Source organism: Gordonia neofelifaecis NRRL B-59395, assembly GCF_000192435.1.
In the GTDB taxonomy this organism is placed as follows: Bacteria; Actinomycetota; Actinomycetes; order Mycobacteriales; family Mycobacteriaceae; genus Gordonia; species Gordonia neofelifaecis.
In genome coordinates, this window is record NZ_AEUD01000009.1 from 1 (window position 1) to 171,600 (window position 171,600).

At 68.5% G+C, this 171,600-nt stretch carries 157 protein-coding genes, 1 tRNA gene, 1 other RNA gene and 3 pseudogenes; 75 read left to right on the forward strand and 87 right to left on the reverse strand.

The features are described from left to right. Nucleotides 1-130: 130 nt before the first annotated feature. Nucleotides 131-1,210 carry an alpha/beta hydrolase gene (locus SCNU_RS11160; protein WP_009679477.1) on the reverse strand — a complete coding sequence of 360 codons (1,080 nt, stop codon included), beginning with the start codon at nucleotides 1,208-1,210 and terminating at the stop codon, nucleotides 131-133. Between the two features lie 101 nt (nucleotides 1,211-1,311). Between SCNU_RS11160 and SCNU_RS11165 the strand changes: the two genes are divergently transcribed. From SCNU_RS11165 to SCNU_RS11185, 5 genes are all read left to right on the forward strand, one after another. Beyond that, the gene (locus SCNU_RS11165; protein WP_009679478.1) at nucleotides 1,312-1,746 is read left to right on the forward strand and encodes a MarR family winged helix-turn-helix transcriptional regulator; all 435 of its coding nucleotides are present in this window, start codon (nucleotides 1,312-1,314) and stop codon (nucleotides 1,744-1,746) included. Between the two features lie 31 nt (nucleotides 1,747-1,777). Continuing rightward, nucleotides 1,778-2,341 carry an isochorismatase family protein gene (locus tag SCNU_RS11170; protein WP_009679479.1) on the forward strand — a complete coding sequence of 188 codons (564 nt, stop codon included), beginning with the start codon at nucleotides 1,778-1,780 and terminating at the stop codon, nucleotides 2,339-2,341. Then, complete coding sequence (locus SCNU_RS11175; protein ID WP_009679480.1) at nucleotides 2,338-3,720, forward strand: MFS transporter; 1,383 nt, start codon at nucleotides 2,338-2,340, stop codon at nucleotides 3,718-3,720. Before SCNU_RS11170 ends, SCNU_RS11175 begins: the two co-directional genes overlap by 4 nt. Before the next feature lie 196 nt (nucleotides 3,721-3,916). Beyond that, nucleotides 3,917-5,200: a MurT ligase domain-containing protein gene (locus tag SCNU_RS11180; protein ID WP_009679481.1), complete on the forward strand. Its 1,284-nt coding sequence runs from the start codon at nucleotides 3,917-3,919 to the stop codon at nucleotides 5,198-5,200. Next, on the forward strand, nucleotides 5,200-5,913 hold the full coding sequence (locus tag SCNU_RS11185; RefSeq protein WP_009679482.1) for a type 1 glutamine amidotransferase: 714 nt from the start codon (nucleotides 5,200-5,202) through the stop codon (nucleotides 5,911-5,913). The genes SCNU_RS11180 and SCNU_RS11185 overlap by 1 nt, the downstream gene beginning before the upstream one ends. A gap of 689 nt (nucleotides 5,914-6,602) precedes the next feature. Here the strand turns inward: SCNU_RS11185 and SCNU_RS11190 are convergent. From SCNU_RS11190 to SCNU_RS11205, 4 genes are read right to left on the reverse strand one after another with little or no spacing between them, the layout of a single operon-like run. Beyond that, nucleotides 6,603-7,166 carry a uridine kinase family protein gene (locus tag SCNU_RS11190; RefSeq protein WP_009679483.1) on the reverse strand — a complete coding sequence of 188 codons (564 nt, stop codon included), beginning with the start codon at nucleotides 7,164-7,166 and terminating at the stop codon, nucleotides 6,603-6,605. Between the two features lie 24 nt (nucleotides 7,167-7,190). Continuing rightward, nucleotides 7,191-7,802, reverse strand: a complete 612-nt coding sequence (recR, locus tag SCNU_RS11195) for a recombination mediator RecR (protein ID WP_009679484.1) — start codon at nucleotides 7,800-7,802, stop codon at nucleotides 7,191-7,193. Nucleotides 7,803-7,812: 10 nt separating this feature from the next. Continuing rightward, entirely contained in the window at nucleotides 7,813-8,199 is a 387-nt protein-coding gene (locus SCNU_RS11200; protein ID WP_009679485.1) for a YbaB/EbfC family nucleoid-associated protein, read from the reverse strand. Beyond that, entirely contained in the window at nucleotides 8,199-8,531 is a 333-nt protein-coding gene (locus SCNU_RS11205; protein WP_009679486.1) for a hypothetical protein, read from the reverse strand. The genes SCNU_RS11200 and SCNU_RS11205 overlap by 1 nt, the downstream gene beginning before the upstream one ends. 153 nt (nucleotides 8,532-8,684) lie before the next feature. On the opposite strand from SCNU_RS11205, the gene SCNU_RS11210 reads away from it, so the two are divergent. Then, nucleotides 8,685-9,503 carry a mycofactocin-coupled SDR family oxidoreductase gene (locus SCNU_RS11210; RefSeq protein ID WP_009679487.1) on the forward strand — a complete coding sequence of 273 codons (819 nt, stop codon included), beginning with the start codon at nucleotides 8,685-8,687 and terminating at the stop codon, nucleotides 9,501-9,503. 76 nt (nucleotides 9,504-9,579) lie between these two features. Here the strand turns inward: SCNU_RS11210 and SCNU_RS11215 are convergent, their stop codons facing one another. Further along, on the reverse strand, nucleotides 9,580-10,455 hold the full coding sequence (locus SCNU_RS11215) for a pseudouridine synthase (RefSeq protein WP_009679488.1): 876 nt from the start codon (nucleotides 10,453-10,455) through the stop codon (nucleotides 9,580-9,582). A 67-nt stretch (nucleotides 10,456-10,522) separates the two neighbouring features. Then, the gene (locus tag SCNU_RS11220; RefSeq protein WP_009679489.1) at nucleotides 10,523-10,960 is read right to left on the reverse strand and encodes an SRPBCC family protein; all 438 of its coding nucleotides are present in this window, start codon (nucleotides 10,958-10,960) and stop codon (nucleotides 10,523-10,525) included. 85 nt (nucleotides 10,961-11,045) lie between these two features. On the opposite strand from SCNU_RS11220, the gene SCNU_RS11225 reads away from it, so the two are divergent. After that, nucleotides 11,046-12,458 carry an FAD-binding oxidoreductase gene (locus SCNU_RS11225; RefSeq protein WP_009679490.1) on the forward strand — a complete coding sequence of 471 codons (1,413 nt, stop codon included), beginning with the start codon at nucleotides 11,046-11,048 and terminating at the stop codon, nucleotides 12,456-12,458. Next, nucleotides 12,455-13,723 carry a class I SAM-dependent methyltransferase gene (locus SCNU_RS11230; RefSeq protein WP_009679491.1) on the forward strand — a complete coding sequence of 423 codons (1,269 nt, stop codon included), beginning with the start codon at nucleotides 12,455-12,457 and terminating at the stop codon, nucleotides 13,721-13,723. The genes SCNU_RS11225 and SCNU_RS11230 overlap by 4 nt, the downstream gene beginning before the upstream one ends. Before the next feature lie 90 nt (nucleotides 13,724-13,813). Here SCNU_RS11230 and SCNU_RS11235 read toward each other — a convergent pair whose 3' ends face one another. The 4 genes from SCNU_RS11235 to ffs all read right to left on the reverse strand — a co-directional run bounded on the left by SCNU_RS11235 (nucleotide 13,814) and on the right by ffs (nucleotide 18,911). After that, complete coding sequence (locus SCNU_RS11235; protein ID WP_009679492.1) at nucleotides 13,814-16,186, reverse strand: DNA polymerase III subunit gamma and tau; 2,373 nt, start codon at nucleotides 16,184-16,186, stop codon at nucleotides 13,814-13,816. Between the two features lie 10 nt (nucleotides 16,187-16,196). Next, the gene (locus SCNU_RS11240) at nucleotides 16,197-17,477 is read right to left on the reverse strand and encodes a glycosyltransferase 87 family protein (RefSeq protein ID WP_009679493.1); all 1,281 of its coding nucleotides are present in this window, start codon (nucleotides 17,475-17,477) and stop codon (nucleotides 16,197-16,199) included. A gap of 8 nt (nucleotides 17,478-17,485) precedes the next feature. Beyond that, nucleotides 17,486-18,754 carry an aspartate aminotransferase type Ic gene (locus SCNU_RS11245; RefSeq protein ID WP_040518250.1) on the reverse strand — a complete coding sequence of 423 codons (1,269 nt, stop codon included), beginning with the start codon at nucleotides 18,752-18,754 and terminating at the stop codon, nucleotides 17,486-17,488. A gap of 60 nt (nucleotides 18,755-18,814) precedes the next feature. After that, an RNA gene (gene ffs, locus SCNU_RS20185) (signal recognition particle sRNA small type) lies at nucleotides 18,815-18,911 on the reverse strand. 59 nt (nucleotides 18,912-18,970) lie between these two features. Between ffs and SCNU_RS11250 the strand changes: the two genes are divergently transcribed. Then, nucleotides 18,971-19,056 (forward strand) — tRNA-Ser (locus tag SCNU_RS11250). A 200-nt stretch (nucleotides 19,057-19,256) separates the two neighbouring features. Continuing rightward, nucleotides 19,257-19,922, forward strand: a complete 666-nt coding sequence (locus SCNU_RS11255; RefSeq protein WP_009679495.1) for a DNA alkylation repair protein — start codon at nucleotides 19,257-19,259, stop codon at nucleotides 19,920-19,922. Between the two features lie 82 nt (nucleotides 19,923-20,004). Here the strand turns inward: SCNU_RS11255 and poxB are convergent, their stop codons facing one another. The 3 genes from poxB to SCNU_RS11270 form a co-directional block, all read right to left on the reverse strand. Further along, nucleotides 20,005-21,738, reverse strand: a complete 1,734-nt coding sequence (gene poxB, locus SCNU_RS11260) for a ubiquinone-dependent pyruvate dehydrogenase (protein WP_009679496.1) — start codon at nucleotides 21,736-21,738, stop codon at nucleotides 20,005-20,007. Further along, nucleotides 21,735-22,880 carry an AI-2E family transporter gene (locus SCNU_RS11265; RefSeq protein WP_009679497.1) on the reverse strand — a complete coding sequence of 382 codons (1,146 nt, stop codon included), beginning with the start codon at nucleotides 22,878-22,880 and terminating at the stop codon, nucleotides 21,735-21,737. The genes poxB and SCNU_RS11265 overlap by 4 nt, the downstream gene beginning before the upstream one ends. A 68-nt stretch (nucleotides 22,881-22,948) precedes the next feature. Next, the gene (locus SCNU_RS11270; RefSeq protein WP_040518252.1) at nucleotides 22,949-24,037 is read right to left on the reverse strand and encodes an HtaA domain-containing protein; all 1,089 of its coding nucleotides are present in this window, start codon (nucleotides 24,035-24,037) and stop codon (nucleotides 22,949-22,951) included. A gap of 114 nt (nucleotides 24,038-24,151) precedes the next feature. On the opposite strand from SCNU_RS11270, the gene SCNU_RS11275 reads away from it, so the two are divergent. Both SCNU_RS11275 and SCNU_RS11280 read left to right on the forward strand, forming a co-directional pair. Then, nucleotides 24,152-24,544, forward strand: a complete 393-nt coding sequence (locus tag SCNU_RS11275) for a VOC family protein (RefSeq protein WP_009679499.1) — start codon at nucleotides 24,152-24,154, stop codon at nucleotides 24,542-24,544. Next, complete coding sequence (locus SCNU_RS11280; protein WP_009679500.1) at nucleotides 24,517-25,284, forward strand: helix-turn-helix domain-containing protein; 768 nt, start codon at nucleotides 24,517-24,519, stop codon at nucleotides 25,282-25,284. The genes SCNU_RS11275 and SCNU_RS11280 overlap by 28 nt, the downstream gene beginning before the upstream one ends. Here SCNU_RS11280 and SCNU_RS11285 read toward each other — a convergent pair whose 3' ends face one another. From SCNU_RS11285 to SCNU_RS11300, 4 genes are read right to left on the reverse strand one after another with little or no spacing between them, the layout of a single operon-like run. Then, nucleotides 25,285-26,346, reverse strand: coding sequence for a DNA polymerase domain-containing protein (locus SCNU_RS11285; RefSeq protein ID WP_040518254.1), 1,062 nt, complete (start codon nucleotides 26,344-26,346; stop codon nucleotides 25,285-25,287). Then, on the reverse strand, nucleotides 26,336-27,412 hold the full coding sequence (locus SCNU_RS11290) for an ATP-dependent DNA ligase (RefSeq protein WP_009679502.1): 1,077 nt from the start codon (nucleotides 27,410-27,412) through the stop codon (nucleotides 26,336-26,338). The genes SCNU_RS11285 and SCNU_RS11290 overlap by 11 nt, the downstream gene beginning before the upstream one ends. Before the next feature lie 60 nt (nucleotides 27,413-27,472). Continuing rightward, a complete protein-coding gene (locus SCNU_RS11295; RefSeq protein WP_009679503.1) occupies nucleotides 27,473-28,435 on the reverse strand; it encodes an alpha/beta hydrolase in 963 nt (320 codons plus the stop codon). A 4-nt stretch (nucleotides 28,436-28,439) separates the two neighbouring features. Next, nucleotides 28,440-28,955, reverse strand: coding sequence for an Lrp/AsnC family transcriptional regulator (locus tag SCNU_RS11300; RefSeq protein ID WP_009679504.1), 516 nt, complete (start codon nucleotides 28,953-28,955; stop codon nucleotides 28,440-28,442). 154 nt (nucleotides 28,956-29,109) lie between these two features. On the opposite strand from SCNU_RS11300, the pseudogene SCNU_RS11305 reads away from it, so the two are divergent. The 5 genes and pseudogenes from SCNU_RS11305 (at nucleotide 29,110) to gluQRS (ending at nucleotide 36,927) form a co-directional block, all read left to right on the forward strand. Beyond that, nucleotides 29,110-32,585, forward strand: a pseudogene (locus SCNU_RS11305) (indolepyruvate ferredoxin oxidoreductase family protein). A 39-nt stretch (nucleotides 32,586-32,624) separates the two neighbouring features. Continuing rightward, nucleotides 32,625-33,704, forward strand: coding sequence for a Glu/Leu/Phe/Val family dehydrogenase (locus SCNU_RS11310; protein ID WP_009679505.1), 1,080 nt, complete (start codon nucleotides 32,625-32,627; stop codon nucleotides 33,702-33,704). Between the two features lie 189 nt (nucleotides 33,705-33,893). After that, entirely contained in the window at nucleotides 33,894-34,517 is a 624-nt protein-coding gene (locus SCNU_RS11315; protein WP_009679506.1) for a PadR family transcriptional regulator, read from the forward strand. Further along, nucleotides 34,514-36,025, forward strand: a complete 1,512-nt coding sequence (locus SCNU_RS11320) for a DHA2 family efflux MFS transporter permease subunit (RefSeq protein ID WP_009679507.1) — start codon at nucleotides 34,514-34,516, stop codon at nucleotides 36,023-36,025. Before SCNU_RS11315 ends, SCNU_RS11320 begins: the two co-directional genes overlap by 4 nt. A gap of 2 nt (nucleotides 36,026-36,027) precedes the next feature. Further along, a complete protein-coding gene (gene gluQRS, locus SCNU_RS11325; protein WP_009679508.1) occupies nucleotides 36,028-36,927 on the forward strand; it encodes a tRNA glutamyl-Q(34) synthetase GluQRS in 900 nt (299 codons plus the stop codon). Between the two features lie 90 nt (nucleotides 36,928-37,017). Here gluQRS and SCNU_RS11330 read toward each other — a convergent pair whose 3' ends face one another. The 4 genes from SCNU_RS11330 to SCNU_RS11345 all read right to left on the reverse strand — a co-directional run bounded on the left by SCNU_RS11330 (nucleotide 37,018) and on the right by SCNU_RS11345 (nucleotide 41,228). Continuing rightward, on the reverse strand, nucleotides 37,018-38,850 hold the full coding sequence (locus tag SCNU_RS11330; protein WP_009679509.1) for a phosphoenolpyruvate carboxykinase (GTP): 1,833 nt from the start codon (nucleotides 38,848-38,850) through the stop codon (nucleotides 37,018-37,020). A gap of 118 nt (nucleotides 38,851-38,968) precedes the next feature. Next, nucleotides 38,969-39,238 carry a DUF6802 family protein gene (locus tag SCNU_RS20840; protein WP_238526432.1) on the reverse strand — a complete coding sequence of 90 codons (270 nt, stop codon included), beginning with the start codon at nucleotides 39,236-39,238 and terminating at the stop codon, nucleotides 38,969-38,971. 119 nt (nucleotides 39,239-39,357) lie between these two features. Next, on the reverse strand, nucleotides 39,358-40,464 hold the full coding sequence (locus SCNU_RS11340) for a hypothetical protein (RefSeq protein ID WP_238526433.1): 1,107 nt from the start codon (nucleotides 40,462-40,464) through the stop codon (nucleotides 39,358-39,360). A 2-nt stretch (nucleotides 40,465-40,466) separates the two neighbouring features. Next, nucleotides 40,467-41,228: a hypothetical protein gene (locus tag SCNU_RS11345; RefSeq protein ID WP_009679512.1), complete on the reverse strand. Its 762-nt coding sequence runs from the start codon at nucleotides 41,226-41,228 to the stop codon at nucleotides 40,467-40,469. Nucleotides 41,229-41,358: 130 nt separating this feature from the next. On the opposite strand from SCNU_RS11345, the gene trmB reads away from it, so the two are divergent. From trmB to SCNU_RS11370, 5 genes are all read left to right on the forward strand, one after another. Then, complete coding sequence (gene trmB, locus SCNU_RS11350; RefSeq protein ID WP_420795021.1) at nucleotides 41,359-42,165, forward strand: tRNA (guanosine(46)-N7)-methyltransferase TrmB; 807 nt, start codon at nucleotides 41,359-41,361, stop codon at nucleotides 42,163-42,165. Continuing rightward, entirely contained in the window at nucleotides 42,162-42,815 is a 654-nt protein-coding gene (locus SCNU_RS11355; protein WP_009679514.1) for an NYN domain-containing protein, read from the forward strand. Before trmB ends, SCNU_RS11355 begins: the two co-directional genes overlap by 4 nt. A 95-nt stretch (nucleotides 42,816-42,910) precedes the next feature. Further along, the gene (locus SCNU_RS11360; RefSeq protein WP_009679515.1) at nucleotides 42,911-46,060 is read left to right on the forward strand and encodes an MMPL family transporter; all 3,150 of its coding nucleotides are present in this window, start codon (nucleotides 42,911-42,913) and stop codon (nucleotides 46,058-46,060) included. Between the two features lie 33 nt (nucleotides 46,061-46,093). After that, the gene (locus SCNU_RS11365; RefSeq protein WP_009679516.1) at nucleotides 46,094-47,281 is read left to right on the forward strand and encodes a lysylphosphatidylglycerol synthase transmembrane domain-containing protein; all 1,188 of its coding nucleotides are present in this window, start codon (nucleotides 46,094-46,096) and stop codon (nucleotides 47,279-47,281) included. 29 nt (nucleotides 47,282-47,310) lie between these two features. Then, on the forward strand, nucleotides 47,311-47,724 hold the full coding sequence (locus SCNU_RS11370) for a DUF3054 domain-containing protein (RefSeq protein WP_009679517.1): 414 nt from the start codon (nucleotides 47,311-47,313) through the stop codon (nucleotides 47,722-47,724). Here the strand turns inward: SCNU_RS11370 and SCNU_RS11375 are convergent. Next, entirely contained in the window at nucleotides 47,711-49,339 is a 1,629-nt protein-coding gene (locus SCNU_RS11375; RefSeq protein ID WP_009679518.1) for an NTF2-like N-terminal transpeptidase domain-containing protein, read from the reverse strand. The two genes, SCNU_RS11370 and SCNU_RS11375, sit on opposite strands and share 14 nt — an antisense overlap. Nucleotides 49,340-49,469: 130 nt before the next feature. Here SCNU_RS11375 and SCNU_RS11380 point away from each other — a divergent pair, with 130 nt between their 5' ends. From SCNU_RS11380 to SCNU_RS11390, 3 genes are read left to right on the forward strand one after another with little or no spacing between them, the layout of a single operon-like run. After that, entirely contained in the window at nucleotides 49,470-50,195 is a 726-nt protein-coding gene (locus SCNU_RS11380; RefSeq protein WP_009679519.1) for a pirin family protein, read from the forward strand. 19 nt (nucleotides 50,196-50,214) lie between these two features. Continuing rightward, nucleotides 50,215-52,197, forward strand: coding sequence for a M13 family metallopeptidase (locus SCNU_RS11385; protein ID WP_009679520.1), 1,983 nt, complete (start codon nucleotides 50,215-50,217; stop codon nucleotides 52,195-52,197). A gap of 51 nt (nucleotides 52,198-52,248) precedes the next feature. Then, a complete protein-coding gene (locus SCNU_RS11390; RefSeq protein WP_009679521.1) occupies nucleotides 52,249-54,330 on the forward strand; it encodes an MMPL family transporter in 2,082 nt (693 codons plus the stop codon). Here the strand turns inward: SCNU_RS11390 and SCNU_RS11395 are convergent. Further along, a complete protein-coding gene (locus SCNU_RS11395) occupies nucleotides 54,315-54,872 on the reverse strand; it encodes a dihydrofolate reductase family protein (RefSeq protein WP_040518291.1) in 558 nt (185 codons plus the stop codon). The two genes, SCNU_RS11390 and SCNU_RS11395, sit on opposite strands and share 16 nt — an antisense overlap. A 166-nt stretch (nucleotides 54,873-55,038) precedes the next feature. Here SCNU_RS11395 and SCNU_RS11400 point away from each other — a divergent pair, with 166 nt between their 5' ends. Next, nucleotides 55,039-55,995 (forward strand): R2-like ligand-binding oxidase, encoded by a 957-nt coding sequence (locus SCNU_RS11400; RefSeq protein ID WP_040518257.1) that lies wholly within the window; start codon nucleotides 55,039-55,041, stop codon nucleotides 55,993-55,995. Between the two features lie 79 nt (nucleotides 55,996-56,074). On the opposite strand, the gene SCNU_RS11405 is transcribed toward SCNU_RS11400, so the two are convergent. Next, complete coding sequence (locus SCNU_RS11405) at nucleotides 56,075-57,181, reverse strand: L,D-transpeptidase (RefSeq protein ID WP_050792816.1); 1,107 nt, start codon at nucleotides 57,179-57,181, stop codon at nucleotides 56,075-56,077. Between the two features lie 123 nt (nucleotides 57,182-57,304). Further along, nucleotides 57,305-57,640: a hypothetical protein gene (locus tag SCNU_RS11410; protein WP_040518259.1), complete on the reverse strand. Its 336-nt coding sequence runs from the start codon at nucleotides 57,638-57,640 to the stop codon at nucleotides 57,305-57,307. Between the two features lie 29 nt (nucleotides 57,641-57,669). Here SCNU_RS11410 and SCNU_RS11415 point away from each other — a divergent pair, with 29 nt between their 5' ends. Next, nucleotides 57,670-58,527: an alpha/beta fold hydrolase gene (locus SCNU_RS11415; RefSeq protein WP_009679526.1), complete on the forward strand. Its 858-nt coding sequence runs from the start codon at nucleotides 57,670-57,672 to the stop codon at nucleotides 58,525-58,527. A gap of 13 nt (nucleotides 58,528-58,540) precedes the next feature. On the opposite strand, the gene SCNU_RS11420 is transcribed toward SCNU_RS11415, so the two are convergent. The 5 genes from SCNU_RS11420 to SCNU_RS11440 are packed head-to-tail and all read right to left on the reverse strand — an operon-like array spanning nucleotide 58,541 to nucleotide 61,934. Then, nucleotides 58,541-59,155: a TetR/AcrR family transcriptional regulator gene (locus tag SCNU_RS11420; protein ID WP_009679527.1), complete on the reverse strand. Its 615-nt coding sequence runs from the start codon at nucleotides 59,153-59,155 to the stop codon at nucleotides 58,541-58,543. After that, the gene (locus tag SCNU_RS11425) at nucleotides 59,152-60,336 is read right to left on the reverse strand and encodes an NAD(P)/FAD-dependent oxidoreductase (protein ID WP_009679528.1); all 1,185 of its coding nucleotides are present in this window, start codon (nucleotides 60,334-60,336) and stop codon (nucleotides 59,152-59,154) included. The genes SCNU_RS11420 and SCNU_RS11425 overlap by 4 nt, the downstream gene beginning before the upstream one ends. Next, the gene (locus SCNU_RS11430; RefSeq protein ID WP_009679529.1) at nucleotides 60,333-60,521 is read right to left on the reverse strand and encodes a rubredoxin; all 189 of its coding nucleotides are present in this window, start codon (nucleotides 60,519-60,521) and stop codon (nucleotides 60,333-60,335) included. The genes SCNU_RS11425 and SCNU_RS11430 overlap by 4 nt, the downstream gene beginning before the upstream one ends. A gap of 1 nt (nucleotide 60,522) precedes the next feature. Continuing rightward, nucleotides 60,523-60,690: a rubredoxin gene (locus SCNU_RS11435; protein ID WP_009679530.1), complete on the reverse strand. Its 168-nt coding sequence runs from the start codon at nucleotides 60,688-60,690 to the stop codon at nucleotides 60,523-60,525. Next, a complete protein-coding gene (locus SCNU_RS11440) occupies nucleotides 60,687-61,934 on the reverse strand; it encodes an alkane 1-monooxygenase (protein WP_009679531.1) in 1,248 nt (415 codons plus the stop codon). The genes SCNU_RS11435 and SCNU_RS11440 overlap by 4 nt, the downstream gene beginning before the upstream one ends. 132 nt (nucleotides 61,935-62,066) lie before the next feature. Here SCNU_RS11440 and SCNU_RS11445 point away from each other — a divergent pair, with 132 nt between their 5' ends. The 3 genes and pseudogenes from SCNU_RS11445 to SCNU_RS20615 all read left to right on the forward strand — a co-directional run bounded on the left by SCNU_RS11445 (nucleotide 62,067) and on the right by SCNU_RS20615 (nucleotide 63,346). Further along, nucleotides 62,067-62,840 (forward strand): SGNH/GDSL hydrolase family protein, encoded by a 774-nt coding sequence (locus tag SCNU_RS11445; protein ID WP_040518292.1) that lies wholly within the window; start codon nucleotides 62,067-62,069, stop codon nucleotides 62,838-62,840. Between the two features lie 73 nt (nucleotides 62,841-62,913). Further along, nucleotides 62,914-63,141 (forward strand): annotated as a pseudogene (locus tag SCNU_RS21135) (DUF1576 domain-containing protein); the annotation flags it as partial. A gap of 67 nt (nucleotides 63,142-63,208) precedes the next feature. Then, entirely contained in the window at nucleotides 63,209-63,346 is a 138-nt protein-coding gene (locus SCNU_RS20615; protein WP_009679533.1) for a hypothetical protein, read from the forward strand. A 107-nt stretch (nucleotides 63,347-63,453) separates the two neighbouring features. Here the strand turns inward: SCNU_RS20615 and SCNU_RS11450 are convergent, their stop codons facing one another. Both SCNU_RS11450 and SCNU_RS11455 read right to left on the reverse strand, forming a co-directional pair. Beyond that, the gene (locus SCNU_RS11450) at nucleotides 63,454-65,649 is read right to left on the reverse strand and encodes a 3-hydroxyacyl-CoA dehydrogenase NAD-binding domain-containing protein (RefSeq protein WP_009679534.1); all 2,196 of its coding nucleotides are present in this window, start codon (nucleotides 65,647-65,649) and stop codon (nucleotides 63,454-63,456) included. Between the two features lie 33 nt (nucleotides 65,650-65,682). Further along, on the reverse strand, nucleotides 65,683-66,894 hold the full coding sequence (locus SCNU_RS11455) for an acetyl-CoA C-acetyltransferase (RefSeq protein ID WP_009679535.1): 1,212 nt from the start codon (nucleotides 66,892-66,894) through the stop codon (nucleotides 65,683-65,685). Between the two features lie 125 nt (nucleotides 66,895-67,019). On the opposite strand from SCNU_RS11455, the gene SCNU_RS11460 reads away from it, so the two are divergent. The 3 genes from SCNU_RS11460 to SCNU_RS11470 are packed head-to-tail and all read left to right on the forward strand — an operon-like array spanning nucleotide 67,020 to nucleotide 69,869. Further along, nucleotides 67,020-68,198 carry a TetR/AcrR family transcriptional regulator gene (locus tag SCNU_RS11460; protein ID WP_009679536.1) on the forward strand — a complete coding sequence of 393 codons (1,179 nt, stop codon included), beginning with the start codon at nucleotides 67,020-67,022 and terminating at the stop codon, nucleotides 68,196-68,198. Further along, on the forward strand, nucleotides 68,191-69,090 hold the full coding sequence (locus SCNU_RS11465) for an adenylate/guanylate cyclase domain-containing protein (RefSeq protein WP_009679537.1): 900 nt from the start codon (nucleotides 68,191-68,193) through the stop codon (nucleotides 69,088-69,090). Before SCNU_RS11460 ends, SCNU_RS11465 begins: the two co-directional genes overlap by 8 nt. Before the next feature lie 35 nt (nucleotides 69,091-69,125). Next, the gene (locus tag SCNU_RS11470; protein ID WP_009679538.1) at nucleotides 69,126-69,869 is read left to right on the forward strand and encodes a substrate-binding domain-containing protein; all 744 of its coding nucleotides are present in this window, start codon (nucleotides 69,126-69,128) and stop codon (nucleotides 69,867-69,869) included. A gap of 10 nt (nucleotides 69,870-69,879) precedes the next feature. Here SCNU_RS11470 and SCNU_RS11475 read toward each other — a convergent pair whose 3' ends face one another. After that, on the reverse strand, nucleotides 69,880-71,157 hold the full coding sequence (locus SCNU_RS11475; RefSeq protein WP_009679539.1) for an ROK family transcriptional regulator: 1,278 nt from the start codon (nucleotides 71,155-71,157) through the stop codon (nucleotides 69,880-69,882). A 348-nt stretch (nucleotides 71,158-71,505) separates the two neighbouring features. Here SCNU_RS11475 and SCNU_RS11480 point away from each other — a divergent pair, with 348 nt between their 5' ends. Then, a complete protein-coding gene (locus tag SCNU_RS11480) occupies nucleotides 71,506-72,171 on the forward strand; it encodes a histidine phosphatase family protein (protein ID WP_009679540.1) in 666 nt (221 codons plus the stop codon). Between the two features lie 22 nt (nucleotides 72,172-72,193). Here the strand turns inward: SCNU_RS11480 and SCNU_RS11485 are convergent, their stop codons facing one another. The 4 genes from SCNU_RS11485 to SCNU_RS11500 all read right to left on the reverse strand — a co-directional run bounded on the left by SCNU_RS11485 (nucleotide 72,194) and on the right by SCNU_RS11500 (nucleotide 75,822). Next, the gene (locus tag SCNU_RS11485; RefSeq protein WP_009679541.1) at nucleotides 72,194-73,252 is read right to left on the reverse strand and encodes a phosphotransferase family protein; all 1,059 of its coding nucleotides are present in this window, start codon (nucleotides 73,250-73,252) and stop codon (nucleotides 72,194-72,196) included. Next, complete coding sequence (locus tag SCNU_RS11490) at nucleotides 73,249-74,454, reverse strand: acyl-CoA dehydrogenase family protein (RefSeq protein WP_009679542.1); 1,206 nt, start codon at nucleotides 74,452-74,454, stop codon at nucleotides 73,249-73,251. Before SCNU_RS11490 ends, SCNU_RS11485 begins: the two co-directional genes overlap by 4 nt. Nucleotides 74,455-74,555: 101 nt before the next feature. Next, nucleotides 74,556-75,155 carry a TetR/AcrR family transcriptional regulator gene (locus SCNU_RS11495; protein WP_009679543.1) on the reverse strand — a complete coding sequence of 200 codons (600 nt, stop codon included), beginning with the start codon at nucleotides 75,153-75,155 and terminating at the stop codon, nucleotides 74,556-74,558. A gap of 4 nt (nucleotides 75,156-75,159) precedes the next feature. Beyond that, nucleotides 75,160-75,822 (reverse strand): TetR/AcrR family transcriptional regulator, encoded by a 663-nt coding sequence (locus SCNU_RS11500; protein ID WP_040518261.1) that lies wholly within the window; start codon nucleotides 75,820-75,822, stop codon nucleotides 75,160-75,162. A 79-nt stretch (nucleotides 75,823-75,901) separates the two neighbouring features. Here SCNU_RS11500 and SCNU_RS11505 point away from each other — a divergent pair, with 79 nt between their 5' ends. Continuing rightward, the gene (locus tag SCNU_RS11505; protein ID WP_009679545.1) at nucleotides 75,902-76,765 is read left to right on the forward strand and encodes an oxygenase MpaB family protein; all 864 of its coding nucleotides are present in this window, start codon (nucleotides 75,902-75,904) and stop codon (nucleotides 76,763-76,765) included. A gap of 21 nt (nucleotides 76,766-76,786) precedes the next feature. Here SCNU_RS11505 and SCNU_RS11510 read toward each other — a convergent pair whose 3' ends face one another. Then, a complete protein-coding gene (locus SCNU_RS11510; protein ID WP_009679546.1) occupies nucleotides 76,787-78,070 on the reverse strand; it encodes an alpha-hydroxy-acid oxidizing protein in 1,284 nt (427 codons plus the stop codon). A 90-nt stretch (nucleotides 78,071-78,160) separates the two neighbouring features. Between SCNU_RS11510 and SCNU_RS11515 the strand changes: the two genes are divergently transcribed. Continuing rightward, on the forward strand, nucleotides 78,161-79,312 hold the full coding sequence (locus SCNU_RS11515; RefSeq protein WP_009679547.1) for a copper resistance D family protein: 1,152 nt from the start codon (nucleotides 78,161-78,163) through the stop codon (nucleotides 79,310-79,312). Between the two features lie 12 nt (nucleotides 79,313-79,324). Here the strand turns inward: SCNU_RS11515 and SCNU_RS11520 are convergent, their stop codons facing one another. The 3 genes from SCNU_RS11520 to ku all read right to left on the reverse strand — a co-directional run bounded on the left by SCNU_RS11520 (nucleotide 79,325) and on the right by ku (nucleotide 82,321). Next, on the reverse strand, nucleotides 79,325-79,801 hold the full coding sequence (locus tag SCNU_RS11520) for a DUF4334 domain-containing protein (protein ID WP_009679548.1): 477 nt from the start codon (nucleotides 79,799-79,801) through the stop codon (nucleotides 79,325-79,327). Nucleotides 79,802-79,840: 39 nt separating this feature from the next. Next, complete coding sequence (locus SCNU_RS11525) at nucleotides 79,841-81,307, reverse strand: flavin-containing monooxygenase (RefSeq protein WP_009679549.1); 1,467 nt, start codon at nucleotides 81,305-81,307, stop codon at nucleotides 79,841-79,843. A 141-nt stretch (nucleotides 81,308-81,448) separates the two neighbouring features. Further along, the gene (gene ku, locus SCNU_RS11530) at nucleotides 81,449-82,321 is read right to left on the reverse strand and encodes a non-homologous end joining protein Ku (protein ID WP_009679550.1); all 873 of its coding nucleotides are present in this window, start codon (nucleotides 82,319-82,321) and stop codon (nucleotides 81,449-81,451) included. Between the two features lie 40 nt (nucleotides 82,322-82,361). Between ku and ligD the strand changes: the two genes are divergently transcribed. Further along, nucleotides 82,362-84,311, forward strand: coding sequence for a non-homologous end-joining DNA ligase (gene ligD, locus SCNU_RS11535; RefSeq protein WP_009679551.1), 1,950 nt, complete (start codon nucleotides 82,362-82,364; stop codon nucleotides 84,309-84,311). A gap of 81 nt (nucleotides 84,312-84,392) precedes the next feature. On the opposite strand, the gene SCNU_RS11540 is transcribed toward ligD, so the two are convergent. Further along, a complete protein-coding gene (locus SCNU_RS11540) occupies nucleotides 84,393-84,815 on the reverse strand; it encodes a nitroreductase family deazaflavin-dependent oxidoreductase (RefSeq protein ID WP_009679552.1) in 423 nt (140 codons plus the stop codon). Between the two features lie 58 nt (nucleotides 84,816-84,873). Here SCNU_RS11540 and SCNU_RS11545 point away from each other — a divergent pair, with 58 nt between their 5' ends. Beyond that, nucleotides 84,874-85,479 (forward strand): CHAP domain-containing protein, encoded by a 606-nt coding sequence (locus SCNU_RS11545; RefSeq protein WP_009679553.1) that lies wholly within the window; start codon nucleotides 84,874-84,876, stop codon nucleotides 85,477-85,479. Nucleotides 85,480-85,561: 82 nt separating this feature from the next. On the opposite strand, the gene SCNU_RS11550 is transcribed toward SCNU_RS11545, so the two are convergent. Then, a complete protein-coding gene (locus SCNU_RS11550) occupies nucleotides 85,562-87,400 on the reverse strand; it encodes a flavin-containing monooxygenase (protein ID WP_009679554.1) in 1,839 nt (612 codons plus the stop codon). Between the two features lie 169 nt (nucleotides 87,401-87,569). On the opposite strand from SCNU_RS11550, the gene SCNU_RS11555 reads away from it, so the two are divergent. Together SCNU_RS11555 and SCNU_RS11560 are read left to right on the forward strand one after the other, a co-directional pair. Continuing rightward, complete coding sequence (locus SCNU_RS11555) at nucleotides 87,570-88,802, forward strand: helix-turn-helix domain-containing protein (RefSeq protein WP_009679555.1); 1,233 nt, start codon at nucleotides 87,570-87,572, stop codon at nucleotides 88,800-88,802. A 65-nt stretch (nucleotides 88,803-88,867) separates the two neighbouring features. Beyond that, nucleotides 88,868-89,617 (forward strand): metallophosphoesterase family protein, encoded by a 750-nt coding sequence (locus tag SCNU_RS11560; RefSeq protein WP_009679556.1) that lies wholly within the window; start codon nucleotides 88,868-88,870, stop codon nucleotides 89,615-89,617. Nucleotides 89,618-90,118: 501 nt separating this feature from the next. On the opposite strand, the gene SCNU_RS11565 is transcribed toward SCNU_RS11560, so the two are convergent. Then, complete coding sequence (locus SCNU_RS11565; RefSeq protein ID WP_009679557.1) at nucleotides 90,119-92,932, reverse strand: hypothetical protein; 2,814 nt, start codon at nucleotides 92,930-92,932, stop codon at nucleotides 90,119-90,121. Continuing rightward, nucleotides 92,929-94,692 (reverse strand): HSP90 family protein, encoded by a 1,764-nt coding sequence (locus SCNU_RS11570; protein WP_009679558.1) that lies wholly within the window; start codon nucleotides 94,690-94,692, stop codon nucleotides 92,929-92,931. Before SCNU_RS11570 ends, SCNU_RS11565 begins: the two co-directional genes overlap by 4 nt. A gap of 111 nt (nucleotides 94,693-94,803) precedes the next feature. Here SCNU_RS11570 and SCNU_RS11575 point away from each other — a divergent pair, with 111 nt between their 5' ends. After that, on the forward strand, nucleotides 94,804-95,409 hold the full coding sequence (locus tag SCNU_RS11575; RefSeq protein WP_083812597.1) for a TetR/AcrR family transcriptional regulator: 606 nt from the start codon (nucleotides 94,804-94,806) through the stop codon (nucleotides 95,407-95,409). A gap of 125 nt (nucleotides 95,410-95,534) precedes the next feature. Here the strand turns inward: SCNU_RS11575 and pntB are convergent, their stop codons facing one another. The 5 genes from pntB to SCNU_RS11600 all read right to left on the reverse strand — a co-directional run bounded on the left by pntB (nucleotide 95,535) and on the right by SCNU_RS11600 (nucleotide 102,772). Beyond that, nucleotides 95,535-96,986, reverse strand: a complete 1,452-nt coding sequence (gene pntB, locus SCNU_RS11580) for a Re/Si-specific NAD(P)(+) transhydrogenase subunit beta (protein WP_009679560.1) — start codon at nucleotides 96,984-96,986, stop codon at nucleotides 95,535-95,537. A gap of 6 nt (nucleotides 96,987-96,992) precedes the next feature. Then, nucleotides 96,993-98,522 (reverse strand): Re/Si-specific NAD(P)(+) transhydrogenase subunit alpha, encoded by a 1,530-nt coding sequence (locus SCNU_RS11585; RefSeq protein ID WP_009679561.1) that lies wholly within the window; start codon nucleotides 98,520-98,522, stop codon nucleotides 96,993-96,995. A gap of 248 nt (nucleotides 98,523-98,770) precedes the next feature. After that, on the reverse strand, nucleotides 98,771-100,264 hold the full coding sequence (locus SCNU_RS11590) for an FAD-binding protein (protein WP_009679562.1): 1,494 nt from the start codon (nucleotides 100,262-100,264) through the stop codon (nucleotides 98,771-98,773). Between the two features lie 32 nt (nucleotides 100,265-100,296). Then, nucleotides 100,297-101,892, reverse strand: coding sequence for an AMP-binding protein (locus SCNU_RS11595; RefSeq protein ID WP_009679563.1), 1,596 nt, complete (start codon nucleotides 101,890-101,892; stop codon nucleotides 100,297-100,299). A gap of 16 nt (nucleotides 101,893-101,908) precedes the next feature. Continuing rightward, nucleotides 101,909-102,772, reverse strand: coding sequence for a cyclase family protein (locus tag SCNU_RS11600; RefSeq protein ID WP_202945097.1), 864 nt, complete (start codon nucleotides 102,770-102,772; stop codon nucleotides 101,909-101,911). A gap of 204 nt (nucleotides 102,773-102,976) precedes the next feature. On the opposite strand from SCNU_RS11600, the gene SCNU_RS11605 reads away from it, so the two are divergent. After that, on the forward strand, nucleotides 102,977-103,726 hold the full coding sequence (locus tag SCNU_RS11605) for a FadR/GntR family transcriptional regulator (RefSeq protein WP_040518264.1): 750 nt from the start codon (nucleotides 102,977-102,979) through the stop codon (nucleotides 103,724-103,726). A 20-nt stretch (nucleotides 103,727-103,746) separates the two neighbouring features. On the opposite strand, the gene SCNU_RS11610 is transcribed toward SCNU_RS11605, so the two are convergent. From SCNU_RS11610 to SCNU_RS11630, 5 genes are read right to left on the reverse strand one after another with little or no spacing between them, the layout of a single operon-like run. Further along, nucleotides 103,747-104,871 (reverse strand): acyl-CoA dehydrogenase family protein, encoded by a 1,125-nt coding sequence (locus SCNU_RS11610; protein WP_009679566.1) that lies wholly within the window; start codon nucleotides 104,869-104,871, stop codon nucleotides 103,747-103,749. A gap of 1 nt (nucleotide 104,872) precedes the next feature. Beyond that, nucleotides 104,873-105,703, reverse strand: a complete 831-nt coding sequence (locus SCNU_RS11615) for an enoyl-CoA hydratase/isomerase family protein (protein WP_009679567.1) — start codon at nucleotides 105,701-105,703, stop codon at nucleotides 104,873-104,875. Next, nucleotides 105,700-106,653 carry an acyl-CoA dehydrogenase family protein gene (locus tag SCNU_RS11620; protein ID WP_009679568.1) on the reverse strand — a complete coding sequence of 318 codons (954 nt, stop codon included), beginning with the start codon at nucleotides 106,651-106,653 and terminating at the stop codon, nucleotides 105,700-105,702. Before SCNU_RS11620 ends, SCNU_RS11615 begins: the two co-directional genes overlap by 4 nt. Further along, nucleotides 106,650-107,585 carry an acyl-CoA dehydrogenase family protein gene (locus SCNU_RS11625; protein ID WP_009679569.1) on the reverse strand — a complete coding sequence of 312 codons (936 nt, stop codon included), beginning with the start codon at nucleotides 107,583-107,585 and terminating at the stop codon, nucleotides 106,650-106,652. Before SCNU_RS11625 ends, SCNU_RS11620 begins: the two co-directional genes overlap by 4 nt. Before the next feature lie 7 nt (nucleotides 107,586-107,592). Next, nucleotides 107,593-108,738: an acyl-CoA dehydrogenase family protein gene (locus SCNU_RS11630; RefSeq protein ID WP_009679570.1), complete on the reverse strand. Its 1,146-nt coding sequence runs from the start codon at nucleotides 108,736-108,738 to the stop codon at nucleotides 107,593-107,595. 273 nt (nucleotides 108,739-109,011) lie between these two features. On the opposite strand from SCNU_RS11630, the gene SCNU_RS11635 reads away from it, so the two are divergent. From SCNU_RS11635 to SCNU_RS20195, 4 genes and pseudogenes are all read left to right on the forward strand, one after another. Continuing rightward, nucleotides 109,012-110,523 (forward strand): class I adenylate-forming enzyme family protein, encoded by a 1,512-nt coding sequence (locus tag SCNU_RS11635; protein ID WP_202945098.1) that lies wholly within the window; start codon nucleotides 109,012-109,014, stop codon nucleotides 110,521-110,523. A gap of 119 nt (nucleotides 110,524-110,642) precedes the next feature. Beyond that, a complete protein-coding gene (locus tag SCNU_RS11640; protein WP_009679572.1) occupies nucleotides 110,643-112,166 on the forward strand; it encodes an MFS transporter in 1,524 nt (507 codons plus the stop codon). A gap of 40 nt (nucleotides 112,167-112,206) precedes the next feature. Then, nucleotides 112,207-113,133, forward strand: a complete 927-nt coding sequence (locus SCNU_RS11645) for a cyclase family protein (protein WP_009679573.1) — start codon at nucleotides 112,207-112,209, stop codon at nucleotides 113,131-113,133. After that, nucleotides 113,130-113,512: pseudogene (locus SCNU_RS20195) on the forward strand (MFS transporter); the annotation flags it as partial. The gene SCNU_RS11645 and the pseudogene SCNU_RS20195, both read left to right, overlap by 4 nt. A 217-nt stretch (nucleotides 113,513-113,729) precedes the next feature. Here SCNU_RS20195 and SCNU_RS11650 read toward each other — a convergent pair. The 7 genes from SCNU_RS11650 to nadB form a co-directional block, all read right to left on the reverse strand. Beyond that, entirely contained in the window at nucleotides 113,730-114,218 is a 489-nt protein-coding gene (locus SCNU_RS11650) for a ferritin (protein WP_009679576.1), read from the reverse strand. Between the two features lie 200 nt (nucleotides 114,219-114,418). Beyond that, nucleotides 114,419-116,674: a heavy metal translocating P-type ATPase gene (locus SCNU_RS11655; protein ID WP_009679577.1), complete on the reverse strand. Its 2,256-nt coding sequence runs from the start codon at nucleotides 116,672-116,674 to the stop codon at nucleotides 114,419-114,421. Beyond that, entirely contained in the window at nucleotides 116,674-116,841 is a 168-nt protein-coding gene (locus SCNU_RS20620; protein ID WP_175284100.1) for a hypothetical protein, read from the reverse strand. Before SCNU_RS20620 ends, SCNU_RS11655 begins: the two co-directional genes overlap by 1 nt. Then, nucleotides 116,838-117,044: a heavy-metal-associated domain-containing protein gene (locus tag SCNU_RS11660; RefSeq protein WP_009679579.1), complete on the reverse strand. Its 207-nt coding sequence runs from the start codon at nucleotides 117,042-117,044 to the stop codon at nucleotides 116,838-116,840. Before SCNU_RS11660 ends, SCNU_RS20620 begins: the two co-directional genes overlap by 4 nt. A 58-nt stretch (nucleotides 117,045-117,102) precedes the next feature. Further along, nucleotides 117,103-117,423 carry a metal-sensitive transcriptional regulator gene (locus SCNU_RS11665; RefSeq protein ID WP_009679580.1) on the reverse strand — a complete coding sequence of 107 codons (321 nt, stop codon included), beginning with the start codon at nucleotides 117,421-117,423 and terminating at the stop codon, nucleotides 117,103-117,105. Nucleotides 117,424-117,584: 161 nt separating this feature from the next. Next, nucleotides 117,585-118,865 carry a hypothetical protein gene (locus SCNU_RS20625; RefSeq protein ID WP_009679581.1) on the reverse strand — a complete coding sequence of 427 codons (1,281 nt, stop codon included), beginning with the start codon at nucleotides 118,863-118,865 and terminating at the stop codon, nucleotides 117,585-117,587. A 37-nt stretch (nucleotides 118,866-118,902) separates the two neighbouring features. Beyond that, a complete protein-coding gene (nadB, locus tag SCNU_RS11675) occupies nucleotides 118,903-120,531 on the reverse strand; it encodes an L-aspartate oxidase (protein ID WP_009679582.1) in 1,629 nt (542 codons plus the stop codon). A gap of 165 nt (nucleotides 120,532-120,696) precedes the next feature. Between nadB and SCNU_RS11680 the strand changes: the two genes are divergently transcribed. Together SCNU_RS11680 and pgfA are read left to right on the forward strand one after the other, a co-directional pair. Next, nucleotides 120,697-122,097: an ABC1 kinase family protein gene (locus tag SCNU_RS11680; RefSeq protein ID WP_009679583.1), complete on the forward strand. Its 1,401-nt coding sequence runs from the start codon at nucleotides 120,697-120,699 to the stop codon at nucleotides 122,095-122,097. Nucleotides 122,098-122,127: 30 nt separating this feature from the next. Then, nucleotides 122,128-123,669: a cell envelope lipid trafficking protein PgfA gene (gene pgfA, locus SCNU_RS11685; protein WP_009679584.1), complete on the forward strand. Its 1,542-nt coding sequence runs from the start codon at nucleotides 122,128-122,130 to the stop codon at nucleotides 123,667-123,669. Between the two features lie 406 nt (nucleotides 123,670-124,075). On the opposite strand, the gene SCNU_RS11690 is transcribed toward pgfA, so the two are convergent. After that, nucleotides 124,076-125,758, reverse strand: coding sequence for an FAD-binding dehydrogenase (locus tag SCNU_RS11690; protein ID WP_009679585.1), 1,683 nt, complete (start codon nucleotides 125,756-125,758; stop codon nucleotides 124,076-124,078). A 201-nt stretch (nucleotides 125,759-125,959) separates the two neighbouring features. On the opposite strand from SCNU_RS11690, the gene SCNU_RS11695 reads away from it, so the two are divergent. From SCNU_RS11695 to SCNU_RS11720, 6 genes are all read left to right on the forward strand, one after another. Beyond that, the gene (locus SCNU_RS11695; protein WP_009679586.1) at nucleotides 125,960-127,732 is read left to right on the forward strand and encodes a long-chain-acyl-CoA synthetase; all 1,773 of its coding nucleotides are present in this window, start codon (nucleotides 125,960-125,962) and stop codon (nucleotides 127,730-127,732) included. A 279-nt stretch (nucleotides 127,733-128,011) separates the two neighbouring features. Next, nucleotides 128,012-128,968, forward strand: coding sequence for an alpha/beta hydrolase (locus SCNU_RS11700; protein ID WP_009679587.1), 957 nt, complete (start codon nucleotides 128,012-128,014; stop codon nucleotides 128,966-128,968). Nucleotides 128,969-129,101: 133 nt separating this feature from the next. Further along, entirely contained in the window at nucleotides 129,102-130,109 is a 1,008-nt protein-coding gene (locus tag SCNU_RS11705; protein ID WP_009679588.1) for a Dyp-type peroxidase, read from the forward strand. A gap of 46 nt (nucleotides 130,110-130,155) precedes the next feature. After that, nucleotides 130,156-130,953, forward strand: coding sequence for a family 1 encapsulin nanocompartment shell protein (locus SCNU_RS11710; RefSeq protein WP_009679589.1), 798 nt, complete (start codon nucleotides 130,156-130,158; stop codon nucleotides 130,951-130,953). A 207-nt stretch (nucleotides 130,954-131,160) separates the two neighbouring features. Then, nucleotides 131,161-132,894, forward strand: a complete 1,734-nt coding sequence (locus SCNU_RS11715) for an ABC transporter ATP-binding protein (RefSeq protein ID WP_009679590.1) — start codon at nucleotides 131,161-131,163, stop codon at nucleotides 132,892-132,894. Beyond that, nucleotides 132,891-134,819, forward strand: a complete 1,929-nt coding sequence (locus SCNU_RS11720) for an ABC transporter ATP-binding protein (protein ID WP_009679591.1) — start codon at nucleotides 132,891-132,893, stop codon at nucleotides 134,817-134,819. Before SCNU_RS11715 ends, SCNU_RS11720 begins: the two co-directional genes overlap by 4 nt. Before the next feature lie 320 nt (nucleotides 134,820-135,139). Here the strand turns inward: SCNU_RS11720 and rnhA are convergent, their stop codons facing one another. After that, nucleotides 135,140-135,601, reverse strand: a complete 462-nt coding sequence (gene rnhA, locus SCNU_RS11725) for a ribonuclease HI (RefSeq protein WP_040518268.1) — start codon at nucleotides 135,599-135,601, stop codon at nucleotides 135,140-135,142. Between the two features lie 32 nt (nucleotides 135,602-135,633). On the opposite strand from rnhA, the gene SCNU_RS11730 reads away from it, so the two are divergent. After that, entirely contained in the window at nucleotides 135,634-136,158 is a 525-nt protein-coding gene (locus SCNU_RS11730) for a DUF1697 domain-containing protein (RefSeq protein ID WP_009679593.1), read from the forward strand. Between the two features lie 15 nt (nucleotides 136,159-136,173). Next, on the forward strand, nucleotides 136,174-136,557 hold the full coding sequence (locus SCNU_RS11735) for a YidH family protein (protein WP_009679594.1): 384 nt from the start codon (nucleotides 136,174-136,176) through the stop codon (nucleotides 136,555-136,557). Nucleotides 136,558-136,566: 9 nt separating this feature from the next. Here SCNU_RS11735 and SCNU_RS11740 read toward each other — a convergent pair whose 3' ends face one another. Both SCNU_RS11740 and SCNU_RS11745 read right to left on the reverse strand, forming a co-directional pair. Further along, the gene (locus SCNU_RS11740; RefSeq protein WP_009679595.1) at nucleotides 136,567-138,576 is read right to left on the reverse strand and encodes a YhgE/Pip domain-containing protein; all 2,010 of its coding nucleotides are present in this window, start codon (nucleotides 138,574-138,576) and stop codon (nucleotides 136,567-136,569) included. Further along, nucleotides 138,576-139,307: a hypothetical protein gene (locus SCNU_RS11745; protein ID WP_009679596.1), complete on the reverse strand. Its 732-nt coding sequence runs from the start codon at nucleotides 139,305-139,307 to the stop codon at nucleotides 138,576-138,578. Before SCNU_RS11745 ends, SCNU_RS11740 begins: the two co-directional genes overlap by 1 nt. A 205-nt stretch (nucleotides 139,308-139,512) precedes the next feature. On the opposite strand from SCNU_RS11745, the gene SCNU_RS11750 reads away from it, so the two are divergent. Together SCNU_RS11750 and SCNU_RS11755 are read left to right on the forward strand one after the other, a co-directional pair. Next, the gene (locus SCNU_RS11750) at nucleotides 139,513-139,878 is read left to right on the forward strand and encodes a RidA family protein (protein ID WP_009679597.1); all 366 of its coding nucleotides are present in this window, start codon (nucleotides 139,513-139,515) and stop codon (nucleotides 139,876-139,878) included. 47 nt (nucleotides 139,879-139,925) lie between these two features. Beyond that, on the forward strand, nucleotides 139,926-140,465 hold the full coding sequence (locus SCNU_RS11755) for a MarR family winged helix-turn-helix transcriptional regulator (RefSeq protein ID WP_009679598.1): 540 nt from the start codon (nucleotides 139,926-139,928) through the stop codon (nucleotides 140,463-140,465). A gap of 227 nt (nucleotides 140,466-140,692) precedes the next feature. On the opposite strand, the gene SCNU_RS11760 is transcribed toward SCNU_RS11755, so the two are convergent. From SCNU_RS11760 to SCNU_RS11830, 15 genes are all read right to left on the reverse strand, one after another. Next, nucleotides 140,693-141,724, reverse strand: coding sequence for an aromatic ring-hydroxylating oxygenase subunit alpha (locus tag SCNU_RS11760; protein ID WP_009679599.1), 1,032 nt, complete (start codon nucleotides 141,722-141,724; stop codon nucleotides 140,693-140,695). After that, nucleotides 141,725-141,943 carry a recombinase-like helix-turn-helix domain-containing protein gene (locus tag SCNU_RS11765; protein WP_009679600.1) on the reverse strand — a complete coding sequence of 73 codons (219 nt, stop codon included), beginning with the start codon at nucleotides 141,941-141,943 and terminating at the stop codon, nucleotides 141,725-141,727. It abuts the gene before it with no gap. 11 nt (nucleotides 141,944-141,954) lie between these two features. After that, nucleotides 141,955-142,917 (reverse strand): PDR/VanB family oxidoreductase, encoded by a 963-nt coding sequence (locus SCNU_RS11770; protein WP_040518270.1) that lies wholly within the window; start codon nucleotides 142,915-142,917, stop codon nucleotides 141,955-141,957. A 98-nt stretch (nucleotides 142,918-143,015) separates the two neighbouring features. Next, nucleotides 143,016-144,656 carry a thiamine pyrophosphate-binding protein gene (locus SCNU_RS11775; RefSeq protein WP_009679602.1) on the reverse strand — a complete coding sequence of 547 codons (1,641 nt, stop codon included), beginning with the start codon at nucleotides 144,654-144,656 and terminating at the stop codon, nucleotides 143,016-143,018. Between the two features lie 65 nt (nucleotides 144,657-144,721). Next, entirely contained in the window at nucleotides 144,722-145,507 is a 786-nt protein-coding gene (locus SCNU_RS11780) for an SDR family oxidoreductase (RefSeq protein WP_009679603.1), read from the reverse strand. A 17-nt stretch (nucleotides 145,508-145,524) separates the two neighbouring features. After that, nucleotides 145,525-146,274: an SDR family oxidoreductase gene (locus tag SCNU_RS11785; RefSeq protein WP_040518272.1), complete on the reverse strand. Its 750-nt coding sequence runs from the start codon at nucleotides 146,272-146,274 to the stop codon at nucleotides 145,525-145,527. Nucleotides 146,275-146,277: 3 nt separating this feature from the next. After that, nucleotides 146,278-146,778: a cupin domain-containing protein gene (locus SCNU_RS11790; RefSeq protein ID WP_009679605.1), complete on the reverse strand. Its 501-nt coding sequence runs from the start codon at nucleotides 146,776-146,778 to the stop codon at nucleotides 146,278-146,280. A gap of 40 nt (nucleotides 146,779-146,818) precedes the next feature. After that, a complete protein-coding gene (locus SCNU_RS11795) occupies nucleotides 146,819-147,613 on the reverse strand; it encodes an alpha/beta fold hydrolase (RefSeq protein WP_009679606.1) in 795 nt (264 codons plus the stop codon). Next, nucleotides 147,610-148,545: a VOC family protein gene (locus tag SCNU_RS11800; RefSeq protein ID WP_009679607.1), complete on the reverse strand. Its 936-nt coding sequence runs from the start codon at nucleotides 148,543-148,545 to the stop codon at nucleotides 147,610-147,612. The genes SCNU_RS11795 and SCNU_RS11800 overlap by 4 nt, the downstream gene beginning before the upstream one ends. A gap of 82 nt (nucleotides 148,546-148,627) precedes the next feature. Further along, a complete protein-coding gene (locus SCNU_RS11805; protein WP_009679608.1) occupies nucleotides 148,628-150,124 on the reverse strand; it encodes an aldehyde dehydrogenase in 1,497 nt (498 codons plus the stop codon). Beyond that, nucleotides 150,121-151,503, reverse strand: coding sequence for an MFS transporter (locus tag SCNU_RS11810; RefSeq protein WP_009679609.1), 1,383 nt, complete (start codon nucleotides 151,501-151,503; stop codon nucleotides 150,121-150,123). The genes SCNU_RS11805 and SCNU_RS11810 overlap by 4 nt, the downstream gene beginning before the upstream one ends. Before the next feature lie 265 nt (nucleotides 151,504-151,768). Next, nucleotides 151,769-152,998 (reverse strand): CoA transferase, encoded by a 1,230-nt coding sequence (locus SCNU_RS11815; protein ID WP_009679610.1) that lies wholly within the window; start codon nucleotides 152,996-152,998, stop codon nucleotides 151,769-151,771. Then, nucleotides 152,995-153,720, reverse strand: coding sequence for a GntR family transcriptional regulator (locus tag SCNU_RS11820; protein ID WP_009679611.1), 726 nt, complete (start codon nucleotides 153,718-153,720; stop codon nucleotides 152,995-152,997). The genes SCNU_RS11815 and SCNU_RS11820 overlap by 4 nt, the downstream gene beginning before the upstream one ends. A gap of 7 nt (nucleotides 153,721-153,727) precedes the next feature. Then, nucleotides 153,728-154,954, reverse strand: coding sequence for an acetyl-CoA C-acetyltransferase (locus SCNU_RS11825; RefSeq protein WP_202945099.1), 1,227 nt, complete (start codon nucleotides 154,952-154,954; stop codon nucleotides 153,728-153,730). A 13-nt stretch (nucleotides 154,955-154,967) separates the two neighbouring features. Further along, on the reverse strand, nucleotides 154,968-156,116 hold the full coding sequence (locus tag SCNU_RS11830) for an acyl-CoA dehydrogenase family protein (protein WP_040518274.1): 1,149 nt from the start codon (nucleotides 156,114-156,116) through the stop codon (nucleotides 154,968-154,970). Between the two features lie 102 nt (nucleotides 156,117-156,218). Here SCNU_RS11830 and SCNU_RS11835 point away from each other — a divergent pair, with 102 nt between their 5' ends. Genes SCNU_RS11835 through SCNU_RS11865 form a run of 7 tightly spaced genes read left to right on the forward strand, consistent with a single transcriptional unit; the run spans nucleotide 156,219 to nucleotide 162,833 of the window. Further along, complete coding sequence (locus tag SCNU_RS11835; protein ID WP_040518276.1) at nucleotides 156,219-157,391, forward strand: acyl-CoA dehydrogenase family protein; 1,173 nt, start codon at nucleotides 156,219-156,221, stop codon at nucleotides 157,389-157,391. Beyond that, nucleotides 157,388-158,206 (forward strand): HpcH/HpaI aldolase/citrate lyase family protein, encoded by an 819-nt coding sequence (locus tag SCNU_RS11840; protein ID WP_009679615.1) that lies wholly within the window; start codon nucleotides 157,388-157,390, stop codon nucleotides 158,204-158,206. Before SCNU_RS11835 ends, SCNU_RS11840 begins: the two co-directional genes overlap by 4 nt. Before the next feature lie 31 nt (nucleotides 158,207-158,237). After that, complete coding sequence (gene fabG / locus SCNU_RS11845; protein ID WP_009679616.1) at nucleotides 158,238-158,981, forward strand: 3-oxoacyl-ACP reductase FabG; 744 nt, start codon at nucleotides 158,238-158,240, stop codon at nucleotides 158,979-158,981. Continuing rightward, complete coding sequence (locus tag SCNU_RS11850) at nucleotides 158,981-159,877, forward strand: FAS1-like dehydratase domain-containing protein (protein WP_040518278.1); 897 nt, start codon at nucleotides 158,981-158,983, stop codon at nucleotides 159,875-159,877. The genes fabG and SCNU_RS11850 overlap by 1 nt, the downstream gene beginning before the upstream one ends. A gap of 22 nt (nucleotides 159,878-159,899) precedes the next feature. Continuing rightward, complete coding sequence (locus SCNU_RS11855; RefSeq protein ID WP_009679618.1) at nucleotides 159,900-161,264, forward strand: MFS transporter; 1,365 nt, start codon at nucleotides 159,900-159,902, stop codon at nucleotides 161,262-161,264. Nucleotides 161,265-161,293: 29 nt separating this feature from the next. Next, entirely contained in the window at nucleotides 161,294-162,112 is an 819-nt protein-coding gene (locus SCNU_RS11860; protein ID WP_009679619.1) for an acyl-CoA thioesterase domain-containing protein, read from the forward strand. A 40-nt stretch (nucleotides 162,113-162,152) separates the two neighbouring features. Next, nucleotides 162,153-162,833, forward strand: a complete 681-nt coding sequence (locus SCNU_RS11865; protein ID WP_009679620.1) for a GntR family transcriptional regulator — start codon at nucleotides 162,153-162,155, stop codon at nucleotides 162,831-162,833. A gap of 1 nt (nucleotide 162,834) precedes the next feature. Here the strand turns inward: SCNU_RS11865 and SCNU_RS11870 are convergent, their stop codons facing one another. Continuing rightward, entirely contained in the window at nucleotides 162,835-163,725 is an 891-nt protein-coding gene (locus tag SCNU_RS11870) for an oxidoreductase (RefSeq protein WP_009679621.1), read from the reverse strand. A 36-nt stretch (nucleotides 163,726-163,761) separates the two neighbouring features. Next, nucleotides 163,762-164,295 (reverse strand): VOC family protein, encoded by a 534-nt coding sequence (locus SCNU_RS11875; protein ID WP_040518280.1) that lies wholly within the window; start codon nucleotides 164,293-164,295, stop codon nucleotides 163,762-163,764. 144 nt (nucleotides 164,296-164,439) lie between these two features. Here SCNU_RS11875 and SCNU_RS11880 point away from each other — a divergent pair, with 144 nt between their 5' ends. The 3 genes from SCNU_RS11880 (at nucleotide 164,440) to SCNU_RS20845 (ending at nucleotide 165,479) form a co-directional block, all read left to right on the forward strand. Then, the gene (locus SCNU_RS11880; protein ID WP_009679623.1) at nucleotides 164,440-164,646 is read left to right on the forward strand and encodes a hypothetical protein; all 207 of its coding nucleotides are present in this window, start codon (nucleotides 164,440-164,442) and stop codon (nucleotides 164,644-164,646) included. Continuing rightward, entirely contained in the window at nucleotides 164,643-165,017 is a 375-nt protein-coding gene (locus SCNU_RS11885; protein WP_009679624.1) for a type II toxin-antitoxin system death-on-curing family toxin, read from the forward strand. The genes SCNU_RS11880 and SCNU_RS11885 overlap by 4 nt, the downstream gene beginning before the upstream one ends. 243 nt (nucleotides 165,018-165,260) lie before the next feature. Further along, the gene (locus tag SCNU_RS20845) at nucleotides 165,261-165,479 is read left to right on the forward strand and encodes a cupin domain-containing protein (protein ID WP_238526435.1); all 219 of its coding nucleotides are present in this window, start codon (nucleotides 165,261-165,263) and stop codon (nucleotides 165,477-165,479) included. A 105-nt stretch (nucleotides 165,480-165,584) separates the two neighbouring features. Here SCNU_RS20845 and SCNU_RS11895 read toward each other — a convergent pair whose 3' ends face one another. Together SCNU_RS11895 and SCNU_RS11900 are read right to left on the reverse strand one after the other, a co-directional pair. Continuing rightward, nucleotides 165,585-166,043 carry a hypothetical protein gene (locus SCNU_RS11895; protein ID WP_009679626.1) on the reverse strand — a complete coding sequence of 153 codons (459 nt, stop codon included), beginning with the start codon at nucleotides 166,041-166,043 and terminating at the stop codon, nucleotides 165,585-165,587. Next, nucleotides 166,040-166,738, reverse strand: coding sequence for an RNA polymerase sigma factor (locus tag SCNU_RS11900; protein WP_009679627.1), 699 nt, complete (start codon nucleotides 166,736-166,738; stop codon nucleotides 166,040-166,042). The genes SCNU_RS11895 and SCNU_RS11900 overlap by 4 nt, the downstream gene beginning before the upstream one ends. A gap of 83 nt (nucleotides 166,739-166,821) precedes the next feature. On the opposite strand from SCNU_RS11900, the gene SCNU_RS11905 reads away from it, so the two are divergent. From SCNU_RS11905 to SCNU_RS11935, 7 genes are read left to right on the forward strand one after another with little or no spacing between them, the layout of a single operon-like run. After that, the gene (locus tag SCNU_RS11905) at nucleotides 166,822-167,316 is read left to right on the forward strand and encodes an Asp23/Gls24 family envelope stress response protein (protein ID WP_009679628.1); all 495 of its coding nucleotides are present in this window, start codon (nucleotides 166,822-166,824) and stop codon (nucleotides 167,314-167,316) included. Next, a complete protein-coding gene (locus SCNU_RS11910) occupies nucleotides 167,316-167,654 on the forward strand; it encodes a hypothetical protein (protein WP_040518283.1) in 339 nt (112 codons plus the stop codon). The genes SCNU_RS11905 and SCNU_RS11910 overlap by 1 nt, the downstream gene beginning before the upstream one ends. Next, a complete protein-coding gene (locus SCNU_RS11915) occupies nucleotides 167,651-167,833 on the forward strand; it encodes a hypothetical protein (protein WP_009679630.1) in 183 nt (60 codons plus the stop codon). The genes SCNU_RS11910 and SCNU_RS11915 overlap by 4 nt, the downstream gene beginning before the upstream one ends. Before the next feature lie 46 nt (nucleotides 167,834-167,879). After that, nucleotides 167,880-168,290, forward strand: a complete 411-nt coding sequence (locus tag SCNU_RS11920; protein WP_009679631.1) for an Asp23/Gls24 family envelope stress response protein — start codon at nucleotides 167,880-167,882, stop codon at nucleotides 168,288-168,290. Between the two features lie 4 nt (nucleotides 168,291-168,294). Continuing rightward, a complete protein-coding gene (locus SCNU_RS11925; protein ID WP_009679632.1) occupies nucleotides 168,295-168,873 on the forward strand; it encodes an Asp23/Gls24 family envelope stress response protein in 579 nt (192 codons plus the stop codon). Then, a complete protein-coding gene (locus SCNU_RS11930) occupies nucleotides 168,870-169,424 on the forward strand; it encodes a hypothetical protein (RefSeq protein ID WP_009679633.1) in 555 nt (184 codons plus the stop codon). The genes SCNU_RS11925 and SCNU_RS11930 overlap by 4 nt, the downstream gene beginning before the upstream one ends. 21 nt (nucleotides 169,425-169,445) lie before the next feature. Next, nucleotides 169,446-169,646 (forward strand): CsbD family protein, encoded by a 201-nt coding sequence (locus SCNU_RS11935; RefSeq protein ID WP_009679634.1) that lies wholly within the window; start codon nucleotides 169,446-169,448, stop codon nucleotides 169,644-169,646. 1,351 nt (nucleotides 169,647-170,997) lie between these two features. Here the strand turns inward: SCNU_RS11935 and SCNU_RS20850 are convergent. Continuing rightward, entirely contained in the window at nucleotides 170,998-171,423 is a 426-nt protein-coding gene (locus tag SCNU_RS20850) for a Pycsar system effector family protein (protein WP_464367272.1), read from the reverse strand. Between the last annotated feature and the right edge of the window lie 177 nt (nucleotides 171,424-171,600).

Here is a 171,600-nt window from a genome sequence, read left to right on the forward strand (position 1 = left end):
AACCCATCGGTGGATCCGGGTTGAGCGAGCGGAGCGAGTCGAAACCACCGTCACCCGGGCTGGTCGCTTCCAGCCCGGGTGACAGGAGTTTCGACTCGCTCCGCTCGCTCAACCTGCGGGGGACGCACACTCAGCCGGCGGAGATGAGCACCCCGTCCATCGCATCGGCGACGGCGCGGCCCATGCGTTCGACGACGGCGTGGGCCTCCGGGCTCAGCAAGGCCATGTTGATGAAACCGTGGATCATCGAACCGGCGCGTTCCACCGTCACCGGCACTCCGGCCTTCTCCAGCGCGTCCGCGTATTCCAGGCCCTCGTCCCGCAGCGGGTCGAAGCCCGCGACCACCACGTGCGCGGGCGCGAGTCCCGACAGATCGTCGGCCAACAGGGGTGAGACCCGCGGGTCCGACAGCTGGTCGCGCGACTCCAGGTAGGTGTCGCAGAAGTAGTCGATCTGCGCTTCGGTGAGGAAGTAGCCCTTCGAGAACTCCTGCATCGAGCCGCGTTTGCGCGACATGTCGACGACCGGATAGATCAGCAGTTGCAGACACGGCACCACATCCTCCCCGCGCACCTGCTGCGCGACGACCGCGCTGAGGTTGCCGCCTGCGGAATCGCCCGCGACCGCGATCCGTCGCGGATCGATGCCCCAGTCCGGCGCCTTCCGAACCGCGAAACGCCAGGCTGCGAGCGAGTCGTCGACCGCAGCGGGGAAGACGTGCTCGGGGGCCAGCCGGTAGTCGACCGACAGGACGTCGGCGCCCGACGCGACCGCGAGGGCACGGACCGCCGAATCGTGGCTGGCCCGGCTGCCCAGCACGAATCCGCCTCCGTGATAGAAGACGATCAGCCCCCGGCCACGACCTTCGACGCTGTACCGCGTCGCGGGGACCGCGCCCGAGTCGGTCTCGATCAGCAGATCCTCTTCCACCGCGAAGTGCTCGAAGGTCTGGGCCATCATCGCGCTGTTGACCTCGATCGCCGCGCGCGAACCGGTCACCGACTCGCCGACCAGGGCGAGCGACGGAATGTACGCCGAGGCCGTCGCCACCAGAGCGAGAGAGGGGTCGAGGCGGTCACCATCACTGTTCACGGCGGTCAGGCGGCTCATCACCCCGCGGACGGGCGCCGGAATCTTGGCGGAACCCTTGAGGATCGACCGCTGGATCTTGATCGGGAGAGGCAGACGGACTGCTGTTGCACGACTCACAGCGCCGAACCTATCACCGCCCGATGGAACGGTCACCCGCCACGCACCACTAATAGACAGTTAACTGTGCAGTTTTCTGTTCTTTTCGCTACGCTGGAGCGATGTCGCAGAACTCTGCCGCCGACGTGGGCGATCATCTCCGCACCACGATCGCCGAGCTCAACCGGAAGCTACGCGCGCATTCGTCGGTGATGGACCTGACCCGGTCGCAGTCGGCGGTGATCAGTAGCCTCGACCGGCTCGGCCCCACCTCGACCGCGGATCTCGCCCGCGCCCACGGCATGCGACAGCAGTCGATGGCCGCGATCGTGTCGGCATTGACCGACGCCGGCGTCGTCGCCGGCTCCCCCGACCCGTCCGACCGGAGACGGATCCTCCTCGACCTGACCGAATCCGCCCGATCCGAACTCACCGTCGGCCGACTCGAACGAGCCGACTGGCTCGCGCACGCGATCACCGAGGCGCTCCGGCCCGACGAGGTCGAACGCCTCGCCGAAGCGGTTCACCTGCTGCAACGCGTCGCCGAACAACCGTGACCACGAACCAACGATTGAAGGAAGTCGCCCTATGACCGTCTCCGCACTCGACACCGGCACCGCCCTGATCGTCATCGACCTCCAGCGCGGACTCGCCGAACGAGACCTCGCACCCTTTGCCTTCTCGGACGTCGTCGCCAACGTCGCAGCACTCTCGGACGCCTTCCATGCCGCCGACCTGCCGGTGGTCATCGTGACCGTCGACGACGTCCCGCCCGGGCGCACCGATCTCTCCGGACCGCGCGCCGCCTTCCCCGACGGCTGGAGCGACGCGGTGAGCCCGTTCGCCGACGACGCCCGCGCACTCCGGGTGACGAAGCAGACCCCGGGTGCGTTCACTGCGACCGGACTCCACGAGAGCCTGCAGGAACGGGGCGTGACCCAGGTGGTCGTCGTCGGAGTCTCGACCTCCGTCGGCGTCGAGATGACGGTACGACAGGCCTTCGAACTCGGCTACAACGTGACCGTCGCACTCGACGGATGCAGCGACAGCGAGGGGACTCGCCACGAGTACAGCGCGACAGCCGTGCTGCCGCGGGTCGCCGAGACCGGCCTGAGCGCCGACGTGCTCGCCGAACTCGCTCGGCGGGCGTGACGACCGAGAGGCAGCATCGGACGCCGAGCCACCCCTTCGGCGTCGCCTTCACCGCGCCCCTCGTCCTGGCCTCAGTCCTCAACCCGATCAACAGTTCGCTCATCGCGACGGCGATGGTCGGGATCGGCGTCGACTTCCACCGCGGACCCGCCGACACCGCCGTCCTGATCTCGGTGCTCTATCTATGCAGCGCCGTCGCCCAACCGACGATGGGCAAACTCGGACCGCTGTTCGGCGAGCGTCGGGTGATGATCGGCGGAATCGTCCTCGTCCTGATCGCCGGAGTGATCGGCACCGCGGGGTGGTCGTTCGGCGCGCTCGTCGCCTCACGCGCTCTACTCGGCATCGGCACCTCGGCCGCCTATCCGATGGCGATGTCCCTCATCCGCCGACGAGCCGACGCCACGCAGAGCGGTGTTCCAAGCCGGATCCTGGGGATCTTCTCGATCACGGCTCAGGTGATCGCCATGGTCGGACTCCCGATCGGCGGCGTCCTGACCGGCGTGTTCGGCTGGCGTGCGGTGTTCTTCATCAACGTGCCCGCCGCGTCGATCGCGCTGGTCCTCGTGGCGATCGGCGTGCCGAAGGACGACGTGTCGATTCCCTCGGACCTCCGACGGACGCTGGCCGCCGTCGATCCGCTGGGGATCGCACTGTTCGCCTCCGCCGTCGTCGCCGCTTTGGAGTTCCTGCGGTCACCGAGCGTCCAGTCGCTCCGGCTCGGGGCGATCGCCCTGGCGCTCACCGCCGCGCTGGTGGTCTGGGAGCGCCGGTTCGCGACTCCGCTCATCGACGTGCGGATGCTCGCCGCCAATCGCCCGCTCGTCCGCACCTACCTGCGTCAAGCGCTCGCCGCGCTCGGGATGTACACCACGATGTACGGCGTCAGCCAGTGGATGGAGCAGTCCGCGGGCTACAGCCCGACCCGGGTCGGCGTCCTGTTGCTGCCGATGTCGGCGGTCAGCATCGTCGTGGCCGCGATCAGCTCCCGGCGCGGCGCGGTCCGCGTCCCGCTGCTGGCGACCGGCGCGGCCTTCGGCGCCGCGGGCCTGGTGATGCTGTTGCTGACGCACGACGCGCCGCTGTGGTCGTTGCTGGCGATGTCGTTGCTCATCGGTCTGGCCAACGGCCTCAACAGCTTCGCCAATCAGGCCGCCCTGTTCATGCAGTCGCCCGCGGACCAGGTCGGCGTCGCCTCCGGCCTGTACCGGACGTTCGCGTACATCGGTGCCATCACCTCGGCGAGCCTGATCGGCGCCGCGTTCGGGGACCACGCCACCGACGCGGGCTTCCACGTCGTCGGATGGGCGACGGTCGGGATCGGCGCCGCCGTGGCGCTGCTGACGGTCACCGATCGCGCGCTGCCGCGCCACGCCTGACCGACCTCATCGAGCCGTAATACCGGACGGCCAGGATCCACGGCACCGCCACGGTGATGAGTGCGTGGAGGATCCGCCAGGCCGGAAACGACCTCGCCGGCGAATCGTCGCCTGCATCACTGTCGTCCCCCATGGCCGCATGTTGCCACAGGCCCGCAGAAACCGCCGGTACTCATCGGTATGGGAAACTCGTGGAATGCCGGAAGCCTCTCGCCTCCCCGTCCGCACGCGCGCGGCGCTCGCCGCCGCCGCCACCGCTCGATGGGCCTCGCGCACCGCTGGTCGCGGCAAGGGCTCGATGATCGGCGGACTCGTCGCCGAGAAGATCGACCCCCGCATCATGTCGCGCCTCGCCGCCGGGAAGTCGGTGGCGCTCATCACCGGAACGAACGGCAAGTCCACCACCACGCGGATGACCGCTGCCGCGCTGGCCGGGCTCGGCGACGTCGCCACCCAGGCCGACGGCGCCAACATGGACGCCGGCATCATAGCGACCCTCAGCCTGCAGCAGGACGCACCGGTCGCCGCCCTCGAGGTCGACGAACTCCACGTCGCGCACGTCGCCGACAACACCGCGCCCCGCGTGTTCACCCTCCTGAACCTCTCGCGCGACCAGCTCGACCGTGTCGGCGAGATCAACATCATCGAGCAGAGCCTTCGCGGCGGCATCGCCCGCCATCCGGACGCGGTGGTCGTGGCGAACTGCGACGACGTGCTCGTGACGTCAGCGGCCTTCGACGCCCCGCACGTCGTGTGGGTCGCGGCTGGTGCGTCATGGGTCGGCGACTCGGTGAGTTGCCCGCGCTCGGGCGAGCCGATCATCCGCAATGGCGACGACTGGTACTCGACCGGTGACGAAGCCTTCCGGCGTCCGACCCCGCAGTGGTGGTTCGACGACGAGAACCTCTACGGACCCGACGGCTTCATCGCACCGATGACCCTGAAGGTCCCTGGACGCGCCAATCGTGGCAACGCCGCGCAGGCGGTCGCGACGGCCGTCGCGATGGGCGCCGACCCGGCCTCCGCGGTCCGAGCCGTCGGCACGGTCGGCGAGGTCGCGGGCCGCTACGGCACAGTGGAGCTGAACGGCCGCCGGATCCGCACTCTGCTCGCCAAGAATCCGGCGGGCTGGCAGGAGGCGCTGTCGATGATCGACGCCACCGCCGACAGCCTGGTGATCGCGGTCAACGGGCAGGTCCCCGACGGCGAGGACCTCTCGTGGCTCTGGGACGTTCGCTTCGAGGCGTTCGAGCAGGTGAAGGTCATCGCGTCCGGCGAACGTGCGGCCGATCTCTCGGTCCGGTTGTTGTACGCCGGCGCCGAACACACCGTGGTGGACGACCCGTTCGCGGCCATCGCCTCCTGCCCGCCGGGCCGCGTGGAAGTGCTGGCCAACTACACCGCGTTCCGAGACCTCGGAGTCGCACTCGAGCGAGCGGGCGCGAAGCCCGTCGAGAAGACCGTGGAGGACAACGCCTGATGAGCGAATCGACCCTGCGCATCGGCCTGGTCCTGCCCGACGTGATGGGCACCTACGGCGACGGCGGCAACGCCCTCATCCTGCGTCAGCGCGCACGCATGCGCGGCATCGACGCCGAGATCGTCTCGATCACCCTGGACGACGAGGTCCCCGAATCACTCGACGTCTACACCCTCGGCGGCGCCGAGGACTATGCGCAGCGCCTGGCGACACGGCATCTACTGCGGCATCCGGGTCTGCAGCGGGCCGCCGAGGCCGGTAGGCCGGTTCTCGCGATCTGCGCGGCCATCCAGGTCCTCGGGCACTGGTACGAGACGGCGGCGGGCGAACGCGTCTCGGGTATCAGCATGCTCGACCTGACCACCTCGCCGCAGGACGCCCGCGCCATCGGTGAGCTCGTGACGGCACCGCTGATCGAGGGCCTCACGCGACCGCTGTCCGGGTTCGAGAACCACCGCGGGGCGACGACTCTCGGACCTGCGGCCCGGCCCCTCGGCCGCGTCCGCAACGGCGTCGGCAACGGTGCAGGCGACCGCGTCGAAGGCGCAGTCCAGGGCAGCGTGGTGTCGACGTACATGCACGGTCCGGTCCTGGCGCGGAATCCGGAGCTGGCCGATTTCCTGCTGGCGAAGGCCACCGGCGCCGAACTCACCCCGCTCGACCTGCCGCAGGTGGATCGACTGCGCAAGGAACGACTCGCCGCAGCGCGGTAGGCGCTGCGAATAGGTCCTCGCCGCGGCGTCATCGAGACCCGCACGCTGTCTGTAAGGAAGGTCCTACATTTCCGCAGGTCACGGCTCCCGTCACAGCCGCTCCCAGGTTGGTCGAGCAGCCCGTGAACGAAGTGAGCGAGCGTGTCGAGACCTGCGTGCGGGATCTGCTAAGGAAGCTCCAGTATTTCCGCAGATCAGGCAAGAACGAAGTGAGTGACGAGATCAAGGCTGTCGTTTGGTGTCGCCTGGTGGCACCGAACGACAGCTTTAGTCCATCAGCGTGCGGATCTGTAAGAAAGATCCTGTATTTCCGCAGGTCACCGCCTCAGGATCGTCGAGTAGCCCCGGCGCGCAAGCGCCGCGGCGTATCGAGGCTCGTGTGCTGACGACGAGGCTCTCGACAACGCTCGCCTACTTCGTTCGCAGGCTGCTCGACGGACCTGGGCGGTGCTGATCGGCAGCTCTGGCATCGGCAGTGTTCGGTGTGACCACCAGATGGTCACGCCGAACACTGCTGATTTGAACTAATCGGAATGCCATGTTTTTCCGCAGGTCACCGCCTCTTTCGTCCAAATCCGTGAGCCGCTCCCAGGTTGGTCGAGCAGCCCGCGAACGAAGTGAGCGAGCGTGTCGAGACCTGCGTGCGGGATCTCGATACGCCGCGGCGCTTGCGGCGGACCTTCACATCATCAGGCGATCACGCGACAGCGAGCGCGTGTGTCGTCGACGGCGAACCAGCCCTCCTCGAACTGCTGCCATCGCGCCAGATGATCGCGATCGGCTTCACCGTCGCGCGCCACCGTGCGACGCAGTCGTTCCGCTGCGGGCGGACCGTCGATCCAGAATCGGCCGGTCAGGCGGTCGGCGGTGCTCCGACGCGCGGAAGTGACGCCCTCGATGATCAGGATCGGCTGCCATCGGATCCAGATCTCCGGCCCGACCTCCGGGGCCCCGTCGACCCACACCCGCGGCCGGTAGAAGTAGTCGTGGTTGCGCTCGTATGCCCGGATGATGTCGTGCTCGAGCTCCGGCCACCACGAGGCGGGATCGTCCCACGTCGCGTAGTCGTCGGTGCTGATGAGCACCGACTGCCGGCCACGATCGCTCAGCGCCCGCACCAGCTCCGCGGCGAAGGTGCTCTTCCCCGCGCCCGACGGACCGTCGATCGCGATGATCCCGTCGGTCAGTCCGCCGCGGACGGCGAGGTCGTCGGCCAGCCACGCCCAGTCGTGCGGGGCCGGATCGGGGTCCATCCGCGAGGCTTCGGCGGGCATCGGTCAGACCAGGACGCGACGGCCCGACAGTGCCCGGCCGAGCGTCAGCTCGTCGGCGAACTCCAGGTCACCACCCATCGGCAGTCCGGACGCCAGACGTGTCACCGACAGTCCGGGGAAATCCTTGAGCATCCGCAGCAGGTAGGTCGCCGTCGCCTCGCCCTCGGTGTTCGGGTCGGTCGCGACGATGATCTCCGACACGTCCTGGCCGTCCGGCTGATCGCCCAGGCGACGCAGCAACTCGCGGATCCGGAGCTGGTCCGGTCCGATTCCGGACAACGGATCGAGGGCGCCGCCGAGCACGTGGTACCGACCGTCGAACTCCTTGGTCCGCTCGATCGCGTAGATGTCCTTCGGCTCCTCGACCACGCAGATCTTGGTGGCGTCCCGACGCGCATCACCGCAGATCCGGCACAGCGTGTCCGCGGCGACGTTGCCGCACTCGGTGCAGAACGTGACGTCGTCGCGCACGTGGCCGAGCGCCGCGATCAACCGGTCGATCTCGACGTTCTCACCGGCCAGCAGGTGAAAGGCGATGCGCTGGGCGCCCTTCGGGCCCAACCCGGGAAGCTTCGCGAGTTGGTCTATCAGATCCTGAATCGGGCCTTCGTACATGGAACGTCCGTCAGCTCAGACCGGGCAGGCCGCCACCGCCGGCCAACGGTCCCATCTTGTCGGCGACGAGTGCGTCACGATTCGCCGCGAAGTCCGCGAAGGCCCCGACCACCAGATCCTGGAGGGTCTCGATGTCCTCGGGGTCGACCACGTCGCGGGAGATCTCGACCGACTTGATCGCGCCGGTTCCGTCACCGGTCAGGGTCACCAGCCCGTTGCCCGCGGTGCCGACCACCGCGGTCGCCGAGATCACCTCATGGGCGGCCTCCATCTGGCTCTGCATCTGCTGAACCTGAGCCATCAGGCCCGCCATCGGGTTCTCGCCGCCGGCTCCGCCACCGAACAATGCACTGGGATCGAATGCGTCAGTCACGGCACCCAGGGTAGTCGGTCCCATCAGCTCAGCAGACGGTCGACGTGCCCGGCGAGTTCGTCCAGCGTGACATCCGCTCCCGCGACCACCAGAAACGAGAGCACGTCGTCGCCGAACAACCGTGCGGCACGCGGCGCCAATGCGAACTCGAATCGATCGGCTCCGACCCGACGCCACTGCGCGACGCCGTCGTACACCGGTGCACTGGCGCCGGTCGTCACGCAGTACTCTCCCGCACGCGGACCGCCCGGCAGGTCCCGTTGAAGCTGAAAGCAGGCGTCGGACTCCTCGTCGAGGAACACGATCGCCTCGCACCCGAGATCCGGATGCCGCTCGTACGAGCCGATGATCGCCATGCCGCGAGGCTACTCGCCACCTCGGACAACCGGACGCCGCCCGGTCAGTGGGACGACCACGCCACCGCGCCCGCTGAGGAGCCCTACTGTCGACCGGGTGACGGCCGTCACTGCGACGGTCCGTGCCCATCCCAGGTATCGAACGGAGTACACATGACCGACTCAGGACGCTTCGCAGGCAAGGTCGCCTTCATCACCGGCGCCGCCCGCGGCCAGGGCCGCGCCGAAGCGGTGAAGTTCGCGTCCGACGGCGCCGACATCATCGCCATCGACGCCTGCACCGACTTCGCCACCACGCCGTACGCCGGCGCCACCGAGGACGATCTCGCCGAGACCGTGCGGCTCGTCGAGGCCACCGGGCGGCGCATCCTCGCGACCAAGGTCGACGTGCGTGACTTCGCCGGCCTGGAGGCCGCACTGAAGGCCGGCGTCGCCGAGTTCGGCCGCCTGGACTTCGTCGTGGCCAATGCCGGCATCTGCTCGGTCGGCATGTCGTGGGAGATCACCGCCGAGCAGTGGCAGGAGGTCATCGACGTGAACCTGACCGGCGTGTTCAACACCGCCAAGGCCGCGGTGCCGATCTTCCTCGAGCAGGGCGAGGGCGGCTCGATCGTCTTCACCAGTTCGCTGTCCGGGCTCAAGGGCACGCCGTTCACCGCACACTATGCGGCCACCAAGCACGGCGTCGTCGGCCTGGCCCGCGTGATGGCCAACGAGCTCGGCATGGACCGAATCCGCGTCAACACCGTCCACCCGGCGGGAGTCGCGACCGGCATGGATCTGGGCGGCGCCATGCAGCCCTACCTCGGTAAGTACGCCGCGACCCTCGGGCCGATCTACATGAACACCCTGCCCGACGAGTGGGCCACGCCCGAAGACATCGCCGACGTGGTCGCGTGGATGAGCTCCGACGAGGCCAAGCACATGACCGGCGCCGAGATGCGCGTCGACATCGGCGCCTCGAACCGCTGATCCGCATCCGACGCCGTCGCTGACGGCGGCCGACGCCGGGACGGTCGCCTTCACCGGCGGCCGTCCCATCGCACGTTCAGCGCACGGAGCGAGGCGATTCGAACGTCCGCTCCCGCCCCGAGAGCGGATCGGTGAACGAGAGCCGATGCGCGACCAGCGCCAGCGGACGGGAGAAGTCCCCGCGGTCCGGGGCTGCGGCGAGGTCGTGGTCGACCTCCGGGTACAGCGGATCACCGATGATCGGCGTCCCCAGTCCCGCCATGTGCATCCGCAGCTGATGCGTGCGGCCGGTCGACGGCAGCAGGCGGTACTCGGCGAGACCCTCTCCGTGCCGGACCGCCAGTTCGATGTCGCTGACCGCGTTCACCTCGCCCGGCACCACCCGCGCGCGAAGATCGCCCGCGGTCTTGACGATCCGGTTCTCGATGCGGACACGCTCGACCAGCGCGTCGTCGGCCCGCGCCAGCGCCCGGTACTCCTTGTGCACCCGGCGCTGCGCGAAGAGCTCCTGATACGCGGCGCGGACCTCGCGGCGTCGCGTGAACAGCAGGACTCCAGCGGTGAGCCGGTCGAGCCGGTGTGCGGGCGCCACCTCGTCGGATCCCAGCTCCCGCCGCAGTCGTACCAGGGCGGTCTCCGCGACATGTGCGCCGCGGGGCATCGTCGCCAGGAAGTGCGGCTTGTCGACCACTGCGAGGTCGTCGTCGAGATGAAGGATCGGCATGTCGAACGGCACGGGGAACTCCTCCGGCGGGTCCCGGTACAGGAACACCGGGACCGGCCGGAGCACCGGCGCGTCGAGATCCACCGGACGACCGTCCGCGTCGACGATCTCCCCGGCCGCCGCCCGCTCAGTCAGATCCTGTGACGTGAGGTCCGCCAACGACGGCGCCACCGACAACGCATCCATCACCGTCCACGCCCCCTCGTCCGGCGGCAGACGCAGAACCACCCGGGTGGCATCGATGCCATCCCGGGCGGCCAGGGGTTTGACGCGTCGGCGTCCTCGACGACTCAGGTCAGCTCTCGAGACGGTTCTTGAGATTGGTGAGCAGCGCCGTCTGAATACGGTTCAGTCCCTTGGGCGCGAACGTCTTCTCGAAGAATCCGCCGATGCCGCCCGCGCCCTTCCAGGTCGTCGTCGTCTCGACCTGCGAGCCGGAGCCTGCCGCGGTGACGCGGTAGGTGGTGACCATCGTCGAATTGCGATCGGTCTCGGTGATGGTGTCGCCGGCCACGGTCACGTCGGCCAGCACATCACGCTGACGCTTCTCGGTGGCCTGCAGGATCCAGTGCACGACGGTGCCCGCCCCGGTGCCGCCCTCGTCGACGCGGTAGTCCCGGTAGTTCTCCGGCAGCAGACCCTCGCGCACGTTCGCGTAGTCGACCAGGGCTGCGGTGACCGCCTCCGGGGCTGCATTGATCTGGATGGCCGCGCTGGCTGTTACCTGTCCCACGTCGGAAGGCTCCTCTTGAACTCGTCTTGGGTCGGAATCACTTCGTCCACCGTACTGGCGATCAGGCTACGGTAGGAATGTGGCTTTGAACGCATTCGAGTACGGCGACGTCGCCTTCAGTCGTGGCAAGCAGAGACTCCTCGACAGCTACCGAGCGATTCCGGACGGAGCCAACGTCCGCTTGGCCAAGAAGACGTCGAATCTGTTCCGGAAGCGGGCCGACACCACCGCCCCTGGACTGGACGTCTCCGAGCTGCATCGCGTCATCTCGGTGGACCCCGAGGAACAGACCGCGCAGGTCGCCGGCATGTGCACCTACGAGGATCTGGTCGACGCGACGCTGCATTACGGCCTTGCGCCCCTTGTGGTTCCGCAGCTGAAGACGATCACCCTCGGTGGGGCGGTCACCGGGCTGGGCATCGAGAGCACGTCGTTCCGCAACGGACTTCCACACGAGTCGGTGCTGGAGATGGAGATCCTCACCGGTTCGGGCGACCTGATCGTCGCGACGCCCGACAACGAACACCGGGACCTGTTCTTCGGATTCCCCAACTCCTATGGGACGCTCGGCTATTCGGTGCGGCTCAAGATCCGGCTGGAGAAGGTTCCGCCGTTCGTCGAGCTGCGGCACGTCCGCGTGCACAGCACCCGTGAACTGCAGGACCTGATGGCTCGCATCGCCGACGACCGCGAGTACCGCGGGGAGCGCGTCGACTACCTCGACGGCGTGGTCTTCACCGCCGACGAGGCGTACGCGGTGCTCGGCCGGCAGACCGACGAGCCCGGCCCGGTCAGCGACTACACCGACGAGCAGATCTACTACCGGTCGATCCAGCACGACGGCGACGAACCGAAACGTGATCGGCTGACCATCCGCGACTACCTCTGGCGCTGGGACACCGACTGGTTCTGGTGCTCCCGCGCGTTCGGTGCCCAGAATCCGCGCATCCGCCGCTTCTGGCCCGCCAAATACCTGCGCAGCAGCTTCTACTGGAAGCTGATCGGCTACGACCAGCGGTGGGACATCGGCGACAAGCTGAACGCCCGCAAGGGCCTCCCGCCCACCGAGCGCGTGGTCCAGGACATCGAGGTCCCGATCGAGCGGACCGCCGACTTCGTCGACTGGTTCCTCGAGGAGATCCCGATCGAGCCCCTCTGGCTGTGCCCGCTGAAGCTGGCCGAGCCGTCGCCGATCGGCGACGACACCACCGCCCAGCCGTGGACGCTGTATCCGCTGCAGCGCGGGAAGTTCTATGTCAATGTCGGTTTCTGGTCCGGTGTGCCCGTCACTCCGAACCGGCCCGGGCACACCAATCGGATCATCGAGCAGAAAGTCAGCGAGCTGGGCGGACACAAGTCGCTCTACTCCGAATCCTTCTACAGCCCAGAAGAATTCGACGACCTGTACGGCGGCGAGGCCTACGACGACCTCAAGCGCCGATACGACCCCCGCGGCCGTCTGCTCGGCCTCTACGAGAAAGCAGTGAAGCGCGCATGAAGCTGGCCCAGATCTTCGAAACCCTCGTCGGCGGCGACCTCGCCGTGCGGATCACTGCCTACGACGGCAGCAGCGCGGGACCCGAAGACGCCGAGTTCGGGCTGAACCTGAAGACGCCGCGCGGCACCACCTACCTGGTGACCGCGCCCGGCGACCTCGGGCTGGCCCGCGCGTACGTCTCGGGCGACCTCGAGCTGATCGGCGCCCACCCGGGCGACCCCTACGGAGCACTGCAAGCGCTGGCCGGCGACCTGAAGTTCACCAAGCCGAGCCCACTCGAACTCGCCCAGGTGGCGCGGGCGATCGGCATCGAGCACTTCAAGCTGATCCCGCCGCCTCCGCAGGAGAGCCTGCCTCGGTGGCGCCGGTTCGCCGAGGGACTGCGGCACAGTCGTGAGCGCGACGCCGAGGTGATCCACTACCACTACGACGTCTCGAACCGCTTCTACGAGTTGGTACTCGGCGAATCGATGACGTACACCTGCGCGGTGTACCCGACCCCCGAGGCCACGCTCGAAGAGGCGCAGGAGAACAAGTACCGACTGATCTTCGACAAGCTCAACCTGCAGCCGGGCGACCGCCTGCTCGACATCGGCTGCGGCTGGGGCGGAATGGTCAGGTACGCCGCCCGACAGGGCGTACACGCGCTGGGCGTGACCCTCTCCAGCGAGCAGGCGCAGTGGGCACAGCAGGCCATCGAGGACGAGGGCCTGTCGAAGTTCGCGGAGGTGCGGTTCAGCGACTACCGCGACGTGACGGAGACGAACTTCGACGCGATCTCGTCGATCGGCCTGACCGAGCACATCGGCGTCGCGAACTACCCTAAGTACTTCGGGTTCATGCGCGACAAGGTCCGTGCGGGCGGGCTCATCCTGAATCACTCGATCACCCGCCCCGACAACCGATCCCGCAGCAAGGCGGGACCGTTCATCGACCGCTACGTGTTCCCCGACGGCGAATTGACCGGCTCGGGAACCATCATCTCCAAGATGCAGGACGTCTCGCGTCTGGAAGTGCTCCACGAGGAGAACTTCCGGCATCACTACGCGATGACGCTGCGCGACTGGAACGCCAATCTGGTGGCGAACTGGGATGAGGCCGTCGCGGAAGTCGGCGAGGGCACCGCGCGCCTGTGGGGTCTGTACATGGCCGGCTGCCGCATCGGTTTCGAGCGCGACATCGTGCAACTGCATCACGTGCTGGCGACCAAGCTGCAGCTCGACGCGACCACCACCCTGCCACTGCGCCCCTGGTGGCAGCCGTAGGTCTCCGCGCTCGTAATTGAATCCCCGATTCCGCTCTATTCGGCCGCCACGGCCGAGTAGCCGCGGTATCGGGGATTCATTTACGTGTGGCTACTCCACCGGACGGGCACCCAGCTCCGACTTCAGCAATTCCAGCGCCACCTGATCGGGGTCCAGCCGGTCGTCCGGCGAACCCGACTGCGCCTGCGCGACCATCTCGTCGCGTTCGGCGTCGGTCAGCTCCTCGTCGGGGACCGGCGGTGCGGGTTCCGGTTCCTCGGGCGGCTCCGGCGGAGCGTCCGGGGTCTCGGCGGGCGCCGCCTGGCCGCCGCGCGGACGGCTGGGCCTGGTGTAGGTCTGCCTGCGCGGTTGCTCGGCCGCCGGGGCAGCCGGAGCACTCGGCGCCGCCGGAGCCGATCCGGGCTGCGCGTGCACGACGCCGACCGTGAAACCGTCGCCGAACACGTCGACGACCGCGGCGGTCAACGCCCGCAGCCCGCGGTCGTCGGAGAGCCGACCGACCAGTGCGGTGTGCGGATGGCCCAGCACGATCTGCGTACCCTCCACCTGGTGCACGAATGCCGCGGAGAGCATCGCCTCGAGGACCGTGCTCTGTTTCCGCACCGCGGCGCGGATGTCGGGCCATCGGGCTGAGACGGCGTCCACCGTGAGACCGGCGGGCTTCTCCGGCTCGGGCTCGGGCGCCGGTTCCGGTGTGCGAGCGGGCGGCCGCGCGTAGCCGTCGTCCGGCGGCGGCAGGTAGTCGGCATCGGTGGGTGGCTCATCCGGCGGCGGGATGTCGTCGTAGACGGGCCGCTGCGCGGGGGAACGACGCTGCTCCGGCGCCGGGCCCGGGCCCGGCGCCTCGGAGTTCGGCACCGCGGTCGCCGCGGCCCCTGCGGGAACAGCGTCCGCGTCACGGCGTGACTCAGTGTCCTCCTGCACGGGCGGTTCCGGTGCACGCGGATCGGAGACGGCCGGCGGATGCGGCGCCGGTTCGGGCGTCGGTTCCGGCGTGCCGGCAGAGGCGGACTCCGCTCGCGCGGGTTCAGCCGGGGGTGCGGGTTCGACCGGGGGCGTCGGCGCTTCGGGAGACGGCTCAGCGCGCACCGGTTCGGGTGTCGCGGCGGGCACCGGTTCCTTGTCGGGTGCGGTCGGGGCGGACTCGGCCACCACCGACGCAGGAGTAGCCGCCGCGGAGGCTTCGACGGTCGCCGGGACCTGCTCGGCGGCCTTGCGCTGGGACGGTCGGACGAAGCGGGGTGCGGGCTCGTCGACCGCGGGGGCCGACGGAGCCGGGGGCACCGCGGCGCCGGTCGGCGCCCCGCTGCCCGCGGGTCGTCGTTCAAGGATCTCGATCCGCTGCAGCAGTGCGGCGTCGTCGGCGGATGCCGCCGGAAGCAGGAGGCGCGCGCACATGACCTCGAGCAGCAGCCGCGGTGAGGTGGTTCCGCGCATCTCGCCGAGAGCGGTGTGCGCCACCTCGGCGAAGCGGGTCAGCGTGGCCGGGCCCAGCTTGGCGGCGGCGTCGTGCATGCTCGCCAGCTGATCGTCCGGCGCCTCGACCAGTCCGCGTTCGGTGGCGTCCGGGACGGCCTGCACCAGGATGAGGTCGCGGAACCGATCGAGCAGGTCGATGGCGAACCGGCGGGGATCGTGACCGGCGTCGACGACGCGTTCGACGACGTTGAACAGCGCCGACCCGTCGCCCGCGCCCAGCGCGTCGACCGCCGCGTCGATCAGGGCGGAGTCGGTGACGCCGAGCAGCGAGAGCGCGCGGTCGTAGGTGACGCCCTCGTCGCCCGCGCCGGCGAGCAACTGGTCGAGGATGCTGAGACTGTCGCGTGGGGAGCCGCCTCCCGCCCGGATCACCAGCGGGTACACCTCGGGCGCGACCACGACGTGCTCCTTGGCGCAGATGCCTTCGAGCAGACCGCGCATCACGGGCGGCGCCAGCAGCCGGAACGGATAGTGGTGCGTGCGCGACTTGATGGTCGTCAGCACCTTCTCCGGCTCGGTGGTCGCGAAGATGAAGATCAGGTGCTCCGGCGGTTCCTCGACGATCTTGAGCAGCGCATTGAAGCCCGCCGACGAGACCATGTGCGCCTCGTCGATGATGAACACCCGATAGCGCGACTCGGCGGGCGCGTAGAACGCGCGGTCGCGCAGATCGCGGGTGTCGTCGACGCCGCCGTGGCTGGCCGCGTCGAGTTCCACGACGTCGAGATTGCCCGGACCGCCGGGGCCCAGGGACACGCACGACGAGCAGGTTCCGCACGGCGTCGACGTCGGCCCCTGCTCACAGTTGAGCGACCGTGCCAGGATGCGGGCCGACGACGTCTTGCCGCAGCCGCGCGGGCCGGAGAAGAGGTACGCGTGGTTGATGCGGCCGGTATCGAGAGCTCGGCTCAGGGGCGCGGTGACGTGCTCCTGGCCGACGACTTCGGCGAAGGTTGCCGGACGATAGGTGCGATAGAGGGCCACGGACGCAAGACTACCGGCGGCCTCCGACAGCCGCGCCGGGGAGTTCAGTCCCCGACATCACCGGACTCCGCCGATACGCCACGATCGTCACCACCGACGTCACCACCAGGATCAAGGTGAACGGCTGCGTGGTGAACCAGTCGAACGTCGCCGGGTGCTTGAAGAACAGACCGGTGAGATATGCCTCTTCCACGCTGCGGTTGGCGTACCACATGGGGAACGCGAAGTGCGTCCGCCAGGCGACTGCCGACGCGACCCCGCCCACCGTGAGCAGGATCAGCCCGATCCGACGCCACCCCGACAGTTTCTCGGCGATCAGGTGGATCGCCACCACCAGGAGCGGAACCATCCACACCCAGTGGTGCGACCATGCGACCGGCGACACCGCGCAGGACGTCATACCGACGATCGAGAGCGCGAGCAGTTCCTGACCGTGCCGGTGCGCGAACACCGCGGCCGTCCCGGTGAGTGCGACCAGCAGCGCCGACAGCAGGAGCCACAGCAGCGTGCTCGGATAATCGGTGTGCCCGAAGTTCGCGATGGCGCCGCGGATGGACTGATTCCCGTAGGTCTGCGGCGAGGAGACACGGTCGGAATCGAACAGGGTGCCCAGCCAGAAGCTGGCCGACCCCGACGGCATGAGCAGGAATCCGACGGCCACCGATCCGGCGAATCCGGCCGCCATGCCCGCAGCGGCTCGCCACTGCCGGATCGCCAGCAGATATGCGCCGAACATCAGGGGTGTCAGTTTGATCCCCGCGGCCACTCCCGCGGCGACGCCGCGCAGCCTGCTGTTCTCCGGACGCACCAGATCCGCGACCACCAGAAGCATGAGGAAGACGTTGATCTGACCGAACCAGATCGTCGACCGAACCGGCTCGAGCAGGGCGCTCATCGCGACGACCGCCAGCGCGATCGTCCGCAGCCGCCACGTCACGTCGTGGCCGAGGCTCCGGAAGCCGAGTATCACGACCAGGTACAGGGCGACGAAGATGCCGATCGTCCACAGCAGGTGCGCCAGGCCCGCGGACATCCACGCGAAGGGCGCGAACAGCACCACCGAGAGCGGTGCGTAGGTGAAGTCCATCTGGCCGAGGAGCTTGGCGTCGTAGAGGTCGCCGCCGTCGAGTGCGACCTGCGCACCGGCACGGTAGACGTCGAGGTCCAGGAAGTTCTGGAACAGTCCCCAGTACGGCTCGGTGAACGGGATCAGGGAGTGCTGGAACCAGATCGCCAGCAGTCCGGCGACGACGAATCCGACGACCGCGGGGGTCGACCGCTCGAGCTTCATCGCGCCGTCTATCCGTCCAGCAGCACCTCGGTCGCGGCGAGCAGCGCGCAGGTGGCGACGCCGTCCATGGCGGTCGCGAGCTCGTCGATCGACGGGAAGGTCGGCGCGAGGCGAATGTTCTCGTCTCGGGGGTCGTTCTTGTACGGATATGTGGAGCCGGCGGCAGTGAGCGCGATGCCGGCTTCCTTCGCGAGCGCGATGGTCCGCTTCGCGGCGCCGTCGATCACGTCGAGGCTGATGAAGTACCCACCCTCGGGATGAGTCCAGGACGCGATCTTGCTGTCGGCGAGGCGCTCCTCCAGGATCTCGAGGACCTTCGCGAACTTGGGCGCGATCAGCGCGCGGTGACGGGCCATGAGCTCGCGCACGCCGTCGGCGTCGCGCAGGAACATCAGGTGCCGCAGCTGGTTCAGCTTGTCGGGTCCGATGGTCGAGACGCCGACGTTCTTGACGTACCAGTCGAGGTTGTCCTTCGACGACGCGAAGAACGCGACGCCGGCGCCGGCGAAGGTGATCTTGCTGGTGGAACCGAAGACGTAGACACGGTCGGGGTGGCCCGCCTCCGCCGCGAAGTCGAGGATCGGCAGCGGCTCGGGCTCCCGCTCGACGAGCGTGTGCACGGCGTAGGCGTTGTCCCAGTAGATGCGGAAGTCGTCGGCGGCAGGCATCGCGACGAGCTTGCGCGCGACCTCCTCGGACACCGAGTAGCCGGTGGGGTTCGAGTAGGTCGGGACGAGCCACATGCCCTTGATCGACGGGTCGGCGGCGGTCAGGGCCGCGCAGGCCTCGACGTCGGGGCCGTCGGGGTTCATCGGGACGGTGATCATCTCGATGCCGTAGCGCTCGGTGATCCCGAAGTGGCGGTCGTAGCCGGGGGCGGGGCACAGGAACTTGATCGGCTCTGCGGACCACGGCTGTGCGGAGTCAGGAGTGCCGCTCAGCAGTGCGTGCACGGTGATGTCGTGCATGATCTGCAGGCTCGCGTTGCCGAGCGCGATGGTGCGATCGGCGCCGGTGCCGAGGAGTTCGCCGAAGATCTCGCGCAGGCCCGGCAGTCCGGTGACGCCGCCGTAGTTGCGGCAGTCGGTGCCGTCGGGACTGGTGTGGACCTCGCCCGGCAGCGACAGCATCTCGTTCGAGAGGTCAAGCTGGTCGGGGGCGGGCTTGCCGCGGGTCAGATCGAGTTTCAGGCCGGCGGCCTGGAGAATCTCGTAGCGCTTTCGCAGATCGTCTTGGGTGGTGCGAAGTTGGTCGACACTCATCGAGTGAAAGTTCAACGTGGAACCTCTCCCACAGACCCTGCCTTGCGGCGGCTGCAGATGTAACGCTTGAAAAAAGTTAAGCGGACCCCGCGCACCCGAGAGAGCCCGTTGACCCTTGCTGCCTTCCGGCCCTGGGGGAGTTCACAGGATGCACGCCGCGCGGGATCCGTAGATCAGTGTAGCGGGTCGTTTTGGGTTCCATGCACCCCACCCGCTACCATCGTTCTGCCTGGAGGATTCGCCTAGTGGCCTATGGCGCTCGCCTGGAACGCGGGTTGGGTTAACAGCCCTCAGGGGTTCGAATCCCCTATCCTCCGCAAATGGAAGATCCCCCCGCCCCCGAGGAACTCGGCGGCGGGGGGATCTTTCGTTTGCACTCGAACAGAGCGGATTCGGGAGGAGTCGAGCGATGGAGTCCCCTATCCGGCGGCGACGAGCAGACCCGATCCGGCAGCAGCGAACCGACGGTTCCCCTTATTCGGTCGCACGTCCCCCACCTCCCACTACCCTCACCCTCATGCCCGACACCGTCCCCGCCCTCCTAGCCGAACTGCGCGCCCTCGACGACCCGCGAACGCGTGCGATCAACGAGCGGCACGGCGACGACCACGGTGTGAACCTGACCAAGCTGCGCGCAATCGCGAAGCGGCTCAAGGCACAACCCGACCTCGCCCGCGGCCTGTGGGCGACGGACGATACGGCCGCACGACTGCTCGCGATTCTGATCAGCCGGCCACGTGACTACTCCGCCGCGGAACTGGACGCGATGCTGCGCGAGGCGCACACACCGAAGGTCCACGACTGGCTGCTGGCGAACCTGGTCAAGAAGAGTCGGCACTGCGAGGAACTACGTCTGACGTGGATCGACGACGCCGACCCCGTCGTGGCGAGCGCCGGCTGGCATCTGACGAGCGTTCGGGTCGCGAAGGCCTCCGACGACCTCGATCTGCCCGGGCTGCTCGATACCGTCGAAGCCGAGATGAAAGACGCACCGGCTCGCCTGCAGTGGTCGATGAACGAGACGCTCGCACAGATCGGCATCGCGCACCCCGACCTGCGGCCCCGAGCGATCGACATCGGCGAGCGCCTCGAGGTGCTGAAGGACTACCCGACGCCGCCGAACTGCACCTCGCCCTACGCGCCGATCTGGATCGCCGAAATGGTGCGGCGCAAGCAGGAGTGACCGACCCTCCACTCGTCGCCCACAGACTGTCGAGTCATCGCTCAGAGGGAACGACGATTCGACAGACCGCGACCGGGCGCCGTTAGAACAACCGCTTGAGCAGGTTGGTCTCGGCGAGGTCGACCAACTCGTCCCCGCGACCCGACATCACGGTCCGCAGCGCGTACAACGCGAATCCCTTCGCCTGCGCCGCGGAGACGGCGGGCGGAATCGACAGTTCCTGCCTGGCGGTGGTCACGTCGAGGAGCGCCGGACCGTCGTGCGCGAGGAAGTCGCGGAGCGCCGCCGGCAGAGCCGAGGCGTCGGTGACCCGGCGGCCCCAGATGCCGATGGATTCGGCGAGCGCCGCGAAGTCCGGGTTCTCCAGGTCGGTGCCGAAGGTGACGAATCCCGCGGCCTTCATCTCGAGCTCGACGAAGTTGAGCGACGAGTTGTCGAAGACGACGACCTTCACCGGCAAGGAGTTCTGCACGAGGGTGAGCAGTTCCCCCAGCAGCATCGCGAGTCCGCCGTCGCCTGCCATCGCGATCACCTGCCGATCCGGGTCCACGGCAGACACGCCCACGCTCTGCGACACGGCGTTGGCCATGGACCCGTGGCTGAATGAGCCGATGAGGCGGCGCCTGCCGTTCATCCGCAGGTACCGCGCGGCCCAGACGACCGGCGAGCCGACGTCGGGCACGAAGACGGCGTCGTCAGCCGCCGCCTCCGAGAGGAGCTTGGTCAGATACTGCGGGTGAATCGGATCCCCGTCGCGCGAGGGTGTCGCGAGATCATCGAGTCCCGCACGAGTCCGCGCGTAGTGCTCCCGTGCCGCGGTGAGGTGCTCGTCGCTGCGCCCCTCGGTCACGAGAGCGGTCAGCAGCGGCAGGGTGTCGACCGCGGTGCCGAGGAGCGGCAGGTCGACTCGGCAGCGACGCCCGATCTGACTGCCCCGGATGTCGAGCTGGATCGTATACGCCTCCGAAGGCAGGAACTGCGGGTACGGGAAGTCGGTGCCGATCATCAACAGGGTGTCGCAGTGCTCGATGGCACGGTAGCCCGACGAGAATCCCAGCAGCCCGGTCATACCGACGTCGTAGGGATTGTCGAACTCGACGAACTCCTTTCCTCGCAGCGCATGCACGACAGGCGCCTGCAGCGCTGCGGCGAGCTCGACGAGTTGATCATGTGCACCGTCGACGCCTGCCCCGGCGAGGATCGTCACGCGCTTGCACTCATTCAGCCGGACCGCGGCCAAGTGCAGCGACTCGTCGTCGGGATGCATCACCGTCTGGGCGGCCCGGATCCGGGACACGCGGGCGGGCCGCTCGACCTTCTGCAGGAACAACTCCCCCGGGATCACCAATACCGCGACGTCCCGCTGTTCCACCGCGGTTCGGATGGCGATGTCGAGCAGGTGAGGCAATTGGTCGACGGTGGTCAGCGTCTCGCAGAAGGCACTGCACTCGGCGAAGATCTGCTCCGGGTGCGTTTCTTGGAAGTAGGTGGTCCCGACGTTGGCGGCCGGAATCTGCGCTGCGACGGCGAGTACCGGCACCCGCGACCGGTGAGCGTCGTAGAGTCCGTTGACCAGATGGAGGTTGCCCGGGCCGCAGCTGCCCGCGCACACGGCCAGTCCGCCGGTGATCGCGGCGTCTCCGGACGCCGCGAATGCCGCGCCTTCCTCGTGTCTCACGTGCATCCATGACAGGTTCGTCGACGTCCGCAGCGCGTCGGTGAAACCGTTGAGTGAATCGCCCGGGATGCCGTAGATCCGGCGGACCCCGGCCGCCTCGATGGTGTCGACGATGAGATCGGCGACGGTGTAGCTCATGAAGTCTCCTCTCCTGGTAAGTCGACGGGTTCTTCGACGAACTCGTCCTGATCTGCGCCCTCGGCCGGCCGATAAGTGATCGCGGTGTTCGCGAACGCCAGCACCGGCACGGCGAGCAGACCGCCGACGATGCCTGCGACCATCAGGCCGATGGCGATCACCAGGATCACTGCCACCGGATGCAGCTTCACCGACCGGCCGAGCAGGAACGGCTGCAGCACATGGCCTTCCACCTGCATCACGACGATCAGCACGACCACCACCAGCACCGCGGTGAACCACCCGTGCGTCGCGAGCGCGACGAGGACCGCGAGGGATCCGGCGGCCACCGATCCGACGATCGGGATGAACGCGCCGAGGAAGATGAGCGCCATCAGCGGCATCACCATCGGAACGCGCAGGATGGCCAGGCCGATCCCGATGAAGACCGCGTCGATGAACGCGACGAGCACCGTGGCGCGCACGTACGACTGCAGCGTGCGGTAGCCGGCGTCGCCGGCGCCACGCACGTGGACGCGATGCGCCGACGGCACGATCTTCGTGACGAAGTCCCAGATCCGATGCCCGTCGTACAGGAAGAAGATCAGCAGGAAGATGGTCAGCAGGGCGGCCGTCACCAGCTTGGTGGCCACCGTCGCGGTGTCGAGCGCCCCCGTCGCGATGCTGGCCTCGTGTTCCTTGAGCCAGGTGATCATGTCGTTGCTGACGTTGCGCAGGCTGTCGGAGTCGAGGTGCAGCCGTCCGGTCTCGAGCCACCGTCGGGCCTTCGCGATGGAGGCGGCGACGTCGCCGGACATCCGCGGGACGCCGACGATCAGCTGCTGGACGACGAAGGTGAGTCCGGCGGCGATGATCGCGAACGTCAGCACGACCGCCGACAGGACGCCGGCCGACCGTGGTACCCGGTGCCGCTGCAGCCATGCGACCAGCGGCGACAGCAGCGCCGACAGCAGGATGGCGATCGCAACCGGGACGAACACCTCCTCCGCGTACAGGAAGAGCTTGCCGAGGGCATACAGTCCCGCGGCGATGATCAGCAGCCGCCACGTCCACGCGGCCGCCGCCCGCACGCCCGGATGCACCTGGGCTGCAGCCCAGGTCGGATCGTTCGGGGTCGGGCCGTCGCCCGGTTCGCCGGTCACACGGCGAGCTTACTTCGACCCGCCGACACACGAGTGGGGTCGCAGGACGGGGTCGAATCCGCGACGGGTCAGAAGCGGAGCGTGATCGGCGACGCCGCACCCAGCGACAGCGCCGCCAGCGCGGCCGGGGAGATCCCGGAACGGAACTGCGTGGCGATGCCGGCCACGTCCTCGCTGCGCGACAGCCGATCGACCTCGGCCCGGGTCAGGTCGAGATCGGCGATGTCGACCCGGCGCAGCGCGTCGTCGCCGTTCATGTCCGTGGTGGAGGTCCGCAGGCTGAGGACGGCCCGGTTCCCGTCGATGCGGATGATCGGGTCGGCGAGCGCGATCTCGAGGAGATGGAACTTGGTCGCCGCGACGACCGTGCCCCGATATCGCAGTTCGCCGTTCCCGTCACGGACGGTGTTCGCGATCAGCGCGAACGACATCCGCCCGGCGTCGTCGACGCCCGCTCCCTCACTGCCGGACAATGCTCCCGCGGTCGTGGTGCGCACCGTGTCCGCGAAGTTCGGCGAGTACGGCCACACGAGATTCCGCGGCGCGGGCTTCGGGGTGTTCGGGCCCGGCTGCGTCGAATAGTTCAACGGCACCGCGAGTTCCTGGGCGGCGTTCACCGCATCGGCGGCGCCGAACGTGTAGATACCCCAACGGCCGTCGGCTCGGACGTCCTTGGGCGTCGCCAGCGTGATCCGCGCGGTGAACTCGCCGGTCCGGCTCAGTGGCACCCATTGCTGACGGACGGTGCGGCGCATGTCGAACGGTGCGTCGGGAACCCGGTTCAGGGCCCCCGGCGAAAGCGCCCACTTGGTCTGTGCCCGAACGGTGGTGCGCGACGACTCGGGCGCCCCCTTCGACGGCTGCCACTTCGGCGCGAACGCACCGAAGGTGATGAACGTGCCGTGCGGAACGCCCGGCGGAACCGGAACCGGGAGACCCGCGGTGTTCGACGCCGGGTCGAAGCCCGAGCCCTTCACGACCACTCGGTCGCCCGGGCGGAGCACAGTGCCCGCGACCGGGGTGACGCCGTCCGCGAGGAACACCTCGATCGCCGGCTTCCAACTCGCCGCCGCGGCGGTCGGGACAGAAGTCGCGGTCAGCGCTGCGGCCGTCATACCGGCTACCAGCACCGAGACGAGGCGAAGGAGCATTCTCATAAGCCGAGCCTAACCTATCTCGCATTCGCGGCGAATGGGACCAAACCCCTCCACCCGGCCCGACGGTGCCGATTTCTTCAAGAATCGTCTGCCGCACACCCCGACACTGGAGTCATGAACGAGAGAAAAGACACCAACATCTGGGCAGGCATCACCTCCGACGAGCCGATCGCGCTGCGCAACTGGCTCGAGAGCATCGGCTTCACGCCGGGCATCCTCGTCGAGGGAGACGGTGACGGGGAGGTGATGCACTCGGAGATGCTGTGGCCCGACGGCGGCCGCGTCATGATCCACTCCGCGAACAAGACGGACAAGACCTTCCACACGCCGGTCGGATCCGGCAACCTCTACGTAGTGGTGACCGACCCGGACGCCGTCTACGCCAGGGCATCGGAGCTCGGCGCACGGGTGGTCCGGGACATGGCCGAAGAGGACTATGGATCGCGAGGCTTCTCCATCGCAGATCCGGAGGGCAACGTATGGAGCTTCGGAACGTACGCAGGCTGACCGGCGTCGGGATCACCCCGTACGACGTGGTCGCCGACGGCCCCGGCGAGCATCTGGGGCTCCCCGGTTCGACGGCGACGCTCGTCGTCGATCTCGCGGACGGACTCGTCCTCAGCGCCGAGAATCGCACCGGGAGAACGACTTTCCGCTGTTGTATCGCGGGCATTCATTTGCGGCCGGTGACCATCCACCACAACGGTCTGCAACGCGGCGTCCAGCTCGACCTCTCGCCGACCGCGGTCCACGCGATCTTCGGCATGCCCGCGAGCGAGATCTCCAGCGACATGGTCGAGCTCGCACAGGTCGACACCGCATTCGCTCGAGACCTGCATGAACGGCTCGCCGAAACGCCGCCGGACGACCGGGCAGTCGTCTGCGCCGACATGCTCGCGGGGATCGAAGCCGACGCCGAGATCCCCTACGACGCCCACGCCGCATGGGAGACGATCGCCCGCCGACGCGGCGACATCACGGTGTCGGAACTGGTCGAGCTGTCCGGGTGGTCGGCCCGCCATCTCACCAAGTTGTTCACCGCGGAGTTCGGCATCGGCCCCAAGCAGGCGGCGCGGCTGATCAGGTTCGACACCGCCCGCGAACTGCTGGAAGCCGGGCGCAACGCAGGCGACGTCGCCGCCGAGTGCGGCTACGCCGACCAATCGCACATGTCACGTGAGTTCACCGAGCTCACCGGCTACTCGCCGCGCGGTCTCATGAAGCGGAGGTCGGAGGAGTTCGGGTAGCTACTCCACCCGGTTCCCGTCCTCGTCCCAGTGCTCGGCGACCATCTTGCTCGGCTGGACTCGCGGCGGCTCGCCCGGCATCTTGGGGTAACTCGGTGGATAGACCATGTCGCCGAGTCCGGCGGCCTCGTCGCGTTCGACCATCTCCAGCAGCTTCTCCAGCCCCGACCGCTGATCGTCGATGTCGGCCCACGGATCGCCGCGCCTGTCGACCAACGACGGGACCGTGGCGATCGTCAAGTCTTCCGGGTCGACATCGACCAGCTCATCCCAGGTCACCGGCGTCGAGACCCGTGCGCGGGGCGACTTGCGCGCCGAGTACGGCGACGCCATCGACCGGTCACGCGCGTTCTGGTTGTAGTCGATGAAGATCCGGTCGCCGCGCTCCTCCTTCCACCACGACGTGGTGACCGCGGCGGGATCGCGGCGCTCCAGCTCGCGGCCCAGCGCGATCACCGCACGCCGCGTCGCGATGAAGTCCCACTCCGGCCGGATCGGCACGAACACATGAATGCCGCGACTGCCCGACGTCTTCGCGAATCCGGTCATCCCGACTTCGTCGAGGAAGGGCCTCACGAGGTCCAGCGCGACCCTGCGCACATCGTCGAAACTCTTACCGTCCGGCGGATCGAGATCGATCCTCAGCTGATCCGGATGGTCGTTGTCCTCGCTGTGCGTCGGCCACGTATGGAATGTGAAGGTACCCAGGTTCGCCGCCCACACGACGTCCGCCGGGAGACGAGGACAGAACGCCTGGCCGGATCGCTTGGACGGGAAGACGATTCGCGTCGACTCGACATGATCCGGGTGGTACTTGGGCAGATGCTTCTGATAGATCTGCTCGCCGTCGACGCCGTCGGGGAAACGCTGTAGGAAGGTCGGCCGGCCTGCGATCGCGGTGAGCAGGGGCCCGGCGAGCGCGATCGTCCGGTAGTAGTCGACGAGGTCGCCCTTACGACCGCCGTTCTCGCCCAGCTCGGGGAAGTAGATCTTGTCGGGGTTGGTCAGCTTCACCTCGACGCCGTCGACGTCGAGCATCACCGGTTTGGGCTTAGGAGGCATCGCTGCTCTTTCCGTCGCTGCTGCCTGATTCGAGGACGTCGAAGATGTCGTAGGTGAGCGGCACTTCGAGCTGGTCGTAGCCGCAGCTCGACGGTTCGCGGTCCGGACGCCAGCGCAGGAACTTCACCGTGTGCCGGAACCGCCGACTCTCCATCTGGTCGTAGGCGAACTCGGCGACGAGTTCGGGCCGGATCGGAATCCACTCCGCACTGCCCGCCGACCGCCAACGGCTCAGCTCGCCCTGTGCGACGTTGTCGGGATCCAGCCGCATCGGCTCGAACATCGTCTGCAGCTCGATCCGCTTCTTGTCGGAGAACGCGCTGGACCCGCCGACCATCCGCAGCTCGCCGTCGGCGTAGAGACCGAGCAGCATCGATCCGAGGCCGGTGCCCGACTTGTGGACGCGGTACCCGATGACGACGCAGTCGGCGGTGCGCTTGTGCTTGATCTTGACCATCTCGCGCTTACCCGGCACGTACACGCCGTCGAGGCGCTTGCCGACGACGCCGTCGAGTCCCGCGCCCTCGAACTCGGTGAACCACGCCTCGGCCTGTCCCGGGTCCCGGGTCACCCGGCTGACCTGGATGCGGTCGTCGCCCGTGTCGGCCGCCGCGTCGACCAGCGCCCGCCGGCGCACGTCGAAGGTCGCATCGGTGAGGTCGACCGATCCGCTGGCGAGCGCGTCGAATCCGATGAACACCGCGGGCGTCTCGGCGGCGAGCTTCGCCACTCGCGAGGCCGCCGGATGGATGCGCTGCGACAGCGAGTCCCAGTCGAGCCTGCTGACACCGCCGACCGGCCGAGCTACGGCGACTTCGCCGTCGAGCACCACACGGTCGGGCAGCGATGTGCGCGCGGCGTCGACCAGCTCGGGAAAGTACCGCGCGAGGTCCTTACCGCCACGCGAGGCCATCACCACCTCGTCGCCGTCGCGGAAGATCAAGGCGCGGAAGCCGTCCCACTTCGGCTCGTAGGACCACACCGGGCCGTCCTCGGGCTGGTCGGGCACGGCGGCGACCGCCTTGGCGAGCATCGGTTGCACTGGCGGGGTGACCGGAAGATCCACGGGGTTCATCGTTCCCGAGTGGACGGCCGCCCGCAACGATCTCCGCTCGATCGGCTGCCGCTACGCGCTGTCCGCCTGCGACTCCGTCTCACGATCGGCGTCCAGCGCCCGACGCACGAACGCAGCACTGGCACGGACGGCCTCCTTCGTGTGCGGTGATCCCGGCACGGCGGCGGGGAAGGCGTGGATCTGACCGCGGAACAGGTGGATCTCGTTCGGGACTCCGGCTCGGTCCAGCGAGGACCGCAGGTCCATGGCGTCCTTCTCCAGCGCTTCCCCGCTCGCACAGACCACCACCGCGGGAGGGAACACCACGGCGACGGCGTCGCCGGTCGCGTCGAGCGGGCCGTCGAGAGGCACCGGGCCGCGCTCATAGAACGGACGGAGCTTCTCGATCTTCCGGATCGGCAGCATGGCGTCGCGTCGACTGCTGCGATCCGCGCTCGGAGCCAGATTGAGCAGCGGCGAGAAACCGATGTACGCGTCGGGCCGGTCGAGCCCGTCCCGTGCCGCGTACTCGACCACCTTGGCCGCGATGTAGCCGCCCGCCGAGTCGCCCGCGACCACGATGGCGTCGAACTCACCCGAGTCCCGCATCGCGCGGTACACGCTGTAACCGTCATGGACCGACGTGCCGACGCCCGCCTCCGGACACTGCCGGTACTGGACGTTGACCACCGTCGCGCCGAGCTCACGTGCGACCGCCGCGGCGACGGCCCGATGCGAGTCCAGCCCGCACGCGAAGAAGGCGCCGCCATGCAGGTACAGCACGGCGGTTCGCGGATCGTCGAGACGTTCGGGGGTGATCCGCTCGACGGGGGCACCCGCGATCACGGCCTTCTCGACTCGCGCACCCCGAACCGGTCGCGCGTCTCTGGCTGCCCATTCGTCGACGATCTTGATCCGCCCCAACGACGCGTCGCTGACCGGGATCACTCGCATCAGGGTCTTGAGGACGATCCTGCAGATCCAGAACAGCACGAACGACCGGACGTCCCGCGCATCGTGTTCAACCACCGACATGCCCTCATCCTGCACCGCCGCCGCGCTGCGCGGTCGACCGCCCCCACCCGGTCCCCTTCGCCATCTCCGCGAGCGCGGGAGCCGTCCGGTGCGGCAGCGGCGCGGTCAACGTCAGCCAGGTGGTCGAGTGGATGACGCCCGCGAAACTCACGATCCCCTCGATCAGCTCCAGCAGTTCCGGTTGCGTCGCGGTCGCGACCCGCACCAGCAGGTCCTCACGCCCGGTGACGGTGTGCACCTCGATCACCTGCGGAATCCGGGTCACCGCCTCGGCGATCGTCGTCAGACTCCCCTGCTCGGTCTCCAGCGCAAGGAACGCCTGGACCACCAGCCCCGCCTTCGCGAGGTCGACCTGCGGGCGGTAGCCCGCGATGAGTCCACCCTCCTCGAGCCGCCGGATCCGCGACTGCACCGTGTTCCGCGAGATGCCCAGCGTCGTCGACAGACTCGCCACGCCTTGCCGCGCATCCCGTTCGAGCAGCTTCAACAGTTCGACGTCGAGCTCGTCAATGCTGAGCATTCTCGTCACCTCTCATCGACATTCCAAGCAGTTACTGATCAGAATGATCAGCTGTCGGGTTATCAATTGACCACCTTGTACCCCACGACCACCATCTAAGCATCACAGCCGGTGATCCGCCTCACAGAGACGGACCGACAGATTGGTGGGACTCATGACCTCCGTCGTAGAACCGACGTCAGCCGCGTTCGATCTGGCCGACAAGTACCGGCCTGAATCCGGCCCGGTCCTGCTGACCGGAGTCCAGGCCGTCGCCCGCATGCTCGTGGAGAACCACGAGCGGGAACGCCGCGCCGGCCGCAACGTCGCCGCCTTCGTCTCCGGGTACCAGGGCAGCCCGCTCGCCGCCGTCGACAAGGTCTTCGGCGAAGTGCCGGATCTCGACGCCCACGGCATCAGCTTCGTGCCGGGACTCAACGAAGAGCTCGGCGCGACCGCCGTCTGGGGCAGCCAGCAGGAACTCCCCAAGGGAACACGCACCCACGACGGCGTCGTCGGCGTCTGGTTCGGCAAGGGCCCCGGACTCGACCGCGCCAGTGACGCCTTCCGGCACGCCGCGATGTACGGCGCGCACCCGAAGGGCGGTGCCCTCGCGCTGGTCGGCGACGATCCGGCGGCGAAGTCGTCGACCGTGCCCGCCGCGAGCGAGCGATCGCTGGCCGCCCTGTCGATGCCAGTCCTGTTCCCCCGCAACGCCGAAGAGGTGATCGCGTTCGGAATGTTCGGTATCGAGCTCTCCCGGGCGTCCGGCTGCTGGCCGGCGATGAAGCTGGTCGCCGACGTCTGCGACGGGCTGTGGACGCTGAACCGCGACTTCACCGACCTCGACATCGAGGTCCCCGACCTCGAGTGGGAGGGACGGCCGTGGACCTACCGCCAGCGCGTCATGGCCGCCCCGCCCGACAGTGTCCTCGCCGAGGCCGACCTCTACGGACCGCGCTGGGCGATGGTCGAGAAGATGACCGCCGCGAACGACATCGACCGCATCGAGGTCGACCCGGCGCAGGCCTGGCTCGGCATCGTCGCCGTCGGCACCGCCTACGACTCGCTCCGCCAAGCGCTCGCCGAGCTCGGGCTCACCGACGACGACCTCCGCCGTGCGGGCATCCGCATCCTCCGCGTCGGCATGCCCTACCCGCTCGGGTCGGAGAAGGTCCGCGCGCTGGCCGACGGCGTCGAGACCGTCCTGGTGGTCGAGGACAAGACGTCCTTCGTCGAGTCCCAGGTGCTCGACGTCCTGTACGGCACCGCCGACGCCCCTCGCGTCCTCGGCAAACGCGACGCCGACCGCCGGCCGCTGATCCCCGCCGACGGCGAACTCACCGCCGCCCGCCTCCTCGGGCCCCTGCGCCGCGTGCTCGACGGCCGCGTCACGATCACCGTGCCGAAGCCCGCGCCGCCGAAGCTGACCCTCCTGGACACCAAGCGCACCGCGTACTTCTGCTCCGGCTGCCCGCACAACCGCTCGACCGCGGTGCCCGACGGCTCGCTCGCCGGCGGCGGCATCGGCTGCCACACCCTGGTCACGATGAGCTCGCGCACCGACTCCCAGGTCACCGGACTCACGCAGATGGGCGGCGAAGGAGCTCAGTGGATCGGGCAGGCGCCGTACACCGACGTGCCGCACATCTTCCAGAACGTCGGCGACGGCACCTACTTCCACTCCGGCCAGCTCGCCGTGCAGGCGTGTGTCGCCGCCGGCGTCAACATCACCTACAAGGTCCTGTTCAACGCCGCCGTCGCCATGACCGGCGCACAGGACGCCGAGGGCGGGCTCACTGTTCCCCGACTGACACACAAGCTGACCGCCGAGGGCGTCGCCAAGATCATCGTCTGCGCCGAGGACCCGTCGCGACACCCGAAGGGCTCGCTCGCCGCGGGCACCCTGCTGTGGGATCGTGATCGGCTCGACGAGGCGCAGCGACTGCTCCGCGACGTCGAAGGCGTGACGGTCCTCATCTACGACCAGCAGTGCGCCGCCGAGGCCCGCCGCAAGCGCAAGCGCGGCACCCTGCCCACCCGGCGCACCCGCGTCGTCATCAACGAGGCCGTCTGCGAGGGCTGCGGCGACTGCGGTGTGAAGTCGAACTGCCTGTCCGTTCAGTCGGTGGAGACCGAGTTCGGCCGCAAGACCCGCATCGACCAGACCAGCTGCAACACCGACTACAGCTGCCTCGACGGCGACTGCCCGTCGTTCGTCACCGTCGAACTGCCCGAGGACGGCGCCGGTGGAAATCGGCCCGCTCGCTCCGCTCCCGGCGCCGGTGGAAATCGGCCCGCTCGCTCCGCTCCCGGCGCCGAGCTGCCGCCCAGGCAGACCCCGACGCCGCCGACCGTCGACGATCCGGAGATCCCCGCGCCGACCGGCGCCCACAACGTCTTCCTGGCGGGCATCGGTGGCACCGGCATCGTCACCGTCAATCAGGTGCTCGGAACCGCAGCGCTGCGCGCCGGCCTGCATGTGGAGGGGCTGGATCAGACGGGACTGAGCCAGAAGGCCGGCCCGGTCACCTCGCATCTGCGGATGAGTGTCGAGGCTCAGTCCGCTTCCAACCGCATCAGCCCGGCCTCCGCCGACTGCGTGCTGGCGTTCGATCTGCTGACCGCCGCCGAACCGCGACCGGCGAGATGGTCTACGACCGCAACGTCGCCTACCCCGAGGACCGCGCTCTCCTCAGCCGAGTCGCGGACCGAGCTCGCCAGGTGGTCTCGCTCGATGCCGCCGACGCCGCGGAGGCGATCTTCGGCCACACCGCCGCCGCCAACTTCCTGCTGGTCGGCGCCGCTTATCAAGCCGGTGCGCTGCCGATCCCGGCAGCCTCGATCGAAGAGGCCATCGCGGTCAACGGCGTCGCGGTGAAGGCCAACCAGGCCGCCTTCCGCTGGGGCCGGGTGGCCGTCGCCGATCCGGCCGCCTTCGCGGACGCCACGGCTGCGGCGACCGTCGCCTCCCGCAGCGACACCGTGGTCCCGACCCATCTGTTCACCGGATCGCCGCTGACCGGCACCGTCCGCGAATCAGTGGAACGTCGGGCCGCCCAGTTGCTCGCGCATTCGGGCGAGCGCGCGGCGGCGAGCTACGTCCGCGAGGTCGAGACGGTGTGGCGGCGTGAGCGCGCGGTCACCGACAGCACGGAGCTGTCGGAGGCGGTCGCCGACAACCTGCACCGACTCACCGCGTACAAGGACGAGTACGAGGTCGCCCGCATGCTCACCGACAAGGCGTTCATCCAGTCGGTGGCCGCGGAGGTCCCCGGCGCCGGGAATCTGACCTACAAGCTGCATCCGCCGGTGCTGCGCGCCATGGGCCGCGACAGGAAGATCGGCTTCGGCCCGCGCTCGCACATCGCGCTCCGAGTGCTCGCAAAGGGAAAGTTCCTGCGTGGCACCAGGTTTGATCCGTTCGGTCGGGCGGAGGTCCGCAAGGTGGAGCGCCGTCTGCTCGCCCACTACCGCGACCTGGTCGCTGAGCGTCTGTCGGACCTCACCGCCGAAGGCTACGCCGCGACAGTCGACGTCGCCCGCGCTCCCGAGCTCGTCGTCGGCTACGAGGACGTGAAGCTCCGCAACGTCGACCGGTACCGAGCCCGCCTCAGCGAGCTCGGCGTCGACACCACCCCCATTCGCTGAACACCGTTTCATCTCAGACAACTCTCGGAGGAATCAGACATGACCATCGCGCACTCGCAGTCGTCGGACGCCAGCGTCTTCTCACACCCCGACATGACCATCGACCCGCCGCACGAGCAGGTCGTCTTCTGCCGCGACGCCGCCACCGGGCTGCGGGCGATCATCGCGATCCACAACACCGCCCTCGGCCCCGCACTCGGCGGCACCCGCTTCTACCCCTACGCCGCCGAAGCCGACGCCGTCGGCGACGTCCTGCGGCTCTCGCGCGGGATGACCTTCAAGTCCGCCGCCGCCGGACTCGATCTGGGCGGCGGCAAGGCCGTCATCATCGGCGATCCCGACGTCGACAAGACGCCCGAGTTGCTGCGCGCCTACGGCCGGTTCGTGGACACCCTCGGCGGCCGCTACATCACCGCGGGCGACGTCGGCACCACCTCCGACGACATGGACCTCATCGGCCAGGGCACCCGCTACGTCGCGTCGAAGACCGTCGCCAACGGCGGTTGCGGCGACACCGCGCCGATGACCGCGCTCGGCGTGTTCAGCTCACTGCTCGCCGCGGCCGAACGAGTCTGGGGCTCAGCCGATCTCAGCGGGCGGGTGGTCGGCGTCGAAGGAGTCGGCAAGGTCGGCACCCACCTGGCCGGGCTGCTCGTCGACGCCGGCGCCGTCGTCCTCGCCGCCGACCCCCACGCCCTCGCCCGCGAGGCCTTCGCCGCCCGCTTCCCACAGGCGAAGATCGTCGACGACGTCCGCTCCGCCGACCTCGACGTGTACGCGCCGTGCGCGATGGGCGGGACCGTCACCGCCGATCTCGCAGGCGAGACCGCCGCCGCGATCGTCTGCGGCGCCGCCAACAACCAGCTCACCACGCCGCAGGTCGAACAGGTGCTCGGCTCACGCGGCGTCGTCTGGGTCCCCGACTACATCGCGAACGCGGGTGGCGTCATCCAGGCGTTCAGCGAGCAGCAGACGTGGACCTTCGACCAGATGCAGCAGAAGGTCGAGGACCTTCGGGGCCGCGCCGGCCACGTGCTCGACACCGCCGCTTCCAAGGGCATCACCAGCGGTGACGCCGCCCGCCTGATCGTCGCCGAGCGACTGTCCGCGGCGCGGTAGAAATCCGCGGACCGGTCAGGACCGGACGAACCCTCAACGAATTCTGTCGAGCTATGCGCCCTGGAGACACATAGCTCGACAGATTTCGTCTGTTCTGCGAGCGCTCACCGGGCGACCGATGCGTTCGGCGTTGACTCGCTCCCGCCATCGCCATATAGTCCATATGGACTAGTTGAATTGGAGTAATCGATGTCGACCAAGCAACCGCGGCTCACGCCGCTCGGCGTGATGGTTCTCGCGCTGTTGCGCGAGGGCGACATGCATCCGTACGAGATGGTCCGACTGCTGAAGACACGGCGCGACGACCGGATGGTCTCGGTGACCAACGGCACGCTGTATCACACCGTCGACCGCCTCAACCAGCACGAACTCGTCGCCGAGGTGGGAGTCGACCGGGACGGGAATCGACCCGAGCGCACCACCTACACGCTCACCGACGCCGGCCGCGACGCCGTCGTCGACTGGGTTCGGGCAGAGCTCCCGCAGAACGACCGCCCGGCGCAGTTCCGCGTCGCCCTCGCCGAGGCGCACAACCTCGAACGCGAGGAGACCATCGAACTCCTGAGCCGACGGCGCGACGCCCTCGCCGCCGACCTGGAAGGACACCGGAACGGTCTCCGGGATGCCGCGGGCCGCGGCGTCCAGGACCAGTTCATGGTCGAGGTCGATCGGCAGGCGGATCTGATCGAGGTCGACCTCCGCTGGACCGAACGCCTCCTCCAGCGACTCGCCGACCCCGCCTATCTCTGGGGCATGGAGGCCGCGCTCGCGGCGAAGCATCCCCGCCGCTCTGAAACGAAGGACTCGAAATGACCACATCGCCTGCCGCATCGGGCGCCGGTGACACGCAGCGGAGTCCATGGCCCGCACTGTGGGCGCTGGTGATCGGCTTCTTCATGGTGCTCGTCGATACGACGATCGTCTCGGTGGCGAACCCCGCCATCAAGGAAGCACTCGATCCCGACACCAACAACCTCGACAACGTGGTGTGGGTGACCAGCGCATACCTGCTCGCATACGCGGTGCCGCTGTTGATCACCGGACGACTCGGCGACCGCTTCGGCCCCCGCAACCTCTATCTCATCGGCATCACCGTCTTCACCCTGTCGTCGCTCGGCTGCGGCCTGTCGAACACGCTGACGATGCTGATCGCCTTCCGCGCCGTCCAGGGCCTCGGCGCCGCGATGGTCACCCCGCAGACCATGGCCGTCATCACCCGGACGTTCCCGCCGCATCAGCGCGGCGCGGCGATGGGCTTGTGGGGCTCGGTCGCGGGCATCGCCATGCTCGTCGGCCCACTGGCCGGCGGTCTGCTCGTCGACCACGCCGGATGGGAGTGGATCTTCTTCGTCAACGTGCCCGTCGGCATCATCGGGTTCGCCGCCGCGTGGAAGCTCGTGCCGAAGCTGGAGACGCATCCGCATCGCTTCGACCTCGTCGGCGTCGCGATCAGCACCATCGGACTGTTCCTGATCGTCTTCGGGCTCCAAGAGGGCCAGAAGTACGACTGGGCCGCGTGGGTCTGGGTGATGGTGATCGGCGGCGTCGCGATCATGGCCCTGTTCCTCTGGCAGCAGTCGCGCACCTCGAGCGAACCGCTGGTCCCGCTCGAGTTGTTCCGCGACCGGAACTTCTCGATCTCGAACATCGGCATCGCAGTCGTCGGCTTCGCCGTCACCAGCATGACGCTGCCGATGATGTTCTTCATCCAGGTGGCGCGCGGCCTGAGCCCGACGAAGTCGGCATTGTTGCTGATCCCCATGGCGGTGCTGGCCGGCATCCTGGCGCCGCTCGCAGGCAAGCTGCTCGACCGCACCGACCCGCGCTTCCTGCTGGTCCCCGGCATCGGCCTCTACAGCGTGTCGTTGTTCTGGTACGCGTCGATGATGAACGCCGACACCCCGATTCCGATGTTCCTGCTGCCCGCGGCGCTGATGGGCATCGCGAACGCCGGGATGTGGGGACCTCTCGCGACCACCGCGACGCGCAATCTCCCGCCTCGCCAGGCCGGGGCCGGGGCGGGCATCTACAACACCACGCGCCAGATCGGTTCGGTGATCGGTTCCGCCGCCATCGCGGCCGCGATGCAGGGCCGGCTGCAGGCCAACGTCCCCGGGGCCACCGGCACAGACAGCGTCGGCACCGGTTCCCTGCCCGACTTCCTCGTCGCGCCGTTCTCGACGGCGATGGCGCAGTCGATGCTGCTCCCCGCGGCGGTGCTGCTGATCGGCGTGGTCGCCGTGGCGTTCATGAAACGTCCCGAGAGCACCAAGCCGGAGTTCCGCGCATCGTTGAAGGCCGGCGCCGGCACTACCGTGTAGGCATGTCGACTCCTGCGGGCCGCTTCGCGCCGTCTCCGTCCGGCGACCTGCACATCGGGAATCTCCGAACCGCGGTCCTGGCCTGGCTCTTCGCCCGGGCCACGGACCGCGGTTTCCTGATCCGGATGGAGGACCTCGACCGCGTCCGTCCCGGCGCCGACGTGCGGCAGCTCGACGATCTGAAGGCGCTCGGCCTCGACTGGGACGAGCCGCTGATCAGACAGTCCGATCGGCTCGACGCATACCGGGCGGTCGTCGCCGAGATGGTCGACGCGGGAACCACTTTCGAGTGCTTCTGCACTCGCCGCGAGATCCTCGACGCGCCCAGCGCGCCGCACGCTCCGCAGGGCGCGTACCCGGGCACGTGCCGCGACCTGACCGAGGCCGAGCGGAACCGACGGCGCGCGGAACGCCCGGCGGCGATCCGGCTCCGCGCCGACATCGCCTCGTTCACCGTGCACGACGTGCTGCACGGTGAGTTCACCGGCGACGTCGACGACTTCGTCCTCGTCCGCAACGACGGCACGCCCGCCTACAACCTGGCGGTCGTCGTCGACGACGCCGCGTCCGGCATCGACCAGGTGGTGCGTGGGGACGATCTGCTCAGCTCCGCGCCGCGTCAGGCGTATCTCGCGACACTGCTGGGTCATCGTCCACCCGAGTACGCCCATGTGCCGATGGTGCTCAGCGAGCGGGGCACCCGGCTCGCCAAACGGGACGGCGCGGTCACCCTGACCGATCTCGCGGCTCACGGCGTCGACGCGGCCGCGGCCCTGTCGTCGATCGCCCGGTCGCTGGGTATGGCCGCGCCGAGCGAACCGGTGACACTGGAGACGATGGCCCGGCGATTCGACCCGGCGGCCCTGCCGCGCGAGCCGTGGGTGTTCGTCCCGCCGGAGTAGCCGCGGTCGGCCCCGCGACGCCGCCCGCTCGACACACGACGAGGCCCGACCGGATCGTTCCGGTCGGGCCTCGTCGTCGATCGTGAGGTGTCAGCTCAGGCGCGTGCGCAGCTGTGCCAGCTGGTCGGCCAGCTCTGCGGGCAGCTTGCCCTTGCCGTCGTCGACGAACTGGAACCACTCGTCGATGGTCGGGAGCTCGTCACGCCACTCGTCGGCGTTGACGGCCAACGCCTCGGCGAGGTCTGCCTCCGCAACGTCCAGACCGGTCAGGTCCAGCTCGCTCGGTGCGGCGACGGTGCCGATCGGGGTCTCGACGCCCTCGACGCGACCCTCGATGCGATCGACCATCCACTTGAGGACACGGCTGTTCTCGCCGAAGCCCGGCCACAGGAAGCGGCCGTCCTCGCCGCGGCGGAACCAGTTGACGTAGAACACGGCGGGGAGCTGAGCGCCCTCCTTGTTGCCGATGTTCAGCCAGTGCTGCATGTAGTCACCGACGTGGTAACCCATGAACGGCAGCATCGCCATCGGGTCGCGGCGGACGGTGCCCACCTTGCCCTCGGCGGCGGCGGTCTGCTCCGAGCCGACGGTCGCACCCATGAACACGGCATGCTCCCAGTCGCGGGCCTGGGTCACCAGCGGCACGGTGGTCTTGCGACGTCCGCCGAACAGGATCGCCGAGATCGGCACACCCTGCGGGTCGTCCCACTCCGGAGCCAGGGTCGGGCACTGCGCCATCGGGGTGCAGTACCGCGAGTTCGGGTGCGCGGCCTTCTCCCCGGATTCGGGCGTCCAGTCGTTGCCCTTCCAGTCGATCAGGTGAGCCGGGGCGTCGCCGTCGATGCCCTCCCACCAGACGTCGCCGTCGTCGGTGCGCGCGACGTTGGTGTAGATGGTGTTGCCCGCATCGACGGTCTTCATCGCGGTCGGGTTCGAGTCGTAGCTCGTGCCCGGCGCGACGCCGAAGAAGCCGAACTCCGGGTTCACGGCGTACAGGCGGCCGTCCTCACCGAAACGCATCCAGGCGATGTCGTCGCCGACGGTCTCGGCCTTCCAGCCTTCGAGGGTCGGATCGATCATCGCGAGGTTGGTCTTACCGCAGGCCGACGGGAACGCGGCTGCGACGAAGTAGACCTTGTTCTCGGGGCTGGTGAGCTTGAGGATGAGCATGTGCTCGGCCATCCAGCCCTCGTCGTGAGCCATCGCCGAGGCGATGCGGAGCGCGTAGCACTTCTTGCCCAGCAGCGCGTTGCCGCCGTAGCCCGAACCGTACGACCAGATCACCCGGTCCTCGGGGAAGTGCACGATGTACTTGTCGGTGTTGCACGGCCACGGCACGTCGGCCTGGCCCGGCTCGAGCGGAGCGCCGACCGAATGCAGGCCCTGGACGAAGAAGCCGTCCTCGCCGAGCGCCTCGAGAACCTTCGGGCCGACACGGGTCATCACGCGCATCGACAGCACGACGTACTCGGAGTCGGTGAGCTCGATGCCGAGTTTCGGATCGTCCGATCCCAGGGGACCCATGCAGAACGGGATGACGTACATGGTGCGTCCACGCATCGAACCGCGGTACAGCTCGGTCATCGTCGCGCGCATCTCGGCGGGCTCGACCCAGTTGTTGGTGGGGCCGGCAGCCTCTTCGGTCTTGCTGCAGATGAAGGTGCGCGACTCGACGCGAGCCACGTCAGCCGGGTCGGAGAGCGCCAGGTACGAATTGGGCTTGCGCTCGTCGTTCAGCTTGGTGATGGTTCCCGACTCCACCAGCTGCGCGGTGAGCCGATCCCACTCCTCGTCGCTGCCGTCCGACCAGACAACCCGGTCGGGCTGCGTCAATTCGGCAACCTCGGCCACCCAGGCGATCAGCCCGGCGTGCTTGGTGGGGGCGCTCCCGGGCTCGACACCCGGAATTGTCGCAGCGGTCATGCGGATCTCCTCATCGAAACTCACGGTGGTGTGCGCGCAGTGGCTGTGCGAACGCATACTGTCCCGAGGATACGCCCGTTTCCGCTTTACCCGAACCCCCGGGCATCGCTACGTCCACTCAATGCAGTCTGCCCAGCGTCGTCGGATTCCACCCCTCGTCGGTTCCATCGATCGATGCGACGCTGACCTGCCCGTCTGCGTGCAGAATCGACAGCCGATCCACCCGAGCATCACCGTCGGCGTCGGAGACGATCGCCGTCGACCCGTCGACTTCGCAGGTCAGCGAGTCTCGTACCCCGTCTCCGTCGGCGTCGAACTCCGCGGGCCCCAGATCCCAGAGTGTGCCGTCGGAGTAGCAGATCAGATGTTCGTGAAGGTCTGCACTCACCGCATCGACAGTGTCGCCCGACACAGTCCAGGCGTCCCAGTGGTCGGTCCCACTCGGAGTCGAGATGAGACCATCTTCACTATCTCGGGGGTCCTCGATCGCGCCGTCCATCGGTTCCATCATCCGTGCGCGACTCGCGTTCGGCTCCAGATCTCCCGGGTGAACTGCGCCTCGGCCGCCCCGGCTCGCGCTGCGATGCGATGTTCCAGCCGCCCACGGCGGGCCGCGATGAACTCAGCCGCCCAGCGCTCCAGGCGGGCCCGTTCGGCCGCCGAGCGGCGGACGGTCACCACCCAGCCGGCCAAGGCGATCCCGGCCAGCAGCGCGAGCACCGTTCCGACCGCCCCCAGGCCGACCCACTGCAGCGCCGGAGTGATCACCATGCGCCCGACCCCGAACCCCATGGACGCTCCGACCAGCAGAACCATCGCGTCCTCCGGCCGGCGGCGGGCCTGCGGATGCGGAACATCCGGTCCACCGCGACTCTCCTCCCCCAGTGCCTGCGGCGCCGGGTTCCGGGACAGTCCGCAGATCGCCGCCGACCGAACCTGATCGAGCCGCTGCCCGAAGGAGGCGGCCGCGCGGCGCTCGAGTCCGTCGAGCACCGCGGGCAGCCAGGTCGTGAACTCCGGAGCCGTGCACGCCTCCGGCACCGACCTGCCCAGCTCGGTGACCGCGGCCCGGATCGCTTCGACGGCTTCGGCCCGCGCCGAGACGATGCCCGCACGCATCCCCGCGAGTCGATCGGCGCGGACCGCCGCCAACGGTTCCGACCGAGGCTCCTCCCGATGCACGACCGCCCGACGCGCCGGGACCGCGGCCGCCGGCCGCTCCCGACACCACTGCACGAGGGCAGGCACCCCCGACGACGCACTCTGGACCTCCGCGAGCACGGCCGCCGTCGCGAACACCGGCAGTCGCCGATCCGGGTCGAGTCGGGCCCGACTGGCTGCGAGCACTTTGGGCCATCCGGGGAAGGCGTCGACGCGGCAGGCGGCGAGGGCCGTCGGGACCTCGGCGTCGGCGAGCGCGGCCAACAGCACGTCCTCTTCATCACCGGCGGGCATGGACGAATCGATCGCCAGCACAGCCACCGCGACCTCGCCCGACACCGCGTCGACCTCGGCGACCGTCGTCGCCACCACCACCCGTTCGGTCCATCCGGCCGTCGCAACCGCCGCCGCCAGCCCGGCCGGATCCGCGCCGGCCATCCCCGCGATCAGCATCGTCACCGGACCGACTCCAGAATCAATCGACTCTCGACGGCTTCTCGATCGAAGCCGCGGGCCGCGTGGAGGCGGAGGCCCGACAGTCTGCGCGCCCGGCGCCCGCGCGCGATCTGCTCCGCCGACGCCGCGATCGGTGCGACGAGGGCGTCCACCCCACTCATCGACCGGAGCGCAGCGGTCACCGCTGCCGCCGACAGGTCCGGGGTCTCGCCGACCACCCGGAGGGCCGCCACGAGTCCGGCTCGTCCGATGCCGGCGATGAATCGGGCCCTGATCTGCTGTTCCGCTGCCGACGTCGGCCGTCCCTCGTCGCCGAGCGCGGCGAATTCGGCGGCGCTGGTCGGGACGGCCACTCCGGCGGCGCTCCAGGCTCGGAGGACGCCGAGATCGTCCTCATCCAGATGCGCCGCGGCGAGCAGCCCCGACACCGTGACCACCGGACGGCCCAGCTCCCGGCCCGCCACGTCCGCGAGCCGCGCGGCGTCGGGCCGGGTGTCCGCCTTGCCCGCGACCACGACGACCGGTATGTCCACAGAGCCGATCGCCGTCCGATCGGCCTCCCGGACTTGGGCACCGATCGTCCTTATCAGCAGGTCCGGCGGATCGCCGTCGGGCTCGCGCCCCGGAACTCTCGCGACGACGCCGAATCGGGCAGCGAGCGCCGCCGCCAACGTCGAGCTTCCGGCGCCCGGGCAGCCCGTGACATCGATGACCAGCAGTGTCGAATCGGCCGGTTTCGCGGCTCGCAGCAGTTGATCCACCCCGTCCACCTCCCCCAAGGTGTTTGTGTGAACTGAACCTACCCCGCAGGTCCGACAATGTTCTGCGGTCGCCGAAATCGGACCCGCGATGTGGCTGTTTCGGGGTGTCCGTTGTGAGGGAGCACGGAAAATAGGACACCATGGACGTGTGAACACCGACGCCGCCGATGGATCGGCGCCCGACACCGACCGCTCCCGCCTCTACCCGAGGGTGACCAGTTTCCGGTTCCGTCGCGGAACGCTGACCACCGGGCAGCAGCGCAACTGGGAGAGCCTGTGGCCGCAGCTGGGACGCGATCTGCGCACCGGTCCCGACCGCGCGGACGAGCCGCCGCTGGCGCCCGCCGAGTGGTTCGGCCGCGACGCACCGCTGATCATCGAGGTCGGCAGCGGCACCGGCATCTCGACCGCCGCGATGGCCGAGGCCGAGCCGGATGCGAACGTCGTGGCCGTCGAGGTGTATCAGCCCGGACTCGCCCAGCTGGTGGGCCTCGTGGACCGTGCGGGCGTGAACAACGTGCGAATGATCCGCGGGGACGCGACCGTCGTCCTGTCCGAGCTCGTCGAGACCGACTCGCTGACCGGGGTGCGCGTGTTCTTCCCGGACCCGTGGCCGAAGTCGCGTCATCACAAGCGCCGCTTCCTGCAGTCGGGAACCATCGAGCTGATCGCCGATCGGCTGAAGCCCGGCGGAGTGCTGCACATCGCGACCGACCACGCCGACTACGCCCTGTGGATCGCCGAACTGCTGGCGACCCAGCGACCGGACCGACCGCATGTGGTTCCGCTGACCTTCGACTCACCGATTCTGCTCGACCGCCCGACCACGAAGTTCGAGGGTCGCGCGCAGGAGGAGGGACGCGAGGTCAACGAGTTCGTGTACGTCAAGCCCCATCCCAAGCCGGCCCGCGGCGAGACGAGTGAGGACAACGAATGACCCCCGAGTTCGCCGAGTCGATCTCCGGCGAGGGCACCACCCGTCGACTGCTCCTGGTCTGGGATGCCCCCAACATGGACATGGGCCTCGGCGGCATCCTCGGCGGACGGCCGACCGCCGCCCATCGGCCGCGCTTCGACGCTCTCGGCCGGTGGATCCTCAAACGCAACGCCGCTCTCGGCGCGACGCTCCACGCCGAGGTCGAGCCCGAGGCCACGGTCTTCACGAACATCGTCCCGGGCAGCGCCGACGTGGTGCGGCCCTGGGTCGAGGCGCTGCGGAATGTGGGCTACGCGGTCTTCGCGAAGCCGAAGCTGACCGAGGACAGCGACGTCGACGCCGACATGCTCGATCACATCCAGGTGCGACGTCACACACCCGGACTCGCCGGGGTGATCGTCGCCTCAGCCGATGGGCAGGCCTTCCGCGAGCCGCTGCTCGAACTCGCCGCCGAGGGGGTTCCGGTCACCGTCATCGGCTTCCGCGAACACGCGAGCTGGGCGCTGACCTGCGATGAGATCGAGTTCATCGACCTCGAGGAGATCCCCGGCGTGTTCCGTGAACCGCTGCCGCGTATCAGCCTCGACTCGCTGCCGGACGACGGCGCCTGGCTCACGCCGTTCCGCCCGCTCAGCGCTCTGCTCAAGTAGACAGGTCCGCACAACCTGAAACGGAACGCACGTTTTCTCAGTTAAGGCTGCGACAATCGCACTTTCGGGTACCCGCAAGTAGGAAGGACACCGGCGTGTTCGGATCCATCGGCTCATTCGTCTACCGAATGCGCTACACCGTCATCGCCGTCCTCGTCGCACTGATGGGCGGTCTGGGACTGTACGGCATCAACCTGTCGCAGTACCTGTCCCAGAGCGGGTGGTTCGATCCGCACTCGGAGTCCGCCGTCGGCTCGGTGATCGCCGATACCGCGCTCGGGCGCGATCACAAGTCCGATGTGATCCTGTTGATAACGCCCCCCGAGGGCACCAAGGTCGACGATCCGGCATTCGGCGCCAAGATCGAGAACATCGTCAACAACCTGGTCAAGCAGTACCCCGACATCGTCAGCCGGGACAGTTCCGACGGGCACGCCGGCCTCATCGACCCCTTCGAGCCCGCCGACGCCGGCGCCGGTCAGACCGCCGCCGAGATGAAGCAGTCCCGGATGTGGACGCCGGACCGAAAACACGCGTTCATCTCCATCGGTGTCGCGGGTGACGACGACACCACGATCCTGAACAACTACAAGACGATCGAACCGTTCTTCGACGGGCTCGCGGAGAGATACGACCTGCCGGGAACGCAGTTCCAGCTGGCGGGTCTGCAACCGATAGCCGCCGCCATGAGCAAGGGCATGGAGGACGACATCTCGCGCGCCGAGGTGATCGCACTCCCCGTTGTCGCTCTCATGCTGCTGTTCGTCTTCGGCGGGGTGGTGGCCGCGGTACTGCCGGTGTTCATCGGCGGCATCACCATCGCCGGCTCGCTCGGCATCATGAAGATCCTGGCGCAGATCACCGAGCTGAACATCTTCGCCCAATCGGTCGTCACGCTGATCGGTCTGGGCATCGCGATCGACTACGGCCTGTTCATCGTCAGCAGATTCAGAGAAGAGCTGGCCGAGGGGTACACGGTCAAGGCCGCGGTCCGAAGAACCGTGATGACCGCCGGCCAGACGGTCGTCTTCTCGGCGACCATCATCGTCGCCGCGCTCGCCTGCCTGCTGATGTTCCCGCAGGCGTTCCTGAAGTCCGTCGCCTACGGCGCCATCGCCTCGGTCGGCCTCGCCGCGGTGCTGTCGATCACGGTGCTGCCCGCGATCCTGGCGATCCTGGGCACTCGGATCGACGCCCTGAGCCTGCCGTTCCTGAACCGCAGCAAGACGCGCGAAGAGGTCGAAGAGGGCTTCTGGGGCCGTCTCGCCGGATGGGTGATGCAGAACCCGGTCAAGACCGCGGTGCCCACCGTGCTGCTGCTCCTGGCGCTGATCATCCCGTTCGGCAACATCCAGTTCGGCGGCATGACGGAGGCCTACCTGCCGCCGGACAACGCGAACCGGATCGCGCAGGAGGACTTCGACAAGTACTTCCCGACCGAGCGCACCGAAGATCTCAAGCTGATCGTGACCTACGACCAGAACACCGAGGACGCGGCGGGCAAGATCCAGCGGATCGCCGACGAGGCCAACCAGATCCCCGGCTTCACCAAGCAGTTCTCGCCGACCGCCGACGGCGGCGCCCTCGAGGGCATCTACGGCGACGAGGAGACCGGCCTGGGCGTCACGCAGATGTCCGCGGGCCTGGTGGATCGCAACACCGCGCCCGAGGCGATCAAGAAACTCCGTGAGATCGACGACCAGGGCATGACCGTTTACGTCGCGGGCACGCCGACACTGACCCAGGACTCCATCGACTCGCTGATCAAGCTGCTGCCGTGGATGGCGATCCTGCTGGTCCTGGTCACCGGTCTGCTGATGTTCCTGGCCTTCGGTTCGGTGATCCTGCCGATCAAGGCCGCGCTGATGACCGCGCTGGGCCTCGGCGCGACACTCGGCATCCTGACGTGGATCTTCATCGACGGCCACGGCTCGTCGATCGCGAACTTCACGCCCGGCCCGCTGTTCGCTCCGGTCCTGGTGCTGATCATCGCGATCATCTACGGGCTCTCGACGGACTACGAGATATTCCTGCTCTCCCGGATGGTCGAGGCCAGACAGCAGGGTGCGTCGACCACCGAGGCGATCCGGACGGGCACCGCCCACACCGGCCGCATCATCACCGCGGCCGCCGCGATCCTGGTGGTCGTGACCGGCGCGTTCGGTCTGTCGGACATCGTGATGATGAAGTACATCGCCTACGGCATGATCGCGGCGCTGATCCTCGACGCCACGGTGATCCGCATGCTGCTGGTTCCCTCGATCATGAAGCTCCTCGGCGACGACTGCTGGTGGTCGCCGCGCTGGATGCAGCGTCTGCAGCAGAAGATCGGTCTCGGCGAAGCGATCCTCGAGGACGACCCGAGCCAGAAGCGTCCCGACTACTTCGAGGCAGTGGCCGCGGGCACCTCCGGCGGCGTGGTCGCCGCAGCCGAGGCCCCGACCACCGCCATGCGGGTTCCCGAGCGGACGGCTCCCCGTCAGGTCGCCGGACGCGCGGAGCCGACCGGCCGACGGCGCACCCTGTCCCGCCAGGACGCCCACCGGACCGGCGCCGACAGCGGTCCGCAGCCGACCGCGGACAGCACGCTCGACGAGTTGGTCGACGACAAGACCGCGTCCGCACCGGCCAAGCGCCCCGACCGTCGGGACTCCGGCCCGGACACCGGCTCGTGGAAGCTCGGCCTCGGCGGTGTGCGCCAGACCAGTCCCGACCAGCGGCCTCGACCGCAGCCGCAGCCGCAGGCGACGGTCGGCCGACCGGGCCCGTCGCGGGGTCCGGTGAGCCCGGCTACCAGCGGCTCGCTGCCCGTGGTCGGACGATCACCCGCCGACGGCCTGGCGCCCGCACCAGGAGGTCCGGCTCCGAGCACCGGGCGACGGCCGATCGGTGCACCGCCGGTGCCGCCGCGCCGCGTCCCGCCTCGTCAGGTGGTGCCGGATCAGCCGGCGCCGCAGCCACCGGCACGACCGCAGCGGACCGCACCGGCGCCGCGACCGGTCCAGCCGCAGGCGCAGACTCCGGCACCTGCGGCGCAGGCTCCGGCGCCTCAGCCGAAGCCGGTCCCGAAGCCTGCGCCCACGCCACCGGCTCGGCCGGCCCCGCAGTCCGCCGAGCCGCAGGCCGACGCCGAGTCGCCGGCACCCGCGCGCGAACTTCGACCGGATCGCGGCGACTCCGGGAATCAGATCAGCGTGCAGGATCTGCTTCGACGGAGCCGCTCCCAGCAGTCGGACGAGGAATAGGTAGCGCGAAACCCGGCGGTTAGGCTGGAACGCATGCCCAACGACGACGCCGACCACGTCGCCGCGGATCAGCCGCGGAACAGTGCGTCACAGACCAAGTGGCGTCGTCGGCTCCGCTGGATCCTGATCGTCGTGGTGATCACGATCCTGACGGTCGAAGGCGTGATCATCTGGCCGCAACTCGCCCAGGCGTGGGCCCGGATCGGCGACCTCCGCTGGCAGTGGGTGCTGCTGTCGATCGTGGCCGCGATGCTGTCGATGGACAGCTACGCGCAGGTCCAGCGCGTGCTGATGCGCTCGGCCGGTGTCCGGGTCCGACAACGCGAGTCGCTCGCGGTGATCCTGGCCTCGAACTCGGTCTCCCAGACCATGCCGGGCGGACAGGTGCTCGCCCCCGCCTTCATCTACCGGGAGAGTCGCCGGTGGGGGGCGACCCCGGTCGTCGCCTCATGGCAGCTGGTGATGTCCGGTCTCCTCGCCGGTGCCGGTCTGGCACTTCTCGGTCTCGGCGGCGCCCTGCTCGCCGGCGCCAAGACCAGCCCGTTCTCAGTGATCTTCAGCGTCTCCGCGTTCGTCGTCTTCGTGGCGATCGTGCAGTACATGGCCAGTCATCCGCAGGTGCTGGAGACCATCGCCGCGCGGATCCTGGGCTGGTTCAACCGGCTGCGCGATCGCCCCGCCGAATACGGGACCGACAAGCTGCACCAGATCATCACCCAGCTGCAGGCGGTCAAGCTGGACCGCCGGAACGCCATCGAGGCGTTCGGCTGGAGCCTCTTCAACTGGGTCGCGGACGTCGTCTGTCTGGCGGCGGCCTGCTATGCCGTCGACGCGCACCCGTCCATCTCCGGCCTGATGGTGGCCTACGCGGCGGGCAAGGCCGTCGGCACCGCAGTCCCGCTGCTGCCCGCCGGTCTCGGCGTCGTCGACGGCGTGCTGGTCGCGGCACTGGTGTCGGCGGGCATGCCGACCGCCGACGCGATCACCGCGGTGGTGATCTACCGGATCGTGAGCTACGTGCTCGTCTCGATCGTCGGCTGGGCGGTCATCGCGATCCGGTACCGCGGCGCCTTCAAATCCCGGAAGAGCCTGGACGAGGAGATCGCCGAGGACACCACCCAGAAGAATCCCGCGATCGACCCGCGCCGCCTCGGGCCCGGACCCGACCGCCGCGGACCCGGCCCCGGCCCTGGCGAGACGCCGGACACAGGCGGGCGCTGAACCGAGCTCCGCTGACTACCGTGGAGGTCATGAGTACCCTCGCCCCGGTCGCGTCCGCTCAACGACGCCTCGCGCTCCCCGCCGTCGCCGATGTCGTAGCCCTCTGCGTCTTCGTCGCGATCGGCCGCAGCAGCCATGATGAGGCGGGTTCGCTGACCGGATTCGTGACCACGCTCTGGCCGTTCCTGTGCGGCGCGATCGTCGGCTGGGCGGCGACCGCCGCGCTGCGCCGGGGTCGCAGCTTCACTCCCGCGGCGCTCTGGCCCGCCGGGGTGATCGTGTGGGTCTCGACGGTCGTGGTCGGCATGGTCTTGCGCGTGGTGTCCGGACAGGGCACGGCGCTCTCGTTCTGCATCGTCGCCTCGATCGCCACCGCGGTACTGCTGCTCGGTTGGCGAGCCGTCGCTGCCGCGGTGGGTCGCCGCCGGATCAGCGCGTCGTGAAGTACTTCTGCGCGACCTGCAGCGCCGCGGTTCCGGACTTCTCGCCCTCGCAGTAGATCACGATCACTTCGCCGCCCTGTGAGCCGACGAACCAGCCCGGCCCCTGAGGTCCGTTGGTGCCGACCAGCGCGCGCAGTCCGGGCGCCTTCGTCAGGTCGCTGGCGTCGCCGGTCTTCGCGGTCGTCTCCATGCTTGCGCGGATCTGCCGGACGACGGCGTCGTCGAGCTTGCCCATCTCGCCACCGGTGACCTTGGTCTTCGACCCCTTGATCACGTACGGCTGCGCCGGATCGTTGTCGCCGGACCGTTCCAGCGCCACGCCCAGCGCCGCCATGTTCAGCATCGACGCCGTGTAGTCGGTCGGGTGGTACGCGGCGGACGAGACCTTGGGCGTCGTCCCGCTCGGCAGGCTCATACCCGGCACGGTGAACGTCAGGCCGAGGCCCAGCGAGTGGAGCACCGGCTCGGCGCTCTTCTGGTCGCTGCCCTTGCCCGCCGCGTCGACCGCGTCGAACACCGGGTTCAGGGTGGTGCCGACCGGATACGCGACGCCCGCCTCGATGTTCCGCGCCGCGGCCGCGTCGTTCTGCGCCATCGCCCGGATCGCCCCCGTCGAGGCGTCGACCGTCATCATCGTCGCGGGCTGCGCCACCTCGACCACGGCGTCGCCGAGGGTGAGCTGCTCATTGGGGTCCACCGTGGTCTGCACATCGGGCCCGGCACCGCCCTGGTGGCCGGCGAGCTGCTGCGGCGGCGCTCCCGGCGCGACGAGCTGGACCTGCCAGCCCGCGGTGGCATCCCGGATGGCGTTCCAGTAGTTGGTGAGCCCCGAGCTCAGCGGGGTCGACAACCGTCGGTCGCTCATCACGAGCATGCCCGACTTGTTGACATTCACCCCGGCGATGCGCGACGGATCGGAGTCGAGCTGCTGCATGTCGGCGTCGCGGAGGGTCACCGCGACGACCGGCTGTCCCTGCGACGCGACCAGCTTGTCGTTGATCGCCTTGGCGGTCACCATCGGTGCGACGGGCGCGACGGCCGCGACGAGCGCGCGCACCGACTTCTCGAGGTCCTTCGTCGCCGCCGGATCGATGGTGATCTCGTTGACCGGTTCCATCTGCATGAGCGGCTTGCCCGCGGCGGTCCGGACGGTCGGCGCGGGGGTGGCATCGGTCCGGATCTCCTGGAGTCGACCGTCGGCGGTGAGCCCGGTGTACAGCAGGCCCGGATCCCACTGCACCTTCCATCCCGACGACAGCTGACGGGCCGAACCGGAGGTCTTGGTCTCGAAGGTCCGGTCGCCGGCCCATTTCCACGTGGTCTTGAGGGTGAAGGAGGCGCTGCCGTCGCTGTACTCGACCAGCCTGCCGGTGTCGACCGAGACGTCCTTCGGGTGCATGCCTGCGAAGGTGACACCCAGCGATTCCGCGGCCTGACTCGGCGACGTCGTGAGATCGGCGGCGGCCTGCGTGTCCTGACGGCTGACCGCGTCCGCGAAGTCCTTGACGGCCCGCGAGGCGTCGGAATCGTCTCCTGAGGAGCAGGATGCCATGGCGAGAACCATGGCCAGCGCAGTGATGACGGCGAGCAGCGCTCTTCCAGTCCGCGAAACCATAGTCTCAATTATCACTTCATTCCCATCCGTTTCTCTGGCCACATGCTCGCATTCCGGGAACTATGTGGTCACAATCGCACAACGCGACGCTCGGGGCATCCGTTCCGGCCGACCGAGGACAATGGACTCTATGACCAGGTCCATCCTCCGCTCGGCCGAGCGCGCCCGCACGACGACCGACTGGCTCGAGTCCGCCCATTCGTTCTCGTTCGGCGACAATTACGACCCGGCGAACACTCACCACGGCGTGCTGCTGGTCCAGAACGAGGACGTGATCCGGCCCGGGCAGGGCTTCGACACCCACCCGCACGCGGACACCGAGATCATCACCTGGGTGCTGTCCGGTTCGCTGGTGCACCAGGACTCCGAGGGGCACAGCGGCGTGATCTATCCGGGGCTGGCCCAGCGCATGAGCGCGGGCACCGGCATCCGGCACTCCGAACGCAACGACGACGCCGAGTCCGGCGACCGGCCCGTACACCTGATCCAGATGTGGGTGATGCCGGACGAGTACGGGATCGATCCCGGCTACGAGCAGCTCGACATCGCAGGCGAACTCCAGCCGGGGCGCCTGGTCGCCGTCGCGTCGGGTTCACCGCGTCACGATTCGGCGATCCGCATCGCCAATCGCGGCGCGACGCTGTCGGCCGCCAGACTCGCGCCGGGGCAGCAGATCGTCGTGCCGACGTCGCGTTTCACCCACCTGTTCGTCACCGGCGGAGAAATCGAGGTCGACGGCGAGCGGCTCGGCGGGTCGGACGCCCTGCGCGCCGACGACTTCGGCGGCTCCACGGTCCGGGCGATCACTGACGCCGAGGTGCTGGTGTGGTCCATGGACACCCGCCTCGGGGAATAATCGCGGCGCCGATGTCACTATGGAGAGCGTGACTATCGAGCAGACCTCCGGGCTCGACCTCGAGTGGGTCGAGAACTCCGTACGCGCCGCAGACGACCTTTTCACGCACGTCAACGGGAAGTGGCTGGTGAGCCATGAGATCCCCGACGACCGCAGCATCGACGGCGCCTTCCACGTGTTGCGCGACAACGCCGAAGCCGACGTCCGGACCATCGTCGAGGAATGCGCCGACGGTGCGCCCGAGCCGGGGACCCCGGCCGCCAAGATCGGCGATCTGTACGCGTCGTTCATGGACACCGACCGCGTCGAGGAACTCGGCATCGAGCCGATCGCCGACCGGTTGCGGGAGATCGCCGCGATCGCCGACACCGGCGAACTGGCGGCGCTGCTGGGACGGATGCAGCGCGAGGGCGTCGGCGGCCTGTTCGGCTTCTACGTCGACACCGACGCGCGTCAGTCCGACCGCTACCTGGTCCACCTCACGCAGAGCGGGCTGGGTCTGCCCGACGAGTCGTACTACCGCGAGGAGAACCACGCGGCCACGCGGGAGGCGTACCGCACGCACGTAGCGGCGATGCTGGCCCTGGCCGGCGCGGCCGACGCCACCGAGCAGGCCGCGGCGATCTTCGACCTCGAGACCGCGATCGCCGCGCACCACTGGGACGTGGTCCGACGCCGCGACGCCGAGGCCTCGTACAACCTCCGGACTCTCGCCGAGTTCACCGACCTCGCAGCCGGATTCGACGTACCCAGCTGGCTGGGCGGCCTCGACGCGGGCGAGACGTTCGGCGAGGTGATCGTCGGACAGCCGTCGTTCATCGAAGGCGCCGCGGCGCTCGTCGAGTCCGCGCCGCTGGAGTCGTGGAAGAGCTGGCTCACGTGGCGGTTGCTGCGCACCGTCGCGCCGTATCTGTCCAGCGCGTTCGTCGATGAGAATTTCGCCTTCTACGGCAAGACTCTCACCGGCGCAGAAGTGATCCGGGACCGCTGGAAGCGCGGCGTCGGATTCGTCGAGCAGGCGGCCGGGTTCGCCGTCGGCGAGGTGTACGTGGAGCGGCATTTCCCGCCGGAGGCCAAGGCCCGGATGGACGAGTTGATCGCGAACCTCGTCGAGGCCTACCGCCGCAACATCAGCGACCTGCCGTGGATGACGCCCGCGACGCGCGCCAAGGCGCTCGCCAAGCTCGACAAGTTCACCCCCAAGATCGGCTACCCGGCCTCCTGGATCGACTACTCGACACTCGAGGTCGATCGGGGCGATCTCATCGGCAACTCGCGGCGCGCGGCGGTATTCGAGAACGCTCGCGAGCTCCGCAAGATCGGCGGACCCGTCGACCGCGACGAGTGGTTCATGACCCCGCAGACGGTCAACGCCTACTACAACCCGGGCATGAACGAGATCGTGTTCCCGGCGGCCATCCTGCAGCCGCCGTTCTTCGATCCCGACGCCGACGATGCGGCCAACTACGGCGGCATCGGCGCGGTGATCGGCCACGAGATCGGTCACGGCTTCGACGACCAGGGCGCCAAGTACGACGGCGACGGCAATCTCGTCGACTGGTGGACCGACGACGACCGCACGGAGTTCGGCAAGCGGACGTCCGCGCTGGCCGCGCAGTACAGCGAGTTCACGCCCGAGGGTCTGGACGAGAAGTACAAGGTCAACGGTGAGTTCACCCTTGGCGAGAACATCGGCGATCTCGGCGGGCTGTCGATCGCGCTGGTCGCGTACGGCGTCGCGCTCGAGAAGTCGGGAGTCGACGCGCCGATCATCGACGACCTCACCGGCATTCAGCGCGTCTTCTTCAACTGGGCGCAGATCTGGCGGACCAAGACGCGCGACGAGGAGGCGATCCGTCGCCTGTCGATCGACCCGCACTCGCCGCCCGAGTTCCGCTGCAACGGAGTGGTCCGAAACGTGGACGCGTTCTACGAGGCCTTCGACGTCGCCCCCGGTGACGCCCTCTACCTGGCCGAGGAGGAACGAGTCCGGATCTGGTGACGCGGACTCGCCGGAGGCGCGATACCGGACCGATCGTGTAGACACGATGGCATGGCCCCTCGGCGAATCGTCCGCGTCGTCCTGCCCGCCGCAATCGTCCTGATCTGGCTCGTCATCGGCGGGCTCACCGGGCCGTTGTCCGGCAAGCTGTCGACGGTCACGACCGACGACGCGAGCGCCTTCCTTCCGCAGTCCGCGGAGTCGACACGCGTCGCCGAGGAGTTGCCCGCGTTCACCGACACCGGGTACTTCCCCGCGATCGTCGTCGCCGAGAAGAGCACCCCGATGACGGACGCCGACCGCGACTTCGTGGTCGGCGCCGTCGCACCGCTGGCGGGGACCGAGGGCTTCGGCGGGCAGTTCTCGCCCGCCCTTCCGTCCGCCGACGGCGAGGCGGTCCAGCTGTTCGTTCCGGTGTCGACCGAGGCGAAACCGAAGGACCAGATCGCCGAGCTCACGGATGCACTCGCGAATCCGCCGCCCGGGGTCAGCGTGGCGATCACCGGGCCTGCGGCACAGGCCGCCGACCTCTCGAACGCCTTCGCGGGGATCGACGGCATCCTGCTGTTGGTCGCGGGCGCGGTGGTGCTGCTGATTCTGATCGTCGTGTACCGCTCGCCGATCCTGCCGTTCGTCGTCCTGCTCTCGGCGATCTTCGCGCTCGCCCTCGCCTCCGGAGTGGTCTACGGTCTCGCGAAGGCCGGCGTCCTCGAGCTCAACGGTCAGAGCCAGGGCATCCTGTTCATCCTGGTCTTCGGCGCGGCGACCGACTACGCGCTGCTGCTGGTCGCGCGCTACCGGGAGGCGCTCGCCGACGAGCCCGATGCCCGCGACGCGCTGCGGACGGCGTGGCGCGCGACGATCCCGCCGATCACCGCTTCGGCCGCGACCGTGATCCTTGGTGTGCTGTGCCTGCTGTTGTCGGACCTGAACTCGAACCGGAGCCTCGGCCCGATCGCGGCGCTGGGCATCGCCGCGTCGTTCCTGGCGTCGATCACTTTCCTGCCCGCGATGCTCGCGCTCATCGGCCGGTCGGCGTTCTGGCCCCGAGTCCCGGACACCGAGGGCGGTTCTGCTCACCGCATCTGGCAGCGGGTGGCCGCGTTCGTCGCGCGGTCGCCGCGCCGGGTGTGGGCGGGAACGCTGGTGGTGCTGGTGATCGGTGCGGCGTTCGCCCCCGCCTTCCGGTCCGACGGCGTCTCGACCGACGACTTCTTCCTCGGTGAGGCGGCCTCGGTGACGGGGTCGGAGATGCACGCACGGCACTTCGACGCGGGCTCCGGGACGCCGACCTGGGTGACCGTGAACCAGGACTCGGCGACGACCGTGGCCGACCAGATACGAGCGGTCGACGGCGTCGCCGCCGCCGAGGTCCTCGCCGACGACCGAGGACCGGTGACGCACGACGGCCGTCGGGCCGTTCAGGTGACACTGTCCGACGATCCGGACTCGCTGGCCGCCCAGGACACGATCGTCGACATCCGTTCGACGGCGCATGCGGTGCCGGGCGCCGACGCACTGGTCGGCGGTGGCACGGCCGTCGACCTCGACACCCGGATCAGCGCCCGCCACGATCGCAATCTGATCATCCCGGTGGTGCTGCTCGTCGTCCTGGCCGTGTTGATCGTCCTACTGCGCAGCCTGCTCGCCCCGTTGATGCTGTTGGCGACCACGGTGCTGTCGTTCGGGACCGCGCTCGGAGTGGCCGCTCTCCTGTTCAACGGCCCGTTCGGCTTCCCGGGCGCCGATCCGGTGGTGCCGCTGTTCGCCTTCGTCTTCCTGGTCGCGCTGGGGATCGACTACAACATCTTCCTGATGACCCGAGCACGCGAGGAGGCTCAGCGGCACGGCACACGCGACGGCATGCTCCGCGCACTGACGAGCACGGGCGGCGTCATCAGCGCCGCTGGTCTGGTGCTCGCCGCGACGTTCAGCGCGCTGGCGGTGATCCCGCTGCTGTTCCTCGCGCAGGTCGCGTTCCTCGTCGCGTTCGGCGTCCTGGTCGACACGCTGGTCGTGCGGTCGTTGCTGGTGCCCGCGCTGACTCTGGACGTCGGGCCGCGCATCTGGTGGCCTGGGCGGCCGGACGCGTCGTCGCCCGGCGGTCCGTCGGCCGATCAGCCCGCCCGGTAGTGCAGATACGCGGTGTCGCCGAAGGTCCGGTGTTCGACGAGCCGGAGGTCGAGCCGAGCGTCGTCGGGCAGCGCGCGCAACCCGCCGCCGACGATCTTCGGCACCACGAAGAAGCGGTAGTCGTCCACCATCCCCGCGCGGATCGCCGCGGCGGCGGTCGTGGGACCGAAGATCTCCACCTCGCCCGAGGCGTCCCGGACGATGCCCGCCAGCTCCGAAATGCTCAGGTGCGGAATCAGCCGGGTCCCCGACCCGAGGTCGTCGTCGATCAGCGTCGACGACACGACCACCCGCTCGATCGCCTGCCAGCGCCGGGCGAACTCACGCTCCTCCGAACTCCACGAACCGTCGGCCGGCTCGTTCTCCCAGTACGTCATCAGGAGGTACGTGTTGCGGCCGAGGATCTCCGTCGACACCGGCCCCATGCGTTCGACGTGGAAGGCGAACACCTCGTCGCCCGGCGCCGACCACTGGAAGTCGCCGCTCGCGTCGGCGACGTAGCCGTCGAGCGAGACGGTCGCCGTGTAGGTCAGTGTTCCCATGATGTGTCCGATCTGCGGTGAGGTCGTCGAGATGCCTGCGTCCTTCACGCTATCGGCGCCCTCGACCGACGTCGAGCCCGCGCAGTCGCGCCAATCCCCTTCCGACCGCACCGCAACGAACTAGCGTCACGACTATCCATCGGATCGACTTCGGAAGTGATTCATCGTGACTGCGACATCTTCAGAATCGGCCGCGCGCCAAGGATTCACCTCGCTCCGGGCGGGCGGGATGAACTGGCAGTCGTTCCCGCTCCGACTGTTCACCAAGGGCAACGCGAAGACCTGGGACCCGGCCTCGATCGACTTCTCGCAGGACGCTCTCGACTGGGCCGGCCTGACCGACGATCAGCGCCGGAGCGCCACCTACCTGGTCTCGCAGTTCGTCGCGGGTGAGGAGGCGGTCACCGAGGACATCCGCCCGTTCATGAACGCGATGTCCGCCGAGGACAGGTTCGGCGACGAGATGTACCTGGCGCAGTTCTGCCTCGACGAGGCCAAACACGCGCAGGGGTTCCGCCTGTGGATGGACGCGGTGGGCCTCACCGAGGACCTCCACCCCTACGTCGCCGAGAACCCCTTCTATCGCGAGCTGTTCTACGAGCAGCTGCCGCAGGCGCTGCGCATCCTGAACACCGACCCGTCGCCGGTGAACCAGGTCCGCGCAAGCGTCACCTACAACCACGTGATCGAGGGCAGCCTCGCGCTCACCGGGTACTACGCGTGGCGCCGGATCTGCGTCGAGTCGGAGATCCTGCCGGGGATGCAGCAGTTGATCGGCAGCATCGCCGAGGACGAGACCCGGCACATGGCGTGGGGGACGTTCACCTGCCGCCGACACGTCGCCGCCGACGACTCCCTGTGGCAGGTGGTCACCGACCGTTTCGGCGAGCTGGTCCCCCTGGCGATGGGGATGATCAAGTGGGTCGACGGGCAGTTCGACGAGGCGCCGTTCGGCATCGACAACGACGTCTTCCTGACGTATGCCGCCGATCGCGCGCAGCGGAGACTGCACGCGATCGAATCCGCGCGCGGTCGCCCGGTCGAGGAGATCGACGTCGACTACAGCCCCGTGACCTTGGAGGAGCACTTCAACGCGGAGGACGAGGCGTCGCTCGGCAACTGATCGACCAGACGAGAGAAGTGTCGAGCAATCGACCCCGAGGATCGATTGCTCGACACTTTCTTCGAGGGCGGGACGCCGCCTACGCGTTGCCCGCCTTCCACTGGTCCCAGGTGAGTTCCCAGTCGCCGTAGGTGTCCCACACCGGCAGCGGCGGGCCGCCGGAGTTGGTGATCTCGACGACGTCGCCGAGACCGAAGTGGTCGAACATCCACTGCGAATCGGCGGGGCTGAGGTTCACGCAGCCGTGCGAGACGTTCGAGGAGCCCTGCTGTCCCACCGACCACGGCGCCGAGTGCACGAACTCGCCGTCGTTCGAGATCCGCAGGTCGTTGTAGACGGTCTCCTTGTAGTAGCCGGGATCGCCCTGGCAGACACCGAAGGTGCACGAGTCCATCACGGTCACGGCGGCCTTCTCGGAGATGACATGGGGACCGGTGTGCGACGGGTTGTTCGGCTCGCCGAGGCTCATCGGCATCTGCTTGACCTGCTCTCCGTTGTGGAACACGGTCAGCAGTTCGGTGGCACCGTCGGCCTTCGCGACCCAGGAGTCGTGAACGGTGTAGTCGACGGCGTTGTCCTCGGCGCCGTACACGCCGTCGCCCAGATCGACGCCGTAGACGTCGGCCTCCATGTGGATCTTGGTCCCGGGCTTCCAGTACTCGGGGCCGCGGTAATGCACGTTCTGGTCGTCGACCCAGTACCAGGCGCCGGGCTGCGCCGGCGTGGTGGTGACCTTGAGGTGCTTCTCCACCTCGGCCTTGTTCTGCACGGGCTTGGTGAACTGGAAGACGAGCGGCTGGCCGACGCCGATCCCCACATCGGAGACCACGTCGGGCGACGGGACGACGTTGGCGTACGCGGTGTCGTCCGGGCTGATGGTGGTGACGGTGAAGGACTTGGTGGTCGGCTTCTTGTCACTGTTCACCGCAGTCGCGGCGACGGTGTACGTCCCGCCGTAGCCGAGGTCCTCGGATGTGGTCCAGTGCGTCGCGTTCGCGTCGAGCTTGCCGTCGACCTTCTTGCCGCCCGCGTTGGTCACCGTCACGGTGGTGAGCGTGCCGCCGGTCGCGTCGACGACGATCGGCGTCGTCGGATTGATCGGCTTGCCGTTGGCCACCGGGACCGCCACTGCGGCCGGAGGCGCCGGCGGCGCCGATTCGGTGCCGCTGCAGGCCGCGATCACCATCGCCACGCCGATCAGGCATGACACCAGGATCGCGGAGTTACGTCGAATCACTGTCTATCCCCTCGAGTGCCAGAGAGCGGCGCCCGTGCACCACTCGACAATTCTCCACCGAGTTCCTGTGAATCAGCGCGACGATTTATCAGCGAGGGCCAGTGCCGCGGCAGTCGTACCCGCGGCGGCACCCGTCACGACCAGCACGGACGGCCATGCACCGAGCTTCTTCGCGAGGGGATGTGAGATTCCGAACGCACCGAGGTACGTCACAGACAAGGCACTCGTAACGACCGGACCACGTCGCAGCCAGCTGCGGCCGGCCCCGATGCCCGCCGCCGCGAGAACGGCGCCGCCGGCCGGGCGGACTCCGGAATAGCGGGCGGTGGCGAAGCCGCCGATCAGACCTGCGGTGACGAGTGGAACTGAGACATCGATCTTCACGCTCACCAGGATACGACTATCCATAAACTAGAACACGTTCTATTGTGGTCGGCATGGACGTGACTTACGAGGGAACCAAGCGCGAGATCAGCACCGACGAGGGCGTCATCCGCTACCACGAGGCCGGCGAGCACAACGACGACGTGCTGATCCTGCTGCACGGTTCGGGTCCCGGGGTCAACGGCTGGCGCAACTACCGCGGCAATCTCGGGTACTTCGCCGAGACGCATCACTGCTACATCGTCGAGTTCCCCGGCTTCGGCGTCTCCGATCCGGTCGACGGCCACCCGGTGCTCACCGCGGGCGCCGCGGTCATCCGGTTCATGGACGCCCTCGGGATCTCATCGGCCGCGATGATCGGCAACTCGATGGGCGGCGTGGTCGGCGTCAATCTCGCGATCAAGCACCCCGATCGCGTCGAGAAGCTGGTGACCATCGGCGGCGTGGGCCCGAACGTCTTCAGCTCCAGTCCCTCCGAGGGCATCCGGTTGCTGCAGGAGTTCACCGACGCCCCCGACCGTGACAAGTTGGTCCGCTGGCTGAACTCGATGGTCTACGACCGCGCCCTCGTCACCGAGGAACTCATCGAGGAGCGGTGGGCGGCGGCGAGCGACCCGGCCGCACAGAAGACGGCGGCGATGATGTACGGCTCCAAGGCATTCGAGATGATGCAGCAGTTCATGGCCAACTCGGACACTCCGCCCTACTGGTCGCTCATGCACCTGGTGAAGTGCCCGACCCTGCTGACGTGGGGACGCGACGATCGCGTGAGCCCGCCGGACATGTCGATGGTCCCGATGCGCCTGATCCCCGACGCCGAACTCCACGTGTTCCCGAAGTGCGGTCACTGGGTGATGATCGAGGCGAAGGACGCCTTCGAATCATCCGTCCGCGCCTTCCTGTCTCGGTAGCTCGCAGGCGGTCTCATCCCCGCGCCGCGATGACCGCGGGGGCGAGGACCGACGCGAGGTCGTCGGCGACGTCGGAGTCGGCGTCCGCGTCGGGCGGCATGGCGACGTAGCTGAGCGCCATGCGGGTGATCATCCGCGCGATACGACCGGCGGTCGCCTGATCGACGGCGACCCAGGACTCGACGAGGATCACTTCCAGCCGGGCGCTGGCAGCGCTGATGATCGGCGCGGCATCGGTGGTGATGAGCTTGAGCAGATCGGGTTTCGCCTCGCCCGACAGCAGCGACTGGATCAGCGGATCGTCCGCGGCACTGGCGAAGAAGGCCGCGAACCCCGACCGCAGCGCACCGGTCACGTCGTCGACGTTCGCGTCGATCGCGATGCCGATCTCGGTCGTGAACTCGTCGGCGAGGCGCAGCGCGTACGCCTGCGACAGTCCGGCCCGCGACGCGAACTCGTTGTAGACGGTCTGCCTGCTGACCCCCGCCTGCTTGGCGACGTCGGCCATCGTCACCCGCGCCCAGTCCTTCTCCCGCAGAAGGGTCCGCAGGCCGTCGAGCAGCGTCGTGCGAAGCAGTTGCTTGCTCGCTTCGGCGAAGCTCGGCGTGGACTGGGCGGGGGCACTCACACCGTCGAGCCTAGCGCTGCCGCGATCTCCGCACGGCAGTCCCGAGCCGCCGCGGCCCGGCCCACGGTCACCGCTCCCACCAGCTCGCCGTCGACGACGGTGCGGACCGTCGCGTCACCGTCGGCGATCGAACCGTCGACGATCACCTCGCCGTCGACTGTGGGCCAGCCGACCATCTGGATGTTGACGCCGTACTGCATGGTCCAGGCCCGCGGGACCTCGACGAACGGCGCGGCCGGCTCTCCGGCGAACGACGCGAGCACCGACTTCGCGACCGCCTTGCCCTGGTCGGTGGCACCGAACCAGTGCTCGCCGCGCGCGGGCTCGCCGGTCCGCAGATCCGGCAGCGCCGCGGCGTCGCCCGCCGCGAAGATCCCGGGGACGTCGGTGGCGAGCGCATGGTCGACGACGACGCCCGCCGCACAGGTCGACGCACCCGCGGCGGCGGCCAGCGCGATGTCGGGGGCCGCCCCGATCGCGGCGACCACCGTGCCCACCAGCTGCGCACCGTCCGAGAGCTGCACGCGCCGCGCGGTGGCCGAGTCCGCGGGCGACTCCGTGCGGAGCCAGACTCCGTTCGCCGTGTGCAGGGTCGCGAGATAGTCGGAGACCACGGGCGGCACCACCCGCGCGGCGACTCGGTGGCCGGCTTCGACCACCGTTGCGAGCAGACCGTGCGAGGCGGCGGACGCGGCCAGCTCGAGTCCGATCAGTCCCCCGCCGATCACGACGAGCCGCTGCGACTCGGTCACGCCGTCGCGGATCGCGAGGGCGTCGTCTCGGGTCCGCAACGTCGGCACCTGATCGTCGAGCCAGGCCGGCCGCACCGGCTGTCCGCCGGTCGCGAGGATCAGCGCCCGATAGTCGAGGACGTCGCCGTCGTCGAGCTCGACCGTCCGGTCCTCGGGGTCCACTGCGATGACGCGGACGCCGACTCGGACGTCGATGCTCTTCGCTTCCCAGAAGTCCGGCTTCTGGAGGGCGATCCGCGGTTCCGACAGATCGGCGGCCAGCAGGTCCTTCGACAACGCGGTCCGACGGTACGGCAGGCCGGGCTCGGCTCCGATCAGCGTGACCGGACCGTCGAACCCCTCGGCTCGCAGCGTCGCCGCCGCGGTCGTTCCGGCGGTCCCGGTGCCGACGATGACCACTCCCGCGCCGCGCCCGGCCTCCCCGGTCATGAGCGCGCGACCTCGACCATCTCGAAATCGGCCTTGGCGGCACCGCAGTCGGGGCAGCTCCAGTCGTCGGGGATGTCGTCCCAGCGGGTGCCGGGTTCGATGCCGTCCTCCGGCCAGCCCTCGGCTTCGTCGTACTCGAATCCGCACTGCATGCAGCGGAAGAGTCTGTAGTCGGCGGTGGTCATGTCATCGTCCAATCAGTTCGAAGTCGATCTTCTCGCGGACCCCGCAGTCGGGGCAGGCCCAGTCGTCGGGGATGTCGGTCCAGGCAGTGCCGGCAGGGAATCCCTCGCGTGGGGCTCCCGTCGCCTCGTCGTACACGTAGTCGCACACCTCGCAGCGGTAGGAGCTCATGCCGCAGCCTCCTCGTACTTGGCGAGCAGCTTGGCTTCCTTACCCGGCTGCAGGTTGGCCCGGGTGAGGTCGCCGTCGTAGTGGGCGATGACCCGCTTGTCCATCACGCGACGCCAGATCGGCGGGAAGTAGGCCAGGGTGATCATGCTGGCGTAGCCGCTGGGCAGGTTCGGCGCGTCGTCGAAGCTCCGAAGTGTCTGATAGCGGCGGGTGGGGTTCGCGTGGTGATCGCTGTGCCGCTGCAGGTGGTACAGGAAGATGTTGGTGCAGATGTGGTCGGAGTTCCAGCTGTGCTGCGGCGTGCAGCGCTCGTACCGCCCGCGGTCGTTCTTCTTCCTGCGCAGTCCGTAATGCTCGAGGTAGTTGACGGTCTCCAGCAGCGAGAATCCGTAGATCGCCTGGATGGCGACGAAGGGCAGGATCTGCCAGCCGAAGATCGCCGTCAGCGCGCCCCACAGGACGATGGACATGACCCAGGCGTTGAGGACGTCGTTGCTCGGGTGGAAGACCGGGCGGTCGAGGCGCTTCATGCGGGTGGCCTCGAGTTCCCACGCCGACTTCAGGCTGCCGAACACGCTGCGGGGCAGGAAGGTCCAGAAGGTCTCACCGAATCGCGAACTCGCCGGATCCTCCGGGGTGGCGACGCGGACGTGATGGCCGCGGTTGTGCTCGATGTAGAAGTGGCCGTAGAAGGTCTGCGCGAGGGTGATCTTGGAGAGCCACCGCTCCAGACTGACCTTCTTGTGACCGAGTTCGTGCGCGGTGTTGATGCCGATGCCGCCCATCGCACCGATCGACAGGGCCACCCCGATCTTCGCCGCGAGGCCGAGTCCGCCGTCGACGCCGAGCCACGACAGGTCGCTCGCGGTCCACAGGTAGCACGCGAAGACGACGCTGACCAGCTGGAACGGGATGTAGGCATAGGTGCAGTAGCGGTAGTACCGGTCCGCCTCCAGCTGTTCCATCAGCTCCTCGGGCGGGTTCTGACCATCGGGGCCGAAGAACACGTCGAGGATCGGAAGCAAGACGTAGATCAGGATCGGACCGATCCACCACCACACCGGCGAGACCGCGGAGATCCAGCTCCAGCCGAGGGCGTCGGACGCCCGATTGAAGAGCGCCACCAGGCCGGTCGCGATGAAGATCGCAGTCGGCGGGATCAGGCCGAGCATCCACAGGTGTCGCTTCTTGTCGCGCCAGGCCACCGCTTCCGCGGGGCTCTGATCGATCGTCGGGTTCGCCATGTCTTCCTCCTCGTCCGGCGGGCCGTTCGAGTTTGACAGTAGACCTATACCCGTCCTCTGTCTAGATATTTGAATTGATTTGTAAACCACGCCGATGCCGCCGGCCCCTTCAACGGGAATATGATCTTCGACATGGATTACTCACGGTTCGTCGCAATCGGGGACTCCCAGACCGAAGGCATGTGCGACGGTGACGCCAGGACCGGCTACCGAGGGTGGGCCGATCGACTCGCCGAGCAACTGACCGTGATGAATCCCGATCTCCGATACGCCAACCTCGCCGTCCGCGGGAAGAACACCCGAAACACGCGCGACGAGCAACTGGAACCCGCACTGGCCCTGGATCCCGATCTGATCGCCGCACCCCTCGGCATGAACGACGTGATCGGCCGGATCGACCTCGCCGTCGTTCATGCCGACCTCGACTACATCTATCGGCGACTCGCGGAATCCGGTGCGACCGTGGTGATCTCGACATTCCCCGACGTCGCGCAGACCATTCCGTTCGGCACACGGATCGAGCAGCGACTCGCGGCGATGAACCAGATGATGCGGGACTTCGCCGAGACGTACGGCTTCGTCCTCGTCGACCTGTACTCCGCCCCGGTGCTCTCGGACCTGCGGTCGTGGTCTCCCGACCGCCTGCACGCCTCCCCCTCCGGCCACGACCGGTTCGCCGCGGGCGCCGCGTTCGCACTCGGACTGCCCGGCAGTTCGGCGGATTGGGGCCGCCCTCTGCCGCCGGCCGGCGATCCGAATCGCGTCTCCCGAGCGCTCGACGACGCACGCTGGTTCGTCGCCTTCTTCACCCCCTGGCTCATCCGCAAGATCCGCGGACGGTCGCTCGGCGACGGCCGGACCCCGAAACGACCCGAGCTGCTGCCGGTCGTCGTACCGGGGACCTGACGCACCAAAGGCGCGGTTCGCCACACACCCGCCGATTCGGACCGGGCTACAATCTGCCTCGCCGCAGAGCGTTCTGACGGCCGCCACTCGGTTCCGCGTCGTCGGGTTCAGCGCCTGCGGAAAGCACACGCTCAACGTGATTCCGGTGATGGCCGGAGTCCTGCTCGGCGCCCTGACCAAACCGCTCGGCCTCGACGACCCCGGCGTCGTCTGGGCGATCATGTTCGGCACCTGTCTGGCACCGATCGCCGGACCCTTCAGAGTTCTGTGGGGTCTGTTGGCGGGATTCCTGCACGTCTCCGTCGCCCAGGTCGCGGGGGGCGCTGACGATAGGACTGAATCTGTATGGCAACGGTTTCGCGGCCGGCATGGTCGCCGCGGTCGTCACCCCGGTCGCGCTAGTCTTCAGCAAACGCCACGCCACCGATCGGCCGGACGACCCCGTCGCGGTGCCGATGGCCGAGCGTCGGTCCGGCGAGATCTCGCGTCTGCCTCAGGCGCGGTAGCCAGAAGGCTTTGCGGCACCACCCCCCGAAAACGCTTATGCCGTATTCCGTTACCCGAATCGGGTAACGGAATACGGCACAAGCGATACGACGCGGCTAGCGAGTCGCTACTTGACGAGGTTCTCGTTCGTCAGCTTCTCGATGCCGGAGTCGGCCTTCTCGACGAGCGAGGCCGGGGGCTCGAAGTGGCTGCCGTACTTCGACGCCAGATCGCGAGCGCGGTCGACGAAGCCCTTCAGGCCGCCCTCGTACTGGTTGATGTACTGGACGACACCGCCGGTCCAGGCCGGGAATCCGATGCCGAAGATCGAACCGATGTTGGCGTCCTCGACGGAGGTGAGCACACCCTCGTCGAAGCACTTCACGGTCTCGAGCGCCTCGGCGAAGAGCATGCGCTCCTTCATGTCCTCGAGCGGGATCTCGGCGGTGCCCGAGCCGAAGTTCTCGCGCACGCCCGGCCAGATCAGGCTGCGCTTGCCGTCCGCGTAGTCGTAGAAGCCGGCGTTGTCCTTCTTGCCCGTCCGACCCAGCTCGACCATCTTGTCGATGACCGCGTACGAACCGTGCTGCGGCGGCTCCTGGCCGGCCGCACGGATGGCCGCTTCGGTCTCCTTGCGGATCTTCTGCGGCAGGGTCAGAGTCAGCTCGTCCATCAGCTGCAGCGGCGGAGCCGGGTATCCGGCCTGGCTGCCGGCCTGCTCGATGAACGCCGGCTCGACGCCCTCACCGACGGCGGCGACGGCCTCGTTGATGAAGGTGCCGATGACGCGCGAGGTGAAGAAGCCGCGGCTGTCGTTCACGACGATCGGCGTCTTGCGGATCTGCAGCGTGTAGTCGATGACCTTCGCCAGCACGGCGTCCGAGGTCTTGGCACCCTTGATGATCTCCACCAGCGGCATCTTGTCGACCGGCGAGAAGAAGTGGATGCCGATGAAGTCCTCGGCCCGCTTGACGCCCTCGGCCAGGATGGTGATCGGCAGGGTCGAGGTGTTCGAGCCGAGCACGGCGTCCGGCTCGACGATGTCCTCGATCTCCTGGAACACCTTGTTCTTGACCTCGACCGACTCGAATGCGGCCTCGATCACCAGGTCCACGCCCTTGAAGTCGGCGGGGTCGACGGTCGGGGTGATCCGGGCGAGCAGAGCGTCGCTCTTCTCCTGCGTGGTCTTGCCGCGCGAGAGGGCCTTCTCCTCGAGCTTCTCCGAGTACGCCTTGCCGCGCTTGGCAGCGTCGAGGTCGATGTCCTTCAGGACGACCTCGATGCCGGCCTTGGCCGACACGTATGCGATTGCGGCGCCCATCATGCCCGCGCCGATGACACCGACCTTCTTGGCCTGGTACTTGTCGTAGCCCTCCGGGCGCGAGCCGCCGCCGTTGATGTGCTGGAGGTCGAAGAAGAACGCCTTGATCATGTTCTGCGCGACCTGACCGGTCACGAGCGACACGAAGTAGCGGGTCTCCACCTGGTCGGCGGTGTCGACGTCGACGTACGCGCCTTCGATGGCCGCGGCCAGGATGGCGCGCGGTGCGGGCATGTTGGTGCCCTTGATCTGCTTGCGCAGGAGTGCCGGGAAGGCGGGCAGGTTCGCCGCGACGGCCGGGTTGGTCGGCGCGCCACCGGGCATCTTGTAGCCCTTGACGTCGAACGGCTGCTGCGCCTCCGGGTTGGCGGCGATCCAGGCCTTGGCGGCGGGGATCAGCTCGTCGATCGAGCCGACGACCTCGTTGACCAGACCGATCTCCTTGGCCTTGGCCGGCTTCAGGCGCGGGCCCTGGAGGAGGACGCCCATGAGCGCCTGCTGGAAGCCGAGAAGACGGACGGTGCGGACCACGCCGCCGCCACCGGGGAGCAGGCCGAGGGTGACCTCGGGCAGACCCAGCTGGTTGCCCTTGACGTCGGCTGCGATGCGGTAGTGGCAGTGCAGTGCGATCTCCAGGCCACCGCCGAGCGCGGCGCCGTTGATGGCGGCGACGACCGGCTTGCCGAGGGTCTCCAGACGACGCAGCACGGCCTTCATGCCGTTGGTGCGGTTGGTGATCTCGGTGGCGATCTCCTCCTTGGACTTGTCACCGCGGCCCGCGGTCATGTCCTTGAGGTCGCCGCCCGCGAAGAAGGTCTTCTTCGCCGAGGTCAGCACGACACCGGCGATGTCGTCCTTCTCCGCCTCGAGGCGATCGACGGTGGCCGACATCGAGCTGATGTAGGTCTCGTTCATCGTGTTGGCGCCCTGGTTGGGGTCATCCATGGTGAGGATGACGACGCCGTCGGCGTCCTTCTCCCACGTGATCATGTTGTCAGTCATGAGATTAAGTCTTTTCCTTCTAGTCCGGGGCGATCAGAGGCGCTCGATGACGGTTGCGACGCCCATGCCGCCGCCGATGCAGAGGGTGGCCAGGCCGTAGCGGCCGCCGGTGCGCTCGAGCTCGTCGACGACGGTGCCCAGAATCATCGCGCCGGTGGCGCCGAGCGGGTGGCCGAGAGCGATGGCGCCACCGTGGATGTTGACCTTCTCGTGCGGGATCTTGAGGTCCTTCATCCACTTCATGACGACCGAGGCGAAGGCCTCGTTCAGCTCGAAGACGTCGATGTCGTCGACGGTCAGGCCGGCGCGCTTCAGCGCGAGCTCGGTCGACGGGGTCGGGCCGGTGAGCATGATCGAGGGCTCCGAGCCGATCTCGCCGTACGAGACGATGCGAGCGCGCGGGGTCAGGCCGTTGCGCTTGCCCGCCTCTTCGGAGCCGACCAGGACCAGGCCCGAACCGTCGACGATGCCGGAGCTGTTGCCACCGGTGTGAACGTGGTTGACCTGCTCGACGTTCGGGTACTTCTGCATGACGACGTCGTCGAAGCCCGCCATGGCCGCGAGGCCCGCGAATGCGGGCTTCAGCTTGCCGAGGCTCTCGGCGGTGGTGCCGGGGCGACGGTGCTCGTCGTTGTCGAGCAGGGTGACACCGTTGATGTCCTTGACCGGGATGATCGACTTCGAGAAGTAGCCCTTGTCCCAGGCCTCGGCGGCGCGGCGCTGCGACTCGGCGGCGTACGCGTCGACGTCCTCACGCGAGAAGCCCTCGATGGTGGCGATCAGGTCGGCGCCGATGCCCTGCGGGGCGATGTAGTTGTCGTACGCGGTGGCCGGGTCCATGAAGAGCGCTCCGCCGTCGCTGCCCATCGGCACGCGCGACATCGACTCGACGCCGCCGGCCAGCACCAGGTCGTCGAATCCCGACTTGACCTTGGCCGCGGCCAGGTTCACGGCCTCCAGACCCGAAGCACAGAAACGGTTGATCTGCGTGCCCGGGACGGTCTCGCCGAGGCCCGAGGTGAGAGCCGCGGTACGTGCGATGACCGCGCCCTGCTCGCCGACCGGCGACACGACACCGAGGACGACGTCGTTGATGTCCTTCGGGTCGAGGTCGCTGTGGCGCGCCAGCAGTCCGTCGATCAGTCCGGAGACCAGGTCGATCGGCTTGACGCTGTGCAGCGAGCCGCCGCGCTGCTTGCCACGGGGCGTACGGACCGCCTCGTAGATGAATGCTTCGTCGGACACAGGTGTTCCTTTCACACGAACCGAGAGTGGTTACCTTCGTAGGCTAACCCTCAATAACGTTTTTGACCATACCTGGTGGTCAAGTCGTTCATATTCAGCCATCAATCGGCTATGGTCGGTTCATCATGACAACCACCAAGGCGACGCGGCGCCCGCGGTCGACAGACCGCCGCAGGCAGCTCATCGAAGCAGCGACCGTGCTGTTCGCCGAGCGTGGATACCCGCATGTGTCGGTCGCCGACATCGCCCGCCGGGCCGGTGTGAGCGCCCCCACTGTGTACCGGCACTTCGCCGACAAGCAGGCGCTGCTGCTGGCCGCCGTGCAGACTCGCGTCGACGAGCTCGAGGTCAGCACCGACGGCGCCGGGCTCGACAGCGACCCCGAGCCATCCGATGCACTAGCCACCAGCGTCACCGCCCTGAGCATCTCGAACCCGCACGCCACCTCGCTGTGGCGGTGGTCGGGCCAGCATCTGAGCGCCGACGAGAACGCCGATGTGGTGCGCCGGACGCGCACGGTGCTGCGGCAGTGGGCCGCCGCGATCCGCGCCGACCGCCCCGAGCTCACCGAGCGGGAGTCGATGTACCTGGCAGGCGCGGTCCTCAGCGTCGCCGGCAGCGGCGCCGGTCGGGCCGTGCGCGGGAGCGCGGGGGACGTCGAAGACCTTCTCCTCGGTCTCGTTCGGCGCACCATCGCGCTCTCGCCCAGCGAGGCGGCATCCCCGCACGACTCGGTCGGCCTGGGCGACGACCTGCCGACGCGGCGCGACGAGATCCTCGACGCGGCCGCCCGGCTGTTCGCCGATCAGGGTTTCGCAGGCACCGGGATGGACGAGATCGGGGCGGCCGTCGGCATCACCGGACCCAGCGTCTACAAGCACTTCCCATCCAAGCTGGCGATCCTGGTCGGCATCAGCCGGCGCAGCGCGATGCGGCTGGAGGCCGGTGCGATGGCGGCGTACGCGATCACCGCCGACCCGGCCGGACGATTGAATGCACTCGTCGACAGCTACGTCGATGCGGTGACCTCCACCCCCGACCTGCTCGTCGGATTCACCAGTGCATATGTGCTGGCCGGAGAGCCGCAGGCGGCGGAACTGCTGGCGGTCCAGCGGCGCTACGTGGCACGCTGGATCCAGTTGCTCACCGAGATCGACCCGGATCGGTCCGCGGAGTCGGCTGTCCTCGCCGTGCACGCCGCCCTGGCGATCGTCAACGACGCGGTCCGGCTGCCCCGCAGCACACCGCGTCCCGAGTTCGCCGCCCGAATGGCCTATCTGATGAAAGGTGTGATGGGTGTCTGACGTTCCGCTCGAGTACTCGCGCGACGAGCTGATCGCCGCGCTGCAACTCGATCCGGCGTACGCCCGACGATTCTGGAACGCCTTCGGTTTCGCGCAGGGAGCCGATGGAGACGGCCAGCGCTTCTCGAAGGCCGATCTCGCCGCCCTCAGCGTGTTCGCGGGCAACGACCAGGCCATGGACTCCACCGCCCAGTTGGCCGCCGCACGCGCGATCGGGCAGGCGACGGCCCGGCTCGCGCAGTGGCAGGCGGAGGAGATCACCCGTCTGGCCGCCGACCCGAACGTCGAGGCCACGACGGAGCAGATGGTCGAAGCCCTCGCGCGAGTGCAGGACATGGTGTGGCGCAGGCATCTCGCGGCCGGACTGACCGACGCGGGCCGCGACAGCGAGCACACCGAGGTGGTCGTCGGATTCGCCGACATCGTCGGATACACCTCGATGTCGCGTCGACTCGGGATGACTGAGCTCGAGAGCCTGCTGGAGACCTTCGAATCCGCCGCGCACGCGATCATCACCGGTCACGGCGGACAGATCATCAAGACGATCGGCGACGCGGTGATGTTCACCGTCTCGGATCCGACTGCCGCCGCGGAGATCGCGATCGACCTGCACGGACTGACGGCCGACGGCGAACTGCCGAGCCTGCGGATCGGGATGGCGCGCGGCGACGTCCTGATGCGGATGGGCGACGCATTCGGCGAGCCGGTCAACATCGCGGCCCGGCTGGCGAGTTCCGCACGGTCGACCACCACCCTGATCGACGACGACCTCGCCTCGGCGCTGCGCGACCTGGAACCGCTGCACGTGTCCCCGATCTCCTCTCTGTCGGTGCGCGGATATCGGAAGCTGCGCGCATTCAAGCTGGTGCGCGATCGGAACTGGAAGCGCTGAGCGCCGCCCGATCTCCGCGACATTAGGCTGATGGCATGAGGACGCACCGATCCCTGTCGCGCCGCAGCGCCGTCGCGGCGCTCACCGCGTTCCTCGCCGCGAGTGCACTGTCCGGCTGCTCCGACGCCTCCGCGGACAGATCCATCACCGTCTCCGCACCGCAGTCGCTGCAAGCCGTCCTCGCCACCATCGCGACCACCTTCGAGCAGCAGCATCCCGGTGCCCGGGTGACCATCGCGCGGTCGGGCACCACTCCCGCCGACGTCGTCGCCACCGACGACGAGGCGGCCATGGACCGGCTGGGCGAGCGCGTCATCGATCCCCGCCGCTTCGCGTCGAACTCGCTGATCATCGTGACCCCGCTCGGGAATCCCGGGCAGCTGCGCGGATTCGCCGATCTCGCGCGGCCAGGTCTACGGGTCGCCACCTGCGCGGTCCGACTGCCGTGCGGCTCGGCCGTGGCTCGCCTCGAGAAGATCACCGGGGTCGGACTGTCCGATCCCATTCACGTCGACTCCGGCGAGGCCGCCGTCTCGGCAGTCGCGTCCGGGCGCGCCGACGCGGCGCTCGCCTACCAGACGCAGACGCGTCGTGGTCTGGGCGTGACCGTCGACGTGGTCGACGATCCGGTATTCGCGAAGGTGATCAACCGCTACCCGATCGCGGTGAGCCGTACCAGCGACGACAACGCCACCGCCGAGGATTTCGTGAAGACCGTGATCGGGCCCATCGGCGGCGCCGCACTGGCGACGGCGGGCTTCGGACCGCCGTCCGGGTAGCAGGGCGCGGTCAGGCCGTGTACGACAGCGCGTCGAGCGGATCGGCGTAGATCGCGTCGAGCGCCACCGCACCCGCCGCCTTCTGCTGCACGGTGATCGCCGACCGCGCGACGCGGACGTCGCGCTTGGTGATGACCGTGGTCGCACGGAGTGCCTTGCTGACCGCGGGCAGCGCCTCGGGATAGTCGGTGAACGCCTGCCCGCCCAGGATCACGTGGTCCGGGTTGAAGATGTCGGAGATCAATGCCACCGTCCGGCCCAGCACCTCGCCGCGCTCGATGAGGATCTCGTTCGCGACGGTGTCGCCCGTGCGAGCGAGAGTCCGCAGTTCGTCGACGGAGTCGACCTCGAGTCCGGCGGTCTGCGCCGCGTAGACCACGCCCGAATCACTGACCGTCTGTTCGAGGCGTCCGGTGCGATCCGGGTCCAGGAGCTTGGTGGCTCCGGTCGGGAAATGCCCGATCGTCGGCGGGCCGGCCGCCGGAGTGTGGACGGTGCCGTCGACGCTGAAGGCGATGCCGACCATCTCGCGGGCGTAGAAGTAGAGGAAGTTCTGGCTCTGGTCGGCCGGGTTCACCACCTGTTCGGCGGCGGCCATCGCCTCGACGTGTGAGGCGACCGACACCGGGAGACCCAGTGCCTCCGCGACGAGACGCCCGACGGGCACGCCCTCCCAACCCAGTCGCGGATGGTCGACGTATCCGCCGTCGGCCACGCGACCACCGATCGCGACGCCGGCCCACAGCAGCCGCTTGCCGACCCAGCGGTCGGCGAAGCGTCGCGCGCTGGCACCGATCTGGGCGACGACCTCTTCCGGATCGTCGGCCTGCGGCGTCGGGATGGCGATCGCGCCGGCGACGCGGTGCTCGAGGTCGTGGGTGGTGATCGAGGTGACCTTGTAGCCGATGTGGATGCCGACGGCGAGGAAGCCGTCGGTGTTCACCTCGAACGGCACGCGCGGACGTCCGACGGCGCCGGGTGGCGTGAGGTCGGCCCGCTCGCGGATCAGACCGGCCTTGAGCAGCGCGCTGACCTGACGATTGACGGTGGAGATGGACAGCCCGGTGAGAGCGGCGGCGTCGTCGCGGAACACCGGTCCCGACACCCGCGCGGTGCGCAGCACCAGGGCGGCGGCCTTGGTCGAGAGCTGGAGTTTCGCGGTGGTCACGTGTGCGGCGGCGGGCTTGGCCGCGGGCTTCGCCGCCGAGGGGCGTCGGGTGACCGGGCGGACGACGACGCCGACCGGAGCGGCGTTCGACAGAATCGGGCGATCGAGTGCAGAAGTCATTTCTGGTGAGGGTCCTGTTGCCTGGGCGGGACCGACAGAGGGGTCACGCCGCGAATGGATCCCGCGCGGACAGCGCGAGGCGGAGCTGGGTCAACGCATTCGGCGACAACAAAGGACCCGAGCCAGCGGCAGACGGCACCCCAGAGCGGTGGTCACGTAGGTGACCTCCGGGACGGCGAAGAGCTGACTGGTCATGATCGCCAAAAGTAGCAAGCACCCACGCGGCGTGCAAGTGAGGTGGGCCGTCTAAGTTGAGAATGTGACGACCGACTCCGACGTCGCGACGCGGAGCACGGCGATGCCGACCCGGCCCACGCACTCGGGCCATGACCCTGCAGCGAGGAATCAGTGGGAGTTCTCTACATCGTCCGGCACGGCCAGGCACCTGCGCACGCGTACGGCCCGGACGCCGACACCGTCGGCGGCCCCGGCTTGACCGAGCTCGGCTTCGCCCAGGCGCGGGCGACCGGCGAGGCCCTGGCCGCGCAGGTCCCGCAGTTCGACGCGATGTTCTGCGGGGATCTGCCCCGGCAGCAGGCGACGATGGCCGGGATCCTGGAGGCGTTTCCCGACGCCGGTGCACCCACGATCGATCCCGACTGGAACGAGTACACGACCCCCGCACTGCCCGAGGCCGACGACATCTATCGCGGCGGCGGCAAGCCCTTCCAGGACGCCATCACCCGGGCGCTGCACGAGTGGGTGGACGGCGCCGACACCGGCCCCGAGACGTACGCGGCGTACGCTGCGCGCACCCGGGCCGCCGCCGATCGTGCCGCGGCCGCGGCCGGATCGGGCAAGACCGTACTCGTGGTGTCGTCGGCCGGATCGATCACCCAGCTGGTCGCCCAGCTCTGGGACGTCCCCGGACGGTCGTGGCCGCAGATGTCACGGACCTTCGTCAACACGTCCGTCACCAAGGTGCTGGCGGGCGGGCGCGGTATGACGCTGGTGTCCTTGAACGCCCACGACCACGTCTCCGCGCTCGGTTCAGAGCTGATGTCGTACCGGTAGCGAACCCTTCGGGAACGGACGCTCAGCCGGCGGACGCGGCCAACGCCCGCAGTCCGGCGGCGACGAACGCGCCGGTGGCCTCGGCCGCGCGCTCCGCCCCGGCAGCGCCCGACGAACCGCCGGCCAGCGCCCGATGCGTGATGCCTTCGGCGATCACACCGAGTTTGAGATTCGCCAAGCCCAGGTAGAAGGGCCAGTCGCCCAAGTCCGCACCGGTCGCCTCGACGTAGCGCTGCGCCAGACCGTCCGCGTCCGGATATCGATCGCTGGTCCAGGCGGCGTCGAACCCGAGCACCGACGAGAACACCGGTTCGCGGTACACGCACATCAGCGCGATGTCCGCGATCGGGTCACCGAGCGCAGCCATCTCCCAATCCACCACCGCGGCAACGGTGCCCGGATCGTTCGGCGCCAGGATCGTGTTGTCGATACGGAAGTCGCCGTGCACGATCGCGTTGCGCGCCTGCGACGGCACACGCTCGGTCAACGCCGAGGCGAGACGATCGACGTCGTCCAGCTCGCGCGTCTTGACGATGCCCCACTGGCGAGCCCACAGCTTCACCTGCCTCGCGGCGAACCCGTCCGGCCTGCCGAAGTCGCCGAGGCCCACCGCCTCATAGTCCACCGCATGGAGGTCGGCCAGCGTGCGCACCAATGCGTCCGCGCTCGCCGTGACCTCGGCATCGCTCAGTTCGGCCAGGTCCTCGACGGACCGGATCACCCGGCCGTCGACGAATTCGACGACCGTGCACGGCGCGCCGATGAACTCGCCGTCGCGATCGATCGCCACGGTCGGCGGCACTGGGACACCGGTCTGCACGAGTGCGGAGGTCACGTTCCATTCGCGGTTCATGTCGTGCGCCGACGGTGTCAGCCCGCCCATCGGCGGCCGCCGCACCACCCAGTGACTGCGGTCGTCGCGGACATCGAAGGTCAGATTCGCCCCCCCGCCGCTGATCAGGTCGATCCGCAGTTCACCGGCGACGTCGATTTCATTGGCCGCCAACAGTTTCCGCAGATCGTCGCCGCTCAGTCCGGGATGGGATGCCACGTGCTTCTCCTGGCCGTCGTTCTCGGTCACTGTGCCTCGCGCGCCTTGCGCGCACGTCCGACGGCACGCTTGGCGATGGCCCAGCGATGCACTTCGCTGGGGCCGTCGTAGATGCGGAACGGACGCAGTTCGGCCGCGAGGCGGGCGAGCGGGAGGTCCTCGGAGACGCCGAGTCCGCCGCACATCTGCATCGCGCGGTCGGCGACCCGCGAGAACGCCTCGGCGCCGAACGTCTTCGCGATCGACGTCGAGTCGGACGCGTGCTCTCCCAGGTCGAGTTCGTAGCAGGCCCGAACCAGCAGTGCCCGCGCCGCGGCCAGGTCGATCTCGTTGTCGGCGATCATCTGCTGCATCATGCCCAGGTCGGCGAGGCGGCCGCCGAAGCCCTCACGCTGCTCCACGTAGTCGACCGCGATCCGGTGGGCGCGCACCGCGCTGCCCATCCACCGCATCACGTGCGTCATTCGCGCCGGGCCGAGTCGCACCTGCGCGTAGCGGTAGCCCTCGTGCGGGGCGCCGAGGACGTCCTCGTCGGGGACGAAGACATCGGTGAAGCTGACCTCGCAGTGCCCACCGATCATCGACTTGTCGGTGGTGTGGATGTGCCGGTCGACGCTGATGCCCGCGGTCTCGGCCGGCGCCAGGAACATGGTGGCACCGCCTCGATCGCCGCGCTGCCCGACCGTCCGCGCCATGATGATGAAGAACGCGGCACCGTCGGCGCCGGTGATGAATCGCTTGAGTCCGTTGATCTTCCAGCCGCCGTCGACCTTCTCGGCCGTCGTCGACAGCGCATTCGGATCGGCGCCGGCGCCGGGCGAGGGCTCGGTCATCGCGAACGCGCTGCGCACCGCGCCCGTGGCCAGCGGAGCGAGGTACTTCTGCTTCTGCTCCGCCGTCGCGATGTGCGCCAGCATGTGGATGTTGCCCTCGTCCGGGGCACCGATGTGCAGTGCGACGGGCCCGAACGTCGACGCGCCGGCCGCCTCGAACACCGGCGCACGGTCGGACATGTTCAGTCCCAGGCCGCCGAACTCGATCGGAGCGTGGGGAGCGAACACTCCTGCGGCCTTGGCCTTGTCGTTGAGTTCACGGCGGAGCTCGTCACCACCGGCTGCGGTGATGTCGCCCGCGAAGCGGATCTCGATCGGCAGCACTTCGTCGGCGATGAATGCCGACGTGCGTTCGACGAGATCGCGCACCTGCGCGCTGTATGCGAGATCGACAGCCATCTGACCCTCCGGGTTCGAACCGAACGAGCGCTCGGTCAGGGTTAGGGTGCCACGACTCCGACCTGACCGTCAAGCACTCGCGCCCGCGACGACGTCCGCGGTCAGCGTGGCACGAAGCCGACGATCGACCGAGCGAATCGAAGGTTCTGCGCGATCAGATCGTCGGCGCTCATCGGGCCGTCCACGCGGTACCAGGTCGAGACCCCGACGCACATCGTCGCGACGGCACGTGCGGCTCCCTTCGGCGCGTCCGTGGTGAACGAACCCCCGGCCACCCCGGCGTCCACGACATCATCGACCATCCGCTGCTGCCGGATGCGATGCCCGATGTAGACGGGGTGATAGTCGGCGTCGAGGCTGCGGATCTCGGTGGACCCGACGAATGCCTGCTCGCGCCGGTACATATGGAATCGCAGCAGCGATTCGACCACCGCGTCGAACCGGTCGACGGGATCGTCCCCGGCGGCCGCAAGGGCCTCCTCCGAGCGCCGGAGAAGATCGGACATCGTCAGCTCGAGGAGCCCCTGGAGCAGCGACTGCTTGGACGGATAGTGGTGGTACAGACCGGGAACCGAGAGCCCGGCGCGCGCCGCGATGTCGCGGACCGACGTGCCGTGGTAACCGTGCTCGACGAAGGCGTCGAGAGCCGCGGCCAACGGCGCCGGGAGATCGGGTTCACCGTAGTCGCGCCAGTTCGTCATGCACTCAACTTAGCCGGGCGGCCGGCGAATCCGCGGCCCGACTCTCGGGAAGAAGCATCTGCACGCAGATGTCGACGAGCGCGGTCCGGTCCAGATCGATCAGCCCCTCCGTCCACGACGCGAGCAGCCTGCCGAGTCCCCCGACCTGGAAGTGCGCGGCCGCCAGCGTCTGCTGACCACCGCTGACGTTCGCCACCTCCGGTGCGCTCTGGAACGTGAGATCGGTGAAGACCTGCAGCATCTCGGTCCGCTTGACGGCGAGCACCGGACTCCTCAGCGTGTCGGAGAAGATCACCCTCCCCTTCCGCGGGTCGCCCTGGATCACGTCGACGATCGCCTCGACGGCGCCGACCACCTTCCCGCGCGCGCTCGACCCCGCGTTGAAACCGGCCAGGGCGCGCTCGGCGATCTCCCCGATGATCATGTCGAACGTCGCGCCGACCAGGACGTCCGCATTCTCGAAGCTCTCGTAGAAGTAGCGCGGCGTCAACGACGCGCGAGCGCAGATGCCGCGGACGGTGACCGCTCCGGGTTCCGGCTCGGCGAGCATGTCGAGGGCCGCGTCGATCAGCGCGGTCCGCCGCCGGGCGATGCGCGCGCCGCCCGATTCGCCGCCGTAATCGCGCAGTTCGCCAGTCGAGTCCGCGGAGTCAGTCACAACTGACATCTTGACACCTCGCCCGCTCCGGGCGTTGAATCAAAGAGGAAACACTTGTTATCAGTTAACCGGAGACGGGGAGTCCGACATGACCGCAGAAGCACTTGATCCTTCAGTCGCAGAACGACATTCGCGACGGGACGAGCTGGACGGTCAGACGGTCGACGACCTCGGAATGCTCGGACTGGCACTTCTGGGCGGCCCCGCGAACGTCATCATGCAGCTCGCCGTCCCCGCCGTCGGATACGGCGTCTACGAGAGCAAGGTCGAGTCGGGCAACCTCTTCAAGGTCCCCGCCAAACGGACGCGGACCACGCTCAGCTATCTGGCGGTCGCCGCCATGGGCAGCGCGGAGGATCGCCGCAGGTACCGCCAGGCCGTGAACCGCGCACATGTGCAGGTGCGGTCCGGCGACGACAGCCCGGTGAAGTACAACGCCTTCGACCCGAAACTGCAGCTGTGGGTCGCCGCCTGTCTGTACCGCGGATGGGAGGACACGCAGCGGTTCTTCGGCGATCCGTCGGCGATCACCGAGGAGGCGTACCGGCAGGGCGCGGTCATGGGCACCACGCTGCAGATGCCGCCGGAGATGTGGCCCGCCACGCGCGCCGACTTCGAGGTCTATTGGAACGAGACCGTCGACGACCTCGAGATCGACGACACCATCCGCGACTACCTGATGAAGATCGTGCGCATGGACTTCCTCCCGCGGCCGGTCTCGCTGACCATGGGCTGGTGGTCGGAGGCGATGACGCTCGGCTTCCTGCCGCCGGAGTTCCGCGACAAGATGGGCGTCACCATGACGCGGCGTCAGGAGTTCCTGTTCAACACCCACAACGCGATCGCGCGCCGCGTCCTCCGCGTCCTGCCACGCCAGTTGCGAGTGTTCCCGTTCAATCTCCTGCTCGCCGACGTCCGGTGGCGGATGCGGACCGGCCGCCCGCTGGTCTGAGTGACCGGTCCGGTGCCGACGTCAGAGTCGCTTGAGCGCCGTCCGATCCAGATCGGCGACGTCGCGATGGCCTGACAGCCCCAGGGTCAGGTCGAGCTCGCCGATGATGTTCGCGACCGCGTCGCGCGCGCCGTCGGTGCCGTCGAGGGCGAGTCCGTACATGTGCGGCCGGCCGATGCAGACCGCGTCGGCGCCCAGCGCGAGACCCTTGAACACGTCCGAACCGGTGTAGAAACCGGAGTCCACCAGGATCTTCGCCTGCCCGTCGACGGCGTCCACCACGTCGACCAGCGCATCCGCCGACGAGATGGACCCGTCCACCTGACGACCGCCGTGATTCGACACGATGAGGCCGTCGACGCCCTGATCGACGGCCTGGCGGGCGTCGTCGGGGTGGAGGATGCCCTTGAGCACGATCGGCAGGGACGTCCGGTCGCGCAGGGTGGCGATGTCGTCCCAGTTCAGCGACGGTCGCGAGTAGATGTCGAGGAAGGTCTGCACCGCGGCGCGCGGTTCAGGCGCGGTCAGGTTGGCGCGGAAGTCGCCGGGCACGTTCCGGGCGATCGAGATCAACGTCTTGACGGCGCCCAGCGAGATGTCCGGCTTCTCGGCAGTCGCGGACTTGATCCGTTCGGCAACGATCTCCCAGAACGACGGATCGGACGTGTACTGCGAAATGCCCTCGGCACGCGCGAACGGCAGGGACCCCAGGTTGAGGTCCTGCGGGCGCCAGCCCAACATCGTGGTGTCGAGTGTGACGACGAGCGCCGCGGCACCCATCCGCTCCGCGCGGTCGATGAGGCTCGTCACCAGCCGATCGTCGGTGGACCAGTACAGCTGGAACCAGCGCGGCGCGCCCGGCTTGACCGTCTCCATCGCCGCCGCGACGTCCTCCATCGGCGCACAGCCCTGATTGGAGAAGATGTACGGAACACCGAGCTGGGCTGCGGCCTCGCCGATGTGCACGTCAGCGTTCGGATGCGCCAGGGCGCCCGCGCCGACCGGCGAGAACAGGATCGGCGCGTCGAGCTTCTGCCCGAAGAGTTCGATCTCCAGATTCCGCTGGGAGGTGTCGCGGAGCATTCGCGGGACGATCGCCCACCGGTCCAGCGCGGCACGGTTGGCCTCCATCGTGCGCCCCTCGCCGGCTCCGCCCGCGATGTACGCCCACCCGCGGCGGCTCATCACCGCCTTCGCGCGGCGCTCGAGCTCCGCGAAATCAGCTGGGACGGTGGGCTTCCGCCCATGAACCCCTGCCGTGTAGATGTCGTTCTGCCGAGCCCTGCCGAAGCCGATCGAAACCATGCGCCCATTGTGTCCCACAGGTCGGACATCTCCCAGTGCCGGAGGGCCGATTCACGCAAACCCTGATAGTTGCCTTAACCTAACCTAACTATGACTGGCCTCACCATCGTCGCAGCGTCTGCCGGCGGCACCACGCCTCCGCTCCGGCAGATTCTGACCGTCTTCGCGTACTTCCTCGCGCTCGCACTGGCGACCGGACTGACGCTCGCGCTGTCGTATCTGCTGCCGAAGAATGCCCGCGGGAGTCGTATCGACCATCGTCTGCGGTCGTTCGCGCTGCCGATCGGCGTGCTGGTCCTGGTCGCCGGGTACTTCCAGTACGTCAACCGCATCGTCAAGGCCGATATCGGCTACACCTGGGCGCAGGCGGTGTGGCCGACGCACCTGCTCGAGTTCCTCCGCATCCCCCGCGGCGAGGACATGTGGGCATCGGCCGGAGTCATGGGCACCGTCCAACTGCTGTCGTTCCTGGCGCTGGCGGTGATCCTCTTCCGGACCGGCTCGACGTCGGGCCGCGGCCTGCCGATCGCCGGATTCTGGGTGGCGATCTTCGCCGCCGCGTGCCCGAGCCTCACACTGGCCTCGCTGGATCTGGACACCATCGCCAACCGCGAACTCAAGCTCGTGCACATCCTGGCCGGCATGATCTGGGTCGGCGGGATCCTGGTCCTCGCCAGCGCCAGCCTGCTCGCGCTGCGCGGGCCGGCGACCGACGACCACGACGTCGACGCCGCCGGGGCGTGGGACCACATGTGGTCGAAGTTCAGCGTCTGGGCGATGGGCACGGTCATCGGGGTCACACTGTCCGGACTGTGGCTGGCCTGGGTGCATCTCGGCTCGTTCGGCCAGTTCGTGACGACACCCTACGGACGCTTCCTACTGGTGAAGCTGCTGCTGGTGGCCTACATGGTGGCGGCCGGAGCCTACAACGCCCTGGTCCTCATTCCAGGCCTGCGCCGGGCCCGCCTCGCGGGCGACGATCGCCGGTACACCCAGCTCGCACTGGCGAAGTTCCCGCGCATCGTCGTCGGCGAGGCGCTTGCCGCCGTCGCGATTCTGGTGATCGTGCCATTCCTGTCCGGCTCGGCGCGCAAGCAGGCGGGCGGCGCCGCGGCGGGCCCGTTCGACTGGGGCACCTTCGGCCTCGGCCTGACCCTGCTGATTCTCGCCGTCCTCACCTTCACCACGACAGTGCGCAGCATCGAGCGCCGCGACGGTCATCCGGCGGGGGCTGCGGCGTAGACGCCCGCCCGGCTACTCCCGGACGAGGAAGAAGTAGAAGTGCCGGTCGCGCACCAGCGAGGTCTTTCCGTTCATGATCCCCATGAGTGTCCGGTCGTCGACCCGCTTGAAGTGGTCGATCACCGGCTGCCCGTCGTACACCATCGACGCCGTCGACTCGCCCCGGAACTCGACCATCCAGGCGCTGGCCTCACCCTTGCCGATCTCCTTGTTGGAGTAAAGCCTGCCGTCGTCGTCGACGCAGACCATCGGCTTCACGTCGTACCACGACTCGAAGGTCTTACCGTGCCATTTCACGACCGCCAGCTGTCCGTCCATGGCGTGACCGGACGGGAGCTCACCTCCACGCCAGGAACCGAGGAGTTCCTCCACGCGGACGATCGGCAGCGCGGCCCAGATCGCGTCCAGATCCGCAGGTGCGCTGACCTCCTGTGACTCGGCACGGCGGAAGAAGTCGGCGACGGCGTCGTCGCGCAGAAGTTGAGACATATTGTCACAGTACGTCTCAAAGGCCTGGCCGGATAGCCCCTACGCGAATGTCATCTCCTCGGTGACGTCGTATTTGCGGGCGTCGATCGCGTCGAGGATGAGATTGTGCCGCACCTGCCAGGGTGCGCGGTCACCCGCCTTCGGCAGTCGTGAACCCGCCCGCTTCACATATCCGGAGTCGAGTTCGAGGAGCGGGTGAGTCTTGGGAGTCGCACCGTGCAGCGACGGGACGGCCCGGGTGTATCCGCCCGCTCGCATGTAGCGGATCAGCTCACCCACCGCCTGGCTGGTCAGGTCGACCCGCAGCGTCCACGACGCGTTGGTGTACCCCACCGACCACGCCATGTTCGGGACATCGTTGAGCATGTAGCCGCGGTAGGCGTACTTCTCGCCGGCCTCGAAGTGCTCACCGTCGACGGACAGCGCCGCGCCGCCGAAGGTCACCAGGTCCAGTCCGGTGGCGGTCACGATGATGTCCGCCTCGAGATGCCGGCCCGAGGTCAGGTCGATGCCGGTCGGCGTGATCCGCTCGACGGTGTCGGTCACCACGTCCGCGGTGCCCGCCTTCACCGCACGGTAGAAGTCCCCGTCGGGGATGACGCACAGCCGCTGATCCCACGGCTCGTACTTGGGATTGAAGTGCGTGTCGACGTCGAAGCCCTTGGGCAGCATCGCTTTCGCGATCCGCCGCATGCTGCGACGAGACAGCTTCGGGAACGTCCGGCAGTAGAGATAGACCCCCATGGTGACGAGGGCGTTGCGCCAGCGGATGACGTTGTGCGACCACTGAGCGGGCAGCACGCGCTGCAGCAGTTTGGTCATCCCGTCCTCCCACGGATACGGGAGCATGTACGTGGGCGACCGCTGGAGCATCGTCACGCTCCCCGCCGTGGGCGCCATCGACGGGATCAGGGTGACCGCGGTGGCTCCGGAACCGATCACCACGACGTTCTTGCCCGCGTAGTCCAAGTCCTCCGGCCAGAACTGCGGATGTACGAAGGTCCCGGTGAAGTCCTTCTCGCCCGGGAAATCGGGGCGGTAGGGCGCTTCGTATCGGTAGTAGCCGGTGCACATGTAGAGGAATCGGGTGACGACGGTGGTGGGCACCCCTTCGACCAGCGCGTCAACCGTCCACAGATCCGTCGTCGTGTCGAAGTCGGCGCCCGCCACGTCGACGTCGAACGTGATGTGGTCGTAGATGCCGAAGTCGCGGGCCGTCTTCTCGAGGTACTCCCGGATCTCGTCGCCTTCGGCGATCGTCCGCTCACCGCGCCAGGGGTTCCACGGGAAACTCAGCGTGAAGATGTCCGAGTCGGATCGCACACCGGGATAGCGGAACAGGTCCCAGGTGCCGCCGATTCTGCTGCGACGCTCCAGGATCCGGTAGTCCAGCCCGGGGTTTCGCTCGCGCAGCCGGTACGCCGCGTCGATGCCCGACAGCCCCGCTCCGACGATCAGTACGTCGAGCGGTTCTTCCCTGGTCCCCCGCTGCTGCGCATCCGTCATGCTCGCCGATCCTCCTGACGCCACCGATCGATATGATGTGGATCACTGTACAGACAGATCGGAATCCGCCGCCGCGCGCCGACCCGCCAGATCTTTGGGTCATGGAGCGGGCTCTGACGCCGCTTCATGACCCGAAGATTCTCAGCCCGCGGCACGCCGCGGCGCGGCCTTCTTCGCGGCCTTCTTCTTCGCCGTCTTCTTGGCCGCGGGCTTCTCCTCCGTATCGTCGTCGACGTCGCGGCCCCGACCCTTGACCGACGCCCGCAGCGCCGCCAGCAGATCGGCGACCTCCGAATCGTCGTCGGCGGGTTCCTCCTCGGACTCCGAGAATGCCTGCGAGCCATCGGCTCTCGCCTCGATGAGCTTGCCGAGCTCTACCTGGTAGGTGTCCTCGAACTGACTGGGATCGAAGTCGGAGGCCATCGTCTCGATGAGCGAGGCCGCCATGTCGAGTTCCTGGTCGCGGATCTCGACGTCACTGCTCAGGAAGTCGAAATCGGGGACGCGCACCTCGTCCGGCCAGAGCAGCGTCTGCAGGGTCATCACTCCGTCGATCACGCGCAGCGCGGCCAGTCGCGTACGACTGCGCAGGGTGAAATTCGCGATCGCGAGCCGTTCGGTGGTCTCCAGCGCCTTCGCGAGCAGCACGTACGCCTTGGCCGACTTAGACGCCGGTTCCAGGTAGTAGGGCTTGTCGAAGTAGATCGGATCCACCTGGTCGATCGGCACGAACTCGAGGATGGAGATCTCCGGGCTCTTATTGACCGGGAGCATCGCCAGGTCGTCCTTGGTGAGGACCACCCGCTCGCCGCTCTCGGACTCGTAGGCGTTGGCGATCTTCGAGAACTCGACTTCGGTGTCCGTGCCCTCCCGAACGCGGCGGTACCGGATCCGCGCGCCGTCGGCCGAGTCGACCTGATGCGAACTGCGGTCGTGACTCTCCGTCGCGGAGTAGACCTTGACCGGCACGTTCACCAGGCCAAAGCTCAGATCGCCTCTCCAGATCGAGCGCATGTGGGCCATTCTGCCAGCCCAGCGAGGACAATTCACTTCCATGGCACGATCGCACCTGGACGTGGACGGGCGGCGGATTCCGCTCACCAACCTCGACAAAGTGCTGTACCCGGAGACCGGGACGCGCAAGTTCGACGTCGTCGACTACTACATCCGGATCGCCGACGCGATGCTGCCGCATATGGCGTCCCGGCCGGTGACCCGCAAACGCTGGCCCGGCGGAGTCGAGTCGGCACCGTTCTTCGAGAAGACGCTGCCCGCAGGCACACCCGAGTGGATCGCACGGTTCACCATCGAGCACTCCGAGCGACGAACGGTGTACCCGGTGGTCCGTTCCGCAGCCGATCTGGTGTGGCTCGCACAGGTCGCCGCGCTCGAACTGCATGTGCCGCAGTGGCGGATCGACCTCTCGAACGAGCACGACCGCCTCACCGACCGCATCGTCCTCGACCTGGATCCCGGGCCGGAGGTCACCCTCGACGACTGCGCGAAGGTGGCGCTCGACATCCGCGACATGCTGGACGACGCAGGGCTGCCGTCTTTCCCGGTCACCAGCGGCAGCAAGGGGATTCACGTCTACGCCCGACTCGGAGCGCCGGTGCGATCGGAGTCGGCGCGCACCGTCGCCAAGCAGATCGCGACCACGCTGGCGCAGTCGTACCCGAAGTCGGTGACGGCGACGATGGCGAAGTCCGAGCGCGACCGCCGCGTGTTCATCGACTGGAGTCAGAACACCGCGGCGAAGACGACCCTGGCGCCGTACTCCCTGCGCGGCAGACCGCAGCCCTGGGTCGCGGCCCCGCGCTCCTGGGCCGAGCTAGCCGAACCCGGGCTGCAGCATCTGCTGCTGTCGGAGGTGCTCGACCGCTTCGAGTCCGACGGCGATCTGCTCGCCGGGTTGTCGACCGCGGTGCCCGCCGGCCACGACGATTCGGTGATCGACCTCGGCGAGTACCGGAAGAAGCGCTCCGGGCGGTCCCGCCCCGAGGCCACGCCGGCGCCCGCACGACAGCCTGCGCCCCGACCGCCACGCGAGGACCCCGAAGCACTGCCCGACCTGGTCGCACTCCGCCCGATGCTCGCCACCGACGACCCGATCGACGGGCTGGCCGACGAATGGGCCTACGAGGGCAAGTGGGACGGATTCCGCGCGTTGGTCCGCGTGATCGACGGCCGGGTCCGGCTGGTCTCACGCACCGGCAACGACCTCACCGGCGACTTCCCCGAGCTCGAGGTGTTCGGCGAATGCCTGACCGCGGACGGCGAACCCGTCGACGCCGTGCTCGACGGCGAGATCGTCGCCCTCAACGACGCCGGGCTCACCGATTTCTCACTGCTCGCCTCCCGCAGGCGCACTCGCGAGCCGCATCGGCTCCGCATGTACCTGTTCGACGTCCTCTATCTCGACGGCGTCCGACTCTGGGAGCAGCCGTGGGAGGTGCGCCGCGAGGTCCTCGAGTCGCTGACCCACTTCGACGACGAGCCGCTGATCGAGATCCCGGCTCTGCTGCCCGGGCCCGCGGACGCCGCCGTGCGCGCCGCACGCGACCGCGGCTGGGAGGGAGTGGTCGCGAAACGACGCGCCGCGTCGTACGGCAGCGGTCGACGCAGCGCCGACTGGCGCAAGCAGAAGAATTGGAACGACATCGAAGTGGTGATCGGCGGCTACCGACCCGGGCGCGGGTCCGACTCGAGGATCGGGTCGCTGCTGGTCGGCCTCCCCGCCGAGCGCGGCCTGCGCTATCTCGGCCGCGTCGGCACCGGCTTCACCGACGCCGAGCTCGACGCCCTGCTCGAGGAATTGCGGCCGCTGCAGATCAGCAGGTGTCCGTTCATCGGCGACATCGACCGTCCGGTCGCGGGCAGCGCCACCTGGGTGCTCCCGAAACTGGTGGCCGACGTCCAGTTCATGGACTGGACGTCGACCGGTCACCTCCGGCATCCGAGCTGGCGGGGGATCCGCCGCGACAAGCTGCCGGGAGACCTGTGATCTCGCACTACTGACGCGTATAACGGCCCGACCCCACGGAATGTCCGATTCTCAAGGCCGAACCGTGGTGACGGGGCGACATCACTCCAGGACGAAGACCGGGATCTGGCGGGTGGTCTTCTCCTGGTACTCCGCATAGGGCGGGTAGGCGGCGACCGCCAGCTCCCACCAGTGCGCACGCTCGTCGCCGGAGATCTCGCGGGCCGTCATGGTCTTGACGACGTCGCCGTCCTGCACTGTCACCTGCGGGTTGGCCTTGACGTTGAAGTACCACAGCGGATGCGTCGGGGCGCCGCCCTTCGAGGCGACCATCGCGTATTTGCCGTCCTCCTCGACGCGCATGAGCGGGACATACCGTTCCTTGCCGGACTTCGCGCCGGTGGTCGTGAACAGCACGACCTTCATGCCCATCAGGTCGATCGCTTCGGTGGTGCCCGCCGCCAGAATCTTCTCGGTCTGGTTGCGGACCCAGTCGGTGGGGCTCAGTTCGGGGGATTCGCTCATGGCCTCGATGGTAAGTCGGCCGCTCCACGGTCGGCCACCGTTCGCCTACTCTGGCCGGATGGTCCGGATGTCTCGCGCGCGCATCTTCGTCATCGCGCTCGCCGTCGTGGTCGTGATGCTCGGCGGCGCGTCCGCCGTCGCGGTTCATCTCGGGGCGGTCGGCTTCGTCACCACCTGGTGGAACAACCGCGACCGCGCGTACCCCGACCTCGACACCGCGTCGCTCACCCCGACGCAACGCCGGATCGTCGACGTGACCCGCGCCGAGTTCGACGCGCAGCCCGACGGCACCAAGTACTCCGAGGGCGTCGATGAGGAATGGTGCGCCGACTTCGTCAGCTGGGTGCTGAAGGAGTCCGGGGCGCCGCTGTCGAATCCGTTCTCCGGACACTGGCGGATCCCGGGCGTCTACACGCTGACCGAGTACTTCCAGAGCCGGCACCGGTTCCGGTCGGCCGACTCCGGCTACCGGCCGAAACTCGGCGACGTGATGCTGTACTCCACCAAGAGCTTCTTCCGGCAGCACACCAACATGGTGCTCGACTACTCCGACGGTCAGGTCACGACCATCGGCGGCAACGAGTGGGGCGGCCACGTGCGGGTCAATCGGTTCGAGATCGGCGGCTACGTCGGCCTCGTCGGTTACGGCGTGCTGACCGACTGAACGACTCCGAGCGCAGTGACCGAATAGTGGTCACTGCGCTCGGAGGAGACTGCGTTCGGCCAGATCGTTCAGGCCAGATCGTTCAGCTCAGATGGTGCACGTCCTGGAGTCCGTAGACGGGCGTGTCCAGCCCCTCGAACCGGGCCTTGAGCTGCAGTGCCAGGTACAGCGAGTAATGGCGTGACTGGTGCAGGTTGCCGCCGTGGAACCACAGACCCGGCTGCTGGGTCGGCTTCCACATGTTCCGCTGCTCGCCCTCCCACGGCCCCGGATCCTTGGCGGTGTCGGAGCCGAGCCCCCACACCTTGCCGACCCGGTCGGCCACCTCCTGCCCCATCAGGTCGGCCGCCCAGCCGTTCATCGAGCCGTAGCCGGTGGCGTAGACGACGACGTCGGCCGGGAGCTCGGTGCCGTCGTCGAGCACCACCGAGTTCTCGGTGAGGTGGTCGACGCCGCCGTGGGCAAGCTTGATGGTGCCGTCGGCGACGAGCTCGCAGGCGCCGACGTCGATGTAGTAGCCCGACCCGCGCCGCAGGTACTTCATGAACAGACCCGAGTCGTCGTCGCCGAAGTCCAACAGGAAGCCGGCCTTCTCGAGGCGGTCGTAATACTCCTTGTCCTGCTTGCGGATCTGGTCGTACACCGGGATCTGGAACTGGTGCATGATCTTGTACGGCAGCGACGCGAACGTCATGTCGGCCTTCTTGGTCGTCATGCCGGACGCGACGGCCTCCTCGCTGTACAGACCGCCGAGGGCGATCTTCATCAGCGACGCCGACTTCACGACGTGCGTCGACGACCGCTGCACCATGGTGGTGTCGACGCCGTTCTCGACCAGCGCCTTGCAGATGTCGTGCGCGGAGTTGTTCGCGCCGATGACGACGACCTTCTTACCGACATAGCCGTCCGGCCCGGGGTGCTGAGACGAATGGTGCTGCTCGCCGGCGAACACGTCCTGGCCTGTGAAACTCGGGACGTTCGCCTTGCCCGACATGCCGGTGGCCAGCACCAGCTGCGTCGGATGCAGGGTCATCTGCTCGCCGTCGCGGACCAGTTCGACCGTCCAGCGGCCGGACGCCTCGTCGTAGTTCGCCGACGTGCACTCGGTCCTGGTCCAGTACGGCACCTCCATCACCTTGGTGTAGAACTCCAGCCAGTCGCCGATCTTGTCCTTGGGCGCGAACACCGGCCAGTTCGACGGGAACGGCAGGTACGGAAGGTGGTCGTACCAGACGGGATCGTGCAGGCACAGGGTCTTGTAGCGGCCGCGCCACTGGTCGCCGGGGCGGTCGTGCTTGTCGACGACGATCGACGGCACCCCGAGCTGCCGCAGTCGCGCGCCGAGGGCGATGCCGCCCTGGCCGCCGCCGATGACGAGCACGTACGGCTGCACCGCCCGACCGAGCTCGGCCTCCTCGTCCTCCATCTTCTCCGCCCACGACCGGCGGTCGGGATCGCTGCCGTGCACCGCACCCATCGGCCGATTGAAGCCGCCGCGCTCCTCGTGGCCTTTCAGCTCCTGCAGCGTGGTCAGCAGCGTCCAGGCGCGGTCGACGCCGTCGTCGTCCTCACGGATCCTCAGGTGCCCGTCGCCCCGGCCCACCCGGGTCTCGAACTCGATGAACGCCTCCACGACCCCGCCGGTCTCACTCGCCTCCTCGCTGCGCGCGAACCCGCCCGCGGCCGTGTCCGACTGCCGGTCGGTGAGCATGGCGATGATCTCCTCGCGCCCCTCGACGGTCTTCAGATTCCACGTGAACGCCACGAGATCGCGCCAGTAGGACTCTTCGACGAACAGCGCCGCGACCTGTGCCGGGTCCCCGGAGGCGAGTGCCTCGTCGAAGCTCGCGAGCCAGGCGTCGACGCGGTCGGAGGGTGTGCTCCGTCCGGTGTCTGCCGGGCGGTCGATGGTCTGCGTCATGGCGGTGTTCCTTTCACTGCAGCCTTCTTGTTCTGTGATACACAGCACACTCCGGGCTGCCGATGCGGACAAGCGTTGCAGGGGGTTGCAAGGCGCTTGACCCGCCGGGCGCGCAGCGTCAGGCTGGAGTGCATCGTGTGATGCCCGACACATTCGAGGAGCCTGCAGCATGTCTCTGCCCCCGGCCCGATCGCCCCTGGAACCCGCGATCGTCCCCGGCGACGACCCCCGCGAGTTCGCCGCGGTGCTGCACGCGGTCTACGACGCGGCGCGGTCGGGCGACCGGCTGCCCGCGCGACCGAGGTCGGTGATCGGCGAATCGTGGGAGCGGGCCGCCACGGCAGGTGTCGACCCGGAGCACGGCTCGGTGGACGAACCGCTCGGCGCATCGGACGTGGAACAGCGACGGACCGAGTCCGGCCTGGCCGACGTCCTGGAATCGATCACCGGGAACCTCGATGTCCTCGTGTCGGGCAGCGACAACGTCCTCATCGTCGCCGACGCCTCCGGGCATGTGCTCTGGCGGGCCGGAGGCTCGCACGTCCTGCGCCGCGCCGACCACCTCGGGTTCACCGAAGGCGCATCGTGGGCCGAGCGCAACGTCGGCACCAACGCGATCGGCACCGCCCTGGCGTCGCGTCAGGCGGTGCAGGTCTTCTCCGCCGAGCACTTCGTCCGGACCCATCACGCGTGGACCTGCACCGGTGCACCCATCCGCGACCCGCGGACCGGAGACGTCCTCGGCGTGGTCGACGTCAGCGGGCCGGCGCCGTCGATCCATCCCGCGACCCTGGCCCTCGTCGACTCGGTGGCGCGACTGACCGAGGCCCAGCTCCGTGACGCCCACCGCATCCGGCTCGACCTGTTGCGCAGCGTCGCCGCGCCGATTCTGGCCCGCAGCGGTTCCCCGGCGGTGGCCGTCGACCCGCACGGGTGGGTGGCCGCCGTCGATCGAGTCTCCCCGCGCACCCGCGTGTCGTTGCCGCGCGACTTCAGCGCGGGGCGGTCGTACATCGGCGATCTCGGTCCCTGCGATGTCGAACCGCTGCCGGGAGGATGGCTGCTGCGCGTCACCCGACCGGACGAGACCGCCGTGACCACACATGTCGACCTCGTCGAAGCGGCCGACGGGACCGCCGTCGTGCAGGTCGACTCAGCGAGCGGTTCGTGGGTGCTGCGCCCGTCACCGCGGCATTTCCAGATCCTCGGCCTGCTCGCCGCCAACCCCGCCGGACTGACGGCCGCCGAGTTGTCGGCGCACCTGTTCGGCTCCGCCGACCGGACGGTCACGGTGCGCGCGGAGATGTCACGGCTGCGTCGCCGCCTCGGCGGGCTGATGGCCGCCTCGCCGTATCGCTTCGCAGACGGCGTCAGCGTCGGGGTGCCGCCCGCCGCAGCGTGATCTGACGGCGGTGCAGCGGTCGTCTAGCCTGGATCAGGAAACGGCCGATGTCCCAAAGGAGACGCATGTTCGTCATCGCGCAGATCAGCGATCTCCACTTCGACGGTGGGCCCGACCACCGCAGGCGCGTCGCGGCCGTGATGGACTACCTCAACGGACGTTGCGGCGGCCCGCGGAACATCGATGCGCTGCTCGTGACCGGTGACGTCGCCGACGAAGGCCTGCCCGAGGAGTACCGAGAGGCGCTCGACGCCCTGTCCACGGACATCCCGATGCTGATGACCCTCGGCAACCACGATGAGCGGGCCGCGTACAGCGCGGTCGTCCGCGGCGACGAGTGCAGTGAGCCGGTGAACTCCGCGCTTCACCTGTCGGGACTGCTGATCCTCGCGCTCGACTCGTCGATTCCCGGTCGGTCGGACGGCTACATCGCCCGCGCCACCCTCGACTGGGCGCGCGCACAGATCGCGGAGTCCGGTCCCGACACCGACGTGCTGGTCTCGTTCCACCACCCCGCCGTACCGGTGGGCATCCCGTTCATCGACGACCGAAGGCAGCTCGACCCCGATCTGCTCGCCGAGTTCGTGGCCGAGCATCCGAACATCGTCGGCTGCGTCGCAGGCCACGCCCATACGCCCGCGACCACCACCTTCGCCGGAAGGCCGCACGTGATCGCACCCGGCGTCGCCTCGACCCTGAATCTCCCGTTCGAGGGCACCGATATCGTGAACGCGGCACAGCAGCCCGGCGTCGCGTTCCATCTCATCGACGACGATCACCGCCTCACCACCCACTTCCGCGGCGTCCCGGCGTAGGACGGCGCGGCCGCGCGAACGTCCGCCCCGGCCTCGCCCCCAGGTTGCACTCTCCGCATTGCGTGACGGGCTGCGCGCCTAGGCCACTCGACAGGCCTGAGGCGGTGACCTGCGGAGAAACACGGCCTTCCGATCAGTTCAAATCAGCAGTGTTCGGCGTGACCATCTGGTGGTCACGCCGAACACTGCCGATGCCAGAGCTGCCGATCAGTACCGCCCAGGTCCGTCGAGCAGCCCGCGAACGAAGTAAGCGAGCGTTGTCGGGACCCTCGTCGTCAGCACACGAGCCTCGATACGCCGCGGCGCTTGCGCGCCGGGGCTACTCGACAATCCTGAAGCGGTGACCTGCGGAAATACAGGACCTTCCTTATAGACCCCGCACGCAGGTCTCGACACGCTCGACCAACCTGGGAGGAACTCACAGCTTTACGTTACGGAGCAGTGATCAGCGGAAACACTGGCCTTCCCTAGAGACTCGCGCACTCGTCAGGCGGACAGCGATCAGTCGTTCAGCTCGAACGCCAGCTGATTCAGCCCGGGATGCTCCGGATCGAGCCGAAGCCCCTCCCCGATCAGCTCCCACGCTCGGGCACGACCCGCGTCGTCCCCGGTCTCCAACGCGATCAGGGCCTGCAGGTTCAGACCGTTCACCGCGAGCGGGAGCCAGTCGGCGGCCCGCGACCGTTCCACCACCGACCTCAGCAGCGTGACCGCCTCCTCCGGTGCGGAGGTGCGGAGGATGTCGGCGCGCGCGAGTTCGAGGCGAGTCCGTTCGAAGTCGACGGGGCCCTCGACGCTCAGTTCGTCGTAGACGCGATCGGCGCGGTCGAGAAAGCCCTGGGCGGTGCCGTCGTCGCCGCCGAAATGCGCCGCGAGCGCGGCGGATCGGTACACCTCGCCGAGGTCGTACTGCGCACCGATCTCGGCGAAGAGTTCCGCGGCGCTGTCGAAGTCGGCCATCGCCTCGGGATGCCTGCCGAGATCCATCAGCTCGCCCGCACGAGCCTGATGAAGCTGCGCGAGATAGCCGGGGTACTCGTCGTCCGCAGCGCCGTCGAGCACGCGGGAGAACGAGACGACGGCGTCGTCGGGCATCCTGGCCGCCACTTGCGCGCGACCGAGCACGACCAGCCCGGCGGCGACGGATTCATCGTCGTCGCGCTCGGACATCCGGTCGATCACCGGGCGGACCGTCTCGATGATCGACCGCGCATCGTCACCTCTGGTGAGCTGGATTCGCGCGAGGTCGAGGAGCGCGGCGTCGGCCTGATGATCGAGCCCCTCCACCATCCAGACGGCGATGGCCTGCTCCTGATCGGTCACCGCACCGTCGAGGTCGTCGGATGCGGTGATCCGCAGCTCCGCACGCTGCGCAAGCAGCGGCGCGCGCTGGGCGTATCGCGAGTTGTCGACTGCCGCATCCATCAGACGCAGGGCCGCGTGCTCGTCCGTCATCGACTGCAGTTGAGCCGCGAATCCGAGGACACCCGCCAACTGGGCGTGCGCCTCGAGCCGTTGGTCGGACGTCGAGGCCACCTCGACCATCCGGCGAGCGGCGACGAGCGCGTCGTCGATGTCGGCGTCGGGCGAGAACCCCGCCGACGCGCGCATGGACGCCGCCATGATGTGCAGTGCCGCCGCGATCGACTGAGCGTCGGCCTCCACGGCACCCGGCCGGTCCGCGACCTGGTCCTCGACCAGTGGGATCTCCCCGGACAGACCGCGCCGGAGAGTGTCGAGCCCGGCGACGACCGCCTGGCCCGCACGTTCGGCGTCGAGCGGTTCGCTCGCGACGGCCACGAAACGCCAGTAGTGGGCCTGTGAGAGCGCCGACCACGACGGATCCGGGTCGGGCGCCTGCAGCAGCAGCTGCGGATCGAGCAGTCCCTGCGCCGCGGCTTCGGCGTCCGCCATCAACTCGGCCTGCGCGGCCAACGCCGGGAAGTCCGGACGAGCGGCCGCAGCGGCCTCCCGGAGCGCCGTCACCGCTGCGGGACGATCGGTGCGACGCAGATCGGACGCGAGCATGATCCGGGCCCGCGCGAGGGTTCGCCCGGACAGGTCGCCGATCCGCTCCGCGAGCGCCTCCGCGCAGGCCTGGGCACGGCGACTCGAGACGATCGAGAACACCGACATGCCCGTCATGAGTTCTTCTGCGGACCGCTCCGACACCGGTTTCACGCCCTCGTCCGGCGTCCCCGCCGCGCGCAGTCCGAGAGTCTCCTCGATCTCGCCGGACACCGCGTCGCTCGCGTTCCGGACGTCGAACTGCCTGGCGATGTCCCGCGCGACATCGGCGAGCTCGACGGCGAGATCGGCCGCCGGCCGGGCCTGGGCGGGACGGTTGCGGTCGACGCGCTGGGCGACCACGGCATCGGAGTCGACCGCGGCGACCGACGCGAACACCGCGGACAGCGCGGCCGCGAGCCGAGCCCGGTCGAGCGGAGTGAAGCAGCGGTCGAGGTGCGGCAGTCGTTCGACGGCGAGTTCCCGCGCACGTCGGAGTTCACCGACTCGCAGCAGTGCTCGGATGGCTGCGGCATGACTCGTCGCGCCGGGGAACTCGCCGTAGATCCGGTCGATGAACTCGGCACCGCGCACCACGTCCTCGCGGCGCCCCGCATCGGCGTACGCGCCGATCAGGGCGACATACGTCTCAGCGGGGAAGAAGCCGCAGCGGTCGCCGTCGTCGACCAGGTCAGGCTCCGACAGTTCCAGCGCCCGCGCATGGTCGCCACACCGGCTGTACAGCGCCGCGAACATCGCCCGAGCGCCTTCCTCGCAGGTGCCCGACGGCGGCGCGAAGTCCCGGCAGCCGTCGAGCAGCCGACGAGCCTCATCGACGTCGCCTCGGTGCAGGGCGATCTTCGCTCGGACGACGGTGACCAGCGCCTCCGACTCGTAGCGCGAGCCGCGCACCCGGCGAACCCAGTCGTCGAGCAGATGCTGCGCCTGGTCGAGCGAGAGTTCCGGCAGGTCGGCGACCGATTCCAAGAAGTCGACGAGCGTGGTGCTGAACTGCTCCATCTGCGTCGGCTCGAGGTCGAGGCTCGCGGCCTGGCGGTCGTGGGCGCGGAGCATCCACGCGAGCAGCGTCAGCACATCGGACCCGGTGCCCGACCACAGGCCCGCGTATGCCGCTTCCAACCGGACGACGAATCGCCAGTAGTCGTCGCCGAGTTCGTCGGCGCGCGCGATCAACGCCGGAAACGGCCCGAAGTCCTCGTGCCCGAACCGGGGATCGCCGTATCGCGCGTGCCACAGATCGTTGACGAACGTCTCCAGTCGCGGATCGTGGATGGGCTGCTCGGTCATCGGTCGCCTGTCCGAGTCGCGAGATCCGCCAGCAGCATGATCGCCGCGTCCACATCGCGCGCGGCATCGGCGGACAGCGATCGATGTGCGCGCACCAGCGCCTGGCTGTAGACAGTCCGGACTAGCGCTCCGGCGATCGTCGGATCGGTGATCGACGGAAGTCTCCCGACGAGCGTGTTCGTCACGTTGAGCACCAGCACCGGCCGACTGGGCACCTGCTGGTCCTGGGCGTCGACCGCCGCGACAGCGGCCAGCCACGCGTCGGCGTCCCCTGCCACCTCCGACAGCATCTCCCGGCGGTCCCCGGCGAGCTTGGCGGAGTCGTCGGTCAACAACAGACCGGACAGCTCCCCCGGCTCGATCGCCGTGAGGTCGACGTCGCAGCCGTACGGCGCCAGCGCCGTAGTCGCCAACGCGAGGGCCGCGGCGAACCTGGTGCGTTCGCTGTCGGGCACGTCGCCGAGCGCGGTCAACAGCACCTCCTGCGTGACGTACTCGCCTGCGATGCCGGGGTCGGCGGCCATCAGCGCCCGAATCACGCCGGTCTCGAACGCATAGCCCGCGTTGACCAGCCCGTATCCGCGTCCGCCGAGAATGTCGCCGAGCACCCGGAAGTCGTCGACGCTGCCCGTGTAACGCAGGTCGCCGAATCGGGCGCGGAAGGTCGCCAGCGGCATCGGACCGTAGTTGGTCTCGAAGACGCAGTGCCGGTCGACGAAGCCGAGGAGTTCGGGCCGGTGCGCAGCCAGCGCCTTGATTCCCTGCTCGTGGACATTGAGGAACTTGGCGCGGGTGGCGGGCCGCTGTTCCAGTCCCGCGAGCCAGGTGAGCACCTGGTCGCCGAGCGACTCGACCACGCTCTGGAAGAGGTCGTCGCGGACCACGCTCTCCCGCGACGCCGTCGGCGTCAGCTCCGTGGAGTCGACGACGATCCGCACGAAATAGGCCCACTCGGGCAGCAGCTCGGCCAGGTCCCCCACCAGCAGACTCTTCACATACACGCGGTGTTCGGCGCGGGCGACGAGGTCGCCGCCGCTGGGCCGGACGAACGCGACACCGCGCAGCCCCGCCTCGGGGACCTCCACCTGGAAGGTGTCGAGCGGGGTGAAGCCCAGCTCGTCCTGGCAGTATGCGACCTGCGCGGCGACCCGCCGCCCCGTGTCGTCCGCGAACAGCTCGGCCGGTGGATTCACCCGGCGGCCGTTCACCGCGACCGGCGTCGGATGGACCGCGGTGTAACGTGCGGCGAGCGCGGCGACCCGCTCCGCGTCGAGCCATCGCTCGAAACCCGGGCGTGCGACGATCCGGACGGTGGTGCCGATCTCCCGCCGGTCGCCCGGCCCGGTCTCCACGGTCCCTCCGGCGTCGCCGATCCAGTGCACCGGGTCATGGCCGTCGGCCTTCGACGACACCTCGATGCGGTCCCCGGCCAGGAATCCGCTCAGCAGGCCGACCCCGAACTGGCCGATGGTCGCCTGCTCGGAGAAGCCGAGTTCGTCGCGCTTCGAGCTCCGGCCGATGGTGCCCAGAAGCTCGGCGATCTGACCGGAATGCATCCCGACACCGCTGTCGGAGATGGTGAACTCGGTGCCGTCAGCGGTGACCTCGACGGTCGTCTCCGCCGTTCCCCGTACGGTCTGCGCATCGATGGCGTTCTGAAGCAGCTCGCGGACGAAGACGCCCGGATTGGTATACAGATTGTTCCCCAGCACATCGATGAGACCGCGCAGGTCGACATCGAAGACCCCTCTTTGCTCCATGCCTGTCGATGGTAGGGGCCGACGCGGACATCGTCGTTCCGCAGTCCGGTCGGTGGGAGCCTGTGGACGAAGGGCGTCTCGACAGATTGATCTAGAGCGTACCCTCGACGCATGACCTCTACAGCACCCGAACCCGATGACCGACGTGAGACTCGCACCCGGCTGCTCGAGTCTGCGGCTGGTTTGTTCAGCCGGCAGGGCTACGGCGGCACGGGGATCAAGACCGTCCTCGCCGATGCCCAAGCGCCGTACGGCTCCCTCTACCATTTCTTTCCGGGCGGCAAGGAAGAGCTCGGCGCCGCCGCGCTGAAGTACGGCGCCGACAAGCACCGCGAGGACATCGAGCGTTTCCATCCGCCGGGCTCGGACGCGGTCGAGGCCACACGCATCTCGTTCGAGCACACGGCGGAGATCATGACCACCTCCGACTACACGCACGCGTGCCCGGTGGCGACAGTGGCGCTGGAGACATCGAGCACGCACGAGCGGCTCCGCGAGGCCGCGGCGACGGCGTTCGCCTCGTGGATCGATGTGCTGCAGACCCGCTACGCAGAGGCCGGGATGTCCGATGAGGTGGCACACGAAGTGGCGATCCAGTGCTTCTGCCTGATGGAAGGCGCCCTGCTGCTGGCGAGGACATCCAAGTCGGTCGAACCGCTGCACGTCGCAGGTAGGGCGGCGGTAGGCCTGATCACCGACGCGCTCGCAGACAGCTGATCAGCCGGGTGTGCGCTGCCGAGGGCACGAGCACGACCTTCGACTCATCGAGTTCTGCACAGACGGCAGAACCCCCGTCCGGAGGCGGGGGTTCTGCCGTCTGTCGTCGAACTTCGCCGCGTCGGCTACAGTGCCGCGATGATGTCCTCGACGCGATCCTTCGCGTCGCCGAACAGCATCTGCGTGTTGTCCCGGAAGAACAGCGGATTCTGGACACCGGCGTAACCGGCGGCCATCGAACGCTTGAAGACGATGACGTCCTTGGCGTTCCACACCTCGAGGACCGGCATGCCGGCGATCGGCGAGCCCGGATCCTCGGCAGCAGCCGGGTTGACCGTGTCATTGGCACCGATGACCAGCACCACGTCGGTCTCGGCGAGGTCGTCGTTGATCTCGTCGAGCTCCAACACGATGTCGTACGGCACCTTGGCCTCGGCCAGCAGCACGTTCATGTGGCCGGGCAGACGACCGGCGACCGGGTGGATGCCGAAGCGGACGTCGATGCCCTTGGCGCGCAGCTTCGAGGTCAGATCGGCGACCGGGTACTGAGCCTGCGCCACGGCCATGCCGTAGCCCGGGGTGATGACGACCGACGACGCGCCGGCCAGGAGCTCGGCGGCCGCGTCGGCCTGGATCTCCCGATGCTCGCCGTAGTCGGTGTCGTCGGCCGGCCCCGCTTCGATGCCGAAGCCGCCGGCGATCACCGAGATGAACGAGCGGTTCATCGCCTTGCACATGATGTAGCTCAGGTACGCACCCGAGGAGCCGACCAGCGCACCGGTGACGATCAGGAGGTCGTTGCCGAGCAGGAAGCCCGAGGCGGCTGCGGCCCAACCGGAGTACGAGTTCAGCATCGAGATGACGACCGGCATGTCGCCGCCGCCGATCGATGCGACCAGGTGCCAGCCGAGGAACAGCGCGAGCGCCGTGATGACCGCGAGCATGATGTACGACGCGGTCTGGTTGGCGTGCGTGTCCATCGCGACGTAGAAGCCGGTGAGGACGAAGAAGACCACCAGCGAGCCGACATTGATGAAGTTCTTGCCCGGCAGCATCAGCGGTGCAGACTTGATCTTGGCCGACAGCTTCAGGTTGGCGACGATCGAACCGGTCAGAGTGACCGCACCGATGAAGATGCCGATCGCGATCTCGGCCTCGTGGATGTTGGTCAGCGACCGGATGTTCTCCGGCAGGACGCCCGCGGCGTCGAAGCCCTCGATCGCACCGTTCCAGCCGATCAGCACGGCCGCCAGGCCGACGAACGAGTGCAGCAGCGCGATGAGCTCGGGCATGCCCGTCATCTCGACGATCTTGGCGCGCCACAGACCGACCGCGGCACCGATGACGATCGCCGCGAACATCAGGACGATCGGGACCCACTTCAGGTCCAGCGAATCCAGGTCGAAGATGGTCTTCAGCACCAGGACGACGGTGGCGACCAGGGCGATCGCCATGCCGACGATGCCGTAGGTCAGGCCGCTCTTGGCCGACTCATGCTTCGACAGCCCGGCCAGCGAGAGAATGAACAGCAGCGATGCGATGACATACGCCGCGACGGTGATTGCAGTGATACTCATGAGACGTCATGCCCCCTTGCTGAACATGGCGAGCATGCGACGGGTCACCGCGAAGCCACCGAAGATGTTGATCGAGGCCACCAGGATCGCGATCGCCGACAGGACCTGAACGGTCACGTTGTCGGAGGCGATCTGCAGCAGCGCACCGACCACCACGACGCCCGAGATGGCGTTGGTGACCGACATCAGCGGCGTATGCAGCGCGTGCGCCACCTTGCCGATGACGTAGTAACCGATCACGATCGCCAGCATCAGCACGGTGAAGTGCTGCGGGATCGGCGGCGGCGAGAACGCCACGATCAGGCCGAAGATCACGATGCCCACCAGGGACAGAGCGACCTTCTTGCTCGGAGACATCGGCTCCTTGGGCTCTTCGACGGGAGCGGGTGCGGCGGCGGCCTGCGGCGCCGCGGACACCTGCACCGGCGGCGGGGGCCACATGCCGACGCCGTCCCGGGTCACCGTGATGCCGCGCTGGACGATGTCGTCCAGGTCGAGCGTCAGCTCCCCGTCCTTCTCCGGCGTCAGCAGCTTCAACAGGTTGACGATGTTGGTGCCGTACAGCTGCGAGGTCTGCGCGGCCAGGCGACCGGCCAGATCGGTGTAACCGAGGATGGTCACGCCGTTCTCGGTAACGGTCTTCTCGTCGGCGACGGTGCCTGCGGCGTTACCGCCGTTGGCGGCCGCCATGTCGACGATCACCGAGCCGTTCTTCATTCCTGCGACGGTCTCGGGGCTCAGCAGCTTCGGCGCCGGGCGGCCCGGGATCAGCGCGGTCGTGATGACGATGTCGGCGGCGCGCGCCTCCTCGTCGTACATCGACGCGGTCGCCGCCTCCTGTTCGGCGGTCATCTCCTTGGCGTAGCCGTCCGCGGACTTCTCGGCCTCGAAGTCGACCTTGACGAACTCGGCGCCCATCGACTCGACCTGCTCGGCCACCTCGGGCCGGACGTCGAAGGCGCGGACGACCGCACCCATCGCCGAAGCGGCACCGATCGCGGCCAGACCGGCCACACCGGCACCGACCACGAAGACGCGGGCCGGCGGGATCTTGCCCGCAGCGGTCACCTGACCGGTGAACATCCGGCCGAACTCGTGAGCCGCCTCGACCACCGCGCGGTAACCCGCGACGTTGGCCATCGACGACAGCACGTCCATCGACTGCGCCCGCGAGATACGCGGCACCGCATCCATCGCGAGCGCCGTGACGCCCGCGTTCTGCAGCTTCTCGAGCAGTTCCGGATTGCGGCCCGGAGCCATCATCGAGATCAGCACGGCGCCGCGGCGCATGCGCGCGATCTCATCGTCCGTCGGGGCGTTGACCTTGACGACCACATCGGCCGCCCACACCTGGTCGGCCGAGCCGACGCGGGTGCCCGCATCCGCGAACGCCGTGTCCGGCTGCTCGGCGCGCGCACCGGCGCCCGCTTCGACGATCACGTCGTAGCCGAGCTGCTGCAGCTGCGCCACCGTCTTGGCGGTCGCGGCGACGAGGGTCTCGCCTGCCTTTGATTCCCGGGGGATACCGATCAGCATTTCACTGCCTCTCCCACACTCATATTCAGCTTCACCTTGTCTTACAGAACATGGCGCTCGAAGATTCGACCCCACGCTGAAGACGACAGGCGGCAGCCCAACGGGATGTACGGGCGTCTAAGCCTGCGCCGGCCAGTGCTTCATCGAACTCGCGCGACACGCCGCAGGAAGTCCGCGGACCGACCCTGCTGATGGAAAACGTGGCATGAACTTAGCACGGCCTGTCTAGTGGTCCAGGAGACGGTTAGCTAGGTCACTTTCCCTGCGATGGCTTCATTTCGGACGCGCGCCGATCGCGCGGCGTGACGACCTGCACGGCGTCCGAAGTAGGACCCCTCGCCCAGCTGGGTGCCGCTGGCGTAGCCCTTTCCGTCCTGCGCGAGGTTCGCCGCGCAGGCGCCCGCGGCGTACAGACCAGCGATGACCGAACCCGCCTCGGACAGCACCTGACCGTCGACCGACGTAGCCATGCCTCCGACGGTGAATCCGGCGTAAAGCGCCTTGCCAAGGCTCATGTCGAACGCTGCCCACGGCCCGTTGTCCTGGGCCGCGAGGAACTCGGCGCTCTTGTGGAAGTCGGGGTCCTCGCCCTTGGCCGCGTACTCGTTGTACCGGTCGAGCGTCGCCTGCAGGGTGTCGCGGTCGAGCCCGAGCCCGTCGGCCATCTCCGCGACCGTCTCCCAGCCGTCGATGAACGGCGCAAGCGGGAACTCGGGACGCTCCATGTGCGCCTCGTCGACGATGAGGTAGGCGGCGCGATCGGTCTGGTCCATCACGAATCCCGACGTGCGGGAGTGATAAGAATCCTCCGCGACGAAGCGCTTCGCCTCCTTGTTCACCACCAAACCGGTCAGCAGAACCGACGGCGGATACACCGGCGCGGTGATGAACGCCTGATCCATGTGCTTGAGTCCGGCACCCACCGAGGCGCCCATCCGGATGCCGAGCCCGTCGTCGTAGGTGCTGCCGAGGGTGAACGGCTTCTCGGCGAGCTGCGGAACGTACTCGGCGACCATGTCGGGGTTCATGACGAAGCCACCCGCCGCGATCACCACCGATGAGGCGCGGATGAATCCCTCCTCCTTGCCCGCCTTCCACGACGCGCCGACCACATCGCCGTCTCGATCCACGACGAGTCGCCGGGCCCCGACCTCGTACCGGATCGGTACGTTCAGCTCGCCGAGCCGCTTCACCAGGAGTTCGATCACCATGCCCGCGCCGCCGGTGTCGCCGGGCACCGGGACCTTGTGTCCGCGGGGCGCCGGAACGGCCTGCTCCTTGAACGGCCACACCTTCTCGTTGCCGGTGAACATGAGGCCCTGCGTCTGCGGCTGGATGACCGCCTTCTCCGGGTAGTAGGAGCGTTCGAACTGAAAGCCCAGCGACTCGAGCCAGTCGAAGTGCTCGACGCTGTCGTCGCAGTAGGCCTTGATCTTCTCCGGCTCGGGCTCCAGCGACACCGCGGTGATGTACTTGGCCATCTCCTCGGCACTGTCGGCGTGGCCGGTCGCCTGCTGGACTGCCGTTCCGCCACCGAGATAGAAGTGTCCGCCGGCCATGCAGGTGGTCCCGCCCGCTGCGGCCGACCGCTCGAGCACCAGCACCGAGGCGCCCGCGGCCGCCGCTTCGACCGCCGCGCAGCAGCCGCCGATTCCGGCGCCGATCACCAGGACGTCGACGGTGTCGCTGTACTCGGCGATGTCGGAGGCATTGACAATTTCGGGGAGGTCGAGTCCGCTCATGGGGACAGACTAGACCAGAAGTAGAACGTGTTCTAGATGGATGGCCTCGTGTCGATCGCCCGCAGCTCCGACTTCTGGATCTTCCCGGTCGCCGTCTTCGGCAGTTCTCCGAAGACGATGGCGGCCGGCACCTTGAAGTGGGCGATGCGATCGCGCAGCCAGTCGATCAGCTCGTGGTCGGACACGACCGCCCCGTCCCGCAGCGCGACGTGGGCAACCGGCACCTCTCCCCACTTCGGGTGCGCTCGCGCGACCACGGCCGACTCCCGCACCGCCGGATGGTCGGCCAGCGCGTTCTCGACCTCGATCGACGAGATGTTCTCGCCGCCGCTGATGATGACGTCCTTGATCCGGTCCCGGATCTCGATGTAGCCGTCGGGATGACGAACGGCCGCGTCGCCGGTGTGCAGCCAGCCTCCCGCGAACGCCCGCGCCGTCGCCTCGAGATCGTCGAGATAGTGCGAGATCACCGTGTTGGAGCGGATAGCCAGCTCCCCGGGGGTCTCGCCGTCCGCGGGCACGTCTCGCAGGTCGCCCGTCACCACCCGCGCCGACTCGACGCTGAGGGTGCGGACGCCCTGCCGTGACACCTTGCGAGCGAGCGCGGACGCGTCCAGCTCGGCCCACTCCGGCCGGAGTTCGCACACCAATGACGGTCCGTACGTCTCGGTCATGCCGTAGAGGTGGACGATCTCGACGCCGATCTCGCGCATCTCGGCGATGGCCGCGGGAGTCGGCGGCGCGCCCCCCACCGCGAAGGTCACCTCGGCGCCGAGCTCCGCAGTTCGCCTCCGGCTCGCCTCGACCAGTCCGTTGAGCACGACGGGCGCCCCACACAGATGCGTCACGTCGTATCTGCCGATCAGATCCAGCACTCGATCCGGATCGACCTTGCGCAGCGCGACGTGCCGAGCACCCACGGCGGTGACCGCCCAGGTGAAGCACCATCCGCTGCAATGGAACATCGGCAGCGTCCACAGGTATGTGGAGTCGGCGCGGAGATTCATCGCCACCACCTGACTCATCGCGTTCAGATAGCAGCCGCGATGGGTGTAGACAGCACCCTTGGGCCCGGCGGTGGTGCCCGAGGTGAAATTGATCGCCAGCGGCGCGCGCTCGTCGTCGGGCAGACGCAACGGCACCGCCTGCGCCGCCGCGAGCCAGGCCTCGTACCCGTCGGGCCGGTCGGCGACGGTCACGACGCAGCGAAGTCCGTCGATTCCGGCGATCACCGGTTCGACGCGGTCGGCGAGCGCCTCGTCGACGATCAGCACCCGCACGTCCGATCGCCGCAGCAGATCGGCGTACTCCGCGAGCGACAGTCGGGTGTTGAGCGCCACCAGCACGGCGCCGGCCCCGGGCACGCCGTAGTGTGCCTCCAGAAGCGGCGCGTCGTTCGGCGCCAGAACGGCCACGCGCTCGCCGTCCCGCACCCCGGCGGCGCGCAGGGCGCCCGCCAGCCGCTCGGCGCGGTCCAGGAGATCGGCCCAGGTGAGCACCCGACCGGAGTCGGTGACGAGTGCCTCGTCGTCCCCCTTGATCTCCGCCATGCGGAGCAGGAAGCTGAGCGGACTCAGTGGGACGTCGTTGGCCTGCGGCTCGCCCGCCTGCCGGTTCGTCTGTCGCATCGATCGATTCCCTTCCTCAGACGACGGCGATCGGCCGGATCGGCGACCCGGTCCCGCCGCGGATCGTCAACGGCAGTGCGACGAACAGGAACGTCGATACCGAGTCCGACGCCAGCTCTTCGCAGTTCACCCATTCGAGGATGTGGATGCCGCATTCCTTCAACAGGTGCAGGTGCGCCGGCAGCGGATTGCCCGGCACCCGGGAGGGCCGGACCTCGAACGACATCGTGTCCGCACCCGTATGTGCGACGCCCCGCGCCGACAGCCACCGCGCACCGTCCAGGTCCACTCCGCTACCGGCGCACTCGCGCGCGATCCGGTCGACGTCCGGCCAGTACCGCATCTGGCCGGTGCGGACCAGGACGATGTCGCCCGCCCCCACGGTCACACCTGCTGCATCCGCGGCTCCGGCCAGATGCTCCGCACCGATAGCGAAGCCCGGCGGGAGCACATCCAGCCCGAGGAAACCGGGGATGTCGAGCAGCACGCCGCGGCCGATGATCGGCGGCAGCTCCGCCGCATCGGCTCGCAGCGGCCCGTGATCACCGACCGCATCGGATGCCGAGGTTCCGCCGTTCCACTCGTCCCGAGTCCCGCCGGTGACGTGGCTGAGCGCGTCGATGTGTGTGCCGGTGTGCAGGCTTCCGGAGATCAGCTCGGAGACGTACCCGAACTCGACGTCGTTGGGCGAGCCGTCGAAGGGGAATCGCCCCTCGACGCGCTCGCCGGCCGGCGAGTTGTACGTCACCACCTCGAACCGCGGGTATCCGTCGAAGTTCGGCATGTGTCGCCACCAGCCGGACGACAGGTCGTACATGCGCCCTGCTTCTGCCAGCTGCAGACACCTCAGCAAGTCGGTCGGCCCCGAGTTCGCGGTCATGGTCGGCATCCTCTCCGTCCACCGAGCGGCATCGCCCGATCGTTGTCCCAAATTAAGTACACTTAACTAACTCCCGCCTGTCGCGAATCCGGCGCGTCACTCGCTCGACGACTTCGATACTCGGAAATAAGACGTCTCAATTCCGGCATGCCGTCGCCTCCATTGAGTACACTGAAACGGTTGCCATGCACTATGCTCTCCGGAATGGCGGGTGAAGAACATGCCGGTGCCGGAACTACGACGCGCGGCAAACAGCGGATGGCGGAGACGGTCGCCGACCGGATCGAGCAGGACATCCTGGCGCAGGGCTGGGATACCGGTTCGATCCTGGGCTCCGAGGCTCAGCTGATCGAACGTTACGGTGTCAGCCGCGCAGTGTTCCGCGAGGCCGTCCGGCTGGTCGAGCACCATCAGATGGCGCGGATGCGTCGGGGCCCCGGCGGCGGGCTCGTCGTCACCGAACCCGATCCGGGCGCCGTGCGGCAGGCGGCGCGTGTGTACCTGCGACGGGCCGACGTCACCCGGCAGCAGTTGTTCGACGCGCGCGCCGCCCTCGAACTGGCCGGCGTGGTCACCGCGACCGAGCAGCTCACCGAGGACGGAATCGCGCAACTCACCGAAGCCCTCCGCGTCGAGGCCGAGCTGGTGGAGCAGGGTGTCACGACCGGCCACGCCCGCAACGTCCACAGCGTGATCGCGGACATGACCGGCAACCCCGCGATCAGCCTGTTCATCGAAGTGCTCGCCCAGCTCGACGAGGACATGGTCCAGCAGGGCTGGATCTCGCGCGATGATCCGACCGACCGCGCCGCGCTCGCCGAGGCATCGCACGCCGCGCACGAGGCGATCGTGGCGGCGATCGTGGCCGGCGACGCCCCACTGGCCCAGCATCGGATGCGCAGGCACCTGCAGGCCATCGCGGACCTCCTCACCGACGACGTTCGCGCCGACTGATCGGCCCGCCGGGCATGGGGTCATCCCGCCGCCTCCAGACCGAGTGCCCGGCGCGCGATCAGTCCGCGCATCACCTCGGAGGTGCCGCCGCCGATGGTCTCCAGAATTGCCTGACGCCAGAGGAATTCGACGTCGGTGCCGGACACCAGCGCCTCGGGCGAACCGAACTCCATGGCGGCCCGGCCGATGTCCTGGCAGGCCAGAGTCCCGGCCAGCTTGTGGTAGGCCGCTGCGACCGCCGACGGCTCCCCGGCGTCGATCTCGTCGAGCAGCGCCAGCGACAGCGCCTGCACCTCCAGTACCTTCGATCCCAGTTCTGCCAATCGCTGCCGCACTGAGGGCTGCTCGTCGAGCCCCACGGCGTGCACCCAGGCGATCAGATCCTCGAGATCGCGTCGGACGCGCTTGGGCGGAAACTGTACGTGGCGTTCCACGGCGAGCGCTGAGCTCACCACCTCCCAGCCACGGTTCTCCGCACCGACGCGGTTCGCGGCGGGCACTTCGACACCGTCGAAACGCACCTCGTTGAGGCGGCCGCCGTCGAATGTCGGGATGGGTGAGACGGTAACGCCGGGGGTGTCGAGCGGAACGATGAACACGCTGAGCCCCCTGGACCGGTCGCTGAGCTCCCCGGTCCGTGCCAGCAGCCAGACGTCGTCGGCCCAGTGGGCGTTCGACGTCCAGCACTTGGCTCCGTCGATCCGGTACCGGTCGTCCTGCACGACGGCACGGGTCCGGACCCCGCCGAGATCCGACCCGGCCTCCGGCTCGGAGTAGCCGAGACAGAAGTTGCGGGTCCCCGCCCGCAGGGCAGGGAGGAATCGCTCGATCTGGTCCGGGGAGCCGTGTGCCATGAGCGCCTTCGCCACCAGACCGGAACCCATCGGCGGGCGCGCCACCCGGGCGTAGGCCATCTCGTCCCACAGGATGAACTCGTACACCGGCGGCAGCCCCGCGCCGCCGAACTCCGTCGGCCACGACAGCGACAGCCAGCCCCGCGCCCCCAGCTCCCGATAGACCTCCTTCAGCGTCCGCCACGCGTCGACGCCCCGATGGAAGTAGCCGTCCGAGCCGCGGTAGTCGTCGAGAAAGGCCAGGACCTCCCGGCGGAAGTCCTGTGCCTCGGCGGAGAATCCGAAGTCCATCTCACTTCTCCGGACGTGCCACGGTGGTCCACTGCGGTTCACGGCGCTCACTGAAGGCGCGCGGCCCCTCCTTCGAGTCCGGGTGCGCCCAGTGCATCCGAAGCAGGGACCAGCCGTACTCGCACGCCTGCGAGTAGCCCGCCTCCAGCGAGTTCCAGACGGCCTGCTTCGACAGCGAGACCGCGGCGGGCGAGTTCGCGGCGATGCTGCGGGCGATCTGCTCGGCGGTCTCCATCAACTCACCCGGCGCGACGAGCTCGTCCACCAGACCGAGCTGATACGCCCGTTCGGCGGGCAGCCGGTAGTCACGTCCCATCAGGGTCATCCGCAGCGCGGTGCCGAGCGGGAGCCGCTTGGCCAAGCCGATGTTCTCCATCGCGCCGACCAATCCGACGTTCACGTGGGTGTCCATGAAGGCGGCGTGATCGGCGGCGACGACGATGTCCGCGTCGACCACGAAGTGCAGTCCGGCTCCCGCGACCAATCCGTTCACGGCGCTGATGACGGGTTTCCACACCCGGTTCTGGTGCGGTGACCAGTACACCTCGTCGGTCAGCGGCCCGGTTCCGGTGCTCATACCGCCCCGCAAGGCGACGGCGTCGACGTCCGCGCCGGTGCAGAAGTGCTTCTCACCCGCGCCGGTGACGATAGCCGCGCGGATGTCCGGATCATCGCGCACCTCGCCCCAGACGTCCTTCATCATCGGCATCATCGCGCCGGTGAGGGAGTTCCCCTTGTGGGGGCGGTTCAAGGTGATGTAGGCGATGTGGTCGCGCTTCTCGAACAGCACCTCCGGCGCCGTCTGGTCCCCTGCTGCGTCGGTTCCGGTCATCGTGTGCTGGCCTCTCTGCTGAAGATGGTGGTGACGTGATGTTGAAGGTCGGCGCTGTTCGCGGCCCCGAGCGAGAGCTGCCGGATGCGACGGGTGAGGTGGGCCAGTGGCCCCTCGATCGTGTAACCGATCGCACCCATCGCCTGATGGGCGGTGAAGGCTGCGCTCAGCGCGGCGCGGGACGCCGACAGTCGGGCGCCGGCCGCCAGGCCCGCGCCGTCTGGATGCTTCGCATCGAGCGCATTGGCCGCGACCACCGTGAGCCGCCGGGCGGACTCCAGCCCGGTGCTCGCATCGGCGAGTGGGTGCGCCACCGCCTGAAACGATCCGATCGGCCTCCCGAACTGCTCGCGGGTGCGCGCATGCTCCACCGCGGTGTCCAGCATGCGTTCGCCCGCGCCCACCAGGTAGCCGGCGGTCGCGAGATCGGCGAGCCGGCCGGCCGCCGCAGACCGCGCCAGCGGCCGTTCACGGGCCAGCCTCACCCGCGCCCACGGCTCGCCGCCGAGGGTCTCGACCGGTTCGACGGCGCCGGCCGGCCGGGCGGTCCAGGCGTCGTCGCCGCAGCGGTCGATGAAGACGTCGGCCACCGCGGCCCACGGCACCAGGGGCGGCGTGCCGACCGCGACGATCGCGCGGCCGTCGATCACGTCGGCCGCCTCGGCGGTCGGCAGCGCGTGTGCGGCGAAGAACGTCGCCGCAACCGGTCCGGGCGCAGCGACGGCGCCGAGCTCCAAGCAGGCGGCGACGATGCCGCCCGCCGCCGGGTCCTCGCCGGGTACGGCCATCGCGAACACACCCAGGTCACCGGCCAGACCGATCCAGAACTCGTTCGGGAAGGCGGTGACCGGAGTCCGCTGGATCTCCTCGGTGCAGTTCGCGCGGCAGTAGCCCCGCACCGCCTCCGCGAGCGCCCGGTGGTCCTCGTGCAGGACCGAGGGACGGTTCATCGCCGATCCCCGCCCCAGCGGGCGGCGGTCAGCGCGCGCCGATGCCCCGCCACGCCGTCCAGTTCCGTACGGAGCGACTGAAGGCGCAGCGTGTACAGGTGCAGGTCGTGCTCGCGGGTGAGCCCGATTGCTCCCATGAGCTGGTGCGTCTCGCGGGTCACCCGGCCGATCGCACCGGCCGCGTGCGCCGCGGCCGCCGCGGCCGCTTCGGTGGGCGCACCGAGGAACGCCGCTTCGTACGTGAGCCACCGCGCCCCGGTCACCAGAACCGACAGTTCGGCGAGCCGATGAGCCAGTGCCTGGAACGAACCGATCGGCCGGCGGAACGCGGTGCGGTCCTTCGCGTACCGCACCGCGATGTCGACGGCGCTCTGCATCATCCCGACCGCTTCCGCCGCCAGTCCCACCCGCCACCAGTCGGTCATCGTGGCTGCGCTTCCCGCTGCCTGCGCGACACCGCCCGCGGCGGCGGCGTCGGCGTCGATCCGGCCGAGCGCGAAGCCGTAGGCGGACGGCGCGGCGCCGGAGGGCAGCGCGGGATGCAGCACCGCGTGGTCGTCGCCCGCCACCAGCACGGCCGCGGCCTCGCCGCCGAACCGTATCGGCGAGGCGTCTGCGGTACGCATCAGCGCCACCGCACCGTCCACGGCTTCCAGGCCCAGCGCGGGCAGGACCAGCAGGTGCGCTGCGGCCGAGATCGTTCCGAGGTGTGCACCGATGCGTTCGACGGCCAGTGCGGCCCCGGCCGGACCGACGCTGGGCTCGTCGAAGAGGTCGAAGAAGCCGCCCGTCCGGAGTTCGGCATCGAGCGCGTGATCGTAGCCCTCGACACCGTCGAGCTTGCGGCAGCGCTGCGGGCCCGCGTACCGGATCAGCAGCGTGTCGAGCGCATCGGTCACCGACCGTTGCGTGGCTGAGAGATCGAAATCCATGTCTTTGTCACTCCTTCGGCAGTTCCAGGACCAGCCTGGCGATCAGATTGAGCTGCACCTCGTAACTTCCGGCGGCGATCCCCGCCCCCAGCGAGTTGCGGAACTGCGCGTCGCCCAGCGAGTCGGCGACGAGCGCTTCGGGACCCATGACGTCGAGCGCCAGGTCCCCGACGGCCCGCTCGGCCTGCACCATCGCGGCGCGGGCCTGGTAGGCGTGGGGGGTGGGCTCCATGTCCTTGGCCCGTTCGTCGATGACCCGATAGACCAGAATCCGTGCCGCTTCGCACAGTGCCCGCGCGTGTCCGAATCGCTCGGCGACCGAGGAGTCCGCCAACAGTCCGCGCGCGGCGGCCCAGTCCGCCAGACCGTCGAGCACGAGCGCCGCCCGCGCGTACCGGGGGGCGCCCACCCGCTCGTAGGCCAGAGTCCGCCGGACGATGCTCCAACCGCGATTCTCCTCGCCGAGCATCGCCGTCGCGGGCACCCTGACATCGGTGAGGAAGACCTCGTTGAAGGAGTCGTCGCCGACCACGCCGTCGATCCGGCGCACCTCCACCCCCGGCGTGCGCATCGGCAGCAGAAAGACCGAGATCCCGTCGCGCCCGGAGGCAGCGGTGCCGGTACGTGCCAGCAGGAAGCAGTAGTCGGCACCGTGGGCGTACGACGTCCAGATCTTCTGCCCGGTGATCACGTAGTCGTCACCGTCACGGACCGCTCGGGTCTGCAGCGACGCGAGGTCGGTTCCGGCCTCCGGTTCGGAGAAGCCCTGGCACCACTGCACCTCGCCCCTGGCGATGGGCGGCAGTAGCTCGGCCCGCTGCTCGGGCGTGCCGTACTTGATGATCGCCGGTCCGACCCAGTTGACGTTCATGTACTGCGGCCCGCGCGGTTCGCCGCGCTTCCACAGTTCCTCACCGAGCACGAAGTGCTGCCACGCTCCCCGGCCTCCGCCGCCGTACTCCTTCGGCCAGTGAGGCGTGAGGTGCCCTCTGCTCGCCAGTCGCTTCACGAAGGTGCGGGAGAAGTCGGTGTACACGGCACTGCCCAAGCCGGTGCCGTCCGCGCGATCCCACCCGTCGGTCAGCTCCCGGTTCAGGAAGCCGATCAGTTCGTCCTGGAACGCGGCATCGGCATCCGCCAGCGCGAACTCCATATTGAGTGCTCCTAACTCCGTTTGCGGCAACATAAAAAGTGTACTTAATTGAGGTCGCCAATCAAGACTGTTGCGGAGATCGGGTGATCATCGGTCGATCAACGCAGGTAGACTCCCATATCACTCCCCGAGAAGCGGCCGCCCTCCCACATTCCTAACCGAAACCCCTTCCCGAGTACCGACCATATAAGTACACTCTTCATTCATCGACATGTGGCGTGGGACACCGTCGCGACGGCCCGCGGCCCCGACCCCGCCCGAGAGGAGACGACCGTGCAGGACCTCGCACTGCCGATGTGGCTCACCGCTGCAGGCGCGCAACGTCACGGAGCCCACCGCATCGCGATGCGCGACGAGAACGGATCGATGACGTACGCCGAACTCGCCGAAGCGATGGCCGGCGTCGGCGCCGGACTGCTCGAGACCGGACTGCGGCCGGGCGATGTGGTGGTGACGGCGATGGAACCGTCGATCCCCCATGTCGTCGCCCTGCTCGGTGCGATGCGCGCGGGCATGATCGCCGCGCCCCTCGGCACCCGACTGACCTCGAGTGAGGCGGTCGCCTACCTCGAACACCTGCAGCCGGCGGCGGTAGTCACCGACCACGCCCATGCCGATCTCGCCCACACGCTCGGACACCGGGTGATCGACCTGCCCGAGGCCGACGCGTCGACTGGAGATCGACTCGCCCCGCTGCGCCGCGCGCCGGTCGACCTTCCGGCGCCTGGCGAGAACGATCCGGCGATCATCTTCCCGACCGGTGGGACCACCGGTGCGCCGAAGGGCGCGGTGCACACGCACCGGACACTCTGGTTGTGGTTGAACACCTGCGCGCACGGCAATCCCCGGGTGCCGACCGACGTCGAACTGTGCTTCTCACCCTTCTTCCACATCACCCTCGGCACCAATCTGTTCACACCGCTCCTCGCCGGCGGTGAGGTATGGATTCAGCGTCGATTCGACGCGGGCGCGGCACTCGAGGCGATCGACCGCGGTGCCACCCGGCTGATGGGCGCGCCGACCATGTTCACCGCGCTCCGCGCGCACCCGCAGTTCGACTCAGTCGATCGCAGCGGCGTCACGGCGATCAGATACGGTTCCACGCCGTCCACCGGAGAGTTCATCCACGACCTCATGCGCGACTTCCCGAACGCGCGCATCCGCGCCGGCTTCGGTGCCACTGAGTTCGGCTCGGTGATCGGCTTCGATCACGAGGACCTCCTCGCCGGACGAGTCTCCGGCATCGGCCGGCCGCTCCCCGGCGTCACCGTACGAGTGCTGACCGGGGACGGCCAGGAGGCCGGACCCGGAGAGGTCGGCGAGCTGGTGGTGTCGTGCCCGTGGCAGACGATCGGCTACTACGGCCGCCGCGAGGACACCGCCGAGACCTACCGATGCGACGGTGTCCATGTCGGCGACCTCGCGACCCGGGACGCGGACGGGTGGCTCTCGATCGTCGGCCGGTCCAAGGAGATGATCATCAGCGGCGGCGAGAACGTCTTCCCCCGCGAGGTGGAGACCGTCCTGCTCGATCATCCGGCCGTCGCCGACGTCATCGTGTACGGCGTGCCCGACGAGTTCTGGGGCGAGCGCGTCGAAGCCGCGGTGGTCCCCGCCGGGGGCGCCATCGTCGAGGCGGAGCAGCTCCGCGATCACTGCCGGGCCCGCCTGGCGGGCTTCAAGATCCCGAAGGCCGTGCGCACGATCGAATCGATTCCGCTGACTCCCAACAACAAACCCGATCGGCGCGCGGTGCGTGCCGCCGCGCTCACCGTGACCGGCTGACTCCCGGACGCTGCCCCAACGGGGACGGCAACACTCGACCCCTTCGCTTCCCACTCCACCGGCGACCGCTTCGGCCGCCATGTCCGCATGCCCTCGACCACCCAGATCGGACGGATCCCATGGACACCGACTCCCCCACTCCCGACGCAGGCGTCGCGACTCCCGACACCGTGCCCGACACGCCTGCTCCCGACGACGGCTGGACGCCGCGCCTGGTCGCGTCGCTCATCGCGATCGTGCTGACGCTCGAGATGCTCGCCGTCAGTTACATGATGATCTCCATCGCGCTGCCGCACATCGCCACCCACTTCCACACCGATCAGGGTGCCTGGCTGCTGACCGCTTTCCTCCTCGTCGGCGCGGTCTCGGCGCCGCTCGTCGGGCGCCTGGCCGACCTGTACGGCAAGCGGCGTCTGCTGCTCGCCTGCATGATCGGCGCCGCCTCGGGCTCGCTCCTGTCCGCGCTCGCCGGGTCGTACGCGCTGCTCCTCGCCGGCCGCGCCCTCACCGGGCTGCTGACACCGTGCCTGTTCCTCAGCTACTCGCTGATCCGCGACGTATACCCGGCGCGGACCGTTCCGCTCGCCGTGAGCATCGCGACCAGCGGCATGGGCGTCATCACGGTCGCCGCACCGTTCCTCACCGGATGGCTCATCGACGACTTCGGGTTCCGCAGCATCTTCTGGTTCGCGGTGATCCTCCTGCTCGTTCTGGCCGTCGTACTGGTCTGGACCACCGACGAATCGCCGGTCCGGGCCCGGGCCCGTCTCGATGTGGTCGGCGCGTCGTTGATCGGCGGCGGCCTGGCTTGCGTCCTGGTCGGGATCAGCTTCGGTCCGACGTGGGGCTGGACCGCGGGCTCGACTCTCACGTGGCTCGTCGTCGGGGTCGCCCTGCTGGCCTGTTGGCTGTGGTCCGCGACGGTGATCCGCCAGCCATTGATCGACCTGCGGATCCTCCGTCGACGGTCCGTCGCGCTGACCACGGCGGGCGCCGGCGCCTGCTACGGAGCCGGCGTCGTGTACTCGCTGGTCCTGCCGATCATGTGCATGACCCCGGCCTCGCTGGGCCTCGGTTACGGATTCGGCGTCGACGCCACCGGGTTCGCGCTGTTCCAGGCCCCGTTCGGCGCGGGCACGCTGATCGGCGGCATCGTCGTGGGTCTGACGGTGCCGCGGCTGCGAGCCCGCGACCTGATGGCGGCGGGCCTGTTCATCGAGACCGCCGCCGCGCTCGCCTCGGCAGGCATGCACGACCACCGCGGCGCGCTCATCGCGTTCATCGCGGTCTTCGGATTCGGGCAGGGTCTGATCTACGCCGCTATTCCGAACCTCGTGATCGCGGCGGTGGCCCCGCAACTGCAGGCGACCGCCGCGAGCCTGGTCGGTGTCTCCCAGAGCCTGGTCTCGGCGATCGTCCCGGTCGTCGCCTTCGCGCTACTGAACTCGCACGTCGCGACGGTGGTCGACGGCGGTGTCTTCTACACCGACGGCGGGATCACCGCTGTCTTCTGGCTCTCGTCGGGCCTCGCCCTGGCCGGCGCCGTGGCGGCCATGGCGCTGCCTCGCGTGATCCGGCCGCTCTCGTTGACGGCCGACGACGAGGAGGCACGCGCCTCCGCGACGGCCGTGCCCGCCGCCTGACCGACACCCGCACCAGATCCAATCGAAAGGAGCCATCACCGTGCCCGATTCCACGCCCGACATTCGCGAACTCGGAAAGAAGGTCAGCAACTGGGGTCGCTGGGGCCCCGACGACGAGCTCGGCACCACCAATCTGATCACCCCGGAGCGAGTGGCCGCGGCCGCGCCGCTGATCCGGACCGGCGAGGTCTTCGATCTCGGCATCCCCCTCGATGAGAACGGCCCCCAGCCCGGCGGCTACCGCATCAATCCGGTGCGGCTGATGTCCGACACCGGACAGGAGCAGCTGTTTCCGGGCGGCTTCAAGTACGCCGACGATTACGTCTTCATGCCCCTGCAAGCGGCGTCGCAGTACGACTCGCTGGCCCACGTCCACTACGACGGCTTCCTCTACAACGGCCACCCCGATTCGGGTCTGACCGTCAAAGGCGCGAGCCGGTGCGGCATCGACACGCAGGCCAAGGGAATCGCCGGTCGCGGCGTACTGCTCGACGTCGCGCGATTCCGCGGCATCGACTGGCTCGAGGGCGGCACCGCGATCGGCGCCGAGGAACTCACCGATGTGGCCGCCGCCCAAGAGGTCGACGTCCGCCCGGGCGACATCGTCCTGATCCGCACCGGATGGCGGAAGAAGTTCGTCACCGACAACGACGCCGTCGAATTCACCTCGAGCGAACCCGGTTTGGCGCTGGAGTGCGCTACCTGGCTCCGCGACCGCGACGTCGCCGTCGTCGGCTCGGACAATTTCGGCATCGAGGTGTTTCCGGGGGAGAATCCGGACGCACTGATGGAACTGCACATGGTGCTGATCCGCGACATGGGGATGACCCTCGCCGAAATGCTCGACCTCGAGGAGCTCGCGCACGCCTGCGCCGCCGACGGCCGGTACGAGTTCTTCTACGCCGGTCCGCCCCTCAAGTTCACCCGCGGCGTCGGCTCGCCGATCAATCCCCTCGCCATCCGATGACTGCGGCCGCAGACTCCGCTCACCTGCGCCGGGTCGCGCTGTCGGGCCTGCTCGGCACCGTGATCGAGTACTACGACTTCCTGCTCTAGGAGCACCATGGCGGCACTCGTCTTCGGCGATGCCTTCTTCCCATCGGAGAGCGCCGCCCTGTCGACGATCGCCGCGTTCGGTACCTTGGCGGCGGGCTACGTCGCACGCCCGTTGGGCGGACTGATTCTTCGGCCACTTCGGCGACCTGGCGGGCAGCGAGTCGATAGTCGTGATCACCATGGTGATGATGGGTGCGGCGAGCTTCTTGATCGGCGTCGTACGCACCTATGCCGCCATCGGCGCCGGATTCGCTCCGCTCGCGGCCACGAGTCTAGTGACCGCAGCCGGCCGCTGAGCCTCATCATCATCGCCGGCGCCGCAGTCACGATCGTCTCGATCCGGCAGGTGGCCGAGACCCGGGGCCGAGACTTGAATCGCCGGCCACCGCGGCACCCGGCAACCCCGACCGACGCGATGAGCATGGCCGACGGCTAGCCGAAACGCATCACGGTCCGGCCACCCGCTTCCGGGTGCCGGACCGTGATGCGGTCGTGCGCGGGGGCTCTCTACGCTCCCGCCGATGCCAGTTCGGCGTCCATCCGAAGGAGGCCGGAGCCGTCCTCGTTGACCAGGTGCAGACGGCCGACGATCTCGCTGACCGTGGCCTCCTCCTCGATCTGCTCGGACACGAACCAGTCGATGGTCGGACGCGAGTCGATGTCGCCCTGTTCCTGCGCCAGTCGGTACAGCGCGCGGATCGCCTCCGAGATGTCCTTCTCGGCGTCCAGCGCGATCTCGAAGATCTCGGTGACGGTGTCGGCCTTGATCGAGGGGATGGCGATGTCGCCGATGACCGGGCGATTCTCGCGGTTGGTCATGTGCTGCACGAGCCGGTCCGCGTGGCCGAGCTCTTCCGAGGAGTGATTGCGCATCCACGACGCCATTCCGGGCAGGTCGCGCAACTCCAGTTCCACAGCCAACTGACGGTAGAGCATCGCGGATTCGAATTCACGGGTGATCTGCTTGCCGAACTCGACTTCGAGTTCCTCATTCATTTTCATATCCACTCCCCTGTATATGAATTCACCGGCGATGTCTTCGCCGCGATGTCTCCACCGTAAGCAGAAAAACCAATTCTGACCAGCGAGGAAAGGGTTACCGAAATCAATTCAGGTATGGGATACCTAAGTAATAGAGTGTCCGTCGATTGGCATTCAGCACTTCCTCTCCTACCCGCTGATCGGCCATCGGCGCGTCAGCTCCGGCGCGACCGGAATCGACGCAGCCGGAGACTATTCGCGACCACGAACACCGACGAGAAGGCCATCGCGAGACCGGCCATCATCGGGTTCAGCAGGGCGGCCGCCGCCAGCGGCAGCGCCGCAACGTTGTAGGCGAACGCCCAGAACAGATTCCCCTTGATGGTGGCGAGCGTCTTGCGCGACAGCGCGATGGCGTCGACCACCGCCCAGAGGTCACCACTGACCAGCGTCAGATCCCCGGCCTCGATCGCCACGTCGGTACCGGTGCCCATCGCCAGCCCGAGGTCGGCGGAGGCGAGGGCGGCCGCGTCGTTGACGCCGTCGCCGACCATCGCGACCACGCGGCCGGAGTCCTGCAACCGCCTCACCTCGTCGACCTTGCCGTCCGGGGTGACGTCGGCGATCACCTCGTGGATGCCGACCTGTTCCGCGACGTGCCGCGCCGCGCCGTCGTTGTCGCCGGTCAGCAGGACCGGTCGCAGACCCATTCGCTTGAGTTCGGCGATCGCCGCCGCAGACGTGGGTTTGACCGTGTCGGCCACGACGATGACGCCGGCCACCGCGTCGAGGTAGGTCACCACGACGGGCGTCGCGCCTTCCGCCGAGGCCGCGGCGATCTTCTCACGCATCGCCTCGTCGAGCGGGACGGGAACGTCTCGCGGCCCGGTGACGGTGACGCGCAGTCCGTCGATGAACGCCGTGACACCGGCTCCCGCGAGATTGCGGAAGTCGCCGGTCCCCGGAAGGTCGATACCGAGATCCGCAGCACGCCGGACCACCGCACGCCCGATGGGGTGCTCCGAGTTCGCTTCGACGGCGGCGGCCCGCGCCAGCAGATCCGCCTCTTCGACACCGTCGGCGGTGATGACGTCGCGGACGGCCATCTCACCGGTGGTGACGGTGCCGGTCTTGTCGAGCACCACGGTGTCCACACGCCGGGTCGACTCCAGCACCTCCGGTCCCTTCAGCAGGATGCCCAGTTGCGCGCCGCGCCCGGTGCCGACCATCAGCGCGGTCGGCGTCGCCAGTCCGAGCGCGCACGGGCAGGCGATCACGAGCACCGACACCGCAGCGGTGAGCGCCAGCGTGACGCCGCCGCCGACGCCGAGCCAGAATCCGAGGACGCCGACCGCGATCGCGATGACCACCGGGACGAAGTACGCCGAGATTCGGTCCGCGAGCCGCTGCACCTGCGCTTTGCCGGCCTGCGCATCGGCGACCATCTTCGCCATGTGCGACAGCGCGGTATCCGCCCCGATCGCCGACGCCTGCACTTCGAGTCGACCGTGGGCGTTGACGGTGCCGCCGACCACCTTGTCGCCCACGGCGACCTCCACCGGGATCGACTCGCCGGTGAGCATCGACTGATCGACCGCGGAGGCTCCCGCGACCACTCGACCGTCGGTCGCGATCTTCTCTCCGGGACGGACGACGAAGCGCTCGTCGACCTTCAGCTCGCCGATCGGAACAGTGATCTCACGGCCGTCGCGCAGCACCGTCACGTCCTTGGCGCCCACCTCGGCCAGCGCACGCAATGCGTCTCCGGCGCGGAGCTTGGCCCGCTTCTCGAAGTATCGGCCGGCCAGCAGGAACGTGGTCACGCCCGCGGCCGCTTCGAGGTAGATGTTCGACGAGCCGTCGCCGCGTGAGGCGATCAGGTCGAACCCGTGCGTCATGCCCGGCACACCGGCGTCGCCCCAGAAGAGAGCGTAGACCGACCATCCGAAGGCGGCGAGCGTGCCGACCGAGACGAGGGTGTCCATCGTGGTGGTGCCGTGCCGGGCGCCCGCGAGGGCCGCCCGATGGAACGGCAGCGCGCCCCACACCACGACCGGGGCGGCGAGGGTCAGCGACAGCCACTGCCAGTAGGTGAACTGCCAGGCAGGCACCATCGCCAGCGCGATCACCGGAACGGTGAGGACGGCGGACACGATCAGCCGGTGCCGCAGCGCGGAGAGCTCGGTCTCGGCGCGCGACGGCCGCAGGTCCTCGTCGGCAGGTCCCGCAGCTGCGGTGACCTGCCGGACCGGCGACGCGTCGTACCCGGCGGCCCGAACCGCCTCGATCAGATCGTCGGCGGTGACGTCGGCGTCGTATTCGACGTGGGCCTGCTCGGTCGCGTAGTTGACCGTCGCCGTCACACCGTCGAGCTTGTTCAGTTTGCGTTCGATCCGGTTGGCGCACGAGGCACACGTCATCCCGATGAGTTCGAGGTCGAGTTCCCGATCGACGGTGATCGACTGTGTCATCAGTGCATTCCCTCCTGATCGTGCTGCATCACGGTGCCGTGCGACGGTTGCGGATCGGTGTCCCACGGTCCGACGGCCCGGCCGATGCCGAACGTCGCTCCGAAGACGACCGCGAGGCCGGCGGCGAATGCGGCGATCCGCACGCCCGGCCTCGACGGCGCGGTCACTGGACCCGGTAGCCGGCTTCGGCGACAGCTGCGCCGACGGCGGCCGGATCGAGCGGAGCGTCGCTGGTGATGTCCACGCGACCGCTGGCGACATCGACATCCACCTGCTGGACGCCAGCCAGTTCCGAGATCTCCTCGCGGACCGACGCGGCGCAGTGCCCGCAGGTCATTCCGGTGACGGTGACGGTGGTGGTGGCGCTCATGGTTTCGCTCCTAGGTTTCGATCAGTGGTTGTCGATCAGCGGGGTTCGGGAGGTCCGGTCAGGACTTGACGAGCCGGGTGATGGCCTTCATGGCCTCATCGACCTTGGCCTCCGCGGCGGCATCGCTTTCGCGGGCGGCTTCGACCACGCAGTGGTTCATGTGCTCGTGCAGCAGGCCGAGGCCGACGGACTCGAGGGCCTTGGTCATCGCCGACACCTGCGTGAGGATGTCGATGCAGTAGGCCTCCTCGTCCACCATTCGCTGCAGACCGCGGGCCTGACCCTCGATCAGCTTGAGCCGACGGATGAACTTGTCCTTCTCCGGCAGATATCCATGGCCTGCGTGACCGTGGGCGGTCGCCGCGTCATCGGTGGTCATCCCGACTCCCTTCGATACCCCCATTGGGTATCTTGATTACAGTTCTACACCTCATTCTGCATTACGTCTACCCCCTAGGGGTATCAGCTCTGGACACGTCTGGGGACCAGCGGGGTTCGAGAGATGAGACGGGCGGTCCCGGAAGCGGAACAGGCGCCGGGTCAGCGCGGCTTCAGCACGTCGGCGAGCCGTCCGAGCGACTTCGCGACGTCGTGCAGCGCAGCCGAGACCTCTCCGTCGTCACGCGCCTCGGGAAGTGAGCGCACGTGCGCGGCCACATCCTCGACGACAGCGGTGACCGACCAGACATCGGTGCTGCCGGGCAGCGGGCGGCGCGCCATCGGGACGCCCATCCGCACCGGATCCCAGCTCGACGAGATCACCTCGACCATCGGTGTCGTCAGCACGGCCGCGGCACCCGGTCGGACCTGAAGCATCGAGCGATCGACGACCACCTCGGCCGCCGCATCCGCATCGGCAGGCTCCTCCGCCGCACGATGGCGACTGCGTCTGACCGCGGGCTCGACCGCTTCCTCACCGACAGTCACCTCGGTGACGGGCTCGTCGCGGTCCTTCCTGCGACGACCGCGCTTCGGCTCCGGCGCCTGCGGCATCTCGACCGGCTCGACGTCGATCACCGGCTCGAAACGCGACGGACCGGAGACCACGGTCTCCTGTTCGGCGAAACCGGCGGGGTGATGCTCGGCGACATAATCGCCCGGCGACTGCGGCCACGCGGGGGCCGCCGGGTGGAAACTGCTCTCCGGGAAGGCGAGCAGGTCGGTCTGTGGCAGATTCTTGAGGCTGGGCATGCCCGCGAAGAGATCGTCGAGCGCCGACACCGTCAAACCACTGTTCTCCGGCGGAAGCGGCGGCGGGAGCTGAGGCGACGGCTCGGCGGTCGGCCGCTGTTCCGCCGGACGTTGCGGCTGCGCCGCACTCGCCAGACCGGCTCGCACCGCCCAGGCCGGCGGCGGCGCGGAATCGAGCGGCGACCGGGCCTGGTGCGGCGGCCCCGTCTGCGGACCCGCGGCGCGCCGAGGCTCCGCCGGGCTCACCGGAGGCGTCTGGTGACGACCGCGGTCAGGACCCGACGGAGGCCGAGCCCCGGTGTCCTCGCTCGCCGGGAAGTCCCGACCGAGCGGTGCCGCGTACCGGTGCGGACCGCCGTGACCGGCGAAGAACAGGCACGGCGCACCGTCGAGCGCCTGCGCCGGGCATTCGAACTCGTTCGCCAGATTCTGGGCGCCGCGCGCGTAGTCGTCCCACAGGAGCCACTGACGACGACCGGAATGATTCTGAGCACCGTCGGAGCCGTGCACGCCGGCATGCCCGGCGGGCAGAACGCAGGCGACCAGCCAGTCGTGCGCGGGTGTCAGGCGGAGCGAGGCACGTTCATCCAGGGTGGCGACGATCGAGGACCAGCAACCACCACCGCGCATTGCACAACACCTTCCCGTGAGTCTTTCTGCGACGAGTCTACGGAGCGCCCCCGACACTGACCATAGGCCCAGCGTCCCCGGCACGAACTGTCGCCATCCCCAACGCCGCCACTTCCACAAGTCGGTCGTCCGCACGACAGAATCGCCGCGGCGCGGCTTGCCGAGCGGCCCACGGGAAGTCGGCCCGATAATGGCACCCGCGCGACTCCTCGCGAGCGAGAGCGGCCGCGACCACCGCCCGGGCCGTGAGAGTCAGATTCGCGTCTTCGATGTCCGCGACCGTGTCGAGGGCGCGCATCGGCGCGGCGTCCAGCAGCGCCGCCAGTCGAGTGAGCCCCTCCGCCGTCCGGTCCAGTGCCGCCGCCCCCGACATGGCGTCCTGCAGCACGGTGCGATCGCACGCCGGGAGCGCGGTCAACGCAGGCACCTCCGGATACGACGGCGCCGTATGCGCGAGGGCCGCGGCGGACCGCGCCGCCACTCCGCCCATCACCAGGCCTTCGAGCAGGCTGTTCGACGCGAGCCTATTCCCACCGTGCAGGCCGGTACGGGCCACCTCGCCTGCGGCCAGCAGTCCCGGAACACTCGTGCGGGCGCCACCGTCGGTCACCACTCCGCCGCACAGGTAGTGCGCACCTGGGACCACCGGCAGCCGCTCGCCCACGATGTCCAGGCCCGATGCCCGGACTCCGGCGGTCACGGTCGGGAATCGTCCCTCGAAGTCGTCGATCGCCGAGATGTCGAGCCAGACATGCGGCGAGCCGGTGCGCCGCATCGCCGCGGTCACCGCCCGCGCGACGACGTCCCGCGGAGCGAGGTCGCCCAGCGGATGGACGCCGGCGGTGACCGACCGGCCGTCGGCGTCGACGAGCACGCCGCCCTCGCCGCGAACCGCTTCACTGACCAGCGTCCGCCGACCGCGGGCTCCGGGCACGTACAGCATCGTCGGGTGGAACTGCACGAACTCCAGGTCCGCCACCTCGGCGCCGGCGCGCAGCGCGAGCGCGATGCCGTCGCCGGTGGATCCCGACGGATTCGTGGTCGCCGAGTAGACGTGACCGAGTCCACCCGTCGCGAGGAGCACCGACGACGCCCACAGCGCAGCACGGACGCCGGACCGGACGTACTCCAGCCCGGCGGCACGACCGCCGGCGGTGAGGATCTGCGTGACGGTCGCGTGGTCGATCACCCGGACCGATGACTGCGCGACGGCGGCGGCGAGTGCCTCCTGCACGCGCGCGCCGGTCGCGTCGCCGCCGGCGTGGATGATCCGGCGGACGCTGTGCCCGCCCTCACGGGTCCGCAGGAACCGGCCCGCCGCGTCGATGTCGAACTCGGCTCCCCAGCGGACCAACTGGTCGACCGCCTCCCAGCCGGCGGCCAGAATCGGTTCCGTCGCAACCGGATCCGTGAGGCCGGCGCCCGCAGCGAGGGTGTCCGACAGATGCAGCGCCACCGAGTCGTCGACGTCGCCGGGATCCACGACGGCGATCCCGCCCTGCGCGTAGAACGTGGACGTCGAGTGCTCCGCGCCGGGCGGCGCCCAGGCCCAGCCCTTCGTCAGCACCGTGACCGACAGCCCGTGGCTCGCCGCCACGAGCGCAGCCGTCAGACCGGCGACGCCTGCGCCGACCACCACCAGGTCGACGTGGATCTGCTCGCTCATGCTTCACTCCCGCCGAGTTATCGACTGACAATCGAAAACGTGGTGCCGAGCGTACGCCGACGTGAGCCGGAGCACTACCCCGGGTTCGCCGCGAGGGCACCACCACCCCGGCGGCGCGAGCAGCGTGGTCGAATCCTGTTCGCCCACTACACTTGGCTGATTGTGATGACCAACCAGGAAGCGCCCAGCGCGCCGGCCCGCCATCGGCTGCCCGGCGTCTCCGCGGTCACCGAGGTCACCCGATTCACCACGACCGCCGGACACGCGGCCTTCGGAGTCGGTCGTCTGGTCGCCGATTCCGTCGCCGGACTCGCACGCGGCCGACGCCCGGGTACCGCGACGGTCGCGCACGAGGTGCGGCGGACGTTCGAGCACCTCGGCCCCACCTACGTGAAGCTCGGCCAGTTGATCGCGTCCAGCCCCGGCGTCTTCGGCACGACCATGGCCGACGAGTTCGCGACGCTGCTCGACCAGGTGCGGCCGGCCGACGCCGAAGCCGTCCGCCGGGTGTTCGTCGAAGATCTCGGCGCCCAGCCCGAGGACGTCTTCGCCGAGTTCGACATGGAGCCGATCGCCTCCGCCTCCATCGCGCAGGTGCACACCGCCACGTTGAAGAGCGGCGAGGAGGTCGTGGTCAAGATCCAGCGGCCCGGCATCGCCGACCGGCTCGCCCCCGACGTCGCGATCCTGGAGCGGCTCGCCGGTCTGATCGAGATGTCCGAATACGGGCGGATGCTCAGCGCCCGCCACGTCGTGCAGGACTTCGCCGACGGCCTCGACTCCGAACTCGACTTCCGCAATGAGGCTGCGACCATGGCCGAATGGTTCGACTGCCTCCAGCCGGGCCCGTTCGGCGACCGGGTCCGCGTACCTGCGGTGTACGACGACCTCACCACCGCGCGCGTACTCACCATGGAACGCATCTACGCCACCCGGATCGACGACGTCCGCGCCGTGCGGGCCGCCGGACACGACGGCGAGACGCTGTGCCGCAATCTGCTGCTGTCCCTGCTCGACTCGGCGTTCCACGGCGGACTCTTCCACGGCGATCTGCACGCGGGCAACGTTCTGGTGGACGCGGACGGAAAGCTGGTGATGCTCGACTTCGGCATCGTCGGCCGCTTCGACGCTCGGACGCGGCGGATTCTGCGTCAGCTGGTGGTCGACCTCGTCGTCAAGCAGGACTACGACTCAGCCGGGCGGGCGATCTTCCTGCTCGGAGCCGTGCACAATCCCGGGTCGACGTCGAAGGGCGCCGCCGATCTGCAGAGGGTGACCGCGCCCCTGTCGACCACCGAGATGGCCGCGATGTCGTACACCGACCTCGGACGTCAGCTGGCGGCCGTCGCGAAAGCCCACGACGCGCGACTTCCCCGAGAATTGGTGCTCGTCGGCAAACAACTGTTGTATGTAGAGAAATACATGAAGCTGCTGGCTCCGCGCTGGAAGGCGATCTCCGATCGCGAGATCTACGGCTACATGGCCGGAATCATGAAGGAAGCCGAACGCGACCGCCGCGCTCGCACACCGGCGTCCGGCACGACGAACCGACCGACCACACGCTGATCGAGAAGATACAGAGGAGACGAGAAGGATATGAAACGTGCCGCGCTGGCATTGCTTGCCTTCCTCGGCGTCGCGTGCATCGTCGCGGCCATCGCCATCCCCACCTACCTGGTGCCGAAGCTGAAGGTGGTGCCGCTCGACCTCGACATCACGTCAGTCGCGAGCACCGTCTCGGCCGACGGCGACGCGGGCGACCGCTTCCCCGCCACCATCTTCGACCGATGCTCGCTCACCAAGTCCAAGGCGGCGACGCTCGACGCCAATCTGACGCAGCAGCGCCGGTCGGTCATCGTCGATCCGTCCGACAAGAATCAGGCGACGCTCCAGTCCGGCCAGACCGTCCAGATCGACCGCGTGCGTGATTCCTCCGGTAAGGAGCGCGACCTCACGATGGCGTCCAGCGACGCCGATCGCAAGTGCGACGACGCGCTGCTCAACGCCACCGTCGACCGCGTGTCGGTCAATCGTGAGACCTCGGCGCCGAACGGCAACGTCAGCGAACTCCAGGTGGAGCCGATCCCCGAGGGCGGAACAGTTGAAGAGGCCTCGGTGAAGCTGGAGGACCGCAAGGGCTTCCAGTACAAGTTCGGCTTCGACGTGCAGAAGCGCGATTACTACTACTACGACACCACCACGCGGCAGGACGCGACCGCGAAGTTCGTCGAAGAGAAGACGATCGACGGTGTCAAGACGTATCACTTCGTCGCCGACGTGCCCGAGACCGACCTCTCGAACCTCCCCGATCCGCAGGGCGACGCCTCGCTCGGCACCATGCTCGACATGCCCGCCAAGTGGTGGGGCATCAAGGGCCGGGGTGTGAAGCCGAACGACGTCATCACGATGCACCGCTACGCCAAGGCCACGCGCAACGTGTACGTCGAGCCGACCACCGGCACGATCATCTACGGCGAAGAGGATCAGGAGCAGTACTTCAAGTCGCCCGACGACAGCGCGGACTCGCCCGCGGCCGTCCGCGACTTCCGGATGGATGCACTGAAGGGCCGCTTCAAGTGGTCGGACGCGACCGTCTCGCAGCAGGCCGATCGTGCGCAGGGATACCTGAACCAGCTCCGCTGGGGCGGCACCATCGTGCCCATCATCCTCGGCGTCCTCGGCGTCCTGCTGCTGCTCGCCTGGGCGCTGCTCGTCTGGTTCGGCCGGAAGCGCGGCGGCGAGCCCACCGACGACGGCCTCGCCGGAGAGCCGACCCCGGACGGCGACGGCGGTTCCGAGGCGGCGACCCCCGAGGAGCAGACCACGGTGATCCCGGGACCGGTCGCCGCGCCCTACGGGCAGTACGCGGCGGATGACACCACGGTGCTGCCGGCTACCCCGGACGAGTCGTCGACGCAGGCCATTCCCGCCTACGATCCGCTCACGTCACCGATGGACACCTCACAGACGGAGGCCTTCAGCGCCCCGGCCGACGGCTTCGGGCCGATTCCGCAGTCGGACGAGCAGCCGTCCGGGTACCCGTACCCGTACGCCGATCCGACCCGCCCGATGCCCGACGTCGAGCAGTATCGGCAGGACCCCGACGACGAGGAGCACCCCGGCCGTCACGAGCGCTGACGATCGGCGCTGGCCCGCCGGTTGAGCCGTCCGGAGCGCAGCGAAGGACGAGTCGAAACCCCGCGACACGGGCCGGATCACAGCTGAGACCCAGCTCGTGCGACATCGGTTTCGACTCGCTCCGCTCGCTCAACCAACGGGGGGGAGACGCCCCCGCTCAACCAACGGAGGCGACCACCCCACCCCACCCCACGCTGGTTGAGCCGTCCGGAGCGCAGCGAAGGACGAGTCGAAACCCCGCGACACGGGCCGGGTCGCAGCCGAGACCCAGCCCGCGCCACCCAGGTTTCGACTCGCTCCGCTCGCTCAACCAACGGAAGGGGACGCCCCCGGCTCAACGAGCGGAAGGGGACGACTCCACCCCGCTCAACCAACGGGGGACCAACCAGCGGAAGGGCAGACCCCGTCAGCCGGTCGTGCGCGACCGTCGTGCGACGGCGCGGCCCGCGGCGCGGCCGGAGAAGATGCAGCCGCCGAGGAAGGTTCCCTCGAGCGCGTTGTATCCGTGCACGCCACCGCCGCCGAAGCCGGCGACCTCACCCGCGGCGTACAGGCCGTCGAAGGCACTGCCGTCGGGGCGCATCACCTGGGAGTCGAGGTTGGTCTCCAGCCCGCCGAGCGTCTTGCGGGTGAGGATGTTGAGCCGCACGGCGATCAGCGGACCGTGTTCGGGGTCGAGCAGCCGGTGCGGCTTCGCGACGCGGACCACCTTGTCTCCCAGATAGTTCCGCGCATTGTGGACCGCCATCATCTGGGCGTCCTTGCTGTAGGCGTTGTCCACCTGCGAATCGCGCGCGGAGATCAACCGCTCCAGCGTCTGCAGGTCGACGTGACCGCCGCGGCCGATCTCGTTCATCCCGGCGACCAGATCGGCGAGGTTGTCGCGCACCACGAAGTCGACGCCATGCTTCGTGAACGCCTCCACCGGCCCCGGCATCCCCTTGGCCAGCCTGCTCTTGGCCGCGGTCTTCAGAGACTTCTCGGTGATGTCGGGGTTCTGCTCTGAGCCGGAGAGCGCGAACTCCTTCTCGATGATCGACTTCGTGAGCACGAACCACGAGTAGTCGTAGCCGGTGTCGAGGATCGCCTTCATCGTGGCGTTGGTGTCGAAGCCGGGAAAGTTGGGCGCGGGCAGCCGATTGCCGTTCGCGTCGAGCCACAGCGACGACGGCCCGGGGATGATGCGGATGGCGTGGTCGGACCAGATCGGATTCCAGTTCTGGATGCCCTCGGTGTAGTGCCACATCCGGTCGCGGTTCACGATGTTGCCGCCCGCGGCCTCGGTGATCCCGAGCATCCGGCCGTCGACGTAGTCCGGCACACCGGCGATCATGAACTCCGGAGCGGGCCCGAGGCGCTCCGTGGGCCAGTTCTCGCGCACCAGATCGTGGTTGTGCCCGATTCCGCCCGAGGTCACGACGACTGCGCCGGCGCGAAGCTCGAAGTCCTTGACCTCCGTTCGCGAGGTCGGCACACCGCGCTCGGCGTCGGTCGGCTCCAGGACCCGGCCGCGCACGCCGACGACCGTCCCGTCCTCCACGACCAGCTCATCGACGCGGCGGCGGAAGGCGAATGTGACGAGCCCGCGCTTCTCCGCTTCGAGCACCGGCTCGGCGAAGATCCGGACCACCTCCGGTCCGGTCCCCCAGGTGAGGTGGAATCGCGGCACCGAGTTGCCGTGACCGTCGGCGAACCCGCCACCGCGCTCGGCCCAGCCGACCACCGGCGTGAACCGAAGTCCGAGGTCGTGCAGGTACTGCCGCTTGATGGTCGACGCGAACTCGACGTAGGCGCGCGCCCACTGACGCGGCCAGTAGTCCTCGTCGTCGCGGTCGAATCCCGCCGACCCCATCCAGTCCTGCAGCGCGAGCTCCGGCGAGTCCTTGACGCCGAGCCGCCGCTGCTCCGGACTGTCGACGAGGAAGAGACCACCGAGCGACCAGAACGCCTGACCGCCGAGGTTCTGCCGGTTCTCCTGATCGACGACGATCACTGTGCGTCCCGCCTGGGTCAGCTCATAGGTGGCGACCAGTCCCGCCAGTCCCGAGCCCACAACGATGGCGTCCGCCGCCTGCGCTTGCTCCGACACCCCGACCAACCTCTCCGCGAAGTCCTGTGGCCCATCGCACAGGGCCGTCGGCTCCGACACTACCCGTGCGTACCCCGGCCGCAGAGGTGGCGGAAGTCCCGCCGCCGAATCGTGGATCGACGTGCTCGGCCAACTCCCAGCGACGACGACGGCGCCGCCCGATACTTGAGACGCAACCAACGAACCATCTCAGGAGGCACCGTGACCGCATCCACCGCGACCGCCCACCCGACCGCCGCGACTCCCGTCACCTGGTCGTCGATGGCACGCGGCGTACTCGGCCTGCTGCGCGACGTCCCCCTGCTGGCCCGCCAGCGACCGTCGTTGATCCACGTCAACGAGCATCGCAAGTGGAGCGTGGGCAAGGCGTTCGCCGACGCGGCCGCTCGGCATCCAGACAGTCTGTTCCTCCGCACCGGACAAGTGGTGCACAGCTACGGCGAGTGCAATCGACGGGCCAACCGCTGGGCCGCAGTCCTGGCCGCGCACGGCGTGCGCCGTGGCGACGTGGTCGCGGTGATGGCGCACAACAGCCCCGAATGCGTGATCGCGATGCTGGCGATCGTGAAGCTCGGCGCGGTGACCGGGATGGTGAACTACAACCAGCCCGGCGACGCCCTGAACCACAGCTTCGGCGTGCTCGTCGACGCGAATCGCGACGGCGCGCCGCTGGTGGTGATCCACGACGACGAGTGCGGCGAACTCCTGGCCGGCCTGGGCGACGTCGAGACCGAGCCGATCGGACTGGCGGCGATGGACGCCGAGGGTGCCGCGCTCACCGCGGCCGACCCGACCGCCGAAGCGAACCCGGCCGCCGCCGACGAGGTCCGTGCGAGCGATCCCGCGTACTACATCTTCACCTCTGGGACCACCGGCTGGCCCAAGGCGAGCGTGATGAGCCACGGACGTTGGCAGGTGGCGATGAACGGCTTCTCGATGGGTCTGCGCCTGCGGCCCGACGACGTGCTGTTCGTGACGCTGCCCTTCTATCACAACAACGCGCTGACGGTGTGTGTCGCGACAGCGGTCGCGGCGGGGGCGTGTCTGGCGGTGAGCCCGAAGTTCTCGGCCAGCAGATTCTGGGACGAGGCGATCGAGAACGAGGCGACGGCGTTCTGCTACATCGGCGAACTGTGCCGCTACCTGCTCGCCCAGCCCCCGAAGCCCACCGACCGCGCGCACTCCATCCGGCTCGCGGCGGGCAACGGGCTGCGTCCGGAGATCTGGGACGAGTTCGTCGACCGCTTCGGAATCGAACGGATCGTCGAGTTCTACGCGGCCAGCGAGTCGAACATCGGCTTCGTCAACATCCTCGATCAGCGGAAGACCGTCGGCTTCTGTCCGCTGCCGTACGTCGTGGTGGCGGCCGACGAGGATTCCGGCCTGCCGATTCGCGGAGCCGACGGCCGCGTCACGAGGGTCGAGAAGGGCCGCCCCGGGCTGCTTCTCGGCAAGATCAGCCCGCTCGCCCGGATCGACGGCTACACCGACCCTGCCGCGACCGAGAAGAAGATCGTCCGCGACGCGTTCAAGGACGGGGACTCGTACTTCAACACCGGCGACCTGGTCACCGAACTCGGGTTCCGGCACATCGCCTTCGTCGACCGGCTCGGCGACACCTTCCGGTGGAAGGGCGAGAATGTGGCGACCACCGAGGTGGAGGCCACCCTCAATGGGGCGCCGGGGATCGTCGAATCGGTGGTCTACGGCGTCCGGGTGCCGGGCGCCGACGGTCGTGCGGGGATGGCCGCGATCGTCGTCGAGGACGGGTTCGACGCCGCCGCACTCGCGGCGGAACTGCGCGCACGACTGCCGCACTACGCCGTCCCGCTGTATCTGCGGGTGGTTTCGGAGCTGGCGCGGACGTCGACCTTCAAGAACCAGCGAGTGGCCCTGCGAGAGGAGGGCTACGGCGACGTCGGTCAGGATCCGGTGTACGAGTTGACCGACGACGGCTACGTCCCGATGGCCTGATCCGGACCCGACCCGCACAGCGGATCTCGGTTTACCGATTTGTGACCTGACCGCCGCAAACAGGTTCCAAAACGGCCACGACCAGCAGGAAATCCCCCGCTTGCCTTTGCGGCGGCGGCCCGAGTCCGTTAATCTCACCACTCGTGCGGGGGTAGCGCGGGTCGATCGGCCCGCGGTACATCGGGCCGATCGGCCCGCGGGTCGCGATCAGGCTCCGCCTGCGTCCGGCCCGATGACTGGACCAGTCGCGCCCCGCGACCGAACACACGAAGGATTCATATGCGTAAGAGCGTTGGCAAGCGCTTGACGATCGCGGTCGCCGCACTGGCGACCCTCGTCGGCACCGCAGTCACCGTCACGCCGCAGGCTCAGGCCGCAGGCACCACCGAGTACGTCTACTCGAACGCGATGCACCGCAATGTGCCGGTTCGCATCGTCGACGGCGGCGGCAGTGGCCCCAAGCCGACGCTCTACCTGCTCGACGGCCTGCGCGCCCCGAACAACACCAGCGGATGGCTGCAGAACACCCGCGTCGACAGCTGGATGGTCGGCAAGGGCACCAACGTCGCGATCCCGTTCGGCGGCGGCGGCAGCTTCTACACGGACTGGGAGCAGCGCGACCCGAAGCTCGGCGTCAACAAGTGGGAGACCTTCCTGACGCGTGAGCTGCCCGCGTACATGAAGAAGCGCCACAACAGCGACAACCGCCGCAACGGCATCGCCGGTCTGTCGATGTCGGGCACCGCGGCCCTGAACCTGGCGTCGCGTCACCCGAACTTCTACAAGGCCGTCGCGTCGTACAGCGGCTACCCGACCGTCACCATGCCGGGCTTCACCCAGGGCATCCAGGCCTCGGTGGCCGAGATGGGCGGCAACCCCAACAACATGTGGGGCTTCTACCCCGCCGGTGAGTGGTTCGCCAACGATCCGTTCCTGTCGGCGGGCAACCTCGCCGGCCACTACGTGTACGTCTCGTCGGGCACCGGCGTCGGCAGCAAGTACGACTCGAGCCTGACCCCGGGCAGCGCCAACTTCAACCCGATGAAGTTCGCGCAGATGGTGCCGCTCGAGGTCGCCGCATCGACCAGCTCGCAGCTGTACATCGCACGCATGGCCACTGTGCCCGGCGTCCGCCTCACCACCCACATCAGCCCCGACGGCGCGCACTGGTGGGACTACTGGCAGGACCGCTTCAAGCAGTCGTGGGCGACCACCTTCCGCCCGGCGTTCTTCTGATCGCCTGACCGCAGACTTCGAAGGCCGGCACCCCGTTCGGGTGCCGGCCTTCGGCGTTCTGCGAATGCGAGTCTCCGCGGCGCACCTGGCTTCTCGTCCGAAAGATGTCCGATCGTCGGGCTAGGCTGAGATCGTGCCAACGCCTCAGACAATCCTCACTCGTAAGACCTCGGCGGCCGTCTTCCTCGTCCTGACGATCAACGACGGCGGCGAGGACGCGGTTCGTGACGCCCTGGGCGAGCTCCCCGGGCTGGTCACGGCGGTCGGGTCGCGGGCGCCGGAGGCGGCGCTGACCGCGGTCGCCGGAATCGGCTCGGCTGCGTGGGATCGGCTCTACTCCGGGCCGCGGCCGGCGTCACTGCGGCCGTTCACCGAGCTCGTCGGCGCGGTCCACACCGCGCCCGCGACGCCCGGCGACCTCCTGCTCCACATCAAGGCCGACCGGGCAGACCTGTGCTTCGAGGTCGGGCACCGCTGGACGGCGCTGCTGGGCGGCTCCGTCACCACCGTCGACGAGGTGCACGGCTTCCGCTACTTCGACCTCCGCGACATCATCGGATTCGTCGACGGCACCGAGAACCCGACCGGGCAGGACGCGATCGACACCATCACGGTCGGCGACGAGGACCCCGACTTCGTGGGCGGCAGTTACGTCGTGGTGCAGCGCTACGTCACCGACCTCGGGGCATGGGACGCGTTGAAGGTCGAAGACCAGGAGAACGCCATCGGCCGCACCAAGCTCGAGAACATCGAGATGGACGACGCAACGAAGCCGATCAACTCACACATCGCGCTCAACGTCGTCACCGACGACGACGGCGAGGAGATCGATGTGGTGCGCGACAACATGCCGTACGGCGACATCTCGGGCAGCGGCGAGAAGGGCACGTTCTACATCGCCTACTCGAGCGCCCCGGACGTCAGCGAAGAGATGCTCCGCCACATGTTCATCGGCGAACCCGAAGGCAACTACGACCGCCTGCTCGACTTCACGACGGCGGTCACCGGCGCGCAGTTCTTCGCGCCGACCGCCGACTTCCTCCAGGATCCGCCCGCTGCTCCCGAACCCGGGTCCGCAGATTCGCCTGCCCCCGAAGCCGCGCCCGGCGACGGCTCCCTGGGCATCGGATCACTCAGATAACTTCTCGGCACGACGACCGCACGACATCACGAGTTAGGAATCGAAGATGAACAACCTGCACCGCGAACTCGCTCCGATCTCCTCCGCCGCCTGGGCGGAGATCGAAGAGGAGGCCTCACGCTCGTTCAAGCGGAACATCGCGGGTCGGCGGCTCGTCGACGTGAAGGGACCGCTCGGCCTCGACACCGACTCCGTCACCCGCGGGCACCGCACCAAGATCGACTCGCCGTCCGACGGCATTCAGGCGTTCCTCCGACACACGCAGCCGCTCGTCGAGTTGAAGGTGCCGTTCACCGTGACCCGCGAGGCGATCGACAACGTCGACCGCGGTGCCTCCGATTCCGACTGGGACCCCGTGGTCCGCGCGGCGCGCGAGCTGGCGCTGGCCGAGGACCGCGCGATCTTCGAGGGCTACCAGGCCGCCCAGATCACCGGTATCGCACGCGAGTCGGGGGTCAACTCAATCGCCCTGCCCGACGACGTGCGCGACTACCCCGAGGCCATCAGCCAGGCGATCAGCAAGTTGCGGCTCGCCTCCGTCGACGGCCCGTACTCCCTCGCCCTCTCCGCCGATCACTACACGCAGGTCAATGAGACGTCCGACCACGGCAACCCGGTGCGCGACCATCTGCGCCGCATCCTCGTCGACGGCGAGATCGTCTGGGCGCCTGCCGTCTCAAGCGGGGTTCTGCTGAGCACCCGGGGCGGCGACTTCGAGTTGTCGATCGGCCAGGACGTGTCGATCGGCTACGACTCGCACGACGCCGACTCGGTGAACCTCTACTTCTTCGAGTCCTTCACCTACCTCACGTACACGCCCGAAGCCGCGGTAGTGCTGACCTAGTGTCAGCCGACGGACGACGGGCGGCCGCCCGCCCCTGACCGGCGTTGTTTCGGCGTCGGTCAGGCGGCGGTGAGGCGGGCAGGTAGGCCTCGTCGCGGGAGTCCTCGGCGTCATCTGAACGATCGAGCAGCGCTCCCCCCGCTCCGGGCGGAGGTTCGCCGCCGAATCTCCGTCGCGCGTGTCACACCCCGCACGTAATGTGGACACGTGCTCACACGCCTACTGCGGACATACGTCCTCCGTTACCGCGGTGCCGTCGCCGCGGTGGTCTGCCTCCAGCTGGTGGCGACCGCCGCGATGCTGTACCTGCCCACACTCAACGCGGACATCATCGACATCGGTGTCGCGAACGGCGACACTGGCTACATCCTGTCCACCGGTGGCTGGATGCTGCTGGTCTCGTTCGCGCAGATCATCTGCTCTGTCGCCGCGATGTACTTCGGCGCGCAGGCCGCTCTCGGCGGCGGGCGTGACATCCGGCACGACCTACTGCACCGGGTCAACGACTTCTCGACGCGCGAGGTGGGCGAGTTCGGCGCGCCGTCGCTGATCACCCGGACCACCAACGACGTCCAACAGGTTCAGCTGCTCGCGGTGATGGCGATGTCGATCCTCGTCACCGCGCCGATCATGGGCATCGGCGGCATCGTGATGGGTGTGCGCGTCGCGGCGCCGATCTCGTGGGTGCTGGTGATCGCGGTGCCGATTCTGGGCCTGGTGATGGGCCTGATCATCTCCCGCATGATCCCGGGATTCCGCGCGATGCAGACTCGCATCGATCACGTGAACCGCATCATGCGGGAGCAGGTGACCGGCATCCGCGTGGTGCGGGCATTCGTCCGAGAACGCCATGAGGCCGAGCGTTTCGGCAAGGCGAACGACGATCTGGCCGAGTCGTCGCTCCGCGTCGGCCGGATGATGGCGCTGATGTTCCCGGCCGTCATGCTGATCACCAACCTGACGCTCGTGGCCGTGCTCTGGTTCGGCTCGCACGCCGTCGACGACGGGTCGGTGGAGATCGGCGCGCTCACGGCGATGATCAGCTATGTCATGCAGATCATGATGTCGGTCATGATGGCGTCGTTCCTAGCGATGATGGCTCCTCGCGCAGGCGTCTGCGCCGACCGCATCTGCGAGGTCCTCGACACCGAGACGACCGTGACCGCGCCGGCTAATCCGCAGCCGATCGTCGGCGATCCCGCGGTCCTCACGCTCGACGACGTCGAGTTCCGCTACCCCGGCGCCGACGAGCCGGTGCTCAGCGGGATCTCGTTCGAGACCGCTCCCGGCACCACCACGGCGATCGTCGGATCCACCGGCTCGGGCAAGACCACCCTGATCAATCTGCTGCCCCGCATGCTCGACGTGACCGGCGGCTCGATCAAGATCGGCGACATCGACCTGCGCGATGCCGACCCCGATCTGCTCCGACAGCACTACGGACTGGTGCCGCAGCGTCCCTACCTGTTCTCGGGAACCATCGCCAGCAACCTGCGCCACGGCGATCCCGACGCCACCGAAGAGCAGATGTGGGAGGCGCTGACCATCGCCCAGGCGGCAGACTTCGTCCGAGCGATGCCGGACGGCCTGCAGACACCGATCGCCCAGGGCGGCACCACCGTGTCCGGCGGGCAACGTCAGCGCCTGGCGATCGCCCGGGCCCTGATCCGCAAACCGTCGGTGTACCTGTTCGACGACTCGTTCTCCGCACTCGATCTGACGACCGACTCCCGGCTGCGCGAGGCGCTGGTCCCGGCCACGCGCGATGCCGCGATGGTCGTCGTCGCACAGCGCATCTCCACCATCACCTCGGCCGATCAGATCGTGGTCCTCGACCGCGGCACCGTCGTCGGGCTCGGGACGCACTCCGATCTTCTGGAGTCGTGTCCGACCTACGCGGAGATCGCCGAATCCCAACTCTCGATCGGAGCAGGCGCATGACGCGCGGCGGACCTCCCGGAGCCGCTCCCACGCTGGAGAAGGCGAAGTCGTTCAAGCCGTCGCTGAAGCGACTCGTCGCCCAACTGGGCGACCATCGCGGGAAGATGACGGTGGTCGTCGGATCGATCGTCGGCTCCGTGGCCCTCACCGCATACGCGCCCCGCGTTCTCGGCGACGCGACCGACGAGCTGTTCGCCGGCGTCGTCGGTGCCCGCCTGCCGTCGGGGATCACCAAGGAGCAGGCCGTCGAAGGGCTGCGAGCGAAGGGCGACGGCACCTACGCCGACATGGTCTCGTCGATGAACGTGATCCCCGGCCAGGGCGTCGACTTCGGTGCGGTCGGACGGATCCTGGCGACCGTGCTGATCCTGTACGTGGCCTCGGCAGTCCTCGGCTGGCTCGGCGCATACCTGCTCAACAAGGTCGTCGTCGGCACCGTGACGAAACTCCGCGGTCAGGTCGAGGACAAGATCCACCGTCTGCCGCTGTCGTTCTACGACGCATCGGCACGCGGCGACCTGCTCAGCCGTGTCACCAACGACCTGGACAATCTGTCGCAGTCACTGCAGCAGACGATCAGCCAGCTGCTGAACTCGCTGCTGATGGTCGTCGCGATCCTGATCATGATGCTCACCATCTCGCCGCTGCTCTCGCTGATCGCGCTGGCGACGGTCCCGATCGCGGCGATCGCGACGGCGATGATCGCCAAACGATCGAAACCCCATTTCATCAGCCAGTGGACCTCCACCGGTGCGCTCAACGCCCAGATCGAAGAGGCTTTCACCGGACACGAGCTGGTGACCGCGTTCGGTCGTCGTGCCGAGGTCCAGACCGAGTTCGACGACCGCAACGAGAAGCTGTTCTCGTCGTCGTGGCGGGCTCAGTTCATCTCCGGCATCGTGATGCCGACGATCATGTTCCTGGGCAACCTCAACTACGTCGCAGTGGCGGTCGTCGGCGGTCTGCGGGTCGCGTCGGGTCAGCTCAGTCTGGGCGAGGTGCAGGCGTTCATTCAGTACTCACGCCAGTTCACGCAGCCGCTCACTCAGATCGGCTCGATGTTCAACCTCATGCAGAGCGGTGTCGCCTCCGCCGAGCGGATCTTCGACGTGCTCGACGAGGACGAGGAGCAGCCCGACCCGGCCTCCCCGAAGAAGCCCGCGGTCGACAGGGGCCACATCGTCTTCGACGACGTCTCGTTCCGCTACACCGAGGACCGCCCGCTGATCGAGAATCTGTCGCTCGAGGCCGAGCCGGGCGACATGATCGCCATCGTCGGCCCCACCGGTGCAGGTAAGACGACGCTCGTGAACCTGATCATGCGGTTCTACGAGCTGGACGAGGGCGCGATCTTCGTCGACGGCGTCGACGCGTCCGAGATGACGCGGGACGACCTGCGCGAACGCACCGGGATGGTGCTCCAGGACTCCTGGCTGTTCGGCGGGACCATCTACGAGAACATCGCCTACGGCGACCCGACCGCGAGTCGCGAGGACGTGATGGAGGCGGCCTGGATCAGCCACGTCGACCACTTCGTCCGCACCCTCCCCGAGGGCTACGACACGATCATCGACGACGAGGGCGGCGGCGTCAGCGCCGGCGAGCGACAGCTCATCACGATCGCCCGCGCCTTCCTAGCGAAGCCGACGATCCTGATCCTCGACGAGGCGACCAGCTCGGTCGACACCCGCACCGAGCTGCTGATCGGCAAGGCGATGGCGAATCTCCGCAAGGACCGCACCAGTTTCGTGATCGCCCACCGCCTCTCGACGATCCGCAATGCGGATCTCATCGTCGTGATGGAGGACGGGCACATCGTCGAGCAGGGCGACCACGACACCCTCCTGGAACGTCGGGGCGCCTACTTCCGCCTCTACAACGCGCAGTTCTCGGCGCCGATCGAGGATGTCGACGCGCCGGTGTGATTCCCGGCAGCCAGGCGGTCGAGTATCCGCAGGCGCGCAGCGCCGCGGCGTCATCGAGACCCCGCACGCTGTCTCGACACGCTCGCTCACTCCGTTCGCGGGCTGCTCGACCAACCTGGGGGCGGCTCACAGCTCTTGCGTGACGGGAGCCGGACCCTCCTTACAGACGACGCCCCGTGTCTCCCATTGACCTGAGCGTCCCCGTGGCCGCGGCTCGTGGCCTATTGTCCAGCAAGTGCCGTCACGGGGACGCTACGGACAACCACGCCGCGCGGCTCACAACGTCCCTGGGAACTACACCCAGCTCAGGGATTCAGCCCTCACCCGTCCCGCAGCTTCCTCGCCGCGCTCGTGGCCAGGGTGTCGGCGATCTCGTTGTACTTGTCGCCCGCATGGCCCTTCACCCAGCGCCACTCCACAGTGTGGACGTCTTCGGCGGCGATCAGGTCCTGCCACAGGTCGGCGTTCTTGACGGGCTGCTTGCTCGCGGTCTTCCAGCCGTTGCGCTGCCAGCCCGCGACCCACTTCGTGATGCCGTTCCGCACGTAGCTGGAGTCGGTGTAGAGGATCACCGTCGACGGTCGCGTCAACGCCCGGAGCGCCTCGATGGCCGCCGTGAGCTCCATCCGATTGTTGGTGGTGTCGGCCTCGCTGCCGGAGATCTCCTTCTCCACGTCCCCGTATCGGAGAACCGCACCCCAGCCGCCGGGACCCGGGTTTCCCAGGCACGCACCATCAGTCGAGATCTCCACTACCTTCGAAGTGGTTCCGGCGTCGCTCATGACGTCCAACGCTACCGGGTGAGGAGATATCCATGACCGCTGGCCGCGTCGTCTTGATCCGCGCGGTGAACGTCGGAGGCGCGAAGCTCCCGATGGCACGACTGCGCGAGATCGCCGCAGAGCTCGGCGCCGCCGACGTCAGCACCTACATCGCGTCGGGCAACCTGCTGTGCACACCGCCGGACGATCCGGACGCCTTCGATCGTGCCCTCGAGCAGGCGATCTCCGACGAGTTCGGGTACTTCCGGGAGGTCATCAGCCGGACACCGGCCGAACTGTCCCAGGCCCTGACCGACTATCCGTTCGGCGAGGCGCCGAGCGGCCACATCTACTTCCTGACCGGCGAGCCGAGCGCCGAAGCCGCATCCGATTTCTGTTCACGAGACTTCGGGAACGGTGAGAGACTTCAGGTGATCGGGCGCGACCTGCACATCGACTATCCGGCGGGCGCCGGGACCACCAAGATCACGGCGGCAGGAATTGCGAAGGGTCTCGGGGTCACCGGGACCGGACGCAATCTTCGGACCACCGCGAAACTCATCGAATTGGCCGAGTGAGGAGTCGACACCGCGATGACCGACAACGACCCCGCCTCGTCCACCCCGCCGCCGAAGCCGACTCCGCCCGACGAGGTTCCACCCGGTGCCGCCGATGCGCGGTTCACCCTCGCTGCCGAACGCACCATGCTGGCCTGGCTGCGGACAGCGCTCGGCCTGATCGCGGCAGGCGTGGCCGTCATCCACGTGGTCGGTGACTTCAACGCGAGCGGTGCACGCATATCCCTCGGGGTGGCCCTCGTCGTTCTCGGATCGGCGACGGCCCTGATCGGCGCCTGGCGCTGGCAGAAGGTGACTCACATCCTGGAGAACGGCGGCAAGATGCCCGGGCCCGCCGCGGTCTGGGCGGTCACCATCGCCATGGTCGTGCTCGCTGTCGGGTTCGTCGTCTTCGGCTGAGCAGGCGGATCACACTTCGATCGGCGGGAACAACTGCTCCATCGTGTACTGGCGATTCCGTCTCGCCGCCCACGAACTGATGGCGAGCGCACCCACCGCGACCCCGGCGAGAACCGCTACGGAGATCCACAGTCGGTGGTCGACGCCGCCGCTGATCAGCTGGCGCAGTCCGGTGACGGCATAGCTCATCGGATCGTACGGATGGAACCATTGCGCGGGTGTCGCCGTCGTCTCCACCGGATAGATGCCGCCGGACGCGACGATCTGCACCATCAGGAAAGCCAGCGACACCACCCGTCCGACCGCGACTCCCAGCACCGCGTTGAACATCTGTATCAGCGCCAGGAACGCCCCCGACACCAGCAGCATGAAGCCGAGCATGCCGAGCGGGTGGACCGCGTCCAGGCCGACCGCGAAGTGCGCGACGGCGAACATCACGACCACCTGCGCGACCGCGATCAGCACCGCGGGCCAGTACGACGCCAGCACCGAGCGCAGACCGCCGAGTCCGCCGATCACCGGCCTCGACTGCAGGGGCTTGAGCATCATCCAGATGATGATGGTGCCGATGAACATGGCGAGCGGCAGGAAGAACGGCGCGAAGCCGGTGCCGAACGTCGGCGCGCGGTTCTCGGTGAAGGAGCTCAGCTCGACCGGCTGCGACAGGTTCGCCGCCGTCTTCTGACGCTGCGCGTCGTCGCCGAAGTTCGGGATCTGCTTGACGCCGTCGTCCAGCCCGGCCGCGAGCTCGTCGGCACCCGCCGACAGCTGCGTGGTTCCATCGGCCAGCTGCCCCGCGCCGGTGGCGAGCTGCTCGCTGCCGTCGGTGAGCTGGATCAGCCCGGAATGCAGCGCCGCCGCGCCGGTCTCGAGTTGGCCTGCGCCGTCGCGCAATTGGGTGACCTTGTCCTGCAGTCCACCGCTCTCGAGCATGGTGAGCGTGCTGCGCAGCGGCGAGTTCTTGTCCCCGAGCTGGGCCGACAACGTCTCCGACTGCTTTGCGAGGTCATTGACCCGAGCGGTGGTCGACGGGTCGACGCCCTGCGTCCGCAAGAAGTTCTGCACCGGCGCCAACGCGCCGGCGAGGGCGCGCATGTTCGGGTCCGGGCTGGACCGGAGGCCGGCGATCACCTGCGACACGGTCTTCTCCGCCTGTGACTGCCCCGCGCCGGCGGCGCCGATCACGTTGAGCACGCCGGACAGGTCCGACGACAGCCGTGCCGCGTCGCCCGCATACTGCGACGGCTTGATCCCCGACGACTGCACGCTGTTGAGCAGGCTCGTGAGCGGTGCGGTCGCCGCGTTGATGCCGGAGGCGAGCTGTGCGGTTCCGTCGGCCAACTGGGCCGAGCCGTCCCGGGCCGTGACCATGTTGGTCGCGAGTTCGTGTGAGCCCGACGCCAGCTCGTGGGCGCCGTCGTTCGCGGTGTGGAGCCCGTCGGCGAGCTGGGCAGAGCCGTCGGCCGCCTTCTTGATCCCGTCGCCTGCGGTGGTGAGGCCGACCAGGACCTGGTCGACGGCCTGCGCCCCGATGGTGTTGTTCATCGCCTGGGTGACCTGTGCGGCCGCGCTCTGGCCGATGACCCCCGCGAGGTAGTTGTTGGCGTCGTTGAACGTGAACTCGATCTTCGCCTTGTGCGGGTTCGGGGTGAGGGCCGAGGTGATCGAGGACGTGAAGTCCTCGGGGATGGTGATGGTGAAGTAGTACTTGCCGTGCGCGAGTCCGTCGGCCGCCTGGTCCGCGGTGACCGGATGCAGGTCGAGCTGACCCGACGAGAGCAGTTCCTCCTGCACCTGATCGCCCGCGTTGATCTCCACGGGACCGGACTTCACGCCCTGGTCCTCGTTGACCAGCGCGACCGGGACCTTGGAGACCTCGTCGAACGGATTCCAGAACACCCATAAGTACATCGCGCCGTAGAGCAGCGGCATCAGCACCACCGTGAGCATCGCGATGCGCGGCATCGCCCCCTTGGAATAGCGCTTCAGCTCGGTGCCGAGCGACATGCCCGCCAGCATCAGATGTCCCCCTCCGCGTGAGCGCCGCCGGGCGCATGGAATGTCTTGTCGGTCAGCATCGACGGCACTTCGACGAGGGCACGGTGCCCCAGCCCCGGGTCGACTCGATTGACCGTCGTCGTCACGACCGTCTGCGCCGCACCCAGCGCGGCCAGTCGCGACACCAGGATCCGATGGTCGTCGTCGCTGGAGACCTGGTCGATGTTCCCGACCACCAGCAGCGGCAGTTGCTTGGTGTTCGCCAATGCGACGCGCAACAGCAGCCCGTCCAGCTCCGACAACTCTTCGACGTAGTCGCCGAGACCGGGCAGCGGAAGGTCGCCGAACACCGGTCGGCAGATCCGCTCGAGGTCCTCGTCAGTGGCCTTGCCGATCAACCGGAACCAGCGCGCGTCCCAGCGCATCTTCTCGGTCAGCAGGTCGACGACCCGCACCGACGCGTACACGTCGTCGAGTGCCGGGACCGCGGCGAGCGAGGCGACCTTGAAGATCGCCCGCGGCCGGGTGCGCCCGAACACGTCGAGACTTCCGGCCTTCGGCTTCATCCGCCCGGCGAGAGTCATCTGCAATGCGGTACGGCCTGCTCCGGGCTCGGCTCGGAGGATGGTGAGTCCGCCCCTCGGGATATCGAGGTCGAGCGGCCCGTACACCTGTCCCCACGGCCCCTTCTGGGTGAGTCCGCGCGCGACGACGGCCATCGGATCCGGTGCCGTCTCGGGGTGATCGGTCATGAACCAGCAGCGTAGTCGGGATGACGGACATCGCCGGTCCCCACGCGGGCGAGAGTGTGCAAACGCACGTTATCAGATGGTGGTGTGGCCGAGGCCACGCATCGGTGGGCGATCGAAGACGGACCGCCGACCACCGCAATCTCCTTGCAATCGAACTATTTAGCACTAAACTAAATGCGGAACACTCGATCCGGAGGTACATCTCGTGACCGTCAGCGTCTCACCCCAGCACCCCTACAGCCCGGCGTTCCGCGCCGGTGACACCGTCTACGTCTCCGGCGCACTGTCGGTCGACGACGCGTATCAACCCGTCCCCGGACGCGACGACGCCCTCGACGCCGCCGTCGCCCGGATGACCGAGCGACTCGCAACCGCCGGGGCCGGCCTGTCGGACGTCGTTAAGCTGACGTACTACGTGACCGACCTGTCCCTTCGCGAAGAGGCGAACCGACAGTTCGAGCGACTGTTCGCCGTCCCACGGCCGGCCCGCACCTTCCTGGAGGTCAGCGGCCTGCCCTACGGCGCAACTGTCGAGATCGACGCCGTCGCTCATGTGGCGCAGGACAACTGACCTCACCGGGCACCAGCCGCCGGAGGTCGACAGAAGGGAGGCACGGCATGAAGCAGGGCGAGGAGCGTGACGCTGTCGACGAGATCGTCGAGCAGTGGGGCGTCGAGCGACCGGACATGGACGTCTCGGCGCTCCAGGTGTTCGGTCGTCTGCATCGCAGCTACCTGCTCTATCAGACGTCGCTGGGCGGACTGTTCGCCGAGTACGGCTTGAACATGGCCTCATTCGACGTGCTCGCCTCGCTCCGCCGTGCCGGCCCGCCCTATCGCATGACCTCCGGCGAGCTCGCCAAGACGATGCTGGTGACCACCGGCGGTGTCACGCTGCGTGTCGACCGCCTGGAGAAGACCGGTCTGGTCGAACGCAAGCGCGACCCGGACGACCGCCGGATCGTCTACGTCTGTCTGACCACGACCGGACTTCGGGTGATCGATCAGGCTGCGAACGCACACTTCTCGAACGAGCTCCGCCTGCTCGAGAGCCTCTCGGACGAGGACCGGAACTCCTTGTCGCAACTGCTTCGCCGACTCGAATCGTCCATCCTGGACGCCGAATCGGACGACGAAGCACAGCCCTTCGCCGGTTGAGCACGCGCCACCCCACCGACGGTTGAGCGAGCGCCGCCTTCCGATGGTTGAGCGAGCGCAGCGAGTCGAAACCCCCAGCACCACACACCAGGTTTCGACACGCCCTCCGCTCCGGCCGGCTCAACCAGCGAATGGGCACCGCCCCTCCTCAACCAGCGAGTGGGGCACCGACCACAGCGGAACGCCCCCGCCCGGGATCTCCGGGCGGGGGCGTTCGCCGTCGCACGTCAGGCGTCGGCCAGCAGCTTGGCCTGCTCCTCGGCCTGCGCGCGGTACATGCGGCGCAGCCGGATCACACCGAGGTCATGCTGATAGAGGTTCTCGGCCTGGTCCGCGTCGGGGGCCATGCCCTCGAGCATCACGCGATCCTGTTCCAGCACCGCCCAGTGCCGCTCCTCCAGCGTCGTCCGATAGAGGAAGCGCCACACATCGCGCTCCCAGCCGGTGACGCGGCGGTACCGCCAGAAGAAGATCGCCGTGGTTCCCGCATCGATCGGGGTCGCCATCCCGGCGATGCCGAACGGACCTCCGGGACCCGCGGTGGCGGGGTACGGGATCTCCAGGTCCACCCAGTCGACGCCCTCCCGGCGGAACTCGACCCAGTCGAAGTTGACGCCGCGCTGGTCGGTCTTCTCGAAGAAGAAGCCCTGGTCGGTCTCGCGAATGCGGAAGCGCGCGGTCTGCGCGCCGCCGAACATCGAGTGCGACTCGTGGTGGAGGAACGCGCCGTGCATCGGGTCGAGCAGGTTCTCGACCGCGAAACGCCACGGCGCCTCCCACTCGGTGTAGCAGAGGAACTCCGAAACGCCTTCGTCGGCAAGCGGTCCCGGCACGGTGAGAGCAGCGGGCTCGGCCTCGGTGTCGATCCCGAACCACGCCAGGATCGCGCCGCCGACCTCCTGAACCGGCAGTGAACGGACCAGCTGCTTGCCCTCCAGGTTGCAGCCGGGCATGCCCGGAACCGCGAGGACCGTGCCGTCTCCGCCGACCTGCACGCCGTGATACTTGCAGGCGATCCGGTCGCCCAGATGCATGCCGTGCGACAGCGGTGCACCGCGGTGCGGGCAGCGGTCGGCGAGCATGCGAACGGTCCCGTCCGACTGCCGGTACAGCACCCAGTCCTCGTTCAGCCTGCGGAGCTTGCGGATCTCCCCGCGCTTCACCCAGTCGGACGGACACACCGCGTGCCACTGATCGCGCATGCCGGTCGCGAAGATCTCATCGGCCGAGAGCGACCCTCGGCTGTAGACGCGCGCCATCTACTCGCCTCCCAATCGATGGATCTCGGCCTGGAACGACTCGGTCGTCCACGCCTGCCCGTCGGGCGCGAAGACGCCGACGGCGTTGAGGCCGTCGACGAGGCCCTCGAGGGTGTGCTCACCGCCGCCGAACACCTCCTCGATGGCGCCCGCGAGCTGCCGTTCGTAGGGCGTCGGGTCACCTGTGCGCGTTTGGATCGGCACCGTGTACAGACTCATCGCGTCTCCTCCTAGAGATCCAGTACTAGTTCGTCTGTCTTCGCCCGCGAAACGCAGATCATCATCGTTTCGCCGGAGTCCTGTTCGGCCGAGGAGAGGACATAGTCCCGATGGTCCGGAACCCCTCTGAGCACTCGGGTCTCGCAACTGCCGCACATGCCTTCGCGGCAGGAGTTCGGCACGTCGACGCCTGCCGTTTCCAGGGCGTCGAGGATCGCTTCGCCGGGCGCCACCTCGACGGTGGTCCCCGAGCTCTCACAGTGGACGGAGATCGGCTTCTCCGCCGGCTCCTCCTCGTTCTCTGCGCGCGTCTTCGGCTTGAACCGCTCCAGCCGGATCGTCTCGTCGGCCCAGCCGCCGCCCCGCTCCTCGACGGCCGCGAGGAGCCCCTCCGGACCGCACGTGTAAACCAGGGTGTCCGGCCGCGACTCGCCCAGCAGCGCGTCGAGGTCGAGGACGCCTTCGCGGTCCTCGCTCACCACGCTGACCCGGTCGCCATACGCGCGGAGCGCATCGACGAAGGCCATCGTGTCGCGACTCCGGCCGCCGTAGTGGAGCTCCCACTCGGCCCCGGACCGCTCGGCCTGCGCGATCATCGGGAGCATCGGCGTGATGCCGATGCCGCCGGCGATGAACACGTACTTCGGCGACGAGAGCAGTTCGAAGTTGTTCCGCGGCTCACTGACGGAGACGACATGCCCCGGTCGCAGGCTCTCATGAACGTACTTGGAACCACCGCGGGTCGACGGGTCGCGCAGCACCGCGATCCGGTACGCCGTCTTGTCATCGGCGTCGCCGCACAGGGAGTACTGGCGGACGATGCCCTTGCCGAGGTGGATGTCGATGTGGGCGCCCGGCTGCCAGTCGGGCAGCGCGGCCCCACCCTGGTCTTCGAGGCGAACGGCGATCACGCCGTCGGCCTCCCAGCGCATTTCACGGACCACCAGTTCAACGGTCCCCGTCTCGAGGTTCATCACTCAAACCCTTCCAGCCAGGCTCAATTGCTTTAGTGGTTAATAGTTTACCACTAAGTTGTTGTGCGCGTCACATACTTTCTTCGCTGCGGCTCTGATCACTTCGGAACGGTCACCGGCGGGGTGAACGGCGACGGCATCGGACCGTACGACGCGAGGTCGACCTCGACGATCACCGGCGCGCGCTTGTCCACGGCCGCCTTCAGCGCCGGCTCCGCATCCGCTGCGGTCTCGATGCGCAGGTAGTCGAGTCCGATCGACGATGCGAGCTGCGCGAAGTCCGGCGTGGCCAGATCGACGGCGTAGGTCGGTCCGGTCGCCGCCTGCATGTTGCGCAGCACGCCGTAGCCTGCGTCGTTGAAGACCATCACGACCAGCCACGGCTTCTCCTGCGCGACGGTGAGCAGTTCGCCTAGATGCACCGCCAGTCCGCCGTCGCCCGCGATGGCGAGCGTCGGATGCGACTCGTCGGCGAGGGTGGCCCCGATCGCCATGCCGAGCCCCTGCCCGATGCCGCCGCCGCGGGGGAAGATGTTGGTTCGCGGATCACTGAACGGGAGCAGCCGATTGCCCCACGAACTCGAGGCGATGGTCACGTCGCGCGCGACCGGTGAGGTCGGCGGGAAGACGCTGCGAATGGCGTCGGGCAGAGCCGCATGGTCGCCGAGACCTGCGCGCTGCTTCGCCCGGACCGCGTCGCGCGTCGTCGCGGCGCGGCGTGTCCACTCCGGGTCGACGAGGCCGTCGAACTCCACCGTGGCGAGAAGGTCGGCGACGACCGCCGCGACGTCGGCCACCGCGGCGACCGTCGCCGGGAACACCCGCCCGGGAGCGGCGGGATCGAGGTCGATCTGAATGTGCTTTTCGGGCACCGGGATCGAGTAGTCGCCGGTCTCATTGCTGCGGAAGTGGGTGCCGAGCGAGACCAGGAGGTCGGCGTCGGCCAGCAGCTCCCGACCGCCCGGGGTCGCACCGTAGTTGCCGATGCACAGTTCATGCGACTCGTCGACGGCGCCGCGACCTGAGTTGCTGGTCAGCAACGGGACGCCCCACTGTTCGATGAGCGCGGTCAGTTCCTTACCCGCGCGCGCGGCACCGCCGCCCGCCCAGATCACCGGGCGTCGTGCGGCGGCGATCGCGGCCCGGATCGCGGCCATGTCGTCGGCGGCGGGCTCGGGGAGTTCGACCGCGGGCGGGATCCGCCCCTCGGTGACGTCCTGCGCCGCGTACTGCAGATCGATGGGCCACTCGATGGAGACCGGGCCGCCGCGCGGCGTCAGCGCGCGGCGCACGCCGTCGCGGAGGATGTCGCCGGCACCGGCCGCGTCGGTGATCGTCGCGGCATGCGCCGACACGGCCCGCAGCATGCCGAGCTGGTCCTTGGTCTCGTGGATGAATCCGCGACCCGACCCGAGGTATTGCGACTGCACCTGTCCGGTGATGTGCAGAACCGGGGTGTCGGCGGACAGCGATTCGATCAGCGAGCCCGCCGCGTTGCCCGCGCCGGTGCCGGTGCTGGTCAACGCGCAGCCGAGGCCGCCGGAAGCACGGGCATAGCCGTCGGCGGCGTTGACCGCGCCGGCCTCGTGCCGCACCGGGACGAAGCGCAGTTGCTTGGCCACGGCCTCCACGAGGGGCAGGTTGTGGACGCTGACGATGCCGAACACCGTGTCGACGCCGGCTTCGCGAAGGACTTGGACTAGCAGATCGCCGCCGTTGGCCTGCGACTTCTGGTTCATGGGATTCTCCCGCTGATCTGGGCTGATTGATCTGGATTGGGTTGACCGGGATCGGGCGATCCGAGTCAGACGTATCGCGAGACGCCGCCTGCGACCTCGACGGTCGAGCCGGTGACGTACGACGAACGGGGTGAGAGCAGCATCGCCACGACGGCCGCGACTTCCTCGGCGCGACCGAATCGCCGCAGGGCGACGCCGCGGTCGGAGACGATGTCCCGCTCCCACTCCGCGAACGGGCGGTCGTCGCCGGAAGCGGCATAGCGGCGCTGCCACTGGCCCGTGTCGATGAGGCCGAGGAGCACCGAGTTCACCCGGATCTCCGGCGCGAGGTCGAACGAGAGCGACTTGCTGAGATTGAGCAGGCCGGCGCGCGCCGCCGACGTGGCGATCAGTCGGGTCTCCGGCTGCCGGGCGAGCACCGCGTTGATGTTCACGATCGATGCCGCATCCGATGCTCGCAGGTGCTCCCGAGCGGCGTCGACCGGGTTCAGCACCCCCGCGAACTTCAGGTCGAGCTCGTCGTGCCACTCGTCGAGCCCCGTCTCCCAGAGCGGCTTCATACGCGAGCCGCCCGCGTTGTTGACGAGACCGTCGAGCGCGCCGAAACGGTCGACCGTGCCGGCGACCAGCGCGTTCACGTCGTCGCGGCTGCGCACGTCGGCCGACGTCGCGAACACGCGGTCGCCCGCCCCGGGTGCGACCTCGGCGACGGCAGCCGCCAGTCGGTCGCCGTCGCGAGCGCACGTCGCGACGTTGGCGCCCTCGGTGACGAGCGCGGCGACGGTCGCCAGACCGACACCCGAACTGCCGCCGGTGACGACGTAGGTGCGGCCGGAGAGTAGGAGATCCATGTCGAACCTGTTCTGAGTCAGTGGAAGACGAATCCGCCGTCGACGACGAGTTCCTGCCCCGTGATGTACGAGGCCTCGTCGCCGAGGAGGAAGGCCACCGCGCCGACCAGGTCGGCGGGTTCCTGCGATCGGGTGAGTGCACGGTTGCGCCGATAGAGCTCGTGGCGGTGCTCGGGCACCATCTCCGCGGACTCCGATTCGGTGAGCCCCGGGGAGACGGTGTTGACGGTGATGCCGTGCGGCCCGAGATCGCGCGCCATGGCGCGAGTCAGGGCCGACACCCCGCCCTTGGATGAGATGTAGTGGCACAGCCGAGCCGAGCCGTACAACGCGGCGTCCGAACCGATGGTGACGATCCGGCCACCGCCCGCGTCGATCAGATGCGGCGCGACGGCACGGCTGACCAGGAACGTGCCCCGGAGATTGACGTCGAGCACCCGGTCCCAGTCCTCGACCGGGAGCTCGTGGACGGCCTTGCCGCCCACGCCGTCGGCCAGCGCCGCGTTGTTGACCAGTCCGTAGATCGGTCCGGTCGCGGCGACGGCCTCGACCATCGCGTCGACCGACTCCGGCGACCGCACGTCGACGGGACAGAACTGCGCCGTGATCCCGTTCTCGCGCAGGCCGTTCACGGCGGCGCGGCCCCAGTCCTCGCGGACGTCGGTGATCCACACGTGAGCGCCGTCCGCGCCCAGGCGTCCGGCGATCGCCAGCCCCAGGCCGCGGCCACTCCCGGTGATCACAATCGTTCTGTCCTGCAACGACATCGATCAGTCCCGAGTGATTCCGTGCATGACCGAGGTCTCCGGGTAAGTGGGGACCTGCGGCTTCTGGGCGCCGATGATCACGCAGAACAGTGCAGGCTCATCGGTGTTGTTCTTGAGGCTGCGCGGAACGCCGGCCGGGACGACGATCATGTCGCGGTAGCCGAGCGTGCGCTTGGCGATCTCGTCGCCGCGGTGCACTGCCACCTCGATCTCGCCCTCGAGCACGAAGAAGGCCTCTTCGGCGTCGAAATGCGTGTGCTCGGGGCCCTCGGCACCGGCGGGCAGCAGCATGTTCGAGAAGGTGAACCCCTGCGACTTGATCGTGTGGGTGTCGCTCGAGTGGTCGCCGGTCGCACCCGATCCGACGTACCGGATCTGTGCGCGGGCGAACTGGTCGCCCGCCTTGGTCTGGAAGCCGAGGGCGTCCCAGTCCTCCAGTCGGCTTTCGCGGGTGAGGATGATCGAGTCGGCGTATTCGGCGAGGTCAGCGGTCTGGTAGTCCATGGCGGAGCTCCTGTTCTTGTTGGATGATTCAGTGATCGGGTCAGTGGTTGCGGAGACGTTCGGCGATCTGGATGAACGACTCCAGCCAGGCGTTGAAGGCCTCGGGCGAGTCCTTGTTGGCGAGGTGTCCGGCGTCGCGCAGCATCACGTAGACGGCGCCGGGGATACCGCCCGCAAGCACCTGTGCGGCGGCGTGGCCGGTGACCTCGTCGCGATCGCCCGCGAGCACCAGGGTCGGGATGTCGATCGACCCGAGGTCGTCGGTGTGGTCGGTGGCGGCCATCGCCTCGGCGGCGCTCCGGTATCCGGCCGGCCGGATGGCTGCGGCCATCTCGGCGGCCGCTGCGGTGATCGCGTTGTCGGAGGCGCCGTCGCCCAGGAGTCGAGCGGCCCGGGTCCGGGTGAACTGCTCGCGGTCACCGTCGACCTCCGCGGCACGCGCACGCATCGCCTCCGCGCCCTCCGGAGTGGCGCCGGAACCGACGGTCGAACTGCCGAGCACCAGGCTGCGGACGAGGTCCGGGCGACGCAGAGCCAGGCGCGTCGCGATCACGCCGCCCCAGGACATGCCCAGGACGTGTGCGCCCCGCTCACCGCACCGCTCCTCGATGAGGGCAGCGACGGCATCGGCGTAGTCATCCATCGACAGTGGGCCGTCGACATCGTCGGACTCTCCGTATCCCGGTGCGTCCCAGGCGATCAGGCGCATCCGCTCGGCCAGCTCGCCGTACTGCGCAGCGAACGATCGGGAACTGCCGCCGATGCCGTGGAGCATCACCAGCGCCGGGCCTCGTCCCTCGTCGACGACGTTCAGCGCCGCCGCCGGGGCGGTCATCGGGTCACTCCCAGCAGATCCGGGTGACGGTCGAACGCGCCGCGGTCGGGCACTCCCGCCATGTGGGTGCGGACATCGACGGACGGCGGTCCCGCGGTGCCCCAGGTGTCCGACAGCTCGGGCACCCGGCGCCAGACGCGGCACAGCCAGCGGTCCTCGTCGACCTGCGCGACGCCGGAGGTGTACTCGCACACCAGGCCACCGGGATCGGCGAAGTAGGAGAAGGTGTTGTCGCCGGGACCGTGCCGGCCCGGGCCCCAGAGCGGTAGGACCCGGTGGTGCCGGAGCCTGCCGATGCCGCGCATGAACTGGTCGATGGTCGGCATCTCGTAGGCGACGTGATTGACCGACGCCCACTCGGCCTGGTTGAAGGCGATGCTGTGGTGGTCGGAGTTGCACCGCAGGAACGCCATCTGGTGCTCGGACCAGTCGGACACGCGCATCCCGAGAACGTCCGTGTAGAACTCGACCGAGGCGTCGATGTCGACGGTGTTCAGGACGACGTGGGTGACGCCGACCGGGACCGCCTCCTCGCGGCGGAGCATCGGCACCGCGAGGGCGTCGGCCAGGAGTTGGATGATCCGGCCCTCCGGGTCGACGAAGCTGACGCCGTATCCGGCGGAGATCTCGCCGGTCGGGCCGGGACCGGCGATGATCGGGACGTTGCGGGCGTCGAGCCGGCGGGCCGCCTCGTCGACCTCGGCCGGCGTGGCGACCGCGAACGTGATGCGGCCCAGTCCGTTCTGTTCGGCGGCGGTCAACTGGAGCACGTGGTGCTCGTCGCCCGTGCCGCGCAGCCACGCCTCGCCGTCGCCCCGCTCGACGGCCCGGAGACCCCACACATCGGTGTAGAAGTCCGCCGAATCGGCGCATGCGGTGGTGCGCAACTCCACGGACCGAAGCCGTCGGAGCTTTGCGATCGGTTCCTTCATCGTCGCTCCTTTATCTTGGTGATGACTAGTTGAGTGCTGAACTATTAGATCGGCGCGGTTCACCGAATCTCCGCCGCCAGGATCAGGCGCGCGGAACGCCCGCCCACGGATTCGGCTCGGCCGACATGCCGAGGTACACGCTCTTGACCCGCGAGTACGCGGCGATGCCTTCGCGCCCCTTCTCGGTGCCGAGTCCGCTCTCCTTCACCCCGCCGAACGGCGTCGAGATGGAGAACACCTTGTAGGTGTTGATCCAGACGTTGCCCGCCTCGATCCGGTCCGCGAGCCGAAGGGCCCGTCGATAGTCGCGAGTCCACACCCCGGCGGCGAGCCCGTAGACGCTGTCGTTGGCCTGGGCGACCAGATCGTCCTCGTCACGGAACGGCAGGACCACGAGTACCGGGCCGAAGATCTCCTCCTGGCACACCCGCGCATCGTTCGGCAGGCCGTCGATGATCGTCGGGAGGTAGTAGGAGCCGTCGGCCAGCTCGGGGTCGTCGGGCGCCGAACCGCCGCAACGGATCCGGCCGCCTTCCTCACGGGCGAGGTCGACGTAGGCCGCGACACCGTCGCGATGCTTCGGGTGCACCAGCGGACCGACGCGCGAGGCCGAGTCGAATCCGTCACCCACCGGCAACGCCCGCGTGCATTCGACGAGCCTGTCGAGGAAGTCGTCGTAGATCGACTCGGCGACGAACAGCCGGGAACCGGCGATGCAGCTCTGTCCCGACGAGGAGAAGATCCCGTACATCACGCCGGCGACGGCCTGGTCGATGTCGGCGTCCTCGAGCACCACCGTCGGGGACTTGCCGCCGAGTTCCAGCGAGACGGGCATCAGCTTCTCCGCCGCGAGGTGTGCGATGCCGCGGCCGGTGGACGTGCCGCCGGTGAACGACACCTTGCCGACCCCCGGATGGCGCACGATCGCGTCGCCGACCACCGAACCGCGCCCCGGGAGCACCGACAGCAGTCCGGCTGGCAGTCCGGCGTCCATGATCAGCCGGGCGAGAGCGAGCGACACCAGCGGCGTCCACTCGGCGGGCTTGAGGATCACCGCGTTGCCCGCGGCCAGCGCCGGAGCGATCTTCTGCGCGTCGCTGGCGACGGGCGAGTTCCACGGCGCGATGGCCCCGACGACGCCGATGGCCTCGTGCTTGACCCAGGTGCAGTAGTCGCCGCGGCTGGTCGTCATCGCCTCGTCGGAGGTCTCGAGAACGGCGGCGAAGTAGCGGAAGGTCGCGGCGGCGCTGGCCACCAGACCGCGGGTCTCGTGCAGCGTCTTACCGGTGTTGAAGGTCTGCAAGGTGGCCAGACGCTCGGCGCCGGCGTCGATCGCATCGGCGATCGCGTGCAGGTAGCGAGCCCGCTGATGCGGCAGCAGGTCGCGCCACGCCGGGTCGTTCGCCGCCTCCGCGCCGCGCGCGACTGCCTCGTCGACGTCGTCGGCCGAGGACTGCGAGACGGTCTGCAGCACCTGACCCGTCGCCGGGTTCAGCACCTGGGTCGTCGGACCGTCGGCCTGGCGCCACTTCCCGCCGACCAGCATCTCGTCGGGGACGCGGATGTATTCGGGACTCATTCGGAGATCTCCTCGAGAGTGCGTTCCTTGGTCTCCTGGGCGAAGAGGGCGACGACGATCGACCCGATGCCCGCAATGATCGCGAAGGTGATGAAGACCCAGCTCAGCGAGCCGTTGGTGAGGATCCAGCCGACCGACAGCGGGCCGACGATGATGCCGAGACGGCCGGCCGCTCCGCCGAAGGCGGCGCCCATGGCGCGCATACGGGTCGGGTACAGCTCGGCGGTGTAGACGTAGAGCGCCATGTTGACCGAGAACACCAGCAGTGCGGCCGCGGCCGACCAGCCGAGCACCGCGACAGCGGTACTGGTGCCGAACCAGGCGAGCAGTCCGAGGACGAGCGTGCACAGCGCCATCGCGCCTGCGATGCAGATGCGGCGTCCCAAGTTGTCGATGAGGAAGGCGACGAGGACGCAGCCCACCAGACCGGCGAGGGTGGTGAAGATGCTGTAGTGCAGTGCAGTTCCCACGCTGAGGCCGAAGTACTGGCGGTACAGGGTCGGCAGCCAGGAGGCGATGCCGTAGTTGACGAAGTAGGCGGAGAGCCAGATGGTCGCCAGCATCAGCGTGCGCCGCAGGTAGACGCCCTCGAACAGGTCGGTGAAACGGGCACGGACGTTGACGACCGCGTCTGGGTTCGTCGGCCGCGGGGCCTCGAGCACCTTGCCGTAGCGGGTGACGACCTCGTTCTCGATGCGGGTCATCGACTCGTCGGCGTCGTCGAGGCGACCGCGGGCGGCCAGCCAGCGCGGCGATTCCGGCAGCCTGCGCAGGAACGGCACCAGGACCACCGGCACGGCGCCGAGGACGAAGAGCCATTCGTAGCCCCACCGCGGGACCACCCAGGAGGAGACGATCGCAGACATCACGAGCCCGATCGGGAAGATGGTCTCGTAGAGCAGCACGAAGCGTCCGCGCTTGTGCGTCCGGGCGATCTCGCCGATGTACGCCGCGGCGACCGGCACTTCCGCGCCGAGGCCGATGCCCTGGATCACGCGCATGCTCATGAAGAGTTCGAGCGAGTGGGTGAAGGCCATGATCAGGCTCGTGATCGCGTAGATCACGAGGGCCAGCTGGATCACGTTGAGCCGGCCGATGCGGTCGGCGAGCCAGCCGCCGCCGAGCGCTCCGAGCAGCATGCCGATGCCGCCGACGGCGATCACCCAGCCGGTGAGCCACGAGTTGCCGAGGACGCCCCACGAGCCGGGGAGATCCGGCAGGGAGTAGGCGATCATCAGTTGGTCGAAGCCGTCGAAGAACGTGACCGCTCCGACGATGATCCGCGCTTTGACTTGCCAGCCGCTCATCGGCAGCCGTTCCATCCGCGCATTGATCGCATCAGCCGAGACGCTGACCGTCCGCTGCTGGGTTGCTTTCATCAGTTTCCTTCAGATCAAGTTGCCGCCGGCGATTCCGAGATCGCCCGCACTCGGGCCAATATCTAGCACCTCGATTGTTTAGAGCTTAACTGTTTTGTGGGTCACATGTCGAGCGATTTGTGTCGTGGACTTCTTTTCGCAGGTGCGCCCGGCTTTCTCGAGGCGGCGACGGCCACGATCGGCTCACCGGAGCGCACACGAACGGCGGCGCCTGCGACCTCAGTCGCCGACGCCGCCGTCACTCATCCAATCGCTCGGTGACGCCCTACCGGGGTCCGCCGATCACGCCCGCATCGCGCAGTCGAGCGAGTTGCGCCGGACGCAGGCCCAGCACCTCCGACAGCACGTCGTCCGTGTCGTGCCCCAATGCCGCCGCAGGCGAGGTTCCCGAGTACGCCTCGTCCCAGCGCGCCGGGGCGCTCGCCGAGACGACCTCACCGATGCCGGGCTGGTCCAGCGCGCTCAGCACCGGCTCCGCCGAAGGGTCGCGCGCGAAGCCCGCCACGACGTCGGCCGTCGTCCGGTACGGACCCCACAGCACTCCTGCGGCGGTCAGCGCCTCCTGCACCTCGACGGTGGTCCGGGCCGCGAACCACGGACGGAGCACCGCCTCGATCACCTCGCGGTGGGTATAGCGGTCCTCATCCGAGGAGAAGTCGGCGTGCAGCGATTTCTCCAGCGCAGCAAGCACTTCCGAAGTCCCCGTGGCCGCGCCGATAGCCGCCCACTGCCTCGGAGTGAGCGCGACGATCATCACCCGCCCGCCATCGGAGGCGGCGAAGTCGGTGCCGAAGCTGCCGTACAGGTGGTTGCCGTGGCGAGCCCGCGCACCGCGTTCAGCGGCCTCCGAGTACCAGCCCAGATCGGCGACCGCCGCCATCGCGACGTCCGACAGCGCGATCTGCACATGCGCGCCCCGCCCGGTGCGGTCGCGGCGGCGCAGGGAGGCGAGCACCGCGGTCACCACCTCCTGGCCGCACAGCAGGTCCCAGGCGGGCAGGACGTGGTTGACCGGACGGTCGGAGTCCGCGGGCCCGGTCAGCGACGCGACCCCCGACCCTCCGTTGACGGTGTAGTCGACGGCGGCCGAGCCGTCGGCGCGACCTTCGACGCGCACGGCGATCACGTCCGCGCGCCGAGCGGCGAGGGCGTCGTACGAGAACCAGTTCCGGCCGACGGCGTTGTCCACCACGATGCCCGCGTCCGGACCGGGAGCAGTGGCCAGCGCCAGCAGCAGGTCCCGCCCGTCCTCGGTCCGCAGGTTCAGCTCGACCGACTTCTTCCCCCGGTTGAGCGAATTCCAGTACAGGCTCCCGCCGGTCCGCGTGGACAGCGGCCACCGCCGATAGTCGGCATTGCCGCCGACCGGGTCGACGCGGATCACCTCGGCGCCGAGTTGGGCGAGCGCCATCCCCGAACTGGGCCCGGCGACGAAGCTGGCGAACTCCACGACGCGGACGCCGGCGAGCGGCAGTGCGGTGTCGGCAGCGGTCATGAGTCCTCCGTCGTCCGGTGGTCGTGCGAGTCACGTGGCGGCAGTTCGCCGCCGGGATCGGGATCGGCGAAGATCCCCCGGTCGGCGAGCTCGGCGATCAGCTCGTCCACGCCGCCCATGATGTGTGCCCGCATCAGCCGTGCGGCCGACGCTCCGTCGCGGTCGCGCAGGGCGTCGACGATCGCCTCATGAGCGGTCTGCGTCTCGTCGTCGTGGCCCTCGACGTCGTTGTAGAAGGTGCTCGACAGCCGTCGTGACAGCTGCCCGAGCAGGTTCGTCAGTCGAGGCGAGTCCGCCGCGAGATTCACCGCGCGATGGAACTCGTGGCCGCGTTTGACCTCGGACGCCTCGTCACCACGCACACTGGCCGCCGCCCGTGCCGTGTTCAGCGCCTCCAGTTCGTCGAGCTGGGCGGCGGTGATCTGCTCGGCGGCCCGTGCCGCCAGTCGGCCGGCCAGCATCGCCTGCACCCAGAAGAGGTCGCGGATGTCCTGGGCGCGGAACGCGGCGACCGCGAAGCCGCGCCGTGGCAGCGCCTCCACGAAACCCTCGCCGCTGAGCCGGACCAAGCCCTCGCGGACCGGGGTGTTGCTGATCCCCAGCGCGGCGGCGATCGGCTCGGTCCGCAGGAACTCGCCGGGCTTCACCTGCCCGGAGAGGATCATCTCCCGAACGTGGGTCGCCACGTCGTCGGAGAGCTGGGGTCGCGCGTTGACTGTCACGGTCGCCTCAGATCGCCTCGAAGGTCGCGGCGAGTCCCTGCCCGCCGCCGATGCACATCGTCGCAAGGCCGCGACCGCCGCCTCGACGATGCAGTTCGTGCAGCATGGTCGTCACCATCCGCACGCCGGTCGCACCGATCGGATGTCCGAGCGAAATGCCCGAGCCGTTGACGTTGAGCCGGTCGTGGTCGCGCCAGTCCCAGCCCTCCAACACCGCGAGGACCTGGACCGCGAACGCCTCGTTCAGCTCGACCAGATCCATCGAGTCGAGCAGATCTGTCATTCCGATTCCGAAACGATCCGCGAGCTTCTGCGTGGCCGGAACCGGACCGAAACCCATGCGCGACGGGTCGCATCCGGCGGCTGCCCAGCCGGTGAGGAAGCCCAGGGGCTCCAGGCCGAGTTCGCCGAGGCGATCCTCCGCGACGACGAGGCATGCCGCCGCGGCGTCGTTCTGCTGACTGGCGTTACCCGCGGTCACGGTGCCGCCCTGTATGACAGTCCGCAGCCGGGCCAGCGTCTCGGCGGTCGAATCCGGCCGGACGCCCTCGTCGCGCGCGAACACCACCGGATCGCCCTTGCTCTGCGGAACGGACACCGGCACCACTTCGGCGTCGAACCGCCCGGTCTCCCACGCCTCGTGCGCGCGCTGATGGCTGCGCGCCGCGTAGGCGTCCGCGGCCTCCCGCGACAGCCCGAAGTCGGCGGCCAGGTTCTCGGCGGTCTCGATCATCCCGGAGATCCTCCCGAACCTCTCCTCCGGCTGGCTGCGCTCGCGGCCGCGGTCGAGACGGTCGTAGAGGATCGAGTTCCCGGACCGCGCACCGAATCTGTTGGTGGTCGAGTAGTACTCGATCCGGCTCATCGACTCGACGCCGCCCGCCAGCACGGCATCGGCGGCACCGGTCTGCACCATCATCGCCGCCGTGACCAGAGCCTGCAGGCCACCGCCGCATCGGCGGTCGAGCTGCATCCCCGGCACCTCCACCGGCAGTCCCGCGGCCAGCGCCAGCCACCGCCCGACGCACGGCACCTCGGAGTTGGCGTAGCTCTGCGCGAACACCACGTCGTCGATCCGCGCGGGGTCGATGCCCGACCGCTGCACCACGGCCTCGACGACGTCTGCGCCGAGGTGCTCCACCGGCACGTCGCGCAGCGAGCCGCCGAACGACCCGACCGGCGTGCGCAGCGGATTCACTATGGCTGCGCGTCGCAGCGTCTGACCTGAGGACATGTCCGGTCTCCGATCAGATCTTGTTGCGCGCGATGTGCTGCGCGGCGATCACATTGCGCTGGATCTCGTTGGTGCCCTCGCCGACGATCATCAGCGGGGCGTCGCGGAAGTACCGCTCCACGTCGTACTCCTTGGAGTAGCCGTAGCCGCCGTGCACGCGGATCGAGTCGAGCGCCAGCTGCATCGCCGTCTCCGAGGCGAACAGCTTCGCCATCCCGGCCTCCAGATCGGCGCGTTCGCCGCGGTCGAGCTTCTGCGCGGCGTCGACCGTCAGCAACCGTGCGGCCTGCTGCTTGGTCGCCATATCGGCGATGAGATTGCCGACCGACTGGTGCTTCCAGATCGGCCGGCCGAACGACTCGCGCTCCTGGGAGTACCTGGTGGCCGCCTCCAGCGAGGCCTGACCGACGCCGAGGGCGCGGGCCGCGACCTGGATCCGACCGACCTCCAGTCCGCGCATCATGTGGCCCCAGCCCTTGTTCGGCTCTCCGCCCAGGACGGCGTCCGCGGGCACCCCCATGTCGTCGAAGACGAGCTCGCACGCCTCGACGCCGCGGTACCCGAGCTTCGGCAGCTTCTTCGACACCGTGAAGCCGTCGCCCGGCTCCACGAGGATCACGCTCATCCCCTTGTGTGCCGGGTCGGCCGCGCGGTCGGTGACGCAGAGCAGACCGAAGAGTCCCGAGTGCGCCGCATTCGAGATCCAGGTCTTGGAGCCCTTGATCGCGAAGCCGCCCTCCACCGGATCGGCATGGGTGCGCATGGCCTGCAGGTCGCTGCCGCCGCTGGGCTCGGTGAGCGCCATCGTCGCGCGGATTCGGCCCTCGGCCATCGCAGGCAGATACTCGTCCTTCTGCTCCTGCGTGCCGAAGGTCTTGATGAGGTAGGTGATCACCGAATGGCCGCCGATCGCGCCGGCCAGGCTCATCCAGCCGCGGGCCAGTTCCTCGCACACTCGCGCGAAGCACGCCATGCTCACGTCCACGCCGCCGTACTCGGCGGGCGCGAGGAGCCCGAAGAAGCCGAGCTCCTTCATCTCCTCGATGAACTCCTCCGGATAGATGTCATCGGCCTCGAACTCCCGCACCCGGGACGCGACCCGCTGATCGATGAAGTCGCGCACCAGCGACACCATCTGCTCTTCGTCCCTCGTCAATGACATCGTCGATCGCCTCTTTCATCGGTGTCCCCCACGAATGCAACAATAATATATTATGCTTCATGCAATCGTGATGGAGATTTCTCGACCGGGAAGGCCCGACGCATGTCACAAGTGAGCCCCGAAGACTTCGCGCAGATCCTGGAGTCCGTGCGGGAGTTCATCCGCACGCGGGTGCTCCCTCGCGAGCGCGAGATCGCCGACAACGACGCCATTCCCGACGACATCCGCCAGGCCTGCAAGGACATGGGCCTGTTCGGCTTCGCCATCCCCCAGGAGTGGGGCGGCCTCGGCCTCGATCTGGCCCAGGACGTCGAACTGGCGATGGAACTCGGCTACACCAGCCTCGCGATGCGGTCGATGTTCGGCACCAACAACGGCATCGCCGGCCAGGTGCTGGTGAACTTCGGCACCGACGAACAGAAGTCGACATGGCTGGAGAGCATCGCCTCCGGTGAGACGGTCGCCTCCTTCGCGCTGACCGAGCCCGGTGCGGGTTCCAATCCGGCGGGCCTGCGTACCAAAGCCGTCCGGCAGGAGAACGGCGACTGGGTCATCGACGGCAGCAAGTGCTTCATCACCAACGCCCCGACGGCGAACCTGTTCGTCACCTTCGCCCGCACCCGCGCGGCCGACGCCGACGGCCCCGGAATCGCAGTCTTCCTCGTCCCCGGCGACACGCCCGGGATCAGCGTCGCCGACCATGATCGCAAGATGGGCCAGGAGGGCTCGTGGACCGCCGACGTCCACTTCGACGGAGTTCGCGTGCCCGCGACGGCACTGGTCGGCGGGTCGGAGGACGTCGGCTACCGGGCCGCGATGGTCTCCCTGGCCCGCGGTCGCGTCCACATCTCCGGGCTGGCGGTCGGAGCGGCGCAGCGGGCGCTCGACGAGTCGCTGCGACATGCCGCGGTCACCACGCAGGGCGGGACGCCGATCGGCGACTTCCAGCTGGTCCAGGCTCATCTCGCCGACATGCAGACCCAGCTGATGGCCGGCCGGGCACTGGCGCGCGACGCGGCGGCCAAGTGGGTGTCGGAGGAGGATCGGCGCATCGCGCCGTCGGTCGCGAAACTGTTCTGCACCGAGATGGTCGGTGAGGTGGCCGACAAGGCGGTTCAGATCCACGGCGGCAGCGGCTACATGCGGGAGATGCCCGTGGAGCGCATCTATCGCGATGTCCGCCTGCTGCGCCTGTATGAAGGAACCAGTGAGATCCAGCGACTCATCATCGGCGGCGGCCTCGTGAAACAGGCCAAGAAGGACGCGAAGCAATGACCACTTCGACCGACGTCGCCCGCGGGGCGACGACCCTCCTGTTCGTGCCCGGCGACCGGCCCGAGCGATTCGAGAAGGCTGCCGCGGCGGGCGCCGACCTCGTCGTGATCGACCTCGAGGACGCCGTGCCGCACGACCACAAGGAAGCGGCGCGCGCGAACGCCGCCGAGTGGGCCGTGACCGGCCATCCGTGCGCGGTCCGTATCAATGCCGCGGACACCGCCCTCTTCGCCTCCGACCTCTCCGCACTGACCGGCACGGGCGCGACGATCATGCTCGCCAAGGCCGAAGCCGCCGACGTCGTCCAGGAGGTCGCGGAGATCGCCGGCGCGGGCGTCATCGCCCTCATCGAGACCGCCCGCGGCATCCTCGAGGCGCCGGCCATCGCCGCGATGCCCGGCGTGGTGCGCCTCGCGGTCGGCACCTTCGATCTCGCCGCTCAGCTCGGCGTCGACCCGACGGACGCGCTCGCGCTGGCACCGAGCCGGGGCGCGCTGGTGCTGGCGTCGGCCGCCGCAGGCCTCGCCGGCCCGATCGACGGAGTGACCGCCGCGATCGACGACGCCGACCGCATCGCGGCCGACGTCGCCCACTCCCGCCGCCTCGGCTTCGCGGGCAAGCTCTGCATCCATCCGAAGCAGCTCGGCCCCACCGTCGCCGCCTTCGCCCCCACCGACGACGAGGTCGCCTGGGCCCGCAAGATCGTGGACTCGGTATCCGACGACGGCGTCTCGACGGTCGACGGCGAAATGGTCGACAAGCCGGTCTTCGACCGCGCGGAGCGAATCCTGAAGCGGGCTACTCGACAACCCTGAACCCCCAAACCCACCACCCAAGGAGCAACCCATGGCAGGACTTCTCGCAGACAAGACCGCGGTCATCACCGGCGGCGCGCAGGGCATCGGCTACGCGATCGCCGAGCGGTTCATCGCCGAAGGCGCACGCGTGGTGCTCGGCGACATGAACGCCGAGCAGGTCGCGAAGGCCGCCGCGGAGCTCGGCGGCGACGCCGTCGCGCGCGGCATCGCGTGCAACGTGACCTCGGCCGACGACGTCCAGTCGCTCTTCGACGCGGCGATCGCCGCGTTCGGCGGCGTCGACGTGATGGTCAACAACGCGGGCATCACCCGGGACGCGACGATGCGGAAGATGAGCGAGACCGACTTCGACCAGGTCATCGACGTCCACCTGAAGGGCACCTGGCTCGGCACCCGCACCGCCGCCGCTCACATGCGTGAACGCGGCAGCGGCGCCATCGTGAACCTCTCGTCCATCTCGGGCAAGGTCGGCTTCGTCGGCCAGACCAACTACTCGGCGGCCAAGGCGGGCATCGTCGGACTGTCGAAGGCCGCGGCCAAGGAGGTCGCGCACGCGGGCGTGCGCGTCAACTGCATCCAGCCCGGGCTCATCCGGACCGCGATGACCGAGGCGATGCCCGAGCGCATCTGGGACCAGAAGATGTCGGAGATCCCGATGGGCCGCGCCGGCGAGCCGAGCGAGATCGCGTCCGTCGCGACGTTCCTGGCCTCGGATCTCTCCTCCTACATGACCGGCACCGTCCTCGAAGTCACCGGCGGGCGGCTGATGTGATGCCCGACCCCGTCGTCGCCGACTGGGAGCCGCACACCGTCGTGACCGAGGAACTCGTCGATCCGGCGGCGGTCCGCACGCTGGCGACACTGTTCGACGACGGGCTTCCCGTGCCCGCCTCCGGCGATCCGCTGCCGCCGCTCTGGCATTGGGTCGCGCTCCCCCGCTGGGCGGCGTCGCGCGAGATCAGCGTCGACGGCCACCCGTTCCGCGGCGCCTTCCTGCCGCCGGTCGACCTGCCGCGACGGATGTTCGCCGGCGGATCGGTTAGCTTTCCCGGCACCATTCGCGTCGGCGACACTATCCGCCAGGAGTCGAGGGTGGCATCGGTCACCGAGAAGAACGGCCGGTCCGGCCGGCTGGTGGTCGTCGTCGTGTCGACGACCCTGTTCGGCGCGGACGGGAATCCCGCCGTCGAAGAGACGCAGAATCTGATCTACCGGGAGGCCGCACCGGCTCCGACCACCGCGGTCGCCGACCCGGCCGCGGCGGCGCCCCTGGTCCCCGGCGGCGCGCCCCTGGTGCCGGCAGGCGAACACCGATGGCATCTCCGGACCGATCCCACGCTGCTCATGCGCTTCTCCGCCGCAACGGCGAACGCCCACCGCATCCACTACGACTGGCCGTACGCGACCCGGACCGAGGGCTATCCCGGACTCGTCGTGCACGGTCCGCTGATGACGCTGGCGCTGGCCGAGACGCACCGGCTGATCGGCGACGACCGCCGGATGGCGACGCTGACCCACCGCAACGCCAAGCCGCTGTTCTGCGGAGATGCCGCCGACCTGGTGTTCTCCGACACCGAGGCCGGCACCCGAGTCGACCTGTTCGGGCCCGGCGGCGAGGCTGCGGGCGCGCACACCGGCATCGAACTGACCTGGATCGACACCCCATGACCGGCTCGGCCCGGACGCGACCATGACAGAGCACCGGCGTCTCACGCCTGCGCTGATCTACGCGGCGCTCACCACTTCGGTCGTCAGCTCTCTCGGCATGCTGCTGGTGCCGTCGATCTCCGCCGAGATGGGCGTCGGCGTCGGTGCCGCGCAGTGGATGCTGACCATCAACCTGATGGTCGGTGCGGTGGCGACGCCGATCATGGGGCGACTGGGCGACGGGCCGCACACCCGGCGTCTCCTGCTCGTCTCGCTGTCGGTGATCCTCGCCGGTTCGGTGATCGCGGCCGCCGCTCCGGTGTTCCCGGTCTTCCTGATCGGGCGCGCGCTGCAGGGACTGTCGTACGGCATCGTGCCGGTCACCATCGTGCTGGCCCGCCGCCATCTGTCGACCGTGGAGGTGGACCCGGCGATCTCCAGCCTGTCGGTCACCGTCGCCACCGGCCTGGGCATCGGGTATCCGCTCACCGGCGTGATCGCCAGTCTCGCCGATTTCCGCGCCGCCTTCTGGTTCGCGGCGGTCTTCGTCGCGACCGCGATCGCGGTCGTGTGGCGCCTCGTCCCGGAGTCCGAGCCGCGCCGGACCGGACCCGCCTTCGACGTCGTCGGCGCGACCCTGCTCAGCATCGGTCTCGCGGCCCTGCTGACCGCGGTCAGCCAGGGTCCGAACTGGGGTTGGTTCTCACCGCCCACCCTCGGCACCGCCTTCCTCGCGGTGTGCGCCCTGGTCGCGTGGACCGCGGTCGAGTTGCGCAGCAGCCATCCGCTCATCAATCTCCACGTCCTGCGGCAGTCCGACGTCCTCCTGGCCAACGCGACCGCGATCGGACTCGGCGCGACGCTCTACATGAGCCTGTCGACGGCCAGCATCATCGCGCAGGCGCCGTCGACCACCGGCTACGGCATCGGTCTCCCGCTGTTCTGGGCGGGTTTCGTGATGCTCCCACTGTCGATCGGCAGCCTCGCGGGCAACCGGTTCGTCCGTCGGCTCGGCCCGAACTCGACCACCGCGATGCTCCCCGCCGGCGCCACGCTGATGGCGGTGGCCGCCGTGATGCTGGCTGTGACCAGCGATCAGCTGTGGGAGATCCTGCTCGGCATGGCCCTGTTCGGGCTCGGGATGGGTGCGGCCTACGCCGCGATGCCGACCCTGATCGCGAGGAACGTCGCGATCTCCGAGGTCGGCAGCGCGGTCAGCTTCAACCAGGTCCTCCGGACCGTCGGCGGCGCGCTCGGCAGCGCGGTGGTCGGCGCCGTCCTGGCCGCGCACCCCGGTGCCACCGGCATCGACGTGGCCCTCGCCGTCGCGGCCGTCGGCGGCACCCTGGTCTGGCTCGGACTCGTCGTCAACCACCTGCGAGTCCGCCGACGGACCGCGTCGCACTGAGTCCCACTCGCCTGACGATCGGAGTCCCGATGGCACCGTCCGCACTGCTCGCCTCCACCGCTGAGCCCGACACGTTCCGGCCGCTGGAACGGTCGCGCAGCGGCTGGGGCGACGACCACGTGCGCGGCATGGCGGTCACCGGCGCGCTCGCGCGGGCCGCCGAGCGTACGGTGACGGCCGATCGCGGTGGGCCGATGACGCCCGCCCGATTCACCTTCGACCTGTTCCGGCCGGTCCGCATGACGGACTTCTCCACCGCCGGCCGGATCCGCCGCAGCGGCCGCCGGATCTGTCTGATCGACGTCGAGGCCAGACAGCACGGCGAGCCGGTGGCGCGGGCGAGCGTCCTGTTCGCCGAACCGGCCGGCGGGCGGTCGTCGCCGATCTGGAACGACGGCGCCGCGCCGAGCCCGCCATCCGTCGACGCCGCCGCGCCCGCCCATCTCGAGCGCGTCTACGGCACCGACCGGCGCGGCTGGCTGCCGCCCGGCGAGATCCCCGGCGACGACGACCGCAAGTGGGTCTGGCACTTCCCGATTCAGCTCGTCGAGGGCGAGGAGGTGACCGCGTTCCAGTCCGCGGCGGCGGTCGCGGACGTGGTGAACGCCGTCTGCCACACCGGCGCTCGCGGACTCGAGTTCATCAACGCCGACGGATCGATGACCCTGTCCCGGTCGCCGGTCGGCAGGTCTATCGGACTGGTCGCGAGCACCCGCTTCGAATCGGCCGGGGTGTCGGCGGCGAGCGCCATCGTCTTCGACGACGACGGCCCGTTCGGCACCGTCACGGCGACCGGGTTGGCCGCGCCACCGGTCCAATTACTATCGCCTTTGGCGATCCGCGAATGAACCCGCAGATCAGCGAACCGGACAACGGAAGGGAGCGGCGGTGAGCACCAGCGCGTCCGCTCGGGTCGGCAGGCACAAGCAGCTGCCCGACGCCGTCGCGGGCTACGTCCGCGAACAGATCATGTCCGGGAATCTCCGGCCCGGTGAGTTCCTGCGCATGGAGCCGATCGCCGAGGCCGTCGGGGTGTCGATCACGCCGGTGCGAGAAGGTCTGCTGCGGCTGTCGAACGAGGGGTTCGTGACCGCGGTACCGCGCCGGGGATTCATGGTCGCCGAGTTCACCCGCCAGGACGTGCGCGATCTGTTCTGGGTGCAGTCACAGCTCGCCGGTGAGCTCGCGGCCCGCGCCGCCACGACCATCGACGACGAGACCCTCGCACGCGTTCACGAGGTGATGCTGCAGTGCGAGGCCGCCGTCGAGCGCCACGACACCGTCGCCATCGGCGACCTCGGCCACGAGTTCCATCGACTCATCAATCTGTCGGCCTCGTCCGATCATCTCGCCCGGCTGTACGGGTCCATCGTCAAGCATCTGCCGAACTCGTTCTACGCCTCCATCGAAGCGCACGTGCGCACCGTGGTTCCCGAGCACCGCGAGACCTACGCCGCACTCGAGACCCGCGACGGTGAGCGGGCCCGCGAGATCACCGAGCATCACATCGTCAACAGCGCCGACTTCGTGATCGCGATGCTCGAAGAACGGGGACTCTGGGCGGACTGACCTACCCGCCGAACGTGACTCCGGTCAGTTCCTCCGACGCATCCCAGAGCTTCTCCGCGAGGCCGAGGTCGCTGGCGAGCGCCGACCTTCCGGCGAGCGCGGGATGGCCACGCATCTCGCGGAAGCGGTCGGGGCCGACGTACGAGCCGCCGGGCAGGTCCTGGCTCGCCGCGAAGAGCATCGGCCAGGCGCCGGCCTCGGCCGACTGGGCGATCACCTTGTTGCCGACGCTGCCCGCCGCGTCGAACACGGCGTTGCCGGTCCGAGTCTGCAGATTCGTCGCCGAGTAGCCGGGATGCGCGGCCATCGACCGCACGGCCGAGCCCGACCGCGACAGTCGCCGCTGGAGTTCGAGCGAGAACAACAGGTTCGCCAGCTTCGACTGGCCGTATGCGCCGCCGCGGTTGTAGCTGCGACGCTCCCAGTTCAGATCCGTGAGGTCGATCGCGCCCGTCCGGTGCATGATCGACGACATCGTGACCACGCGGTCGCGGACGTGCGGGAGCAGCAGATTCGTCAGCGCGAAGTGCCCCAGATGGTTGGTGCCGAACTGCGTCTCGAAACCGTCCCTGGTCCGCCCCTCCGGGACGTTCATGATGCCGGCGTTGTTGACGAGGACGTCGATGTCGCCGGACCAGTCGTCGGCGAACTGCCGGACCGATGCCAGGTCCGCGAGATCGAGTCGGCGGACCTCGGTGTCACCCGGCACCCCGGCCGCCGCAGCCTCGCCTCGGTCGGTGTCGCGCACGGCGAGCACGACGCGTGCGGCGGCTCCGCCGAATCGCTTGGCAGCGGCGAGCCCGAGACCGCTGTTGGCCCCGGTGACGACCACGGTGCGATCGGCGAACGACGGAAGGTCCGCGGCTGTCCACTTGTACTGATCATTCGACATGCAGCCAGTCCTACCAGCCGCGCGGGCAACGCGCAGTCAGTCGCTCTCGGTGCCACCCATCAGCCGCGCGTAGATGCCGCGGTCGGTCCGCGGTCCGCCCGGGGTGTCCGCGCCGTAGCGCTCGATCTCCGCCTGCAGATCCAGCGGCCGCGTCGGCGGCACCCCGGGCACCAGTTCGTCGGCGACGAACTCGTCGGGCACCAGCCAGGTCACCTCGAACTCGATGCCGTCGGGGTCGACGCCGTAGAGCGCCTTCGTCGCCGCATGGTTCGCCGCACCGGTCAGTGCCCGCGCCGCCGACATCCGTTCGCCGACGGCCGCCATGTCGCGCAGGGTCTCGACCTCCCAAGCCAGGTGGTACAGCCCGACCGCCCCGCCCGCGGGCTTGGCCGACGACGCCCGGAAGAGCCCGAGGTCGTGGTCGTTCGCTGAGTTGGCCCCGCGCAGGAACGCCGCCCCCGGGAAGTCGACCGGCAGCTTCTCGAACCCGAGGACCTCCGTGTAGAAGGCGACGCTGCGTTCGACGTCGGCCACATACAGCACGGCGTGATTCAGGCTTCGTACAGACATCAGGGGACCTTCCAAGCGGGCACTTACTAATCAGAAGTTACAAGACGCGGCCCGCGCGACAGTAGCGCGGCCCGTCGGCATCATCGACGATCGTTGGGGCCTCGATACTGTGTACATACCGACTCTCACGTCTCGGAGGCCGACATGACTCAGCGAATCCTCGTCACCATGCCCGACGACACCGCCGAACGACTACGTGCCGCCATCCCGAAAGGCGAGGTCAGCGGCTTCGTCGTCGCGCAGGTCGAGCGCGGCCTGCGCGAACGCGAACTCCGATCCATGGACGACGCGGTCGCCGACATCGTCGACAACGACAAGGCGTTGCTCGATCGGCTGGGGAACGTACATTGATCTGGTGCCCCGAGATCGCGGACATCTTCCTCGTCTATCGAGCGGTGTACGGTGCCGATCCCGAAGTGCGCGACGGCGGACTGCTTCAGAGCAGCATTCAACGTCCCGCCGTGACCCTCTTCGGAGAAGAGCAGTATCCGACCCTTCACCGCAAAGCAGCGGCACTGTTCGACTCGCTGTGCCGCAACCACGCCCTCGTCGACGGCAACAAGCGGTGCGCCTGGATCGCTGTGCGACTCATCTACTTCCGTAACGCCGGCCATCGCTGGCTACTCGGCGACGACGCCGCCTACGACCTCGTCATCCGCGCGTGCTCCGAGCACGTGGCGCTCGACGACCTCGAAGCGGCACTCCGCCGGGGCTTCGGATAGACGAGAATGTTCCCTCTCCGCGAATAGCGGACTCGCCCGAACCCGCCGTGTTCCATCACCTGCGGCCGTTGACCGAATCCGTGGAATCGGACTCGTTCAGCGATATCTCACGTGCGTCGGGGTTGCGAGGTGCCAAACCGTCCGGTCCGAAGGTGCGGCGATACGGTCCTCGACTCGTTCCGGGAACTGTGGAGCCCCCGGATCCTCACGCACGTGAATGACTGGGACGTGCGTCTGGCGAGAGTGGAAGGATCCTTCGTCTGGCACTCTCATCCCGACACAGACGAGTTGTTCATCGTCCTCGACGGCTCCCTCGACATCCAGCTCCGCGAGACCGGCGAAGAGGCCACGGCCGTGCACCTCGAGCGACACGACGTCTTCGTCGTCCCACGGGGACCGAGCACTGCTCACGGTCGCCGCACGGCGCAACGATCATGCTGTTCGAGCCGACCGGAATGTTGAACACCGGGGACTACGACGGTGAGGTTCCCCGAGCACATCACCTCGACGACCGGTGCACCTGCTTGAGTCGCCTGTTCTCGAGAACTGCGGTCGTGGCGGGGTCGGTCAGTCGAGCCACTGACGTGTGTACACGTCCTGCCAGCGGACATGAATGCGATCACCCACGCTCGCAGCGATGTCTGAGCCGAGGGCGAGGGTGAGGGTCTCGCGTACCGCCGCTCGCACCCGCTCGGCTTCGGCGTGCAGATCATCGCCGTATCGCGCGATCAGGCCGATCATGACGCCGGTCACTTGATCCGCATCGCCGTCGACCTGCGCGCGCACCACGAGACGGCCCGTCGCGGTCCGGACCCGAGTGGCGAGAAGCTGCTTCACGACCCGGTCGTTGATCCGGATGCGCACGTCGTCCGTCGCGAGTTCACGACCGGGGCGGCGGAGCGCGGGTACGGCACCGGCAACACGGGCGATCAACCGCGCGACGTCACCGGACGGCGCGTCGAGGCGACGGCTGGCCTCCACCAGCCATGCGTCGGTCGGCTCCTCGCCGACGGTGCTCGAGCTCATGTCCGCGCCCTCCTCTCTGATCCGTTGACGCTTCGCCGGTCTCGGTCCGGCGGGCCGTCGCCATCCGACATCGTGGCGAGTGTCTCAGCCGGTGCCGGGTCCGGAGCCCCCGGTCTCCACGGTGCCAGCCGCGTGGACAGGTAACTCCGGCTTCGCTGCAGATGACCGCGAACCGACCCGTTGCTGATCCTCAGCGCCTGTCCGATCTCGGCCATCTTCAGCCCTTCGACCTCTTTCAGCCACCAGACGGCTCGTGAGGTCTGCGGAAGACTCGCGAGTTCAGCGCGCAGCGCGTCGACCAACTCCGACTTCTCCACCGATTCGCTGGGAAGCGGCTGCGCTGAGGCGAGATCCGCGAATGTCTCGTCGGCCGACGGGACTTCGTGCGTACGCCGGTAGTGATCGACGGCCTTGCGGTGCGCGATGCCAAGGGCCCAGGTGCGCACCTTGCTATGGAAGCCGAAGTCCGGCAAGCCTTTCCACACGGCGAGAAGAGTCTCCTGCACCAGGTCCTCAGCAACCGCCGGATCGTCGACCATTCTGCGCATGAAACGCAGGACGACCGGGGCCAACCGGCCGACCAGAACGTCGAAGGCCTCTGGATCACCCGCGGCGGCGGCAGCGGCCAACTCCTCGTCGGTGAACCCGTCGAGGCCTGCCCAGCCATCACCGATGGTGTGATTCAGATCACTCACCGCTTCGCGTGCAACTTTCAGTCGAACTGCGACTGACTATATACAGCTCCTGACTCGCAGGGGCGCGCGTGGAAGGGACCAGCATGAGCGAACAGACCATCGCGACATCGACCGCTTCGGCAGCCGCAGACGAGTCATCGCCTGCGGCGGGCAAGGACGTCGAACTGGTGCGGAAGTCCGGGCCGCAGACTGGCGGAAGCCTCGGGACCACGTCGATCGCAGACATCGTCGTCGCGAAGATCGCGGGCATCGCCGCGCGTGAGATCGACGGGGTCTACGACCTCGGCGGCACCACGGAACGGGCGGTCGGCAAAGTTCGCGAGGTACTCCCGGGAACGACGGCCGACGTGACGCAGGGCATCGACGTCGAGGTCGGCGAGCGTCAGGCCGCAGTCGATGTCTCGATCATCGCGGAGTTCGGTGTGGCGATCCACCAGCTGGCCGGCGCGATCCGTCGGAATGTCATCAACGCGATCGAGCAGATGACCGGCCTCGACGTCACAGAGGTGAATGTGACGGTCCTCGACGTGCATTTCGAGGATGATCTGCAGGATTCCGGCGAGCCTCGGGTCCAGTGATGGGAGACGCTCCGACCGACCAGGCCGAAGGCGGGTCGTCGGCCAAGGATGTCGCGGAAGCTGTGCTAGCCGTGCCGGGCGTGGCAGCACTCGACAGCGGGCCGTTCGGCGCGGTCGCGACCTACCTTCCCGGCGAACGTGTGAACGGCGTGCGGATCTCACCCGAAGACGCGTCCGTGCACATCGTCGTCGATCTGCGCTACGACCTTCGGCGGGTGGCCGACACCGCGGCCGCCGCGGCGGCTGACGTCCTGGGACGCCCGTTCGTCGTCGTGATCGAGGACGTGACGACTGAACCATCGGCTCCCGGCACTGAACACGAGAGGACTGCGGAATGAGTAGGACTGCAACGATCGGCCTCCTGGCCGGCCTGCTGCTCGCACTGGCGGCCACCACCGGAGGGATCGGAGGTTTGATCCTGGCAATCGTCCTCGGCACCGTCGGCCTCCTAGCCGGACTCCAGGTCGACGGAAGCATCGACGTCCGCGCCATCGTGCGCAGCCGCAGCCGTGGCTGATGCAGTCGGACCCTCGGCGCCGGTCGATGGTCCGGGTCGTCTTGCCGTGGCCGACGTCGTGTTCGAGAAGATCGCTCTGCGGGCGGCGTTGAGCGTGCGCGGGGTCGTCGCCCGCGACGCCTCGGTGACGGGAGCGCTGGGTGCGCTCGTGAACGGTGAGACCACCGTCGGACTGGACTATCCGCGCGCACGGGTGGAGAGCGCCGGAGGATTCGCGCATGTCGTCGACGTCGCGTTGGCCGTCGCGTGGCCGTCGCCGATCACTGATGTCTGCAAGCGTGTACGCCGCCGTGTCGGCGATGAACTCGAACAGCTCACCGGAGGACGCCCGGTACGGGTGAACGTCACCGTCGCCGCGGTGATTCCGGGTGCGACTGCGGCGCTGAAGAAGAACGGTTTCGTCGAGCTACCCGAGCCGGACGATGCCGCTCGCTACCCCGGAATCGAAAGTAGGTGATCCGATGACCGAACCGGCACTGCGTGACGTCGTCGCGCAAGATATTGCGGACACCCCGGTGCGAGAGCCGGTCGCGTTTCCAGGGGCGGCGATCGCGGGCGGCGTGCTCGGCGTGGCGTTGCTCGTCCTGTCAGGCCTGCTGGTGCGCGACGTGCTCGTGGTCACCGGACTCGTCGGCGGAGACACCTGGACGCATCACCTCGTGGTGGAACTGAGCGCACAGACGTGGAGCGGATGGATGTGGTCCATTCCGATTCTGTGCGCACTGGTCGGTCTGGGCCTCCTGTGGCTGGCGATCAAGCCACGTCGTCGGACTCACCTGAGCGTCGACGGATATCAGGTGGCGTGGACGCGTCCGGTGGACGTTGCTCGCAGTGCCAGCGCCGCGGCCCTCAAGGTACCGAACGTACGACGCGCGGTGACCTCGGTCGGACGCAAGCGCATCCGAGTGACGGTCACCGCTGCCGGTCCTGTCGATCGCGAGCGGATCGCGAGGGCGGCCGCGGACGCTGTCGCTCGCGTCTGCGCGGGTAGGCCGGTCGTGGTCAAGGTGCGGGACCCGAGAAGGGAGAACCGCGGATGAACCGCAGCGCGTCTGTCTTGCACCGGCTGTCGATCGGGGTCGTCGGAGTTGTGCTCGTCGCAGTGGCCGTCGCAGTGATTCTGTACCAGGTCTCCGTCGAGCCGGTGGCCGGTTGGATATCGCGCATCGACACCCGCCAGCTCACCGAAACGGTCGGAAAGGGCTGGTTCGGCGCAGTCCTGGCGCTGGTCGCGGTGCTTGCGGCGTACTGGGGCTGGCGGCTCATCAGAACGACGATCGCGCCCCACAGGCCCGAGCAGTTCCTGCTCGATGCAAGTGAGACCGAAGGCGCCCTGACGATCTCGCTGAAGCAAGTCGCACAAGCCATCGAGGAACACCTCGCGACGCAGACGGGGCTTCGGCGTGTACGAGCGCAGGCGCTCGACGACCGGGGGCAGAACATCATCCGCATCACCGTCGACGCCCGCCCCGACCGGTCGTACGACGAGATCGTCGGAGCACTCGCACCGACTGTCGAAGACCTCCGAACGGCATTCGCCGGATCGGACATACACGTCCAGGCGTTTGTGCACCTGGACGCACTGGAATGACAACACGGGAGGCACATCGCCATGGCAATGGAAGACAAGATCAGCAATGAGGTCGAGGATCTCAAGGGCAAGGCCAAGGAGACCGGCGGTTCGCTGACCGGGGACGACGACCTCAAGAACGAGGGCAAGGCCGATCAGGCCTCAGCCGCGGTCAAGAAGGGCATCGAAGAAGTGAAGGATGCCGTGACCACCGTGAAGGACAAGCTGACCGGAGATCGCTGACCGCGTGACGGCGCCCCGGAGCCGAACGGCTCCGGGGCGCTTCGTGCTTCGGTGGGGTGCCAGACGGGACATTCGAATCCTGGTCGGTGTCAGCTGTTGCTCGAGATCGTCTCCGGCGCAGTGATATTCGAGGCCCGCCACCGAGACCGCGCATACCAGTTCATTCCGCCGGTCCAAACCAGGACTCGGTGCGCGGACAGATGACGGCTGTAGGTCACACGGTTCGTGCGAGACCATCGATGATCACGGACATATCCGTTCCGTACAGGATAGGGCTGATCAAGAGGGGCCACTCGCGTGACCGGCCGCGTCGGAGAGGGTGCGTAAGTGTTGCTGGTGGTCCGTGCGCTGACGTGACTCGAATAGCGCTCACGTCGGTGATGGTGACCACCGTCTCCTGTGATCGGGAGGTGTCAAGCCACGCGATGCCTTTGCTCACTTCCGCTCGAATTCCGTCATCGGACACCGTGAGCCGGAGTGGCCCACCCCGCTGCCACGCCATATTGATCAGTCCGGCCAGGCAGAACATCGAGAACAGGCTTGCGGGGACCCACTCCCGTGGACTGGCGGGGAGTTCGGCCGCCCCGTTGACCAGGGCGAGAGACCCGATGTAGACGCCCCACAGGACGCCGATTGTGCCACCGAGGCGTAGGCCCCGAAAGATCCAGGGCGGTGACTGGAGAACGCGCTGCCCCTGTAGCTCCTGCCATTGTGCCTCCCGGCCGGCAGCGGGGATCACTGTGTGCACTAACATGCTCGCGGACACGATTCCCAATGCGAGTAGGACACCGAAGCCCGGTGAACGCATAGCGTCGGAACCAAGGCTCGCGCTCAGCACCATTGCCAGGACGACGCCCAGCACAGAAGCTGCCATAACGAACACTCGCAGGCTGGTAAGGCGCCTCTGGGCTGCCGCAATCTCCGCGTCTGAGGGTGTCGTGACGATCATCTGCCGTCTCGGTGTATCAGGGGTGTTCACGCGCTACTTCCATGCGTTCTGAATCCCGACGGTGGTCAGCCGGCTGACTACCGCAGATGTGGCCATGAGCAACGGTTGCTGCGGATCCGACGACGATGCCTCCACCTTCTGACACTGCCGCTTCCGAGACAGGACTCGGTACAAGCGTTTCGGGCCGTGCGCGTCGATGTCGAGATGCAGCGGAGATTAGCAGCGCTACCCCCGGAAGTCTGACAGAACATGCGTGCCTCGATGAGTCGTGTCAATTTTGATTCTCCATGTGGTCGGCCATCCAAGTCACTTTCGGCGAACATTTGGCGTAGATCGATCTCTTGCGGCGCCCATGCAGCGGCAACCCCTCTGCTCTGACGACCGAGCATCGCCTCACACAAGTCAGCATGTCGCACATATGCCAAGTGCCATAACGCCAATCGGAGAAAGACTCATAGACAACTGCACAAGCCGGTGCTTTGTCCACGCTATCTTGCTCATCTCCACGAGCTGTTTCGACAGTACCGGAAGAAGAGTCGGGCCCTCGAGCCGATCCTGAACGGCTTCGGGCGTCAGGTGCCGCAGGTGTCCGAAATAGACAAAGTTGTCCGGCGCCTCAACCTCGAGGTTGGAGGCCCGTAGCCGGGGACGCACAACCCAGGCCGCACATAGGACGCTAGCTACTAAGAGGAGGATGCCAACGACGTACCAGACTACGGCCCAGCCCCCAAGGTCATGGAGCACCCGCCCCTCGCCCGACAGCGTGATAACTCCCACGAGGAGCGCGGTCTCAATTGTCAGTGCAAATGGCGCCTTCGTATCGGAGATATTGTCAAGACCTGTGGATGAGGTTGTTTCAGGCGGCCTCCTCTTGCGATGTTGATGGGGTGTCGGATTCGACGAGTTTGCCTTTCTCGAAGGTCTTGCCGGCTCGGACGAGGGCGACGACGTGGGGTGCGTTGAAGCGCCCTGGGTTCCGTTCCGAGTCTCAGCAAGGAGAATCGG

Coding starts and splice junctions, on each gene's coding strand:
- SCNU_RS11165 (WP_009679478.1), top strand. CDS start 1,312: ATGTCGCAGAACTCTGCCGCCGACGTGGGCGATCATCTCCGCACCACG.
- SCNU_RS11170 (WP_009679479.1), top strand. CDS start 1,778: ATGACCGTCTCCGCACTCGACACCGGCACCGCCCTGATCGTCATCGAC.
- SCNU_RS11180 (WP_009679481.1), top strand. CDS start 3,917: ATGCCGGAAGCCTCTCGCCTCCCCGTCCGCACGCGCGCGGCGCTCGCC.
- SCNU_RS11185 (WP_009679482.1), top strand. CDS start 5,200: ATGAGCGAATCGACCCTGCGCATCGGCCTGGTCCTGCCCGACGTGATG.
- SCNU_RS11190 (WP_009679483.1), bottom strand. CDS start 7,166: ATGGACCCCGATCCGGCCCCGCACGACTGGGCGTGGCTGGCCGACGAC.
- recR (WP_009679484.1), bottom strand. CDS start 7,802: ATGTACGAAGGCCCGATTCAGGATCTGATAGACCAACTCGCGAAGCTT.
- SCNU_RS11200 (WP_009679485.1), bottom strand. CDS start 8,199: ATGGGACCGACTACCCTGGGTGCCGTGACTGACGCATTCGATCCCAGT.
- SCNU_RS11205 (WP_009679486.1), bottom strand. CDS start 8,531: ATGGCGATCATCGGCTCGTACGAGCGGCATCCGGATCTCGGGTGCGAG.
- SCNU_RS11210 (WP_009679487.1), top strand. CDS start 8,685: ATGACCGACTCAGGACGCTTCGCAGGCAAGGTCGCCTTCATCACCGGC.
- SCNU_RS11230 (WP_009679491.1), top strand. CDS start 12,455: ATGAAGCTGGCCCAGATCTTCGAAACCCTCGTCGGCGGCGACCTCGCC.
- SCNU_RS11240 (WP_009679493.1), bottom strand. CDS start 17,477: ATGAAGCTCGAGCGGTCGACCCCCGCGGTCGTCGGATTCGTCGTCGCC.
- SCNU_RS11255 (WP_009679495.1), top strand. CDS start 19,257: ATGCCCGACACCGTCCCCGCCCTCCTAGCCGAACTGCGCGCCCTCGAC.
- poxB (WP_009679496.1), bottom strand. CDS start 21,738: ATGAGCTACACCGTCGCCGATCTCATCGTCGACACCATCGAGGCGGCC.
- SCNU_RS11270 (WP_040518252.1), bottom strand. CDS start 24,037: ATGAGAATGCTCCTTCGCCTCGTCTCGGTGCTGGTAGCCGGTATGACG.
- SCNU_RS11275 (WP_009679499.1), top strand. CDS start 24,152: ATGAACGAGAGAAAAGACACCAACATCTGGGCAGGCATCACCTCCGAC.
- SCNU_RS11280 (WP_009679500.1), top strand. CDS start 24,517: ATGGAGCTTCGGAACGTACGCAGGCTGACCGGCGTCGGGATCACCCCG.
- SCNU_RS11285 (WP_040518254.1), bottom strand. CDS start 26,346: ATGCCTCCTAAGCCCAAACCGGTGATGCTCGACGTCGACGGCGTCGAG.
- SCNU_RS11295 (WP_009679503.1), bottom strand. CDS start 28,435: ATGTCGGTGGTTGAACACGATGCGCGGGACGTCCGGTCGTTCGTGCTG.
- SCNU_RS11300 (WP_009679504.1), bottom strand. CDS start 28,955: ATGCTCAGCATTGACGAGCTCGACGTCGAACTGTTGAAGCTGCTCGAA.
- SCNU_RS11310 (WP_009679505.1), top strand. CDS start 32,625: ATGACCATCGCGCACTCGCAGTCGTCGGACGCCAGCGTCTTCTCACAC.
- SCNU_RS11315 (WP_009679506.1), top strand. CDS start 33,894: ATGTCGACCAAGCAACCGCGGCTCACGCCGCTCGGCGTGATGGTTCTC.
- SCNU_RS11320 (WP_009679507.1), top strand. CDS start 34,514: ATGACCACATCGCCTGCCGCATCGGGCGCCGGTGACACGCAGCGGAGT.
- gluQRS (WP_009679508.1), top strand. CDS start 36,028: ATGTCGACTCCTGCGGGCCGCTTCGCGCCGTCTCCGTCCGGCGACCTG.
- SCNU_RS11330 (WP_009679509.1), bottom strand. CDS start 38,850: ATGACCGCTGCGACAATTCCGGGTGTCGAGCCCGGGAGCGCCCCCACC.
- SCNU_RS11340 (WP_238526433.1), bottom strand. CDS start 40,464: ATGCTGATCGCGGGGATGGCCGGCGCGGATCCGGCCGGGCTGGCGGCG.
- SCNU_RS11355 (WP_009679514.1), top strand. CDS start 42,162: ATGACCCCCGAGTTCGCCGAGTCGATCTCCGGCGAGGGCACCACCCGT.
- SCNU_RS11365 (WP_009679516.1), top strand. CDS start 46,094: ATGCCCAACGACGACGCCGACCACGTCGCCGCGGATCAGCCGCGGAAC.
- SCNU_RS11370 (WP_009679517.1), top strand. CDS start 47,311: ATGAGTACCCTCGCCCCGGTCGCGTCCGCTCAACGACGCCTCGCGCTC.
- SCNU_RS11375 (WP_009679518.1), bottom strand. CDS start 49,339: ATGGTTTCGCGGACTGGAAGAGCGCTGCTCGCCGTCATCACTGCGCTG.
- SCNU_RS11380 (WP_009679519.1), top strand. CDS start 49,470: ATGACCAGGTCCATCCTCCGCTCGGCCGAGCGCGCCCGCACGACGACC.
- SCNU_RS11385 (WP_009679520.1), top strand. CDS start 50,215: ATGGAGAGCGTGACTATCGAGCAGACCTCCGGGCTCGACCTCGAGTGG.
- SCNU_RS11390 (WP_009679521.1), top strand. CDS start 52,249: ATGGCCCCTCGGCGAATCGTCCGCGTCGTCCTGCCCGCCGCAATCGTC.
- SCNU_RS11395 (WP_040518291.1), bottom strand. CDS start 54,872: ATGGGAACACTGACCTACACGGCGACCGTCTCGCTCGACGGCTACGTC.
- SCNU_RS11405 (WP_050792816.1), bottom strand. CDS start 57,181: ATGGTGATCGCGGCCTGCAGCGGCACCGAATCGGCGCCGCCGGCGCCT.
- SCNU_RS11410 (WP_040518259.1), bottom strand. CDS start 57,640: ATGGATAGTCGTATCCTGGTGAGCGTGAAGATCGATGTCTCAGTTCCA.
- SCNU_RS11415 (WP_009679526.1), top strand. CDS start 57,670: ATGGACGTGACTTACGAGGGAACCAAGCGCGAGATCAGCACCGACGAG.
- SCNU_RS11425 (WP_009679528.1), bottom strand. CDS start 60,336: ATGACCGGGGAGGCCGGGCGCGGCGCGGGAGTGGTCATCGTCGGCACC.
- SCNU_RS11430 (WP_009679529.1), bottom strand. CDS start 60,521: ATGACCACCGCCGACTACAGACTCTTCCGCTGCATGCAGTGCGGATTC.
- SCNU_RS11435 (WP_009679530.1), bottom strand. CDS start 60,690: ATGAGCTCCTACCGCTGCGAGGTGTGCGACTACGTGTACGACGAGGCG.
- SCNU_RS11440 (WP_009679531.1), bottom strand. CDS start 61,934: ATGGCGAACCCGACGATCGATCAGAGCCCCGCGGAAGCGGTGGCCTGG.
- SCNU_RS11445 (WP_040518292.1), top strand. CDS start 62,067: ATGGATTACTCACGGTTCGTCGCAATCGGGGACTCCCAGACCGAAGGC.
- SCNU_RS20615 (WP_009679533.1), top strand. CDS start 63,209: ATGGTCGCCGCGGTCGTCACCCCGGTCGCGCTAGTCTTCAGCAAACGC.
- SCNU_RS11450 (WP_009679534.1), bottom strand. CDS start 65,649: ATGACTGACAACATGATCACGTGGGAGAAGGACGCCGACGGCGTCGTC.
- SCNU_RS11460 (WP_009679536.1), top strand. CDS start 67,020: ATGACAACCACCAAGGCGACGCGGCGCCCGCGGTCGACAGACCGCCGC.
- SCNU_RS11470 (WP_009679538.1), top strand. CDS start 69,126: ATGAGGACGCACCGATCCCTGTCGCGCCGCAGCGCCGTCGCGGCGCTC.
- SCNU_RS11475 (WP_009679539.1), bottom strand. CDS start 71,157: ATGACTTCTGCACTCGATCGCCCGATTCTGTCGAACGCCGCTCCGGTC.
- SCNU_RS11490 (WP_009679542.1), bottom strand. CDS start 74,454: ATGGCTGTCGATCTCGCATACAGCGCGCAGGTGCGCGATCTCGTCGAA.
- SCNU_RS11495 (WP_009679543.1), bottom strand. CDS start 75,155: ATGACGAACTGGCGCGACTACGGTGAACCCGATCTCCCGGCGCCGTTG.
- SCNU_RS11500 (WP_040518261.1), bottom strand. CDS start 75,822: ATGTCAGTTGTGACTGACTCCGCGGACTCGACTGGCGAACTGCGCGAT.
- SCNU_RS11505 (WP_009679545.1), top strand. CDS start 75,902: ATGACCGCAGAAGCACTTGATCCTTCAGTCGCAGAACGACATTCGCGA.
- SCNU_RS11510 (WP_009679546.1), bottom strand. CDS start 78,070: ATGGTTTCGATCGGCTTCGGCAGGGCTCGGCAGAACGACATCTACACG.
- SCNU_RS11515 (WP_009679547.1), top strand. CDS start 78,161: ATGACTGGCCTCACCATCGTCGCAGCGTCTGCCGGCGGCACCACGCCT.
- SCNU_RS11520 (WP_009679548.1), bottom strand. CDS start 79,801: ATGTCTCAACTTCTGCGCGACGACGCCGTCGCCGACTTCTTCCGCCGT.
- SCNU_RS11525 (WP_009679549.1), bottom strand. CDS start 81,307: ATGACGGATGCGCAGCAGCGGGGGACCAGGGAAGAACCGCTCGACGTA.
- ku (WP_009679550.1), bottom strand. CDS start 82,321: ATGCGCTCGATCTGGAGAGGCGATCTGAGCTTTGGCCTGGTGAACGTG.
- ligD (WP_009679551.1), top strand. CDS start 82,362: ATGGCACGATCGCACCTGGACGTGGACGGGCGGCGGATTCCGCTCACC.
- SCNU_RS11540 (WP_009679552.1), bottom strand. CDS start 84,815: ATGAGCGAATCCCCCGAACTGAGCCCCACCGACTGGGTCCGCAACCAG.
- SCNU_RS11545 (WP_009679553.1), top strand. CDS start 84,874: ATGGTCCGGATGTCTCGCGCGCGCATCTTCGTCATCGCGCTCGCCGTC.
- SCNU_RS11550 (WP_009679554.1), bottom strand. CDS start 87,400: ATGACGCAGACCATCGACCGCCCGGCAGACACCGGACGGAGCACACCC.
- SCNU_RS11555 (WP_009679555.1), top strand. CDS start 87,570: ATGTCTCTGCCCCCGGCCCGATCGCCCCTGGAACCCGCGATCGTCCCC.
- SCNU_RS11560 (WP_009679556.1), top strand. CDS start 88,868: ATGTTCGTCATCGCGCAGATCAGCGATCTCCACTTCGACGGTGGGCCC.
- SCNU_RS11565 (WP_009679557.1), bottom strand. CDS start 92,932: ATGACCGAGCAGCCCATCCACGATCCGCGACTGGAGACGTTCGTCAAC.
- SCNU_RS11570 (WP_009679558.1), bottom strand. CDS start 94,692: ATGGAGCAAAGAGGGGTCTTCGATGTCGACCTGCGCGGTCTCATCGAT.
- SCNU_RS11575 (WP_083812597.1), top strand. CDS start 94,804: ATGACCTCTACAGCACCCGAACCCGATGACCGACGTGAGACTCGCACC.
- pntB (WP_009679560.1), bottom strand. CDS start 96,986: ATGAGTATCACTGCAATCACCGTCGCGGCGTATGTCATCGCATCGCTG.
- SCNU_RS11585 (WP_009679561.1), bottom strand. CDS start 98,522: ATGCTGATCGGTATCCCCCGGGAATCAAAGGCAGGCGAGACCCTCGTC.
- SCNU_RS11590 (WP_009679562.1), bottom strand. CDS start 100,264: ATGAGCGGACTCGACCTCCCCGAAATTGTCAATGCCTCCGACATCGCC.
- SCNU_RS11595 (WP_009679563.1), bottom strand. CDS start 101,892: ATGCGACAGACGAACCGGCAGGCGGGCGAGCCGCAGGCCAACGACGTC.
- SCNU_RS11600 (WP_202945097.1), bottom strand. CDS start 102,772: ATGACCGCGAACTCGGGGCCGACCGACTTGCTGAGGTGTCTGCAGCTG.
- SCNU_RS11605 (WP_040518264.1), top strand. CDS start 102,977: ATGGCGGGTGAAGAACATGCCGGTGCCGGAACTACGACGCGCGGCAAA.
- SCNU_RS11610 (WP_009679566.1), bottom strand. CDS start 104,871: ATGGACTTCGGATTCTCCGCCGAGGCACAGGACTTCCGCCGGGAGGTC.
- SCNU_RS11615 (WP_009679567.1), bottom strand. CDS start 105,703: ATGACCGGAACCGACGCAGCAGGGGACCAGACGGCGCCGGAGGTGCTG.
- SCNU_RS11620 (WP_009679568.1), bottom strand. CDS start 106,653: ATGAACCGTCCCTCGGTCCTGCACGAGGACCACCGGGCGCTCGCGGAG.
- SCNU_RS11625 (WP_009679569.1), bottom strand. CDS start 107,585: ATGGATTTCGATCTCTCAGCCACGCAACGGTCGGTGACCGATGCGCTC.
- SCNU_RS11630 (WP_009679570.1), bottom strand. CDS start 108,738: ATGGAGTTCGCGCTGGCGGATGCCGATGCCGCGTTCCAGGACGAACTG.
- SCNU_RS11640 (WP_009679572.1), top strand. CDS start 110,643: ATGGACACCGACTCCCCCACTCCCGACGCAGGCGTCGCGACTCCCGAC.
- SCNU_RS11650 (WP_009679576.1), bottom strand. CDS start 114,218: ATGAATGAGGAACTCGAAGTCGAGTTCGGCAAGCAGATCACCCGTGAA.
- SCNU_RS11655 (WP_009679577.1), bottom strand. CDS start 116,674: ATGACACAGTCGATCACCGTCGATCGGGAACTCGACCTCGAACTCATC.
- SCNU_RS11660 (WP_009679579.1), bottom strand. CDS start 117,044: ATGAGCGCCACCACCACCGTCACCGTCACCGGAATGACCTGCGGGCAC.
- SCNU_RS11665 (WP_009679580.1), bottom strand. CDS start 117,423: ATGACCACCGATGACGCGGCGACCGCCCACGGTCACGCAGGCCATGGA.
- SCNU_RS20625 (WP_009679581.1), bottom strand. CDS start 118,865: ATGCGCGGTGGTGGTTGCTGGTCCTCGATCGTCGCCACCCTGGATGAA.
- nadB (WP_009679582.1), bottom strand. CDS start 120,531: ATGAGCGAGCAGATCCACGTCGACCTGGTGGTGGTCGGCGCAGGCGTC.
- SCNU_RS11680 (WP_009679583.1), top strand. CDS start 120,697: ATGACCAACCAGGAAGCGCCCAGCGCGCCGGCCCGCCATCGGCTGCCC.
- pgfA (WP_009679584.1), top strand. CDS start 122,128: ATGAAACGTGCCGCGCTGGCATTGCTTGCCTTCCTCGGCGTCGCGTGC.
- SCNU_RS11700 (WP_009679587.1), top strand. CDS start 128,012: ATGCGTAAGAGCGTTGGCAAGCGCTTGACGATCGCGGTCGCCGCACTG.
- SCNU_RS11710 (WP_009679589.1), top strand. CDS start 130,156: ATGAACAACCTGCACCGCGAACTCGCTCCGATCTCCTCCGCCGCCTGG.
- SCNU_RS11720 (WP_009679591.1), top strand. CDS start 132,891: ATGACGCGCGGCGGACCTCCCGGAGCCGCTCCCACGCTGGAGAAGGCG.
- rnhA (WP_040518268.1), bottom strand. CDS start 135,601: ATGAGCGACGCCGGAACCACTTCGAAGGTAGTGGAGATCTCGACTGAT.
- SCNU_RS11730 (WP_009679593.1), top strand. CDS start 135,634: ATGACCGCTGGCCGCGTCGTCTTGATCCGCGCGGTGAACGTCGGAGGC.
- SCNU_RS11735 (WP_009679594.1), top strand. CDS start 136,174: ATGACCGACAACGACCCCGCCTCGTCCACCCCGCCGCCGAAGCCGACT.
- SCNU_RS11740 (WP_009679595.1), bottom strand. CDS start 138,576: ATGCTGGCGGGCATGTCGCTCGGCACCGAGCTGAAGCGCTATTCCAAG.
- SCNU_RS11745 (WP_009679596.1), bottom strand. CDS start 139,307: ATGACCGATCACCCCGAGACGGCACCGGATCCGATGGCCGTCGTCGCG.
- SCNU_RS11755 (WP_009679598.1), top strand. CDS start 139,926: ATGAAGCAGGGCGAGGAGCGTGACGCTGTCGACGAGATCGTCGAGCAG.
- SCNU_RS11760 (WP_009679599.1), bottom strand. CDS start 141,724: ATGGCGCGCGTCTACAGCCGAGGGTCGCTCTCGGCCGATGAGATCTTC.
- SCNU_RS11765 (WP_009679600.1), bottom strand. CDS start 141,943: ATGAGTCTGTACACGGTGCCGATCCAAACGCGCACAGGTGACCCGACG.
- SCNU_RS11770 (WP_040518270.1), bottom strand. CDS start 142,917: ATGAACCTCGAGACGGGGACCGTTGAACTGGTGGTCCGTGAAATGCGC.
- SCNU_RS11775 (WP_009679602.1), bottom strand. CDS start 144,656: ATGAACCAGAAGTCGCAGGCCAACGGCGGCGATCTGCTAGTCCAAGTC.
- SCNU_RS11780 (WP_009679603.1), bottom strand. CDS start 145,507: ATGGATCTCCTACTCTCCGGCCGCACCTACGTCGTCACCGGCGGCAGT.
- SCNU_RS11785 (WP_040518272.1), bottom strand. CDS start 146,274: ATGTCGTTGCAGGACAGAACGATTGTGATCACCGGGAGTGGCCGCGGC.
- SCNU_RS11790 (WP_009679605.1), bottom strand. CDS start 146,778: ATGGACTACCAGACCGCTGACCTCGCCGAATACGCCGACTCGATCATC.
- SCNU_RS11795 (WP_009679606.1), bottom strand. CDS start 147,613: ATGACCGCCCCGGCGGCGGCGCTGAACGTCGTCGACGAGGGACGAGGC.
- SCNU_RS11800 (WP_009679607.1), bottom strand. CDS start 148,545: ATGAAGGAACCGATCGCAAAGCTCCGACGGCTTCGGTCCGTGGAGTTG.
- SCNU_RS11805 (WP_009679608.1), bottom strand. CDS start 150,124: ATGAGTCCCGAATACATCCGCGTCCCCGACGAGATGCTGGTCGGCGGG.
- SCNU_RS11810 (WP_009679609.1), bottom strand. CDS start 151,503: ATGAAAGCAACCCAGCAGCGGACGGTCAGCGTCTCGGCTGATGCGATC.
- SCNU_RS11815 (WP_009679610.1), bottom strand. CDS start 152,998: ATGACCGCTGCCGACACCGCACTGCCGCTCGCCGGCGTCCGCGTCGTG.
- SCNU_RS11825 (WP_202945099.1), bottom strand. CDS start 154,954: ATGTCCTCAGGTCAGACGCTGCGACGCGCAGCCATAGTGAATCCGCTG.
- SCNU_RS11830 (WP_040518274.1), bottom strand. CDS start 156,116: ATGTCATTGACGAGGGACGAAGAGCAGATGGTGTCGCTGGTGCGCGAC.
- SCNU_RS11835 (WP_040518276.1), top strand. CDS start 156,219: ATGTCACAAGTGAGCCCCGAAGACTTCGCGCAGATCCTGGAGTCCGTG.
- SCNU_RS11840 (WP_009679615.1), top strand. CDS start 157,388: ATGACCACTTCGACCGACGTCGCCCGCGGGGCGACGACCCTCCTGTTC.
- fabG (WP_009679616.1), top strand. CDS start 158,238: ATGGCAGGACTTCTCGCAGACAAGACCGCGGTCATCACCGGCGGCGCG.
- SCNU_RS11850 (WP_040518278.1), top strand. CDS start 158,981: ATGCCCGACCCCGTCGTCGCCGACTGGGAGCCGCACACCGTCGTGACC.
- SCNU_RS11855 (WP_009679618.1), top strand. CDS start 159,900: ATGACAGAGCACCGGCGTCTCACGCCTGCGCTGATCTACGCGGCGCTC.
- SCNU_RS11860 (WP_009679619.1), top strand. CDS start 161,294: ATGGCACCGTCCGCACTGCTCGCCTCCACCGCTGAGCCCGACACGTTC.
- SCNU_RS11870 (WP_009679621.1), bottom strand. CDS start 163,725: ATGTCGAATGATCAGTACAAGTGGACAGCCGCGGACCTTCCGTCGTTC.
- SCNU_RS11875 (WP_040518280.1), bottom strand. CDS start 164,295: ATGTCTGTACGAAGCCTGAATCACGCCGTGCTGTATGTGGCCGACGTC.
- SCNU_RS11880 (WP_009679623.1), top strand. CDS start 164,440: ATGACTCAGCGAATCCTCGTCACCATGCCCGACGACACCGCCGAACGA.
- SCNU_RS11895 (WP_009679626.1), bottom strand. CDS start 166,043: ATGAGCTCGAGCACCGTCGGCGAGGAGCCGACCGACGCATGGCTGGTG.
- SCNU_RS11905 (WP_009679628.1), top strand. CDS start 166,822: ATGAGCGAACAGACCATCGCGACATCGACCGCTTCGGCAGCCGCAGAC.
- SCNU_RS11910 (WP_040518283.1), top strand. CDS start 167,316: ATGGGAGACGCTCCGACCGACCAGGCCGAAGGCGGGTCGTCGGCCAAG.
- SCNU_RS11915 (WP_009679630.1), top strand. CDS start 167,651: ATGAGTAGGACTGCAACGATCGGCCTCCTGGCCGGCCTGCTGCTCGCA.
- SCNU_RS11925 (WP_009679632.1), top strand. CDS start 168,295: ATGACCGAACCGGCACTGCGTGACGTCGTCGCGCAAGATATTGCGGAC.
- SCNU_RS11930 (WP_009679633.1), top strand. CDS start 168,870: ATGAACCGCAGCGCGTCTGTCTTGCACCGGCTGTCGATCGGGGTCGTC.
- SCNU_RS11935 (WP_009679634.1), top strand. CDS start 169,446: ATGGCAATGGAAGACAAGATCAGCAATGAGGTCGAGGATCTCAAGGGC.